At 56.0% G+C, this 230686-nt stretch carries 189 protein-coding genes, 2 tRNA genes, 3 pseudogenes and 1 riboswitch (2 of these 195 cut by a window edge); of the genes and pseudogenes, 109 read left to right on the top strand and 85 right to left on the bottom strand.

Going from position 1 to position 230686, the window contains the following annotated elements; all coding sequences use genetic code 11:
* Positions 1 to 329: the start of a LysR family transcriptional regulator gene (locus AC2FIS_RS08335; RefSeq protein ID WP_496772813.1), read on the bottom strand. Its footprint begins 592 nt before the window's first position; 329 of the gene's 921 nt are visible here — the first part of the coding sequence; the start codon lies at positions 327 to 329; its stop codon lies beyond the left edge, outside the window.
* A gap of 345 nt (positions 330 to 674) precedes the next feature.
* Between AC2FIS_RS08335 and AC2FIS_RS08330 the strand changes: the two genes are divergently transcribed.
* Genes AC2FIS_RS08330 through AC2FIS_RS08320 form a run of 3 tightly spaced genes read left to right on the top strand, consistent with a single transcriptional unit; the run spans position 675 to position 8106 of the window.
* On the top strand, positions 675 to 4922 hold the full coding sequence (locus AC2FIS_RS08330; protein ID WP_496772812.1) for a beta strand repeat-containing protein: 4248 nt from the start codon (positions 675 to 677) through the stop codon (positions 4920 to 4922).
* A gap of 59 nt (positions 4923 to 4981) precedes the next feature.
* On the top strand, positions 4982 to 6739 hold the full coding sequence (locus AC2FIS_RS08325) for a type I secretion system permease/ATPase (protein ID WP_496772811.1): 1758 nt from the start codon (positions 4982 to 4984) through the stop codon (positions 6737 to 6739).
* Complete coding sequence (locus AC2FIS_RS08320; protein ID WP_496772810.1) at positions 6736 to 8106, top strand: HlyD family type I secretion periplasmic adaptor subunit; 1371 nt, start codon at positions 6736 to 6738, stop codon at positions 8104 to 8106. The genes AC2FIS_RS08325 and AC2FIS_RS08320 overlap by 4 nt, the downstream gene beginning before the upstream one ends.
* Positions 8107 to 8176: 70 nt before the next feature.
* Here the strand turns inward: AC2FIS_RS08320 and AC2FIS_RS08315 are convergent, their stop codons facing one another.
* Positions 8177 to 8794, bottom strand: coding sequence for a TetR/AcrR family transcriptional regulator (locus AC2FIS_RS08315; protein WP_496772809.1), 618 nt, complete (start codon positions 8792 to 8794; stop codon positions 8177 to 8179).
* Positions 8795 to 9001: 207 nt separating this feature from the next.
* Between AC2FIS_RS08315 and AC2FIS_RS08310 the strand changes: the two genes are divergently transcribed.
* The 5 genes from AC2FIS_RS08310 (at position 9002) to AC2FIS_RS08290 (ending at position 13543) form a co-directional block, all read left to right on the top strand.
* Positions 9002 to 9931 (top strand): AEC family transporter, encoded by a 930-nt coding sequence (locus tag AC2FIS_RS08310; protein WP_496772808.1) that lies wholly within the window; start codon positions 9002 to 9004, stop codon positions 9929 to 9931.
* Positions 9932 to 10032: 101 nt separating this feature from the next.
* Positions 10033 to 10866, top strand: a complete 834-nt coding sequence (gene fghA / locus AC2FIS_RS08305; protein WP_496772807.1) for an S-formylglutathione hydrolase — start codon at positions 10033 to 10035, stop codon at positions 10864 to 10866.
* A gap of 3 nt (positions 10867 to 10869) precedes the next feature.
* A complete protein-coding gene (sthA, locus tag AC2FIS_RS08300; RefSeq protein WP_496772805.1) occupies positions 10870 to 12327 on the top strand; it encodes a Si-specific NAD(P)(+) transhydrogenase in 1458 nt (485 codons plus the stop codon).
* Positions 12324 to 12779, top strand: a complete 456-nt coding sequence (locus tag AC2FIS_RS08295; protein ID WP_496721604.1) for a YaiI/YqxD family protein — start codon at positions 12324 to 12326, stop codon at positions 12777 to 12779. The genes sthA and AC2FIS_RS08295 overlap by 4 nt, the downstream gene beginning before the upstream one ends.
* Positions 12780 to 12922: 143 nt before the next feature.
* The gene (locus AC2FIS_RS08290) at positions 12923 to 13543 is read left to right on the top strand and encodes an HAD family hydrolase (protein WP_496772804.1); all 621 of its coding nucleotides are present in this window, start codon (positions 12923 to 12925) and stop codon (positions 13541 to 13543) included.
* A gap of 1 nt (position 13544) precedes the next feature.
* Here the strand turns inward: AC2FIS_RS08290 and AC2FIS_RS08285 are convergent, their stop codons facing one another.
* Positions 13545 to 14783 carry an MFS transporter gene (locus AC2FIS_RS08285; protein WP_496772802.1) on the bottom strand — a complete coding sequence of 413 codons (1239 nt, stop codon included), beginning with the start codon at positions 14781 to 14783 and terminating at the stop codon, positions 13545 to 13547.
* Between the two features lie 146 nt (positions 14784 to 14929).
* On the opposite strand from AC2FIS_RS08285, the gene zapE reads away from it, so the two are divergent.
* Complete coding sequence (gene zapE, locus AC2FIS_RS08280) at positions 14930 to 15988, top strand: cell division protein ZapE (RefSeq protein WP_496772801.1); 1059 nt, start codon at positions 14930 to 14932, stop codon at positions 15986 to 15988.
* A 78-nt stretch (positions 15989 to 16066) separates the two neighbouring features.
* Here the strand turns inward: zapE and AC2FIS_RS08275 are convergent, their stop codons facing one another.
* Genes AC2FIS_RS08275 through AC2FIS_RS08260 form a run of 4 tightly spaced genes read right to left on the bottom strand, consistent with a single transcriptional unit; the run spans position 16067 to position 22318 of the window.
* Positions 16067 to 17341 (bottom strand): bifunctional folylpolyglutamate synthase/dihydrofolate synthase, encoded by a 1275-nt coding sequence (locus AC2FIS_RS08275; protein WP_496772800.1) that lies wholly within the window; start codon positions 17339 to 17341, stop codon positions 16067 to 16069.
* Positions 17338 to 18270 (bottom strand): acetyl-CoA carboxylase, carboxyltransferase subunit beta, encoded by a 933-nt coding sequence (gene accD / locus AC2FIS_RS08270; RefSeq protein ID WP_496772799.1) that lies wholly within the window; start codon positions 18268 to 18270, stop codon positions 17338 to 17340. Before accD ends, AC2FIS_RS08275 begins: the two co-directional genes overlap by 4 nt.
* A gap of 60 nt (positions 18271 to 18330) precedes the next feature.
* The gene (locus AC2FIS_RS08265; protein WP_496772798.1) at positions 18331 to 19227 is read right to left on the bottom strand and encodes a CPBP family intramembrane glutamic endopeptidase; all 897 of its coding nucleotides are present in this window, start codon (positions 19225 to 19227) and stop codon (positions 18331 to 18333) included.
* Positions 19220 to 22318: an ABC transporter transmembrane domain-containing protein gene (locus AC2FIS_RS08260; RefSeq protein WP_496772796.1), complete on the bottom strand. Its 3099-nt coding sequence runs from the start codon at positions 22316 to 22318 to the stop codon at positions 19220 to 19222. The genes AC2FIS_RS08265 and AC2FIS_RS08260 overlap by 8 nt, the downstream gene beginning before the upstream one ends.
* Positions 22319 to 22563: 245 nt before the next feature.
* Between AC2FIS_RS08260 and AC2FIS_RS08255 the strand changes: the two genes are divergently transcribed.
* From AC2FIS_RS08255 to AC2FIS_RS08245, 3 genes are all read left to right on the top strand, one after another.
* Complete coding sequence (locus AC2FIS_RS08255) at positions 22564 to 23325, top strand: DUF6478 family protein (protein ID WP_282119420.1); 762 nt, start codon at positions 22564 to 22566, stop codon at positions 23323 to 23325.
* A gap of 11 nt (positions 23326 to 23336) precedes the next feature.
* Positions 23337 to 23696: a hypothetical protein gene (locus AC2FIS_RS08250; protein WP_496772794.1), complete on the top strand. Its 360-nt coding sequence runs from the start codon at positions 23337 to 23339 to the stop codon at positions 23694 to 23696.
* 90 nt (positions 23697 to 23786) lie between these two features.
* Positions 23787 to 25313 (top strand): MFS transporter, encoded by a 1527-nt coding sequence (locus AC2FIS_RS08245; RefSeq protein WP_496721593.1) that lies wholly within the window; start codon positions 23787 to 23789, stop codon positions 25311 to 25313.
* A 48-nt stretch (positions 25314 to 25361) separates the two neighbouring features.
* Here AC2FIS_RS08245 and AC2FIS_RS08240 read toward each other — a convergent pair whose 3' ends face one another.
* The 6 genes from AC2FIS_RS08240 to AC2FIS_RS08215 all read right to left on the bottom strand — a co-directional run bounded on the left by AC2FIS_RS08240 (position 25362) and on the right by AC2FIS_RS08215 (position 32483).
* A complete protein-coding gene (locus AC2FIS_RS08240) occupies positions 25362 to 26702 on the bottom strand; it encodes a S41 family peptidase (protein ID WP_496772792.1) in 1341 nt (446 codons plus the stop codon).
* A 6-nt stretch (positions 26703 to 26708) separates the two neighbouring features.
* Complete coding sequence (locus tag AC2FIS_RS08235; RefSeq protein ID WP_496772790.1) at positions 26709 to 27839, bottom strand: murein hydrolase activator EnvC family protein; 1131 nt, start codon at positions 27837 to 27839, stop codon at positions 26709 to 26711.
* Positions 27836 to 29353 (bottom strand): 2,3-bisphosphoglycerate-independent phosphoglycerate mutase, encoded by a 1518-nt coding sequence (gene gpmI / locus AC2FIS_RS08230; protein ID WP_496772789.1) that lies wholly within the window; start codon positions 29351 to 29353, stop codon positions 27836 to 27838. Before gpmI ends, AC2FIS_RS08235 begins: the two co-directional genes overlap by 4 nt.
* 103 nt (positions 29354 to 29456) lie before the next feature.
* Positions 29457 to 31130 carry a sulfatase-like hydrolase/transferase gene (locus tag AC2FIS_RS08225; protein ID WP_496772787.1) on the bottom strand — a complete coding sequence of 558 codons (1674 nt, stop codon included), beginning with the start codon at positions 31128 to 31130 and terminating at the stop codon, positions 29457 to 29459.
* A gap of 75 nt (positions 31131 to 31205) precedes the next feature.
* Positions 31206 to 31442 (bottom strand): (Na+)-NQR maturation NqrM, encoded by a 237-nt coding sequence (nqrM, locus tag AC2FIS_RS08220; RefSeq protein WP_058272093.1) that lies wholly within the window; start codon positions 31440 to 31442, stop codon positions 31206 to 31208.
* A gap of 15 nt (positions 31443 to 31457) precedes the next feature.
* Complete coding sequence (locus tag AC2FIS_RS08215) at positions 31458 to 32483, bottom strand: FAD:protein FMN transferase (RefSeq protein ID WP_496772785.1); 1026 nt, start codon at positions 32481 to 32483, stop codon at positions 31458 to 31460.
* A gap of 374 nt (positions 32484 to 32857) precedes the next feature.
* Here AC2FIS_RS08215 and AC2FIS_RS08210 point away from each other — a divergent pair, with 374 nt between their 5' ends.
* From AC2FIS_RS08210 to tviB, 3 genes are all read left to right on the top strand, one after another.
* Positions 32858 to 33382 (top strand): CBS domain-containing protein, encoded by a 525-nt coding sequence (locus tag AC2FIS_RS08210; RefSeq protein ID WP_058277144.1) that lies wholly within the window; start codon positions 32858 to 32860, stop codon positions 33380 to 33382.
* A gap of 84 nt (positions 33383 to 33466) precedes the next feature.
* The gene (locus AC2FIS_RS08205; RefSeq protein WP_496772784.1) at positions 33467 to 34480 is read left to right on the top strand and encodes an NAD-dependent epimerase/dehydratase family protein; all 1014 of its coding nucleotides are present in this window, start codon (positions 33467 to 33469) and stop codon (positions 34478 to 34480) included.
* Positions 34481 to 34493: 13 nt separating this feature from the next.
* Positions 34494 to 35777: a Vi polysaccharide biosynthesis UDP-N-acetylglucosamine C-6 dehydrogenase TviB gene (gene tviB / locus AC2FIS_RS08200; protein WP_496772783.1), complete on the top strand. Its 1284-nt coding sequence runs from the start codon at positions 34494 to 34496 to the stop codon at positions 35775 to 35777.
* A gap of 44 nt (positions 35778 to 35821) precedes the next feature.
* Here the strand turns inward: tviB and nqrF are convergent, their stop codons facing one another.
* The 6 genes from nqrF to AC2FIS_RS08170 are packed head-to-tail and all read right to left on the bottom strand — an operon-like array spanning position 35822 to position 41682.
* Positions 35822 to 37045: an NADH:ubiquinone reductase (Na(+)-transporting) subunit F gene (gene nqrF, locus AC2FIS_RS08195; protein WP_496772782.1), complete on the bottom strand. Its 1224-nt coding sequence runs from the start codon at positions 37043 to 37045 to the stop codon at positions 35822 to 35824.
* Positions 37046 to 37055: 10 nt separating this feature from the next.
* Complete coding sequence (gene nqrE, locus AC2FIS_RS08190) at positions 37056 to 37664, bottom strand: NADH:ubiquinone reductase (Na(+)-transporting) subunit E (protein WP_058272100.1); 609 nt, start codon at positions 37662 to 37664, stop codon at positions 37056 to 37058.
* Positions 37664 to 38317 (bottom strand): NADH:ubiquinone reductase (Na(+)-transporting) subunit D, encoded by a 654-nt coding sequence (locus AC2FIS_RS08185; RefSeq protein ID WP_058272101.1) that lies wholly within the window; start codon positions 38315 to 38317, stop codon positions 37664 to 37666. The genes nqrE and AC2FIS_RS08185 overlap by 1 nt, the downstream gene beginning before the upstream one ends.
* Positions 38317 to 39132: a Na(+)-translocating NADH-quinone reductase subunit C gene (locus AC2FIS_RS08180; protein WP_496772781.1), complete on the bottom strand. Its 816-nt coding sequence runs from the start codon at positions 39130 to 39132 to the stop codon at positions 38317 to 38319. Before AC2FIS_RS08180 ends, AC2FIS_RS08185 begins: the two co-directional genes overlap by 1 nt.
* Positions 39125 to 40333 (bottom strand): NADH:ubiquinone reductase (Na(+)-transporting) subunit B, encoded by a 1209-nt coding sequence (locus tag AC2FIS_RS08175; protein ID WP_496721584.1) that lies wholly within the window; start codon positions 40331 to 40333, stop codon positions 39125 to 39127. Before AC2FIS_RS08175 ends, AC2FIS_RS08180 begins: the two co-directional genes overlap by 8 nt.
* Positions 40334 to 40338: 5 nt before the next feature.
* Positions 40339 to 41682, bottom strand: coding sequence for a Na(+)-translocating NADH-quinone reductase subunit A (locus tag AC2FIS_RS08170; protein ID WP_496772780.1), 1344 nt, complete (start codon positions 41680 to 41682; stop codon positions 40339 to 40341).
* A gap of 288 nt (positions 41683 to 41970) precedes the next feature.
* Between AC2FIS_RS08170 and AC2FIS_RS08165 the strand changes: the two genes are divergently transcribed.
* Both AC2FIS_RS08165 and AC2FIS_RS08160 read left to right on the top strand, forming a co-directional pair.
* Positions 41971 to 43086 carry a THUMP domain-containing class I SAM-dependent RNA methyltransferase gene (locus AC2FIS_RS08165; protein WP_496772778.1) on the top strand — a complete coding sequence of 372 codons (1116 nt, stop codon included), beginning with the start codon at positions 41971 to 41973 and terminating at the stop codon, positions 43084 to 43086.
* Positions 43087 to 43180: 94 nt separating this feature from the next.
* Positions 43181 to 43257 (top strand) — tRNA-Pro (locus AC2FIS_RS08160).
* Between the two features lie 131 nt (positions 43258 to 43388).
* On the opposite strand, the gene AC2FIS_RS08155 is transcribed toward AC2FIS_RS08160, so the two are convergent.
* The 3 genes and pseudogenes from AC2FIS_RS08155 to AC2FIS_RS08145 form a co-directional block, all read right to left on the bottom strand.
* On the bottom strand, positions 43389 to 44408 hold the full coding sequence (locus AC2FIS_RS08155) for a tyrosine-type recombinase/integrase (RefSeq protein WP_496772777.1): 1020 nt from the start codon (positions 44406 to 44408) through the stop codon (positions 43389 to 43391).
* Positions 44409 to 44422: 14 nt separating this feature from the next.
* Positions 44423 to 44578: pseudogene (locus AC2FIS_RS08150) on the bottom strand (helix-turn-helix domain-containing protein); the annotation flags it as partial.
* A gap of 499 nt (positions 44579 to 45077) precedes the next feature.
* Positions 45078 to 45203 carry a DUF3644 domain-containing protein gene (locus tag AC2FIS_RS08145; protein WP_425079684.1) on the bottom strand — a complete coding sequence of 42 codons (126 nt, stop codon included), beginning with the start codon at positions 45201 to 45203 and terminating at the stop codon, positions 45078 to 45080.
* 204 nt (positions 45204 to 45407) lie between these two features.
* Here AC2FIS_RS08145 and AC2FIS_RS08140 point away from each other — a divergent pair, with 204 nt between their 5' ends.
* The 3 genes from AC2FIS_RS08140 (at position 45408) to AC2FIS_RS08130 (ending at position 48526) form a co-directional block, all read left to right on the top strand.
* Entirely contained in the window at positions 45408 to 45986 is a 579-nt protein-coding gene (locus tag AC2FIS_RS08140) for a hypothetical protein (protein ID WP_496668111.1), read from the top strand.
* A complete protein-coding gene (locus AC2FIS_RS08135; RefSeq protein WP_496772776.1) occupies positions 45943 to 47094 on the top strand; it encodes a hypothetical protein in 1152 nt (383 codons plus the stop codon). Before AC2FIS_RS08140 ends, AC2FIS_RS08135 begins: the two co-directional genes overlap by 44 nt.
* 304 nt (positions 47095 to 47398) lie before the next feature.
* The gene (locus AC2FIS_RS08130) at positions 47399 to 48526 is read left to right on the top strand and encodes an ATP-dependent DNA helicase (RefSeq protein WP_496668115.1); all 1128 of its coding nucleotides are present in this window, start codon (positions 47399 to 47401) and stop codon (positions 48524 to 48526) included.
* Between the two features lie 632 nt (positions 48527 to 49158).
* Here AC2FIS_RS08130 and AC2FIS_RS08125 read toward each other — a convergent pair.
* Together AC2FIS_RS08125 and AC2FIS_RS08120 are read right to left on the bottom strand one after the other, a co-directional pair.
* A complete protein-coding gene (locus AC2FIS_RS08125; RefSeq protein WP_496772775.1) occupies positions 49159 to 49860 on the bottom strand; it encodes a hypothetical protein in 702 nt (233 codons plus the stop codon).
* A gap of 199 nt (positions 49861 to 50059) precedes the next feature.
* On the bottom strand, positions 50060 to 50758 hold the full coding sequence (locus AC2FIS_RS08120; protein ID WP_298855257.1) for a Crp/Fnr family transcriptional regulator: 699 nt from the start codon (positions 50756 to 50758) through the stop codon (positions 50060 to 50062).
* A gap of 217 nt (positions 50759 to 50975) precedes the next feature.
* Between AC2FIS_RS08120 and AC2FIS_RS08115 the strand changes: the two genes are divergently transcribed.
* The 8 genes from AC2FIS_RS08115 (at position 50976) to AC2FIS_RS08080 (ending at position 59451) form a co-directional block, all read left to right on the top strand.
* Complete coding sequence (locus AC2FIS_RS08115; RefSeq protein ID WP_496721578.1) at positions 50976 to 52808, top strand: DUF3604 domain-containing protein; 1833 nt, start codon at positions 50976 to 50978, stop codon at positions 52806 to 52808.
* 10 nt (positions 52809 to 52818) lie between these two features.
* Positions 52819 to 54699 (top strand): DUF3604 domain-containing protein, encoded by a 1881-nt coding sequence (locus AC2FIS_RS08110; RefSeq protein WP_496721577.1) that lies wholly within the window; start codon positions 52819 to 52821, stop codon positions 54697 to 54699.
* A 55-nt stretch (positions 54700 to 54754) separates the two neighbouring features.
* A complete protein-coding gene (locus tag AC2FIS_RS08105; RefSeq protein ID WP_496721576.1) occupies positions 54755 to 55756 on the top strand; it encodes a SphA family protein in 1002 nt (333 codons plus the stop codon).
* Positions 55757 to 55778: 22 nt separating this feature from the next.
* The gene (locus AC2FIS_RS08100) at positions 55779 to 56558 is read left to right on the top strand and encodes a hypothetical protein (RefSeq protein WP_496721575.1); all 780 of its coding nucleotides are present in this window, start codon (positions 55779 to 55781) and stop codon (positions 56556 to 56558) included.
* A 58-nt stretch (positions 56559 to 56616) separates the two neighbouring features.
* Positions 56617 to 57492, top strand: coding sequence for a peptidyl-prolyl cis-trans isomerase (locus AC2FIS_RS08095; RefSeq protein ID WP_496772774.1), 876 nt, complete (start codon positions 56617 to 56619; stop codon positions 57490 to 57492).
* Positions 57489 to 58499, top strand: coding sequence for a HupE/UreJ family protein (locus tag AC2FIS_RS08090; protein WP_496772773.1), 1011 nt, complete (start codon positions 57489 to 57491; stop codon positions 58497 to 58499). The genes AC2FIS_RS08095 and AC2FIS_RS08090 overlap by 4 nt, the downstream gene beginning before the upstream one ends.
* 24 nt (positions 58500 to 58523) lie before the next feature.
* On the top strand, positions 58524 to 58709 hold the full coding sequence (locus AC2FIS_RS08085; protein ID WP_298855268.1) for a hypothetical protein: 186 nt from the start codon (positions 58524 to 58526) through the stop codon (positions 58707 to 58709).
* Between the two features lie 187 nt (positions 58710 to 58896).
* Entirely contained in the window at positions 58897 to 59451 is a 555-nt protein-coding gene (locus AC2FIS_RS08080; RefSeq protein ID WP_496772772.1) for a neutral zinc metallopeptidase, read from the top strand.
* Positions 59452 to 59956: 505 nt separating this feature from the next.
* Here the strand turns inward: AC2FIS_RS08080 and AC2FIS_RS08075 are convergent.
* A complete protein-coding gene (locus tag AC2FIS_RS08075) occupies positions 59957 to 63157 on the bottom strand; it encodes an ATP-binding protein (RefSeq protein ID WP_496772770.1) in 3201 nt (1066 codons plus the stop codon).
* A gap of 187 nt (positions 63158 to 63344) precedes the next feature.
* On the opposite strand from AC2FIS_RS08075, the gene AC2FIS_RS08070 reads away from it, so the two are divergent.
* Positions 63345 to 63743 carry a nuclear transport factor 2 family protein gene (locus AC2FIS_RS08070; RefSeq protein ID WP_299987102.1) on the top strand — a complete coding sequence of 133 codons (399 nt, stop codon included), beginning with the start codon at positions 63345 to 63347 and terminating at the stop codon, positions 63741 to 63743.
* A 79-nt stretch (positions 63744 to 63822) separates the two neighbouring features.
* On the opposite strand, the gene AC2FIS_RS08065 is transcribed toward AC2FIS_RS08070, so the two are convergent.
* Positions 63823 to 63969: a hypothetical protein gene (locus AC2FIS_RS08065; RefSeq protein ID WP_496772769.1), complete on the bottom strand. Its 147-nt coding sequence runs from the start codon at positions 63967 to 63969 to the stop codon at positions 63823 to 63825.
* Positions 63970 to 64003: 34 nt separating this feature from the next.
* Between AC2FIS_RS08065 and AC2FIS_RS08060 the strand changes: the two genes are divergently transcribed.
* The 5 genes from AC2FIS_RS08060 to AC2FIS_RS08040 all read left to right on the top strand — a co-directional run bounded on the left by AC2FIS_RS08060 (position 64004) and on the right by AC2FIS_RS08040 (position 70013).
* On the top strand, positions 64004 to 64294 hold the full coding sequence (locus AC2FIS_RS08060) for an ArsR/SmtB family transcription factor (RefSeq protein WP_367181564.1): 291 nt from the start codon (positions 64004 to 64006) through the stop codon (positions 64292 to 64294).
* 257 nt (positions 64295 to 64551) lie between these two features.
* Entirely contained in the window at positions 64552 to 65280 is a 729-nt protein-coding gene (locus AC2FIS_RS08055) for an alpha/beta fold hydrolase (protein ID WP_496721570.1), read from the top strand.
* A 176-nt stretch (positions 65281 to 65456) separates the two neighbouring features.
* Positions 65457 to 66344 (top strand): DMT family transporter, encoded by an 888-nt coding sequence (locus AC2FIS_RS08050; protein WP_496772768.1) that lies wholly within the window; start codon positions 65457 to 65459, stop codon positions 66342 to 66344.
* Between the two features lie 547 nt (positions 66345 to 66891).
* Positions 66892 to 68604: an adenylate/guanylate cyclase domain-containing protein gene (locus AC2FIS_RS08045; RefSeq protein WP_083445195.1), complete on the top strand. Its 1713-nt coding sequence runs from the start codon at positions 66892 to 66894 to the stop codon at positions 68602 to 68604.
* A 437-nt stretch (positions 68605 to 69041) separates the two neighbouring features.
* Positions 69042 to 70013, top strand: coding sequence for a hypothetical protein (locus AC2FIS_RS08040; RefSeq protein ID WP_496772767.1), 972 nt, complete (start codon positions 69042 to 69044; stop codon positions 70011 to 70013).
* Between the two features lie 394 nt (positions 70014 to 70407).
* On the opposite strand, the gene AC2FIS_RS08035 is transcribed toward AC2FIS_RS08040, so the two are convergent.
* The 4 genes from AC2FIS_RS08035 to AC2FIS_RS08020 all read right to left on the bottom strand — a co-directional run bounded on the left by AC2FIS_RS08035 (position 70408) and on the right by AC2FIS_RS08020 (position 73975).
* Positions 70408 to 70881 carry a hypothetical protein gene (locus tag AC2FIS_RS08035; RefSeq protein WP_496668133.1) on the bottom strand — a complete coding sequence of 158 codons (474 nt, stop codon included), beginning with the start codon at positions 70879 to 70881 and terminating at the stop codon, positions 70408 to 70410.
* Positions 70882 to 71420: 539 nt separating this feature from the next.
* Positions 71421 to 72317, bottom strand: coding sequence for an EamA family transporter (locus tag AC2FIS_RS08030; protein ID WP_496668135.1), 897 nt, complete (start codon positions 72315 to 72317; stop codon positions 71421 to 71423).
* 58 nt (positions 72318 to 72375) lie between these two features.
* Complete coding sequence (gene wrbA / locus AC2FIS_RS08025) at positions 72376 to 72999, bottom strand: NAD(P)H:quinone oxidoreductase (protein ID WP_496668137.1); 624 nt, start codon at positions 72997 to 72999, stop codon at positions 72376 to 72378.
* Between the two features lie 106 nt (positions 73000 to 73105).
* Positions 73106 to 73975: a LysR family transcriptional regulator gene (locus tag AC2FIS_RS08020; RefSeq protein ID WP_496772766.1), complete on the bottom strand. Its 870-nt coding sequence runs from the start codon at positions 73973 to 73975 to the stop codon at positions 73106 to 73108.
* 1221 nt (positions 73976 to 75196) lie between these two features.
* Between AC2FIS_RS08020 and AC2FIS_RS08015 the strand changes: the two genes are divergently transcribed.
* A complete protein-coding gene (locus tag AC2FIS_RS08015) occupies positions 75197 to 80314 on the top strand; it encodes a RecQ family ATP-dependent DNA helicase (protein WP_496721568.1) in 5118 nt (1705 codons plus the stop codon).
* A 240-nt stretch (positions 80315 to 80554) separates the two neighbouring features.
* Here the strand turns inward: AC2FIS_RS08015 and AC2FIS_RS08010 are convergent, their stop codons facing one another.
* Positions 80555 to 80956, bottom strand: a complete 402-nt coding sequence (locus AC2FIS_RS08010; protein ID WP_171711823.1) for a helix-turn-helix domain-containing protein — start codon at positions 80954 to 80956, stop codon at positions 80555 to 80557.
* Between the two features lie 140 nt (positions 80957 to 81096).
* Positions 81097 to 81552 (bottom strand): Lrp/AsnC family transcriptional regulator, encoded by a 456-nt coding sequence (locus tag AC2FIS_RS08005; protein WP_170423874.1) that lies wholly within the window; start codon positions 81550 to 81552, stop codon positions 81097 to 81099.
* A gap of 115 nt (positions 81553 to 81667) precedes the next feature.
* Between AC2FIS_RS08005 and AC2FIS_RS08000 the strand changes: the two genes are divergently transcribed.
* From AC2FIS_RS08000 to AC2FIS_RS07965, 8 genes are all read left to right on the top strand, one after another.
* Positions 81668 to 82867, top strand: a complete 1200-nt coding sequence (locus tag AC2FIS_RS08000; protein WP_496721567.1) for a methionine gamma-lyase — start codon at positions 81668 to 81670, stop codon at positions 82865 to 82867.
* 14 nt (positions 82868 to 82881) lie between these two features.
* Positions 82882 to 85254 (top strand): thiamine pyrophosphate-binding protein, encoded by a 2373-nt coding sequence (locus AC2FIS_RS07995; RefSeq protein ID WP_496772765.1) that lies wholly within the window; start codon positions 82882 to 82884, stop codon positions 85252 to 85254.
* 385 nt (positions 85255 to 85639) lie between these two features.
* On the top strand, positions 85640 to 86416 hold the full coding sequence (locus tag AC2FIS_RS07990; RefSeq protein ID WP_496772764.1) for a helix-turn-helix domain-containing protein: 777 nt from the start codon (positions 85640 to 85642) through the stop codon (positions 86414 to 86416).
* Positions 86406 to 86864 (top strand): plasmid mobilization protein, encoded by a 459-nt coding sequence (locus AC2FIS_RS07985; protein WP_496772763.1) that lies wholly within the window; start codon positions 86406 to 86408, stop codon positions 86862 to 86864. The genes AC2FIS_RS07990 and AC2FIS_RS07985 overlap by 11 nt, the downstream gene beginning before the upstream one ends.
* Positions 86858 to 88420, top strand: coding sequence for a relaxase family protein (locus AC2FIS_RS07980; RefSeq protein ID WP_496772762.1), 1563 nt, complete (start codon positions 86858 to 86860; stop codon positions 88418 to 88420). Before AC2FIS_RS07985 ends, AC2FIS_RS07980 begins: the two co-directional genes overlap by 7 nt.
* 16 nt (positions 88421 to 88436) lie before the next feature.
* Positions 88437 to 88730, top strand: coding sequence for a hypothetical protein (locus AC2FIS_RS07975; protein ID WP_496772761.1), 294 nt, complete (start codon positions 88437 to 88439; stop codon positions 88728 to 88730).
* Between the two features lie 192 nt (positions 88731 to 88922).
* A complete protein-coding gene (locus AC2FIS_RS07970) occupies positions 88923 to 89384 on the top strand; it encodes a mobile mystery protein A (protein WP_496772760.1) in 462 nt (153 codons plus the stop codon).
* Positions 89381 to 89992 carry a mobile mystery protein B gene (locus AC2FIS_RS07965; RefSeq protein ID WP_496772759.1) on the top strand — a complete coding sequence of 204 codons (612 nt, stop codon included), beginning with the start codon at positions 89381 to 89383 and terminating at the stop codon, positions 89990 to 89992. The genes AC2FIS_RS07970 and AC2FIS_RS07965 overlap by 4 nt, the downstream gene beginning before the upstream one ends.
* 150 nt (positions 89993 to 90142) lie before the next feature.
* Here the strand turns inward: AC2FIS_RS07965 and AC2FIS_RS07960 are convergent, their stop codons facing one another.
* The 6 genes from AC2FIS_RS07960 to AC2FIS_RS07935 form a co-directional block, all read right to left on the bottom strand.
* Positions 90143 to 92917 (bottom strand): BPTD_3080 family restriction endonuclease, encoded by a 2775-nt coding sequence (locus AC2FIS_RS07960; protein ID WP_496772757.1) that lies wholly within the window; start codon positions 92915 to 92917, stop codon positions 90143 to 90145.
* 3 nt (positions 92918 to 92920) lie between these two features.
* Complete coding sequence (locus AC2FIS_RS07955) at positions 92921 to 93394, bottom strand: hypothetical protein (RefSeq protein ID WP_496772755.1); 474 nt, start codon at positions 93392 to 93394, stop codon at positions 92921 to 92923.
* Positions 93391 to 94581, bottom strand: a complete 1191-nt coding sequence (locus AC2FIS_RS07950) for an AAA family ATPase (RefSeq protein WP_496772754.1) — start codon at positions 94579 to 94581, stop codon at positions 93391 to 93393. Before AC2FIS_RS07950 ends, AC2FIS_RS07955 begins: the two co-directional genes overlap by 4 nt.
* A 2-nt stretch (positions 94582 to 94583) precedes the next feature.
* A complete protein-coding gene (locus AC2FIS_RS07945; RefSeq protein WP_496772752.1) occupies positions 94584 to 97778 on the bottom strand; it encodes a site-specific DNA-methyltransferase in 3195 nt (1064 codons plus the stop codon).
* A gap of 160 nt (positions 97779 to 97938) precedes the next feature.
* On the bottom strand, positions 97939 to 98514 hold the full coding sequence (locus AC2FIS_RS07940; RefSeq protein ID WP_496772751.1) for a hypothetical protein: 576 nt from the start codon (positions 98512 to 98514) through the stop codon (positions 97939 to 97941).
* A complete protein-coding gene (locus tag AC2FIS_RS07935) occupies positions 98514 to 98948 on the bottom strand; it encodes a helix-turn-helix domain-containing protein (protein WP_496772750.1) in 435 nt (144 codons plus the stop codon). Before AC2FIS_RS07935 ends, AC2FIS_RS07940 begins: the two co-directional genes overlap by 1 nt.
* A gap of 177 nt (positions 98949 to 99125) precedes the next feature.
* Here AC2FIS_RS07935 and AC2FIS_RS07930 point away from each other — a divergent pair, with 177 nt between their 5' ends.
* Together AC2FIS_RS07930 and AC2FIS_RS07925 are read left to right on the top strand one after the other, a co-directional pair.
* On the top strand, positions 99126 to 99368 hold the full coding sequence (locus AC2FIS_RS07930; RefSeq protein WP_496772749.1) for a MerR family transcriptional regulator: 243 nt from the start codon (positions 99126 to 99128) through the stop codon (positions 99366 to 99368).
* Between the two features lie 364 nt (positions 99369 to 99732).
* On the top strand, positions 99733 to 100401 hold the full coding sequence (locus AC2FIS_RS07925; protein ID WP_496772747.1) for a site-specific integrase: 669 nt from the start codon (positions 99733 to 99735) through the stop codon (positions 100399 to 100401).
* Positions 100402 to 100757: 356 nt separating this feature from the next.
* Here the strand turns inward: AC2FIS_RS07925 and AC2FIS_RS07920 are convergent, their stop codons facing one another.
* Positions 100758 to 100907 carry a hypothetical protein gene (locus tag AC2FIS_RS07920; protein WP_496772746.1) on the bottom strand — a complete coding sequence of 50 codons (150 nt, stop codon included), beginning with the start codon at positions 100905 to 100907 and terminating at the stop codon, positions 100758 to 100760.
* A gap of 390 nt (positions 100908 to 101297) precedes the next feature.
* Between AC2FIS_RS07920 and AC2FIS_RS07915 the strand changes: the two genes are divergently transcribed.
* Entirely contained in the window at positions 101298 to 104090 is a 2793-nt protein-coding gene (locus tag AC2FIS_RS07915; protein WP_496772745.1) for a bifunctional aconitate hydratase 2/2-methylisocitrate dehydratase, read from the top strand.
* 37 nt (positions 104091 to 104127) lie between these two features.
* On the opposite strand, the gene AC2FIS_RS07910 is transcribed toward AC2FIS_RS07915, so the two are convergent.
* The 6 genes from AC2FIS_RS07910 to AC2FIS_RS07885 form a co-directional block, all read right to left on the bottom strand.
* A complete protein-coding gene (locus AC2FIS_RS07910) occupies positions 104128 to 105060 on the bottom strand; it encodes a hypothetical protein (RefSeq protein WP_496772744.1) in 933 nt (310 codons plus the stop codon).
* Between the two features lie 6 nt (positions 105061 to 105066).
* The gene (locus AC2FIS_RS07905) at positions 105067 to 106380 is read right to left on the bottom strand and encodes a TRAP transporter large permease (protein ID WP_496772743.1); all 1314 of its coding nucleotides are present in this window, start codon (positions 106378 to 106380) and stop codon (positions 105067 to 105069) included.
* Between the two features lie 4 nt (positions 106381 to 106384).
* Complete coding sequence (locus AC2FIS_RS07900) at positions 106385 to 106918, bottom strand: TRAP transporter small permease (RefSeq protein ID WP_058272118.1); 534 nt, start codon at positions 106916 to 106918, stop codon at positions 106385 to 106387.
* 68 nt (positions 106919 to 106986) lie between these two features.
* Positions 106987 to 107964 carry a TRAP transporter substrate-binding protein gene (locus AC2FIS_RS07895; protein WP_282152044.1) on the bottom strand — a complete coding sequence of 326 codons (978 nt, stop codon included), beginning with the start codon at positions 107962 to 107964 and terminating at the stop codon, positions 106987 to 106989.
* A gap of 52 nt (positions 107965 to 108016) precedes the next feature.
* On the bottom strand, positions 108017 to 109267 hold the full coding sequence (locus AC2FIS_RS07890) for an NAD(P)/FAD-dependent oxidoreductase (RefSeq protein WP_496772741.1): 1251 nt from the start codon (positions 109265 to 109267) through the stop codon (positions 108017 to 108019).
* Positions 109264 to 110397 carry an enolase C-terminal domain-like protein gene (locus AC2FIS_RS07885; protein WP_496772740.1) on the bottom strand — a complete coding sequence of 378 codons (1134 nt, stop codon included), beginning with the start codon at positions 110395 to 110397 and terminating at the stop codon, positions 109264 to 109266. The genes AC2FIS_RS07890 and AC2FIS_RS07885 overlap by 4 nt, the downstream gene beginning before the upstream one ends.
* Before the next feature lie 99 nt (positions 110398 to 110496).
* On the opposite strand from AC2FIS_RS07885, the gene AC2FIS_RS07880 reads away from it, so the two are divergent.
* Positions 110497 to 111417 (top strand): LysR family transcriptional regulator, encoded by a 921-nt coding sequence (locus AC2FIS_RS07880; protein WP_496772739.1) that lies wholly within the window; start codon positions 110497 to 110499, stop codon positions 111415 to 111417.
* Here AC2FIS_RS07880 and AC2FIS_RS07875 read toward each other — a convergent pair.
* On the bottom strand, positions 111378 to 113072 hold the full coding sequence (locus AC2FIS_RS07875) for a thiamine pyrophosphate-binding protein (RefSeq protein WP_496772737.1): 1695 nt from the start codon (positions 113070 to 113072) through the stop codon (positions 111378 to 111380). The genes AC2FIS_RS07880 and AC2FIS_RS07875 overlap by 40 nt on opposite strands.
* A 109-nt stretch (positions 113073 to 113181) precedes the next feature.
* On the opposite strand from AC2FIS_RS07875, the gene AC2FIS_RS07870 reads away from it, so the two are divergent.
* From AC2FIS_RS07870 to AC2FIS_RS07840, 7 genes are all read left to right on the top strand, one after another.
* Entirely contained in the window at positions 113182 to 113886 is a 705-nt protein-coding gene (locus AC2FIS_RS07870) for a GntR family transcriptional regulator (RefSeq protein WP_496772736.1), read from the top strand.
* Positions 113883 to 114602 carry an aspartate/glutamate racemase family protein gene (locus tag AC2FIS_RS07865; RefSeq protein WP_496772734.1) on the top strand — a complete coding sequence of 240 codons (720 nt, stop codon included), beginning with the start codon at positions 113883 to 113885 and terminating at the stop codon, positions 114600 to 114602. The genes AC2FIS_RS07870 and AC2FIS_RS07865 overlap by 4 nt, the downstream gene beginning before the upstream one ends.
* Positions 114603 to 114731: 129 nt before the next feature.
* Complete coding sequence (gene queC / locus AC2FIS_RS07860) at positions 114732 to 115430, top strand: 7-cyano-7-deazaguanine synthase QueC (RefSeq protein ID WP_496772733.1); 699 nt, start codon at positions 114732 to 114734, stop codon at positions 115428 to 115430.
* Positions 115430 to 115783: a 6-carboxytetrahydropterin synthase QueD gene (gene queD / locus AC2FIS_RS07855; RefSeq protein ID WP_496772731.1), complete on the top strand. Its 354-nt coding sequence runs from the start codon at positions 115430 to 115432 to the stop codon at positions 115781 to 115783. Before queC ends, queD begins: the two co-directional genes overlap by 1 nt.
* Entirely contained in the window at positions 115780 to 116481 is a 702-nt protein-coding gene (gene queE / locus AC2FIS_RS07850; RefSeq protein WP_496772730.1) for a 7-carboxy-7-deazaguanine synthase QueE, read from the top strand. Before queD ends, queE begins: the two co-directional genes overlap by 4 nt.
* Positions 116482 to 116497: 16 nt before the next feature.
* A complete protein-coding gene (gene queF / locus AC2FIS_RS07845; protein WP_108859684.1) occupies positions 116498 to 116962 on the top strand; it encodes a preQ(1) synthase in 465 nt (154 codons plus the stop codon).
* 224 nt (positions 116963 to 117186) lie between these two features.
* Positions 117187 to 119043 carry an SLC13 family permease gene (locus tag AC2FIS_RS07840; RefSeq protein ID WP_496772915.1) on the top strand — a complete coding sequence of 619 codons (1857 nt, stop codon included), beginning with the start codon at positions 117187 to 117189 and terminating at the stop codon, positions 119041 to 119043.
* 53 nt (positions 119044 to 119096) lie between these two features.
* Here the strand turns inward: AC2FIS_RS07840 and AC2FIS_RS07835 are convergent, their stop codons facing one another.
* From AC2FIS_RS07835 to AC2FIS_RS07825, 3 genes are all read right to left on the bottom strand, one after another.
* Positions 119097 to 120359, bottom strand: a complete 1263-nt coding sequence (locus AC2FIS_RS07835) for an HlyD family type I secretion periplasmic adaptor subunit (RefSeq protein WP_496772729.1) — start codon at positions 120357 to 120359, stop codon at positions 119097 to 119099.
* A gap of 62 nt (positions 120360 to 120421) precedes the next feature.
* Complete coding sequence (locus AC2FIS_RS07830) at positions 120422 to 122518, bottom strand: peptidase domain-containing ABC transporter (RefSeq protein WP_496772728.1); 2097 nt, start codon at positions 122516 to 122518, stop codon at positions 120422 to 120424.
* Positions 122515 to 124122 (bottom strand): ABC transporter transmembrane domain-containing protein, encoded by a 1608-nt coding sequence (locus tag AC2FIS_RS07825; RefSeq protein ID WP_496772727.1) that lies wholly within the window; start codon positions 124120 to 124122, stop codon positions 122515 to 122517. Before AC2FIS_RS07825 ends, AC2FIS_RS07830 begins: the two co-directional genes overlap by 4 nt.
* Positions 124123 to 124397: 275 nt before the next feature.
* Here AC2FIS_RS07825 and AC2FIS_RS07820 point away from each other — a divergent pair, with 275 nt between their 5' ends.
* Complete coding sequence (locus AC2FIS_RS07820) at positions 124398 to 127958, top strand: PA14 domain-containing protein (RefSeq protein WP_496772726.1); 3561 nt, start codon at positions 124398 to 124400, stop codon at positions 127956 to 127958.
* A gap of 6 nt (positions 127959 to 127964) precedes the next feature.
* On the opposite strand, the gene AC2FIS_RS07815 is transcribed toward AC2FIS_RS07820, so the two are convergent.
* Genes AC2FIS_RS07815 through bioB form a run of 6 tightly spaced genes read right to left on the bottom strand, consistent with a single transcriptional unit; the run spans position 127965 to position 133347 of the window.
* Positions 127965 to 128723 carry a methyltransferase gene (locus tag AC2FIS_RS07815; RefSeq protein WP_496772725.1) on the bottom strand — a complete coding sequence of 253 codons (759 nt, stop codon included), beginning with the start codon at positions 128721 to 128723 and terminating at the stop codon, positions 127965 to 127967.
* The gene (locus AC2FIS_RS07810; RefSeq protein WP_496772724.1) at positions 128720 to 129340 is read right to left on the bottom strand and encodes a pimeloyl-ACP methyl esterase BioG family protein; all 621 of its coding nucleotides are present in this window, start codon (positions 129338 to 129340) and stop codon (positions 128720 to 128722) included. The genes AC2FIS_RS07815 and AC2FIS_RS07810 overlap by 4 nt, the downstream gene beginning before the upstream one ends.
* Positions 129337 to 130623, bottom strand: coding sequence for an adenosylmethionine--8-amino-7-oxononanoate transaminase (gene bioA, locus AC2FIS_RS07805; RefSeq protein ID WP_496772723.1), 1287 nt, complete (start codon positions 130621 to 130623; stop codon positions 129337 to 129339). Before bioA ends, AC2FIS_RS07810 begins: the two co-directional genes overlap by 4 nt.
* Positions 130620 to 131240, bottom strand: a complete 621-nt coding sequence (gene bioD, locus AC2FIS_RS07800; protein WP_496772721.1) for a dethiobiotin synthase — start codon at positions 131238 to 131240, stop codon at positions 130620 to 130622. Before bioD ends, bioA begins: the two co-directional genes overlap by 4 nt.
* On the bottom strand, positions 131237 to 132370 hold the full coding sequence (locus AC2FIS_RS07795) for an 8-amino-7-oxononanoate synthase (RefSeq protein WP_496772720.1): 1134 nt from the start codon (positions 132368 to 132370) through the stop codon (positions 131237 to 131239). Before AC2FIS_RS07795 ends, bioD begins: the two co-directional genes overlap by 4 nt.
* Complete coding sequence (bioB, locus tag AC2FIS_RS07790; protein ID WP_496721544.1) at positions 132367 to 133347, bottom strand: biotin synthase BioB; 981 nt, start codon at positions 133345 to 133347, stop codon at positions 132367 to 132369. Before bioB ends, AC2FIS_RS07795 begins: the two co-directional genes overlap by 4 nt.
* Positions 133348 to 133736: 389 nt before the next feature.
* Here bioB and AC2FIS_RS07785 point away from each other — a divergent pair, with 389 nt between their 5' ends.
* Complete coding sequence (locus tag AC2FIS_RS07785) at positions 133737 to 135716, top strand: bifunctional 2',3'-cyclic-nucleotide 2'-phosphodiesterase/3'-nucleotidase (protein WP_496772718.1); 1980 nt, start codon at positions 133737 to 133739, stop codon at positions 135714 to 135716.
* Between the two features lie 102 nt (positions 135717 to 135818).
* Here AC2FIS_RS07785 and AC2FIS_RS07780 read toward each other — a convergent pair whose 3' ends face one another.
* The 5 genes from AC2FIS_RS07780 to AC2FIS_RS07760 form a co-directional block, all read right to left on the bottom strand.
* Positions 135819 to 136868, bottom strand: a complete 1050-nt coding sequence (locus AC2FIS_RS07780) for an AI-2E family transporter (protein WP_496772717.1) — start codon at positions 136866 to 136868, stop codon at positions 135819 to 135821.
* 66 nt (positions 136869 to 136934) lie between these two features.
* Positions 136935 to 137738: a TIGR03084 family metal-binding protein gene (locus tag AC2FIS_RS07775; RefSeq protein ID WP_496772715.1), complete on the bottom strand. Its 804-nt coding sequence runs from the start codon at positions 137736 to 137738 to the stop codon at positions 136935 to 136937.
* An 80-nt stretch (positions 137739 to 137818) separates the two neighbouring features.
* Positions 137819 to 139792: an acetyl/propionyl/methylcrotonyl-CoA carboxylase subunit alpha gene (locus tag AC2FIS_RS07770; RefSeq protein ID WP_496772713.1), complete on the bottom strand. Its 1974-nt coding sequence runs from the start codon at positions 139790 to 139792 to the stop codon at positions 137819 to 137821.
* A 55-nt stretch (positions 139793 to 139847) separates the two neighbouring features.
* Positions 139848 to 141467 (bottom strand): acyl-CoA carboxylase subunit beta, encoded by a 1620-nt coding sequence (locus tag AC2FIS_RS07765; protein ID WP_496772711.1) that lies wholly within the window; start codon positions 141465 to 141467, stop codon positions 139848 to 139850.
* Positions 141467 to 143251, bottom strand: a complete 1785-nt coding sequence (locus tag AC2FIS_RS07760; RefSeq protein ID WP_496772709.1) for an acyclic terpene utilization AtuA family protein — start codon at positions 143249 to 143251, stop codon at positions 141467 to 141469. Before AC2FIS_RS07760 ends, AC2FIS_RS07765 begins: the two co-directional genes overlap by 1 nt.
* A gap of 125 nt (positions 143252 to 143376) precedes the next feature.
* Between AC2FIS_RS07760 and AC2FIS_RS07755 the strand changes: the two genes are divergently transcribed.
* Positions 143377 to 144000 (top strand): TetR/AcrR family transcriptional regulator, encoded by a 624-nt coding sequence (locus AC2FIS_RS07755; protein WP_496772707.1) that lies wholly within the window; start codon positions 143377 to 143379, stop codon positions 143998 to 144000.
* A complete protein-coding gene (locus AC2FIS_RS07750; RefSeq protein ID WP_496772705.1) occupies positions 143997 to 145154 on the top strand; it encodes an acyl-CoA dehydrogenase family protein in 1158 nt (385 codons plus the stop codon). The genes AC2FIS_RS07755 and AC2FIS_RS07750 overlap by 4 nt, the downstream gene beginning before the upstream one ends.
* 578 nt (positions 145155 to 145732) lie before the next feature.
* Here the strand turns inward: AC2FIS_RS07750 and AC2FIS_RS07745 are convergent.
* Positions 145733 to 145817, bottom strand: a tRNA-Leu gene (locus tag AC2FIS_RS07745).
* 788 nt (positions 145818 to 146605) lie between these two features.
* Between AC2FIS_RS07745 and AC2FIS_RS07740 the strand changes: the two genes are divergently transcribed.
* The 12 genes from AC2FIS_RS07740 to AC2FIS_RS07685 all read left to right on the top strand — a co-directional run bounded on the left by AC2FIS_RS07740 (position 146606) and on the right by AC2FIS_RS07685 (position 162387).
* On the top strand, positions 146606 to 147001 hold the full coding sequence (locus tag AC2FIS_RS07740; RefSeq protein WP_174822482.1) for a hypothetical protein: 396 nt from the start codon (positions 146606 to 146608) through the stop codon (positions 146999 to 147001).
* Positions 147002 to 147003: 2 nt separating this feature from the next.
* On the top strand, positions 147004 to 149016 hold the full coding sequence (locus tag AC2FIS_RS07735; RefSeq protein ID WP_496772703.1) for a dynamin family protein: 2013 nt from the start codon (positions 147004 to 147006) through the stop codon (positions 149014 to 149016).
* Positions 149017 to 149024: 8 nt separating this feature from the next.
* A complete protein-coding gene (locus AC2FIS_RS07730) occupies positions 149025 to 150743 on the top strand; it encodes a dynamin family protein (protein ID WP_496772701.1) in 1719 nt (572 codons plus the stop codon).
* Positions 150744 to 150775: 32 nt separating this feature from the next.
* Positions 150776 to 151177 (top strand): hypothetical protein, encoded by a 402-nt coding sequence (locus AC2FIS_RS07725; protein WP_496772699.1) that lies wholly within the window; start codon positions 150776 to 150778, stop codon positions 151175 to 151177.
* A 23-nt stretch (positions 151178 to 151200) separates the two neighbouring features.
* Positions 151201 to 152061, top strand: coding sequence for a hypothetical protein (locus AC2FIS_RS07720; RefSeq protein ID WP_496772697.1), 861 nt, complete (start codon positions 151201 to 151203; stop codon positions 152059 to 152061).
* 66 nt (positions 152062 to 152127) lie between these two features.
* On the top strand, positions 152128 to 154170 hold the full coding sequence (locus tag AC2FIS_RS07715; protein WP_496772695.1) for a dynamin family protein: 2043 nt from the start codon (positions 152128 to 152130) through the stop codon (positions 154168 to 154170).
* Positions 154167 to 155453 carry a dynamin family protein gene (locus tag AC2FIS_RS07710; RefSeq protein ID WP_496772693.1) on the top strand — a complete coding sequence of 429 codons (1287 nt, stop codon included), beginning with the start codon at positions 154167 to 154169 and terminating at the stop codon, positions 155451 to 155453. The genes AC2FIS_RS07715 and AC2FIS_RS07710 overlap by 4 nt, the downstream gene beginning before the upstream one ends.
* Before the next feature lie 338 nt (positions 155454 to 155791).
* Positions 155792 to 157954, top strand: a complete 2163-nt coding sequence (locus tag AC2FIS_RS07705) for a serine/threonine protein kinase (protein WP_496772691.1) — start codon at positions 155792 to 155794, stop codon at positions 157952 to 157954.
* Positions 157955 to 158159: 205 nt separating this feature from the next.
* On the top strand, positions 158160 to 159161 hold the full coding sequence (locus tag AC2FIS_RS07700; protein WP_496772689.1) for an FHA domain-containing protein: 1002 nt from the start codon (positions 158160 to 158162) through the stop codon (positions 159159 to 159161).
* 3 nt (positions 159162 to 159164) lie between these two features.
* On the top strand, positions 159165 to 159950 hold the full coding sequence (locus tag AC2FIS_RS07695; RefSeq protein WP_496772687.1) for a PP2C family protein-serine/threonine phosphatase: 786 nt from the start codon (positions 159165 to 159167) through the stop codon (positions 159948 to 159950).
* Positions 159951 to 159972: 22 nt separating this feature from the next.
* A complete protein-coding gene (locus AC2FIS_RS07690) occupies positions 159973 to 161235 on the top strand; it encodes a type 2 periplasmic-binding domain-containing protein (RefSeq protein ID WP_496772685.1) in 1263 nt (420 codons plus the stop codon).
* 45 nt (positions 161236 to 161280) lie between these two features.
* The gene (locus tag AC2FIS_RS07685) at positions 161281 to 162387 is read left to right on the top strand and encodes a peptidoglycan-binding protein LysM (RefSeq protein WP_496772684.1); all 1107 of its coding nucleotides are present in this window, start codon (positions 161281 to 161283) and stop codon (positions 162385 to 162387) included.
* Positions 162388 to 162664: 277 nt separating this feature from the next.
* Here AC2FIS_RS07685 and AC2FIS_RS07680 read toward each other — a convergent pair whose 3' ends face one another.
* The 9 genes from AC2FIS_RS07680 to AC2FIS_RS07640 all read right to left on the bottom strand — a co-directional run bounded on the left by AC2FIS_RS07680 (position 162665) and on the right by AC2FIS_RS07640 (position 172546).
* Complete coding sequence (locus tag AC2FIS_RS07680) at positions 162665 to 164878, bottom strand: NADP-dependent isocitrate dehydrogenase (RefSeq protein WP_496772683.1); 2214 nt, start codon at positions 164876 to 164878, stop codon at positions 162665 to 162667.
* A gap of 242 nt (positions 164879 to 165120) precedes the next feature.
* The gene (locus AC2FIS_RS07675; RefSeq protein ID WP_496772682.1) at positions 165121 to 165894 is read right to left on the bottom strand and encodes a tetratricopeptide repeat protein; all 774 of its coding nucleotides are present in this window, start codon (positions 165892 to 165894) and stop codon (positions 165121 to 165123) included.
* Positions 165872 to 166270, bottom strand: a complete 399-nt coding sequence (locus AC2FIS_RS07670; protein ID WP_496772681.1) for a tetratricopeptide repeat protein — start codon at positions 166268 to 166270, stop codon at positions 165872 to 165874. The genes AC2FIS_RS07675 and AC2FIS_RS07670 overlap by 23 nt, the downstream gene beginning before the upstream one ends.
* Before the next feature lie 125 nt (positions 166271 to 166395).
* Positions 166396 to 167421 (bottom strand): trans-3-hydroxy-L-proline dehydratase, encoded by a 1026-nt coding sequence (locus tag AC2FIS_RS07665; protein ID WP_496772680.1) that lies wholly within the window; start codon positions 167419 to 167421, stop codon positions 166396 to 166398.
* Between the two features lie 9 nt (positions 167422 to 167430).
* Entirely contained in the window at positions 167431 to 168669 is a 1239-nt protein-coding gene (locus AC2FIS_RS07660) for an NAD(P)/FAD-dependent oxidoreductase (RefSeq protein ID WP_496772679.1), read from the bottom strand.
* Positions 168666 to 169598 (bottom strand): 4-hydroxyproline epimerase, encoded by a 933-nt coding sequence (locus AC2FIS_RS07655; protein ID WP_496772678.1) that lies wholly within the window; start codon positions 169596 to 169598, stop codon positions 168666 to 168668. Before AC2FIS_RS07655 ends, AC2FIS_RS07660 begins: the two co-directional genes overlap by 4 nt.
* On the bottom strand, positions 169589 to 170548 hold the full coding sequence (locus tag AC2FIS_RS07650; protein WP_496772677.1) for a dihydrodipicolinate synthase family protein: 960 nt from the start codon (positions 170546 to 170548) through the stop codon (positions 169589 to 169591). The genes AC2FIS_RS07655 and AC2FIS_RS07650 overlap by 10 nt, the downstream gene beginning before the upstream one ends.
* Positions 170549 to 170684: 136 nt before the next feature.
* Positions 170685 to 171743: an ABC transporter ATP-binding protein gene (locus AC2FIS_RS07645; protein WP_496772676.1), complete on the bottom strand. Its 1059-nt coding sequence runs from the start codon at positions 171741 to 171743 to the stop codon at positions 170685 to 170687.
* Positions 171740 to 172546, bottom strand: coding sequence for an IclR family transcriptional regulator (locus tag AC2FIS_RS07640; RefSeq protein WP_496772675.1), 807 nt, complete (start codon positions 172544 to 172546; stop codon positions 171740 to 171742). Before AC2FIS_RS07640 ends, AC2FIS_RS07645 begins: the two co-directional genes overlap by 4 nt.
* A gap of 150 nt (positions 172547 to 172696) precedes the next feature.
* On the opposite strand from AC2FIS_RS07640, the gene AC2FIS_RS07635 reads away from it, so the two are divergent.
* The 10 genes from AC2FIS_RS07635 to AC2FIS_RS07590 all read left to right on the top strand — a co-directional run bounded on the left by AC2FIS_RS07635 (position 172697) and on the right by AC2FIS_RS07590 (position 183962).
* Positions 172697 to 173956: an ABC transporter substrate-binding protein gene (locus tag AC2FIS_RS07635; protein ID WP_108859651.1), complete on the top strand. Its 1260-nt coding sequence runs from the start codon at positions 172697 to 172699 to the stop codon at positions 173954 to 173956.
* 96 nt (positions 173957 to 174052) lie between these two features.
* The gene (locus AC2FIS_RS07630; protein WP_058271993.1) at positions 174053 to 174976 is read left to right on the top strand and encodes a carbohydrate ABC transporter permease; all 924 of its coding nucleotides are present in this window, start codon (positions 174053 to 174055) and stop codon (positions 174974 to 174976) included.
* A gap of 1 nt (position 174977) precedes the next feature.
* Positions 174978 to 175826 (top strand): carbohydrate ABC transporter permease, encoded by an 849-nt coding sequence (locus tag AC2FIS_RS07625; protein WP_058271994.1) that lies wholly within the window; start codon positions 174978 to 174980, stop codon positions 175824 to 175826.
* Between the two features lie 22 nt (positions 175827 to 175848).
* On the top strand, positions 175849 to 177189 hold the full coding sequence (locus tag AC2FIS_RS07620) for an alpha-glucosidase/alpha-galactosidase (protein WP_496772674.1): 1341 nt from the start codon (positions 175849 to 175851) through the stop codon (positions 177187 to 177189).
* Positions 177190 to 177215: 26 nt separating this feature from the next.
* Positions 177216 to 178925, top strand: coding sequence for an IlvD/Edd family dehydratase (locus tag AC2FIS_RS07615; protein ID WP_496772673.1), 1710 nt, complete (start codon positions 177216 to 177218; stop codon positions 178923 to 178925).
* Positions 178925 to 179692 carry an SDR family NAD(P)-dependent oxidoreductase gene (locus AC2FIS_RS07610; protein ID WP_496772672.1) on the top strand — a complete coding sequence of 256 codons (768 nt, stop codon included), beginning with the start codon at positions 178925 to 178927 and terminating at the stop codon, positions 179690 to 179692. The genes AC2FIS_RS07615 and AC2FIS_RS07610 overlap by 1 nt, the downstream gene beginning before the upstream one ends.
* Positions 179693 to 179696: 4 nt before the next feature.
* Positions 179697 to 180590, top strand: coding sequence for a 2-dehydro-3-deoxygalactonokinase (locus AC2FIS_RS07605; RefSeq protein WP_496772671.1), 894 nt, complete (start codon positions 179697 to 179699; stop codon positions 180588 to 180590).
* Positions 180587 to 181192, top strand: coding sequence for a 2-dehydro-3-deoxy-6-phosphogalactonate aldolase (locus tag AC2FIS_RS07600; protein ID WP_496772669.1), 606 nt, complete (start codon positions 180587 to 180589; stop codon positions 181190 to 181192). Before AC2FIS_RS07605 ends, AC2FIS_RS07600 begins: the two co-directional genes overlap by 4 nt.
* Positions 181189 to 182049, top strand: coding sequence for an SMP-30/gluconolactonase/LRE family protein (locus AC2FIS_RS07595; protein WP_496772667.1), 861 nt, complete (start codon positions 181189 to 181191; stop codon positions 182047 to 182049). The genes AC2FIS_RS07600 and AC2FIS_RS07595 overlap by 4 nt, the downstream gene beginning before the upstream one ends.
* Positions 182046 to 183962: a beta-galactosidase gene (locus tag AC2FIS_RS07590; protein WP_496772666.1), complete on the top strand. Its 1917-nt coding sequence runs from the start codon at positions 182046 to 182048 to the stop codon at positions 183960 to 183962. Before AC2FIS_RS07595 ends, AC2FIS_RS07590 begins: the two co-directional genes overlap by 4 nt.
* 37 nt (positions 183963 to 183999) lie before the next feature.
* Here the strand turns inward: AC2FIS_RS07590 and AC2FIS_RS07585 are convergent, their stop codons facing one another.
* From AC2FIS_RS07585 to AC2FIS_RS07545, 9 genes are all read right to left on the bottom strand, one after another.
* The gene (locus AC2FIS_RS07585) at positions 184000 to 185265 is read right to left on the bottom strand and encodes an ABC transporter permease (protein WP_496772665.1); all 1266 of its coding nucleotides are present in this window, start codon (positions 185263 to 185265) and stop codon (positions 184000 to 184002) included.
* The gene (locus AC2FIS_RS07580) at positions 185262 to 186182 is read right to left on the bottom strand and encodes an ABC transporter permease (RefSeq protein WP_058272003.1); all 921 of its coding nucleotides are present in this window, start codon (positions 186180 to 186182) and stop codon (positions 185262 to 185264) included. Before AC2FIS_RS07580 ends, AC2FIS_RS07585 begins: the two co-directional genes overlap by 4 nt.
* An 11-nt stretch (positions 186183 to 186193) precedes the next feature.
* Positions 186194 to 187306 carry an ABC transporter ATP-binding protein gene (locus AC2FIS_RS07575; RefSeq protein ID WP_496772664.1) on the bottom strand — a complete coding sequence of 371 codons (1113 nt, stop codon included), beginning with the start codon at positions 187304 to 187306 and terminating at the stop codon, positions 186194 to 186196.
* A 118-nt stretch (positions 187307 to 187424) separates the two neighbouring features.
* The gene (locus tag AC2FIS_RS07570; RefSeq protein ID WP_108859641.1) at positions 187425 to 188549 is read right to left on the bottom strand and encodes an extracellular solute-binding protein; all 1125 of its coding nucleotides are present in this window, start codon (positions 188547 to 188549) and stop codon (positions 187425 to 187427) included.
* Positions 188550 to 189005: 456 nt separating this feature from the next.
* A complete protein-coding gene (locus AC2FIS_RS07565) occupies positions 189006 to 190088 on the bottom strand; it encodes an ABC transporter ATP-binding protein (RefSeq protein WP_496772662.1) in 1083 nt (360 codons plus the stop codon).
* Between the two features lie 3 nt (positions 190089 to 190091).
* Entirely contained in the window at positions 190092 to 191747 is a 1656-nt protein-coding gene (locus AC2FIS_RS07560; RefSeq protein ID WP_496772661.1) for an alpha-glucosidase, read from the bottom strand.
* Between the two features lie 9 nt (positions 191748 to 191756).
* Positions 191757 to 192905 carry a carbohydrate ABC transporter permease gene (locus AC2FIS_RS07555; RefSeq protein ID WP_496772660.1) on the bottom strand — a complete coding sequence of 383 codons (1149 nt, stop codon included), beginning with the start codon at positions 192903 to 192905 and terminating at the stop codon, positions 191757 to 191759.
* Between the two features lie 4 nt (positions 192906 to 192909).
* Positions 192910 to 193917, bottom strand: a complete 1008-nt coding sequence (locus tag AC2FIS_RS07550; protein WP_170418733.1) for a carbohydrate ABC transporter permease — start codon at positions 193915 to 193917, stop codon at positions 192910 to 192912.
* 66 nt (positions 193918 to 193983) lie between these two features.
* The gene (locus AC2FIS_RS07545) at positions 193984 to 195252 is read right to left on the bottom strand and encodes an ABC transporter substrate-binding protein (protein ID WP_058276650.1); all 1269 of its coding nucleotides are present in this window, start codon (positions 195250 to 195252) and stop codon (positions 193984 to 193986) included.
* 216 nt (positions 195253 to 195468) lie between these two features.
* Between AC2FIS_RS07545 and AC2FIS_RS07540 the strand changes: the two genes are divergently transcribed.
* The 7 genes and pseudogenes from AC2FIS_RS07540 to AC2FIS_RS07510 all read left to right on the top strand — a co-directional run bounded on the left by AC2FIS_RS07540 (position 195469) and on the right by AC2FIS_RS07510 (position 201397).
* Entirely contained in the window at positions 195469 to 196500 is a 1032-nt protein-coding gene (locus AC2FIS_RS07540) for a LacI family DNA-binding transcriptional regulator (RefSeq protein ID WP_496772659.1), read from the top strand.
* A gap of 3 nt (positions 196501 to 196503) precedes the next feature.
* Positions 196504 to 197805: pseudogene (locus tag AC2FIS_RS07535) on the top strand (GH1 family beta-glucosidase); the annotation flags it as partial.
* A gap of 21 nt (positions 197806 to 197826) precedes the next feature.
* Complete coding sequence (locus AC2FIS_RS07530) at positions 197827 to 198828, top strand: glucokinase (protein ID WP_496772914.1); 1002 nt, start codon at positions 197827 to 197829, stop codon at positions 198826 to 198828.
* Between the two features lie 37 nt (positions 198829 to 198865).
* Complete coding sequence (locus AC2FIS_RS07525) at positions 198866 to 199792, top strand: carbohydrate kinase family protein (RefSeq protein ID WP_496772657.1); 927 nt, start codon at positions 198866 to 198868, stop codon at positions 199790 to 199792.
* A 17-nt stretch (positions 199793 to 199809) separates the two neighbouring features.
* Complete coding sequence (locus AC2FIS_RS07520; protein ID WP_496772656.1) at positions 199810 to 200475, top strand: D-lyxose/D-mannose family sugar isomerase; 666 nt, start codon at positions 199810 to 199812, stop codon at positions 200473 to 200475.
* A 165-nt stretch (positions 200476 to 200640) separates the two neighbouring features.
* Positions 200641 to 200916, top strand: a complete 276-nt coding sequence (locus AC2FIS_RS07515; protein WP_496772655.1) for a hypothetical protein — start codon at positions 200641 to 200643, stop codon at positions 200914 to 200916.
* A 10-nt stretch (positions 200917 to 200926) separates the two neighbouring features.
* Complete coding sequence (locus tag AC2FIS_RS07510; protein WP_058272016.1) at positions 200927 to 201397, top strand: phage holin family protein; 471 nt, start codon at positions 200927 to 200929, stop codon at positions 201395 to 201397.
* Between the two features lie 3 nt (positions 201398 to 201400).
* Here AC2FIS_RS07510 and AC2FIS_RS07505 read toward each other — a convergent pair whose 3' ends face one another.
* Positions 201401 to 202573: an acetate/propionate family kinase gene (locus AC2FIS_RS07505; protein WP_496772654.1), complete on the bottom strand. Its 1173-nt coding sequence runs from the start codon at positions 202571 to 202573 to the stop codon at positions 201401 to 201403.
* Positions 202566 to 203960 (bottom strand): bifunctional enoyl-CoA hydratase/phosphate acetyltransferase, encoded by a 1395-nt coding sequence (locus tag AC2FIS_RS07500; protein WP_496772653.1) that lies wholly within the window; start codon positions 203958 to 203960, stop codon positions 202566 to 202568. The genes AC2FIS_RS07505 and AC2FIS_RS07500 overlap by 8 nt, the downstream gene beginning before the upstream one ends.
* A gap of 193 nt (positions 203961 to 204153) precedes the next feature.
* Positions 204154 to 204360, top strand: a riboswitch (cobalamin riboswitch).
* A 101-nt stretch (positions 204361 to 204461) separates the two neighbouring features.
* Here AC2FIS_RS07500 and AC2FIS_RS07495 point away from each other — a divergent pair.
* From AC2FIS_RS07495 to AC2FIS_RS07430, 14 genes and pseudogenes are all read left to right on the top strand, one after another.
* On the top strand, positions 204462 to 204818 hold the full coding sequence (locus tag AC2FIS_RS07495; RefSeq protein ID WP_496772651.1) for a DUF1636 family protein: 357 nt from the start codon (positions 204462 to 204464) through the stop codon (positions 204816 to 204818).
* Positions 204815 to 205600, top strand: a complete 786-nt coding sequence (locus tag AC2FIS_RS07490; protein WP_496766336.1) for an ABC transporter ATP-binding protein — start codon at positions 204815 to 204817, stop codon at positions 205598 to 205600. Before AC2FIS_RS07495 ends, AC2FIS_RS07490 begins: the two co-directional genes overlap by 4 nt.
* Before the next feature lie 10 nt (positions 205601 to 205610).
* The gene (locus AC2FIS_RS07485) at positions 205611 to 206561 is read left to right on the top strand and encodes an ABC transporter substrate-binding protein (protein ID WP_496772650.1); all 951 of its coding nucleotides are present in this window, start codon (positions 205611 to 205613) and stop codon (positions 206559 to 206561) included.
* 1 nt (position 206562) lies between these two features.
* Positions 206563 to 207576, top strand: a complete 1014-nt coding sequence (locus AC2FIS_RS07480; protein WP_496772648.1) for a FecCD family ABC transporter permease — start codon at positions 206563 to 206565, stop codon at positions 207574 to 207576.
* A 101-nt stretch (positions 207577 to 207677) separates the two neighbouring features.
* Positions 207678 to 207980, top strand: a pseudogene (locus tag AC2FIS_RS07475) (4Fe-4S dicluster domain-containing protein); the annotation flags it as partial.
* 60 nt (positions 207981 to 208040) lie between these two features.
* Positions 208041 to 208241 (top strand): 4Fe-4S dicluster domain-containing protein, encoded by a 201-nt coding sequence (locus AC2FIS_RS07470; RefSeq protein WP_496772913.1) that lies wholly within the window; start codon positions 208041 to 208043, stop codon positions 208239 to 208241.
* Positions 208238 to 208531, top strand: coding sequence for a chaperone NapD (locus AC2FIS_RS07465; RefSeq protein WP_058276663.1), 294 nt, complete (start codon positions 208238 to 208240; stop codon positions 208529 to 208531). The genes AC2FIS_RS07470 and AC2FIS_RS07465 overlap by 4 nt, the downstream gene beginning before the upstream one ends.
* Positions 208528 to 211020: a nitrate reductase catalytic subunit NapA gene (gene napA, locus AC2FIS_RS07460; protein WP_282151975.1), complete on the top strand. Its 2493-nt coding sequence runs from the start codon at positions 208528 to 208530 to the stop codon at positions 211018 to 211020. Before AC2FIS_RS07465 ends, napA begins: the two co-directional genes overlap by 4 nt.
* A 27-nt stretch (positions 211021 to 211047) precedes the next feature.
* Positions 211048 to 211866, top strand: a complete 819-nt coding sequence (gene napG, locus AC2FIS_RS07455; protein ID WP_496772647.1) for a ferredoxin-type protein NapG — start codon at positions 211048 to 211050, stop codon at positions 211864 to 211866.
* Positions 211863 to 212780: a quinol dehydrogenase ferredoxin subunit NapH gene (gene napH, locus AC2FIS_RS07450; RefSeq protein ID WP_496772645.1), complete on the top strand. Its 918-nt coding sequence runs from the start codon at positions 211863 to 211865 to the stop codon at positions 212778 to 212780. Before napG ends, napH begins: the two co-directional genes overlap by 4 nt.
* A gap of 12 nt (positions 212781 to 212792) precedes the next feature.
* Positions 212793 to 213230, top strand: coding sequence for a nitrate reductase cytochrome c-type subunit (locus tag AC2FIS_RS07445; RefSeq protein WP_282119339.1), 438 nt, complete (start codon positions 212793 to 212795; stop codon positions 213228 to 213230).
* Between the two features lie 29 nt (positions 213231 to 213259).
* Complete coding sequence (locus tag AC2FIS_RS07440; RefSeq protein WP_058272027.1) at positions 213260 to 213961, top strand: NapC/NirT family cytochrome c; 702 nt, start codon at positions 213260 to 213262, stop codon at positions 213959 to 213961.
* A gap of 13 nt (positions 213962 to 213974) precedes the next feature.
* Positions 213975 to 214232 carry a hypothetical protein gene (locus tag AC2FIS_RS07435; RefSeq protein WP_282119337.1) on the top strand — a complete coding sequence of 86 codons (258 nt, stop codon included), beginning with the start codon at positions 213975 to 213977 and terminating at the stop codon, positions 214230 to 214232.
* A 194-nt stretch (positions 214233 to 214426) separates the two neighbouring features.
* Positions 214427 to 216814 carry a fatty acid cis/trans isomerase gene (locus AC2FIS_RS07430; protein ID WP_496772644.1) on the top strand — a complete coding sequence of 796 codons (2388 nt, stop codon included), beginning with the start codon at positions 214427 to 214429 and terminating at the stop codon, positions 216812 to 216814.
* A 314-nt stretch (positions 216815 to 217128) separates the two neighbouring features.
* Here the strand turns inward: AC2FIS_RS07430 and AC2FIS_RS07425 are convergent, their stop codons facing one another.
* Positions 217129 to 217740, bottom strand: a complete 612-nt coding sequence (locus AC2FIS_RS07425; protein WP_496721486.1) for a TetR/AcrR family transcriptional regulator — start codon at positions 217738 to 217740, stop codon at positions 217129 to 217131.
* Positions 217741 to 218487: 747 nt separating this feature from the next.
* Between AC2FIS_RS07425 and AC2FIS_RS07420 the strand changes: the two genes are divergently transcribed.
* The 7 genes from AC2FIS_RS07420 to AC2FIS_RS07390 all read left to right on the top strand — a co-directional run bounded on the left by AC2FIS_RS07420 (position 218488) and on the right by AC2FIS_RS07390 (position 226187).
* The gene (locus tag AC2FIS_RS07420; protein WP_496772643.1) at positions 218488 to 219552 is read left to right on the top strand and encodes a hypothetical protein; all 1065 of its coding nucleotides are present in this window, start codon (positions 218488 to 218490) and stop codon (positions 219550 to 219552) included.
* A gap of 208 nt (positions 219553 to 219760) precedes the next feature.
* Entirely contained in the window at positions 219761 to 221179 is a 1419-nt protein-coding gene (locus AC2FIS_RS07415; RefSeq protein ID WP_496772642.1) for an MFS transporter, read from the top strand.
* Between the two features lie 170 nt (positions 221180 to 221349).
* On the top strand, positions 221350 to 221622 hold the full coding sequence (locus AC2FIS_RS07410) for a hypothetical protein (RefSeq protein WP_496772641.1): 273 nt from the start codon (positions 221350 to 221352) through the stop codon (positions 221620 to 221622).
* A gap of 18 nt (positions 221623 to 221640) precedes the next feature.
* A complete protein-coding gene (locus tag AC2FIS_RS07405; RefSeq protein WP_496772640.1) occupies positions 221641 to 222072 on the top strand; it encodes a DUF2141 domain-containing protein in 432 nt (143 codons plus the stop codon).
* 166 nt (positions 222073 to 222238) lie between these two features.
* Complete coding sequence (locus tag AC2FIS_RS07400; RefSeq protein ID WP_496772637.1) at positions 222239 to 224011, top strand: DUF1800 family protein; 1773 nt, start codon at positions 222239 to 222241, stop codon at positions 224009 to 224011.
* Between the two features lie 4 nt (positions 224012 to 224015).
* Entirely contained in the window at positions 224016 to 225398 is a 1383-nt protein-coding gene (locus AC2FIS_RS07395) for a DUF1501 domain-containing protein (protein ID WP_496772636.1), read from the top strand.
* Positions 225399 to 225596: 198 nt separating this feature from the next.
* Entirely contained in the window at positions 225597 to 226187 is a 591-nt protein-coding gene (locus AC2FIS_RS07390) for a TetR/AcrR family transcriptional regulator (RefSeq protein WP_496772635.1), read from the top strand.
* A 26-nt stretch (positions 226188 to 226213) separates the two neighbouring features.
* Here AC2FIS_RS07390 and AC2FIS_RS07385 read toward each other — a convergent pair whose 3' ends face one another.
* The 3 genes from AC2FIS_RS07385 to AC2FIS_RS07375 form a co-directional block, all read right to left on the bottom strand.
* Positions 226214 to 227275, bottom strand: a complete 1062-nt coding sequence (locus tag AC2FIS_RS07385; protein ID WP_496772634.1) for a 2Fe-2S iron-sulfur cluster-binding protein — start codon at positions 227273 to 227275, stop codon at positions 226214 to 226216.
* Positions 227276 to 227358: 83 nt separating this feature from the next.
* Complete coding sequence (locus AC2FIS_RS07380; RefSeq protein ID WP_496772633.1) at positions 227359 to 228234, bottom strand: ABC transporter six-transmembrane domain-containing protein; 876 nt, start codon at positions 228232 to 228234, stop codon at positions 227359 to 227361.
* A complete protein-coding gene (locus AC2FIS_RS07375; RefSeq protein WP_496772632.1) occupies positions 228231 to 229382 on the bottom strand; it encodes an aromatic ring-hydroxylating oxygenase subunit alpha in 1152 nt (383 codons plus the stop codon). Before AC2FIS_RS07375 ends, AC2FIS_RS07380 begins: the two co-directional genes overlap by 4 nt.
* A 367-nt stretch (positions 229383 to 229749) precedes the next feature.
* On the opposite strand from AC2FIS_RS07375, the gene AC2FIS_RS07370 reads away from it, so the two are divergent.
* On the top strand, positions 229750 to 230686 hold the 5' portion of the coding sequence (locus AC2FIS_RS07370) for a patatin-like phospholipase family protein (protein WP_496772912.1). The gene runs 200 nt beyond the window's last position; the window shows 937 of its 1137 coding nt (coding positions 1-937); the start codon lies at positions 229750 to 229752; the stop codon falls past the right edge of the window.

Raw genomic sequence — 230686 nt, 5'->3', positions numbered from 1 at the left:
GAGAAATACTGTGTCAGGTACGGTGCAAGTGTTGGCGTCATGCCAATCCGATATGCAACGGCCTCGGGGTCGCGAAATTGGGTGGCGGAATCGCGGATCCTTTGTGCATCTGACAGAATGGATTCAGCGATACTCAGGATGCTTTGACCAAAGGCGGTTGGCCGCACTTCGTTATTCAGCCGCAGGAACAGTTCAACACCCAGTTCCTTTTCCAGCTTCTTGATCTGGTTCGACAGCGCCGGTTGTGAAACATTGCACATAACCGCCGCCTGGCTGAACTTGCCATGCTTCGCAATGGCAAGCACGTACTCCAAATCTCTGAAATTCATCCGCCCAATCTCTCTGCGGTCATACAAAAGACGGCACTGGACCGTTCCCTTCTCTACCGTAAAGCGGGGAAAGGTGCATGAAATACTGATCAAATTCGCTGACAAAACTGTTAACCAGCGCTTTCGAATAGAACGTTATGTGGGACATTCACCACGTAACCTATTGATTTATATAAGGCCAGATTCCCAGACTCTCACGGAAACCGTGATTATTAGCATTGGTTATACAACCGATTTGCAGGATGAATTTCAGCTGACCCGGGGTGCCGTCTACCCCTTTGCTACGTGGAATGCCCGAAACACTGGGCGAACTGCCAAACGTAACAATTTTTGACGGAGTACCCCATGCTGTCCCAACTTCTGACAAGCCTGCGCGCTCGTCTCTTGACCACGTCTACCATAGCGCAAGAGACTACCCGCGACGGTCAAACCCTTTTCAATAACTTTTTCCAAAGCACAGTCGTCGATGACACTCCGGCCTTTGTTCTGGCAAACGACTTCTCGCGTCTGCTGAACTTTGGCGAGATCATCACCAACAACGCCGTCGCTGCCGTTCAGGCGCAGGGCCAGGATGTTGACGTGTTCAACTTCCGCTCGGGCCGGATCGAGGCGAATAACGGCCCCGACGCACTGGCCACTGGCGTTCAGGTTACCGGCAGCGCAAGCGTTCGCAACTTTGGCGAGATCGCGGGTGAGTTCAACGGTGTGCAGTTTGCGGGCGCTCAAAGCTCGGGCGGTCTGGATAACTTCAGCGGTGGTGTGATCAGTTCGGACAGCCGTGCGGTGGACATTCAGGGCCAGGGCATTGATGTGCGCAACTTTGGCGACATCATCGGCACCGGCGATCAGCGCAATGGTACAATCTACACCAATAGCACCGCCGAAGACATTTCAATCTCGAACTTTGTGGGTGGCACGATTGACGCCGGTGAAGGCAATCAGGGTGCTGGTATCTCGTTGCAGATCGGCGATGAGGTCGGCGATCGCGTGGAAACCGACATCTTTAACGGCTTTGGTGCCACGATTCAGGGCCGTGGCCAAGGTGCGGCCAATACCGGGCTGGCCGGGGACGGCATCCGCATTGACGACGGTGCCGAAGGGGCCACGCTGGAAACTGAAATCATCAACAGCGGCCTGATCTCGACCGAAAGCAATCAAGGCACAGCCGCCGGTATCCGCATCGCAGATGGCGTAAATGCCGAAGGTGAGATCCTGAACACCTCGACCGGTGTGATCGAAGGCCCCCGTAACGGTCTTTACATTGGTGACGGCGAGCATGATCTGGACGTGCTGAACTTTGGCACCATCCAATCCGGCAGCCGCGCAGTGAATCTCGACGGCTCGGGTGTCAACCTGATCAACGGCGGTGACATTCTGGGCACCGGCGATCAGCGCAACGGCACTGTTTATGCCGATGGCACAGCCGACGATTTCTCGGTCCGTAATCTGGCCAATGGCACAATTGACGCAGGTGAGCACAATCAAGGTTCAGGTTTTGCAGCTGAAATCGGTGGTGCAGCCGACGGTGCCAATTCATTCACACTGGAAAACGACGGCCTGATCCAGGGTCGCGGCAACGGTGCGGCAGGCACAGGTCTGGCCGGTGATGGTATCCGTATCGGTAATCCGGGCAATCAGGGCGTCTCGGACGCGACCATTGTTAACCGTGGTGAAGTCCGCTCGGAAGGTGCCAACGGTACTGTGGCGGGTGCGCGCGTTGTGGATGGCGTGAGCTTCCAGGGCGAATTCACCAACTCGGGCACGATCTCGGGTGTTCAAAACGGTGTCTACTTTGGCAACGCGGATCATACGGGCGGTCGCTTTGTGAACGAAGCAGGCGGTGTTGTTTCCTCTGACAGCCGCGCACTCAACATTGATGGTATCGGTCTTGAGGTTTCCAACCAGGGTGAGGTCCTCGGCACCGGCGATCAGCGCAACGGGACGGTTTATGCTGACGGAACCGCGGATGACTTTTCGGTACAGAACTCCGGTCTGATTGACGCAGGTGAGGGCAATCAAGGTTCAGGCATCGGAGTTGAAGTCGGTGGCGCAGAAGACGGTGCAAACACCTTTGTGCTAGGTAATGTCGGTGTTATTACTGGACGCGGAAACGCTGATGCGGCCTCGTCGCTGGCTGGTGACGGCATTCGCATCGGCAACGTTGGCAACACCGGTACCGTCGACGGGTCGATCGGCAATGCCACCATCATTTCGTCAGAAGGGAACAACGGCACCGTCGCTGGCGTCCGTATCGTCGATGGAGTGAACTTTCAGGGTGAATTTGTTAACTTTGGCGGCATCTCCGGTGTGCGCAATGGTGTCTACTTTGGCAATGGCGATCACACCGGTGGTTCGTTCATCAACAGGAGCAACGTGTCCTCTGACAGTCGCGCCCTGAACATTGATGGTATTGGCCTGGCCGTTGAGAACTCTGGGTTCATCTTCGGGACCGGGGATCAGCGCAATGGCACGGTCTATGCCGATGGCACTGCCGATGACTTCTCAGTCATCAACTCTGGTCAGATCGATTCACTCGAAGGTAACCAGGGTTCGGGTTTTGCTGTTGAAATTGGTGGCGCGGAAGACGGTGCCAACACATTCACGCTGGAAAACACGGGTCGGATTGACGGGCGCGGCGACGCTGCTGCTGCCACGTCGCTTGCTGGTGATGGCGTTCGGATCGGCAATGTTGGCAACACTGGCACCACTGATGCGACAATCCTGAATTCCGGCGATATTGTCTCCAGAGGTACCAATGGCACGGTTGCTGGCCTTCGTGTCGTCAATGGCGTGAACTTCCAGGGTACACTGGAAAACACAGGCTTCATTATTGGCACTCAGAACGGTGTCTATTTTGGCACGGGTGATCACACTGGCGGTTCGTTCCTGAACGCGGGCATTGTCGCCTCGGCAAGCCGTGCGCTGAACATCGATGGCGACGGCTTGGAGGTCTTCAACTCAGGCCAGATTGTCGGCGCAGGCAATCAGCGCAACGGCGCAGTGTATGCCGATGGAACCGCTGACAACTATAGCTTCACCAACACTGGTACGGTCAGCGTCAATGAGGGTGCCAACGGTTCAGCTGTATCGCTGCAAACCGGTGATGTTGATGGCGATGTCGTCTCGGCAACCATCGTTAACCGGGGAACTTTCCGGGGTAACGGCGATGCCACCGAGGGCAACCAGGTCGGCGATGGTCTGCGCCTGTTCACGGGTCAGGAAGACGCCTCCTTTGCCGGGGTTGTCATCAACGAAGGTCTCATTGCCGGGTCCGAACAGTCGGACGCTGCAGCCGGTATTCGTATCGACGGCGGTCTGAACCTTCTGGGTGCGATCCTGAACGAAGGCGAAATCCGCGGCACGGTCAATGCGATCGATGCATCTGATGCCGGTGACGTTACCATCGTCAACGACGACGAAGGTGTGATCAACGGTAACGTCCTGCTGGGCGATGGCAATGACATCTTTGTTGATCTGGGTACCACCAACGGTGACATCAACGGTGGTGCAGGTGATGACGTTTTGATCGCTGGCGATGCAGACAATGTGCTGACCGGTGGTCTGGGCAATGACTTCATCGACGGAGGAGACGGCATCGATACAGCCGATTTCTCGGATCTGGATGTCGCAGTCGAGGTCCGTCTGGACGCCAACGGCAACGGCACGGCCACACGCGATACCGGCTTTAACGTCTCGGTCGTGGATGCAGTTGTTGCGGCGCCGGGTCAGTTCGGTTCGAACATTGCGGACGGTGCTGCCTTTGTGGATCAAGCGGCGCAGGGCAACCTGTACTACAACATCCACACCGCCGACTTCCCTGGTGGGGAAATTCGCGGGCAGCTGCTGGTCGACGGCGACGTGACCGAGAACGGGATCCGCACAGTCACGCTGAGTGGCGGTCTGGACGCGGCGCAAGAGCCTGGCCCGACATCGGACAGCGAGGCCTCCGGCAACGCAACCGTTGTCATCACTCAGAACCTGACAACCGGCGAAGTCACCTACTCGAGCGAGCTGAGCGTTGTGGGCCTGAACGAAGCCGACCTGAACACGCCGATCCCCGGTGCTGTATCGGCAATCCATCTGCACAATGCACCAGCGGGCGTAAACGGCCCTGTCGTGCAGGACACGCTGGTGGATGCGGGCGCAACTCTGGATGTTGACGCAACAGGCGGCACCGGTGTTGTCGGGCTGGACGTGATCGACAATCAGGTTGAAACCGACGTGCTGGTCTCGATCGAGAATGTCATCGGCTCCAATGATGGTGACGTAATCGTCGGCAGCAATTTGGAGAATGTTCTGAACGGTGCAGATGGCGATGACCTGCTGAACGGTGAGGGCGGCAATGACGTCCTGATCGGTGGCGAAGGCGCTGACACCTTCCTGTTCCAGGGCACCTTCGGTGACGACACAATCTCGGACTTTGAAACGGGCTTCGACAGAATTCAGATCGGAGATCTGGGCCCTGACTTCGACGGCGGTCCGAGTGCCGTTCAGGATGGTGACGACGCCGTCATCAGCTTCGGCGACGCAGGCTCGATCCGTCTGGCCGGTGTCGACGCCGCGGACCTGACCGAGAACGACTTCATCGTTTAACCAATCAACAGCGGGGCGGCCTAGGTCGCCCCGTTTGCCAAACCGGAAAGGGTTCCCTGATGTCCCAGAAAACCAATCCCGTGAAAGCCGCCTGGGGGTCGCTGCGCAAGGGCTTTGTTGCAGTTGCCTTCTTCAGCTTGTTTCTGAACCTTCTTATGCTCGCCGGTCCGCTTTACATGTTGCAGGTCTACGACCGTGTCCTGACCAGTCAAAATGTCGACACCTTGATCGCGTTGTCAGCATTGTTGGCCGGTGTATTCGTCGTGGTCGCCTGCCTTGACCTGATGCGGATGCGCATTTTGGGACGTCTGGCCGCCCGCTTTGAGCTGAACGTTGGTGCCCCAGTTCTTGGCGCTGCGATGCGCCGCCGTGTCCATGGCGAAGCCGACGCTGGCGAAAACCTTGTCGAAGACGTGAACGGATTTCGCGAATTCATCTCGGGAACCACGCTGACCGCGTTTTTTGACGCGCCGTGGATCCCGCTCTATCTGTTGGTCCTTTATGCCCTTCACCCCTATCTGGGTCTGCTTGGTTTGGCCGGTGCCGTCATGCTGACGATCATGGCTCTGATCAACAACTCGCGCGCCCGGGAACCGATGCGGTCGGCTTCGCAAGCGCGCGGTCGTTCAGATGCCTTGTTCAGCATCAGTGATAAAAACGCCGAGCTTGTTCAAGCGCTTGGCATGAAATCCGATTTGCTGCGACGCTGGACCTCGCTTCAGGCGGAGGCCCATCAGCACAAGACCCGCGCCGCCGACCGGGTTGCTAGCTTTTCTGTCGTGTCCAAGACCGTTCGGATGGGTTTGCAATCGGCCATTCTGGGACTTGGCGCGGCACTGGCCATCACCGGAGAATCCACCGCTGGCGTCATGATTGCGGCAACCATCGTTCTGGCCCGCGCATTGGCCCCAATTGACCAATTGATCGGTCAGTGGCGCAGCTTTCTGGCCGCGCGCGGATCCTACTCCAAGCTGGCAAAACTGACCGAAGAGTTTGCCGAAGCCCCACCCAATCTGCACCTGCCGCGCGCGTTCAAATCTCTGGACGTCAAGATTTCGCAGGCGGGTCCTCCGCGCGCCGTCAAGGCCTCGCTCCGCCAGATCGACTTTGGCCTTGTGCCCGGAGACGTGCTGGCGGTTATCGGGCATAGCGGCTCGGGCAAGACCACTCTGGGCAAGATGATGGCCGGTATCTGGCACCCGCAGCGGGGCGAAGTCTTGCTGGATGGGAGCCCGATGTCCAAATGGAACCACGAGGATCTGGGCAAACAGATCGGTTATCTGCCACAGGATATCGAGCTGTTCGACGGCACAATCCGCGAAAACATCGGGCGCTTCTCGGTCGCCATAGATGATGCAGAGGTGCTGCGTGCCGCCCGCGAAGCCGGTGTGCACGAAATGATCAGCGCCCTTCCCGATGGATATGAAACGCGCATTGGTCGCGGGTTCTTTTTGTCAGGTGGTCAACGTCAGCGGCTGGCACTGGCCCGGGCGCTTTATGGCGATCCGTTTGTGTTGATTTTGGACGAACCGAATTCGGATCTGGATGCCGAAGGCGAACAGGCTCTGCGCGATGCGATCGTGTCGGCGCAGGCCCGCGGTGCAATTGCCATCGTCATGACCCATCGTCCGGCAACGCTGCAGGCCGCCAACAAGGTGATGGTCCTGCGAAACGGCGCCCAATCTCAGTTCGGAGACAAAGAGGACGTTCTGAAGGTCAATCGCCGGAACGTTCTGGAAAACCCTACCCAATCCGCGGCGAAAAATACCGACGCGGCCCCTGCCAATGAAACTCAGATCAGCGGAGCTGCCCAATGACCCAGTTGATGAAACGCTCGCAATCTCAGAACGCGCTTGCTGCCCACGATGTGCAAGCCTTGGACATCACGACCGAGACCTCTGATATCAAACGCTATGTCCTGTTCGGGTTGTTTACCCTGATGGCCTTCGTTGGCGGCAGCGCCTATTGGGCCTTCGCCTCGAAACTGGACGGGGCGGTGGTCGCGCCGGCCTCGTTTGTGGTGGAAGGTGACCGCAAGACGGTCGAACATCTGGATGGTGGCATCATTGACTCGATCCTTGTCACGGATGGTGAATTTGTTCAGGCAGGTCAGTCCCTTGTGCGACTTGACAGCTCGGATATCGACGTAGATCTGAGCATTCTGGGCAGCCAATTGGGCGAATTGTCGGTCCGCCGTGCCCGCTTGCTGGCGCAGATCAACGGCACGGACAGGTTTGACGAGCCAACAGCATTGGCCGGTTTCAGCGATGGGATGCAGCGGCTGCATTGGTTGTCGCCTTACCTGACGCAGAAACAACTATTTGACGCCGAAGCCCGCGCCCGCCGGACCGAGGCTCAAATCAACGCGCAACGCATTCAGGGGCTGCGCAATCAGATCGCCGGCCTGAACGAACAACGCCTCTCGACCCAAAACCAGAAGGACATCACGCAGGTTGAGCTGTCCAATCTGAAGTCCTTGCTGGACAAAGGGCTTGTGGCCGTCACGCGGGTCAGCGCGCGCCAGATCGAAATGGAACGTCTGGGCGGTGTCGATGCGTCGTTGCGCACCCAGATTGCGCAGGCCCAGGACCAGGTGCAAGAGTTGCAGTTGTCTCTGCTCAGCCAACAAAAGCTGCGCGACGAGGTGATAGCCGGAGAGCTTGCGGTTGTGGATGCTCAGCTTGATCTGATCCGCTCACAATATTCAGGGGCATCGGAACGGTTGAAACGAACACAGGTTCTGGCCCCTGCCAGCGGGCGGGTCGTTAATTTGGCAGTATCCACAACCGGCGGCGTCATCCGCCCCGGAGAGGCGATCATGGATATTGTTCCCGCCAATCAGGCCCTGATCGTCGAAGCGCGGATCAAAACCGCCGATATCGACAAGCTGCAGATCGGTCAGGCAACACGCATTCGCCTGTCAGCCTTTACGCAGACCGATGTGCCCGAAGCCAGCGGCCGGATTTTTGACATCTCAGCCGACGCTCTGGAGGACGACCGCACCGGCGAGCCTTATTACAAAGCCCGGGTGAAACTGGATGCAGATCAACCCATCGAAGTCGCCGCCCTGGATCTGTTGCCTGGAATGCCCGCGGATTTGTTTGTGAAAACCGGCGAGCGCGCAGTAATCAGCTACCTGTCACAACCAATCAGTGACCGGCTGGCCAAGACTTTTATCGAGTGACTTGTTTTGCCCGCATCCGGTTTGCCGGGTGTGGGTCGTTCACATCTTTTTTGTGAGGAAATGCAACAGGTTAGACGCCGTATCGCGCCATGAACATATCAACGGCCTGCGTCGCAATTGCGTCCAACTCTGCTTTGGAAAAGCTCTTTTGAACGCCAATGGCAGCGCGGGTCCAAATCCGAACCTTGCATAGTTCACTGAACTGTTCGGCTGCCAATTGCAGGTTGTCGATGGCCAACTCACCCTTGTTGACCGCCTTCTCCAGATACTCGACCATCTGGCGCTGACCGTTCTGCGGCCCGGCCTCATAAAATGTTTGGCCCAGCTCCGGGAACCGGTCACGCTCGGCGATGCAGATGCGGAACATCTGTTGCGAGAAATCCGAGACCAAAAAACTCGTGAGCTCTGTTGCAGCGATTGTCAGAACTTCGTGTGCCGGTTTGCAATCGTCCACCATCGCCACGACGTTTTCCGCCATCCGTCTACACTCGACCTGCGCCACCTCCATAAAAAGCAGCCGCTTGTCGGGGAAATAGCTGTATAGCGTGGCCTTAGAGACCCCGGCGGCACGGGCTATATCGTCGACGCTTGCACCTTCGAAACCATCCGCCATGAAAACCTCTCGGGCTCCGCGCAGGACCTGATCAAATTTTCGGCCTGTACGCAGAATGACGGCTGCTTCGGTCATGTACTCTCCTTCGGTCGATTGGGTGACAAATGTTTAAACCGTTCAGTTCAGATACAACAAATCGCACAATTAGTAGGCATCTGGCAACACAGATGACGTTAGGTTTTCGATTGACCAGTTAAGTTAATTTACAACGCGCGTCCCCAAAACCCTATAACTGGCCCGTCATATCTTGCAGCCTGTGTGTTACGTGCTACCACTTTGCACATGGTCGATATCTTTCTGCGCACACTGCCCTTTTTTGCGATCATCGGCTTGGGATACTGGGCTGGGCGCAGTCGATTTTTTTCTGAAGAAGCAACGGCGTACCTGACGAAATTCGTTTTCTATTTTGCGCTGTCGGCCATGCTGTTTCGCTTTGCCGCCACCCTGCCCTTTGCGGATATCTTCAATGCAAGGCTAGTCGTTGGATACTTGATCGGAACCGCCGCTGTGTACGTCTTGGCGACGGTTGTCGCATGGATACGCAGGCTCGACATTCCGACCGCAGCGGTAGAGGCGCAATGCGCGGCCATTGGCAATGTCGGCTTTCTGGGTTTGCCCATGCTGGCGCTGCTGTTTACCGAAGCCGCGATTGGCCCGGTTATGCTGGTTCTGACGGTTGATCTTGTGGTGTTTTCATCCCTGATTGTCATCTTGATAAATGGTGGACGCGACGGGCGGTTGACGCCTGCAACCTTCCGACTGATCGGGATAGGGTTGATCAAGAATCCGATGATCGTTTCGATCTCGGCGGGAATGCTTTGGTCCGCGTTGCAGATTCCTGTTCCTGTCCCATTGAATGATTTCCTAACAATTCTGGGCGGGGCCGCGACCCCGGGTGCCCTGTTCGCCATCGGAGCTTCTCTGGCCAGCAAATCCGCTGAACGCGTTCACATTGCGGGCTGGCTGAGCTTTTGCAAACTGGTCGTTCACCCTGCTTGTGTTGCCGTTGTTTTGCTTTGGGTTATGCCCGTCGCGGCATTTCCTGCCTCCGTCGTCATCGCTGCCGCGGCACTGCCGGTGGCGGGTAACGTCTACATGCTCGCCGCCCACTACAGGGTGGCCCCGCACCGTGCATCAGCTGCGATACTACTGTCCACAGCGGCCAGCATCCTGACGGTGCCATTGGTCATCGCCTGGGTCGGAACGCCCTGATCTATGCCTTGTGAAAAATGGCAGACCAAAGCCGCTCAGCCTTTACGTATCGAGCGTGTAAGGATAGCCATGTCTCAAACCTAACGTAAGGACAAAACCAAATGGAAACCCTTTCGGAAAATGCATGTTTCGGAGGCGTTCAGGTCGTCTACCGCCACGCCTCGGCTGCCTGCCAATGCGACATGACCTTTGGCCTGTTCCTGCCAGCAGAGGCCAAGGACGGCCCGGTTCCGGTTCTGTGGTATCTGTCCGGCCTGACCTGCACCCACGAAAACGCCATGACAAAGGCGGGTGCTCAGGCGTGGGCAGCCGAGCAAGGCATCGCGGTAGTGTTCCCGGACACCTCGCCGCGCGGTGAGGGTGTTGCCGATCACGAAGATTACGATCTGGGCCAGGGCGCCGGGTTCTATCTGAACGCCACGCAGCAGCCTTGGGCGCCGCATTTCAATATGTGGGATTACGTGGCCGAAGAATTGCCTGCTTTCCTGACCGAAAATTTCGCAATCGACGCGGACCGTCAGGCCATAACTGGACATTCGATGGGAGGTCATGGGGCGCTGACTCTGGCTATGAACCTGCCAGGGCGCTACCGATCTGTGTCCGCTTTCGCACCCATTTCAAACCCGACGGGTGCGGATTGGGGTCGCAAGCAACTAAGCGCCTACCTGGGCGATGATCAGACGGCATGGTCCAAACACGATGCCTCGATCATGATGAAAGAAGTCGGCTTTGACGGCCCTATCCTGATTGACACTGGTGCCAGTGACCAATTCATCGACTTGCTGCGCCCCGAAACTTTGGCGCAGGCGATTGCCGAACGTCGTCAGCAGGCAATCATCCGTCTGCAGCCGGGCTATGACCACTCATACTTCTTCGTGTCGACCTTCATGGAAGACCACATCACCTTCCACGCCGAGGCACTGTACGGAGACTGAGGAATGAGCAAATACGACTATGACCTGATCATTATCGGGTCCGGCCCCTCGGGTCGGTCGGCCGCGATACAGGCGGGCAAACTGCAACGGCGTGTTCTGGTGATTGATCGCAAGGATCGGTTTGGTGGCGTGTCCGTCCACACCGGTACGATCCCATCAAAGACCTTGCGTGAAACGGTACTGAACCTGTCCGGCTGGCGCGAGCGCAGCTTCTATGGCCGCTCGTACCGCGTCAAAGATCAGATCCGGGCCGAAGATCTCAAGGCGCGTCTGCATATGACGCTGGATCATGAAGTTGACGTGCTGGAACACCAATTCAACCGCAACCATGTGGAGACCTTGAACGGGTTGGCCAAATTCGTTGGACCTCACGAGATTGAGGTTGCCACTGATGCCGGTGAGACCACGAGACTTACGGCGGCCAAGTTCCTGATAGCAACCGGAACAAAAACCTATCGCCCGGATTATGTGCCATTCAACGGCAAGACCGTAGTGGACGGTGACGACTTTCTTGAGATGGCAGAGATCCCGCGCTCGCTGGTCGTGATAGGTGCCGGAGTGATTGGCGTGGAATACGCCACCATGTTCTCGGCTTTGGACGTTCGGGTGACGTTGATCGAACCGCGCGAGACCTTCCTGGATTTCATCGACACCCGCTTAATCCATGATTTCACCCATCAGATCCGCGAAAACGGCGTGGACCTACGTCTGGGCTCAGCCGTTCAAAAGATAGAAGACGCTGGCGGCCATGTCGAAGTTACGCTCGAGAATGGCCGCCACGTGCGAGCTGAGATGTTGTTGTTCGCCGCCGGGCGCATGGGGGCGACATCGGCATTAAACCTGCAGGCCGTTGGCTTGGAAACCGATCATCGCAACCGGATCGACGTGGATCGCAAGACGTATCAAACTGCTGTGCCGCATATCTACGCGACGGGCGATGTGATCGGGCACCCATCATTGGCCTCGACCTCGCTGCAACAGGGCCGCGTGGCTGCATGTCACGCGCTGGAAACCCCTACCCTGCCGGAAAGTCCGTGGTATCCTTACGGCATTTATTCAGTCCCCGAGATCTCAACTTGCGGCATGTCCGAAGAGGAACTGCAAGAACGCGGCATCCCATACGAAGTCGGCGTGGCGCGGTTCCGGGAGACTTCGCGCGGGCATATCATGGGGTTGGAGCACGGCATGCTGAAGATGCTGTTTTCACTGAAAACCCGCCGGGTGCTTGGCGTGCAGATCGTGGGTGAAGGCGCGACAGAGTTGATCCATATCGCGCAGGCAGTCCTGAACCTGAAGGGCACGGTGGATTACTTCGTGCAGAATACGTTTAACTATCCAACCCTGGCCGAGGCCTACAAGATCGCCGGTTTGGATGCGTTCAACAGGATGCCCATTCCGGAGGAATTTAAAGTGCGCAAGAAACCTTCTGAAGCCGTCAAGAAAGAGGCTAAAAAAGCGTGACGACGCTCTATATCGATGGCGATGCCTGCCCCGTAAAAGCTGAGGCTGAACGGGTTGCAACCCGGCACAAAGTTCCTTTGGCACTGGTGTCAAACGGTGGCTTGCGGCCGTCTGCAAACCCATTGGTGCAAGTGGTCATCGTGTCCGAGGGCGCGGATGAGGCAGACAAATGGATTGCCGAACGATGCGGCGCAGGGGACGTTGTGGTGACCTCGGATATCCCGCTGGCCGCAAAATGTGTCGAAGCCGGTGCCCGGGTTCTACGGCCAAACGGTGAAGCCTTTACCGCGGCCAATATCGGCCAGCAACTGGCCATGCGTGATTTGATGGCCGACTTGCGCGCATCCAACCCATTAGGCGCGGGTGGCGGCGGAAAACCCTTTGGCAAGGCTGACCGATCCCGGTTTTTGGACGCCCTGGAACGGGAATTGAGGGCTGCACAGCGGGGCTAGTCCTCCCGCTTGCCAGCGTCGCATCAAAGATGCGCCTTTGACAATTGGGCCGAGCAGCGCTGCGCGCTGCGGTTGTGCCTTGAACAATGCCGTCGCGCTTGGTTCAGTGGTACCAACCAAGAACCAAGCAAACAGGTACCAACATGTCGGTGAAAGCTGTTGTTTTTGACATCGGGAACGTTCTGATCGAATGGCAACCCGAACGCTATTACGACCGGGTCATCGGGGAAGAGCGCCGTCGCGCCATGTTCTTGGAAGTTGACCTGCACGGGATGAATGACCTTGTCGATCAGGGTCATCACTTCACTGACACGATATATGACTGGGCCGAGAAATACCCGGAATGGCGCGATGAAATCCGAATGTGGCACGACAAGTGGATCGAACTCGCCGCGCCCGAGATCCCCCACTCGGTCCGCCTGCAACGGGCCTTGCGCGCCAAAGGTGTGTCGGTTTTCGCATTGACCAATTTCGGGGTGCAAAACTTCGACTATGCGACAACGGTCTACCCGTTCCTCAACGAGTTCGACAAACAATACGTTTCAGGGCGGATGCAGACCGTCAAACCGCATGTTCCGATCTATGAAATGGTCGAAGCAGATTGTGGACTGCCGGCTGAGGCGCTTTTGTTCACCGACGATCGACTAGAAAACATCGAAACGGCGCGCGCCCGTGGATGGCAGACGCACCACTTTACCGGCCCACAGGGTTGGGCGGACCGGCTGCTGCAAGAAGGTCTACTGACGGTCGAAGAGGCGCTATAGCTCAGGCGGTGACGGGCGTTGGGCGGTTTTCGCGAATGGGAAGGTGGACGATGGCACTGAAAGCCCCAATCGCGACTCCGATCCACCAGACCATGGTGTAGTCGCCGTACTGGTCATACATGCGCCCGCCCAACCAGACGCCCAGGAAACTGCCGACCTGGTGGCTGAAAAAGATGATCCCATACAGCGTTCCCATGTAGCGCAGTCCGTAGAGGTGCGCGACCAACCCCGAAGTAAGCGGAACGGTGGCAAGCCAAAGCGAACCCATGACCAGCGAAAACACGATGACCGACAGGGGCGTGATCGGGAACACGATGAAGGCCGCCGCCGCAAGTGTGCGCGCCGTATAGACACCTGCCAGAAGGTATTTTTTGGGAAAGTGGTTCCCGGCCCAACCCGCCAGCAGCGTGCCCGCAATATTTGCCAGGCCTATCAATGAAATTGACACGGCCCCTAGTGCTGATGTGGTTGTGATGCCAATAGAATGCAGAACGCCACCGGGTTGTATAGGTCCGCACATCTCGGTCACGAAAGCGGGGAAATGTGCGGTGATGAAGCCAAGCTGATAACCGCAGCTGAAAAAGCCCAAAAAGATCAGCGTATAGGATGGATCGCGGAAAGCCCTGGTCAGGATCTGACTCATGCTTTCTTCGATCTCTGCTTTACTGGCAGCCTGAGGGGCGCGCATGAACGGCAGTGTCAGCACCAGTGCCAAGATCGCTGCGGCGAATACAATGAACACCTGCTGCCAAGGCATAAAGCTCAGCATCCATTCGGCTGTAGGCGCCCCCAGAACCTGACCGAAACTGCCAGCAGCTGTGATAATCGCAAGCGACATAGAGCGGTTTTCGTCCGACGATGCCCGCGCCACCACGGCAAGGACCACGCCAAAACCTGTGCCCGCGATACCGAACCCCACCAGCCATGCGTACATCTGGTGTTCGAACGGCGTGACGGACCAGGCCGACAGAACCATGCCCGCCGCATAGATCAGCGCACCCAGGATAATCGCGCGCCTGTCGCCAACCTTTTCGGCGATGGCTCCGAAAATCGGCTGTCCGATGCCCCAGGCCAAATTCTGAATCGCGATTGCCATCGAGAAGTCCGAGCGCAGCCAGCCGAACTCATCCGCGATGGGGATCTGAAACACGCCAAACGATGCGCGGACGGCAAAACTGACGGTGATGATGATACATCCGACGATCAGGATGGGGTTCAGCAAGCGCGTGTGTTGGGGCATTAGGTCCTCGGGCGTTCAAGAACCAGACGTTACCGCGTTTAGGTTGTGCGTCAATTCAGGAGTTTTGCGGTCACGGATCAGCAAAATTGATGCGTCCGAGAAATGGCTGCTTTTCAACGGGCAAACCGGGCGCTATGCCTCAAAACATGACGGGTTTGATATCGCTTTATGACACGCAGGTGGCCGATGGCACCCTGACCAGAGACGACGCGCAAGAGGCTGTTCTTCCTCATTTCGAACGCATCCGGGCGGCATTGGCCGAACCTGTGAAGCGCGGGTTCTTTCGAAAGGCCCCGCCGCCGCCCAAAGGTTTATATCTGTGGGGCGGAGTCGGACGCGGAAAATCCATGCTGATGGATATGTTCGTCGACTCGTTGGCAGACATCCCCGCCCGTCGGGTGCATTTTCATGCCTTCATGCAGGAAATCCACGCCGGCATGCACAAGGCCCGAAAAGACGGTGTCGAAGACGCGCTGGCTCCTGTCGCCGCCTCTGTGGTCAAGTCCGCGCGCGTACTGGCGTTTGACGAAATGCAGATCACCGACATCACGGACGCAATGATTGTTGGTCGTCTGTTCGATCTGCTGCATGAAGGTGGCACCGTGGTCGTGACGACATCGAACCGCCATCCGGATGACCTGTACAAGGACGGGCTGAACCGTCAGCTATTTTTGCCCTTCATTGCACATATCAAAGAACAGCTTGAGGTGTGGGAGCTGATCTCACCCACGGATTACCGCCAAAACCGGCTAGAAGGCGCGCCAGTTTATTTTACGCCCATAGGCCCCGAAGCGCGCGAGAGCATTCGCAGCGTCTGGAACGACTTGGCCGGGGGCGCGGCGGACCCGCTGATTCTGCAGGTCAACGGTCGTGCGGTAGAACTGCCCGCCTTTCGAAATGGCGTGGCGCGGGCCAGTTTTTATGACCTTTGTGGAAGGATGCTGGGCCCGGCAGATTATCTTGCCATTGCGGAAGAGGTCAAAGTTCTGGTGCTTGAGGACATCCCACGCCTGTCGCGCAATAATTTTAACGAAGCCAAACGGTTCGTAACGTTGATCGATGCACTGTATGAGGGAAAAGTCCGCTTGATCTGTTCAGCTGCAGCAGAACCCGAGATGCTGTATGTCGAAGGTGAAGGCACGTTTGAGTTTGAACGCACCGCGTCGCGCTTGCGCGAGATGCAGGATCAGGATTGGGGTCAATAGGGGCTCTGCCCCCGCCGCGCTTTGCGCGACTCCCCCGGGATATTTTTGGCCAGATGAAGCTGTGCGGATGCGCGTTTGTCAGCCGTTCTCCCGCAGAATATTACCGGCCAGGTAGAGTGATCCACAGATCAGAACCCGCACCTGCGGGTTATTCTCGGTGATGTTTTTCAGGGCCTCGGCCACACTGTTGGCAGTGGACGCCGCTAGCCCAACCCGAGCGGCAGCTTTAGCAGTGTCTTCGGCACTCAGTGTATTGACCTCACCCGGGATAGAGACTGCCGTCAGGCTTTGCGCCTGAGCGGCAAGCGGCGCCAGATACCCGGTGACGTCCTTTGTGTTCAACATCCCGCAGATCATGTGGGTTGGACGTGCAGGCAGCTTCGCCAGTAGATCGGCCAATGCCAAACCTGCGGCGGCGTTGTGACCGCCATCCAGCCAGAGTTCGGCCTCGGGGGCCTGTTCGACCAGCGGGCCGGTTTTCAATCGCTGCATGCGGGCAGGCCATTCAGCCTTGGTCACCGCGGCCTCATAGGCGTCTTCCCCAAGATCCAGATGACGTAAGACCGCTAGCGCGGCACCGGCATTTTGGTACTGATGGGCGCCCAACAGATTTGGCAGCGGTAGATCGCGCAGGCCGGTTTCGTCCTGATAGACGAGCCGCCCGTTTTCTTCGGTGACGTGCCAGTGTTGGCCATGCACCAACAAAGGTGCACCCAGGCGCGCGGCGGTGTACTCAATGACTTCCAACGCCTCATCCTGTTGCGGGCCAACGATGCAGGGAACACCGGGCTTGATGATGCCGGCCTTTTCCGCTGCGATCTTGCCCAAGGTATCGCCCAGAAACTGCTCATGGTCGATTGAAACCGGTGTGATGACCGTTACCACTGGGTCATGAATGACATTGGTCGCATCCAACCGGCCACCCAGCCCGACCTCAAGCAACGTGTAGTCCGCCTTGGACCGCGCAAAAGCCAGCAGGGCCGCGCAGGTCGTGATCTCAAAATACGTGATGTTCTCGCCACCATTGGCGGCATAACATTCGTCCAGAACCGCCGTCAGATCCGGTTCGGAAATCAGATCCCCCGCCAAACGGATGCGCTCGTGAAACCGCGCCAGATGGGGCGAGGTATAGGCATGAGCGGACAGCCCTGCCCCTTCCAGGCCCGCGCGGATCATGGCCTGGGTCGAGCCTTTGCCGTTGGTTCCGGCGATGTGGATCACCGGGGGCAGTTTGTTTTGCGGATGGTCCAGCGCGGCCAACAGACGCCAGACACGATCCAAGGTCAGGTCAATGATCTTGGGATGCAGCGCCATCATCCTCTCCAGAATGATGTCCGATGTCTGAGAGGTCATTTTTCTTCCGCGTTTTCAGTCGGGGCTTCTGCCACTACATCTTCGGGTTCGGGCGCAGGCAGATCGCCTTTGACCGCTGGAGGCTGGTTCATCAACATCCGCGTGATGGTGATCAACTCATCGCGCATTTCGGTCCGCTTGGTCACACGGTCCAACATGCCGTGGTCCAACAGATACTCCGCGCGTTGGAAGCCTTCGGGCAGCTTTTCCCGGATCGTCTGTTCGATCACACGCGGACCGGCAAAACAGATCAGCGCATTGGGTTCCGAGATATGGACATCACCCAGCATCGCGTATGAGGCGGTCACACCGCCCGTCGTTGGGTGTGTCAGCACAACGATGTAGGGCAGGTTTGCTTCTTTCAGCATCTCTACCGCCACGGTCGTGCGGGGCATCTGCATCAGGCTCAGGATACCTTCCTGCATCCGCGCGCCACCAGCGGCGGAAAACAGGATCAGCGGGCGTTTCAGTTTTACAGCCTCTTGCGCGGCCGCGATGATCGCGTTGCCGACATACATGCCCATGGATCCGCCCATGAACGAAAAATCCTGCGCAGCCGCCACAATCGGGGTTCGCCCAATTTCACCCAGGGCGACGAGCATCGCTTCTTTCTCGCCAGTTTTCTTTTGGGCGGCTTTCATCCGGTCGGGGTACTTTTTCTGATCGCGGAACTGCAGCGGATCGTCTTTGGGCGCGGGAACCTCAACCTCGGTAAAGATCCCACCATCGAACAAGTGATCGAACCGCTCGCGCGGTGTGATCGCCATGTGATGATCGCACTGGGTGCAGACATTCTGGTTTTCCGCCAATTCACGGTGAAACAGCATGGTTCCGCATTCATCGCATTTGTGCCAAAGATTCTCAGGCACTTCTCGGCGCGAGAAGATCGAGTTGATCCGTGGGCGGACGTAGTTTGTGATCCAGTTCATATCGGAACCTTGGCTTGTGCGGCTTTGACGTCAAATAAGACGCTACGGAAAGAATTGCAATCAGCGCCTGAGCGCAACCCGTGCTGTTAGCCAACTGACGGTCATCACAGCGAAATCCACATACAGCCATTGCCGCAGCGCCCCGGTATCCGACATGTCGTAAGGAAGCAGATACAATGCCAGACCACTTAATCCATCGGGTAAGGAAACAAACAGCAGCGCGACCATATTATTGAACAGATGCAATGCGATAGCGGGTCCTAGCGTCCCTGATCTGGCCGTTAGATCCGCCGCCATCAGGCCGAACATCCCGGACCACACGGCAACCAATAGCGCGTTGTCTCCGGCCGCGCCGGGGGCATAGTGACCTGCTGCGAACAAAATCGACGGTACGCCCAACCAAATAACCGGTGATCGGAATCGTGCAGCAAGACATTGTTGTATGTATCCCCGAAACAGAACCTCTTCTGCGCTTGTCTGAATCAGCACTGCCAAAAGCGAGAAAGGCAGAAACAACAGCCAGGTCGACAGCGCCAAATTCTGCGTCAGCGTTGCGCCCATGCCATATGGCGGCAAGATGGCCACGACGATCCCAACAATCAGCAATGCCTTAAAAACACTCCAGAATTGCCCAATGCCTTCGCGCCATGGGCCACAGATTGAGCTCAGCGTTCGATGTTGTAGGCGTTTTGCGGCGATGGACACGCCCAAGGTGATGAAGCCAAAGCTTGCCAGTAGCACCAAAAGTGCAACCGGGGATGCGCCAGTCAGCAAGCCTTGGGCCCATTCGACGGATCCAAGACCCGCAACCAATCCAAAAAGTAGAAAGTTCAGCAGGATGCCAACCACGCCAACAATGGTCAGCCCGACCAGCAGGCGCCACAGCTCTGGCCGTGCGCGCGAAGATGCAACCAGTCGTTCATGCGCTATGTATCTGCCGGGGCGGGCGTCAGGCATTGTCGGCCGTTTCCCGGTTCGGCGCGTCATCATCGAAGATCAATGAGGTTGCATTGGCGGCGTTCAGCCTTTCGGAAATCGTGGTCAGATAGCCGGCAACCGTTTGCAATAGCTGCATTGCAACACCTGCGTCACTTTCAATAACCGCGCGCAATTCCTCGGCCCCAATGCGCAGGAACGAACAATTCTGGACCGCAACCAAATCGAATTGCCGAATTTCGCCCGTGATAATCGACAAGTCTCCGATCAGACGCCCCGGCTCGATGACCGAGATCGTGCGCGCGGTTCCATTCCCTTCGTTCAAGATCAAATCTGCTTCGCCCGATATGCAAAGGTAAGCCGCATCTGGCGTCTGCCCTGCAGAAAAAATGATCTGCCCCGCTGCTGCATCGTACCATTGCGCCGAAAACGCCAGAAGGCGCTGGTTGCGACCGTCAATGCCGGAAAACAGCTCGGTCGACGAAATAATCTTGAGCTTGCGGCTCAGGTCATCCGTTGAGCTGGCCTCTTCTTCCGGACGGGTCCGCGAGACGCCGTCAATTCGACCATCCTTGATCTCGACGAAAAGATCATATGCTTCGGGATGGGCAAAGTAATCCTCCATGAAGACCATGATGGAATCCGGCAACAATTCCCGCAGTTTCAGCCGAGTTCTCAGCCGGCTCTCGGAATCATGGCTGGCCAGAGCTTTGTCCAGAATCAACACATCAGGACGCTTGATTCCAGCGCGCGAGAATGCGGCGCGTTCCTGAAATACTGTAGGCAGATTATTTCCGCCAAGTCCTGACGGCAGGTCATAGATGATGGCTGCTGCCCGGCGGCGCAGGCCAGCTTCGTTCATGGCTTCGGCGACGACATCTTCGATTTCATCCGTGTGCGCCCCGGCCATCAAAGAAACCCGCCCGAACAGGGCATTTTCCATGACAGTCATGCGTTCAATATATGCATCCGGCGTGACCGGAACGAACATCCCATCCATCGAGGCACGCAGCTGTTCGGCTTGCCCCCTTCGGATGGCCAAGATCTTATCTTTGTACTCGTCCGGAAAATCAGGTCCGATCTGTTCCGCGGTCAGCAGGAACGGAACAGTCAGCAACAAGGCCCGCTCGCCTTCGCTGATTGCTTCATCCCCTTTGGCTTTGCGCCGATCCTCGATATCAAGCAGACGGTGGAACATATCCTTGGCCATACCCAGACGAAGGAACAGCGGGTGATCTGCCCCGTCCCGTCCAAACGTCTGGTGCAGTGTTTCCAGCACCGCGCTTGCAATGCTCATTGCGTCATCGTCCAGATCGTGATGGCGCAGCATCCACATGAACCGATCATCGCCCGCCAGAATATCCGGTGAGATATCGCGCGACGGAGCGGCAAACAGCAGGTTGCCCCCCAGCGGAACCGCCGGGTTAAAGCGGTCCGGTTCGAACCGATAGACATACCGCGCCAGGTCTTTTTCTTCCAACCTTTGCGCGACCGTATCACGCAGATTTACGATATCCCGCGCCAGGGCAGAATGTTGCACTGGATCGAACTGGGTACGTAATGTCCGGCGGAACATGAACTCGTCGATGCCCATCGCCTCGACCAGCTGGAACCACCAGTTACGGATATCCTCGATGTCTTCCAATCCTGCCAGGCCGGGATCGATCCACTCATCCAACAGGGAATCCGGAGGGTTCCCGGCCCGCACCGCTTCGATCTGCCACCGGCTAGGGGCCTTCTTTGCGTCGGGTTCGTGTTGTGGATGGGTTCGCAACGGCATCAAAAGGTTATCGCCTAAAGTCCCGTCAAACAGATAGGGTCGCGAATAGGCATAGCCGATCCGCGCCGCAATTACCGTCTGATGGAGTTTTAGCAGATCGTGACCCGCAATTGTGACGCTGCCTTGTATCGGCAAAAGCTCTCGTGTCAGTAGTTGCGCCAACGCGCCGCGCTCGGCGGCGCTTGACGACTGAATAGCAACGCGGGCACCCTTAGGGATGGTCAGGTCGATATCTTCAAGGATGGTTTTCCCGTCATCATCTCGCACTGTTACATTACGCAGTTCGATATCGCCGCTGAGATGCGGAATGGATTCCGGCTCACCCACAAACAGCTCTTCAGGGATCATGTTGTCCGGGGCAAATCGTTCAATCACGATTTCCCAGCGCAACGACATATCCTGAACCTGGTTATAATAGGTCAGCAAGTCTTTCCATGGGCCACTAAGGTCCTTGTATGCCCCAAGCGCCGCGACCAACGCACCCACTGTCACCTCACCCGTGATCGCCAGATAGCCACCGACGGAATAGAACAGGAACGGCGTCATCTGAGTGATCAGATTGTTGAGGAACTTCATAAAGAACTTCTTGTTGTAGATCTTGAACCGGATCTCGAACAAGGTTCCCAACCGATGGCTGAACTGTGCCAACCGATAGCGCCAGCCACCATTGGCCCGCAAATCGCTGATGCCCGCCGCGCTTTCGCCAATTTCCGAGCTGAGGTGGCGGACCTGCTGAATACGTTCCTTGTTCAGCAGGTTGATCTGGCGCTGCAGTTTTGGGATCAGCCATGCCTGCAACGGAATCAACGCGATGCTGGCCAGACCAAACCAAACGCTTTGCATGAACAGAAAGGTGACAATGGTCATCATCTGACCGAACTGAAACACCGGTTGAGCAATCGCATCACCCATCAGACCGCCCATCGGTTCGGCCTCTGAGGTGATCATTGAAACAAGTTCACCCTGGCTGGTGGTGGCAAAATACGATTTCGGGAATCGCATCGCGCGGTGAATCAGCGTGAACCGAAGCCTGCGCAGCATACGCTCGGCCAATATGCCCTTCATCGTGTTGATGCGCATCTTCATCAAGCCGCTGGCGATTACAGTGGCCAAAAATGCAAAACAGAGGATCAGCAGATATTGGACCTGCGTGAAGGTGAACCCAAAAAGCGTAACGCTATCGTTGGGCGCACCAATTGCGTCGTTGATGATCTGTTTTGGCAGCTCGAGCGAGGCGTAGAGAAACGGAAACGACAATACCGTCAGAAACAACAGCACAAGCTGCTGCTTTTTCGAGTGTTTCCAGATGAACGAAAATAGTGTGGGTTCCATGCCCCGGCCTTGCCTCAAAGAATTTAGTACGTGGTTTTTCGGATAATCCAAAGCAATCAGGTGCCGGACGGTACGCACAGTCCCAGATGATTGCAAGAACGGCGATGGGGGCCTTAGCAGACACAACCAAAACCGCCCAGTCACAACCACGTTAGTGTTGGATAGTTTTATACGGATTTCACCAATTCGGCCTTATCCTCGCCGTTGTCTTTGACTAAAGAAGGTCAAGTTCAGACGATGGGATCATGGGCAAACTTCTGGAGCGATATCTACACCGCAAAACTATTGCGCGTTGGCAACGGGCCGTTCAAGACGCGGCTGGGGCCACGAACCCCCAATTGCGTCAACAGCGCGACGAGGCGCGCAAACTGCGTGCGCAATTGGACCGTTTGCTACGGGAAGCAAACGAAAGACTGACGCTGCCCCTGATTGGATCAAAGCAATTCCCCAAGCCGCTAGGTACTGACTGGTGCTGGCGACCTGATTTGTGGCGGGGTCCCTTGCCCCGGCCTGGTCTCGCCTCAATCCCGCGTAAGGTCGAGTTGGATCAACAGGTAAAGATATTCCATGACTGCGCTCTATCCGAGATCAGTGTGCGACAGGCACGAAACATGGACGAAAAGGACCTGGCCGCTTTTGGACTTGGCGTCGAAGTATTTGGCTTTGCGGGGTCATTCCTTTCCGTGTCGCTGGATTTGCCGCCTGAGGCTGTGCAAGGCCTGACGCGGCAGCACTTGATGCGGGTCGATGCCCAGATTGAAACAGAACGTCCGCTGGACGTGACCGCGCGACTGAATATTCAGCACGGCCCAAACACCGATTCCGTTCCACGGTCTCTAGATTTGTCGACAAGTTCGAATGTTCTGGATTTCGATCTTGCCAATTTGCCGCTGAACGAACGGCGTATAGACAAGATCTGGCTGGATCTGGTTCTGACCAATCCGGCGATGAACCGCATAGTTCTGCGGGACCTGACCCTTTGCCGCCACCACCGCGCCGACATGTGAGAGCATTGGCCATGACACAACCAACCTTAACCCCAACCCTGTTCGAAAACGGCATCTGGCGCGGGTACCTGCAGGCCGACACTGAACCGCACGTCGAAGTCCGTTATATGGGCCAGGCGCTGGAGGGTGTGCTCATGACCGCCACCGATGGCGGTTGGGAGCTGAGTGTGCCGGTGCCATCAACCGCGATTGCCGACGGGGTTCATTGCTTTGTAATAGCCGATGCAAACACATCACAGAAGATCGGTGAATTCACAATCATTGCGGGGGCATCAACCGCGGATGATTTGCGGACCGAAGTCGCTTTGTTGCGGGCGGAACTGGACTTGTTGAAACGGGCGTTTAGACGGTCTCAGGCACCTTCGGACTGATCCGGGTTTTCTTCGTTTCCAAGCCTTTGTCTATCTTTCAGGCGGAATCCGTGCATCATAAATGTCATCCGAAGCAACCCGGGTGCGAAAATGGACCGCAGCAGTATCGTCAAGGTCATCGCTCTGATGGTGACAGGGTTCGGGATCGGTATCGACTTTACCGGCGCTCTTATTCTTGTCCCGGCCATCGAAAACAGCTTTGACGCTGATATTACCAGCACCCAGTGGGTTCTGAACATATACGCCTTGTTTTTTGCGATGACCATGGTCGCCGGGGGGCGCATGGGGGACATGTTCGGGCATCGCAAGATGATGATCATCGGGCTGGCGATCTTTCTATTTGCGTCCGTCATGTGCTTTGTCTCTCCTAGTCTTGATTTCCTGATCGCCGCGCGTGCTTTGCAGGGGATTGGTTCGGGTTGCGTCTGGCCTTGCACACTGGCTTTTGGCGCCACCAAAGTTTCGCGTCCTGAACACCGCGCCATGATCATGGGTATGATCCTCGCCGGTGTGACCAGCGGTAATGTCTTTGGTCCGCTCATCAGCGGTGCCGCAGTCAGCTTTGGCGACTGGCGGTTGTTCTTTCTTGCAAACGTGTTGTTTTCGACGATTTCGATGGTTACGGCCCTGATCCTTATGGAGCGTGAAACTCAACACAAACAGGGCGAACATATCGATTTCGCCGGAATAGGTATTCTTTCGTTTGCCGTTCTTTTGCTGCTTTACGGGCTGGACATCGGTGCGGACTGGGGCTGGACGTCTGTCCCGCTGCTGATGTTGTTTTTCGTCAGTGCCGCGCTGTTCTTCTTTTTCCCGCTGGTCGAGAAGCGCGTGAAAGAGCCGCTTTTACTGCCGCAAATGATGCAGAACCGCGAGTTTCGGATCACTCTGGGCCTGAACATGTTCAACGTGTCAGCGGCCTTTGTCGGGCTGCTATACTTCCCTCAATACATGCAAAAGGTCCTTGGGTGGTCCGTGTTTGAGTCGGCGATTGGGCTTGCCCCGCTGACACTCCTGCTGGCCGTCGGCTCGATTGTTTCGGGTACTCTTTATAACGATTTCGGGCCAAAGCGCCTGCTGTTCTGGGGGTATTTGATCGCAACGACTGGCGCTCTCAGCATTATCATCTTGCCGGCGGGGCTGGGCTATTTTCAGATCTTGCCCGGCATGGCGATGATCGGGCTGGGCGCAACACTGACGGTTGGGCCGTCAGGCACTGCGGCCGTGTGCGCCGTCAAACCTGAACGCGCTGGACTTGTCGGCGGGCTGAGCTTTATGACCCATCTGGTATATGGCGCCATATCCGTCGCCTTCGCGACCGCAATAATGTATGTCGTCAGCCTGTCCAGCCTCAGCAAACAGCTGGTTGCGGATGGGATCAACATGTCTGTAACCGATCAAAAGGCGATCAACGGTGGAACGCTTACGACCGGTGCAGCCCGCGCTGTTATGGAAAAACTAAGCTCGGAAGAGGCTGAAAAGGTCAAATCTGCCATCGGCGCTGCATTTGATGCAGGTATGAACATGGCCTTTGTTTTCGCGGCCATCTCGGTCTCGATAGGTATTGTTCTGGCGATGATGCTTGACGAAGAGAAACTGCACAAGGTTGAGGTCTGATCCCGGCTTTTGCAGAAAGGGCCGCCGGTATCGGCGGCCCTGTTTGTCTTACTGAGACGGTCCGTTGGGGTTGAACGCCGACAAACCTTTGAGGATGTCGATGGCGTAGGCCAGCTGATAATCCTCTTCCCGCAATTCAGCCGTGGCTTCGGCTTTGGCGCGGTCTTCTTCGATTTGACGGATTTCATCTTCGCTCAGGCTGTCATTGTTCAGGCTGCCGCGCAGATCAGCTTCGGACCGCGTGCGGGCGTCGGCTTCCTCTTCTTCGGCATCAGGCGCCGGGCGCGGCTGCTCGACGATGATGTCGGGGCTAACGCCAAGTGCCTGAATTGACCGGCCCGAGGGCGTGTAATAGCGCGAGGTCGTCAGACGCATTGCACCATCGCCACGCAAAGGCATGACCGTTTGCACCGATCCCTTGCCAAAGCTCTTGGTGCCGACAACGATCGCACGACGGTGATCTTGCAACGCGCCAGCTACGATTTCCGAAGCTGATGCCGAACCACCATTGATCAGTACAACGATCGGCTTGCCTTCGGCCAAATCACCCAGCGTTGCATTGAACCGCTCACCATCGCTTGGGTCGCGACCACGCGTGGACACGATCTCGCCTTCGTTCAGGAAAGCGTCCGAAACTTTGATCGCTTGGGTCAGCAACCCGCCGGGATTATTCCGCAGGTCAAGGACAACACCATTGACCTTGTCCAGACCACCAGCCTCTTCGATCTGCTCATTCAGACCTTCTTGCAGGTTCGGGAATGTCTGATCGTTGAAGGTGGTGACGCGTAGGACTACGCTGGTGCCTTCAGTCCGGGCACGCACGGCCGTCAGTTTGATGGTATCGCGGATGATGGTGATATCAAACGGCTCTTGCTCACCCTCGCGGACGACGGTGATCACGATTTCCGACCCGACCGGGCCACGCATCAGATCGACAGCCTTGTCCAATGTCAGGCCAAGGATGCTTTCCCCATCGACATGAGTGATGAAATCACCCGCTTCGATCCCGGCCTCGTCTGCCGGGGTGTCGTCGATCGGCGAGACAACTTTGACAAAGCCTTCTTCTTGCGTGACCTCGATGCCCAATCCACCAAATTCGCCACGTGTCTGCACGCGCATCTGCTCGGCATCATCGGGCGAAAGGTAACTGGAATGCGGATCAAGCGACGTGAGCATGCCGTCAATGGCCGCCTCAATCAGCTCCTCCGGCTCGACGTCTTCGACATACTGGGCGCGGATACGTTCGAAAATATCGCCAAACAGATCCAATTGCTCGTACACGCTGGCCTTCCGGTCAGCCTCCTGCGCCAGCAAAGGGCCGGCGATTTGTGTCGTTGCGATTACACCTGCCACGGTTCCGGCCAGACCGGCCATCAGAAATTTCTTCATACTCGTTTATCCATCCTTGTCGGTCCGAAACCATGATTCCGGGTCCACGGGGCTATTATTCTGTCTTACCTCTATATAGAGCGTTTCTGACCGGTCAGTTCCAGTGCCATCACTGCTTGTTGACAAAATTGCGCCGATTTCGGGCGATTCACCCGGCATCAAACCTACCGGAGTACCTTCGGGGATCACCTCGCCCATGTCTCCGTAAACATCTTGAAGGCCCGCAAACACGAACAACAATCCCGGTTGCGGCTCGAGGATCATGACGTTCCCGAGCTCAAGCAAGGGTCCACGATACCGGATCGTTGCCGCGGTTGGCGCTGTAACAATCGCCCGCGGACGGGTTGCCAGAACCACACCGGGGCGCGTCACACCAGCCGCGTCAGTCTCGTCCGCGCGGTGCAAAACAACGCCTTGGGTCGGCAATTCAATCCGCCCCTTGCGGTCAGAGACATCTGCGTCCGTTTCGGCTATTTCGCCTTCCGAGATTTCGGACAATCCGCTGGCAAAGCCGTCCAACGTCTCGGTTGATGAAATCAGGATGGCGGTGCGCACTGGATCTTCGACAAAGCGACGCGGCAAATCCGTGCGGTCGGCGATGGCTTCGCTTAGACTGGTGCGCGCGTTTTGCACACCGGTTAACCCTTCGACCAGGGTATCCGCAGCACTTTGCTGCAGTTTCCGAAGGGTCTGAACCTCTTGCAGATCATGGGCCAGTGCCTGCGCGCGCGCGTTCAGGCCGGGAGTAACTTCGGACAGCATCATGCCCGCCCGCGCGGAACCCAAGGGACCAGACGGATGCAGCATCAGAACGGGTGGTGCCGTGGTCTCAATGGTCTGCAGCACGCCCAATAGCTGCGCAACCTCCTGTTCCCGCGACCGCAATTCTGCCGTCAGCTGCGCCTCGCGGGTCGCTGCCATGCGCAACCCGTCACGCATCGCCGAAAGCCCGGCCTCATAAGCCTGGATAGTTTCGGTCAGGGCGCGCACGCGGTCGCGGGCACCATCCGCTTCGGTCAGGTTGATCGAGGCCTGTTCCAGCATGCGCGCCGCATTCAATGCCGCGGTGGACGGATCATTCTGCGCGCTGGCAGGCGACGCAAGACACATCGCAAAGATAAGCGCGCGCATCCTCATGATAGCAGGCTCTGCCCCGTCATCTCAGGCGGTTGCTCAAGACCCATCAGGTCCAGCAACGTCGGGGCCAGATCGGAAAGGCGGCCGTTTCGCAGCGATGCATCTTTTGGTCCAGCTACCAGCGCCACGGGAACCGGGTTCAGAGTATGCGCGGTGTGCGGCCCGCCGGTTTCGGGGTCAACCATGACCTCGCAATTGCCGTGATCCGCAGTGACGATCATCGCGCCACCGACCTTGTTCAGCGCCGCGACAACCTGTGACAAGCCCTGATCGACGGCCTCACATGCCTTGATAGCAGCTTGCAGATCGCCCGTGTGACCAACCATGTCCGGGTTGGCATAGTTGGTGATGATCAAGTCGTATCCGGCCTCGATCGCCTCGACAAACTTCGCCGTCACCTCGGCCGAAGACATCTCGGGCTGTAGGTCATATGTCGCCACCTTGGGCGACTTCGGCATAAACCGGTCTTCGCCTTCCTCGGGCGTTTCCTTGCCACCATTGAGGAAGAAGGTAACGTGGGGGTATTTTTCGGTCTCGGCCAGACGGAACTGACGCAACCCTTTCTTGGCAACCCACTCACCCAAAGTGTTCACGATTTTCCGCTTGGGGAACACGGTTGTCATATAGTCGTTGTGTCCATCGGAATATTCGACCATCCCCAACAGGGCGGAAAGTTGTGGACGCGGGCCGGTGTCGAATTCATCGAAGTTGGGCTCGCCAATTGCACGCAAGATTTCACGGGCGCGGTCCGCTCGGAAATTCAGGCAGAAAACCCCGTCACCATCGTGAATGCCGTCGTAGCCTTCCAGAACAGTGGGAGCGATGAATTCATCGGTTTCAGACTGGTTATATGCGTGGTCCACAGCGCCATGGGCGGTTGTGGCTGCCCGACCCTGGCCTTTGACCATCGCATCATAAGCCTCGCTGACGCGTTCCCAGCGGTTGTCCCGATCCATTGCAAAATACCGCCCGCAAACCGTGACGATATGCGCCCCGTCGGGCAAACGATCTTCAAGCTCTGACAGGTAGGTAAATGCCGATTTCGGAGCGACGTCGCGCCCGTCCGTCATGGCGTGCAACGCCACCGGAACGCCCGCATCGGTGATCGCCTTGGCAGCAGCGACGATGTGGTTCAAATGGCCGTGGACACCACCGTCCGAGACCAAACCCATCAGATGCGCCGTTCCGCCTGCTGCCTTCACCTTTGCGATGAAGGTCTGCAATGCGGCATTGTCGAAAAAGCTGCCGTCTTCAATCGCCAGGTCAATCTGCCCCAGATCCATCGCAACAACGCGGCCCGCGCCAATATTGGTGTGGCCTACCTCGGAGTTACCCATCTGGCCGCTGGGCAAGCCGGCATCAGGGCCATGTGTAATTATGGTCGCATGCGGCCCATTGGTCATGATCGCATCAAAGGTCGGAGTATTTGCAAGATACGGCGCGTTAGACCGTGTGTCTTCGGACAGGCCCCAACCATCAAGAATGCACAGGACGACGGGTTTGGGGGCGGTCATTGCGGCTCTCCGGATTTCTGCTCTGGTCGGTCTTGTATCGCCTGCCCTCGGGCAATTGAACCGTATTTTGCGCGCGGTTGTGCAGATTTAATACTTAATCCGCTCAACCCTTGATTATCAAATCCGTATAGGGACGCACCTTGCGACCGCGATACTTGACGGTCAGGTCCAGCGGCGCATCGTTTTCATCATAGACCCCGACCACGATCCCCCTGCCCCGGCTTTTGCTCCGCATCTCAATCAACTGCTGTTCCGACCGAGTCGTGCGCTGCGACTGGCGGCGTGTCCAAACGAACAGGTGGTCGTACATTTTGGCAATAATATCGGCGTGATCGGCACTGTTCCCCAGATCGACAAGCTCGTTAGGGTCATTTTCCAGATCAAACAGGATAGGCCGATGGCCGCCTTCGCAGTGGATCAGCTTCCATTTTTTGTTGGCCGCCATGAACATGACTGCGTCCCGGACAGAGGCATTCAGCATGTCTGCAATTGGTGATGCAGAGTAATCGTACTCACAAATTACCACATCGCGGGGTGTTTCATTCTGCTGCCCATGCAGGATCGGAAGCAAGGAGTGCCCCTCAAGGATATGCCCTGCGATCTCACCGCCCGCCACATCCACAAATGTCGGAGCAAGGTCGATGGATTCAATCAGCGCTTCGCTGACGGTGCCGCGCGTTCCGTCCGCTTCGAGTGACGGGTCAAAGATGATCAGGGGCACCTTGGTTGAGGCGTCCTGAAAGAACGTTTTCTCGCCCATCCAGTGATCGCCCAGAAAATCGCCGTGATCGGATGTCAGCACGATCATCGTGTCCTCCATCCGGCCGGTTTTCTCCATCCAATCAAACAGTCGCCCCATCTGGTCATCGGCCTGTTTGATCAGCCCCATATAGGCCGGGATCACCGCATCCCGCACATCCTGCCGCGAGAATGTCTGCCCGACTTTAGTATCCATGAATGCCTTGAGCACCGGATGCGCATTCTGACGTTCCGCGTCGGAGCGCACAACCGGCAGAACATGTTCCGGCCCGTACATCGAGGCATAAGGTTCCGGCACGATGTATGGCCAATGCGGCTTGATAAAGCTCAGATGACAGCACCACGGGCCATCATGGGTCTCCATGAATTTGATGCCACGTCCGGTCAGATAAGGGGTTTCGCTGTCCTCTTCCGCTATGTTGGCCGCCTCGGTCGAGTTCTTCAAAAACCAGCCGGACAGGACATTGCCGTCCTCATCCAGACCCGAATTGGCAAAGTCGTGCCAGGGATTGTCACTCTCATACCCTTTTGCAGCCAGATGCTTGTTGTATTCCTTCGCACCATCGGGATCATAAAAACCGTCGAGCCCTTCGGGCAGCATACCGTCATCGCGTTCATATACATCAAACCCGCATTCCGCGACGCGCGCGCCAATCAGACTGTCGGGCTCCAACCCCAGCCGCTCCATGCCTTCCGCATCTGCGCGCATATGGGTCTTGCCGACCAACCAGCAGTCCATGCCTGCCTTGCGCAGGTGATCCCCCATCGTGATTTCACCAACTTTTAGCGGAATGCCATTCCATGAGGCCCCGTGTGAATGCACGTAGCGGCCGGTATAAGTCGACATGCGCGAGCTGCCGCAAATAGGGGACTGGATATAGGCCCGGTCAAAGCACACACCCTTGGACGCCAGCCGGTCAATGTTGGGGGTGTGCAAATGCGGATGCCCGTAACAGCTGAGGTAATCCCAGCGCAGCTGATCGAACATGATAAACAGGATGTTTTTGGCTTTGGCCAAACCCGCGCCCTCCCCCAAGATGCCTCAGGGGTCTATTTAGCCATTACCATCACTATAGCGAAGCGCAATCTGCGCTTAAGCCTGACGCTCCATCTGCTCAAGCATCTTTTTGGCGCGTTTGCATTGCAACTGATCACGCAAGGGCGAATTGGGATCGACATCCTTTTTGCAGACCACGCACTTGTCCGCTCCCGAGATTGCGTTCAGACCACCACAGCTGCCTTTGATCGTCTTGCCCATCAGCATGACACCCAGCGACATGCCAACTACGATGATCAAAAGCAGAAAAAAGGCTATGATAAAGGTGCTCATCCCGGTTCCTACCTGTCAGTTGGTGCCCAGTGCGTCTTTGAACGCGGTGCTGTGAACCGTAATATAGGCATCATCGCCGCCTGTCACATCCCGCGAGATGAAATACACGGCAAGTTTATGTTCTTCAGCCAGTTCCAGGCCCTTATCCTGACCCAGCGCCAGCATTGCCGTCGCCCAGGCATCCGCCATCATCGCATTTTCGGCCAGAACCGTGACCGAGGTCGTGCGATGCGTGATCGGACGACCTGTTGTCGGGTCGATGATATGCGAATACCGCACGCCGTCCTGTTCAAAGAAATTCTTGTAGTCGCCCGACGTGGCCATACCGAGGTTGTCCAGCTCAACTACCAACTGCAGGTTTTGGGCCCCTACTTCGGGCTTTTCGATCCCGATCCGCCAGGCCTCACCCTTGTCGTTCTGGCCCATGGTGACGAGATCACCACCGATCTCGACCATATAGTTTTCTATCCCAGCGTCGCGCAGCGTCGCAGCCACCGCGTCGATGCCATATCCTTTGGCGATTGCTGACAGGTTGATGCCCACGCCAGCATCTGATTTGGCCAAAGTTCCGTTGTCGCTGTCCAACATCAGCAAGCGTTCCTGACCAACGCTTTCCAACGCCGCCTGTATCTCGGCATCTGATGGCACCGGATCTTCTGGCTTGCGCGGACCAAAGCCCCACAGTTCGATCAGCGGGCCAAGCGTTACGTCGAACGTGCCGCCCGATTTATCGTGCACGTCATTTGCTGCACCTAAAACCAGCGCAAATTCTTCGGAAACTTCGGTGGGTTCCGTGCTGGACGACGCCGAAAATGTCGAAACCTCTGAGTTGGGGTCCCAGTTGGACATCTTGGCGTTCACGTCTGCCAGCGTCTCTTCGACGGCAGAGCCCAATGCAGTCTCATCAACATCCGTGCCGATAGCGGTGATGTTGAACGTGGTACCCATGGTCTCACCGGACAGGCGCACAACCTCGGGTTCTTTGTCAAAGAGACATCCGGAAACAAGTGTTGCAACAGCCAGAACAGGCAAAAGGCGCATCGAGAGACCTCCAGAGGAAAACCGTGCCCGGCATATGCCAGCGGCCCCTTGCAGAGTCAAACCGACTTCACAGCTTTAGCGGCAGGAAGCCCAACATAAGTAGCCCAATGCCGGCCGGCACACCGAACAACCAGGCTTTCTTTTGCCAGCCAACCGGCTGCTGTTTCCAGGCCATTCTAAAGTTATGCCCGCATACGACCACGGCAAAGAAAATCAGCACTGCGACTGGCGGGGTAAGGTACAGGTCAGACAACAGGCTGGATATCCTTGTTTAGCGGCAGTTTTCCCCGGTTTGGGCATTTGCACCCTATACAGGCCGCATTGCTGCGGTAAGGTGTAAGGGAAGCCATCTCAAAAATAAGAGGAGATTGCCAATGGCCCCAACCTCATATCAGCCCCCTACCCGCGGCGACAAGACCGATACAAGCACGCATAGCCAATCGGTTGAATCCAATCTGTCGCACTCGCAGACGACGGTGGCAAAACTGCTTGCGGGTAAAGGGGATGCTGTATTTGCGGTGCGCCCGAACGACACGATCCATTCGGTCGTGAATACCCTCAGTGAAAAGCGGATTGGTGCCGTGGTCGTGACCGACCAGAACGGCACTCTTCAGGGTATTCTGTCCGAACGCGACATCGTTCGGCGCATGGCTGACACGCCCGGCCAGACCCTGCCACAATCAGTCGAAGATTTGATGACGCGCGAGGTCAAGACATGTTCACCAGACGATTTGTTGAATGATGTCCTGAAAACCATGACCGAAGGACGTTTTCGCCACATGCCCGTTGTTGGCGACGGCAAACTGCGCGGCGTAGTCACAATCGGTGACGTTGTTCATTTCCGGCTGAAAGAGCTGGAGTATGAAGCGTTACGTATGAAACAAATGATCGTAGGCTGATCCTTCCGGCAGAAATCCCTTGACCTTGGCTGACTGACAGTATCCTTGATGCCAAAATTGGTTCGGTTATAGGTCGAGGGTAAAATGAAGCGCGTTCTGGTAACAGGTACAGCAGGATTCATCGGGTTCCATCTTGCAAAACTGTTGCTTTCGGAAGGGTTCCGGGTGCACGGCTATGACGGGATGACCGATTACTATGATGTCGCGCTAAAAAACCGCCGGCATCAGATGCTACTGCAAAACCCTGGGTTTTCCGTCACCGAGGATTTGTTGGAAAATCACGAAAAGCTCAAACAGGTTGGTGATGAGTTTGAGCCTGACGTGATTGTGCACCTCGCTGGTCAGGCAGGCGTGCGCTACAGCCTGGAGGATCCGCGCAGCTATATCGACTCGAATATTGTGGGCACATTCAACGTGATGGAGGTTGCCCGCGAACATAAGGTTGAACACCTGTTGATGGCATCCACCTCGTCGGTCTATGGCGCGAATGAGGTGATGCCCTTCACCGAGGTCGAAAAGGCCGACACGCCTCTGACCATCTATTCAGCTACCAAAAAGGCCAACGAGGCCATGGGTCATTCCTACGCGCATCTTTGGAACCTGCCCACAACGATGTTCCGGTTCTTTACCGTTTATGGCACCTGGGGGCGCCCGGACCTGGCGCTTTACAAGTTTGTGGATGCCATTCTGGATGACCGCCCGATCGATATCTACAACCATGGCGACATGTATCGCGATTTTACCAATGTGGATGATCTTGTCCGCGGGATCAGGTTGCTAATTGACAGCCCGCCCGTGCGCCCCGACAGCGCGGATGACATCGAAGAAGGTGACAGCCTTTCGCCCGTGGCGCCCTGGCGCGTCGTTAATATCGGTAACGGCGACAAAGTGCGCCTGATGGATTTTGTCGAGGCCATCGAAGAAGCAGTCGGTAAGAAAGCAATCAGAAACTATATGCCCATACAGATGGGTGACGTCCCGGCCACCTGGGCCGATACCGATCTGTTGCAGCGGTTAACCGGGTATCGTCCACAAACCGATTTCAAAGTCGGGATTGCCCAGTTCGTGGAATGGTTCCGCGACTATCACGGAAAATGAGCTGATTTCCTAAATGTTCGAAACAAACCCCAATTCCCGTAAAATTGCCGTCATCGGCTTGGGTTATGTCGGCCTGCCACTGGCAGTGGCGTTTGCCGGGGTGGGCCCGGTCATTGGGTTTGATATCAATGCCAAACGCATTGACGCGTTGCGCGAGGGGCGTGACAACACTCAGGAAGTTGACCCCAATGATCTGAGCGCTGCGACGGGTTTGACCTTTACTTCGGAACCTTCCGATCTGGCGGGATGTGATACCTTTATCGTGACGGTTCCAACGCCAATCACGGCAGGCAAACAACCGGATTTGTCGCCCTTGTTGAGTGCGTCCGAGACGGTCGGACGTGTTTTGAAGAAGGGTGACTTGGTAATTTACGAATCCACAGTCTATCCCGGTGCAACCGAGGAAGACTGTGTGCCTGTTCTTGAACGGGTTTCAGGACTTTCATTCAACACGGATTTCTTTGCTGGATACAGCCCAGAGCGGATCAATCCCGGTGACAAGGCTCATCGGATTTCTGACATATGCAAAGTGACCTCGGGCTCGACACCCGAAGTTTCCGATCTGGTAGATGCGCTTTATGGCCGGATTATCGCTGCGGGTACGCACAAAGCGGAAAGCATCCGCGTGGCCGAAGCCGCGAAAGTTATCGAGAACACACAACGCGACCTGAACATCGCGCTGGTCAATGAATTGGCGATGATTTTTGGGCGCCTGGGTATTGATACCGATGCCGTTTTGCGCGCAGCGGGCACCAAGTGGAATTTTTTGCCCTTCCGTCCTGGCTTGGTCGGAGGTCACTGCATCGGCGTCGACCCTTATTACCTGACACATAAGGCAGAGGCGGTCGGCCATCATCCACAGATCATTCTGGCCGGCCGACGCCTGAACGACAGCATGGGCGGCTATGTCGTGTCGCAACTGGTAAAGCGGATGACCCGTGTCGGGATTGACGTCGGATCGGCGCGCGTGTTGGTCATGGGGCTGACATTCAAGGAAAACTGTCCGGATCTGCGCAACACCAGGGTCGTCGACATCATAGACGAACTGAAGGATTACGGTATTGAGGTCGATGTGCATGACCCGCACGCCGATGCCTCCGAAGCACAGTTCGAGTATGGCATTCCCCTTGTCGACACCCCTAAGGAACACGCCTATGACGGCATCGTTTTAGCCGTCGCACATCGAGAGTTTTTGGATGTCAAACCCGCGCAAATCAGAGCGTACGGAAAAGACACAAGCGTGGTCTTCGACGTCAAGTCGGTCCTACCGATAGAGGCCAGCGACCTTCGCCTTTGAGCACAAAAGAAAACCGGCGCTTATGAGCGCCGGTTCTTTGTTTCTTACCCGCCGAAATCGTCGAGCATAATGTCTTCGCGGTCCACGCCCATATCCAGCAGCATGTTGATGACCGACTGGTTCATGATTGGCGGGCCACACATATAGAACTCACAGTCCTCAGGCGCAGGGTGGTTCTTGAGATATTCTTCGAACAGAACATTGTGGATAAAGCCGGTGTAGCCTTTCCAATCGTCCTCTGGCTGCGCATCCGACAGGGCCACGTGCCATTCGAAGTTGTCGAATTCCTCAGCCAGAGTGTCAAAATCCTCGACAAAGAACATCTCTTTCTTGGACCGTGCGCCGTACCAGAAGCTAATTTTGCGGTCGCGATTTTCCAGACGCTTGAGCTGGTCGAAGATGTGACTGCGCATGGGCGCCATACCGGCGCCACCGCCGATAAAGACCATCTCTTTCTGGGTGTCGCGGGCAAAGAATTCGCCAAACGGGCCCGAGATGGTGACCTTGTCACCCGGTTTCAGGTTGAAGATGTAAGACGACATCTGTCCCGCAGGGATACCTTCGGAGCCAGGAGGTGGCGAGGCAACGCGGACGTTCAGCATGATCATGCCTTTTTCGTCCGGGTAGTTGGCCATTGAATACGCGCGCTCGATTGGTTCGTTCACAACAGATTCATACTGCCACAGATTGAAGCGGTCCCAATCTTCGCGGTATTCCTCTTCCACGTCGAAATCAGTGTATTTCAACGCATGCGCAGGGGCTTCGATCTGGATGTATCCGCCAGCGCGGAAGTTCACGTCCTCCCCTTCGGGCAGATCCAGAGTCAGCGCCTTGATGAAGGTTGCCACGTTTTCGTTCGAGCGAACCGTGCATTCCCATTTCTTGACGCCAAAGACCTCTTCGGGAACTTCGATGTTCATGTCCTGCTTGACCGCAACCTGACAGGACAGGCGGTCGCCGCAAGACGCTTCGCGCTTGGTGATATGGCTTTCTTCAGTCGGCAGGATCGAACCACCACCTGAATGCACACGTACGCGGCACTGCGCACAGGTGCCACCACCGCCGCAGGCAGATGGCACAAACAGCTTTTCGGCCGCCAGTGTCTGTAGCAATTTGCCACCTGCGGGCACAGAAATGGTTTTTTCGCCGTTGATTGTGATGTTCACATCGCCAGTCGATACCAGTTTCGAACGGGCGGCCATGATGAGGGCCACCAAAGCGACAACGATCAGGGTGAAAAGGACGACGCCCAAGCTAAAAGTTTCCATTCGTCCCTCCTTACAGCTTCACGCCCGAGAAAGACATGAAGGCCATCGCCATCAGTCCCGCGGTGATGAAGGTGATGCCAAGACCCTGCAAGCCATCCGGAATATCCGAGTATTTCAGCTTTTCACGAACGCCCGCCATCGCAGTGATCGCCAGTGCCCAGCCAAAGCCCGAAGACACACCGTACGTGGCTGCTTCGGCAAAGTTATAGTCACGCTCGACCATGAACAGCGATCCACCCAGAATGGCGCAGTTCACTGTGATAAGCGGCAGGAAGATCCCAAGCGCGTTGTAAAGCGGCGGGAAATACTTATCGAGAACCATCTCAAGGATCTGCACCATCGCCGCGATCACGCCAATATAGGAAATCAGGCCAAGGAAGGTCAGGTCCACATCAGGGAAACCCGCCCAGGCCAACGCACCGGGCTTCAGCAGATAGCTGAGCAGCAGGTTGTTGGTGGGAACGGTGATCGCCTGAACGACCATGACCGAGATGCCAAGACCCAGCGCGGTCGAGATCTTCTTGGACACGGCGATGAAGGTACACATCCCGAGGAAGAAGCTGAGCGCGAGGTTTTCAACAAAGATGGCCTTCACGGCCAGTGAAATCAGACCTTCCATCAGTGGGCCTCTACCTGCTGAATTTTGTATTCACGTTCTTCGACCTGGTTCGGTTTCCATGTGCGGAAGGCCCAGATGATCAGACCGATGATAAAGAACGCCGACGGCGGCAGTAGCAGCATGCCGTTGGGCACGTACCAGCCACCATTGTTAACGGTTTCCAGAATGGTAACGCCAAACAGCGACCCGTTGCCGAACAGTTCGCGAATGAAGCCAACAAGCAGCAGGATCAGACCGTAGCCCATTCCGTTGCCCAGGCCGTCAATGAAGGACGCGACGGGCGGGTTCTTCATCGCAAATGCTTCGGCGCGGCCCATCACGATACAGTTGGTGATGATCAGGCCGACAAAAACCGACAAGGTTTTGGAAATCTCAAAGGCGTAAGCCTTGAGAACCTGATCCACCAGGATCACCAGCGAGGCGATGATCACCATCTGTACGATGATCCGGATCGAGCCCGGGATCTGGTTGCGCAGGCATGAGATGAAGAAGGACGAGAACGAGGTCACGAAGGTAACCGCCAGCGCCATCACGAAGGACACCTGCAACGAAGAGGTCACCGCCAGCGCCGAACAGATACCCAGCACCTGCAGTGTGATCGGGTTGTTGTCGACAAGCGGGTCGACCAGCATCTCTCTCTTGGTCTGGGACATCAGAACTCTCCTGCTTGCAGTTTGGCCAGGAACGGAGCGAAGCCCGCATCACCCATCCAGAATTTCACCAGGTTATCAACGCCAACCGAGGTCAGCGTGGCACCGGCCAGCGCATCTACATAAAAGTCGGGACCAGCGGCAGGTTGCGACTTGGATACTGTGATCTGCAGATCACCGGCATCGTCCCGCAGCTTCTTGCCGTTCCACAACGCTTTCCAACGCGGATTGTCCACCTCGGCGCCAAGACCGGGGGTTTCGCCGTGCTGGTAGAATTGCAGGCCGTAGATATCGTTGCCGTTGTTCTCCAGCGCGATAAAGCCATAGAGCGTCGACCACAGACCATAGCCGTGCAGCGGCAGGATCACCTTGTCCAACTCGCCGGATTCGTCGCGCAGCAGGTAGACAACACGGTACAACGCCTTGCGACCGATACCAGCCGGGTCATCGTCCAGCGCGACGCTCAGCTCTGGATCGCTTGCGGCGGCCAGATCGTCGAATGTTGCGGGATCGAACCGGTCGTCGACGAACTCACCGGTCGAAAGTTCAACAACGTGCGGCTCGAATGCGTCGAACGCCTCAGACACGTCGGTGCCGGGTTCATAAACACCAGCAACCTGCAGAACGTTGATCTGCTTGTCCTTCAGCGCGTTGGCTTCCTGGACCGGGCGCAGGCTAACGGCTGCGGCTGACACAACCATCGAGGCCACCAGACAAACGGCGACGGCGATAAAGATCGTTTTACCGACCGAGTCCGGCGAGGCCGCCAGAAACTTGGCAATCGCGCCCTTGGGTTGTGGGGATTGCGTATCAGACATGGCGACGCGCCCTCCGTTTAATGTTTGCCTGAACGACGAAGTAGTCGATCAGCGGTGCAAAGACGTTACCGAACAGGATTGCCAGCATCATGCCTTCGGGGAAAGCGGGGTTCACCACACGGATCAACACAACCATGATACCGATCAGAGCACCGTAGATATAACGGCCCATGTTGGTATGGCTGGCTGAAACGGGCTCGGTCACCATGAAAGCCAGACCGAAAGCGTAACCGCCGACGACGACGTGCCAGTACCATGGCATCGCGAACATCGGGTTTGTATCCGACCCAATGAGGTTGAACAGCAGCGTCAGGCCTATGGTCCCAGCCAGACAGCCGACAATCAGTCGGAAATTGGCGATGCGGGTCGTCAGTAGGAATGCCAGGCCGATCATACAGGCCAGCGTTGATGTCTCACCAAAGCTGCCTTGCATCTGACCCAGAAACGCATTCCACCATGTCAGCCCCTCGGTGGCCAACGCCTGATATCCTTCTGAGGCAGAAACAGACAGTGCTGTTGCGCCTGAAAAGCCGTCAACCGGAGTCCAGACCGTGTCACCCGACATGTTCGCCGGATAGGCAAAGTACAGGAACGCACGACCGACGAGTGCTGGGTTCAGGAAGTTCTTGCCAGTGCCGCCAAAGACTTCTTTACCGATCACCACCCCGAAGATAATGCCCAACGCAACCTGCCAAAGCGGCGTAGATGCGGGCATGATCAGCGTGTAAAGCATTGAGGTTACAAGGAAACCCTCATTCACCTCATGGCCGCGAACAGTCGCAAAGATGACCTCGAAGATACCGCCCGCAACCAGAGTGACGATGTAAATCGGCAGGAAATACATCATCCCGTGCATCACATTGGCAAAGATGCTGGCGGGGTTCAGCGAGATGCCGAACATCTGCAGGATGGCGATCCGCCAGCCAGTGGCTGAATCGGGTCCAAGCGCGGCAATGGCCGAGTTAGCCTGAAAGCCGGTATTGTACATTCCCCACAGGATACAGGGGATCGTGGCGATCACGACATAGGTCATGATCCGCTTCATATCCACGTAGGACCGCGCATGGGGTGCAACGGAGGTTACGGTTTTCGGAGTGTAGATAAAGCTTTCGACCATCTCATAGATGGGGAAATACTTCTCGTACTTGCCGCCTTTGGTAAAGTTCGGCTCGATCCGGTCAAAGAAGTTGCGCAAACCCATTCGGATCAGCCCTCCTTTTCAATCTTTGTAAGGCAGTCGCGCAGCGCTAGCCCATATTCATATTTCGCCGGACAGGCAAAGCCGACAAGGCCCAAATCCTCTTCGTCCAACTCGAGCGCACCCAGCGCCTGTGCGGAATCCGTGTCCATCACCAGCAATGCGCGCAGCAGTTGCGTCGGCAAATAGTCCTGCGGCATCAACTGTTCAAACGTACCGGTCGGAACCATCGCACGGCGTCCACCATTCAGGTTAGACGTGAATGCAAACATTTTCTTTGCAAAAGCCGAACCTAAAACGGGCTGAACCGCATATTTCGACGGCATCGGAAGAATCCAACCCAGCGTGTGCTGATCATGATCTTCGCGAATGATGCTGATCTGCCGCGCAAAACGGCCCAGATAGGCTTGTGGCCCTTCGGCGTGACGGCCCGACAGGATCGAGCCCGAGATTACGCGGGCAGTCCCATCTACATTGATTTCGTCGCGGGTCAGGTCATCGGTCGATGCCCCCATGACAGTGCGGATCAGGCGGGGTTGACGCGCGCCGGGTCCTGAAAGGGCAACCACGATGTTCGGATCCAGATGGCCCGTTTGCATCAGACGGCCAATCGCGATGACATCCTGATAGCCGATCGTCCAAACCTGCTTTTCGCCGGCCAGCGGCTCAAGGAAGTGGATGTGTGTCCCAGCCAGACCTGCGGGGTGCGGTCCGGAAAATGCTGCGGCCTCAACACCCGGAACGTCGGCGCCCGGCAGGGTTGCGCCCTCATTTTGGCACAGATACGTCTTGCCCTCGGTCAGCTTGGCAACTGCGCTCAGGCCGACAGCAAAGGCGTCACCTGCATCCTGGATAATGATCGCGGCATCAGCGGCCAAAGGCTCACTATCCATTGCTGTCACGAAAATTGCCGTGGGCTTGGTACCCGGTGCGGGCATCTTGGAATAGGGCCGTGTGCGGAAAGCGGTCCACAGGCCAGCCGCACATAGACGTTCGGTCACGCCCTCGGCGGTATCGGCGTTGCCCACAGCCGAGAAATCCAGACCTGTGTCGTTGGCGTCCGAGACTTCGATCACGACGCTCTGCAACACCCGACGCGCACCACGGTTGATGGCCACGATCTTGCCGCTGAGCGGGGCGACCATCATCGCCTCGGGCACGTCCTTGTGGCAAAACAACGGTGTGCCCCGCTGAACCTCTTCACCCTCTTGAACCAGCATGCGCGGTTTCAGGCCCAGATAATCAGCCCCCAAAACCCCGACAGACCTGAATTCAGGACCCGGTTGGATTGTCTGCTCTGGCGCGCCTTGCACCGGCAGCTCCAACCCTTTTTTCAGTTTGAAAGTTTGCATGTCGCTACTGTCTTCCAAGCCTCTTTCCTGCAACACATCGTTCCCACCACTGCATAGTGGCACAAAACGATCTGCATGTGGGAGCTTGAGAGCAAAAAAGGCGCATGGCACCTGTTTTCATTCCAAGCTTCGTTTTGATCACGGTCCCTTTACGCGGGGATGGTGCCAAACGCAAACCCGTTGCCGCCTAAATTGCCGATATTTTGTCAATTTAACTTGAAGGGCTGCATTTTGGACCTGTTGAAATTGCATATCGCACCCGCAACGCTTCCGGTGTAAGCACCCGGGATGGAACCAAACAACGATTTTGAGATTTTTCTGGTGGCAACGCCCGGCCTCGAAGCCCCGCTGCATGCCGAAGCGGTCGAGCAGGGATTCGCAGATGCAATGCCCGGACCCGGCGGCGTCACCTATCGCGGAGGCTGGCCTGAAGTCTGGCGCGCGAACCTGTGTCTGCGCGGCGCGAACAAAGTTCTGGTGCGATTAGGTGGGTTTCCCGCAGTTCATTTGGCACAACTGGATAAACGGGCCCGAAAATTTCCCTGGGCCGATTTTTTGCGCCCCGATGTGCCGGTCAAAGTCGAAGCGACAAGTCGCAAATCCCGAATCTATCATGCAGGGGCCGCCCGGCAACGTATCGAAGTGGCGATTTCAGAAACTTTGGGTGCGCCTGTTTCATCTGATGCAGCCGTGCGCGTCCTGCTGCGCATCGAAAAGGACCTGTGCACATTTTCGATCGACAGTTCCGGCGAGCCTTTGCACAAACGCGGCCACAAACCGGCTGTCGCCAAAGCGCCGATGCGCGAAACGATGGCGGCAATGTTCCTCCGAGAGTGCGGATTTGATGGGTCCGAGCCAGTTCTGGACCCGATGTGCGGCTCTGGCACCTTTGTCATTGAAGCCGCCGAAATCGCGCTGGGGCTGCGCCCCGGCCGTACACGCAACTTTGCCTTTGAAAATCTGCCAAGTTTTGACCCCAACGCCTGGTCCTCGATGCGCGAGCAACATCCTTTGGTCAAACCGGACGCGGTTTTTCATGGCTCGGACCGCAATAGCGGAGCGATTGAGGCCTCGACCAAAAATGCTGACCGCGCCGGGGTTGCCGATCTCACCATGTTTCAGACGCGCTCGGTTAGCGACATAAAACCCCCGTCGGATGCCGCAGGTCTTGTTATTGTCAATCCACCTTATGGTGCCCGGATCGGGGATGAAAAACGCCTGCGATCCGTTTACGGCAGCTTGGGCAAGGTACTGCAAACCAAGTTCAAGGGCTGGCGTGTCGGCATCGTGACCAGCAACGCAGGCTTGGCTCGATCCACCCGTCTGCCACTGTTGCCGCCCGGGCCAATTGTGGACCATGGTGGCACCAAAATCCGACTGTATCAAACTGGTGTTCTGACCTGACCTGATGTTCGGAAACGACGAACGCAATTCGCACAAACGACACGGAAAGCCCCTTGCACATCCAAAAATGCGAGTATAAATCACGCGCCACGGTCGGAGTGTAGCTCAGCCTGGTAGAGCACTGTCTTCGGGAGGCAGGGGTCGGAGGTTCGAATCCTCTCACTCCGACCAATAAAACAAGGCGCCCAATGGCGCCTTTTTTGTTTTCTTGGGATCGGCCGCAACGATATCCGCAACGTTTCGTTCGATAGATGTGCCCAGTTCGTTCACTACCGGCATCCACCAACTATCGAATTAGCGCTTCATATCTTCCAGTCCATTATTCCCGCTGCGTTCTTAAGCGCATCTGGGCTGTAGGACCGATAGACGTTTTCCAGGGTTTCGCGCGAGGTCGCAAAATAGGCCGTGGCGTCCTCCAGTGTCATGCCGTGCATGAACGCCCAGGTAACCGCTGTGTGCTTTAGGGTGTGCGGCGTCACATCCTTTAGACCGGCCCGCTGGACGGCCGCTCGAAAGGCCTTGTCGATCCGATCTAACGGCGCCCCGTTAAACGACACTACGTGGCTCCCCTCCTGGGCCCAAGTCTTCATCTCCGTGTGGAGCGTGCCAGGCATCTTGACCATTCCCTTGCGCTTCTTGGTCTCGGCCTCGGCCTTGCCAAGGAAATGGATCACCCCGCTGTCAAGATCGACCCAGCCGCTATCAAGGGAGGGCATCCACTTCAGCCGTGTGATCGCGGTCTTCCGACGTCCGGTGTATAGCGCGATCTTGATGAACCGCTGGACGTGAGAAGCAGAGGCTTCCAGCAGGCGCTGGATCTCCTCCTCGGTCAGCCAGCGGTCATTGGCGACTCCCTTCTCAGGCAGGGTTACGATCGGTGCATGGCTGATCCTGCGCGACGCCAGGGCGTATTTGACAGCGGCGTTCAGTGTGTTCATCTCGCGCCGGACGGTCCATGCGGCGCACCGCCTCCAGGCAGTATAGCCCCGGCACCTGTCGATGTCGATCTGGGACACCTTGAGGTCGCTCCAGTAGGGCGACAGTGCCTGTATCGTGTAGAGCAGGCGGTCCCTGTCGCGGACCACCTTTACCTTAGCCTCGCCGTAGTGCACCAAGATCTCGCCGACGGTGATCTCGCTCGGGTCGCGGACGCGATTATCTTGCCGCTTCTTACTGGCGATGTAATTGCTCAGGACTTCTTCCGCTGCCTCATGAAATCCATCACCAAAGCCTGTCCGGATCTGCTGTCCTCCGTCCAGGATGACCCAAGCGCCATCGTCTTTGCGTTGGAAGAGCCGGGCAGGTTTGCGCTTACGTGGCATGTCTTTGTGAACCTCTTCAATTCCTCGCGGGTCATGTAGTAGCGCTTGCCGAGGCGAACCGCGTGGATCTCGCCCTGGTGAATCATGGTCCGAACCGTTCTCAGGGTGATCGTGCGATGTAAGGCGGCCGCGAATTCCTCGATCGTGAGGAGTGCTTCGTCACTACTCAATACGTAACCGCCCGGAGGGTTGTATCCACAACCCAGATGCAAGGGTGGTATTCAGCCATCGAAGTTTCGGACACGGGCGCCAATTTCATGATCTGCGTACGCATTGCCGGGAGGTTCCTTTTTCGTGTGATCAATAAGCCTATAGCAAGCACAACGTCGGATGCGCATTGTAGATCGGAGAAAAATCATAAGCTATTGATATATTTCGAAAGAAATTTCTAGATAGTGCCGCACTCCACTATTTCCGATAGTGATTTCGACAACCACGGGCCAACTACATGTTCAGGCCGCCGCTCCCTAGCGGGCTTCCCGCTCCGACCTCTGCGTCCGACTAAAACAAGGCTGCGCAACTAAGATGATCCTCTAGCCGATGTTTCAATCCACGCTGCTTGGACTACGCGGCTACTGATCATCATCAACAATAGCTATCCTGTTTTTCTGCACACTCTTCGAGAACAAGTTCGATCCAGCGGTCGCCGGTAGTCGATGCCCTCCTTTTTTAGTAAGTGCGGACTAGATATGTCCACGCGATGTTGGCCGTCACGATGAACAATTTGGCACGGAAGGTAGGGTCGATTGAATTGATGAGGTGAACAGCAGCGATCAAGGCCTCATTATTTTCCATTCCAATAGAAGGGTAGTCTTAGAACACGGCAGAGAACCGTTTTGTTAAGAAAGAGCACCCACCACTGGATGTTCACTTCGACATGTCACAAAGTTTAAGTCAAAAAAATTTCGCAACAAGCCGCAAGTCGACAGCCGCAGCGCTATAAAGGAGATGCGCGCGAACTTAGTCGCACACAATAAATAAAGTTGAAAGGAATCCTATATGGACGCCGCACCCAACCGCCTTGGCGGAACAATAGATGTTGGCAAACTGACTGCTCTCAACATCGATCTCAAAGAGAATATCTCTGGAGAAAATCACGATTTCATCGACAAGGGCACAGTGTTTTTCTTGCTGAAATCGATGGCCGATGAGCTTAATGGCGACAAGGATGCACCGGAGCTTGTCAGTTGCCTTCTGGGTATAACCAATGAGTTGCTCCAGGTGCTTGAAAACCATGAGTCAATTCATGTAACGCCCACCAAAATCGACGGAACAAAATCCGTTACCGAAATCCCGTTGTTTCCGCCGCAGATTCCGCCTTTGCCCCCGCTTACCGCACTGCGTCAGCTTTCTCGTGAAGATCAGGTTCGCTTTCTCGACAAGCGTGCCAGTGATTTAATGCGCGAAATTGAAGGTCTGCGTTTAGGTTACTATGAGGCACCGGATTACCGGCAGGCCTATCGAATGATCGAGCAGGCTCGTCGCCGATTTCGCAAGTTGCGCGACACCGCCATGAAGCTGGGTCACTGGACTGATGGACGCTGGAACGCAGGTTCTGAAGAGACCCACCTCGTCTGATCTGGCGCAAGCCACCTCCCACCCAACCCAAGCACAAAGACATGACCGGGATTTCGACCGCAAGGTCGGTCCCGGCACGAAAGAGATATGTCAAATGACAATGGATCAACACAAACTGAGGCTAAACAAGCTTCATCGCATGCTCACGCTTATACCGACAAAATACCGCGCGCTCGAGGCCGAAGTGATGCCGACCAAATGGCCGGAGTATCGTTTTCTTACACCTTTTGATGCCACGAAGCAGTTCCATCGTGCCTACATCGAAGCGTACAGGAATTACTATCGCGAGAACATCGACGCGACCGCTGCATCCGACATTAAGGTCGGTTTCAAGTTGAACTTTTTCAAACGGAGCTCCGATCTGACTCAGCTCAATGATGCACGTCTGAAGGCCGATCGGATCGGATTGCCGTATCCTGCTTACTTGGAGTTCGCATTCAAGTTCGCGTCGGCGCGTAAACGCAAATATCCACCGCAGCCAAATCAGCTTTGGCCTGGCGAGAAGAAACGCGATGCCTATCTGACCAAGATAGTGGAGTTCTGGAGTGATGACCGCCATGGCCTCGAATTGAACCGGATGAAGGGTATGCCCCAGTACGCATATTTTTCCCACCAAAGCCTTCCGGCGCAGCATCAATTTCGTAAAGAAATGCTCGATTTGGTCAGTCGCGGCGTATTTTCGATAGAAGGGTTTGTTGCCAAGCACGTGATCGAGCGCCAGTACTTCCGTGCCGTTGACTGTAACTTCCTTGGGGAAAAAGCCGTCGAGAGTGCTGAACGCAAAGCACGAGAAGACGTAGCCAACGGCTTCCTTAAACCCGTTGAGCTCAAGACGCCTAAAAGCGAGGAGTTCTACCAGAGTTGTTTTGGTGTGCCTGGGGTAGTCACGTCTGACAATCCTATTTGCTCATTCTGTACGCAACGTGGAAATTGTGAGCTGGCGCGCCAGGCGGTCATCTCGAAAACCCTTTCAGAAACGGGCTTCGCGGATCCGATTGCCGAGGCCGATAGGCGGGCAAACCGGAGGCGCGTGAACGAATATCGCGCTCGCCAGCGTGCACTGAAGTTAGAAGCCAACGCTGCCCCGAAGTTGGAGGTTGCGGTGTAATGGCCCCCTTGCGTCAGACATAGTGTAAGAGAAATGAAGTTAAATATTAGGGGAGCGTTACACCTTCCGGAGATCAAGAAACTCCTCCGGGTATGTAATGCCCCCCTAATTAATTACTTTCTCCGGAACATTCCTCCTGAAGTGTAACCTGTCACAAGGGGGGCATTACACCTTAATTTCCATGAACGCAGAGCCGACCATCAATCGTCTGGTTGGTTTGTCCCTAAGACGCCCAAGATACGCTCGGCCAGACTCGCCCGTTGGCCAGGATTCTCAACCCCAAACCTGCAGAAGACCTAACCTCATGAATGCTATCAATTTCACTATGTCCGGCCAACAGCTCTCAGCGCTTGACTGCGTTGGCTCCTGGCTGAAGAACGATGCCAAGACAAATAAGATCTTCCGGCTCTTCGGATATGCTGGCACCGGCAAGACGACAATCGCGCGACATCTGGCCAGCGGTTTGAATGGAAGGGTTGTTTACGCAGCCTTCACTGGCAAAGCGGCTATGATGATGCAGCGCAACGGCTGCGAGGGTGCTTCCACCATCCACAGTCTGATCTACAAGTTTGTTCAGGGACCGGATGGCAAATTCAGTTTCCACCTCGATCCGGATAGTGCAGCAGCGGATGCGGACTTAATTGTGCTCGATGAGTGCTCAATGGTTGATGTGAACTTAGCCAGTGACATTATGTCATTCGGAACTCCTATCCTCGCACTTGGTGATCCTGCCCAACTGCCGCCGGTGGCCGGAGAGGGCTATTTTTTCACCAACGCCAAGCCTGACGCCATACTGACCGAAATCCACCGTCAGGCCAAAGACAGCCCGGTCTTACAACTGGCGACAGACATTCGTGAAGGGAAACCGTTGAAATATGGTGCCTATGGGAACAGCCGTGTGGTGCCGGACGGGAGTCTTGAGATTGATGAGATACTGAATGCGGACCAGCTCCTTGCCGGTAGGAACGTCACTCGTTCCCACTACAACGAAGAAATCCGCAGGGCCTTGGGACGCACCAGCGACCTGCCTGAGATTGGCGACCGCCTTGTGTGTCAGCACAATGACCATGGCCTTGGTATCGTCAATGGAGGCATGTTCACGGTCGTCTCTGAGCCGAAGAAGTCCCGGTTTTCGGGGACTTTGTCGTTGGAACTGAAATCGTGCGACTTCCCGGATCATGAAAACTACCGCGTACGTGTGCATCCGGAGTTTTTTACTGACGACGAAGAGAGATTGGCGGACAAGGAACGGAAAAATTCTCAGCAGTTTAAGTATGGCTACGCTTTGACAGTTCATAAAGCCCAAGGCAGCCAGTGGGACCACGTGATTATAGAGGACGAAAGTCACATCTTCGACAAATATGCGAGGAATTGGCTCTATACCGCAGTTACACGGGCTTCTGAATGCGTGACTCTGGTTACACGCCTCTAGGATATTTCCATACTAAAGGCGTCATTGGGCAGGGTTTCTCTGCCCAATGATAAAGTTTTCGTCTCTATTCGGCGCTCCTTGGTCAAGCGCCTTCGAGCAATTATTAACAGCGGGACTTCAGGTCTTTCGCGGGCCCTTGCTTCTCTTCGGGATCAGCTTGCTGGCCCTCCCATCCTGGGATCAGAAGAGTGAAGCGGTCCAATCTGACTCGCGGCCTAGCAGTCATGATACTGTCGGATCTGAACCCGTTGCGAACTCGCCTCAGCTCGAGACGCAGCACCTACCGAAGACCGAAGCTGGAATTTGGGCACAATCCGAATACGCCATCTGACTCTATATAATGGGAGCATTGGGCCTCACAGTCGTGTTGGCGCCAGAATGCATCCCCTTCGCCTCCAAAGGCTAATTCTAGGACATCGCTGATATCCGACGGGCGGAAAGCTGACACTCGCCGCGCTTGCCAAATGGATCGTCGATTCCCAGAAACCGGACGTTCGGATCAACCAACCATGAGAGAATTTTAGACGGGCGTCTGGCAGGAGTGCAATTTTAATACGCAACAAAGATCAGCTGCTTTAGTATGTGCGGCCAATCAATGAAGCAGTTTCGGCGCAGATCGAAACCGTCAGTTGTCACTTAATTGAGGCAAGTTTGGTTTGGATGACGAACTTGGTTACCGGGTCAATTTCATCGTTTTGAAGCAAATACGCAAATTGGGTATCCAAGCGCGTTTCATTCCAATTGTGCATGGCAATCGCAATCTCCAAAGCCGACCTGGGATATCGTGATCGGACAATTTGTCTGGCCTTGTTATCGTCGGCCTGGAGGCCCAGCAATCGGATCGCAACCGGAACGAAGCTCATGCGAGCGAGGCTGTCGAACTCACGCAATAACTCTTCTGTAGCAACCGTGTTGTGCAACATTTGGATACTTCCGTACGGCGCTCGGTCGATTTCGATCAGGGCAGTATCTCTGAGCACCCGATCTTCTTGCGAAAGGTATCGGGCAAAAAACGCAACGCGCGCATTGGATGCCGTAGTGCGGCCCTGCCACAGCTCGGCTTCGGTCCAAAGCGCTTCCAAGAATTTTTCGCGCTCGGGGGTCAGCGTGAATATCCTTGTCCACTTGCGTGACAAGCCGCGTCCGGCACCATCCTTGGCAACGGTTCCGTAAGTCAGCAGAACTGACATCTCGGGGTCAGCGCGGAAGGCAGCGCGGGTTGTGCTGTCGATCAAGAATGGAATTTCAGGAAATCTCTCCAGATCGTCCGATGTGCCTTTAATGATCTGACGCGGGGCAAACTTGAATGGATTGTCCTGCGCTGGTCCTGCCATGACGACGACGTCGGCCGTGATCAAATGATCCGCAAGTGAGGCCTCGGGCAGCGTGACGCACACTTGGCACGCCAAAGCCGAACGCGGATCAAATAGTCCAAAACAGAAGATCGAAATAAGTATGAAAACCCGAGAAAAGGCCGGGGGCAGCTTATTCCAAGATTGGCTACGGTTATGACATGCAGCAGCACGCATCACTCTATTCCTCGACCACGCGCCGCAACCCGTCCAAATCGACTAAGACGGTGCGACCATATTCCAGACGTATCAGGCCTTCGGTTGCCATTTCCCCCAAATAAACAGAGATCTTGGACAGGGCGATGTTCGACAGGTCCGCAAGTTCCTGCTGGCTGGCAACAACGGTGTCTGTCGGTTCAGCGCCCTGCAAAACGCCACGCCATCCGCCCAATCGCAAAAGCGCGGCAGCGATGCGTTTTCGGGTATTTCGTTGTGCAAGGTCGTTGGCCGCGGACATGGCCAGCAGTTGGTTCATCGAACTGAGGCGGGCAAATGCCTCCCACAGATCAGGGCGCGCATTTGCCAGTGGCCGAAATCGGGAATACGCGATCCTGACCAGTCTGACATCGCCTGCTGCCTTCATCTCAACCAAACCGTCAACATCAAGCAACAACTCTGATTCACCAAACCAGGCACCAGGGTGGTGGATATGACCCAGGACCGGCTCCATTTCTGTCAGTGTGAGACGGACCTGAACCTTTCCCGAAACAGTTCCGTAAAGCGAATTCTGGGGCCCGCCAATTGCGTAAATCGTTTCCTTATCCTTGTACGCAACGATTTCCGAAATCTGCTCGAGTTTTTCTAAGCTTCCTTGAGATACGCCTGCTAGCCACGCTGAAGAAAAGATAGGGTAAAATGCATCTTTAGATTTCTTCTTCATCGCAATTACCCCATTTGGGAAAGTATTTTGAAAACTGTTCTGTTAGCTTTGCCCAATAACGTTCACGTTACAATGACATAGTTACCTGATAATAAACGATATTATGGGGGCATTAGGCATGTATTCCGCTCAGAATTCTCGTGGGCTTCTATTCTCGACTTCTGCGATCAGTTGCGTTGCTGTAACTTGCATTGCAGGCATAATAGCACATTCGGCTATGGCGCAGGATGCGCCCAATGTTGCGCCAGATCGGGCTGAATATTCACCATACCCGGAACAGAGTTTTCCCAATCAGGTCTTCTTTGGCGACACCCACCTGCACACGTCCTATTCTTGGGATGCCGGGCTGGTTTTTAACAAACTGTCGCCCGCGGACGCCTATAAGTTCGCTAAGGGCGAAACGGTGGTTGCGTCCACTGGGATTCCCGCCAGATTGCAGAGACCACTCGACTGGTTGGTGGTATCCGATCATTCCGACGGTCTTGGCATCGCGCCGCTGCTGACACGCGCTGATCCGACATTGTTGGAAGACCCCCTGGGCGCAGAACTTTACGAACTGGTCAGTCAGAAGACGATTGAGAGCACCCAGGCTGCGTACAACCTTTGGCTCGGCCGCGCGTATGAAGGCACGAACCATCTGGCTTCGGATCAAAATGTGCCCAAGGTTCCGTGGGAAGAGATCATCGATGCCGCTGAAGAGGCCTACGTACCCGGTCATTTTACCGCCTTCATTGGATATGAATGGAGTTCGGCCCCGGACGGCAACAACCTGCACCGAGTAGTTGTCTATCGGGACGGCAAGGAAGAGGCCAACACCCGTATCCCGCTGTCCAATGAGCTCAGCAATGATCCCGAGGCGCTGTGGGACTGGATGGAGGAATACCAGTCGGAAACCGGTGGCCAGCTTCTGGCCATCCCACATAATGGAAACCTGTCCAACGGGTTGATGTTCGACGATAAACGGTTCTCTGGAGAGCCCCTGTCTGCCGGATATGCCGAGCGTCGGCAGCGTCTGGAGCCTCTTTATGAAGTAACTCAAATGAAAGGGGACGGAGAAACCCACCCAGCCTTGTCCCCTGATGACGCCTTCGCTGATTTCGAAACATGGGACAAAGGCAGTTTCGGAACCGAAGTCAAAACACCGGAAATGCTGCCCCGCGAATATGCGCGCTCCGCCTATCGTTTGGGTCTCCAACATCAGGCCGCGCTTGGCGCGAACCCGTTTAAGTTTGGGATGATCGGGTCCACGGATGCGCACACGTCTCTGTCCACTTCGCGGGAAGAGAACTTCTTTGGCAAGATCACGGCTCTTGAGCCTTCGGCCCATGAGATGCGGTTTAACGAGGCCATCACCGGCCGGCTTGGCGATGAGGCCAACCAGATCAAAGCATGGGAAACCTCTGCCTCGGGCCTCGCCGCTGTCTGGGCTCGTGAAAACACGCGCGAGGCCATCTTTGACGCGATGATGCGGCGTGAAGTCTTTGCGACCACCGGAACACGCATGCGGGTCCGGGTCTTTGCGGGATACGATTTTGAAGAGTCCGACCTGCAGCGTTCCGATTTCGATGTTCACGGCTATGAAAACGGAGTTCCGATGGGCGCGGATTTAGTCGCCTCGGGCGATGATCGTGCGCCGCGTTTTTTGGTGCGGGCCCTGCGTGATCCAGATGGGGCTAATCTGGACCGCATCCAGATCGTCAAAGGTTGGATGAATGCTGACGGCACAACCACCGAGCGGGTGTTCGACATTGCCTGCGGCGGGCGCGAGTTGGTTGACGGGGACTGCGATGGTCCTGTCGGTGATACGGTGGATCAGGAAACAGCCACCTGGACCAACGATATCGGTCAGGCCATTCTTGCAGGCTTCTGGGAAGACCCGGATTTCGATCTCGCGCAATCGGCGTTCTATTACGTTCGCGTGCTTGAGATTCCATCGCCGCGCTGGACGACCTTTGACGCCAAGTTCTTTGGGACCGAACTGCCCGAGGGTGCTCCGGTTTCGATCCAGGAACGCGCCTACACTTCGCCCATCTGGTACACGCCATCCTGAGGAATTCACCATGTATTTGAAAGTACTAACTATATCGGCCATGGCGGTGTCTTCTGCGGCCTTCGCTCAGGATGCGCCGCCGTGGAATCCGGGCGACCGTGAGTATTCACCTTATCCTCAACAGGATTTTCCCAATCAGGTGCTGTTTGGCGATACCCATCTGCACACCTCCTACTCGCCGGATGCGGGCATGATCGGAAACAACCTGGGTCCCGCCGAGGCGTTCAAATTCGCCAAAGGAGAAGAGGTGGTGTCTTCGATGGGTGTACCTGTTCGTCTCGTGCGCCCTTTGGACTGGCTTGTGATTTCGGACCACGCTGAGGGACTTGGCGTAGCACCGATGCTGAAACGAGACGACCCCGCTGTTCTGGATACCGAATTTGGTCGGACTTTGCATGGGTATGTCCAGGATGGATCTGCCGAGGCCGCCGGAGAAGCATGGAACCTTTGGGCCGGGTCCCGGTTCGAAGGCAAGAATCCATATTCGAACAACCCTGAATTTTCCCGAGGGCCTTGGGAAGAAACCATTGATGCGGCCGATGCCGCAAATGAGCCGGGACTTTTTTCTGCGATCATTGGGTTCGAATGGTCATCGACACCAAACGGCAACAATATGCACCGCGTGGTTGTCTACAGGGATGGCAAGGATGTCGCTAACAGCCGCGTTCCGCTTTCGTCAGACTCAGGAGTAAACCCCGAAGCTCTGTGGGACTGGATGGAGGCTCTGGAGGTGGAAACCGGTGGGCGGGTTTTAGCAATTCCGCACAACGGCAATCTTTCTAACGGGCTGATGTTCGATGACACCCGGTATGACTCGGATGAACCCATCGACAAAGCCTATGCCGAGCGTCGGGCGCGATGGGAACCGTTGTACGAAGTAACCCAGATGAAGGGGGATGGCGAAGCGCATCCAATGCTTTCACCAGATGATCCATTTGCTGATTTTGAAACTTGGGATACGGCCAACTTTGGAGCTGATGCCAAAACGCCCGAGATGTTGCCGAATGAGTATGTACGTCCGGCGTTGCGACGCGGTTTGGCTTATGAAGCGCAGTTGGGTGCGAACCCATTCAAATTCGGCATGATTGGATCAACCGACGCACACACGTCACTGCCGACAACGCGCGAAGACAATTTTTTTGGCAAAGTGGCCCAGCTTGAGCCAACGGCTGACCCGGTCCGCTTTGAAGAGACCATCGCAGGACGGCTGGGCGCTCCTGAAAACGCAATTAAGGCCTGGCAAACCTCAGCGTCTGGATTGGCCGCCGTATGGGCGCGCGAGAATACGCGCGAAGCCATTTTTGATGCGATGCAGCGCAAAGAAGTCTATGCAACTTCGGGCACGCGCATCCGCGTACGTGTATTTGCGGGTTACGATTTTGAAGAATCTGACCTCCCTCGGTCAGACTTCGCGGCGCATGGCTACGCCAATGGCGTACCTATGGGGGGTGATCTGGGTAAGAGCGAAAGTCGCGCGCCGCGATTCCTTGTGCGGGCCTTGCGTGACCCAGACGGGGCCAATTTAGACCGCGTTCAGATCATCAAGGGTTGGCTGAACGCAGATGGGACCACATCCGAGAAAGTCTATGACGTCTCTTGCGGAGGCCGCGAGGTGATTGAAGGCATCTGCGACGGTTCGGTCGGCAATACCGTCAATGCCAGAGAAGCCACTTATACCAACGATATCGGTCAGGCCATATTGGGTGGCTTTTGGGAAGACCCGGATTTCGATCCTGAGCAAAGTGCGTTCTACTATGTTCGGGTTCTGGAAATTCCAACCCCGCGCTGGACGACCTATGACCGCAAGTTCTTTGGCGTCGAACTCCCGGAAGGTGCGCCCGAGTCAATTCAGGATCGGGCCTATACATCGCCCATCTGGTACACGCCGTGATCCGACAGAGCAAACAGCGCGGCAAACGCGTCAAGAAGTTAGAACGAGGTGACAAATGAAGATGTTTTTGCGCGAGATGTGCTCAGCGATGGGTGCCACGGCCATTGCTGCGCTTATAGTTCTGCCGGTAAAACCAGCGATTGCGGTTGAAGGAGGGTTGGGCGCCTATTTTCTGGGAACCAGAGATACGTTTGCCGGTTTCGTGCCCGAGCCAGGAACTTACACAAGCCTGACATTCGACCATCTGGACGGCAGCGTGGACGGCGTTTCGCTTGCAGGGCTTCCGATTGCAGCAGACGCAGACCTCGAGCTCAATCTCTGGCGACTGGGTGTAACTCAGGTTTTCGACGCGCAGCTATTTGGCGGGACCCCTGCCATAAACCTCACTGTTCCATTTCCTGTTGCTGAACTCACGTTCACAGCGATCCGCCCTCCTCTGCAGGGCGCTATGATCGACGACACGCTCTCCAGCTTCGGAGACATCAGCCTGACCGGTTTGGTGGGTTGGCACCGCGGCAATCTGCATTACAGTACGGGCCTGACCGTTTATGCCCCGACTGGCGAATACAATACCGCATCTATTAACATTCAGCAGCGCAGCGTCCAAGTATTGAATGCAGGCAAGAATGTCTGGTCTTTCCAGCCCTTCATTGCCGCGACCTGGTTCGTTCCGGAACGTGGTTTTGAGGTTTCAGGCGCGGCCAGCCTGTTGTTCAGCGAAGAAAACGATGCGACCGATTATCAGACTGCTCCTGCATTTCAATTAGAAGGAGCCGTTGTGCAACGTTTCCGCTCGGGCTGGGGGGTTGGCCTTGCCGGGTACACTTACCATCAGCTTGAAGATGACAGTGGTGCAGGCGCCGAGCTCACCCGGATCGCCCTGGGGGCCAGCAGCCTGCGGGCTCAGGTCAGCGGTATTGGCCCGCTTGTCACCTATGATGGCGGAACTTTGCTGGGAGCCGACGCCTCCCTAAAGCTCAAATATACGCATGAGTTTGCAGCAAAACGGCGGTTCGAAAGCGATATCCTGACGGCCGTGATCTCTCTGTCTTTCTGAAATTGAAATCACGGTGTTAAACGTGTCAAAGAAAATTTACCTGTCGTGTTTGGTGGCTGTTCTTTTGGTCCCTTCAGGTGTTCAGGCGCAGGACAATTCGGAATCGCTGCAATCGGCTGCCAATGACCCGACTGCTTCGATCATGTCATTCCAGCTTCAGGGATTTCATTCGTTCAATCTGCACAACTCGCCCGAAGACAGCAGTCTGTTGCAATTTCGCGCCGCGATCCCGTTCACGCTGGGACAAACCAACCACATTGCGCGGCTTACGCTGCCTTATGTGACGGACAGTGCCACCGGGCAGTCGGGACTGAGTGACACCACACTGTTTGACCTTGTGACGTTTGATCGACAATGGGGTCGTTTCGGTGTGGGTGCCGTAGCCCTGTTACCAACAGGTGAGGACGGGCTGAGTGCGGAGAAATGGGCATTGGGTCCAGCGGCCGGTTTTGCAAAGCAGGAAAAGTGGGGGCTTTGGGGCCTATTCAACCAGAACTTGTTCACTTTTGCCGGGGATGACGACCGGCCCGATGTCAACTTGTCTACGGCCCAGCCTGTCTTCAACTACAACCTCGGCAATGGTTGGTCGGCAGGGACATCCGAGATGGTTTTTGTCTACGACTGGGAGACCAGCGATTTCAGCAGTCTGCCGCTGGGGGTCAAGGTGTCCAAGTTGGTCCGCGGCAACGGATTACCGTGGCAGTGGTCCTTGTCCTACGAGCACAATTTTTACGATGACGTGGTTTCGGCGGCCGACACGGTGAGCTTTACGCTGAAATTGTTGGTGCCCAAGGGCGGTTAAGGAAATGGGCGAAGAGCTGATGAATGTGAGCTGGCGAACGACAGATCCTCCACAAATGATGGAATCTTCGACACGCAAAAAGAGCCTGTTCCGCCGGATTGTCACGGAACCCTTTGTCCTTTTTGCGCTTCTCAGCATAGCGATCTTTAGCTGGTTCAAACTTGTCCAACCAGACGAGTGGTCCATTGATCCTGACGCGCGGGTTATCATCATCGATCAAAGGCAGGTCGATGTTCTGGCTGGTCAGTTCGAAGACACGTGGCGGCGCCCTCCGACAGCTGACGAGTTGGGAAAGCTGAAAGAGGATTGGCTGAACCGCGAAGTGCTGGTGCGCGAAGCGTTAGCGCTGGGGTTGGATGGTAATGATGAGATCATTCGCAACCGCCTAGTACAGAAGATGAACTTTCTTCTGACCTCGGAGGCAGGCGCGGCCCGACCTGAAGATGAGGTGCTGCAAACTTACCTGTCCGACAATGCCGAGACATTCACGACCCCCGCGCAGCTTGCAGTCAGCCTTGTTTATCTCGGGCAATACCCCAGCGACAGGTTTATCGACCAGACGCAGGCGCGTTTGGCTGCAGGGGAAGATCACCGCCAGTTGGGTCAGGCGTCACTGCTTCCGACAGGATTTGATCTGAGCATCCGAGCTTCGGTTGATGGAAACTTCGGAACGGGTTTCTTCGACCAGTTGCACCCCCTGCCACTGGGTGAATGGAGCGGTCCTGTTCAGTCTTCCTTCGGGCTTCACATGGTTCGGCTCGACAACAGGTGGGACGCCGTCTTGCCGCCGTTTGGCGCGATCCGAGATCGCGTTTTGGCTGCTTGGCGCGAAAAGCACGCTGAACGGGCGACAGAGACTTTTTTAGAAAATCTGCGATCCACCTATGTGATCCAAGACCTCGGAGAAGCTGACCTGCCTGCGGGTGAGTCATGAAGCGTCTTCTGCTCTTGATTGCGATGATGGCGGGGCTGCTGGTGCCCGCCTTTGTGCAAGCCCATGCATTGGAGCCCGGCTATCTGGAAATCTCGCAGGAGACCGAAAGCGATTGGTACGTCTTCTGGCGCATGCCCGATGTTCGGGGGGCACCGATGGATATCGACGTTGCGCTGCCCCAGAGCTGCTCATCGCCCGCATTCGACGCTCCGGTCTTTGACGGCCGCGCCTGGACGCAGGTCTGGCGCATGGCCTGCGCCGAAGACCTGCGCGGCAATACGATCCGGATTGACAGGCTGGAGACGCAAAGAACGGATGTTTTGGTGCGGGTGGGTTATCTGGACACGGTGAACATGGCCACCTTCCGCCTGACGCCAGATGCGCCCGCCGTCGCGCTGCCCGCGCAGCAAGGGTTGGCGCAGACGTTGTGGCAATACGGCGTGTTGGGGTTTGAACATATCCTCGAAGGCTGGGATCATCTGCTGTTTGTCTTTGCTCTGCTGGTGCTGATCCGCAATCTGCGCCAGCTGATCTGGGCCGTGACCGCATTTGCCGTCGCGCATTCGATCACGCTGGGCTTGGCCACTTTTGGCGTGTTGAACGTACCGGGCCCGCCCGTTGAGGCTATAATCGCGCTGTCGATCGTCTTTCTCGCGACCGAAGTGCTACGGTCGGAGGACAAACCAAAGACGCTGGCCAGCCGTTTCCCCTGGGTGATTTCCTTTGGGTTCGGCCTGCTGCACGGTCTGGGATTTGCTGGAGCGCTGGCCGAGATTGGTCTGCCTGAACAGGACATCCCAGCGGCTTTACTGGCCTTCAACCTCGGCGTTGAGGCAGGGCAACTGGCCTTCATCTTTGCGGTATTGGGCGTGTTCCTGACACTGAAAAAAACACTGCAAATTGTCTGGGGGTGGTCGGTAGCACAAGTGCCGTCGCGCCAATTCCTCGGATATCCCATCGGATGTGTCGCCGCGTTCTGGTTGGCCGAGCGGCTGGCCGGATTTTGAACAAAAAAGGAAGGAGAATGGACAATGATGAAAGCACTTGGAGGCATGATGCTGCTCGCCATGGTCGCGCTGACCGGCTGCGACGTGGTGGACCCGGACTGCACACCGGAAAAGGCCGCGAAACGTCAGGTTCAGCAGGCAACGATCGGTGTCAGCAACCGGTGCACTCCCGCTGAAACAGCACGCGATACCGCAGGTATCGACGGCTAAGAAATTCGGACCCTCCAAAGCTTTGATCAAAACGTGAGTGGTGGCGAAGTGACACCCGATATCGTCCATTAGGATCGGCGGTCACTGCTTCAGACTTTGGAACTCCGGATCGGTTCCCCGTTCAAACCTCGTAGATCGGGGAGCCGTCAGAAGTTAGTTTTAAACTCCCGAATGGGTTGGAGGCCACATGCTCTGGAAAGGACGACGCACAAGCAAAAACATCGACGACCGACGCCACACGTCACGTGGGGTGTCTCGTGCCGGTATGGGCGGCGCCGGATTGATTGTGGTCCTGGTGATCGGCCTGTTTTTTGGTGTAGATATCACGCCGTTTCTGAGTGGCGGGGGTCAGGTTGCTCCTCCGCAAGCAAATGCGCCTGTTCAGATTAACGATGAAACAGAGGAGTTTGTGGCCGTCGTCCTTGCAGACACCGAAGTTATATGGGGCGAGGTATTCAGGGACTCGGGCATTCAATACACACCACCGGTACTGGTCCTGTTTGCAGGCTATGACGAGGAAAAACTGGTGTTTGAGATTGCCGCCGATAGAGTGCCGTGCGTCGGAGTCGCGCCCATGCAGTGTCTGGTGATCAATGGCGATTTTTTCTATGAGAGCATAGTCGGATACAGACATATCGATGGACAGGCCGCGAAAATTTGCGTTTTGCGCACCAAGAGACCCGAGCCAATACCCGCCGATCTCGGAGCGTTCGTATTCACGCGCGTACCCTGCGAAGACTGAAGCGCCCATGGTAGCATTGGTCCTTCGCATCGCAACCAGTCGTGATCGATGGGCTGTACCACTTTCGGAAGTTCAGTTTGGCCATGAACGGTTCCAAGCTAACAACCATCCCAAAACTTGACGCTGCAATTGCCATCCGAAGACGGGTAGCACGCTGCGCTTCCAAAATCTCGCACCGCGAGAGCGAGGGTTTTCTGCCTCAACAATAGTGGCAAGAGACAAAGGCGGCTTCGTACCGAACTCCTGACCCTCAACTGCTTTGAGTTTCGCGTTTGCGGCGAATGGCGGCAATGCGGGCTACGGCTGCAGCATCCTTTGACCAGGTTCAAGGTCGGCTCTGGGCCGACCCTGTAACGCGTTGTTCACCAATCGTAGCAAATGTTGCAGCTGATCTATTGGTGGCAGAGGGCTCAGTATGATCGAAGTTGCATCTAATGGAAATGACGACCTTAAACGTTTGCATAGAAGGGTTATGCTCCAAGATGCGAGCGAGAAACCCGAATGCTCAGCCGTTTGCGTCGAGGAGAACCTGTTTTGAACGAAACGCGCGCTCGATCAATATTTGGGCCTTTTGAGTCTGGGCAACCGAGATAGCCTGGTCAAAGGCGGCACTCGCTGAATCGGTATCTCCTTGTGCTGCTCTGATTTCTCCTTTGATACGCAGCAACTCAGCCTCTGCCCAGTGTTCTCCTGTGGTATCCTGTTCTCGCAAAGCGCGAACCACTGTTTGTAGGGCCGCGCTGGGATCACCGGCCCTGAGTAGGGCTTTCGCGTGTTCAGCCAAATAGAGCGTTACCCAAAGCCAGCATCCTTTTGCACGATACTCTTCCAAGGCCTTGTCCAATTGATGGACGGCGCCAGGCGCATCCGTCATGCAAGCCAGGACAGCGTCATGAATGGCAACAAAATTCTTCCACAACGCCATGTCGTACTCGTTTGAGACCTGTCGCATTTCCTCGTTGATCTCGGTTGCACTTTCCAAGTCGCCAATCCAGATCGATAAGGTGACAGCGTGCAGACCAGCGTAACAGATTGTGTTGGCGTGTTTGAGCTCGCGGGCTCGAGCGAGGGCCTTGACGCAGGTCTGTTGCGCCGTGTCTTCGTCGCCGCACATCCACTGCGCAAGGAGCATATAGCACCAGATCTGCACTCCTGGATCCTGGGCGAATTTCGTCGAAAAATCTATGATCTCGGCCGACTGATAGAGTTCATAAGCGACTTCGAGATCTTGAAGTGCTTCAGCAGAGCGGCCCTTGGCGATCAGGGTCGCAGCCCGCATCCGGCGCGAGATCAGCTTCGGGATCGGAGCGCGCTCGTTCGCCATGTCTTCTACAAGTCTCGAAACCAGACCGAACGCTTTATGCAGATCGTTGCCGATATAAGGTGCGATCCACGTCCCATAGTAGATTGCAACCTTGAGTTCTGGGTCCGTGGTTGCCTCTATCCTTTCCAACGCCTGTGAGAAAGCGTTGCTGGCTTCGGCTGAGGCGTAGCCATCCTTGGCGATATGTACCTGAGCAAGCTGCACCAGAAGCGCCAGTTCCCGTTCGCGCCATTCCGGTTTGTCCAGCAAGCCTGCAACCAGCGTCAAGGCATTGTGCAGATGATTTCCTGCTTCGACATAAGCCGGTCGGGCCTGAGCTTTTCTGGCAGCGTCGCCCCATAACGTAATAGCCTTTTCCGCCAACCCAGCCTCAGTCGCATGATGTGCGATCAACTCCGAGGGCGCGTTCGGGTCGGCCTCAAACAGATCCGTGAGCCTGTGGTGGATTTCCAAACGTCGACGTTTCAGCAAGCTTTCATAGGCTACATCCCGAACCAGAGCATGCTTGAAGACATATGTCGCGTCCGGAGGTATCCCCCGTCGAAACACGAGCTCGCTGCGTTCAAGCTGCCCAAGCGCATCGTCAAGCGCCAAATCATCGACCCGGGCGATTTTTGTCAACGACGCACGGTCGAAACTTCGCCCGATGCAGGCGGCCATCTGGGCGATTTCCTTCACGGGTTGAAGCCGGTCGATCCGGGCCATTAGGGAATCATGCAGGGTCGCTGGGATAGTCACCCGATCAATAGGACCGGCAAGTTGGAAGCTGTTTTCGGCTTCAATCAGGTCGCCGGATTCCAAAATGGTTTTTGTCAGTTCCTCGACAAACAGGGGAACGCCGTCGGTTCGGTGGATGATTTCTTTAGTCAGTTCGTCGGGAAGGGTTTTCCCACCTGATATCTTTGCGAGAACAGCCTCGATCTGCTCGGACCCCAATCGGTTTAGGGTAAGCTTGGATACGATTGGATGACCTCCGAACGCGTGCTGGAAAGTCGGTCTACCGGTAATCAAGATCATTACCCGCTCGGTAGCAATTCGATCCAGACACGCCTCGAGCATCGCGAGCGTCGAGGCATCGCACCAATGTGCGTCCTCTACGACAAGGAGAACTGGCTTTTCCCGTGAAAGCGCCTGCAATTCTGCCGAGGTTTCTTCCATGATCCGAACTCTGAGTTGTTGTGGTGTCAGATCGGGATTTTCGGCAGATGGACCAGTTTCAATCTGCAGGAGTTCAGCAATGATCTTTGGGTCAGCGGCCCGGAGTTGCTTGCGAAGCTTTGCAATTTTTTTGCTGGCAGTGTCAGTTTCCAGATGGCCCATGGCATGTGAAAGCTGCCGGATAACAGGAAAGAAACTCGAATCCGTGTGGTAGGGCGAGCAGTGATAGTTCATCCGGAAGTGATCCTGCGTCGAGACCGCATCAATGACGGCACGCGTCAGTCTGGACTTGCCGATGCCTGCCTCACCGATCAGAACAGCGACTTGGCCTTCCCCGGAAATTGCGCGATGCCAGCGCTCCATGATCAGTCCCAGTTCATGGTTGCGCCCGATCATCGGCAGAACAGGACTGATATCTTCGGTCTCGAACCGGCTTTCCAAGCTGCGCTCGGTTCCGATCCTCCACGCCGGTACTGGCGAGTCCAATCCCTTAATGTCGAAACGGCCTAACTCTTCTAGCTCGAACGAGTCTTGGATCAATTGCTTCGTCGATTCTGGAACCAGAACCTGCCCCGGCTCAGCCAATGTCTGAAGACGCGCTGCAAGGTTTGGCGTGTCGCCAACAACGGTTTCTTCCCTTGATGCTCCTTCCCCTATGAGGTCGCCGACGACGACCATGCCGGTCGCTACTCCGGCCCGAACAGATAGTGCCTGTTCATCAGGCGAACGCAATTCGGCGATCGCCCCGATAATTTCCAGCGCAGAGCGCGCAGCGCGTTTGGCGTCGTCTTCATGCGCCACCGGCCAACCAAAATAGCACAGTACACCGTCACCCATATATTTAGCGACATTCCCCTCATAGCGGGTGATGATACCGGCAACGGTATTTTGATAGCGCTTGATCACGTCGCTCATGTCTTCGGGATCCAACCGCGCTGACATTGCTGTTGATCCGGCAAGATCTACGAACAGCGTCGTCAAATGGCGACGCTCGGCTTCGCGCTTGATATCCGTTGTACTTGTCGCGTCAGACTGGGATTGATTAGGTTCAACTGCTTCAATAGCCGCTCGCAACCGCTTGCGCGAACCCAGTGAAAGGCCGATCTCACGCATTTCCTCATCCGTTAGGTCATAAAGGACATCAAGATCGATCTCATTCTCGACCAGAACCGCTTCCAGATTAAGGAGCTTCCTTCGTGTCAGCCATTCAATGAGATCGTACATAGGGTAATTGGTCTTCTAAGAGGGTTTGAGAATCGTAGTGTTCCCGATTAAGTCAGTTTGGGCAACGAGTATTCCTCAGACTGCGAATTTGCTCAAATCGCTACAGAATAACGCCATATTTGGCTTGTGGACATAAGAGTGGGGCGCCAACTAAGTTGGCTTGGGGTTTGGAGACGGGAAGGCTGGCATGCGACTGAATAAAAATGAGTTCGAAAGAATGACCGAGGCTTATACTACGGCATGGAACTCGGGAAATCCCGAGGCGGTCGCCGATCACTATGCTCCTGACAAGGGTATCACGATCAACCGAGGGGAAAACCAATTTGGGCGCGACGCGATAATTGCCATGGCGGGTGGTTTCATGTCTTCTTTTCCCGATTTGAAACTTACAAGGGACTTTGTTCGTTTTGCCGGAGATCACGCCATCTTTGGTTGGACGCTTGAAGGGCATCATTCGGATACGGGTAACCTGGTCAAGGCCAGCGGCTGGGAAGAATGGGAACTGGACGAAAACTGTCGTATCACCAATTCACTAGGCTGGTTCGATGCCGTGGATTACGAACGACAGGTCGCTGGCCAAGTGTAATGATACTCCTCGAATATTGACTCGTGCGAAGAAATTGCGCCGCTCCCAAGTCTGGCCACCGTCTTCTGTAGCAAAAACACTAGCCGCCGATATAGATGAACAGGCTCAGGCCGTGGCTTAGACGCTGGCGACCGAAATGCTGGCAGCCGGGACATTCCAGGATGTGATTGCCGAAGTCGAAACCGAGTACGAACGTCTCAAGTTCATCGCGGTATACGTGATACACAGGTTCAGGGATCAAAAGTGAGGCGGCCCGGAAATTGCAAGAAGAGCTAGACGAAAAAGCCCTGGAGGCCACCAACTTTCTGAAGGCGATTGCGCATGAGCACCGCCTTACAAATCTGTGCCTTCTCTTGTCGGGAGAGAAATCAGTCTCTGAATTGCAGAAGTTGGTTTCTATTCGGCAATCTGCGGCGTCGCAGCAATTGGCCAGGCTGCGCCTGGAGGGTCTGATCGCAGCGCGACGCGAAGGCAAATCGATCTACTACAGGATAGAAGATGAAAAAGTATCGAGTTTGATCTCGGTGCTTTACCAGCTTTTTTTGCGGTGACGATGACTAGAAATGGGGACACGCGAAGGAAACACGAAACTGCAATTCAAAGCGCCGCGGCCATGTGCCAATGATGCGGGTCCAAAGGCCGCTGCGCGCTATTTGGAGTCCTTTGCAGTTCGGGGCGAAATGACACTCTAAGGGGCTCAGGCTAAGCCGCCGTTCATCCAGAGCGCGGCAGATTCAACGAACGAGCCCAAATTGTCGAATGCTGCAGCGCCGTGTTAATGTCTGCATACGATGCTCTGGAAGCCGAAATGACCAAACACCCCAGTCAAGTGAACGATGAAAGACCCGCCATTCTCTGTGTTGCAGGCTTTGGTGACAATACGAGCATGTATGACGGTTTGGCTGACACCCACCTCGCCAACAGCTATCGTGTGCTACCCATCAATCTTCCGGGATTTGGCGCTCAGCCTTTGGCAAAAGAAACAACTCTCGGAGCACTTGCGCAAACCGTCGCCGACGAAGCGAACAAGCACAGAGCCGAGATCATTGTCGCTCATTCGGTTGCTTCAATCATAGCTTCACTGGCTGCGAAAAGGGCGAGTTGTCCTTTGACAACCATTATTTCTTTAGAAGGTAACATCACTGCCGAGGATGCCTATTTTTCGGGAACTGCCGCCGACTACGGTGATCCGGTTGCGTTTCGTGCAGCGTTTCTTGAGCGGCTTGATGAAATGGCGAAAACGGCACCAATCATCCGACGGTATCGTAATGAAGTTTCGAAGGCCGATACTCTGGCGCTGTGGCAACTCGGCACCGACGCACGGCATTTTTCAGCAAGCTGCGTGCCCGGCGAGCTTTTGCAGAACGCGGCAAATGTGATTTATCTCTACAACCCCGATAACTGTCCGGATAGCACCGTCCGTTGGTTAGAAGAAAACAAGATGGATCGGATCGTTCTCGAAAATGCCACACACTGGGCGAGCGTTGATCAGCCCGAAAGTCTTGCAGAAATGATTGCTGAGGCGCTCCGCCGATAGGCGAATGCAGCAGTTCACAATTGGATAGATGAAAGTTGGCTTTGTATTGGTTTTCCGCAAGAAACGGGTCGCGGTGTCAGGATCGCCCAGGCTAATCCGTTAGGTAATAGTTAGTGACGAAACCAGAAGATATGACAAACCAACCCATGCCAGCAATGGATTTTACAGCCAGCGTCATGCTGCTTCTGCTCGCTGCGGTTTGGGGCGGGTCGTTCTTCTTCGGCGAGGTTGCACTGACTGAAGTGCCCCCGCTGACAATAACGCTGCATAGGGTGATCTGGGCCGTCCCAATACTGGCACTCATCGTCCTATTCAAAGGATTGAGTGTTCCACGTGCCCCTCAGGTATGGGGCGCTTATCTCGTTATGGGAGCGCTCAACAACGCAATCCCATTCTCATTGATCTTCTGGGGGCAAACGCAAATCGACAGCGGGCTGGCTTCTATCCTTAATGCAACAACTGCAATGTTTGCTGCAGTCGTGGCTGGCTTGCTTCTTAAGGACGAGCCGTTGACTCCGAAGAAGATAGCAGGTGCTGCCCTAGGAATTCTGGGGGTGGCCTTCATTATGGGGCCAAGTGCATTGACCGAGTTCAATCCGAGCAATCTGGCTCAGCTAGCTATCCTTGGGGCAACGCTCTCCTATGCGTTTGCCGGTGTATGGGGCAGAACTGCTCTTTCAGGCCAACCACCACTTGTGAATGCCCTTGGCATGCTGATCGGTAGCACAGTGCTTATGATCCCTATTGTTCTCGTGATGGATGGTCCCCCAAGCTTTGCTCTGTCTGCTGGTGTATGGGCGGCGCTCATTGGGATGGCCGCATTATCAACAGCACTGGCCTACGTTCTGTATTTCGCAATCCTTGCGCGCGCCGGTGCCGCCAACCTGCTTTTGGTTACACTGCTGATCCCACCGTTCGCTATCGGCCTTGGCGTTTCATTCCTGGGTGAAAAGATGGAGCCAATGGCTTGGGTCGGGTTCGCCATCATTGCCCTCGGCTTTGCTGTAACCGACGGTCGGCTTTTTTCCCGCTTTGTCAGGCGCAAGTCCCAACAAACAGAATGAGGCGCCTTTGGGAACACCTTTGATCACCACATTACGGAGTGACGATCCCCGTCGTCACCAACTGACCCGGCCAAGCGTCGGGTCTATTTTTGAGTAGCGAGCATTCAGCGAGGGCAACCGAATGGCTGCAAAGCCCCGCATTCCCGTCATAACCTAAGACACGGATATGCTCCCGCAGCGAAGGTCTGGAATGCGGGCTGCGAACGCGGCATTTCGACCCTCGGTCGAGTGACCAGTTTGGGCCGTCCTCGCCGGTCCTTCCTGCCTAGCCCTCGCAGATGCTGCGCCGCCTCCGAGGTCCGGAACGAGCCCAAAGCGGAATTGCTTTGCCACGAACATTGGCAGCTAAAGAAACGCAAGTGACTAACTCCGCGGATATGAAGGTGACCGTTTGCTGAATGCGCGACAGGTATTTGAGCATTACCTTTTTAGTTGTGCGTGTATGCCTGTACCTGTGCTTTCTATTCATTAAGGCTTTTCAAAATCTGACGAATGGGCTGACAGAAGCAACCCACCGAGCTAACTTCATTGCAAAGAGGAGGGGTGAATGGGAAGACGTCTCACGACGGTATTGGCCGCCGACATTGTGGGGTATTCCGCGCTGATGGATCAGGACCGTACTGGCACAGTCGCTGCATTAAAGACCTTCCGCGAGGACACGTTTCTCCCGATCGTGGAAGATACCAATGGTTCACTGATCAAAAGCATGGGCGACGGCTGGATCGTCGAGTTTCAATCACCATCTGAAGCAGCAGCTTGCGCGATTGCAGTTCAGTCCGCCCACAAACCTGACCACATCAAACTGCGCATCGGGGTTCACACAGGGGAAGTGGTAACCGATGGCGATGACATTTTCGGCGACGGCATCAATGTTGCGGCGCGTCTGGAGGCTCTCGCGAAGCCGGGACAAGTGCTCTTTTCAGATATGTCACATAACAGCCTTGACCGTAACGATGCGGGATTATTCGACGGCGGAGAGCAAACCGAACTGAAAAACATCACGCGGCATGTTGGAATCTGGTGTTGGCCAAAGGGTACGAAAGCCAATCTCGCGATCAAAGCGGATGTGAGGCCGGGAATCGCAGTGCTCCCATTCGACAATATGTCGGGTGATCCGGAGCAGGAGTTCTTTGCCGATGGCATAACGGAAGACATCATAACTGAGCTATCTCGGTTTCGTTGGTTGATGGTCGTCGCACGAAACTCTTCTTTTGCTTATAAGGGGAAAAGCACGGACATCCGCGACGTGGGCCGCGACTTAGGGGTTCGGTATGTACTGGAAGGCTCCGTTCGGCGTTCCGGGCAGCGCGTCCGCATCACGGGACAGCTCATAGATACCGAAAATGGGAGTCATTTGTGGGCGGACCGCTTTGACGGTGTGCTCGACGACATCTTTGATCTTCAAGATCAAGTCACCGAAGACGTAGTTACAGCTATTGAACCATCGGTGCGGCACGCTGAAACAAATCGTGCGCGTGCAAAACCCACCAAGGACTTACAGGCATACGAGCTCTACCTCCGAGCTTTATCACATTTCCACTTGCTGACTGACCAAGACAACATAGAGGCAATACGACTGACAAAACTGGCTTTGGATCGAGATCCGGAATACGCCTCCGCAGCGGGCTTGCTAGCATGGCTTCATATCCAACGTCTTGTGCAAGGTTTGGAACCTGTAGATCAGGGACCCAAGTCAGCTGTCGCGGCCGCAGAGCAGGTGCTGCGGAGCGATCGCGCGGACGGCATTGCAAAGGCTTATGCCGCGCATTCAATCTCTATGCTGGCACAAGACCTGTCCCGCGCGCGGACAGCCTTTAAGGAAGCATTGTCGGAAAATCCCAACGCGGCGACGGTCCACATGCTCGCCGCTGCAAATCTTTATTTGCTGAATCGCCCTGACAAGGCGCTGGAACATGCAGTCCGGTCTGTCGAACTCAGCCCGGGTGATCCATTGCGGCACGCCGCTTTCATGGGACAGGGTGCCGCCTTGTTTCACTTGGGACGTTATGAGGAAGCCGCGCAGGCCTGTCGCGAAGCCTTGTCTGTGCGTGCAACCTTCCTGATGAGCCACCTGATGCTGATTGCCTCGCTCGCTGAGCTCGATGACATAGATGCGGCAAAAACAGCGGCTGTCAAATTGAACGAAATCGCTCCGAATGCGGCTTCGATAACCGAGACAACACGTTTACCATTATTCTCTATTCCAACCTGCGCTGATCGCTGGCGCAGCGGGTGGAAAAAAGCAGGGTTGCAAGTGTGAAGGCAAACGGCACCCCCCCGGTTCCGACAACCATGCATTCGGTAAAGGATATTTCGCCTTTGTCTTGAAAATCAGTCGCTGACCAAAACTCTGCCTGGCTGGCCCTCCTCATGGACACGGAACACCAAAATGGTTGCCCCTTCGTCCCCTGAGCGAGCGGTGTGCACTTTTTTCAACGGAACGACGCCTACGTCACCTGAAAAAGCTTCTTGTTCGCCTTCGCCGTCTAGGATGAGGGTGGCTTCGATCTAGGATCGACCAGCAGCAAGGTCGTGTTAAGGTTTCCTTACGAGGAAGGTTTAGGTGCTTACGCAGTTCCTGCACCAGGAGAACTACAATCCGACAATCACCCTTATTACTGGACCACTCAGCTTTGGGAGAGACCTAACGGCCACTTCAGCTTGTGTGCATCGACTGAGTCTGAAAGGCGAAACCACTTGAAAGTGGCATTCCTGAACAAGACCAAAAAAGAGACTTCAGGATTGGTTGCCGAAGAGGTCGACGTATCCGCATATCTTGCCTTGATGATACGTCATGCGTTGGGGTGGTTGTGGGAAAAACTGGGGCGTAGTCTCAGCGAAAAAAGCATCGGTTTGACCGCGAACTTTGGATTTCCGACAGAATCTGGAGGTAGTTCACCGCAGTTAGAAAGATTTCAGAATTGCGTTGGTGCCGCTCTTAGGGTCGCACTTTCGGAGGCGCCAATTTGTAGAGCCGTCGTCGAAAGGGAGCTTGAAGATTCCAGCCTTTCAAATCGAAAAGTGAGCGTCCCGACCTTGATCGTTCCAGAGTTCATTGGCGCAGTCATGGGGTATTTTCATTCTGCCCAAAAACATAACGGCCAGTTCATGATCTGTGACTTTGGAGGTCTCACCATTGACGCTGTCAGCTTTGGTTTTTACCAGCGTGATGACGGTAGTTCGCTGGTGAAGATTTACGGGAGCGCGGTCAAACCGTTTGGGGCAGAAGTCGCAAGGATCGCTGTCAGCGAGGGAGTTCCGGCCAATAAGCTGGCAACAGCCATCGGCAGCTTTGTTTGCGATCCCCTCCGGGATTCTTACAAGAAGACGGGATACAATGCATCCGCATGGGGAGGAACGATGCCCCTGTTTGTCATTGGTGGAGGAAGACACTGCTCCGAATTCCAAGGAACGTTTTCAGAAGCGCAGAGGCTCATAAAGAATGCCGTGTTCAATACCACATTTGCCAAGCAAGACTTGGACTTGGATGAAGAGCTAGATGTGTCTCTGGCCAATGGGCGAAGTTGCGGTCGACTAATGGTTGCTTGGGGCCTATCCCATTCTGATCTGGACTTGCCCGAATGGATCACCCGAGGCGAGGTGATAGATGCTCCCAAACGGAAAAGAAGGAACGTCCAGGATTTCTTTATTGGCAACGAGCAAATGTAGGAACTCAGTCGACTACGAGTGAATTTTTTCGTCAGGAAAATAGGCCGAAACCTCCCTAGGAGCTTCCGAAGCCGAAGTATCCGCGGCGCCAGAATGCATCCCCCTTGAGTTCATCGTAAAACCCTAGGACTTCATTCCCCCATAGCCTGGATGCAAATGATGCAGCCGCCCGATCAACTTTGACGGTTTTGAACCCAACTCTACCTCCAGTGCCTTGGACAACCTCAGTAGGTGGCATCTTCCGCGATATGGAGCCGCCAGTTTGAAACAGATCTCCTCTGCCCATCCCGATCATACCACTGCCGCCCTTGCGGCGCTTTGGGCCAATGCGTTTATTGCTCATATGTCCTTTTTCTTCTTAGTTTTGGTTTCTAATAGCATTAAACGTTCGACGTCACGACTGATATCCTAGGGCTTCAAACTCCTCTTTAAGAGTGGCTGGATCGTGGTTTTTAGCTATCCTGAAAACTGCATCTTCAATTTCGAGTTCAACTCGCTCAAGGCGCTCGAAGTGTGTCAGGCCATCGTCGCCCCCGTCTGAGGTGGCAACAATTAGGAGATCCTCTTCACCGTCGCGCAGAGTTGACACCACGTTCTTACAATGTGGGCGAATAACAGGTCGGTAATTGTCTTCAAAAAGCCTATGAGCGTCCTCGTTCATAACCCAGATCAGCTCGTCCACAACGGAAAATTCTTTCTTCTCGCCTGAGTAAGGCCAAGGGAAATAGTCTCCTGTGAGATCTTGAAACGGCACTTTCCGCATACGCCAAAGCACACCGAATGCGAGATCGTTGATCTTTTCCCCTCCTACCCTTTGGATAATGTCGAAATAGAAATCCGCGTCTTCTTGAGTGTTGTAATTTGCCACGGTTTACCCCTGCCTTGATCTGCCCAACTTTGCTTCGGACATGTTTCTGATAATGCGCGAAAAATGCCGAAGCATCTTTCGTAAGTTTCGCTCAATTGTGAACATGTCTAATCCCGCATAAGATGTTGCTATGAAACAAGAAGCGCAAGAACGATGGTTGGTCTCCAAAATAACCGGTTGGTCCGCCGCTACTTTGAAATGAACCACACTGTGACCGCTTGAAACCTACGCGCAATACCAGACTGCATCGGGCGCTCACTGGCAGCGTCCAACGCGGTTTTCGATATGCGACAGCACTTAAGTAGAAACGCTCGCCCTGAGCGCTCTCAGCGCTTGGTTGCTCGACCACCATTCCACCATGGCTACAGGAGTTTTGGAACACCCGAACGTGGGGGCGCCAGAATGCATCCCCTTCATTATTCGGAGGGAAACCTAGGACTTCGATATTGTAGGGATCTGGCGAACGGGCTTGAGCGAAGCGCTGAGCCATTCCTCGCCCACTTGCGTGATTGGGTTCGCTGTTTGCAGCTCTGCACCCATCAGACAGGTCCAGCTGTTGCTGGTCTCCATTTTTTCAAACCCGAATTGTCTCTTCGACCCACGCTTTGGCCGACCACAACAGAGCCAATAACTATGACTGCTCCTATGGACTGGGTGAGGCTAAGCGTTTGTCCCAAGTATACCCAGCCGAGCACGACAGCTGTAACAGGACTCATCATGCCGAGCATCGAAACTGCACTGGGGTCCAGGCGCGCTATGCCACGAAACCAAAGAGCATAGGTTGCTGCAGCACCTATCAAACCAAGCCAGATAAGGCCGGCGACATTTGTCGCGCTGAGCGCATGGAGAGGTGGCTCAACGAACAATGCAATTGGCAGCAGTATCAAACCACCGGCTGTTAATTGCCACGCTGTGAAACTAAGCGCCGAGACCGGAGGTTGCCATTTCCTACTGAGAACAGTCCCAGCAGCCATTGACGCGGCTCCTCCCAAACCCGCTGCTATACCGATCCAATCAAGTTGTGCTTCTGGCCCGCTCAGCAGCAGAGACACACCCATTACGCCAGTCGCGGCGGCACCGAGTGCACCAAGTCGTATTGGGGTTCCCAGCCATCCCCACGCCATCAAAATCACGATCATTGTTTGCAACGATCCTAGGGTGGCGGCCACACCACCGGGTAACCTATACGCAGCAACGAAGAGGAGCACCCAGAACAGAGCGAAATTGAGGCTGCCTAAGACGAAAGTTCGACCGAGCCATTCGCGTGGTGGAACGCAGCGCGTCACTGCAAGCAACAACAAGCCAGCAGGCAAAGCTCGTAACGCAGCCAGGGTAATCGGATAGCCAGCCGGGAGCGCTTCCGTAGTTACCAGGTAGGTGCTTCCCCATACCGCTGGGGCGAGTGAGGTGAGAAGAATATCGGTTAAGCGTGACATTGTATGTCTCCCGGCTGAAGCGTTTGAGAATTTGAGTGAGACGACAGAGCAGCGCGGGTTAAGCTGCTTCCGCTTGCAGGTTTGATCCAGCGAGGCACGCGGCAATCCTTGCAACATGAGCGCCCTGGAACCGCGCTCCCGCTAGGTCAGTTTCGGTAGGTGTGCGGGAACCATCAGCACCGGCGATCGTTCCGGCACCATATGGTGCGCCGCCAATGATTTCTTCTGATGTAGTCTGGCCAGAAAATGTGTAGGGCATTCCGGCAATCAGCATCCCAAAGTGTTGAAGCGGGACTTGCGTTGTCAGAAGGGTCGCCTCGTGCCCACCGTGTTGCGAACCTGTTGATGCAAAGACCGCCCCGACTTTTCCAACCAGAGCATTCCTGGCCCAAAGCCCTCCGGTCTGGTCAAGGAAGGACTTCATTTGGCCAGCCATCATGCCAAATCGGGTCGGTGTTCCTAAAATTATTGCATCATAGTTTTCCAGATCTGCCGGCAAGGCGATTGGCGTATCATCCACTACATAGCCAGCCTGTTGGCGGACTTCCTCAGGGACAGTTTCGGGCACACGCCGAACGTCAACTTTGTTGCCGGGAACACTTCTGGCGCCTTCAGCTTCGGCATCGGCCAATGTGCGGACGTGGCCATAGCTTGAATAATAGAGAACGAGAATACGTGACATAGGATACCTCTCAGGGCTGTGACTTGTTCCCTGAGAGAATGGAATTTGTGGCGCCGCCAATTAAGTCACGCTCTTTGACATCACTCTTTACCTGTATTGAATAATGTCAGGACCTGAGAGCCAGACGCAGATGATCAAGAAAGGCTGTAACCTTTGCGTCCATTCCCAAGCGAGATGCTGTAACGGCGAATACTTCCGGCGCGGGCAATTCGTGGTCAGGAAGAACTCTCACTAAGGTTCCGCTGGCTTCAGGAGCATCAGAGACGAACTCGGGCAGAGTTCCGATACCTTGCCCCGCTATCAGCAGATCCCGCAAAACGAGGCTGTTGCCGACACGCACGCGCGGATCAAGCTCTAGTGCTGTGACACCGTTGGTGGCCGAAAGCTTCCAGCTCGTCAAATGATCAGCAAGCAAAAAGCCGATGATAGCGTGGTTTTTCAGATCCGCCGGCTGGGTCGGCGTCCCGCATCGCTCCAAATAGTCAGGAGACGCAAAAATCCGCTGTCGCATCACGCCGATCCGTCGCGCAACAAGGGCCGAATCCGGCATCGCGGCTCGGATTCGTATCGACAGATCGAACCCGCCCTCGACCATATCGATCACCTTATCGTCCATCGAAAGGGTAAATCGCAGATCTGGATAGGTTTCTAAGAACTCTGGAAGCATCGGTGCAATAACGGTTTGGCCGAAGGAACTTGACGCATTCACCCGAAGGTGCCCACGCACCGCTTTGGAACCATCTCTGATGGTCTGCTCCGTTTTTTCGACCGCGTCGAGAATTCCAATCGCATCTTGGTAGTAGAGACTGCCGGTGTCAGTCAGTGACATAGATCGGGTCGTTCTGGTGAGAAGAACGGTTCCCAGACTTTCCTCCAGAAGCTTGATTTCTCTACTGAGAAGCGCAGGAGAAACACCAAGGTCTTCCGCCGCACGAGCAAAGCTGCCGCGTTCAACGATACGGCGAAAAGCTTGCATGACTGACAGTTTGTCCAACTTCAGGCCCCCGATCAGTTTTTTGAGCCGCCCAGTTGGGCGTAACGAACAGCAAGTTATTCGACCGCGCCACTGGTGCGAAGGGGCGACACGCCTGGGTTGCTGGTGTTGATTTCCGGGCGGTTGCCAGAAAACAATCATCACTCTATTTTCGATCAGGGTAGGAGTTAGGGGCAATGGCAAAATCTAAGAATCCGCATAAACCGAAAAACGTTCCAAGCCGGTCGAACAATGAAAAGTCGGATCGCCCTGTCGAGAGCAGGCTTATACCGGTTAGCGACGCTGTTAGTGAGCCAACTCGACAGGAAAGACTTATGGCGATTGCAAAAGATGCGGAACGACGCCTCAAGGGTTCAATGAAGCTACTCTCTTGAAGTCGCAATGCGAACTTCCAACGGAATAACAGCACATACAATCAAAGTGCAGCCTTCAATACGCTTCACCGCAAGTTACAAGCTTCCCAATGAGCACTTAGAAGCAACGGAGCATACAAAAGGTCTGGTAAACACAAGCGCAAATTGGGCTCCGCCCCTGGATACTCCCTCCTACGTTTCCCTTGCGATCGATCTATCACCTTACCTGTGCGTGCTCTCTATAGGGGCTTTCTCTCACACCTCTTCTCTCTAGGCACATACGCTCTCTTAGGTGTGTTCTCTCTAGGTGCATCTATTTCCTGTCTATGAGCAATCGTCGGTATTCGATCTCCGGAGTAGCTCAATAGCTTTGCTGGCCTGATCGGGTGTGTTTGCTCTCTATGAGGTTTATGCTCAGGCGCTCTCTACGCTGGCCTGAGTTGCATCCGTTCTCTTACGTGTGTCAGGTGTCGTCTGGCCTGTGTTTCGTCGCTCTGTGCGCTTTTCTGGCCTTGGTTCGGATGTGTGTTTTCCGAGAACCGTTGTTTTTATGGGTTTGTCTGGTTCAAAGGTTTACATTTTGCTCTGAAAAACTGGTTTTCGGGTGAAATCTGTCAACTTAAGGTAAACTTAGTGTAAACCTTTGGCCTGATTTTGGGGTGTTTTGAGAGGTGAAAGGTTTACATTCCGTTGATCCCGGGAGGGTGGATGTAAACCTTTGTCAACCTTATGCAACCATTGAGGAGTGCGAGGAATCCACATTGCGAAGAGCAATTTGAAACGCACCTTCTCTTTTGTCTGTAATCCGGTAGCTATCAAGGAGACACTAAAAGAGAAAATTTGGCGAGCAATGATAACGAACGGTCAGGTGGACATTTCGCGCTTTCTTGAGCGCTGTGTATCGATTGACCTGGAAGTGGATCCTAAATCCGCTCGGATATTCGCATTGGCTGCCACAACGAACGATGACTCCCGACCAGCCCTCGTCGAAAAAAGCAGCTCCGCCTCAGCACTGTCGCAACTCGACACATATTGTAAAGGTTTCGACAGTGTCATCGGCCACAACATCTTGCACCACGACCTGCCCCACCTGGCCGCTGCTGCGCCCCGCTTTGCCGCCTTGGCAGAGGCACCAATCGACACACTCTGGCTCAATCCTTTGGCCTTCCCGCGCAACCCCTATCACCATTTAGTCAAACACTATCAAGACGGACGGTTGCAAACGGGTCATGTCAACGATCCCGAAAAGGATGCACGTCTGGTCTTCGAGGTTCTGCAAAACCAGATCGAGGCGTTCGCCAAGCTAAACACCACGACCCCAGATGCGCTGACAGCCTATCATTTCCTTGCCACACGCCCCCCACGCAGCGGAGGGTTTGACGCTCTTTTTACTGCTGTGCGATGCACTAGCAGACCCAATAAACAAGAAGCTTTTGACGCCGTTCGCCACCTTTTGGCTGGACAAGTCTGCTTGCATCGGCTCGAACAGACTCTTAGCCGGATGGAAAACCCGAACCTTGCCTGGCCTTTGGCCTATGCCTTGTCGTGGATTTCTGTTGCTGGCGGCGACAGCGTCATGCCTCCCTGGGTTCGCATGCAATTTCGCGAAGCTTCTCTGATTGTGCGTCACTTGCGAGAGGCTGCTTGTAACGATGACTCTTGCCAATGGTGTGTCGAACACAACGATCCTAAAAGGGCGCTAGATCGCTGGTTCGGCTTTCCGTCCTTCCGACCCGAACCCGTGGACGAATTCGGTCAACCCTTGCAGGAACGCATTGTAGCTGAGGCGATGGCAGGCAAAAGCGTTCTGGGCATCCTTCCAACCGGAACTGGCAAGTCAGTCTGCTATCAGATTCCAGCCCTTTCACGGTTCGACAAGACCGGTGCGCTAACCGTCGTTATCTCACCGCTAGTCGCACTCATGGCCGATCAGGTGCAGGGCCTGGCGAGAGCCGGTATATCTTCCGCCGTCACGATCAACGGCCTTCTGTCGCTGCCTGAACGTCACGACGCTCTGGACAAAGTGCGCATGGGTGATGCTGCGATCTTGATGATTTCACCCGAACAGCTTCGCAACAAGTCAGTTCGCAGCGCTCTGGCACAACGCGAAATTGGCCTTTGGGTGCTAGACGAAGCACATTGCATCTCAAAATGGGGCCATGATTTTAGGCCCGACTACCGCTACGTCAGCCGCTTCATCAAAGAAAACTCCGGCGATGCCCCCGCTCCGATACTTTGCCTTACCGCCACTGCCAAACCCGAGGTAGTGCGCGATATAAGAGAGCATTTCAAAACACGACTGGATCAGGATCTGATCCTGCTGGACGGTGGTGCGTCGCGCACGAACCTTTCTTTTTCGGTGCGTGAAACCCAGCGCGCGACGAAACTCGCAGATATTCTGAACGCGATCGAGCAGGGCTTGCCCGCCTCTGGCGTCTCCGGAGCCGTTGTCTATTGCGCGACCCGAGGTGCGACAGAACGCGTGGCCGAATTCCTGAAACAACAGGGTGTCAGCGCCGAACGTTTCCACGCTGGCCTACCTCCCGAAGAAAAGCACGAGATTCAAGAACAATTCCGGACCGGCGAATTGCGCGTGATTGCTGCGACCAACGCCTTTGGCATGGGCATCGACAAACCTGACATCCGCCTAGTAGTCCACGGCGACGTGCCAGGCTCGTTGGAGAACTACTTACAAGAGGCAGGACGCGCGGGACGCGACCGCGACCCCGCTAGCTGCGTGTTATTGTTCAACATAGAGGACGTTGAACGCCAATTCAGCCTTTCGGCCCGCTCCCGCCTTGCACGGCATGAAATAGGTGCCATCCTTAAAGCGCTACGTCGCTTGGATATGCGCACTCGAGACGAAGGTAAGATCGTCGCCACTCCGGGCGAGATCGTGAGAGAAGAAAAAGACTTTGAATTCCAGCGTGACAACAACACTGAAGACACGCGCGTAAAGACCGCCGTTGCTTGGCTGGAGGAAGCGAGTCTGTTGCGGCGTGAAGAAAACAGCGTGCAGGTCTTCCCCGCCTCCCTACTCGTGCGCGATGTGGATACCGCCGCCACCTTGTTGGATAAGGCAGACATCACGGGCGCTCGGCGCAAGCAACTGCTGGCGATAGTGCGCCATATCGTAAACACACCAGTGGGAGAAGGTGTTTCCACCGACGAATTAGCAGGAACTAGCGGGCTCTCCTCCGCTGAATTGCGCAAGGCGCTGACCGATCTGGAGGCGATTGGAATTGCCAGCGACGACACCAATATAACCATTTTTGTGCACTATGGCGTGACCGACGCATCGCAAGCCCGGCTGGATCGGGCAGCGCGACTAGAAGAAGACCTAATCGCCGTGATGCGCGAAATGGCCCCAGATGCCGATCAGGCTGAACCGATTCCGTTCAACCTTTCCATTGCCTGTCAGGAGTTGCAACAGCGCGGCCATGGCGAGGTGCGTCCGTATCTGGTGGAGACCCTTCTGCGCGGTATGGCACAGGATGGACGTGATACGGAGGGAGGGCGTGGCAACCTTTCTCTGCGTAAATCAGTGCGCGGTAGCATCCTTGTGCGACTTCAACAGTCTTGGCGCTTTGTCGCTCAAACCGCCGAGTTGCGCCATCAGGGTGCACAACGCCTGCTGGCGCATCTTCTGACCCTCGTGCCGAAAGGCACACACGGCAAGGACATTCAGGTCGAGACCACTCTGGGAGCGATGCTGTCCACGATTACCGGCGATACGCTTTTGCGCACCAGTATCAAAGACCCAAACCGCTTAATGGACCGATCACTTTTGTGGATGCATGAACAGCAGGTGGTTACGCTGGGACGCGGACTGTCCATCTTTCGCCCTGCCATAACGGTGCATCTTGGCTCCAAAGGAGGTGGTTTCACCGTCCAGCATTTCGCACCACTCGAGGAACACTATGACGAACAAACCATTCAAACCCATGTGATGGCAGCCTACGCGGAAAAAGGACTGGAAAACATTGAGACAGCGCAGCGCTTGTCCGACGACTATTTCGTGCTGGAGCAAGACGCCTTCATGCGCCGATGGATGCCGGGGCGCGGGACCGAATTCCGGCGTCAGGCCACTGGCGCCACCTATAAGGCAATTGTCGACAACCTGGGCAATCCGGTGCAGCAAAAAATTGTGCGTGACAACCGGGGACAAACCAACGTCCTTGTGCTGGCAGGACCAGGCTCGGGCAAAACACGAGTCCTGGTTCATCGCATCGCTTATCTGCTGCGCATCAAACGCGAGGATCCCCGCGGTATCCTCGTGCTGGCCTACAACCGTCACGCAGCCGCTGAAATACGTGAACGCGTTCGCCGGTTAGTTGGAGATGACTCAACCTTAGTAACCGTCTCAACGGTGCATTCACTGGCTATGCGCCTGGTCGGAGCTAGTTTCGCGGGCATTCAAACAGCCGACATCCCCGATTTCAAAGGTCTATTGCAAAAGGCTGCGGCACTGCTTCGGGGTGACGGTCTAAGCAAGCAAGAGGCCGAAGCGCTGCGTGAAACACTGATACAGGGGTATCGCTGGATTTTAGTGGATGAATATCAGGATATCGGTCCAGATGAATACGCGCTGATCGCTGCTGTGGCAGGGAGAACTCTGGATGATCCCGATCTGCGACTCAGTCTCTTTGCCGTGGGTGATGACGACCAGAACATTTATGCCTTCTCCGGTGCATCGATCCGCTACATCCGCCAGTTTGAACAGGACTACGCAGCAAAACCGGTTTTCTTAACCGAGAACTACCGCTCTACCGGTCATATCGTCGCCACCGCCAATGCCGTGATCGCTGGGGCAGCTGCGCGTATGAAACTTGGCCATGATATTGCCGTAGATCAGGCCCGGACGAAGGCTGACGCCGGTGGATCTCTGGCCAAATTGGATCCAGTAGCACAAGGCCGTGTGCAGATCCTTGAGTGCCCCGCTGGTAATGAAGAGCAAGCTATGGCCGCACTAGACGAGTTGATCCGCCTCTCTCGTCTCGACCCCGATTGGACATGGTCACGCGCCGCGATTATCTCGCGCGATTGGCGAAAGCTGATACCGGTGCGCGATTTTGCCGAAAACCTCGGAATACCGGTTGAAATGGCTAACGAAAACATACCTAGCCTATGGCGGATGCGCGAGATGCAGACGTTTGTCAAAGCCCTACGCGAGACACCCTCAAAGCTTTACTCGATCAATCAGTTGACCGAAGTGCTGAACACACTTTCGCATTCGCGCTGGACCGATCGTATTGGTGAAGGACTGGGCCTACTGGCACGCGAGGTTGGGTCGCGCAGCCTGCCCGTCCCAGACATAGTCGAATGGTTCGCGGAATGGTCCCGTGATAGCTGGGATGAACAAAGAGGGTTAAAGCTGCTGACGGCCCACCGCGCAAAAGGCCTGGAATTTGACGATGTAGTTATACTCGATGGCGGGTGGGAGCGGCCCTCGCGATCCGAAGATCAGGACGCACCCCGTCGACTGTTCTATGTCGCTATGACACGTGCCCGCCGCAGCCTTGTAGTAATGAGCAACGACAACCATGAATACCTACCAACAGGAGCACCTTCAGTTCTCACCCGTAGCGTGAAGCCTGACATGAACGCGTTGCCTGGTCCCCGTCGCTTTTTTCAGGCGGCTGAGGCGCGGATGGTTGATCTTTCCTATGCTGGACGCCTGCATCCAGGCCATTCTTCTCTGAGTGCAGTTAATGCGGCACGCGTCGGTGATGCAGTGTTATTGGTAAAGGACGGCGACCGCTGGTTGCTACACAATGAAAAAGGGCAAGTGCTGAGCCGGATGTCCAAATCCTTCGCACCACCGCCAAATACCAGGTTTGATCGGGGTGAAGTCGCCGCTATCCTTACATGGCGGAAGGAAGACTCAGGTGAAGCCTTCCAGCACACTCTCCGCCGCGATGCATGGGAGGTGGTTTTGCCAGAGCTCGTTTTCGTGTCCGTCAACTAGGACATCACTTACAATTTTTTTTGTTTCCAGAGGGATCCGACGAAGCCCAGCACTTCACCCATCCCCACCACAGTAATGCTACGCATTTTCATCAAGCTCTCCGAGGCTCGCATAAGCGCCGCAACAGCTGCACTCGCCGTAGGGTCGGCTCAGGATCACTTCCGTTGCTCACGTCACGGAGGAACCGCAACCAGGCGCGCTCATTCAATGTCAGGACGTCTTTCTGGTCACACATGGCTCCTACCTCCCGAAGATAGTCTTGATCGCCGTCGCTGACCGACTGGTCAGCCGAGGATCCGTGTTGTTAGAGGCCTTGCGAATTGCTTTCAGCCAGCCAAGTTCATTCGACGTGACGGGTTCTCCGAACACCTCGACAACTGCCTCGGCTGCGGTCAGGCCGATCGACTGCTCAATTGCGAGGCGCATAAGGTAGGCGGCGTCGCATTCCAAAGCTTTCGCCAAAGCCGGGACGCGATCCAATGCCACCTTGGAACTACCCTGCTTGATCATCGTGATCATGTTCGGATTGACGTATCCCACCTGCGCCGCGATCTCGGCTTGGCTCTTGGTAGGTTTCAGTTCGAGCACCCTCCGTTCGACATACGTCGCCATCCGGGTGTCTCCATACGGTCTATTTGTCATCGCTATCCTCTCAGAAGTGATGCAGCACGCGCTGCATGTCTTTGATATAGCGACGATGAGAATGGGAAATTGCGGAGGGAAAAAATTAATCAACTAAAATGTTTAGCTGATTGGCAACAACTCATTCTAACTGGGTCCATCTATCCGGGCGGAAAAATTGCGGTCTTTTTTACCGTTCCATAGACAAAGCTGGTATCGATCGAGGCTATCCCACCGATAGGATGAATTCGGTGACGAATAAATTCCTCGTAGGCTTCCAGATCCGATACCAAAACCCGCAATTGGTAGTCCATTGCCCCGGTCAGCACGTGGCATTCAAGAACTTCATCGATCATCCGAACGCGTTTCTCGAAGTTCTGAACGTCCGTTTCGTTGTGTCGCTCCAACCTGATACGCACGAAGACGGTAATGGCCATCCCATACGCGGCAGCGTCAACGTCGGCGCTGTATCCCTTTATCACTCCATTGGCTTCTAGGTTTTTGACCCGGCGCAAACACGGTGAGGGAGACAAGTTCACCTCATCGGCAAGATCCTGGTTCGTCATGCGCCCGTCACGTTGCAGCGCTCGAATGATTTGCCTGTCCTTAGCGTCCACTTCGCCCTCATCCTTAGCAGAATCTGCCAATATGTATGCTCTAGTTGGTATAATTTGCAAACATTGGCCCAAAGTAAAGGCGCAAACTGGCTTCAACATGAATCAGGAGCTTGCAATGACTCGTTCAACCGGATTTGCCACGCGCGCTATTCACCACGCATATAACCCTCTGGAAAATGACGGTGCTCTGACACCACCGCTACATTTGACGTCCACGTTTACCTTTGAAACCGCAGAGGCTGGCGGAGAGATGTTCGCTGGAGAGCGTGAAGGTCATATCTACAGCCGTATTTCAAACCCCACATGCGACCTTCTTGAACAACGTATTGCCGTGCTTGAAGGAGCCGAGGCCGGGCTAGCTCTCTCAAGCGGCATGGGGGCGATTACGGCAGCGCTTTGGACCCTGCTGTCGCCAGGTGACGAAGTCATCGTGGACAAAACGCTCTATGGCTGCACCTTCGCCTTCATGCGTCACGGTTTGGCAAAATGGGGAGTCACGATCACACACGTCGACATGACAGACCCTGAGAATCTGAAAGCTACCGTTTCTGACAAAACCCGCGTTGTCTATTTCGAAACTCCTGCCAATCCGAATATGCGATTGGTGGACATCTCCGCGAGCGCCGAAATTGCGCATTCGGTCGGTGCAACGGTCGTCGTCGATAATACCTACGCTAGCCCGTATTTGACCCGCCCGATCGAGCACGGGGCAGATATCGTTCTGCACTCCGCCACCAAATACCTCGGTGGGCATGGCGATGTGGTTGCCGGTCTGGTTGTCGGGTCCGCCGAACAGATTGCTGAGATCCGCCTTGTTGGGATGAAGGACATGACCGGCGCGGTAATGGCGCCTTTCAACGCGATGCTGATCCTGCGTGGTCTGAAAACACTGAACCTGCGTCTGGATCGTCATTGTGATTCTGCCAAGGTCGTCGCGGACTTCCTTGAAGCGCATCCTGCCGTCGGTGAGGTTTATTTCCCCGGTCTTGAGAGCTTCGCACAGCACGATGTAGCGCAGCGACAGATGTCCCAACCGGGCGCTATGATAGCGTTCGAGATCAAATCCGGTCTGTCCGGAGGAATTGAATTCATGAACCGCTTGAATATGATCCAGCGTGCGGTGTCATTGGGCGACGCGGAAACACTGATCCAACACCCAGCGTCCATGACTCATTCGACGTATACCCCAGAAGAGCGTGCCGAGCATGGGATAAGCGATGGCCTGATCCGTCTGTCTGTCGGGCTAGAGGATGTCGAAGATATCCTTGCAGACCTAGAGCAGGCTTTGCCCTACCCTGCTCGCAGCGCCGCCTAAACCCGGAGACCACCATGCACATTGATCCCACCCAACTAAAGATCGTCGAACAGCGCCTGCTGTGGTTGTCTCATTGGATGATCCACCATGCCAACCATGTCCGACCAAAGGTGGATGGGATCAAGATTGGTGGCCATCAGGCTTCGTCTGCGTCGATGGTATCGATCATGACCGCGCTCTACTTCTCAGCCTTACGCCCTGAGGACCGGGTTGCAGTAAAACCGCATGCGTCGCCGGTGTTTCATGCGATGCAGTATCTCATGGGTAATCAGACCCGCGAGAAGATGGTGAATTTCCGCGGATTTGGCGGTGTGCAAAGTTATCCCAGCCGGACCAAGGACATTGACGATGTTGATTTCTCGACCGGGTCTGTAGGTTTAGGTGTCGCGATCACCTCGTTTGCCTCGATCATTCAGGACTACATCAAGGCCAAAAGCTGGGGTTCAGACGCCCCGATGGGGCGTATGGTGGCACTTGTTGGCGATGCCGAACTGGACGAAGGCAACGTCTATGAGGCGTTGCAGGAAGGCTGGAAAAACGACCTACGAAACACGTGGTGGATCATCGATTACAACCGACAGTCGCTGGACGGTATCGTCCGAGAAGGACTGTTCGAACGGATCGAGAAAATCTTCGATGCATTCAGTTGGGATGTCGTGCGCGTAAAATACGGAGTTCTTCAACGCGCGGCCTTTGAAGAGCCCGGCGGCAACCGCCTGCGTGATTGGATCGACGCTTGCCCCAACCAGGACTACTCGGCGTTGACATTCATGGGTGGTGCGAATTGGCGACAGCGTCTCATGGACGATCTGGGGGATCAGGGGGATGTGACTGCCTTGATTGAAAGGCGGACGGATGCAGAGCTTGCAGCCCTTATGGAGAACCTCGGCGGCAACTGCGTCGAGACCATGGCTCAGACATTTGCCGCCATCGATCATGATCGCCCGACATGCTTCCTGGCCTACACCGTCAAAGGATGGGGCACCCCTATTGCAGGCCACAAGGACAATCACGGCGGGCTGATGAACAACAGCCAATTCGTCGCATGGCAGTCGCATATGGGTGTGCCGAAGGGCGAAGAATGGGAGCCGCTCGCGACGGTGCAAGATCCAGACGCATTCAAAGATTTTCTGGCCAGCACCCCGTTCTTTGCCAAAGGTCCGCGCCGCTATTTTGATGACAAATTGGATGTGCCGCCAATCGAAATCGACACCAGTCGCGAAATCTCGACCCAGCTGGCGTTTGGCAAGATCCTTGACGATCTTTCAAAAGGCAACAGCCCATTGGCGGAGCGCATAGTGACGACCTCCCCAGATGTGACAGGCACAACAAGCCTTGGTCCTTGGGTGAACCGCCGCAAACTGTTCGCCCGATCCGAGCAAGCCGACGCCTTCATAGAACACCGGATCCCTTCGACGGCGAAATGGGAATTCACGCCGGACGGGCAGCATATCGAGCTTGGTATCGCCGAAATGAACCTCATGTTGCTTCTGGGAGCGGCGGGTCTGTCGCATTCCCTGTTCGGTAAGAGGCTGATCCCTGTTGGCACCGTTTATGATCCATTCGTGAGCCGCGGCCTAGATGCGTTAAATTACGCTTGCTATCAGGACGCGCGTTTCATGCTGGTTGGCACACCTTCCGGCGTCACACTCGCACCTGAAGGTGGAGCACATCAGTCCGTTGGAACACCACTCATCGGTATGAGCCAAGATGGGTTGGCCGCTTTTGAGCCCGCCTTTGCCGACGAGCTAGCGGTGATTATGGAATGGGCCTTCGACTACCTGCAGCGCGATGGCGAAGGGCAGCCCGACGAGCGCACATGGCTGCGCGATGAAACCGGAGGGTCTGTCTACCTGCGCCTGACCACCAACCCGATTGAACAGCCCGGCAAACGTGTCGACCAGGAGTTCCGCCAAGGTGCCATTGATGGGGCCTATTGGTTACGAAAACCCGGGCCCAATTGCGAAGTTGTAGTCGCCTATCAAGGAGCCGTCGCGCCGGAGGCAATCAAGGCCGCCGGTATGATTGGTGAAGGCCGTCGCGACATAGGTGTATTGGCCGTGACATCCGCAGATCGCCTGAATGCTGGATGGACCGCCGCTCAACGAGCGCGTTCTCGTGGCAATCGAGCGGCACGCTCCCACATCGAAACCCTGATGTCCGACCTTCCGCCACACTGCAAGCTTGTCACCGTTATCGATGGTCATCCTGCAACTCTATCCTGGCTTGGGGCAGTGCTGGGACATCAGACTATCCCAATGGGCGTCGAGCATTTTGGCCAGACCGGAACGATCGGCGATTTATATCGCCACCACTGCATTGACGCAGACGCTATCCTGGAGAAAGTGAATGGCCTGACCCATGGCAGAACTCTTCACCGTGCATAAGTGGGCCGGGTCTGCTCGCAATGAAACCGCAACGTTATCGCAGCGCTATCCGCCACTGAAGTGCAATGGTTGGCATTCAAAGCCCTTATTTTGTTTACTTTCACCCTGGGAACTCGCCTTCGGGAGGCAGGGGTCGGAGGTTCGAATCCTCTCACTCCGACCAATAAATCCAGACACTTAGCCCATGTTACGTTGCCCCCTATTCAGGGTCGTTCCGGATTTGATCCGGATTATACGGCTATTCGGGCGGGGTTCTTTGGAGAACAAGCCTTTAGAAACCGAAAAGCCGCTGACCGGGCTGGCACCCGCATCAACGGCCAAATCGAAAAGTCTATACGGAATGGATACCAGATCGCAGGCGTGATCGCAATCGCGGGAGGGACCGATGTCTGAGCTCCTGCCCTTCTGCAAGATTAAGCTGCAATACCTGCTGGAGATGGTCACCGACCATGAGCTGGACGACAACGCCCTGCGCGTGGCGCTCTACCTGGCGCTGGCGCATGCCGACCATGAGACCGGGGAAAGCCGCCCATCTTTTGAGACCATCGGCGCAGCCATTGGCAAACACGCCAAGTCGGTCAAGCGGGCGCTGAACAAGGTCGAGGCGGCGGGCTACATGACCGTGGAGCGCGGGACCAACAAGGGGAAATCGTCGCGCTACCGCCCGACCGGAGCGGCCCTGAAACGGGCAACTGAGCGCCGCCGGGAGGGGGACAAGGTTGTCCCGCTTAGTTGCTCCAAAGGGGGACAATACTGTCCGCAAAGCGGGACAGACCTGTCCGGTAAAGGGGGACAGGATCGCCCCCCGAATAGAGAACAAGAACTTAGAAAAGAACACGGGCGCGCGTCCGCGCCGGATTTGCCCAATGAAGGGCAATCCGGCGGGCCATGCACAAAACGAGCCCCGGACGGCAAGCACCTGGTCTTCGTCCCGAGGGGCATCTGCTTTGTCCGGGACTGGAACGAGAGGCTGGCCCGAGAGGGCATGACAACGCTGGAACGCAGCCTGTCCATGTCACCGCACGAACATCACCTGGGATACTGGCTTCCGGCACGGACACCTGCCCCGTTGGGCAGCGCTGAGTGGCAGGACCAGCTCCAGTTGCTCAGAGATTTGATCCGCGATACGTCAGAAAACGCGGAGCACCGCCATGCGATCTGAGCAAACAGCAAGGCGACCCGTGTCATACGCTGGCGCGGATGACACAGGACCTTGCGAGGGGCGGCAAGCCTCCCCTTCGAACCCCACCGGCGCGGGCAAAACCCCCGCCAAAGAGCCGTTGACTGAGACCTTCGTCTTCCGCTGTACCGCGTCCGAGAAGGCCGAGTTGCGCGCCAAGGCCGAGGCCGCAGGCCTGCCTGCCGCAACGCTCCTGCGTGAGGCGCTTAGCCTGACCGAGGCGCGCCGCCGCAAGCCCGTGCCACGCATTGACCCTGCGCTGGTGCTGGCGGTCGGGCGCATCGGCGGCAACCTCAACCAGATCGCCCGCTGGCTGAACCGCGCGATGCTGGTGGGCCGCACCGACCTCGACAGCCTTACCGTCGCTCGTCGCATACTGGTGATCGAACGCCAGCTCGCCCAGCTCCTCGAAGAGGCGCGGCGGTGCTGATCAAGTTCTTCCCCAATGGCAAGGGCGCAGGTGCTGGGCCGGTCGGCTACCTGGTGGCCGAGCGCGTGCTGGCCTATGACGGCAACCGCGACCTGGTCCGCGATGCCGATGGCCAGCCCCTGACCGTCACGCGCGATCCCTTGCCCGAAGTGCTGCGCGGCGATCCAAGCCGCACCGAGGCGTTGATCGACGCCAGTCGCCACCAATGGACCTACCGGGCGGGCGTGATCAGCTTTGCCGCCGGTGACGCGCCCGGCGAGGAACAGCAGGCCGAGGTCATGGATGCCTTCGAGCAGCTAGCCTTTGCCGGGCTGGATGGCGAGCAATACGACATGCTCTGGGTCCGTCACAGCCACGAGGATCGCGTCGAGCTGCACTTCTGCACCCCGCGCCTGGAGCTGACCAGCGGGCGCAGCCTCAACATCGCACCGCCGGGCTACCAGGATGCCTTCGACAGCCTGCGCGACCTGATGAACCAGCGCCACAACTGGGCCGATCCGATGGAACTGGAGCGTGCCCAAGAGGTGCGTGACACCATTGAGGCCCCGACCCGCGCCCATGGCCGCGATGAGCTGCATGCGTGGATCCTCGATCAGATTTCAATGGGTCTGATCGAGGACCGCGCCAGCATGATCGATGCGCTGGCCGATGCTGGCTTCGATCTGCCCCGCGTCGGCAAGGCCTACCTGACCGCCCAGGACCCCGAGACCGGCGAACGCTGGCGCCTGAAAGGAGTGATTTTCCATGAAGACTGGCAAGCCGATCCGGTTGAGCGAGAAACTGAACGCGGAGCTGGACACGATACGCCACGCATACGCCGCCTCGATGGCATCCCAGCTGGAGAGCTTCAGGACCGATTTGACGGCTATTGCGAGCAACGCGCGGCGTACCATCGAGAGCGATACGCGCCGCTTCCTGAACGAGAACAGGAGCTTGTTCGAGACACGAACCGCGCAGATCAGGCGCTGGCTGACGATCTCTCCTTGGATGATCTCAGGGCTGATCTTGACGGGGATCGCCTCGATGATGGTCGCGAGCTGGTTTTGGATGGCTTTGCTGACGCGCTCGGAGCTGACGGAACTGGGCCTGACGCGGATCGACCAGGGGGAACAGACCTGGCTGACGTTGGACCCGGACAGGACCGAGCTGAAGACCTGCACGATGGCTGGGACACCGGTCATTTGCATCAAGATCGAGGAGAGATGAATGACGACGCCCCTGACAGCCTTGGAGCGCGACTTGCTCGCCTGCGTCGAGCGGTTGGTGACGGCCTGCGAAACCTCAGCCGAGGAATTGAGCGGATTAGAGGCACGCTCAACGAAGAGGCTGCAAGCCCAATTGGATGGTATCGCGGCTTGCACGACGTTGCTCATACGCTCGCAGATCGCGTCAATGAGGGCGTTGCGTGGCTTGCTGAACGAAGAGGCCACTTACAACGCGCTGGACACGAAGTTGAACGAAAGCTTGAGCTTAGTGAAGGCCGCCGAAGAAAAGCTGAAGCAGAGCTGAACGAATTGCAGATCGAACGAGGCCACAGCCATGGTCTGGAACTTTAGCGAGGAAGGGAAACCAATGAGTTTTGCACACGACCACTTCACCATGAGCTACCATCAAGCCCGCGAACACGGCATCGACTATCGCGGTTTTGAAAAGGTGGCCTGCCTTCCAGAAGGGGTTCCGCTTATTGCCGTAGCGGGTGTCTGGGGCGACTACCAGAACATCCGCTGCTTGTTTGTGGACGTTGCTGGAAATGGCTACATGCGAAACATCCGTTGGCGGGGCGATAAAGGTTATCCGATCAAGGAGTTGGGTATCAACGCGAAGGAAATTGCCGTTGGACAACAATTTCTCCTGGCGGAAACTTAGTGATTTCTACTCGGCCTTCCCAGCACATCAATGAATTTGAGTGTTTCCGACTACGAAAATTTTTGGTAATTCTGCAATACTACGGCATGGCAAAATCAAACTACTTGTCATATTATAGTATTGCAAGTTTTGTGAATATGACATACTAAAGTATTACAATAGGCACAAATATGCAAAACTATAGGTTGGCAGATGTCCGTTTCAAGCGCAAAACAGCGGCAAGCCGAAGGCAGGATAAATCAGGCTAGACAGGTGGCTCAGGCATTCGCCAAGCCACTTGGAGGTTGGATCGCAACCTTCCAGGAAGCCATTGGCATGAGCGCACCAACGCTAGCCGAACGGCTCGGCGTGTCCAGGAACAGCGTCTACAGCTCTATCCAGAAGGAAAAAGCTGGAACAATCTCCCTTAACCAGCTGAACAAGATGGCTGAGGCGATGGGCGGCAAACTGGTCTACGCGATCATTCCGCGCAAGGGAGCGGTCGAGGAGATCGTCATGGCTCAGGCACGCAAGAAGGCCAAACGCATCATACAGCGCACCCGCGCGCACATGGCCCTGGAAGAGCAGATCGAAGGTTTGCGCAGCCAGGAAGAAATGATCGAGGACCTCGCGAAAGAAATTGCACGCGAGATGCCAAGGGATTTCTGGAAGTGACCCTTGAATTGCACGAACCTACCGGCGCGACACCTCTGACACCCGACGAACTGCTTGGCCTCAAGGCCAAGCACATCACCACGCGCGGTGAGTTGAACGAGTTGGAGGGCGAGAACATCATCGAAGGCCTGACTTGGCTGGGTAGACGGCCCAAATCCTTCGATGTCCTGACCGACGATGCTGCTCGTGAGCTCCACAAGCGGTTGTTCGGTCAAATTTGGGATTGGGCAGGTGTCTACCGCTTGACCGAGAAGAACATCGGCGTGCCAGTCTGGCACATCTCGACTGAGATGCGCACCTGCCTCGACGATGCCCGCTACTGGCGCGAGAACGACACCTACGAGCCGTTAGAAGCCACCGCACACTTCCACCATAAGCTGGTCTGGGTCCACCCCTTTGCCAATGGTAACGGACGCTGGGCGAGGATCATGGCGGATACCTACTTGGCAACAATTGACCCAGATATCTTCCTCGATTGGTCAGGTGGCGGAACACTCACCGCTGACGGCGACCACCGCATGCGTTACATCGCGGCACTGCGGGCGGCGGATCGGTATGAGCTTGAGCCGCTGACAGAATTTGTTAAAAAACTCGCCAACCCGATTTGAACCAACGAGGATTGGGACGCTTTATCGCATTCGTTAGTAGACGAAGAGCTCGCGCGAACAACGTTTTCGCTCAAGAAGCTGTTGAAAAATAAAATTTGTTTGTTTGTTAACGATCAGCCGTCCATCGTATCGCACGCATTCGAAAATGTTCTAGCCATTGCGCCGAATTATGTCTTCTATCTCGCTAGGTTCAAAAGCTACGTCGCAAGCCCATTGCCCAAAGCCACCAACTTCGTTCACAGCGTTGACCCACTCGGCCAATGCATCGCGTTTCGCCTTGTTTTGCGGGCTGTCAGTGCCTTTGATCTCCAAGGCTAACATTTTGCCGCTTACGTATTTCACCAGAAAATCCGGCACATAACGCCTGCGTGAACCCAACCAAAGGTATTGGATTTGAAACCCGAGATGGTCGTTCTTTGCATAAGCGAAAACATCGCGGGATTTCTCGAATACGTTGGCCGCATACCCTTCCCATGAAGAATCGCCGACCAAATGGCTAATGTGCGACTTCACGGCAGGAAAATTGGGTTTGGTCGTATACCATGTTCGCATCTGACCCGTGGCACCAATCGGGTTTTCCTCGTCGAAGATCGGCGTCAGCTTGGTTCTGTTCTGTTCGAAAACGCTTTGCATCAGGTGTTGAACTACCAGGTCGATGTTCAACGCGATCAGTATGCGACGCCTCAGAGGGTCGGAATGAAAAAGCGACGGAATCTCCAGCGATCCAGAATCAATGAATTCCTCGACGATCCGGACAAGTTGTGCGGCAAGCAATTCCTCCGTACCTTTGAAGCTATGGCTCAAACCTGCAAATCCCTTTCGGGCCGCTTGAAACAGGAGGCGTTGAAGCCTGAAGCCGTCCGGGAGCTTTTCCAATTCAATTGAAGAGACTTTGCCTAAGTCTGTTGCACCGCCAAGAGCAGGGGCCAAGTCGGCACTGATGGGCGTGGAGGCGGGATCAAGCGTTAGCGTGTCAACGTTCGACCAATCGACAGCGAGTTCGCGCCGAACAACGGATTCTACACGAGCCACGTTCGGCCATTTGATCTCCAGATTGGCGCGTTCAGGAATGACTTCAATCTGTGTTGTTGGCTTAGGCGGAGGTGGGGCTTCACCGACTTCTCCAGCTTCGGAGATTGAAAGGGGAACGCCAAAGACGTTCACGTACTCGGGTAAAAACAGGCCTTTCTCGTCAGTGTCGTAGGAAACCCGCCGCAGGCCCCTACCGACAACCTGTTCGCACAGCAACTGCGATGTGAAAGCGCGTAGGCCCATGATATGGGTGACATTTTTTGCATCCCATCCTTCGGACAGCATTGCCACGGAGATCACGTTCTGCAGGTCTTGGCCGGCCTGACCGCGTTTGCCGACATTGTCGATGATCTCGCGAAGCAGCTCTTCCTTTTTGAGGCCACCCAAGTGCCGCTTGCGGGTTTCCGGAAGGTCAGATGCTTCGACGATGTCCTGGAGCCTCTGATCGTAGGCTTTGTCGGAAGTGGCTGCCTCGCCAATCTCCGCCTTGTCCAGCACCTTTGAGTCCACGCGCAAGGTCTTGCTCGGAGCCTGAAGCTCCGACCAATGCGCGTCGCCTTGGTTGAAGTAGTGCTCGATCCGGGCCGCTGTCTCTGTCCGGTTGCAGACCGTCAGCATGACCGGCGGGGAGTGATGCCCGGCTTCGGCCCAGTCCTTTGCCGTCTCTCGCCAGTCCGCCCCAAGCAAAGTGTAAGCGTCCTGCACCAGCTTTGGCAGCGCTTCGTGAGGTTCTGCCTTGGCCCGGTTCAGGTCTTCCGAGACCGACTTGTCGCGATAGATGTGGTAGAGCTTCGATTGCAGTGTTCGGGAGTCAGGCAACGCATCATCCCGCACGACAACCCGCGGGGTCTTTACAAGCCCTGCCTCAATCGCGTCGTTCAGCCCAAAATCAGAAATGATCCAGTCGAAAAGCGCTGTGTCGGTGCTGGCCTTACCGGTGGGAGCGAAGGGCGTGGCCGAGAGGTCAAAGCAGCGCTGAATGCGACGGGTCTTGTGGATGCGGTCCAGCCCCTCGATCCAGCGGGTCGCCTCATCCAGATCGATCCCCTGATCCGCCGCCTGTTTCTTGGAAATTTTTACCTCTGGCGGTTTGCGGTAGGCATGATGCGCTTCATCGTTGATGACGATGATGTCCTTGTGCGTCGCCAGTTTTCCCAGGACACGGCGGGTGAAGGCTTCGTCGGTTTCCTTGCCCTTCTTGACGACGGAACGGTCCTGCTCCTTCAGCGGCATCAGCGTGTGCCAGTTCTCGATCAGCACTTCGGCCTGGTTCAGCTTCTGGCGCATCGACTCAGACGGGCAGAGGTTGAATTCGTCGTAGTAGCTGCCCTCGCTCGGCATCAGCACCTGCAACCGGCCCTTCACGGTCAGGCCCGGCGCGACGATGAACACCGCGCGGCTGAAGTCCTTGTTTCGCTTCGGGTAGGTCAGCGCGTTCAACACCTGCCAAGTGATGATCATGGCCATCACTGTGGTCTTGCCCGCTCCGGTGGCCATCTTGTTGCACAGCCGCTCCCACGCACCGCCATCGCCAGGCACATGAATGCCCTGCTTGTAAGCCTCCGCGCTTTCGACCCACCAGATCAGCGTCTCAATCGCCTCCAATTGGCAGAAGTAGAACGGGTGCTGGCGCGCATCCTCATCATGCCAGTGCTCCAGCAGCTTGCGCGTCACGATGGTCACGCCGGGATAGCCATCCTCGCGCCACTGATCCACCCGGTCGCGGATCGTGTTGACCATGGCCAGCACTTCGGTCCGCTTGGTGTTGTTGCGTGCGTCAAAGACCTCATAGCTCGCAGGTCGCCGCTCCGGCTTGATCTCCAGCTTGCCGCCTTTGCCCTCGACCCAATACTGCGCAGGCCGCTCCCAAGGTCGATTAATGATCAAAGACATTTTTCAATCAACCTGGATGCTTCGCTCTGGTAATCTTAAACCCTTTTGGGCGAGTTGCTTGGCTTCTTTGCCTCCCGTCCGATAGCTCGTCTTACCCTTGTAAAGCCATCGAAATGGTATCTCTCCTTTTGCTTCGGCGGCTTGCGTCAATTTTGCCAAATCCTTAAAGTCGGGCGTCTGCAATTTGGCCTTCAGCCAATCCAGTTTTCTAATCATCACATCGACTTCACCAGAGCCACTGGCTGGATGTGGCTCGATCCACAATGCAAATTCATATCCCACTGTGAAGCCGACACCATAGTCCCAACGGTTGTCTTGGGGTTCATCGGCCTTGAAATGCTCGTCAAGATCAACACTGCCCGAAAAATTTGCCGCGCCCCTGGCAACTACTTGCCCCCGATATTCTGCTTTGATTGCTTTTTTTCCCGTTTTGCCATCGAGCCCGGCTGTAGTAGCGGCATCCAAAAACTTTGTCATTTCCTTGTCACCCTTGCATTTGCTCTTGTGACAGCCTTCGCTACAACATCCGCTGAGCGCCCAGCAAACCCATTTAGATCCCCCCAGTTCGCAACTGCTTCATCTTCTGATCCAGGGTCTAGAGACGAAATCTCTTGAGCCGCTTTACCTCGCTCAAAAAAGTACACGCAGTAATCCTTGCTGAGTGAAGTCTCTGCAATTTGTTTAGTGGTGGGATTGGAATTTAGTTCAAAAAGCTCCCGCACGTCCGACTCAGTTCCACCGCATTCTTGAATCTGGCGAAGTGCCCAAATCAAATCGAGGACCACCGTGGAATGCGTCGAAATCACTACTTTGTATCCACGCTTCAATAGCTCCAGAACCAGTAGCAAGAAGGTAGACACTGCCCTTGGGTGCAGCCCCATTTCGGGTTCTTCGATTACAACCCAATCGATATTGTCACGTTTAGAAACCTTCCCTGCCGGACAAAGCCAGTACAGCCCGAGCAGAAGAGGTACAAACTCCCTCTGGCCAGCTGACCAAGCTAAGAAGGGCAGCCCCTCAGACAAGCCATCGATTTCGAGCGCAAGGGTTTTGGTGAAATCCTTTGGCTCTACCGTCAGGTGTGCTCCGCCAAACAGGTTGTCTGCAATTGGTCCTTTGAGGCTTTCGTTGAGTCGGCCTTTCGCTGGGAACAGCTGCGCTGACGATCCAAATTCGTTTTGAAGTAGAATATGTACCTGGTGTGCAAAGTACCGAAGTACATATGGGTCGCCGAAGTTGAAACTCCCAAAGGTCTGAGACACTCCGGAAGGCAAACTTACAACACGTTGTGCTGGAATGTAAAAAAGGCTCTCGATTTGTGAAGACTTCGGCTTCTTAAATTTGGTGAGCGCCTGAAGCTCGTAGCGCTGTCCGCCCCACGTAACATACGGATTGTTGCTCAACATCCCTGCCATGCCGCGTCCATAAAACCCATTGAGCACTGCGGCAGAGTCGCCGTTGAAAACAACGTTTTGTTGATCAAACATGCCGAGAATATGGTTTCGATCTATCGCAAGTTTCAGTGTCTGTAAAAAAACGCTCTTTCCGCTGGCTTGAGGCCCAACGAGAACCGTCAGGTCGCCCAAGTCCACTTTCGCTTCAGAAATTGGTCCAACATTCTCAAGACGTATCGAAGTGCGTTTTTTTCTCTTCTTGATTGGCATGATTATCCCTCCAGCGCGACGATCTTGAGGGACTCGATCCCTCTATCATCCACTATCTTCACCGCAACCCGCTTGTTGTCACCGGCCTCGAACGGCAGCGACACAGTGCCGTGGAACTGCTCCAGCAGGTCTTCGTCCAACTCCGCCCGGATCGTCTTCTTCAGCCGGTTCCAGCCGCCCTTGGCATCGGCCATGGGGAAGAACACCTGATGCGGCATCAAGGACCGCTGATCGTAATCCTGATCGAGCGACCACATGGCGATCTGCTTGGTGCCGCCTCCCTCGATCTCGCCGGTTTTCGGGTTGAAGTAGTCGAAGCCATGCACCTCGACCTCCCACATCCCGTCCCCGCGCTTGCGCACATCGACCTCGGGTTGACCCATAAGCCAGAAGCTTTCATTGCTCGTGCGCTTCTTCTTCAGATCCTCGGTCAGCAGGTCCGTGTTCATCTGCACCTTGAGGAAGGTCATGCCCGGCACATTCATCTCGTCGATGTCCTTGGCCGCCTCCGGGTCAAAAGTGAAGGCGCAGAACAGTAGGAAATTCGGCTTCGGCATCAGCGTGTAGGCTTCATTCATCGCCTCTTCGACCTGGCGCTGCTCCAACGCGGCATGTTCGGGGCCGAAGCTGACCACCACGCGCTCGCCAGTATCAGCGACGGAGCCGCTGGCATGCAGGAACTTGGTGCCGGGGATCACCTCGAATTCGGCAAAGCGCAACATGTTGCCGCCTTTTCCGCGCACGCCGGTTTTCAACAACTCGTCGCGCCAGAGCGATTGGCGCGAGGTTTCGCCAGAGCGGGCGACGGTACTGTTGGCCTCTTCCGCGGGCAGGCTTTCGTCCAGTGACAGGACAGTGGGCGCGGGCACGGCCTCGACGCTGAACGGGCCGGTGATGCGCAGCTTGTTCTTGTCGATGCGGGGCTTGTCGTAGAGCGTTTCCTGATCGGCGTGATCCGCGATGGACTGGTCCATGCGGCGCTGCATGGCCTGGCGGGCCTTGTGGAACACCTCGAACGGAGCCTTGGCCGCCTCGGGCCAGTCGGTGGGGAGGTCAAAGGGCACCTCCCATTCTTCCAGCACGTCGCCATCGCGGAAGGAGACCTGTTTGCCCTTGCGATAGCCTTGGGTGGGCTTGGTCGGCAGCGGGGGCGCGGATTTGAGCGCGGCGTTCAGATCGTCCAGCGCCGCGACGATCTTGGGGTGATCCTCGTCATAGATCGTATCGATGTCGGGGTTGTTGGCGATGGATTTCAGCGTGATATGCGGCACGGTTTCATAGTCGAACCCGCCCTTCAGCCCCTCATGGGGATAGCGCAGGGCGTAATAGTCGAAACTGGCGGTCATCAGCCGCTGCTTGGCCAGCGTGATCGCCACGCGAGAGGTGTCGCAGGTGATCCAGCGCCGCCCCCATTTCTCGGCGACGAAAGCGGTGGTGCCGGAGCCGCAGGTGGGGTCGAGCACTAGATCGCCGGGATCGGTGGTCATCAGGAGGCAGCGTTCAATTGCGTTGGGAGCGGTCTGCACAACGTAGACTTTGCCATCGCCAAAGGCGTTTTGTCTTGTGTCTGTCCAAAGTGAGTTGAGTGGACGTACACGGCCGCTGTCCCGATAAGACTTCCACCAGAGCGAATTGCCTTGTTGGCGAAAATAGCCAGCTCGAAGAACTCTCGGCATTCCTTCATCGACGCTAGTTGACCACCCGCGACTTCCACCCGGCTTGAATGTCTTCTTGAAGGCGGTGAACTGTCGTCGGCTGTTTTCGTCGCCCGACTGTGACGACGGGTTTTCCAGCTTTAGAATTCGGCCATCAGGGAAATCTTCTTCGCCAGTTTTTTGCTTTACGGACAAGTCAATGATCTGGCCTTCAGGGGTCTCTACACAGACATACCGTTCCTTCGGATTATCAATAGCCGGACCAACAGTAAGCAACCGATTGTGCTTAAGTTGGCTTTTGTCTTTGCCATACCAGAGAATGTAATCCGTGATTTGAGCCAACAGCCCAGAGGTTTGTCCGGTTGTAGCGCTGTAAGCAATCAGCCCAGCATAATTCTCAGCGCCAAAGACTTCCTCCATCAACTCGCGAACGTGATGCAAATTCTCATCCGAAATCTGCACAAACACCGATCCGCTTTCGGTCAGCAACTCCCGCGCCAGCATCAGCCGGTCGCGTAGGTAGGTGAGGTAGGAATGGATGCCCAGTTCCCAGGTGTCCCGGAACGCCTTGATCATCTCGGGCTCTTGCGTCAGGTCGGCGTCTGACCGGTCCTTCACGTCGCGCTTGTTGGTAAAGGGCTGAAAGTTCGACCCGTATTTGATGCCATAGGGCGGGTCGATATAGATCATCTGCACCTTGCCGCCCATGCTCTCTTTGGTCAGGAGCGAGTTCATCACCAGCAGGCTGTCCCCCGCCACCAGCCGGTTCGACCAACCCTTTTCGTGGTGGTAGAAATCCAGCGCCTGGCGCAGCGGCAGGTTCTCGAACGGAGCCGCGAACAGGTCCGCCTGCCGCCACTGCGCGCTCGCGTCCTTGCCCTTCAGCCGCTTGGCCGCATTGGCCAGGATCGTCGCCGGGTCCACCCGTTCATGGACATGGAGCGAGACGGTATCGACTTCGAACGACGCCTTCTCCGCCTTGCCTGTCCAGTTCAGGTAAGGGGCCTGCAAGCGTTTGAGTTCTTGCAGCGCGTCCTTCATCCGCTCCGGATCATCACTGGCCAGCGCATCGTCGATCAGCGTCTCAATCGCACCCCGCGCGCTGTCGAAGTTCAGCACCGGGTCCAGATGCGGATCATAGGCCCAGGTGGACTTTTCGCCATCCGGGTCGGTGTCGGCGTGCACCATCCCCACCTCGGGGTTGTTCACCCGGGTCTCATCATGGCGATACGACAACACCTCGGTCGGCTCGTCCGACTTGCGGTGGGCCTTCTTGCGCGTGCCCGTGGTGGCCTTGGGTTCCTTCGCCACTGGGGCTGTCAATTCCAAATCAGCCACATCCGCCCGATAGACCGACCCGCCACGCCCTTTACCTCGACCCAGCGTCCCGTCGTCAATGAGCGCATCCCGCGCGGACTCATAGGCCTCATCGGTCAGTGTCGGGATGTGATCCCGCAGCCTCGCCAGCATTGCCCCGTTGCCAATGGAAGAGCCATCCTCTGGCGTGAGAGACAGGATCAGGCCAGAAAGTTCAGATGACATATGCGCCCCTTACCCATAAAATCAATTGTGTTCTTTTTGACAATCCATAGCGTGATCATCCATCGATTGCATTACGGAAATGCGATGCACCTGACGGCGGTGCATTAGCGATGCGGCGCGCTGTGAACTCGTCGATCTGTGAGGCTTTTCTCATGTGAAATTAGCTATTCGCAACGGGAATGCGCTCAGTTAGAAATTGTTCGAAGGTGGCGTTTTCGACCGCATAGGCGCTGGTATCGCGCTTCCGGGTAATAACCTTTTCGATCAAGGCACACAGGCCAAGAATTACCATGCCCGGGAAAAACCACAGCCCCGTCGCCAGTGGCATTTGCCCGCTGTAGAGCAAGGTTTGGAGAAGAGGCCAAACTAAGAATGGCATGGCAGCCAAGGCTGCCCACTTGACTGGTTTCATCTTTTCCCCGGCATCCACAGCCAACCGGGCATGATTTTCGACCAAATCGCGCTCCCATGCTAGGAATTCGTCCATGACTTGGCCAGCGAGGTAGTGGCCACAACGGCAATAATCGCGTGTGACGTACTCAACCTGTCCGCAGGCTGCGCAGCGGACCGCATTAATACTATCCGCTTTCGGGCGCAGGTGTTTCTTCTGACTTACGCGATCGAGGGCTTCTTCAGCCCCGCAGACGCCTTCTAGCAGGCGCTCGATATCCTGACCAAGCCGCAACTTTCGTGGGCGTAGTTTCAGTACTTCATCGGGAAATTCTTCGTTCAACATCAGCTTACTAACCTCAATACGCTGTCGATCCTTGTTGTGTCCGGCTCCCCGCCTTCAATAGCCAAAGCATCTGTATTCAGGAACTCATCGAAGAGAAATTCGATGGCATCCCATTTCTTCTCGGGGTTCACAGTCAGCTCACGTTCAATGATCCGTCGCTCGACCGCGATTCCGATCTTGCGATAGGCAACCGCGATCTCTTCGTGCCTTCGGTTCTTGCCATCTTCCGTATCGCCTTCGAGCATCCAGAGCGGGTCGATGTCGAAAACTTCATAGATTTGCTTCATTAACTGGGCGGTCAGGTCTCGTTGGCCACGTTCGTAGTTCTGGTACGCACTTCGGCTAATACCCAATTTCTGCGACATCTCTTCTTGGGAGAGCCGGGCCATGTTCCGAACTGCCGCAAGGCGATTTCCAAGACCAACTACAGTCATACTTAACTTTCGTTTGTATTTGTGTTGACCTCATTCGTAGTCATTTGTATCAAATTAAGATACGAACGATGGCGACACGCTTGATTCACATACCTTCAGCGTAGTTTTGTTTCATTCTGGAAGCAAAACGAATTCTTTCGCCTCAGTTTGTGAGCAAACGATTTGAGGAGGCGAAGCATGGCAAAGCATCTCGAGACACCCAAAGAGCTGGCTGAACGTGTCGGCATTCCCGTGTCCAACGTACGCTACCTGATCCGCGAAGACATGTTGGACCACATCTATACAGCCCCTGGGCGCCGAAACCCGAAGATCCCTTCCGGCGCATGGGAGCGTTACGTTGACAATTTTACGGTGAAGGCATGCCAAGAAGATCATCCCGCCGCGCCTCGAGCGCGACCGCAAGCGTCCGTCCGAGGGTAACTGGTACATCTACTGGACCGAGGGGGGACGCAGCCGCGAGCACTCGACTGGCACTGGGGATCGCGACCAGGCTGAACTCTACTTCGCAGAGTGGAAGCTGAGGCGCTTCAGGCCGGATCGTGCGGTCGAGCCGCACGAATTCTATGTTGCTGACGCGATTTCGCACTACCTTGCGAAACGGCTTGATGACGTCACCGACCCGGAGCGCCTAGCCAATGCAGCCAAGCCGATCATCCGATTTTTTGACGGCTATTCCGTTGGCGATATCAGCGACACGCTCATAAAGGAATACTGTCAGAAGCGGCGGAAGGGTCGCGGCGACAAAGGGCTCAAGGACGGCACGCTTAGACGAGAACTCAGCCTGTTGTCGACAGCTATCCGCCGTGCTGAAGAAGATCAGTTGATCACACGCAAGGTTTCAGTTCGGCTCCCGCCAAAGCCCGAAGGACGTATCCGGTTTCTGACGTGCGATGAGGCGATAAAGTTGATCCGGGCCTCGCGAAGCTTCGACACCCCTATGGAAGATGGTGTTCCGACGGAGAGCAAAACCGAGCACCTGACCCTGTTTCTCCGGATCGGCGTTCTGACCGGCCAGCGGAAGGAGGCGATCCTGTCCTTGCGCTGGTCGGATATCGATTTCGACAGTAACGTCATTTACTGGAATCCAATCGGGCGTCGGAGAACCAAGAAGGAGCGCCCGAGCTCAAGGTTGCCCGCGCGCCTGAAGAAACACTTGTTGCGCAGGAGGAGGCGATTTCCGGAAGACGAATTCGTTGTCACCCATCGCGGCAAATCCCTGCAGAATATCAAGCGTGCATTTCGATCCGCTGTTGTTGCGGCTGGCCTCGAGGGTCAGGGAGACCGGAAAGTCGTGCCGCACACTCTGAGGCACACTTGCGCAACCTGGCTCATGCAGAAGGGTGCACCAAAGTGGGACGCCTGCGGCTTTCTGGGGATGACCCTCGAGACGCTCGAAAAGAACTATGGGCACCACCACCCAGACCATCAGCGCGGGGCGGCGGATGCCATCTGACATCCGGATCATTTCCGGAAATAGACCATCACAACCGTGAACAAAGGAGCAGTCAAATGACAACGCATCATAATAAATACAGGGGGTTAGGCTCCGACCCGATCCTTCGGGAGGCAGGGGTCGGAGGTTCGAATCCTCTCACTCCGACCAATAAAACAAGGCGCCAAGGGTGTCTTTGACGATCTTCTCGCCAGAGCTCTTCGTTGGCGTTCTCATGTCCTACTCCTCAATGGTTACGATGAGTCAGAAACACCCTCATATCAAATTTTTTTTGGACCGGTAAGCGCTGACGTCAGACAGGTTTACCTATGTGCTGGTGTCTGTCGCTTTCAGGGAAGGGGTTGTTGGGCCGTCACTCATCCCGGTGCCGACAGGTTGCCAACTTGGTAGTCGGCCTCTGCATCATCGGGATATTTCTCGAAGAGGCAAACACCAAAAATTTCAGGATATTCGACCGCAGAAGAGTTGATCGCCAGAACATTTTTGAGGGTCTCCAGCCCCAACATTTGTCAAATGAACCCATTCTCGAGACCGGCCCTGGTGCTCATTTTGGTGGCCTTTCGTTTGAAGGCCTGGCGGGGGCTGTTCTGTCCCAGAGCTGAGTGTCGCCGTCGCGGATCACAAAATCCGCTGATGTATGCAGCTATGGCGATCTAGGTTTTATGGTGCGGCTGCGAGGATCGTTGCACCAAAACTGGACCTCAATTGTCTTGAAGAAGGTTTGGTCCGGCGTTCTGGATTTGAACTGTGTACTGTAATCAAACAAAAAACGGCAAATTTCCTAAGCGGTATCTTGAAACCTTGGCGGCAAATGTATACCGGTGCATACAAATGCGATCGAGCGGGATGTCCGACGCCACTCAACAGCAGCAGATTCACACAAAGCGGAAACAGCCATGAGCCAGTATTCAGATTATTTGGATGAAATTGAAACGCGTAAAGAACAAGGGCTTAGCCCAAAACCCATCGATGATGGTGCGCTGGTCGAGGAAATCGTCGAACAAATCAAGGATACCGGTCATCCACATCGCGCAGATTCGCTGCACCACCTGATTTACAACACGTTGCCCGGCACAACCAGTGCTGCGGGTGCGAAGGCAACGTTCCTGAAGTCCATCATCGTCGGCGAGGTTGCAGTCGAAGAAATCTCGCCCGAATTCGCGTTCGAACTGCTGTCCCACATGAAGGGCGGGCCGTCGGTTGACGTGCTTTTGGATGTTGCATTGGGCGACAAGCAGGACACAGCGGTTCAGGCGGGTGAGGTTCTGAAAACTCAGGTATTCCTGTACGAGGCTGACACAGACCGCCTGAAAGCCGCTTATGAGGCGGGCAACAAGATCGCTGCGGATCTCCTTGAGAGCTACTCCAAAGCCGAATTTTTCACCAAGCTGCCCGACGTGGACGAAGAAATCCAAGTTGTCACATATATTGCAGCCGAGGGTGACATCTCCACTGACCTTCTGTCGCCAGGCAATCAGGCGCATTCGCGTTCCGACCGCGAGCTGCATGGCAAATGCCTGATTTCCGAGGCCGCACAAAAAGAGATTGAAGCGCTGAAGTTGCAGCACCCCGACAAGCGCGTGATGCTGGTTGCGGAAAAAGGCACAATGGGCGTTGGTTCGTCGCGGATGTCGGGCGTCAACAACGTGGCGCTTTGGACCGGCAAGCAAGCCAGCCCGTACGTGCCTTTCGTCAATTTTGCACCAGTCGTGGCTGGCACAAACGGCATATCGCCCATCTTTCTGACAACCGTGGGCGTGACCGGCGGTATCGGTGTCGACCTGAAGAACTGGGTCAAGAAAGTGGACGAGGATGGCAAGGCGATCCTCAACAACGATGGCAACCCGATTCTGGAACAGCGCTATTCGGTTGAGACCGGCACCGTGCTGACCATCAACACGAAAAAGAAAAAGCTCTATAGCGCGGATGGCAGTGAAGAACTGGTCGACATGGCCGGCTCATTCACCCCGCAAAAGATGGAGTTCATGAAAGCCGGCGGCTCTTATGCCATCGTCTTTGGCAAGAAACTGCAGACATTTGCGTGTGAGACGCTGGGCATCGAGCTGAAATCGGCCTTCGCCCCTGCGAAGGAAGTCAGCCATGAAGGTCAGGGGCTAACAGCCGTCGAAAAGATCTTTAATGCAAATGCGCGCGGAGCGACCCCGGGCAAAGTGTTACATGCCGGCTCAGACGTGCGCGCCAAAGTCAATATCGTGGGCTCTCAGGACACCACCGGTCTGATGACCAGTCAGGAGCTTGAGGCCATGGCGGCGACCGTCCTGTCGCCCAGCGTCAATGGCGCCTATCAATCTGGCTGTCATACTGCCTCGGTTTGGGATCTCAAGGCGCAGGCCAACACCCCGCGCTTGATGGCGTTCATGCACAAGTTCGGTCTGATCACTGCGCGTGATCCCAAGGGCGTGTACCACGCGATGACAGACGTCATTCACAAGGTGCTCAACGACATCACCGTGGATGACTGGGCCATCATCATCGGCGGCGACAGCCATACGCGGATGTCCAAAGGCGTGGCCTTTGGTGCGGACTCGGGCACGGTTGCACTGGCGCTGGCCACGGGTGAGGCGACAATGCCTATCCCGGAATCCGTCAAGGTGACGTTCAAGGGCGAAATGGCACCGCACATGGATTTCCGTGACGTGGTGCACGCGACGCAAGCTCAGATGCTGGCGCAGCACGGCGACAACGTTTTCCAGGGCCGGATCATCGAAGTTCATATCGGTACGCTGCTGGCGGACCAAGCCTTTACCTTCACCGACTGGACGGCCGAGATGAAGGCCAAAGCGTCGATCTGTATCTCGAACGACGATACGCTGATTGAATCGCTGGAAATCGCCAAGTCGCGGATCAAGATCATGATCGAGAAGGGCATGGATAACGATGTTCATATGCTGCAGGGCCTGATCGACATCGCGGACAAACGTATCGACCAAATCCGCTCGGGCGAAAAACCGGCCCTGCGCCCTGATGACAACGCCAAGTACTTTGCCGAAGTCGTTGTGGATCTGGATCAGATCGTCGAACCGATGATCGCCGATCCGGATGTGAACAATGCCGATGTGTCCAAGCGTTATACCCACGACACGATCCGCCCGATCTCGTACTACGCTGCGGAAAAGAAGGTAGATCTGGGCTTTGTGGGGTCCTGCATGGTGCATAAGGGCGACATCAAGATTGTGGCCCAGATGTTGCGCAATCTCGAAGACGAGTATGGCAAGGTTGAGTTCAAGGCCCCGCTTGTTGTTGCCGCACCGACATACAACATCGTTGATGAGCTGAAAGAAGAAGGTGATTGGGCAATTTTGCAGAAGTATTCGGGCTTTGAATTCGATGACCTGTTCCCCAAGCAAACCGCACGGACCGAGTACGAGAATATCCTCTATCTTGAGCGCCCAGGCTGTAACCTTTGCATGGGCAACCAGGAAAAAGCCGCCAAAGGCGACACCGTATTGGCCACGTCCACCCGTCTGTTCCAAGGCCGTGTTGTAGCGGACAGTGAGACAAAGAAGGGTGAATCCCTTCTGGGTTCGACCCCGGTTGTTGTTCTGTCAGCCATTCTGGGTCGTACGCCGACGCTGGAGGAATATAAAGTCGCAGTCGAAGGCATTGACCTGACCAAATTTGCACCACCGATGGAAGTTCCCGGCACTGCCCGCTCGGTGCATTTCTAATACAATAGCGGGCGTGGCGAATGGTGCCGCGCCCGCTTTACCCCAACCTGCCCAACGCTTGGTAAAAACGGCGCATTACAATGGGGGTCAGGTACATCGGGATCTGATAGGCCCCGATGAACACCAAAAGTGGCGCTGTCACCTCGGGTGGTAACGCAATCAGGAAAATCGCGACATTCCGGTTTCCGGCGACAATGGATAAAGCGGTGGCTTTGTCGGCAGCCACTCGGTTGCGTGTCAGAAAAAACATCACCAGTTGCGCGCCGAAATTAGCCAGACATGCGATCCCGACCCAAAAAATCGCAAGACCGGGGTCAACAAGAGCTGTCGCGGTCACGGACGGCATCAAGCCGATCACAAATACAGCGAGCGTGATCGTTGCCAGCCCTTCCAGATTTTTTAGCGTAGTTTGTGACGGGTTTCTCAGAAACGCGAGGCGCAACAACACGGCTGCAACAGTCGCCCCCGCAATTGTCAAAAACAGGCGCAAGACGGCGATCAGAACGGATTGAAAGTCTCCCAACTCGGGCATCAGAACGAAGATGGGAAACACGGTCAACGGCAATACGGCGGTCCCGATCACCATCAGGCGCATGGCGTGTTCTGCCGGATGTCCCATCATCAGGCACATGTTGGCACTTCCCGAGATGGACGGAGCCGCGGCCATGATCAGCAGAGACAAAAAGACCGGCGTGCCGGTCCATCCACCGATCATGCCAATAGTCACAACTAATAGCGGCAAAACCAGCTGGAACGCGATCACTGTATTTGCCACCTGTCGTAAATCGACCAATGACCCCAACAACAAAGAAGGCTCAATTCTAAGGACCGTCAGAAACAGCAGTAGTGCGACAAGCGGCGGCAATACTGCCCGCATCGGCTCGGCCAGCGCGGGCAGCAGCAATCCGGCGGCCAGCCCTGCGACCAGAACATAAGGACCGTTACGCGCCGCCAGATGAAGTGGGTTCAATGCCCCCTACCCGCCCGGGCTTTGCCTAAGGTTTTCCGGCAGCCATGTGGCCAGTTCCGGGAACCAGATCAAGACGAAGACCATCACCACCATGATCAGAAACATCGGAATTGCCGCGCGGGCAATATAGCTCATCTCATGGTTCGTCATGCCTTGCATCACGAACAGGTTGAAGCCAATCGGCGGCGTGATCTGCGCCATTTCAACGACAACCACGATAAAGATACCAAACCAGATCAAATCGATACCCGCGTCCCGGATCATCGGTTCCACCACGGCCATGGTCAAAACAACCGAGGAGATGCCATCAAGGAAACAGCCCAGAATGATGTAAAAGACCAGCAAAACCATCAAAAGCTCAAACCGCGTCAGCTCCCACCCTGCGATCAGATCAGCCAGGCCGCGCGGCAAACCCGTAAATCCCATGGACAAAGACAGGAACGCGGCCCCCGCCAGGATCAGAGCGATCATCGCACTGGTACGGGTGGCGCCCATCAGGCTTTCGGTAAACGTCTTCCAGGTCAGCGACCCCTGCCCTGCGGCCAGCAACAGACCACCGATCACGCCAAAGGCAGCGGCTTCGGTTGCAGTTGCATAGCCCAGATACATCGACCCGATCACCACCATGATCAGCAGGATTACCGGCAACAGGAAGCGTGAGTTCTTGATCTTCTCAGAAAAGCTCAGTTTATCTTCGCTGTTTGGGTTCCAGTCTTTCCCGAATTTCGAATAAATCGCGACGTATCCCATAAACATCGTCGCCAGTACCAATCCGGGCAGGATGCCCGCAAAGAACAGCTTGGTGATCGATTCATTGATGGTCACGCCATACACGATCAGCGTCAGCGATGGTGGGATCATCAGACCCAGTGTCGCCGCGCCGGTCAATGTGCCGATGATCATTCGCTCGGGGTAGTTGCGTTTTCTCAGTTCAGGGATCGACATCTTGCCCACGGTCGTCAGTGTCGCCGCCGACGATCCGGATACGGCAGCAAAGACTGTGCAGCCCACGATATTGGTATGCACCAATCCACCGGGCAAAGGTGCCATCCACGGCGACAGACCTTTGAACATGTCCTCGGATAATCGCGTTCGATACAGGATTTCGCCCATCCAGATGAACATCGGCAGAGCTGTCAGGGTCCAGGACGAGGACGCCGACCAGATGGTGGTGATCATCACGTCGCCTACGGGTCGTGTAGTGAACAGCTCCATCCCGACCCAGGCAACGCCCATAAGCGCCAGGCCGACCCAGACGCCGGTGCCCAACAGGGTGAAAAGAACAAAGAGGAAGAGGATGATGACAGACAGGTTTTCCATGCGCTTATTCCCCGTGGCTCTGATCGGCCAGATCGCGGACGATACGGTGATTGCCACGGAAGAGGACGTGGACCAGATGATCGGTCAGAGCGATTGCAAGAATGACCCCGCCGATCAGCATCGCAGACTGCGGAATCCACAGCGCGGTTTTGTCCTGACCCTGACTGATGTCGTTGAACTTCCAGCTCCAATAGACAAAGCGATAAGCGTACCAGCAAAAGTACCACATCACCGCTGCACCCACGGAGAAACACCATATTTCAAGGATGCGTCGAACCCGATCGGGAACCGCATTGAGCAGGATCGACACACGAATGTGGCTGCCTCGGTTCAGCGCATTGGCAAATGCCAGAAAGGACGCGGCGGCCATGGCATAGCCGGCGTAATCAGGGGCGCCGGGAAAAACCTCACCGGTCCAGCGAGCCAGCATTTGCACAACGATCAGCAGCAAAATGGCGATCAGGCTAAGCGCTGCCAGAACCCCCGCCGCCTGATAGATGAAATCCAATACGGACCTGAGCCCTCGTAGTGCCGCCATGCTGTCCCCACTATTAGTTATTCTATGGAAACGGGCGGCAGGTTGATCCGCCGCCCATCTTTGGCCAATTACTGAGACGAATTGAACGCATCGACGATGGCCTTGCCCTCGTCACCTGCGGCCTCAAGCCACTCATTGGTCATTGTCACACCGATTTCTTTCAACTCGTTGGTCATCTGTTCGGAGGCCGGACCAACCGTCATGCCGCCATCACGCAGACCTTGTAGGGTAAAGCCGGTGTATTCCTTGGCGCGCCAGTTGCCAGCATATTCGGCAAGCTCGGCGCAGGCCTTGATGACGTTCTTGTTAGCATCAGAAACGCCAGCCCAGATGTCTGAGTTGACCATGACGTAGTTGCGCGGCAGCCACGCGTCCACTTCGTAGAAATAATTTAGGCTTTCCCAAACCTTGCGATCATACCCGGTCGATCCCGACGACACCATCGAGTCTGCGACACCAGTGGCAAAAGCCTGGCTGATTTCTGCAGCCTCGATTGTCACAGGCAACATGCCGGTCAGTTCCGCCAAACGCGACGTGGCATTGTTATAGGACCGGAACTTGATGCCCTCCATGTCGGCGACCGAGTTCACCTCGTCTTTGAAGTACAGCCCTTGCGGCGGCCACGGCACGGCATAGAGCAACGTCAAGTTCTGTTCAGCCAGCAGATTTTCGATCGAGGGTCTTGCCGCCTCCCATAGCTTGGCGCTGTCATCGAACGACGTTGCCAGGAATGGGATCGAGTCGAACCCAAACAGTGCGTTTTCGTTCTGGTGACCGGACAGCAGACGCTCACCAATTGGTGCTTGCCCGGTCTGAATGGCGCGTTTGATGTCGGCGCCTTTGAACAGCGACCCGGACGGATGCGTGACGATTTCAACCTCACCACCGGTGCCTGTGGTCACGCATTTGGCAAATTCCGCACCCGTGGCCGAATGGAAGTTCGATGCCGAATACGCCATTGGCATATCCCATTTCTCGGCCATCGCCGGTGCGGTTGCTGCGGCTGTCAAAGCGGTTGCCGCCAGAAGGCTTGTCAATTTCTTCATCTTTTTCTCCCTGTTTAATTTTGTGTTGCCGGCTTGTGCTACCGGGCATTTCTTAAGTCGCGTAGCGAGACGGCGCATAGACGCTCATGTCTGCGTTTGGGGTCCTGCCCGCGATCATCTGCGCTAGCAGGCGCCCTGTTTTCGGCCCGCCCGTGAGGCCGATATGATGGTGGCCAAACCCCATAAACGCTCCGTCAATTCCCGGCACCTCGCCGATGATCGGGATCGAGTCTGCCGGCGCGGGCCTGTGCCCCATCCATTCTACTTCGTCCTTCCATGTCACGCCCGGAAAGGCCGCCCGGGCATTCTTGCGCATCAGTTCGAACGGTGCCCTCGAAGGCGGCGCATCCAGCCCGCCGAATTCGACAATCCCAGCCAGCCGGATGCGGCCGTCCATCGGCGTGGCAACGAACTTGCCCGAAGCAACCATAACCGGACTTTTCGGCATCGCGGAAGGTTCCACCAATTCAAGATGATAACCACGTTCTGTCTCCAGTGGAACAGAAACGCCCAATTTGCTGGCCAAAGGTCCCGACCAGACGCCCGCAGTCACAATTGCAGTGTCACACGGGATGGTCTCACCAGCCACCCGAACGCCTGAGACTTTACCGTTCTCGTGTACGACATCCTCAACAGCAGCACGGATGACCCTGCCGCCGTTGGCCTCGACATGTGCGGCGAGGTCTTTCACGTACCGCCCGGGATCGGTAATGTGTCCGTGATCGGAAAGTTTGGCAGCAAATCCGATACCTTTGCTGTAGATCGGGTCGTAGGCGTGGAACGCGGCACCCTCTAGTTCTTCCCACTTGAACCCGTGCTTGCGCCGAACACCCCAACCAAAGGCATCGCCTTCGAAATGCTGGCGGTTTTCGTAGAGGAACAGGTAGTCGGAAGGCACAATCCATTTCTCGGCCGTCGTACCCTGAGCCAGTGCCTGATGATCGTTTAGGCTGTCTCCTACTATAGGGGTTAGCGCGGCCGCGATACGTTCGACATCACCTGCGTTTGCGTGTTTCAGATAGCGCGTCAACCACGGCAATAGCTTGGGTACATATCCCCATTTCATGAACAAAGGTTGCGACGGGTCAAACAACATCCTGGGCGCTTTTTTCAAAAGCCCCGGCACCGTGACCGGAATGATCGAGCAAGAAGCCAGCACACCGCCATTGCCATGCGAGGTGCCCTCTCCGGGGCCAGCCTTGTCGATAAGGATGACATCATGTCCGTCACGTTGCAGCCAGACGGCGGTCGAGACACCAACTATACCGGCACCGATAATGGCAATTGTCTTTTTCTCGCTCATGCCGCCACCGCTTTGGAAACAGCATAGTGGTTCAGCTTTGCCTCGTCCGGCTTCCCGCCAAGACCCGGTGTGTTGGGGACAACGACTTGACCCTGTTTCACCTCGAAAGGTTTTTCAAGAATGTCTTCGTTAAGGAAGTATGAGGCCTGATAAAACTCGCAGCCCAGCGTAATTTCCGGCGTCGCGGCGATCATGTGAGCCCCGGCAAGATGTGCCAAACCGGCCTCAAACATATCTCCGCCATACGCGCTGAGACCATGTGCGGCGGCTATGCGGGCGACTGTTTGCCCGCGCGTCAGACCGCCGGATTTCATGATTTTGACCGAGACACCGTCGCAGATCCCTTCGCGTGCAGCGCGTTCCATATCCTCGGGACCAAAGACGCTTTCATCGGCCAGTAGCGGCACATCCGTCATTTGCCGTAGCTTCGCCATCATGCCGTAGTGATGTGCGCGTACCGGTTGTTCGATGAAATCGGGATTGAACGATGCTACGTCCCGTACCCGCGCCGGTGCGTCCTCGATTGACAGACCTTGATTGTAATCTACGCGCACCGAGAACTGTGGGTAATGCTTCGCCAAAAACTCAAACCGCATGATATCGAAAGCATGATCCTTGAACCCAGTCTTCAGCTTCACGATCCGTACACCGTCGTCCTGCAAACGGGCCAGAAGATCTATATCCTGCGCAAAATCGGGGTTGGCGATAGAGCAGCTTAGCGGGATCGCGTCGCGGCATTTCCCTCCCAACAAGGCCCAAACAGGAACGGCGCTGATCCGGCCCGTCAAATCAAGCAAAGCCGCTTCCAGCGCCGCTTTAGCCTCGGTGCAATGCGCAACCGCATATGCGGCCTGCGCCATGATGGCGGCTCTGTCAGCAACCCTCGCCCCCATGACCAACGGACGCAGATACCTATTTAATGCGGCGTAAGTTGCTTCGGGCGTTCCGGTGAATACGGACCAGGGCGAGGCTTCGCCATATCCGTGGCTACCATCCTCGGACGTCAGGCGTAGTACAACGACCTCGCACACACCTTCGACAGATCCAATACCGTGGTCCCGGCGAGATGTGACAGGCAGTTCAAGATGCCACAGGTCGTAACCTATGATTTGTTGTGTCAGATCGACCATTCGTCCTCCCCAGCGGTAGGTGGAAGCCTGCCTTGACCGGCATATCATTTCAAATACTATGTTTTCGTAAGTCCATCATAAGAAATGATAGGGTAAGCTATGTCTCTGCGCTTTCGTCAGTTGCAGGCGTTCCACGCCATCATGGAAACCGGCACTGTGACAGGAGCCGCGTCAGTCCTGGGAATCTCCCAGCCGGGCATCAGCAATCTGTTGGCTCAGTTGGAACGTGAGGCCCGGTTGCCCTTGTTCGAACGCAACAAAGGACGTCTTTTGCCGACGCCAGAGGCCGAGCTTTTGTATCGAGAGGTCGATACCGTGGTCCGCGGGCTGGATCACGTCGCGCAGGCCGTTTCGGATCTTCAGAACAAGCATCCCGGGCAGTTGCAGGTCGCGGCGCCCCATTTGTTGTCGTTCGGTTTCATGCCGCGAGAGATTGCACGCTTTGCCAAGTCACGCCCCAATCTGTCCGTCAGCTTTCAGTCTCAGTATTCTTCGAAAATACAGGAGTGGGTAACCTCGGGCTTGTTCGAGATCGGCATCGTCGAGATGCCAATACTCCACGACACGCTAAACTATCAGGTCTTCCATTTTGAAACGATGGCCACGTTCCCCGAAGGTAGCCATTTGGCGGCCTATGACGAACTGACACCGGAGCTGCTTGAGAACGAGCCGTTCATTGTCATGGGCCCCGAACACCAAACCCATCGCAGAACCCGCGACATTTTTCAGACTGCAGAGCGTACTTGGCAGACGAGAATTCACACGCATTTGTCGGAAAACCTGCTGAGCTTTGTCAAACAGGGCATGGGCGTCGCGATGATTGATCCGTTCACAGTGACCTTCGATGAAGAGGGCGGATATCAAACCCGCCCTTTCAGACCAGCCGTTACGCTGGATCTTGCGATAATCACTGCCAAAGGACGTCCTTTGTCGATGATTGCACAAGAGTTTCTTGCCCAGTTGACCCCGTCAATCGCGTCTTATGCCACCCATTCCGACACCGGTGCCGCAGCTTCGTGAAGCTGTTGTGAGTGGATGTCGACCAGCGTTGGGCCATCATGCTCAACAGCCTGCTTCAACACTTTGCGCAAATCGTCCGGGTCCTTCACCGTCCACGATTTGACCCCAAACGCCGAAGCAACAGCGGCGTGATCGGTCCGATTGAAATCGACGTTGTAGTAACGCTGCCCAAAGCCTGCATCCTGACCCGCTTTGATCCAGCCAAAAACCGAGTTCGAGAATACGATCGAGGTAATCGGCATCTTGTGCCGCACCATCGTTTCAAATTCGCCACAGGTGAAGCCGAAGGATCCATCCCCCATAACGGACAGTGTCTTGACTGATGGCCGACCCACATGCGCGCCCATAGCGGCGCCCAGCGAATACCCCAACGCGCCATGCGCCCGATTGGTGATAAAATGCCGCCCCGGTTTGCGCCAGCGATAGTGCGCGCTGAAGTAAGGGCACGGGGTGCCCGGATCAGCCACGACAATCGCATCATCGTCCAGGATGTCTGCAAGAACCGCCATTACGGCTTCGGGCCGGATCGGAGTTTCCCGACTTGCCGCAAGCGGAGCGAACGCATTCAACTTGGCTTCCCAAGCGGAACGGGCCTGGGCCGCTCCACCAAGGCCTGGCAGATCGTTCCGCGTTTTCAGCGATCGCGCCAAGGCCTCCAGCGCCAAACGGGCATCGGCACAGATGGCGACTTCGGTCTGATAATTTGCGCCAATCACCATCGGGTCGCTGTCTATATGGATAATAGTGGCGTCGCGCCCGGGGCTGCACCAGCGTTCAGTCGTGACCGACCCCGCGCGGCATCCGACAAACATGACCACATCTGCCTGATCCACAACGGCGCGCGTGGCCGGAACACCACCGTTCGAGCCAACGACGCCCAAGGCCAGCGGATCCGTTTCGGCAATGGAACCCTGACCGGAAACTGTTGTGGCAACTGGGATATCCAACAGGGTTGCAACTTGGCGCAACGCCTCCTCGGCCCCGGAAAGAACCGGCCCGCCGCCACAAACGATGACTGCTGACTTAGCTTTGGCCAGGATATCCGCGGCCGCTTCAATGGCATCCAGATCCGGTCCAGCCCGTTCGGCGGGATAGCTGCGGTGGCGTGCATCTGCCCATACCTCGGCTTCGTCCACCTGTCCTTTCTGCGTATCAAAGGGCAGCGCCAGATGTGTTGCGCCCGGTGTTCCGGTCGTCATAGCACGAAACGCAGCCCGCACCATCGCAGGCAAACGCGAGGCGTCGTCCAGAGACGCATTCCACTTTGCCAACGGCTTGAACAGCGCAGCCTGATCCAACTCAGTCAACGGGTATTTTCCGCGGCTGGTCGTCGCCACGTCAGAGGTGATCGCCAGGATGGGAACCGAACTTTCGCTGGCCTCGATCACCCCTGGCAGTATGTAAGTCGCCCCGCCTCCGGACGGGCCTTCGCAGACGCCCGGCTTGCCAGTGACGCGTGCGTATCCATCCGCCATATAGGCCGCGTGACGTTCATCCCGGGTCAGAATGTGCTGAATACCATGATCCATCCGCGCCAACGCGTCATAGAAGGGCAACGTGGTATCACCGCACAGGCCGAACATGTGTTTCACGCCGTGTGCTTCCAACATGCGCACCATTGCCTCAGCACCTGTCAGATAGTTCGTCCCGGTCATCGCTGGTTTCCTTTGATTTTAATCTGCATGCAGACCTGTATACAGTTTTGTATATTGATTTCAAGAGCAACCTGTGGCACGCCTTGGCAAACGGAAAAAGGCGGCACTTATGGCAGGTCCACGCGTTGACGACATCTATGATCAGGTAAAGGCGATGGCCGTCTCGTTTCACCTTCGACCAGGTGATCGGTTGAACGAGGTGGCGCTGTCGAAGGAATTGGGCGTCAGCCGCACGCCTCTGCGCGAAGCCCTGAACCGGTTGGTGGCCGAACACCTGTTCGACTTTCGCCCTGGCCTGGGCTTTTTCTGCCGCCCGCTGGACCCGCAGAGCGTGTTTGATCTGTTCGAGCTGCGCCAGATCATCGAATCCGCCGCTGCACGCAACGCTTGCGCAAAGGCGTCTGACAGAGACCTAGAAACACTTCATGATGAGCTTTATGCGACTGGCATCGACATCACCGGCCTGACCGTCGAAGAAGCCGTCAGCAGGGACGAAGAATTTCATCTGGGCATTGCCAGGCTATCGGGCAACAACGAACTGGTGCAAACCCTGACCCGGATCAACGAACGCATCCGATATATCCGCTGGGTTTCCATGAGCTTGGATCGGGTTCAACGCTCGAAAGACGAACATAAACGGGTCATGCAGGCCTTGCTGGATCGCGACGCGGATGAGGCCGCGCGCGTACTGGGCGCGCATATCTCCAAGCGAATAGATCAGGTGCAGGACGCCGTGCGCCACGGGATATCCAGCATCTACATGGAAGGGTCCGAAGACATCTCGGCCCGCATTATCGAGGAGGCGCACGGATGATCGCCCAAGGTGGCAAATCCATTTACGGAGCGTCAGTGGGCATTCTGATGCTGGACGCCCAATTCCCACGCATCCCCGGTGATATGGGAAATGCGCTGACATGGCCTTTTCCGGTGCTCTATCGCATTGTGCGGGATGCCTCGCCGGACCTGGTCGTTCGGCACCGGGCCGAGGGCATGTTGGACGCATTCATTGATGCCGCGCGTGAACTGGTCAAGGACGGCGCGGACGGCATTACCACCAATTGCGGGTTTCTGTCCCTGTTTCAGAAAGAGCTGTCCGAGGCTGTACCGGTTCCGGTCGTGACTTCATCTTTGATGCAGGTGCAGATGGTGAACGGCATCCTTCCGGTCGGAAAACGCACGGGGGTTCTGACCATTTCCGCCTCCACTTTGACCCGTGATCATCTGCGCAGCGCTCAGGTGCCGGACGATACACCCATCAGTTCCACCGAAGGCGGGCGCGAATTCACACGCGCGATACTTGGGAACGAACTTGCCCTGGATGTTGATAAGGCCCGTGCCGATAACGTTGATGCCGCAATTGCGCTGCAGTCCGAAAATCCGGACCTTGGCGCGATTGTGCTGGAATGCACGAATATGTGCCCATACGCGGCAGATATTCAGCGCGCTACCGGTTTGCCCGTCTTTTCCATTGTGACATTGGTCAGTTGGTTTCAAGCTGGACTTGTGCCGCCGCGCTTTCCCAATCCCTAAAGGGCGCGGCGGTCAGGCCTAAGGTCTCTTTTGTCCACCAATTCGTGCATTGCGCTTACCGGAAAAAGACCGTAAGCGTCCCGACCGCCGGTCGCAGCCTACCCGGTTATCAAAACAAGGACTGAAAACATGAAAACTACATTGGTCTGCTCCGGCGGACTGGATTCCGTGTCGCTTGCGCATGTGCTGGCCGCGGAAGGAAACCTGTCACGGCTTGTGTCTTTCGACTATGGTCAGCGCCACACCAAGGAACTGACCTTCGCGGCCCTCTGTTCAGAGCGGCTGAGCGTGCCCCATCACGTGATTGATCTGCGTTCTGTCGGCGCGTCGCTGACAGGCTCGGCCTTGACCGACGATGTCGACGTGCCTGACGGGCATTACGCGGAAGAAACGATGAAGGTCACGGTTGTCCCCAACCGCAATGCGATCATGCTGACCATCGCTTATGGCGTGGCAGCAGCGCAGGGTGACCACGCAGTCGCGACAGCTGTGCATGGCGGCGACCATTTCATCTATCCCGATTGCCGTCCGGCATTCACAGATGCGTTTGACACCATGCAGCGCGCCGCGTTGGACGGCTACGCGGATGTGGCGCTGCATGTGCCATTCGTCCACCGCAGCAAAGCCGATATTGTCCGCGAAGGCGCGCGCTTGGATACCCCGTTCGATCAGACGTGGTCCTGTTACAAGGGCGGCGACGTGCATTGTGGCCGTTGCGGAACATGCGTTGAACGGCGCGAGGCGTTTGATCTGGCCGGTGTGCCGGACCCAACGCAATACGAAGACGCCGAATTCTGGAAGTCGGCCATCGCGGGGGCACAGGTCTGATGTACCGGATCACCAAGGAATTCCACTTTTCCGCCTCGCACCAGCTAACCCACCTGCCTGATGATCATCAGTGTGCCCGGATGCATGGACACAACTATGTCGTCGTGGTCGAATTGGCCCGGCGCGAGTTGAACGCGGATGGGTTCGTGCGGGATTACCACGAGCTGAAATCGCTCAAGACCTATATCGACGACGAATTTGACCACCGGCACCTGAACAATGTGCTGAACGTCGTGTCGACTGCCGAAAACCTCGCGCGGCACTTCTTTGACTGGTGCGCGGCCCGCTGGCCCGAAACCGCTGCGGTGAAAGTGTCCGAGACGCCCAAGACATGGGCCGAGTATCGCCCATGACCCTTAGAATATCAGAAATTTTTGGCCCCACAGTACAGGGCGAAGGCGCGCTGATCGGTCAGCCGACGGTATTTGTACGCTCGGGCGGGTGCGATTTCCGGTGCAGCTGGTGCGACAGCCTCCATGCGGTCGACAGCGCCTATCGCCACGATTGGGCAGCAATGGAAACGCAGGCCGTTTGGTCCGAGGTCCAGCGTTTGTCAGGCGGGCGGCCACTGACCGTGTCTCTGTCTGGCGGAAATCCCGCCATTCAGGATTTTGGCCCGCTGATCCGGCAGGGCAAAGCGGAAGGCTATGCCTTTGTATGCGAAACCCAAGGGTCAATCGCAAAGCCGTGGTTTTCCGACCTTGCTATGCTTGTTCTCAGCCCGAAACCCCCCAGCAGTGGCGAGGATATGGATTGGACGGCGTTTGACGCCTGCCTCAACGTGCGCCCTGCGCAAACTGTCCTCAAGATCGTGATCTTTGACGACACTGATTTTGACTGGGCACGCAGCGTAGCCGACCGGTATCCGGACCTTCCGCTTTACCTTCAACCCGGTAACCCGGAAACCGATCCGGCCAGCCCGGTTGATTTGACCAATGCCACCAGACGTGTGGAATGGCTGATAGATAAGACTTTGAATGCCGGTTGGTTCGCGCCTCGCATTCTGCCCCAGCTACATGTGCTGATCTGGGGCAACAAACGCGGCGTCTGAGTGCAGGAGAGATAACATGACCGATAGTATCTACAGTAACCTCACCCAGTTGGGCGGAGACACCAAAATGCCAGCCAGCCCGGAAGAGGCGGTTCTGGAACGCGTGCAGAATCCGCAGGCTGATGTGGATTACAACGTGCGCTTTACCGCGCCCGAATTCACCTCGCTTTGTCCGATGACGGGCCAGCCGGATTTTGCCCACCTGGTGATAGATTACGTGCCCGATCAGTGGTTGGTGGAAAGCAAGGCGCTCAAGCTGTTTCTGGGCTCGTTCCGCAATCATGGCGCCTTTCACGAAGATTGCACCATCTCGATTGCCCGCCGGCTGCAGGAGTTTCTGGAACCCCGGTGGCTGCGTATCGGAGGGTACTGGTATCCGCGCGGGGGCATTCCGATCGACGTGTTCTGGCAAACTGGCCCAACGCCCGAAGGCGTCTGGATCCCGGATCAGGGTGTGCCGCCTTACCGTGGGCGTGGTTGACCACGATGACTTGAGAGGGGTGAAGGCCCCTGCCTGACAAGCAATCAAAGGGGCCCCCGCACCGGTTTGAAACGTGGCGTTTTGGCAGTGGTGGTAATTTTGTTTCGCCCGAGCTTGCGGTTTTGAAACATCATGACAATCCAACATTGATGGGTTAGATGTTTCCTTAATGTAAGAACAAATTCCTGGTGACGATTGTGGAACAGGTGGCCTTCAATTTTGAGATGGGAGTCGTTTGCGCCCTTCTTGCCTTCACCGTATTTCTCTTTGTATCCGAAATCGTCAGAATTGACCTTTCTGCCATACTTGTTCTGGTCCTTATCGGCCTTCTCAGTTACGCGCCCGGGCTCGAAAAGCTCGCTGACGTGCCGCACCTGTTTGATGGATTTGCATCCAATGCGGTGATTTCCATTATCGCGGTCATGATCGTCGGCGCTGGCCTCGACAAGACCGGCATAATGAACAAAGTCGCCGCCGTTATTCTGAAATATGGCGGTACGTCCGAGAAACGCGTTCTGCCGATTATTTCGGGCACTGTTGGGGTCATTTCCTCGTTCATGCAGAACGTTGGGGCCGCCGCGCTATTTCTTCCGGTCGTCAGCCGAATATCTTCCCGATCAGGCATCCCGTTGTCGCGTTTGCTGATGCCTATGGGGTTCTGCGCCATCCTTGGCGGCACAATGACGATGGTCGGATCTTCGCCTCTTATCTTGCTGAACGATCTGATCCAGTCGGCCAACAATGGCCTGCCCGAAGGTCAGAAAATGGAGCAGTTTGGCCTGTTTTCTGTGACACCAATCGGGATTGTTCTGATCCTGACCGGCATCGCCTACTTTCTGCTGCTGGGTCGGTGGGTTTTACCCGGTGATGAGGGATCGGAAAACACCGGAACCGGACAGGGAACGCAGGAGTATCTGCAACGTGTCTACGGCCTGAAAGCCGATGTTTTCGAAGTAATCGTTCCAGCCGAAAGCCCTTTGGTCGGGCAGATTCTGGCCGACATAAATCACGAAAACCACCTGTACATCATTTCGACATTCTATCGCGGCAAAACCTCGATGGTTCAGGTTCTGACGGCCGAAATTGCCGCGCCTTGCCGATTGGCGATCATTGGCCGGCGCTGGGTCGTAGAGGAGTTTGCGCAAAAATACGGGCTAACCGTCCTGCCGGCGTTAGACATCTTTGTCGAAGAATTCGCACCAACCAATGCAGGCATCGCTGAAGTTGTCATAACACCCGACAGCAAGCTGATCGGGAAATGCCCACGCGAGCTATTGTTCCGCAAGACATACGGCATGTCGTTGCTTGCCATCCATCGCGGCGAGGAAACGCTCAGCCATGTTGAATCCGAAACGCACGAGTCCACTCAAATCGGGCTTGAGGAGTTTCACGCAGGCGACATGCTAGTGGCCCATACACGGTGGGACAACTTGATGCGGATCAAGCGCGATCCCGATTTTGTGGTCGTCACCACCGACTTCCCGCAAGACGAACTGCGCCCGCAAAAGGTCGGTTGGGCGCTGGCGTTTTTCGCCGTTTCCTTGTCGATGATCCTGTTCACCGACATTCGGCTCTCGCTCTGTCTATTAACCGGAGCCGCGGGAATGATGCTGACACGTGTGTTGAGTGTCGATGAAGCCTACCGTGCGGTCGGATGGAATACTGTTTTTCTGCTCGCATGCCTTATTCCATTGGGTCAGGCGGTACAGAATACCGGCACGGCTGCGTGGATTGCACAACAGATCATGATCATTCTGGACGGCTGGCCGATCTGGTCCCTTCAGGCAGGCGTTGCGGTTCTGGCTACGGCGTTTTCATTGGTGATGTCCAACGTCGGAGCCACTGTTCTGCTTGTGCCATTGGCCGTTTCCATTGCGGTGGCAGCTGGCGGAAATCCGGCCGTATTTGCCCTGACGGTTGCCATATCAACATCGAACAGCTTCATAATCCCGACCCATCAGGTAAACGCCCTGATTATGGGTCCTGCAGGGTATAAAGTCATGGACTTTGTGCGCTCAGGGGGGGTTATGACGATCCTGTTTCTTGTTGTTTCACTCCTGATGCTCAATTTGCTGTACTGACCGCTTCGGCAAGCAGGAATGGGCCCGTGATTGCAAAGCCTTACAGCTGTAAACTACCGCTCGCTGAATGCGCGTTCCATTGTCATCTGCACCGGCTTCAACAGGTAGGAAAGCAGCGTCTGTTCACCCGTCGTCATTTCCGCAACAACAGTCATCCCAGCCTGAAGCGGACGCTCCCACGGGCCCGTGCCAACCTTGGCTTCGGCCAGTTTAAACGAGGCCCTGAAATAGGTTTCACCGGTTTGTTCATCCGTCAGAGGCACAGGATAGATGGATTGCAGGCGTCCTTCGACCTTACCGAAACGCCGGGCATCAAACGTGTCTACGCTTACTGAAACCGGCTGATCCACCTCAACATGGCCGACATCGGAATTTGCGATACGTGCTTCTACGACCAAGGCGCGACGGGTTGGCAAAATCTCAAAAATCACTTCACCCGGCGCGATGACTTCCCCTGGGTTAGGATATGTTGCCGCCTGAATAATTCCACGTGCTGGGGCGGAAATACGCAGTGCCGACAATTTTGAATCTACGACGTCCAGCGATATCTCCAATTCCACGCGCTTTTGCTCAAGTTCGGCCCATCGGGTCAGCACCTCATCTCGCAACGCCAGGGTTTCTTCAGCTTTGGCTGCGCGGGCCAGCATCAATGCGCTCTGTGCTTCGGCAAGGCGCACCCGGGCGTCCGATGCAGCCGCGCGAACCGCGTCCACTTCATCCTCTTCCTCAAGGAAATCGCTCAGGGATTTTAGACCCTGCATTCGCAGTTGCGCGTATCTCTCTAGAATTTCCTCTTTCTTTCGAACGCGGTCCTGCGCGAACTGCGAGGCCTGTGTCAGGATATCCAATGTCCCCTCTTGCTGTTTGATCGTGGCCAGCTGAATGCGTTGGCTTTCAGCATAAAGGTCCAACCTTGCGGCTGCAGAAATCAGGCCCTTGCCTCTGAGCGCATCAATTTCCGCCTTGTCAGGCACTGCTTCGCGATCCAATACCGCCAGTACAGCGGACGCTGTGGCCAAGTCTCGCTGAACCGCAGCAAGCTGGCCCGACGTGACATCTCTTTCCCGCGTCAGATCCGGGTGATGCAGTTCAACCAGCAAATCCCCCGCCTCAACCAACTGGCCGTCGCGAACGTGAACAGCCCGAACAATGCCGCCGGGCATCGTTTCGATTTGTGGATACGCGCCAACTGGCAGGATCGTCCCTGGGGCGCGGGTGACCTGGGGAACAGCAGTTTGCCCCGCCAGAACCACCAGGCATCCAACCATGGCCGAAACCGCAAGCGACAGGAAGGCCGCAAATCTTGGCCGCCGCATTCGACGCCTCCAATTCGCGCGTTCCATTGGACCGGACGTGTCACTTTTCTTAGAACCTGATTTCACTGTGCCCTCCCAAGCGTTTTCAATACGGCATGAAGTTTCTTGCGTCCTGCATCACCTGTGCTGTTCACGACAACCTTGTCGCCATTCAGAAAGATGAAGCGGTCGGCGATCTGCATGAATGAGCGATCCGCCGTTGCTATGACCACTGTCTTGCGCCCTTGCTGCGCGCGGATCCAGTTCCTGAAACACGCCCGTCGATGGTCGGAAAGGCCGTTGGTTGGATCGGAAAACAGAAAGACCGAAGAAGGGCGCGCCATGCTGCGTGCAAGGACTAGCGACTTTAAGGTTGCCGATGGCATCTGCGCCAGGTCACCGTCGGTCAAACGAGTGTCGATGCCCTTTGGCAGAAGGCCTTGGTCATCCAGCAAATCCATATCGGTCAAAGCAGCCATAATGTTGTCATCAGTGAGAGACGGCGAGGCCAATCGAAAGTTCTGGGCAACAGTTCCGTAGAACATCGACATGTCGTAAGTGGCGTAGGTTATGGATTTACGCAATTCGTCCCTGGCAATCTGACGAACGTCGATGCCGTCATGTTCAATCGTACCTGCCAGAGGCGCGAAAAGGCCGTCGATCAGATCCAGCACCGCTGTGCGACCGGCCGCATCGCTGCCCATGACCAGAACCACTTCGCCCGGATCACAGTTGAAACTGGCTTGCGAAAGGACAGGCGCGTTCAAAGGATCCGGTCGGTACGTGACAGAGGAAAACGCAATCGCGCCGTTTAAAGTTTTTTGGTGCGTTTGTTCCAGCCCCACTTCGATCTCCTCGCCAAGATCAAGGACGCGATCCGCCTGATTTCGACTGCTTCGGAAGGACAGGATCTGGGGGAAGCTGGAATACAGAGACTGAATCGGCGCCAAAATTTTGGACACCAACGCAATCGAAGCGATCAACGCACCAAAGCTGATATCACCGCGCAACGCGCCATGCGCACACAAGATGATTGCCCCCATCGTCGCAAGTGCCGTGACGGATTGAGCCAATGATTGCGCAAGCGCCTGAAACTGACGGCTGCGGCGCGCGGCCGCTTCTGCGCGCTGTGCAAGAGGCATGCAGCGGTCCAACCATTGGTTTTGCATCCCCAGATTTGCAATGGCCCGCTGGTTAAGAATAGCGTCCTGAACGCCCGACTGGCTAGCGGCGGCGGCCTCTGCCGTTTTTTGATCCAACCGTTTTTGGTGTGGGATGATGATTGCGCCAAGCAAGACAAGAAAGACCGCCAAGCCGAGCGTCAGCAGCCCGACCTGCGGTGCGAGATATGCAAGGACCGCAAAGAAAATAACCACGAATGGCAGATCCAGAAGGGTCGTCATGACCTGCCCGGTAAATGCATCGCGCAAGGATTCGAATTGGCGAAAACGCGATAGCTGTTGGTTTACATCCGTTTTCCCGAGCTGGCTCAGCGGCAGTGACATCAGTTTGCGAAACAGCGCAATCATCAACTGACGCTCTCCACGCCAGCCAACATATGCCAGCGCCCTCGTGCGTGCATGGCGGAAGCAAAGGTCTGACGCCCCCACAATCACCACACCGATCATCAGCGAAACCAGCAAATTAACAGAACCCGACGGGATGACCCGCTCATAGATGCCCATGATCAGCAAGGGAGCCATAAGCCCCAGAACGTTGGATAACAACGAGGCGATCAGCAGCCAGGGCAACATCGGGCCTAATTCTGCGAATGCCGAGCGGACAGATGTGAACCGCCTGTCTGTCTGGTGATGCGTGAAGCGGTCGATCCGGATGACGGTGCACCATCGGCGGCCGGGCTTGAGGTGGTTCAGATCTGGGTTCAGATCGTCGCTGATTTGCAGCGTGCCACCCATCCGATCCAACGCCAGGTAGCAGGCACCATTGTCCGGTATGATCAATGCCGGGCATTCGTGATCCGTGATCTCGCGTTCACGACATCTGATCTGCGTGTAGGGGATATTGAGGTTTTCCAACGTCTCGAAAATGTCATCCGGGCGGAGCCGATCCAGCACGTGCGGAAACGCCTCAAGCAGCCGGTCTTCATTATTGCGCCAGCCACCCGCCAACAGCAGTCTAAATAGCAACCCGCTTGCAATCTGAGTGTTCATTACGGTCATGCGGCACCCTTTTTCCAGGCTTCTGCGGCTGCCCGTTCAAGATCTGCGTCCACCGCCCATGCCGCCAGATCCAGGGTGTTTGACAAACTTAAGCGAACGCACCTGCCCGTTATCTGCCTCATCCGAGGGTCCGGGCTTGCCACAAGTATCGTGGGCCGCGGTGAAACGGATTGGAGGTAATCCGCCAGAGCTTGGCGTTCCGTTGTATCTAGAACCGCTGTTGGTTCATTCATCAAAAGCACCCGCGGCCGCAGCGCCAAGGCCCGTGTCAATGCAATGAGATGCCGGTTCACCGGGTCGGCCTCAAACCCGGTTCCGGTGCTAAGTTGGGTTGCATAACCCATGGGCAAACGGTGAATGCGCTTCTCTAGCCCAAGTGCGACGGCAACTTGCTTGGCGCGATCAACGGTCTCTGCATCACCAAAAGCGCTGATGTTTTCAAGCAGTGTTCCCGACAAGATCGCGGGCTCGGCTTCGAGCGCAACCAGCGCGTCCTGCCCGCGCCACCCGATCAGCTGTGAGGCCGGTATGCCGCCAATGAGCAACCTGCCCTCATCCGGCTCTCGCTGCCCCGTCATTGCGTCAAACAAAGTTTCGACCATCCAACTTTCTTCGGGCTCAATCAAAACGCCCTGCCCTTGCTCCACCTGAAAGTTGAGGGGCAAGAAAGCTCCTCCCTCTCCTTTCAAACGGCGCATGGACAAACCGGAAACCCTGATTTGCCCCAAGTGATCGTAGGAAAGCCCTACACTTTGCCCGGTTTCAAGCTGATCCATTTCGTTCAATCGTGTTTGTGAAATGGCAGAATTTTCCGACTGAACCCACATCGCCATGAGTTTGGTCAACGGCTGGATAATTCGGCCATTCAACAGCATGCAGGCAGCCAATTCGGCGATACCGATCAGGTTGATGATCACCAGGTAGGCCCCCAACAACCCCATCGCAGCAACAGTCATCTGCGAAAAAAAGGCTCCAAAGCTTTGTGCAAAGCCCGAGAAATGGATCAGCTTTTTGCTGAGATCGACGGTCTGATCTTCAAGCAATTCAAAGCGGCGGGCCATTTGTGGCTCCATCCGGTTTGCCTTGACCGTGGGCATGTTTGACAAAATCTCGGACAAAAACGCGTATCGGCGTGTGTCCAGGGACTTGCGGCGCTTGAACAGGGCCCACTGCGCGCGCTTCATGGCCGCCGCGAAGACGATCACGACGCCAAACGCGCCCAGTGGCACCAAAATCAGCCACCCCCCGATCAAGCCGATCAGAATCGCAAACAAGACCGTAAAGGGCAGATCAATCGAGAGTGTTTGCCCCTGCCCCGAATGGTAGTCCCGCAACTGGCCGATAGCTGCGTAGCGTTCCGCATAATTGCTGGCGGGTTCGCGGGAGAAGTCCAAAGAATTCGCGTTCAGAACTTTGGTCATAAAGCGGCGGTAATTCCAGACCGCTGCCCCCTCAGCCGTGGTTGTCAAAAGGACGGCACGGCACTGTCTCAGCATCAGCTCCATACCGGCACCGATCACCAGCGCCACCGTCAATACGCGCAGCGTGTCGGTAGACTGGAACGGGATGACCCGATCGAATATCAGCAAGATGGAAATCGGCATCAAAAGCGACAGAGTATTCATAGTCAAACAGGCAACCCAAAGCGGGATATCAAAGTGAGGTGCCGAAATGCGACCAACAAATCCACGCGGTTCCATGATGCTTTTCACCCCCTTGGTCATTTCAGCAGGAGTGGTCAGTTTCCGTTTAAGACCCGTAAATTCCCCGACGCATCATTCCTAAGATTTACTTTTAAATTTAGTCGCTTAGTTGCCCGTTTTCGGCGGGCGCGTGTTACCAAATACGGTGAATCAGTTGTTGGTTGGGGAATTGTGCGATGGGTAAACTAGAGAACGACTTGAATTTTCGCACAAGATCCGCACAGGCGGATATGGACGAGCAACACGAGATCGCCTCTCATTTTTCCCGCAATGTCGTCGGACCAAGCGAAGATCCGACGCGCAGTTCGTTACACACGGGCCAAAAGTTCTCTGGGACAATGGAACGCAACACTCGGAACGAGGGTGCCCCGGAAGAGTTGAACCCTCGCACCGTGCATGCGCAACAGCCCGGCAACGTCACAAACACTGATCCTGTCGCCCATACCTTTCATTCAACGAACACGTTGGCTGGATCAATTGCACAGAACACCAAGGCAGAGGCGATGAAAATTGTCGAAAGCGCGGCCGGGGTGGAAACATTCATTGTCGCAAGTCCAGCGGCCCAAACAAGCGAAGGTGGGGGAATTACTCATGTAAGCGGTCCGACCTCTCGCCCGGAGCTGCCAAGCGTACCCAATCTGGATGCAGTCCCAGCAATACCAACCGACACGCAGACCGGAAACAACGCGCCGCAAGAGGTCACTCTAGACAACATCTCTGTCGCAGAGAACGCCATTGGCGCGGTGATCGGGAACATCTCGGTCGTAGACCCGGACGCATCGGACACGCACAGCTTTGACATTTCGGACGACCGTTTTGAAATCGTGGACGGCAAGTTGCAGCTAAAGCCCGGCATTGCGTTGGATCATGAAGAAGCGGCGCAGATAGAGGTCGACGTCACCGTCACGGACGCTGGCGGGTCCACCCTGACCGAGCGTTTCATCGTGGACGTTCAGGATGTGAACGAGGGTCCGACAGATCTGGTGCTGGACAACACTTCTGTTGCCGAGAACGCCAATGGCGCGGTGATCGGAAACATCTTGATCGCAGACCCGGATGCGTTGGATATGCACAGCTTTGACATCTCGGACGACCGTTTTGAAATCGTGGACGGCAAGTTACAGCTAAAGCCCGGCATTGCGCTGGATCATGAAGAAGCGGCGCAGATAGAGGTCGACGTTACCGTCACGGACGCTGGCGGGTCCACCCTGACCGAGCGTTTCACAGTGGACGTTCGGGATGTGAACGAAGGTCCGACGAGTCTGGTGCTGGGCAACAGTGCTGAAAACCTCATTCAGAATGGCAGTTTCGAAGAATTTGATTTGGATAAGGGCAAGTGGAAAGGCTTTGGCTCGGATGAAAGCGGGTCCTGGCAAGACGCGCATGGATTGGAAATTTGGGATCATCTAGGTGGTACGAAAGCGTCCGATGGCGATCAGCTGCTTGAGATGGATCATGGTCGGGGCGTCGACAGTATTTCCCAGGTCGTCCAGACAGAGGATGGTCATCTCTATGATCTTGGCATTGACCTGCGTGAGCGCCTCGCGGGTGGAACCGATACAGTCGAGGTCTTTTGGAACGGCAATCTGGTGGCGGAGCTGGATCCGCAATCCGCAGATTGGGAAACGTTCCAGCTGCAGGTTGTTGGGACCGGGCAAGACACGCTGGAACTGCGCGAACCTGAGGGCCAGAATGATACCTACGGCGCCTTGGTTGATAACATCACACTGACCGCCGCAGAGCAGACCGTAGCCGAATATGTCGATGAGGCCGTCGTGGGGCAGCTCAGTTTCGTGGATCCGGATCTGTACGATACCCATAAGTTCGAAATCTCGGATGAACGGTTCGAAGTTATTGACAATCAACTGCGCCTGAAACCCGGCGTGGCACTGGACTATGAAGAGGCATCCTCGGTCACTATTGATGTCACGGTGATTGACGAAGGCGGGTTACGTCAGACCGAAAGCTTTACGGTCAATGTGGCGGATACGGACGAGATGACGTTTTCGTCAGGGTTTCACGCCAAATACTTCGACGTTGATCATCGTCTTTCCAAACTGGAAGACATCAACTGGACCGCAGAGCCAGCCCATGAAGAAGTTAAGCCCGAAATCAACTACGCTAACGGTCACGACACATTCTGGGATGGAGGCGCAAAAGACACGTTCGGCGTCCAGATCAATGGCAGTATCGAGGTTGAGCAAAGCGGAACATTCACTTTCTTTCTGGGCGCTGATGATGGTGCGATGTTGGTAATCAACGGCAAACCCGTTGTTGAAAATGACGGGCTGCACGGGTTTCGAACTCGAACAGGTGAAATTGAGCTTGAACCGGGAACACATTCGATCGAAATCCGATACTTCGAAAATTACGGTCGGGCTGGACTGAAGCTTGAATGGGAGGGGCCAGGTCTTGATGGGCGAGAGTTGGTTACAGCCCCGGACATATCCGAGGCCCAAACCGTTTCGGGCATGCCGCTGGCCATTGATGTGGATATGGGAACGCTCAGCGTGACCGATGAAACCACGTTCGAACTGACAGGTCTGCCCACCGGAACAATTATCGAGACTGGCGGAACCGCATTCGCGGCAAACGCGGACGGGGCCGCAGAGATGGGAGGCTGGCAAGGTGGGATGATCACAGTAACATCGCCGCCAGAATTTGAGGGAACGGTCGAAGCAGCCCTGCATCATTCTACGCCAACCGGTGAAAACAGCAGTCATGACGGCGTACAATACCTGACTTTCGAAGTAACTGAGGCTGACCTGCCCTCACCAGATGCCAAAATGGTGGGCGGTTTCCGTGCTAGTTATTTTGACATGGACAACAGGTTGTCAAAGCTGGACGACATCGACTGGTCCGCTGACCCGACGCATCAGGAATTTGTGCCTGAAATCAATTTTGAAAACAGTCGCAGCTCGTTCTGGGAAGGCGGTTCAAGGGATACGTTTGGGGCAAAGCTCGAAGGTAAAATCACAATAGAAGAAGGCGGTTCCTACACGTTTTTTGCCGGTGCGGACGATGGCGTAGCGGTCTTCGTCAACGGGGTTAGGATCGTGGACAATGATGGTCTGCATGGGTTCCGGACGCGGTCCGGAGAAATCGACTTGGAACCCGGCACTTATGATATCGAAGTTCGGTATTTTGAGAACTACGGCCGTGCGGGGCTGAAATTGGAATGGGACGGGCCGGACACAACGGGGCGCGAGCTTTTGCAGGCTGACGCACAACCAATAGTCGAAGAAAACGGGACGGTCGAAGTCGCTATCGAGCTGGACCAAGCAAGTGATCAGGCCGCCGTATCTCTGGAAGGGCTGCCACCAAATACGCTGCTGATCAGCGGTGAGAATTCACTGATGACAGATGGCGGTTCGGCGGATCTGTCTGGCTGGGATCTCGACTTTCTTGAGATATCCCCGCCCCCCGGATTCGAAGGCGCAATCGAAGGGGAAATCTCGGTGACGGACACCGGATTTAACGGGGCGCAATTGACCTCGGAGATTCCCTTTACACTGGACGTCGGGCAGACAGATGAAGTTGCGAAAGACGTTGCCCCTGATTTGTCCGAAACGCTTGCCGCGACAATACAGGCTGAACCGCCCGCGCCGTGGCACATGGATCAGTCGCAAAGCGACGGGGACAACGATGGTGATGTCATGGCCGAAGCGGTACTGACCAACCCGGGCTCTGAGATCTCGTGTATCGAGACCGAAGCCTATGAGCGCATTGATTGGTAGCGGGACTCAGCCATGTTTACGGGCCACGATCCACGTCGGGTTATATGTCAGGGACACGCCATCATCGTCGCCAAAGTGCCGGACATATTGTTCCGTGAATTGGGCAAGACTGGTTTTGGTCCAGACCTTCTGCGCGCGCCCGTTGACCCCAGTTCTTCGAAGATGATTGAGAACGCCTCGGGGCGTATCGAAGTGCAGAGCAGAAAGGTTTTCGCCGCAACTGATAATCTCTAATTGGCCTTCGACTGCCGCGGCCAAATCTTCAGATCGGCACAAGCCCGGCGCTTTGGCAGTGGAACCGACTTTCACCAGTTCCCGGTACTGTTCCGGTCCAAAGCCTGAAACCGCCAACCACCCACCAGGAGCCAATGCTTTGGCTGCGCGCTGCAGAAAGGTTGCAGGGTCATGCAACCATTGGACCATAGACGCTGACGTGATTAGCTTTGGCTGAAACGGCCATTCGACGATTTTGGCGTCGCCGCACAAAAAGTCCGCACCGACGGCCGTTGCGGTCTCAGCTGCTTCGGGCGACAGGTCATTGACCGTCAACTGACCAATATCGAATGCGCTACATACCCGATGCGTGAGGTGGCCTGTGCCACACCCAAATTCCAATCCGGTCGCGAATCGATGCGGTGCACCGCCGGCCCGCATCTCATGGACCAGCCGATCCGCGATTTTGGCCTGCTGGCTGGCCGAGCCGTGATAGCTGCGGAAACTGCGGCTGAAACTGCGCTGAACGCGATCTGCGATCTGTACGTTCATGCGACCCACTCCTGCCAGTTCTGACCTTCGCGAAACGGGACATGCGGGGTGGCAATTCCACGCACGGCAGATTGTTGGTGCGCCCATGCCGCCTCTTGCGCGGGGGTCGGGATAATACGGTCCCGCTGGGGGATCCAAATCCGGTCAAACGCCACCTCGGGTGCGCCACCACGGTCGATCACGGCGTGAAGCTCTGCCTGCGCAGCCTCCAGATCAATTTCAGGAACCGGCCCGTTCATTCCAGCACGGCGACAGAACTTTGCGAAACTGGCTTCGGTCAGATTATCCGCCGTGGCGCGGATCATATCCGGCGCGATGCCACGCTCGGGGTCAGCCGGACATAGCGTACCGCTGACAGCAATCAGCCGATCGGGACGAAACCCAGTTTGCGCCAGCCAGTGGCCCGCAGATGCGACGCCAAAAGAAAAGGCAATCAAATTGACGCGGTTATATTGCGCAATATCAGGCAGAGGATCGTCAAAGTGGCGGAAGTCGTCGACGAATAGCACATCGCCGCGCCCTGTAAGTCCAGTAAAAGGCGCAGCCCCCAGCGCCCAACCGCCAAAAACCAGAATCAACTCGTCCGTTCCCGAACGCGATAACCACTGCTGTTTCATGGTATGCCTTTGACGAGCGAGATCATGGCCGATGTTACACGGCTCAATTCATTCGCAGAGATGATGTAAGGCGGCATGCAATAGATGTTGCGGGCAAACGGGCGCAACCAAACGCCGGTATCGGGTGCCAGTGCGTGCGCAACCGCGGGATCAACCCACTGCTCCATTTCGATGACCCCGATCGCGCCAAGTACGCGCACATCGGCAACGCCGGGCAATTCACGTGCCGGCGCAAGCTCTTGCTTCATCTGGTCGGCGATCGCGTGCACTTCGGCGCGCCAATCTCTGACCGATAGTTGGTCCAGACTGGCCACCGCGGCAGAACAGGCCAGCGGGTTGGCCATATAGGTCGGGCCATGCATCAGAACGCTGGCTTCGCTTTCACCAATTCGACGCGCGACATCCTCAGTCGTGGCGGTCGCGGCCAGAGTAATATGGCCACCTGTCAGCGCTTTGCCCAAGCAGATGATGTCAGGAATCACTTCAGCGTGATGCATCGCGAACAGTTCGCCCGTGCGGCCAAACCCGGTCGCGATTTCGTCAAAAATCACAAGAATTCCGTGCTCTTTACACAGGTCTTGCGCGCCTTTTAGCCAATTGGGGTGATAGAAATACATACCACCCGCGCCCTGGACCACTGGCTCAAGGATCAGGGCCGCGATTTGATCGGCTTTGGTTTCCAGCAGCTCTGCTAATGCATCCAGCCCATTTAGGGTTGGATCATCCGTCCATTCCTGATCAAACGATATCGGTGGGCGTGGCAGGAAATGTTGGATCGACAGCGCGCCACTGAACAGCCCATGCATCCCATTCTCGGGGTCGCAGACGCTCATCGCTTTCCATGTGTCCCCATGATAGCCGCCGCGAATGGTCGCAAATTGCGTGCGGCCCGTGTGACCCAGCGCCATCTGATACTGCACGGCCATCTTCAAGGCGACTTCAATCGCGACCGATCCGCTGTCGCTATAGAAAATGCGATCCAGCCCATCGGGCAACAGCCCGACCAGCTTGCGACCCAGTTCAATTGCGGGTTGATGCGTCAGGCCACCGAACATGACATGGGGCATTTGCTGCAGCTGTTCCTGCATCGCAGCAGTAATGGCCGGATGACGATGCCCGTGCACCGCACACCACCACGACGACATAGCGTCGATCATCCGTGTGCCGTCGTCTCGGGTCAGCCACACCCCTTCGGCCTCAGTGATCAGATGCATCGGGCCGGGGTTCAGAACATTCGTATAGGGATGCCACAAGTGGCGGGCGTCAAACTCCAGAGCGGTCATAGAGCCCTCCGAATTGTTGCTGTGTCAATCGCATCGAAAGCATCCGACAGCGTTTCCCGCGTCAGGGTTTCAAGATACGGCAAGCGTCCCAAATGGGTAACCTGACACATCTCAGCGATGGTCTGTTCAACCTCCGGCTCGGCGTCGCCTACGAACGCTACACCGACGACGTTGCAACCCGCACCCCGCAAGGCCATCAGGGACAGGCTTGTGTGGTTGATCGTCCCCAACGCGGTCCGGGCCACAAGAACCACGGGTACCTGCCACCCCGAGATGACATCAAGGAAAAAGGTCTTACGGTTCAGCGGCACCATGACCCCGCCTGCCCCCTCGACGACCAAGGGGCCATTGACCTGCGGCAGCGCAAGCCGATCCGGCGAAATCTCGACGCCCATGTCTTCGGCTGACAAATGGGGTGAGGCTGGCATGTTCAGGCGATAGGCTTCCGGCAAAATTTCAGCACCGGAAAGTGCCGCGACGGTTTCTGTGTCCGTTGCATCCTCAAGCCCGGATTGCACCGGCTTCCAATAGGTTGCGCCAAGCGCGGCCGTCAGGCCCGCAGCAAAAACTGTTTTTCCGACACCAGTGTCGGTGCCTGTGACGATTACAGCGCTCATGCCGCCTCCGCCTGTTGATGCGCCAGTGCTTCGAACAGGGCGCTTATGTCATCCTTGTCCACGTTGCCGGTGATCGACACGCGCAAGCGCGACGTGCCCCGTGGCACGGTCGGCGGCCGGATACCACGGACATCAAAACCTTTGGCCTGTAACGTTGCGGCCATTTCCATGGTTTTGGCGTCATCGCCCAGAATAATGGGGATAATCTGGCTGTTCAGCGCCTCTTGGGGTGTTCCGATCTGACGTGCGACGGCATGCGCGTGGCGAATGCGGGACAGGGCATTCTGGCCCATAAAACTATCTGTTTGAAGATGCTGCAGAACCGCGCGAACAAGGGCCGCGTTGAACGGCGATGGGGCTGTGGCAAAGATAAACGGACGCGCGCGGTTGATCAGTGTTTCGATCAACACCCGAGGGCCGCAAATCAATCCGCCCGAAACCCCCAACCCTTTGCCGCATGTGTGCAAAGTTAGCAACTCAGCCTTTAGGCCATGCGCCAGGCCCTTACCGTTCGGGCCAAATACTCCGGTCGCATGAGCCTCATCCACGACCAATATGGCACCGTGTTCGCAGGCCAGATCAGACAGCGCGGCCAAGGGCGCAATGTTGCCCTCCATGGAATAGATGCTTTCTACTGCGATCCAGATTTGACCAGACCCGCCTTCTGCCAACCACGCCTCAATGGTCAGACGCGCTGCGGCAACATCATTATGAGAAAAAGCACATGTTTGGGCGCGTCCCATCCGCATGCCTTCATGCGCGCTTGCGTGAACCAAAGCATCGTAAAGGATCAGATCATCGGCGGCAGGAAGGGTCGAGAAAATCGCCTGATTGGCCTGAAATCCTCCGCCCATGAACAAAGCAGCCTCAGCATCAAAAAAGGCGGCGGCCTCGTGTTCAAGCGCCTCATGTTCGGGATGATTGCCCCGCAACAGACGGGAACCACCAGATCCCAGCGGCACGCCCTGCGCCAATGCCGTTTGCGCGGCATTGCGCAGGAATGGCGATTGCGCCAATCCAAGGTAATCATTGGACGCAAAGTCCAGACCGCGCGGCTGCGCCAACACCCGGCGACGGTGCCGGGTGTCCAACAGTTCAAGCATCGAGTTCAACCGACTCAGTGCTTTCATTCAGCAGCATCCAAACAGGATTTTTCCGCAGATGTTTCCACCTGCAGCCCAAGCTTGGCAAACAGAATGGCATCAGTGTCTTCTTCGGGGTTTTCTGCCGTCAAAAGCGTTTCGCCAACAAAGATCGAGTTCGCACCGGCGAAGAAGCACATGGCTTGCAATTCCTCACTCATATCGCTGCGCCCGGCGGAAAGCCGTACATAAGATTGTGGCATCATGATCCGCGCAACGGCAATGACCCTTACAAAGTCGATCGGATCGATCGGCTTGGCGTCTGCCAAAGGCGTGTCTTCTTGCGGCATCAGCATGTTGATCGGCACCGAATCCGGTGCCGGGTTCATATTGGCCAAAGTGACCAGCATATCGACACGGTCCTGAACCTCTTCCCCCATCCCAAGGATGCCGCCGGAACAGACCTTGATGCCTGCTTCCTGCACGCGGTTCATCGTGTCAATGCGGTCCGCAAAGGTGCGTGTGGTGATGACTTCGGGATAGTACCGCTCGGACGTGTCGATGTTGTGGTTATAGTAATCCAGCCCCGCATCGCGCAGACGAACCACCTGATTATCGTCCAGCATGCCAAGGGTCATGCAGGTTTCCATCCCCATCTCGCGCACACCTTCGACCATGGCGACAAGCGCATCCATGTCGCGGTCCTTGGGTTCGCGCCATGCAGCGCCCATGCAGAAACGGGTTGCCCCACCGTCGCGGGCCTTGCGGGCTTCGGTCAGAACGCGCTGAACCTCAATCAGTTTTGAGGCCGACAGCTTTGATCCGTTCCGTGCCGATTGCGAACAATATGCGCAATCTTCGGCGCAGCCACCCGTTTTGATCGACAGCAGTTTCGATGTCTGGACCTTGTTGGGATCAAAGTTTTCGCGGTGCACTGTCTGCGCGCGAAACAACAAATCCATCAGCGGAAGGTCATACAGAGCTTGAGCAGCGTCGCGGGACCATAGCGGGGCGGTGTTTTTCATTTTATAGATACTTTTCGAAAACTCTCATGGCTACGCATTCTTTTATAGATAAAGATCGTCATCACAACCAGATTCTACCATCTGCGTCACTCAGGCGGAAAAACGCGGATGCTTGCAATGGTCCGCTGTGCCAACGCCGCTTTAGCAAACGATGCGGAGCATTCTGCCCCAATGCGGCTGCCGCCATTTCCGCAATATGCGCCGCGCGATAATCCACCGTCTCAAATCGACATATGTTGCCATGACTAGGCAAGCAGATCACAATGGGCATCAGTACCACACATTCCCGCATGCGCCGCGCCGCTGCAAACGCGTTGGATACCAGTGTCACACGATTGTTTTGTAAGTCATGCAGAAGGCGCGTTAACCAACATATTGAAAGGTTCCGAATGACCTCCTCCAGCCATTTTTCGATGTCTCGCCGCCAGTTCCTTGCCACCACCACGGCCAGCGCCGCCGCAATCACCCTGCATCCGTTTTCGGCCGCCGCTGCCGACAATCAGGCGCACCTTCGGATCATGGAAACCACCGATATCCATGTGCATGTCTTCCCCTATGATTACTACGCAGACAAGCCGCGCGACACGGTGGGCCTGTCGCGCACGGCATCGATCATCAATGACATTCGGTCAGAGGCAACCAACTCGTTGCTTGTAGACAATGGCGACTTTTTACAGGGCAACCCAATGGGTGACTACATCGCCTATGAGCGCGGCATGAAAGAAGGCGACAGCCATCCAATCATCGCCGCATTCAACACCGTGGGCTATGACGCCGCTACTCTGGGCAACCACGAGTTCAATTACGGTTTGGATTTTCTGGAAAAGTCACTCGCCGGCGCGGATTTCCCGGTCGTTTTGGCCAATATCGCCAAGAAACAAGGCGCGGGGCCACGCGACGATAAGACCCTGGTCAAGCCTTACGCCATTCTCGACCGCGAAATAGAAATGGGCGACGGCACCAAGCATCCGATCAAGGTTGGCGTCATTGGCTTTACCCCACCTCAAGTCATGAATTGGGACCGCAAGCATCTGGAAGGCAACGTTCAGGCCCGCGACATCGTTGAAACGGCGCAAGCCTATGTGCCAGAAATGCAAGAGCAAGGCTGTGATCTGATCATCGCCCTGTCGCATTCGGGTATCGGTGAGGCAGATCACGCCGACGGCATGGAGAACGCCTCAGTCGTGCTGGCTGGTGTTGAGGGCATCGACGCGCTGGTCACGGGTCACAACCACCTGGTCTTCCCCTCGCCGACATTCGCGGATCGCCCGGGTATCGACGTCGAAAAAGGTACCTTGATGGGCAAACCAGCGGTCATGGGCGGTTTCTGGGGCTCGCATCTGGGTCTGCTGGACCTGCTGCTGGAGCGTGACGGGAATGAATGGCGCGTTGTAACAACGACGTCCGAGGCGCGCCCGATCTCAAAACGCAACGAAGATCGTTCAATCACCGCGCTGGTGGGCGACGACCAGTCCGTGCTGGATTCGGTCGCCAAAGATCACGACGAAACATTGGCATATGTGCGCCGCGCCGTTGGGAAGACGTCCGCGCCTTTGCACAGCTACTTCGCACTCGTCGCGGATGATCCATCGGTGCAAATCGTGTCGATCGCGCAAAAATGGTATGTTGAAGAGATGATGAAGGGCACCGAGCACGAAGGGCTGCCCATCCTATCAGCCGCCGCCCCTTTCAAGGCCGGTGGGCGTGGTGGGCCAGAGTATTATACCGACGTTCCAGTGGGCGATGTGGCTATCAAAAACGTGGCTGACCTGTACCTCTATCCAAACACCGTGCGGGCGGTCCGCGTAAACGGGGCACAGGTTCGAAGCTGGCTGGAGCGTTCGGCAGGCATGTTCAATCAGATTGAGCCGGGCTCAGCCGACGCAATCCTGCTGAACCCAGAGTTCCCATCCTACAATTTTGATGTAATGGACGGCGTGACCTATCAGATCGACCTGTCGCAGCCCTCGCGATTTGGACCAAAAGGCGAAGAAGTAAACCCAGACGCGGCGCGGATTGTGGACCTGTCCTTCAATGGCACGCCGGTTACGGATGATATGGAGTTCATCATCGCCACTAACAATTACCGCGCGTCTGGCGGCGGGTCCTTCCCGGGCGCATTGGGCGACACGATTATTTTCGAGGCCCCGGACACCAATCGCGACGTCATCGTGCGCTATATTGTTGAGCAGGGCACAATCGATCCAAAAGCGGACGCCAACTGGTCCTTCGCCCCGCTTGCAGATACCACGGTGCTTTTCGAAACCGGCCCCAAGGCGCGCGACTATATGAGCGACGTCAATGGAGTGGTGATCGAAGACGCAGGCGAAGGCGCCGATGGTTTCGCCGCGTTCCGTATCAAGCTTTAAACGCCAGAGCTTTTAAGCCGACCGTCACCCCAACTAACGGGTGGCGGTCGTGTACCAAAGATGGCGAATTATTCGAGCACCTAAAACCGGGCTTTGAAGAAATCAGTCAAGTTCGCCGCTTTCTGACATCAAAATCGCCAGCGGTCGCGTGGAATGGATTTGCGACAAGATGATCATCACCACGGCAGTCAACGGTATCGCCAATATGGTGCCTGCCAGACCCCACATCGCGGTCCAGATCGTCAGCGAAAACAGCACCATAAATCCGCTCAGGTTCACCGAGTTTCCGACAAGTCGTGGTTCAAGGAAGTTTCCGACAAACAGCTGAGCGGCCATCAGCGCGATCAGCGCGACACCGGCGTGCCAGATGCCGCCGAATTGCACGAGGCTCAGCATGACGGGAAACAGAACGCCAACAATGGAACCCAGGTATGGAATATAGTTCAAAAGCCCGATCAATATGGCCCAGAACATTGCGAACTCGATCCCAAGCAACAACATGATCACATATGAGATCACAGCCAAAATGACGTTGATCAGGGTCTTTGCGCTTAGGTAGCTGCCAATCTTCTGGTTGATCTGGGCGACGATTTGCAGCGACCGGTCAGCTGTTTCGGCATCACCCAAAGCCTTTCGAACTTTTTCCGGCATATCGTCCAGATCAGACAGAATGAACACAATATAAAGGATTGTCATCAACATGACCGTCCCGAAACCCTGCACTGTGGAAAGCGTCCCCTGCACAAACCCCAAAATATCGAACTTGCCAGCAATCGTCTGCTCGATCGTGGACCAATCTGGCAGTTTTTTGACGCCCAACATCGCCATTCCCGAGTCAATCAACGCTTTTAGGTTGGTTTGGTAACGCGGGATATTCTGGGCGACCGCTTGCGCGTTTGCCTCAAGAAAGACCCCTATCAGAACCAGCGTTAGAAATATGGCAAGCAGCGCAAGTAAACGGCGCCCGCGGCGTGGAATGTGGCGCAACCCCGGAACACGGCCGATAGTCGAAGCGGTCGAGTCCAGAATGTATATTCCGATTATGCCCAAAAGCACCGGAAGAAGGATGCTTTTGCCCAGCACCAGCAGCCAGCCGATGACAACAGCGACGATCAGGCCAGATGCAAGTTTTGTCACATTAAACTGCAGCATATCTTCGCTTTCGGTCGGACGGGTGGTTCCTTTTGTGCCGGGTTCAAGGCTTATATTCAACTTCTTTCACGCGATCAGCGGGCCCCGAGCGCGGTGACGGCTGCCCGGTGCAGGAGGCGTTTCTCGACCACCGGCAAAACACTGCGCGATTGACATCCATTCGGCAGCAACCGGCCCCTCCACCTTCAGCGATGTATCTGCGATGTTACGGGTTTGGGCTGAGACCTGTGCAAACTCTACCGCAAGGCCTGTTATCCGATTGTCCCCCGGTTCACCGAACTCCCACAAGGCTCCGGATGGCGCGGTCAGTTCCAGTCGCGGCATCGCCTCGGGCACAGGTTTGCCGTTGACCTGATAGGCCCAGCCAAACGTGTTCACACCCAGAATGACGATGTTCCTGACCCGGTCCTGTTCGACACGCTCGATACCGAGAACGTCAAAAACCTCTTGCCCATGTGCCCAAGTCTCCATCTGGCGGGCCGTGATCGACGAGCGTACAGACATATCCGGACCGGCCCATTTCACCCGGTGCTTTGGGTCGAGATCGGCCCAACGCGCGCCAATATCTGTGTAAAGTGTCCGCCAGGAATCGCGCAGCTCGTTCCCGCGCAGCAAGATCGCTTCGTTCTCGGCTGCGCGCAGCCCTTCGGCCTTGGCTTTGACAAACAATGCGCCAATGCGGGCTGTGAACGCGTCGGGGTCCTGAAGCGACTGATCCGCCATCTGGTTCCAATAGTGCAGATGCACCAGAACATCGTTCAGCGTCCAACCCTTGAACTGAGTTGGAATTTCCCATTGATCGCCCGAAATACCGTCCAGAATGGCAAACAATGCCTCGCTTTCTTGCAGAAAATCCGTTGCCTGTTGCACTGCTTGTTCCCTTGATTTTGTGTTTGCCTATTCGATGTCCCCGGATGAAGTGGCGGTGGCCGACACACACCCAATTCTATCTATATTTCGTCAATCTCGATCATCACATCCCCCGCGCTCAGCTGTTGCCCGACCTCAACGAGGACAGAGGTGATGACGCCAGCAACGGCGGCAGTGATCTGGTGTTGCATCTTCATGGCTTCGAGAACGGCCAGACAGTCGCCTTTTGAAACGCTTTGACCGGGTCTTGCCGCCACCTCGACCAGGACACCCGGCATGGGGGCGGTGACGCGACCGCTAGCGATCGTTCCCGCATCCAATACACCGGGACGCAGGCGTCGAAACGTCAGGCGCTCGGCGCCGATGGCGATCTGGGCTGTGTCGCGGGTTATGTGTGCGGTGGCGTCGACGGTGTTGTCATTTATGCGTGCCCGGACCTTCCCGCTGCTGCGCTTAATAAACGAAACATCATACGCGTTGCCCTCAACCCATACCGTCCATCCATCGGGGCAGACGCGTGCGCGCGTTTGTATCTCTTCGTCACCATAGGCAAGCGTCACGGCGAACGGCGGCAACGCCGCGCTGGACCAACCCAACTGTTCGGCTGAGACATAGCCCGCCGCAACCCATGCGCCGGCCTGATCCGCATCCAACAACAGCGCAGCAGCCAAGGCGATGTCCGGCGCAGTTACCCGGTACGCAGGAAAGCCCCGGGGGTAGGTCCGATCCAGAAATGTTGTCGTTGCATCGCCGGCAATGAAATCTCTGTGCTGCAGCACATCTGCAAGAAACCGCGAATTTGTCACCGTTCCCAGCAAAATAGTTTCATGCACAGCCTTGATCAGCCGCGCACGTGCCGTTTCGCGGGTCGGACCATGCGCGATGATCTTTGCAAGCATGGCATCATAAAAAGGAGATACCTCTTGCCCCCGCTGAATGCCTGAATCCACACGCACTCCGGGTCCAGCAGCAGCCTGCCAGAAATCAATTGAACCGGTTGCCGGCAGATATCCGTTAGCAGGGTCTTCGGCATAAAGCCGCGCCTCGATGGCGTGACCGTTCATGGTGACATCTTCCTGAGAGATTGGAAGGGCATCACCCTGCGCGACAGCGATCTGTAGCGCCACTAGGTCGAGGCCAGTGACCATCTCGGTCACAGGATGCTCAACCTGCAGTCGGGTGTTCATTTCAAGGAAATAGAACACGCCGGACGGTTCCAAAAGAAACTCCACGGTTCCTGCACCGCGATAGTTCACCGCACGGGCCGTCTCAATCGCCACAGCTCCCATTTTTGCGCGCAATTCTGGCGTCATGTCGGGGCTTGGTGCTTCTTCGATGACTTTTTGGTGGCGACGCTGAATCGAGCATTCCCTTTCGCCCAGATGAATTACGTTCCCGTACCCATCGGCAAAAATCTGAAATTCGATATGGCGCGCATCACCGATCGCTTTCTCAAGGATCAGTTCGCCGGATCCAAAAGCGTTCTCGGCCTCGGATCTGGCAAGCGCGATCGCCTCAGAAAGAGTGTCGGCGGATTGGACCACGCGCATTCCGCGTCCACCGCCACCAGCTGCGGCTTTGACCATGATGGGAAAACCGATTTTGCTCGCTTCAGCGACCAGTGCAGCATCCGATTGATCATCGCCTTCATACCCCGGAACGCAGGGAACGCCCGCGCCGATCACAAGACGTTTGGCGACGGCTTTGTCGCCCATCAGCCGGATCGCTTTAGGGTCAGGTCCGATAAAAGTCAGACCCGCGGCCTCGACTGCCTCTGCAAAACCCGCATTTTCGGACAAAAACCCATAGCCCGGGTGGATCGCCCCTGCCCCAGTTTCCTGAGCCGCAGCAATGATCTTTTCTGTGTTCAGATAGCTGGCACCAATCGGCCCTTCACCGATCCAAACCGCCTCATCAGCAAGTTCGACATGGGGTGCCCGAGCGTCAGCGGTTGTAAAAACGGCCACTGTGCGCAGGCCAAGCGACCGGGCGGTTCGCATAATACGCGCGGCGATTTCCCCACGATTGGCAACGAGAAGCGTGTCGAATGTCATGCCTCAACCTCTGCTATCTGTCTTGGATGTGGATTTGGTGAGTAATGCAGCATGGTCAGAACCTGTGCACCCCGTACGAACTGGGTTTGACCGTTCGCGCGCGCCCCTCAAGGCAGGTTTCAAGGCAAAAACCCAGCACACGTCGCGTATCGCGGGGGTCGATGACGCCATGATCAATACACCGGCCCGAGGTATAAAACGCATTCTCCTGTCGTGTGAAATGCGCTGTGATCGCTGCCTTCTGCGCTGCCAGTTTGGCTTCGTCGGGGTCGATCCCTTTGCGTTTAAGCCCTGCGCGCGCAACCAGTTCCATCGTCCCGGCGGCTTGCTCGCCGCCCATCACGCCCGTTGCCGCATTGGGCCAGGCGAACAGGAAGTCCGGGTCATAGGCGTAGCCGCACATCCCGTAATTGCCAGCCCCGAAACTTGCCCCGACATAGAGTGTAATCTTGGGCACATCGACTGACGTAACGGCCTGGATCATCTTGGCCCCATGTTTGATCATTCCGCTTTGTTCATATTGGGTGCCGACCATGAACCCTGTGATATTATTTAGAAAAATAAGGGGAATATCGGCCTGACCACATAACTGAATAAATTGCGCGGCTTTGTTTGCGCCTGCAGGGTCCAGTGGCCCGTTGTTGCCAAGAATACCCACTGCGATACCATTGATTGCGGCCTGCAAACAGACAGTCGCCGAGCCATAGTCGGGTTTGAAATCCTCAAAGTCCGAGCCGTCTACTATGCGGGCCACGACCTCGCGGACGTCATAGGGGACACGGTAATCGGTTGGAACAATGCCTGCGATCTCATCCACATCACAATTCGGTGGCTGCACTTCTTTGCTGCGACACACAGGCAAGGATTTGTTCCAATCCAGCCGGGCCATCACGTTCCGCGCCATTTCGATACCGTGCGCATCATCCTCGGCCAGATAGTCGACCAGCCCGGATGTGGTGGCGTGCATCGCAGACCCGCCCAGATCACGGTCATTGGCCTTTTCGCCCGTCGCCGCATGAACCAAAGCAGCTCCGGCCAAGGCGGCCATGCCGTTGTTCTTCACGCCAACGACATAGTCTGCAAGGCCGGGCATATAGGCTCCACCGGCGGTTGACGGGCCGTGCAGCACTGCGATGTTGGGCAGCCCTGCGGCCGAATGGCGGGCCAGATTTCGGAACAGTTTGCCGCCATTGGCCCAGAATTCGACCTTGTATTCCATCAAGTTTGCACCGGCGCTTTCGACAAGATGCACAAAAGGCAGGTTCTGTTTCAAAGCCATGTCTTGCGCGCTCAGGAAGGCCGCAGCTGACATCTCGACCATCGCGCCGGCCTTGATCCCTGCATCGTCGACGATGATCATGCAGCGCACGCCCGAGATGAAGCCGATGCCGATGACCAATGACGCGCCCGGAACCGATTGCTCGGGATCGCCTGTATCGACGCAGTAGCCCGCCAACCCGTGCAGTTGCAAAAAAGGCATTCCGGGATCCAACAGTTGGGCCAAACGGTCACGGGGTGTGATCTGCCCCCGGGCCTCCATCCGTTCGCGCCGTTTCTCTGACAGAGCGACAGGACGCGCTTCAAGCGCGCGCATCTCGTCGACAAGAGCCAGCATATCGGCTCGGTTCTTGGCAAAGCTGTCAGAATCGCGGACGACTTTACTGACAAAACCCATCAGTTTTCTCCTCGCTCGGGATATGAGGATAACTCTGCAGGAATCCTGATCGGTGTGGCCAGCAATATCTGGGCATAACTCTTGCCTTGCGCGTCGTTGCGTAGCGAGGCGACACCACCGCCACCTAGCGCATTGTGCAGCAGAATGTTCATGGAATGCGTTCCTGGAAGATAGAACCGCTCGACCCTGCCAGATAAGAAATTAGAAAAAACATCTGCCAGCGTCGCTTCGGTCAGCGCCGCCCAAATGTAGGGCAAAAAGGTAGCATGACGTGCAACGACCCCAATGTTTGCGGTGTCGCCTTTGTCCCCAGATCTTGCCCAGGCCAAATCTTCCAAAGGCCATGTGATCCACTCGGTCACTTTTTCATCGGCTATTTCTGGGGCATTTGCCGGGACAGGTTCCGGGTCTTGTGGGGACGTTTTCGGCGGAATGTATGCGATATTGTCCCCATCCATCGTTACGCAATAGGTCAGCGTGTCGTTTGGCACCAAGAAGGAAAACAGAGCAACGACTGGCGAGGGTTTTGGACGCCCTCCTCCGGTAAAGATGTGTAACCCCGGCGGTGCGGCCAGTGCGCACCCGGTCATCTCACGCAGGAATACACCAACCGCACGAAGGTCGTCGTGTTTCACGGCTGCCTTGAACGAGATCTCTTCGTATTCGCCGTCGCCGGGCCGACCTCCGTAGGTTTCAAACGACACCTCGCGATAGTCAGGGGCGCCGATCCGGTGCAGGACAGCGCGCGCGCGTTTCAGCCCCGCTTGGGCAAAAGCATCCGCCTTTGGTCGTGCCTCGCGTCCGTTGATCAGAAACGTCATGCCCGCACGATAGCCATCCGCCCAGGTGCCGGACACTTTGAGCTGCCCGGTCGGCGCGCGGCCTTTTGCGCCCGAGACGGTTACATAGTCTGGCCCGGCTTGCTTAATCCTGACATCGGAAAAGTCGCAAATCACGTCAGGCAGTATATAAGCCTGCGGGTCGCCGATTTCATACAGCATCTGCTCGCAGACGGAAGCCGGGGTCACACATCCAGCTGTGCCCTCCGGCTTCGTCAAGACCAACCCGCCATTGGCGCTTACCTCGACAATCGGATAGCCGATCTTGGCGATGTCGCCTGCCATTTCCCAATCCGTGAAATTCCCGCCAGTGGCTTGGGGGCCACATTCCAGCAGATGCCCCGCAAGCGACCCGGCAGCCATTAAGTCGTGGTCTTCGGGCTGCCACCCAAAATGATACATGCACGCCGCCAACGTCAGCGCACTGTCGACGCAGCGGCCTGTGATGACGATGTCAGCCCCGGCGTGCAGTGCCGCCAATATCGGCCCTGCCCCAATATAAGCATTCACAGAGGCGATCTTTTCGGTCGGCGGCATCGGTGCCCCGGAAAACATCTCGGTCCGGTCGACGAACTCGGCCACTCGTGGCAACAGGTCGTCACCTTCGACCACTGCAACTTTCAAATTCAATCCCAATTCAGATGACTTGCTCCGAAGTGCATCCGCGCATGCCTTCGGGTTGACCCCACCTGCATTTGACAACACCTTGACCCCCTGCTCTGCGATCTGGGTTAAATTGTTGGCCATAACGTCAGAGACAAAATCCACCGCATATCCCTTTTGGGGGTCTTTAAGGCCGGCGCGGGCCATGATCGACATGGTGATTTCGGCCAGGTAGTCGTAGACCAGAAAGTCAATCTTTGGGGCACGCAGCAATTGCTGTGTCGAATGAGGGGCATCCCCCCAAAAACCACTTGCTCCTCCGATCCGCAGAGAATGTGTCACGCCACGTCTCTCCCGCTTGGGCGCGATCTGCAGTTTACAGACCGACTGTTCTGTTTTTATGATCTGCTGACCACCTTGGTCAACGAAGATTTGCCACTGCGACGCGACGGAAGATGACGGATACGATGCCAAAGAAACCCTCAGTCCAGGATCAAAGGTCCCGGGATATGCAGGCCAAAATCTGCAATGCGACGGTCACCTGTCTGGATCAGCTTGGGTATGCCGAGACTACTTTTGCCAAGGTACAGGCCAAGGCGGGCATCTCACGCGGGGCAATTACGCATCACTTCCCCACGAAACAGGCCCTGGTCGCAGCTACCGCGATGCGACTGTTGGGCAATGCGCAAAACCCGCTCTGGCCACATGATCGTGCGCCTCAGCCCGTCTATGATCTGATTATGTCTGCCTGGGCCAATATCGTAAATTCCGCAGGCGGACGCGCCATAGTCGAGATTCTGGTTGCATGCCGAACCGATCCGGAACTGTTCGGCATGCTTGAACAGAGCCTGAGAGATTGGGACAAATCGAACCTGAGCCTGATCTCAGCCCGGTATGTCAGCGCAACAGGCAACCGTGACGACACTGAATTGTTGTGGAGTATCGCCCGGAACTTCCTGCGTGGTTTGTTGTTGCATGAGAAATTCGTTTCGTCGCCAGAATACCTTACGCAGATGATGGATCGCTTTGCCCGCATGATGGAAAGCCAGCTTCAGGTATTGCCCGAAAATGACATCGAGGAGGTCAAATGACCCTGCCATCCCCTTTCATGACCCCGGAACGCGAAGCTTTCCGCGGGAATTTCCAGCGATTTGTCGATGCCGAAATCAAACCACATATTGAGCAATGGGAGGCGGATCGCAGCGTTCCATGGGAACTGCATGCAGCAATCGCTGAGTTTGGAGTATTTGGGTTCGGGATTGATGAGGAATACGGCGGTCTGGGTTTCGACAACGCCTTCATGCGTCATGACTACAGCGAAATCCTGTTTGGCTGTGGGGCATCCGGTATCGGAGCCGCTGTAGGGGGACGCACGATTTCAATTAGCCCAATTGCGAAATTCGCTTCCGAGGAGTTCAAACAGAAAGTGCTGCCCGAGATCATCTCGGGGCGCATGATGTCAGCACTTGGGATCACCGAACCGGGCGCAGGGTCGGACGTTGCCAATATTCAAACAAGGGCCGAGCGCAAAGGCGGCAAATGGATACTGACCGGGGGAAAGACCTATATCACCGGGGGGATGGATGCCGAATGGTTTGTGGTTGGTGCCCGCACTGGCGGCCCCGGATTGACCGGCATTTCGTTGTTCTTGGTCCCTCATGACGCGCCCGGGTTCAGCCGCACACCGTTGGGTGGCAAGATGGGCTGGCACAGTTCACAGCAAGCGACACTGCATTTCGATGATTGCGAACTGGATTCTACTGCGCAGTTGGGGCCTGAGAACAGGGGCTTCATCGCAATCATGAACAATTTCAACTTTGAACGGCTTGGCCTGACATCTGCTTCGCTGGGTATGATGAAACTATGCTACGACAGTGCGCTGGACTGGGCACGGGAACGCGAGACATTCGGCAAGCGACTGGTCGAACATCAGGTCATTGGCCACAAATTTGCAGAAATGTCCGCCCGGATTGATATGAATGAGGCATATATCGAGCGGATCTGCTGGGCGATCGAGCAGGGCCTGATGCCTGTCGCCGAAATTGCCAAGGCCAAAGTTCAGGCCACGACGTCGCTGCAATTTGTTGCTTCCGAGGCGATGCAGATCTTTGGCGGTGCCGCGTACATGCTGGGTAACCCTGTCGAGCGTGTCTGGCGCGAAATCAAAATAATGGCAATTGGCGGCGGATCCGAAGAGATCATGCGCGATCTGGCCGTGCGCCAGATGGGATTGGTAGGGCAATAGCGGCGACGTTGTGGGTCCGCATGCGCGTGCTACGAACGCGAAGAGGTTGCCGACAGGCCAGCCTTAGACAAATTCTTTGCCCGGCAATTGCCCGTAAATGATCAATTCACAATTGCGCAATCATTTATGACAATCTAAGTTGCGCCAAACTCATCACGCGAGGGAATTATGGATATTTGGTTCTATGTGGGGCTTGGCTTGTTGATATGGGCTATCAGAGACTTGGCATTTGGTTCGACTTACTTGTGGGAACGGGTAACCCGCGCCGAAAATCCGGGGACCTACTGGGCTTGTGTGTTGGTTTGGCTTGTCGTTGCGTTGGCCATTTTAGCCACGTCCCCAACGACCTACTACTTGTTATCTTAACAACACGTTCCAAAAAGAAGGCCACGCAACCCGCCGTTCTAAGACATGAAGACCGGTGTTTTCATTATGGATGCAGTCACCTAATCGTTCGCTTGGCGAGGGCACCCGACTGTTCAGGTGTCAAAATCTAGTCGGCTGTCCAGTATAAAACTTTGGCGTTTGCCTGAAAGACCGCAAAGGCGACCCGGAATGGAAAATTCTCTGAAACGATATGGTGCGGGTGGAGGGACTTGAACCCCCACGCCTTGCGGCGCCAGAACCTAAATCTGGTGCGTCTACCAATTTCGCCACACCCGCAACCCAAGCACTCTGTGCCGGAATGTCGGGGTGAATAGCAAAGCTTGCAGCGGAGTGCGAGAGGGAAAATTGAGTTGTGCGCAAGATTATTGATGACATCGGCGCAATATGCTTCTGAACTGACCGCCGTGCACATATGGTGTCTGCCGGACGCTGCTGCTAAGCGGGATGCGGGGTGTTCTCACGTCGTGCTGCTCGTCGCGGGAAAGCAGTCTGATTTTGGGCGTTCTCCGAGCAGATAAAATAGATTCTTAGGTCAAATTCGATTAATTTCATTGTTTTGCATCTGGCAACATTCGGGTCCTTTTGGTGAGCAGTAGAAAACTATCTAACGTTGAGTAAAGCGCTTCTCATCTAAGACCCGGCAATGATGAGAACCCGAAGACGGCTGCAACAAACATATTTTTTGCAGACGTCCTCTGGGTAGGTTTGGTGTCGGGTTGGTTTCGAAAGATGGATAATTTTTAGTTTATTAATAATATACTAGATGCATCACCAACAATTTCTCGCGCGCGCATTGTTGCTAAGATTCCGCTCCTGAAGACTGCGAACGGCCAATGACGCTGTTTACATTGATGACGAAAATACGCCCGTAGGTTGTGGTTGATAATTGCCGCCAAACACAATTGCGACACAATTCAAACGCCAAAAAATCTTATTCGCGTCAAAATAAGACCGCCTTGAAAGCCGCTTATAGGCAGAAGGAGTTAATGAGTCTTTTTTGCCTTCGGGCGCTGTACGAGTTTTTTTCGCTCAACTCCAGTACAAGGGTCTGAAACGTGACCAATATGATGAACTCCGCTGCTGCCGAGCAAGAAGCCGTTGGTCTTGCGCGTGAAAGTTTTCTTGGCGAACTCAAATCCCTGAACCGCGACCATCCAAACACCGGGTTTGGCGTGTCGTTGCGCACGCGCTCGGGGCGGCGATACTTGCTTGCAAACTCGCGTATGCCGCTGCCCGAAACCAAATCCGAGGGTTTTCCGACCGGGCGTCGTCTTGCCCGCCTTGAAAATAGCGAGCGCTTCAGCTCGATCGAAGTTTTGGCGGATTGCCACACTTTCGAGTCGATTTCGCCGGGCGCCGAAGCCGCTATCCTGGGCAATGCGCTGAATCTGATCGCCCGAATCGACACCATGACCAGCACGCCAACAGACACGTTGGCCGCGACAGGAACCGGAGGCTGAACATGGCGCGCAACGACCATCTTTTGTCAGTTGGCAATGAGGCACTGACGCCCATGACGTCAGCGATGAACTCGCTGACCGCACAGATTGATCAATTGACAGAGGTGGCGGATGCACGTTCGTCCGCACGTCTTGCCACGCTCAAGACGCGGATGGAGAATTTCTCGGCCAGCGTTACGATGGTCGGACAGGTCAAGGCTGGTAAGTCCTCGATTGTGAACATCCTGGCCGGGCGCCCTGCCCTGCTGCCATCGGATGTAAACCCGTGGACATCGGTGGTGACCACGCTGAACATCAACACCCGCACAGAAGGCGACAAACGCGCCAAGTTTACCTTCTTTGAACAAGAAGAATGGGACAACCTGATGGTCGGCGGCGGCCGTCTGGGTGAACTGGCAAACCGCGCCGGTGCCGATGATGAGATGGATGACATTCGCCGCCAGATCGGCGAGATGAAGGCTAAATCCGAATCCAGATTGGGCCAGCATTTCGACCTGATTCTGGGGCAGAGCCATCAATATGATTACTTCGACGAAGAGCTGATCCAGCGTTATGTCTGTCTGGGTGACGAAGATGATCCGGACATCAACCCCAAGACCGGGCGGTTCGCCGATGTGACGAAGTCGGCAGAACTGTATATGGACATTCCGCAATACCCGATTGCGCTCAAACTGTGCGACACGCCGGGTGTCAACGATACCTTTATGGTCCGCGAACAGATCACCCTGCGCAGCTTGCGCGGATCTGAGGTCTGCGTTGTTGTTCTGGCTGCCAGCCAGGCGCTTACAACCATGGACATGGCGCTGATGCGGATTATCGCGCAGTTCGAAAACCGGCAGATCATCCTGTTTGTGAACCGAATTGACGAATTGGCCGATCCGGTCAATCAGGTCCCCGAAATCCGTGACCGTATTCAGGACACGCTCAAGCAGAACAATATCGATGCCAATACCAGCGTTGTCTTTGGCAGCGCCTTGTGGGCCGAGGCCGCGTTGACGGGCAACCCCGAGATTCTGTCCGATGAATCCCGCGAGGCGTTGAACACGTTCTATCTGGCTGCCGGTTTTGGTGATCAGGCACCCTCACTCGACAAAATCTGGGCGCTATCCGGCCTGCCCGATTTGCTGTTGGCGATGAACGAACGCATCGCCGAAGGCGCAGGCACCCGTTTGCTGGATCGCGTTCGCCACCGTGCCCGCAACATAGCCAGCCAAATCCGCGCCACGGCCGTTGCCAAGACCCTTTCGGGCGGCGAAGGTCTTGTGCGTGATCTGGATGGTGTATCGCCAGAGGAAGCTATTGCCACACTTTCGGATCAATACGAAAAGAAAGTAGCTGAACTGACCGCATCTTTGCGTGCGAAGGTGTTGGAGAGACTGAATTCGGCAGAAACCAACTTTGTCAAACGCGCGACGGATTCGCTGATCGCCCACCTTGAGCGGAACGGCGAACAAGGCACGTGGCAGTATGACCCGGCGGGTCTGCGGACCTTGCAAAAGGCAGCGTATTTCAGCTTTGCGCGGTCGATGCGCAAAGAAGCAGGTGCGCTGTACAACACGGCGGCCGCAGATATTGAGACGCTGTATCAGAAGATACTGGGCAACCACCTGGGTGAGTTCAGTATCGAAGCACCCATTGTTCCGCGTGTCCCACCCCCACTCGGAATTGGACGAACAATCGCATTGGACTTGCAAAGCACCTGGTGGCGTCGCTGGTGGCAGCGCCGCAAAGGGTTCGAAGCCTATGCAGCCGACTATACGCGCCTGATCGCGTCCGAGGCGAATTCGATCACCAAGGACATCGAGGAAAATCAGGTTGCAGCCGTGTTGGAAAACGTTCGCGCGATCCTGTCGGATTTCATGCGCGAGCAGAAAGAGACGTTGCTTAGCATTTCGGCTTCGGCCGAGAGTGACCCAAGCCGCAACGCAGCTCTGATGGCAGGACTGGCACCACAGAAATCGCGTGACGATATTCTGGGCGACATCCTGAAAGATCTTAGTAACGAGGCAGCATAAGTAGCGATATGGCAAAAGACTCACAAACCCGTTTCGTCTCGCCCAAGGCATGGGAACGCATTGAGCAGTGGTCCCGCCGCAAGCCGATCTTTGCGCTTATGGGAGAGTTCAGCGCTGGCAAATCGACGCTGATCAACTTTCTGCTTCGGTCGCACACGCTGCCGACTCAGGTGACTGCCACGCAGTTGCCGCCCGTCTGGTTCAGCTGGGGCAAGCAATCTGCATATGTACAACGCCATGACGGCAAACGCGAAAACATCGAGCTAGATGCGTTGGAATCCGTCGGCGTCAATGACGCTCAATTCGTTCGTATTTTCCTTGAATCCGACATTCTCGAGGCGGTCGATCTGATAGACACGCCCGGCATTTCGGACCCCAAGATTTCAACCGATGTCTGGCGTCGCGCCGTGGGTCAAGCCAATGGGGTGCTGTGGTGCACACACGCCACCCAGGCCTGGCGCGAGACCGAACGGGCGACATGGGTCGCGCTGCCGGAACGGTTGCAACACAACTCGCTGTTGTTGGTCACCCGCGCGGATACACTGGGCACGAAGGACCGTCAGAAGGTGTTGCGCCGTGTAAACCGCGAGGCCGGGCATCTGTTCAATCGATCGATTTTGTTCTCGGCCCGCGATGCTATTACCGCGCGCGACAAGAGTGGCGACGCCGAAATGTGGGGACGCAGTGGCGGCGGCAAGATGGTGGACAGCTTTCTTGAGATCACCGAACAGATCATGGACAACCGAGCAGACATGCTGGCGCGTTACCAGATCGACAACAGCCTTGCCCATATGCCCAGTGTGCAACCTATCCGCCCACGCAAACACGGCGAGAGCGCAGAGCAGCCTGCCCCGCTAAAGCTGGTCAATCCTGTTCAGGACGAAAATCTGCAGGACGAAGTCGTTACGAGCTTTCCGGTTCGTCCTGCCCGGGTCGAGGCACGCTCAGGCGACACTGAACGCGCACCCCGCATTGACGCGGATGAGGCCGAACGATTGCGGGCTGAAATGACCGCTATCCCGGAAGAGACCACGCCCGAAACCGATCAAGACGAATTGCGCTCTTTTTTCCGGGAAACGCCCAGTCAGCCTCTGAATCTGGCCGATGTTGCCGAGATCCCTTCGGAAGAAAACGCGTTTCTTGAACTGGATGACGAGGATTTCGACGAAGAAGAAACCTTGGAACTGGAAGCCGAGGGTGAAGGCGAGGCAAATCAGCCTGACACCGCCTCCGATGGTAAGGATCACCTGTTGGCGTCAATCGAGGATAAGCTGGCTGACGAAGCTGAAGATGCTGTATCCGAAAACCCCGATGCAGACGCACAACGCGCTGACACATCTGTGTCGTCAATCGTTGCATTGCTCGCCGAGCAACCGGCTGGTGCGGCGGATGAATTCGAACTAGAACCCGAAACTAACGGCCTGATCGAAACACAGGTCGTGCCTATGTCAAACGGAACGTCCGAGACCGGGCCCGAGTCTGAAACCCTTGAGAAATTGCTGAGTGCGGACGCCGGATCAACACTCAGCGCATCGGCGATGTGGCGCGAGATCACCGCTGGTGAGGATCTTCCCGAAGACTCGGAAGGCCTGAAAAAGGTTTTTGTGGCCTTCCTGGAAGAGTTCGACAAGATCGCCGCTGAACACGGCGCCCGCGACACAAAAAAAGACGTTTCAACGCTTCCGAAAGCTGGGAACAAGGGCGGGGCTGAATGGCATGTTTTATAACGTGAAACCAAGGTAGAAGGACGGGAAGCCCGATGTCTATCGAAGCCGCACTGAAATCTGCGATGGAAACGATACCCGACTGCGTCGCAGCCGGGTATGTCGACATGGAAACAGGGATGTTATTGGGGACCAGTGTCCGCGATCAAGAAGACGCCGAAGTGCTGGACAGTCTTGCGCTTGCAGTGGCGAACTTGTTTCAGGGTGGTGGTGTGAGTGCTTTTGAAGCCTTGCTGCGGCAATCGGGTAATGCTGATGCGGAAAATCCGGGATTTGGGGAAATCGCGGTGTTTTCAAAGGATCGGTTGAACATTTTCTTGCGGACGCAGGCCTATCCGGATCATGTGGTCTGCTACATCTGTCGCAACAGCGCGAATGTAGGGTTGGCACTGACAAAATCGCATCTCAGTCTGGGGCCCGTCGCGGCCGCAGTGTAGACGGGACCAGAGGGGGTCACGGCATGATGGATACAAACATACTCGATTTGCTCGAGGACATTGGGCGATCATCGGTTGCGCGGCTGGAACCAGCCGTCGCGCTTGCTGGTGACACTGCGCTTGAGCGTCGCGAAAAGGTATTGCAATCCATCCGTGGCACTGTTTTGCCGCGCCGGTTGGAGTTTACGGCTGCCAATGGGGATTGTCTCGCGATTGAGGTCAACAGCTCTCGGGTTACTGATGTCTTTCGTGTCCGGTCCGGCGTTGCGCCTGATTTTGAAACCGAAGAACGCGATACGCTGGCGGGTCAATTGGCGCAGCTGGTAACCGATATTGCCGTCGCGCCTGCACCGCTCAGCCTGATATCACTGCGGCCGGACGCCACGCTGGAAGCGGACGATGTTGGAATCACTTTTAGCGAAATCGCTAGTGCTTGCACGATGATCGAAATGCCCGCTGAACCCGTCATAGCGGTCGTTCCAGACACTGCCGAACCCGCAAATGATGTGGAACCAGCAGACGCAACCAGCGATTTGGCCAACCAGTTCTATCTCGGCAGCCAGCGTTTGGCTGTTGGTCGCATCCAGGTCAAAGCTGAAGGCGGGGAAATGGTTCAGTCTGACGGCGATTGTAGTGAAGATCAGCCATTCCATGCAGATCAAACTTTGCTGGCGCAGTTTGCACGTGACCTGTCGGGCTGGGATGATGACGCGGCCGCCGCGCTGGATCATCCGCAACTGATCGTCATGCGTCCGTCCGGCGGTAAAGGTTCTGGTTTGGCCGTCCTGAATGACGGCAAGGAATTCTCCATAGTAGTTCACGAGGCGCGCAAGCTAGGTGCCATTGTGAATCTGTGGACATCTCTGACGGAGCGTTCCGAATGATAGCGCCCGTAATATTCAATTTTTCGACTAATTCAATCTGTGATTGCAAGTACCCAGGGTAACAGTATGAGTGAAAATAACCGTCGTGAGTTAATTCGAATCGCCGAAGACATGAACGGGGTCAGCAACGACGAGACCCGCCAGTTTATTTCGCGCATTGTAGGCGATCTATCAAATCTGAAACCGTCAATTGCATTTGTCGGGCAAATCAAGGCTGGCAAGTCCCGCCTTATCAACGGGTTTACGGGGCAGGCCGAATACCTGCCCTCGGATGTTAATCCGTGGACGACCGTGATCACCGACATGCATTTCGGTCACCCCTCGGGTCGGACCCAAGGGGCCGAATTCCATTTCTTCGATAACCGTCAGTGGCAGGCGCTGATCGCCGAGGGCGAAGAGCTGCGCAACATGTTCCCCGATGACGAGGACAGCTATAAGCGCGAGATGATCGAAGAGCAGGTCGACGCGATGAAAACCCGCGCCCAACTGCGACTGGGCGACAGCTATGAGCAGTTGCTGGGTCAGCATCACGATCTGGAGCATCTGAACTCGGACGATCTGGCCCGTTATGTTTGTGCGGGTGACGATCCGACCGACAGCGAAGAATACGACCCCGGTTCGGATCGAGGACTATACAGTGACATCACGCGCAAGGCCGAGGTCTACTTTGACATTGGCCATTTTCCGTTTCCGCTGACGGTCACGGATACGCCCGGCGTCAACGACCCGCTGTTGATCCGAGAAGAAATCTCGCGCCAATACCTCAAGGAATCCGATTTCTTTGTTGTTGTATTGTCCGCGCATCAGGCTTTGTCGCGGGCGGATCTGAAGCTGTTCCGCCTGATGCAGGCGCTGGAACTGGGGCAAATCGTCGTCTTCATCAACCGCGTCGACGAATTGGGCGGTGGCGCCGAGGATGCCGGAAAAGTCCGGGCGGACGTTTTGGATGGTCTGGAAAATGCCCTGGGCAACTCGGACATCGATGTTCTTATGGGCAGCGCCCAGTGGGCCCATTATGCCTTGACCGGTGACGATACCGGCGTGAACCACGATCACGTTCTGGCTTGGCTGCGCGCCCATCCCGAGCAGATGAGGCAATATCTGGACGGTGTGGAAGAGATCAAACAGGGTCCCGGCCCAATCAGCCGTGAGGGCGTTTTGCGCTTTGCCGCAATGATCGCCTCTGGTCTGCCCGATCTGCGCCGCCATGTTACGCACGCCTTGACCCAAGGGCCCCGTGACGAACAGCTCAAGATGGCCTGGCAGCACCTTAACAGTTTTGCGCAAGGTGAACTGGAACGGTCCAAGGCCCATCTGCGCGTAATTGACGACGAAAACTCCGCCGACATGACCGACGGCGACGAAAACGACAAAACATTGGCCGAGCTGCGCGCGCTGGTTTCGCAAAAAACCACACAGATTATTGACGATATGGATGATGTGTTGGCCAATCTTCGCGGCGTCATGGATGACACTGTATCCGAAGCCGTTTCCGCCGTTGTCCGCGGACCGAATGGCGATTCCCCCTTGTTGGCCAAGGGCGGAGACACCGAATTGAACTTTTCGCCGCTGCGGGATCGCATGCGCGAACTGGTTCAAGGTGCAACACAAGTGGTGCGGCAGAGAATGCTGAGCGAACTTTATGCCGTCGACATGAACAGCAATGCGGCGCTTCGCGCCCTGCCCGGCTGGCAAGACCCGACCGACAGTCGGATGAACACCAGCGCGGTTCGGTGGTTCCGCCCGGATACCACCGCACTGACGCGGGGCATTACCGTAGAATTGCGCGTAAGCTGGCTGTCCCGTCTGATTTCGCGTAAAAGTGTGGTCGCTCGGGCCGAGCGGATGATCGTTCAGGAATTCGAAATGATCGGGGACGATCTGGTAGACACGGCCCGGTCCGATCTGCTTGAGCGTCTTAACACCGTTCTTGACCATTATCTGGCATTGTTGGCCGGACATCTTGAACAACGGGTCGGAACCGGCCAAACCAATGTGCGTGCAGAAGCACAGGCAGCATTTGATCAGGCGCAACGTGTTGCCGATGATCTGGATGCGGTATTCGGCGGCAATAGCGCCGACAAGAAATTAGCAGAGGCTGCGGAATGATTGAATTTCCCGGAACCGAACAGGAAGTACGCAAGCTTGAACGCTTCCTGACCGCCACCGAAAACCTGCCGTCAGAGGCAGGTCTGGACAAGATGCGCGAGCGCGCCTTGTTTCATGCCGAACGGCTTTCGAATGCGGTCAATATCGGTTTTGCCGGGGAATTTGGGGCCGGGAAATCCAGCCTCGCAAACATGCTGGCCGGGGCGGACATTCTGCCGACGGGTCCGCAGCATCTGAAACTGCCATTAGTTATCGTGGCATACGCGGATGCACCGGAAACCACGGTTGGCTGGTGGGACAAAGAGCCCAAAGTTTATTCCGGCATTGCGCTGGAAAAAGCCGCGGCTGATAGTCCTGATTTTATTTCAGTCGGGTTGAATACCCCTGCCCTGCAAGAGATCTCATTGTTCGATCTGCCGGGAACCGGCGCACTGGATGACACCTACAAGTCCACTCTGGAACTGTTGTCCTATGTCGATTGTGCCATCTGGTGCACGAATGGAACCAATGCCTGGCGTGAGACTGAGCGCCACCTGTGGGCACAAGTTCCGCAAGAGTTGCGCTCGAACAGCTTGCTGGCCGTAACCCACGCGGACCTCCCCCCGGTTCGGGATGCTCTGGACCGTGTTCTGCACCGGTTGGAAAAAGAAAAGGGTAAATTCTTTCGGTCTGTCGTGCCGATCGGCACACCGGTCGCCGTCAAGGCCATGGCGCAAGAACCCGAGCCTGATTTTGATCTGTGGGAGACCTGTGGCGGCCAGAACCTGGCCGAACAGGTCCTGCAAGTCGCATCCGAACGGCGTTTGAAGGATTTGGAAGCTGCCCGAAATGACATCGAGCAAGAGTTTCTTCCGTTTCTCTCCACCCTGAACATCGCAGAAGCTGAACCAACGCAGGTCGAAGCGCCCTCGATTCACGCCACGTTGGAATCCGCCCTTCCCCCGCTTGAAAACCCGATCCTTGAAGACTGGCTGGCGGCAATTGCCAGCATCTATGACGACTTGCGCGAGACATCGGATATCGAACCGGCCGCATTCCTGAACAGCTGTCAGGAAATCGTCGAAGATTTTGCAGAGCGTCTGGAGCAAGGGGGCGAAATTGCCACCGAAGCTGACTGGATTCCCGGTGAGTTTGAAAAGGCCACTGATCTTCTTTTGCTGCTGCAATTCGAAAGCGGTGACGCGCCACTGAACGACGCGATAAGCATCCTCGCCCAGCTCAGCGACAACCTCGCCTGGGCCGGCAGCCGCGTCGATTCCGTTCAGGCAAAAACCGGAACCTGACGCCTACCCGTTTTAATTGAGCCGCAATGCAGCGATTCGAAGCCCTCAGAATCGCGCGTTTATTGTTTCGGATTTAGTGACCAATCCGCAAAAAACAGGCACTCAGTCCGCAAGTTTTGCCGCCATAGAATCACCATTTAGATTTCTGTGTGGACAAGGGTACCATATATGGATTTTCTTTGCGCTGGGTTCTTAGTGAAGCCATCAGGCGGCCCCAATAAAGTCAAATTTGAAACGTCTAACGTACATGAGTGTCCTGCGGTTGTGTTTGGTTGTGAGTTCGCGGGCTGAAAGCCCAGTTAAGTAAGCCGCAAAACGATTAGAACGGGCGGAAAGAAATGAGCCACAACCAGGCCGTCGGCGCGACGCACGACGAACCGAAAATTGAAGGTCTTCAACCAGGCGCCAAGCTGTTGCGCGGGCAGTACGAGATCCTGCGTTTTATCAGCAATGGCGGATTTGGGATCACCTATCTTGCGCGGGACAGTCTGGAACGCGAAGTTGTGATCAAAGAGTGCTATCCCGGTGCCCTTTGCCGTCGTAACGGCGATATGGTTGAACCGGTCGAGCCGGACTACAAGGACGATCTGCGCGCAATCATCGACTTGTTTATCCTCGAAGCACGCAATCACGCTCGCTTGGTACACCCCAATATCGTCGACGTTCATCAGGTGTTCGAAGACAACGAGACCGCTTACATTGCGATGGATTTTATCCGTGGCTGCGATCTGCTGGACTATGTTGAAGACTCCAAAAACAAAGCTGGTCCGGACTTTATCGTTCAGGTCACCGAAAAAATGCTGTCGGCGGTGTCTTTCATCCACCAAAGCGGCATGCTGCACCGCGATATTTCGCCTGACAACATCCTGATCGACGAAAACGGCGATCCGGTGCTGATCGACTTTGGCGCCGCGCGCGAACAGGCAGCGCACCAGTCCGCTGCGCTGATGACCCTGCGGGTTATCAAGGATGGGTATTCGCCACATGAGTTTTATGTGCGTGGCGCGGAACAAGGGCCAAGCAGTGACCTCTATGTTCTTGCGGCGACCCTGTATCACTCCATCAGCGGCGAACGCCCCATCGACGGTCAGACCCGCCTGAACGCGTTCAACAGTGGTCAGACGGACCCCTACACACCGCTGGCCGGGCGTTTCGAAGGCTACGCCGACGGATTCCTGGAAGCCATTGACAAGGCGATGGAAGTTCACGCAACGGATCGCCTGCAGACCGCATTAGATTGGCTGCGCATGTTCCGCGGCCCCAGTGTGATGTTCGACAGCTTTGACTATCGGCCGGTGTCGGTGATCGTGGCGATGGACCAGAAAGACGAAGAAGAAGAGAAAGCCAGGATCAAGGCTGAAAGCGAAAACGCCGAAGCCGTAGTCACCGCATTGCTTGCCGGAAACACAGACATTGCACTGGGCAATGAAGACAAGAACGACGACGGGCTCGCCACGTTCACATCGAAGGATGAAGTTCCGGTCGCTGTGGATACCGTGGTCAAAAGCGGATCCAGTGGTGCAGGCAAAATTGTAGCGGGTGTGGCCGTGGTCGCCGCTTTGGCGGCAGGCGGGTTCTTCCTGATGTCTGGTGAGGAAACTCCGGCCGAAGACACTGCATCGACGCAAGCGCCCGTAGCGACAGAAACCGTGGAAGAAACCGCCACAGTCGAAACATCCGAGCAGGAACCGGTCGAGCAAGTGACCGCAACCGAAGTGGAGCAGGCACCAGAACCAACAGAGCCCACGCAGGCCGAGGTCGCATCCACTCCAGAGCCTGTCGAGCAGGCGCAAGAAGACCCGGTTGCCACGGAGCAGGAAGAAGCTGCGGCGACGGAAACGGCTGAAGTCGCGACCGTCGAGCCGACGCCGCTTGTTCCGGCGGAACCGGTAAACCTCGCAGAACAACAGATTGCATTCTCTCACTGGGATGTAGACATCCCGTTTCAGACATCACGCCGCCGGGCTTCGACAGGCAACGTGATTGCGATAACCGGCGTTGACCAGGATTTAGACACGTCAATTGTAGGTGAATGGGTCAAGCGTGGTGCCACGATCTTTACTCTGAACGGCAAGCCGGTGCAGGCAGATTCGACTTTTGCTGCACAAGTGCTGAACGATCTGAAAGTGGACCCGGATGGCTACATCCGTGTTTCTGCCCGGTATCGCACATTAGGTGAAACCCGCCCTCAGAACGGATTGTTGGCATTGCCCGCGATGCGCGTGCTGGGTCTGGAAAACGGATACGTATTTACAATTCAGAACACAGGCGGCGCAGGGTGGAAAGCAGTTCTAACCGCAGTTCCGCCTGAGACTGCGGGCAGCTTGCAAAAGGGAGATGTCTTGGTCTCAGAGGCAAATTCCGGAACGAAGATTGAGGAATCAGAAAGCCTGGATGCTTTGTTGGCCAAACTCGTTTCCGAAAACCAGCCGCAGGCCCGTTTCAGCGTTTTGCGCAGTGGCGTCGAGACGGATGCTGACATGCCATTAGCGCAGGAGTGATCTGACCGGTTCGTATGTGATCTGCCAGTATGTATTTGCTGAGGGTAGCGCCAAATTCGGCACCCCTGACGGGAACCGGCCCGTCGCGGAAATAGAAAGTGACCTTGTTGTCACAATTATCCATGCCGTTGTGCAACCGCGCACAGAGGTAAGAAGCAGCCCCATAGGACAGTTGTCCTGTGCCAAGAAAAAAGGTGTCGACACCATGTTCAAATACAAAAGCCCTCTTAGCCGGCTTCTCGAAGGTGCCGGCAAACCGAAAGAGAATGAAGCCGAAGAAGCGGTAGCGCCAGAGGCGGAAAAGGCCGAGCCCATCGCCGATTTCAACGCCCTGCGCGAAGCACTGGCAGGCGGCAATATGTCCTCGGACAGCTACGAAGAAACCGATGAGTTGGTACCCGAAGAGAAAATGCCGGAATTCTCTGAGGAAGACGTAGCAGATACAACAGAGGTTGAGGATGATGTCGTCGTCGCTGAAGTTATCGCAGAAGTTCAGGACGTGGCAGGTGAAGTACCCGCGCCCGAAGCTGAGACCGTGTTGACGCTGCACTCGGCAGTTGAGGAAGAGATCGAAGCGGTCACTGAAGTGATTGTCGAGCACGAGGTACTTGAAGTCGAGGCCCCCGAACCGGAACAGATCATCGAGGTTGTCGCTGACGAACCCTCCGCAGAACCGGTGGCAGAAGCACCGGTCGCCGAAGAACCACTGGTTGAGGTTGCACCGGTTCCGCAGCCCACGGCTGCCGAAGATCGTCGTGGTCGCGTCAAGACAACCTTCCTGGGTTTCGAACGCGCCGACACACATGTGCAGGACCTTATTGAGACGGCAGAACCTGCAGCCAAAACAGACAATGCCGAACAGTCTTTCCCGGTTGGTTGGCTGGTCATCACTGGTGGTCCGGGCCGGGGTGCGAGCGTAACGCTGACCGAGGGCTTGATGCAGATTGGCCGCAACGACGATCAGGCCATTCAGCTCGACTTTGGAGACACTGGTATTTCCCGCAGCAACCATGCGGTGATTGCTTATGACCCCGAGGACCGCAAATGTTATCTGGGACACGGCGGCAAGGCCAACCTGGTGCGTCTGAACGGCAAGCCGGTTCTTAGCACCGTCCCACTGTCCAGCGGGGATCTGATCCGCATCAGCGAAACATCAGTCCGCTTTGCCGCCTTCTGTGACGATGGCTTTGACTGGCGGGATTCCTGATAGATGCTGGCGACACCGGCATATGACATTGCGCTGATCCTGGACAAGGGCCAGCGTGACACGCAGGAGGACGCGGTTGCTTCGCGCATGTTCGATGCGGCGAATGCAAGCTATGTCGTCGTCGCTGACGGCATGGGCGGGCATGCGGCAGGTGAAGTCGCCTCTGACCTTGTGATCCAGGCCTGGCGTGACGCGTTAGATGCCGAGCTTGAAGGTACAACAACACCCGAGTCCGCCTTGATAGACGCGTTGCCCCTGGCGGCAATGCAGGCCAATGCCTCCATCGCCGGCTATTCCCAGGAACAAGGCGCTGGATTCAACATGGGCTCAACCATGTTGGGAACTTTGTTGCTGGGCCAGCGGTTGTTCTGGATTTCGATCGGCGACAGCCCCCTTTACTTGTTCCGGGACGGAGAGCTGTCGCAGATCAACGAAGATCACTCGATGGCTCCTATGATTGATGCGCAGTTGGCCGAAGGCACTTTGACCGAGGCCGAAGCGCTGGCGCATCCTGACCGCAACCAACTGACTTCGGTCATCATGGGTGCGGCAATTCCAAAGGTCGATTGCCCGGAAACCCCGCTGGACCTGACACCTTCGGATGTTTTGGTTCTGGGAAGTGATGGCCTGCAATATCTCAGCAACGCTGAAATTCAGTCCATTCTTCAATCCAATGCCAGCGGGCTTGCACAAGACATCGCCGGGGCGCTGCAAGCCGCGCTGAACGCTAAGGGCGACCCGGATCAGGACAACATCTCAATCGGTGTTGTCAAACTTACAAAAAACTAAACAAGGCAAAGCAACAGGACCCATGAGAAACCATCTTATCATATCAAGCCTGGCACTTGCTGCCGCTGCGGGTACCGCCTCGGCGCAACAGGCATGCTCAACCTACGAAATTCAACGGGGCGACAGCCTGCGCGAGTTATCCATCGAAGTTTATTCGACCGAAGACTTTCGTATCATTTACGATGCAAACCGGGACGTGATCGGAAACAATCCGAACATCATTCGGGTAGGCGACCTTCTGACCATGCCTTGTTTGGAAGAGATCGGGCGCGCACCGGCCGCGCCGCAGACCGAGGCCGAAGCCATGGCCGCCGAAATGGCAGCCGAGCTGGTCAAGGCAGCCGAGAATCGCGCGGCGAAAGCCATCGCAGAGGCGGAAGCCCGCGTTGCCGAAGCCGAAGCTGAAGCCAAAAAGGCAAGCGAAGATGCAGTGATTGCTGCAAAATCGGCTGCCAAGGATGAGATCGAATCCGCGCGGGCAGAAGCCGCAGCGCTGATCCGCAATGCAGACGCCGGCGAACGCCCCGAAATCCGCGACCGTCAGTTGTTGCTTATCACTGGCGGTAACTATGCGCCTTTCACCGACGAGGCCCTGCCCAATCGCGGGCTCTACACCTACCTTGTCGAAACAGCGATGCTGCGCGCCGCGCCCGAACAGTCCTATAAGATCCAGTTCGTCAACGACTGGTCGTCGCATCTGGACCTTTTGATGCCGACACTTGCTTTCGATGCCACCTTCCCCTGGTCGCGTCCAAACTGCGAAGAGGCTGAGGCGCTTTCTGAAAAAGACCGCGCGCGGTGCGATACATACAACTTCTCTAACCCGTTCTATGAAGTTGTGGACACGTTCTTTGCCCGCGAAGGCTCGGGCTATGAGCAAACTCTGACCTATGCGGACTTTGCCGGGACAACTATCTGTCGCCCCGAAGGTTGGTCGCTGTCGCACATGGACGCGGTCGGACTGTACGCACCGGCGATCTCGCTAATGCGCCCGGTTTCACCCGATGAGTGCTTTCATGCGCTTATGAACGGGACAGCCGATATCGTTGCGATCGAAGCTCATCTGGCCTTCGAAGCAATTGGACGACTGGGGTACGAACACCGCATTGTAGAAAACCCCAATCTGGCGGCGATCAAGTCGCTTAACGTCATGACCCATAAAGATAATCCGGATGGGGAAGCGATCCTTGAGACGCTCAATCAAGGTTTGGACATCATGCAGCAATCCGGAGAGTGGCGAGACATCGTTTCAACCGCTCTGCGTCATCAAATGGAAAATGGCTAAGGCCCCATGTGGCCTAACTAGAAGAAAAGTCTGGAGGAAGTGGACATGTTTGAATTGAACCTGAAGAAAGTTGCACTGTCGGCCACCGCCGTTACCGCTCTGAGCGCCGGCGCCGCCGCTGCGCAAGAAGCTTGTACCAATTATACAGTTGCGGACGGCGACACGATGGCGACCATTGCGATCGCAGCATACGGTACGTCGAACTATCAGCCGATCTTTAACGCAAACCGCAACATCATCACCAACCCAAACGCTCTTGAGCCAGGTCTGGTTCTGGCCTTGCCCTGTGAGGATGGTAGCCTGCCAAACGGTCAGTCCGCGCAGGAACTGATCGCAGCAGAAGAGCAACGCGCGGCAAGCGTCAAGCGATCAAATGTCTATGCCCCCCCAATCAAAATGGTGGCGGGTAACGGTTGGGAACCCTTCACGAGTGAAGCGCTGGGTGGCGGCGGTATTATGACCCGTCTGGCAACAACCAGTCTTCAGCGTGCTGGCAACAGCCGCGATTACTCCGTCAGCTTTGTCGACGACTGGAGCTCGCATCTGGACACTTTGTTGCCGCTGGGCGCGTTCGATATTTCAATCGCCTGGACCGTCCCGGATTGTACGAACCGCACATACGAATGGTCGTCCGAAACTGAAGCGCGGTGTACGCAATTCGTGGCTTCTGTCCCTGTATACGACATCGTAGGTGGTTTCTTCACTCTGCCGGAAAGCGACTATGCAAGCGCGACAAAGTTCGAAGACTTTGAAGGTTCAACCATTTGCCGCATGTCAGGTTGGAGCATGGTGGTCCTGGAAGAAGTCGGACTGAACCGCGAAAATACCAATGTGGTCCAACCTAACTCTGCTCGCGAATGCCTTGATGCCGTTCTGACCGGCACAGCGGATGTCGCCGCGTTTGAAGTCGATCTGTTCGCTTCGACCATGAACGACATGGGATTGACTTCGACAGATCTGGTCGAAAACCCCTATGTGTCGACCTTGTCCTCGATGAGCTTTCTTGCACACCGCACCAACCCGTTCGCACGTGAGTACATTGCGATGATGAACAAGGGCCTGAACGAAATGCGTCAGTCCGGCGAGTGGTACGCGATTATCTCGGACACCCTTCGCGAACAAAACGAAAAGCTGAACGCAGCATCTAACTGATCATTCGACTTTTCGCGCGAATTGGGCCGGTCATTTGACCGGCCCTTTTTCGTTTTAAACAGCTGGTTTAGCTATAGGTTGAACCCAAAATTCCCAAAAGTACGGGAATCCCCTAATTTCCAAAACTCATGGATTAGTTAACGTGAAATCAACTACACCGGTGAGGCTTCGGCCTGACCACTCACTCAAAAAAGGGCCGACTTTGGGGGTCGGCCCTTTTTTCTATTGATCTCACCAATCTGAAAACACCCACGCCGCAAAGCGTGGGTACTGTTTATCAGCCGATGATCGCGTTCAGTGTCGCGCTGGGGCGCATTACCGCTGCGGTCTTGGCAGGATCGGTGTGGTAGTATCCACCGAGATCCGCGGCAGCACCCTGAGCGGTCGCCAGCTCAGACAGGATCTGACCTTCGTTATCCGCCAGCTCTTTTGCGATCGGCGCGAATTCTGCTGCCAATTCAGTATCATCCGATTGCGCGGCCAGAGCCTCAGCCCAATAGCGTGCGAACCAATAGTGGCTGTCGCGGTTGTCCGGTTGTCCAACTTTACGGCTGGGCGATTTATTGTTGTCCAGAATGCCTTGCGTGGCCGCTTCGGCCGCAGCACCCAGAACACCCGCTTTGGCGTTGCCCTTGTTGTCGGCCAGGAAGTTGAGAGATTCACCCAAAGCACAGAACTCACCCATCGAGTCCCAGCGCAGGTGGTTTTCCTCAACCAATTGCTGCACGTGTTTCGGAGCGGACCCACCCGCGCCGGTTTCGAACAGACCACCGCCATTCATCAGTTTCACAATCGACAGCATCTTGGCCGACGTGCCCAGTTCCAGGATCGGGAACAGGTCAGTCAGGTAGTCACGCAATACGTTGCCCGTGATAGCGATGCTGTCCATACCTGCCGTAATGGTTTCCAACGACTGGCGGGTCGCCTCGCGCGGAGCCATGATCAGGAACTTGTCGGCCACACCAGCCGCCTCAAGTGCCGGTTTGACGTATTTGATCAGTTCCGCATCGTGGGCGCGGTTTGCGTCCAACCAGAAGATGGACTCGGACCCGGTCAAACGCTGACGGTCCATGGCCAACTGGATCCAGTTTTCGATCGGAGCTTTCTTCACAGTGCAGGCGCGCCAGATGTCGCCCTTTTCAACGTCATGCGAATGCAGCGTCTCGCCATTGGCCAGAACGATACGGATGGCACCGTCGGCCGGCGCTTGGAACGTTGTTGGGTGCGAACCGTATTCTTCCGCTTTTTGCGCCATCAGGCCGACGTTGGCGACAGCACCGACAGTTGCAGGGTTCAGTGCGCCATTGGCTTTGAAAAAGTTGATGCTCTCATCATAAACCGATGCATAGCAGCGGTCGGGGATAACACAGTTGGTGTCGCCCTTGGCACCGGCCTCGTTCCAGCCTTTTCCGCCTGCCCGGATTACGGCAGGCATCGAGGCATCGATGATCACGTCTGACGGCACGTGCAGGTTGGTTATGCCTTTGTCACTGTCGACCATATACATGGCCGGACGGTCGGCTTTGATCGCGTCGATGGCGGCCATGATGTCGGCATTGCCCTGAACACGTTCCAGCAAATCGCCCAGACCAGAATTAGGGTTCACACCCAAAGCGTCCAGTTCAGCGCCGAACTTTTCGAATACCGGGGCCAGCCAGGCTTTGACCGCAAAGCCAAAGATGATCGGGTCCGAGACCTTCATCATCGTGGCTTTCATGTGCAACGAGAACATGGTGCCGTCTTTCTTGGTGTCCTCAATCGCATCTGCCAGGAAGGATGACAGCGCCTTGACCGACATGAAAGTGGCGTCTGCAACTGTGCCCTCGGCCAGTGGCCAGGCGTCCTTCAGGACAGTGATGCTGCCGTCTTTGCCGACGAATTCGATCTTGACATCACCGGCCTGAGCGGCGGTAATGGTGGCGGACTTCTCGTTGGCATAGAAATCATTGCCAGACATCGACGACACTTTGGTTTTGCTGTCCGACGCCCATTCCCCCATCGAATGCGGGTTCTTCTGAGCATAGTTCTTCACCGCACGCGCCGCGCGACGATCCGAGTTACCTTCGCGCAGTACCGGGTTCACAGCCGAGCCTTTGATAGCGTCGTAACGCGCTCGGATCGCCTTTTCTTCATCGGTCGACGGCTCTTCGGGGTAGTTCGGGATGTCGTAGCCCTGTGACTGCAGCTCTTCGACGGCAGCCACCAGTTGCGGGACCGATGCCGAGATGTTTGGCAGTTTGATCACGTTGGCGTCCGGCGTTTTCACCAGCTCGCCCAATGCGGCCAAATCGTCGGTGATGCGCTGTGCATCAGTCAGTTTTTCTGGAAAGGTCGAGAGAATACGACCGGCCAGCGAAATATCCTTGGTGCCAACACTGACACCCGCGGCGCTAGCAAACTTGCGAATGATGGGCAGGAACGAGGCGCTGGCCAGTTCGGGCGCTTCGTCTACAATGGTATACAATATGTCGAAGTTTGAGTTATCTGCCATATTCTTTTACCTTTTTTAAGCCTTTCGGGGCGTGCGATCCTAGAGTGTGCCACAAACGGGTAGCGAAGGATGGGCGTGTAAATCCTACCGCCCAACGGTGACTCTGTATTGACAGAGCCTCCCTTAAATCAGGTTGGGGTTGGGATCAATCGTCTAGACGCGGTGCATATTGCCACGGGTTAGGAAAACTTGGTGAGATTGGTTGGGTTTCGTGGGAAAAACACCAGACCATCAAGTCACAATCATTCGCCTTTCGTCGGTTTTGGAGGCCCGTAACTGTGATGAAATGCCTCTTCGTCGACCAATCCAACATAATCGGAAATCGCTTGGGTGATATGATCGGATGATCCGGCGTAAGCTTGCTGCGAAACTGACACGCCTTTTGCGCAGAAAATGTCCAACAGTGCTTTTCGACCTGCCGACCCGGTTCCTTGTAGAACTGCTTTGTATTCCATTTCCGCCAAATCCATTTGACCAAGGATTGCATAGAAATTGCCACCATAAAGCTGTTCTTTGGCGTTTCTCCATACATACCATTCGGCGGCACTATAGAACCACCTATTGAAGTACTTTCTCTTTGCATAATCTTCTGCGCGCACGCGAGCCGCGAAATTCTCCACGTACTCTTCACCTTTGTTTGTGTCACCAATTTTAAAGTGCACAAGAGCATGCAAAAAGTGCTCGCTCCCTAAACCTGTTTCAAGTCGAGCGAGCGCTGCGGATGCCTCCAAAGCGCTTTCATGGTCACCTGTGAATTTCAGATCGTAGATTAAACGAGACAAATGCACCCATGATTGATTGGTCCAGCGCTGTTCAGCTTGTGTCAGAAACTGTTCGACCGCGTCATGTCCATTTACGTCGTAGTGAGTATTGATCAGAACAGTTCCCGCATCCCCGTAGCTCGGATCGAGTTCCAGAATCTTCTCCAAACCCTGAATGGCGGCTAGATAGTTTCCCTGGCCCCTGTCGAACTGAGCCTTGTGAAACAATGCGTCAGTGCTGCTTGGGGCAAGCAACAGAGCTTTTTCGTAAGCTGAGCCTGCAGATTGAACGGCCCGCCTCGTGATAGGCAATAGCGCGCCACAATGTCGACTGTGGGTCGTCCTGAGCGAGAGCCAAAGCGCTGGTGTAGTCCGAAATTGCCTCTTCGTACTGATTGCCGCTGTAGTACGCCCAACCACGAGATCTCAGCAGTGTGTTCCGGTTTTCTGGGGTAACACCCTCGCCATTCATCAAAGTTGTGCAGGCCGCGACCACATGTGACATGCCGCCTTTGTTGCCAAGGCATGACTGAGCCAGCTGTGTGTAATTTGGTCTGGATTTTGACGGTGAATTGAAGGACAGCAACAACGTGGCGATCACAATAGCCAGGGCGGCAAGACGAATGTGCATTACACCTCCAATCTGTTCAAAGCACTCACCTTAAGGTGGCAATCCAGAACCTATACTCAAGGAAACGCGTCGCCAAATTTCTGTAAATGATACGGAAAAGACACAAGCGCAATCGCAGAGATTGATCAAACGCCCCAAGTGTCACTCAACCGATACCCACCCGGCCAAGGGTCGTCTGGATCAAGCATGTGCTGATGGGTTCCGGTGGTCCAGCCGCGCCCGCTGATTTCTGGGATGATAGCGGGCTGGGCGCCAACCTGCGTTTCCCGAACAATCCGCCCGATAAAGCGCGAGCCGATGATCGAAACAGCTTCGAAGGTTTGCCCGACCGTCATCTGCCCTTTGGCCGCCATTAGCGCCATACGCGCAGATACCGCTGTGCCAGTGGGCGAGCGATCCACCTTTCCGGGCTGAATGGCAACGGCAGATTTACCGCGCCAACCAGTCGGGGTCTTTTCAAGCCGGCCACAAAAAGCGCAAAAGGAAATGTGGGTCCAATCCGGGTTCTCGGGGTGCGAGAACCCTAATTGGGCATTGGCGGCATTCGTAATTGTAACGCCGGTCCGGGCGATTTCACGGGCTTCGTCTTGGGTTATGTCGAACCCCAGCTCAGCGGCATCTACAACTACGAAACTGTCGCCTCCAAAAGCCGTATCAACAGTCAGCGTGCCCAAACCCGGAACCTCTAACGGGACAGAGAGCTTACCCGCAAAACTAGGGAGGTTCTGCACGTGGATCCGTTCTGCCTTGCCATCCCGGCATTCAGCGCGCACGCGGACCAGACCTCCGGGCGCTTCAAGCGTCAGAGTGGTCTCGGGTTCGTGCATCGGGATGATCCCACTATCCAGCAATACCGTGGCAACACAGATCGAGTTTGAACCAGACATAGGTGGAGTGTCCTCGGGCTCCATGATGATAAAGGCGGCGTCGGCATCCGGGTGTTTGGGCGGAACCAGAAGATTGACGTGCCGAAACACACCGCCTCGCGGTTCGTTCAGTACGAAATTTCTTAACGTTTGATTGTTGGCGATATGCGTCCGTTGTTCCCAGATCGTGTCACCCGGCGGCGGTGTGACGCCGCCCACGATGACGTCGCCGACCTCGCCTTCGGCATGGGCCGACACGACATGAATGGTCTTGATACTGCGCATATCCCCTCCTTAAAACCGGGTGGCGGCGTAAGGCGACATTGATATTGGTGGGTCTTGCCCATCGACCAGCGCCCCGACGAGTTCCGCAGTTCCCGCAGATTGGGTCAGGCCCAAATGCCCGTGCCCGAAGGCGTAAACGACGTCCGCCGATTTACGAGACGCGCCAATCACCGGAATGCTGTCCGGCAAGGATGGACGGAACCCCATCCATTGCGTGCCACCTTCGGTTTTTAGTCCAGGCAGAAACGCCGCCGCCTTTTCCAACAAAATGTCGGCGCGCTTGTAGTTTGGCGGTAAGGTTAACCCGCCCAGTTCGACCGCCCCTCCGACGCGCACTCCACCATTTATTTTGCTGGCAACAAAGCCGTGGCGCGAGAATGTCAGGTGCATACGCAAATCAAATGCGCCTTCCGGCAAAGTCGTATTGTATCCACGCTCGGTTTCCAGTGGGATGCGATCGCCCAATGTTTGCGCGATGTGATGAGACCAGGCACCCGCGGCAACCACCACCTTGCTCGCTTCGATTGTTCCGTCCGCGCATGCGACCCGCACACCATTTTCCTGCGGTGACAAGGTTCGGATATCTTTCCATTCGATCCGACCGCCTCGCCACTGAAAGACCTCAGCAAGATGTTCGACCCATCGTTTTGGATCAACAGTGTTCAGCCAGTTCGGCGTAAACCCCGCATGGGTGAACCGAGGGCTGAGGCCCGGCTGCATCTCGGCAATTGCGGCCGGGCTTTCAAGCAGTTCAAATTCGATCCCGTGTTCGCGCCGCAAATTCCATGTCGGCAAACTGGCGCGGTATTCGGCCTCGCTTTCATACAACTGCATCTGCCCATCGCGTTGCAACAGGTGTTCGGCGTCGATGTTTGGCATCAACTGATCAAGCGCAGTTTTGGAAAACGCCATCAAACTGGCTTGCGTACCAAGCAAGTTTTCATAGCGGTCCGGTCGGCTGGCGCGCCAAAACCGGTACATCCACGGTGCAATTTTCAAGGCGTAGGCCGGCGGAATGGACAGTGGGCCCAACGGATCCAACAACCACTTTGGTGCTTTGCGCATGATGCCGGGCGTGGCTAGTGGTTCGACCTCAGAAAAGGCAAACGCCCCGGCGTTACCGGCTGATGTTTCAGCCGCGATGCCCTTGCGGTCCAGGACAAGTACGGAATGGCCCCGTCGTTGCAGTTCGAGCGCGGTCGTAATCCCAATTACTCCGGCGCCGATGACAACGACTTGTGAGGTCATGTTTCGATCCCGGCTCTGAAAGGATCGTTTTTGTTGAACAACAACGTCGCTTCGGCCATGACGAATGCCTGTCCGGTGATCGAGGGGATAACACCCCCGTTTGGCCCGGGCTGGTAAGACAATCGATAGGAACTGCCAATCACGCTTTGCTGGATGATCTCCTGGCCTGGCGCCAAACGTCGGTCGGCCGCCAGACAGGCCAGCCGAGCCGAGCTGCCCGTTCCACATGGTGAGCGGTCATAATTGTCATCGGGGCACAGAACGAAATTGCGACTGTGAACCGCCGGGTCCGGTGAAGATTCCTGTAGGATGACGTGGTCAATCGGTTCGCCATTTTCTCCACCAGCCCCTTGCGCGATCGAGGCTTCACGGATGGCGACCGTTACATCCTCCAGTACGCGAATATTCGCAGGCTCGACGGGGATCGGGCTGGGGTCAACGATAAAGAACCAGTTTCCGCCATATGCCACGTCCCCTGTGATCTGGCCGTAGCCCACGACATCCAGGGTAACGGCTTGATGAATTCTGCGGCTTTCAATGTTGGTCACGGTAACGGTGTTTGCATCGTGCAACTTGACCGTCACCACACCAGCGGGCGTTTCGATCCGGTGTTGACCCACGTCGATTCGCCCCAGATGTGCCAATGTGACCGCCAGACCGATGGTTCCGTGCCCACACATGCCCAAAACGGCGTCGACATCGAAATAGATCACACCAGTCGCGCATGTCGGATCAACCGGCTCGACCAGTAACGCAGCGACCATGGCTGGCTGGCCGCGCGGCTCTAACATGACAGAGCGGTAGAACGCCTGATGCTCAGTAGCCAGCCGCTGTGCTCGTTCCGACAACGGCCCAGAGCCCAAATCGGGCGCGCCATCCAGAATGACACGCGTCGGCTCGCCGCCTGTGTGACTGTCGATCACGTGCATTCAGCGATCACCCCACCCTGTTTCGACCAATCGGCATACCAAGTCTGGAACAGATCATATTGCTGTTCGCAATAGTTACGTTGTGCATCCGTCAACTCATCCGTTTCGTTAAAGTGCAATCGGTATTCCTGTTCCCCGTTCAGAACCAACAAGTGCTTGTAATACAGCACCAGATCCGGGCCTTCATCAAAGCTGGAAAGCACCTGAATCGCTTCGGTCAGTTCCAGCGCGCGCCGGCGGGCCTCAGCATGGCCTTGCGCCGCTTTTTTGGACAAAGCAGCCAGCAACAGCGCTTCGCGCGGCAAGGCTGTGCCAATCCCGGTGATCGACCCGGTTGCGCCGCAGTTTACGAACCCGTGGAAGACCTCGGTATCAACACCCACCATCAGGGTTACCTGATCATCCTGACTGGTAATGTTCTCGGCCGCATATCGCAGGTCGTCTTTACCGCCGAATTCCTTGAAGCCAATCAGATTAGAATGTTCTGAGCGCAGAGCAAAGAACAGGTCAGCCCGCGTAGCAAAGCCATAATACGGACTGTTGTAGATGATCGCCGGAACATCGGGGGCGGCTGACAAGATCGCTTTGAAGTGGTTCTTCTGTGCGGCAGGTGAACTGCCGCGAGACAGAACGCGCGGAATGACCATCAGGCCGACTGCACCTATCTTTTGCGCATGTGCCGCATGGGCCACGGCGGATTTGGTGTTGATGGCTCCGGTCCCGACCACAACGGGCAAACCCGCGTCGACCAAACGCTCGACACCTTCCATCCGCTGTGCATCGGTTAACAAGGGCCAATCCCCCATCGAACCGCAGTAGACCACGGCAGACATACCTGCGTCGATCATCTGCTTTCCTTTGTGCACCAACGCATCAAAGTCAGGCGTCCGATCGGGTTTGCATGGCGTCATCAGAGCGGGCATCGTGCCGGTGAACACATTGGTCGACATTGGTAAATTCCTCGATGGCTGGGCGGTTACACACGCTTTTGGAATCGCCATAACGGATATTGGATACAAAATCCAGAAAAATTGAAAGCGCGCCAAATCGATGATCGGGCGCGCTCAAATTACAAAATGGGTTTTTTCAGCGAAGCCTGTGACCTGTTTCGGGATCAAACAGCATCGCGCGTTCCGAACGCACTGACAGCCCGATGCGTTCACCCTGTTCGCTGCGCTGATCTTCTCGTTCCTCGACAATCAGTTTATCGCCATTGGGCGTCAGCAGATACGTATAGCTCACGCCGCCAAGCGCTTCGGTCAGGTCAACGGTGCAGGTATCGCCTGACCGATCCACTGCGATGTGTTCTGGACGTATGCCAAGGGTCACTTTACTCATCCCTGCCGGAGTATTGACAGGCACATCCAGCGGCTCGCTGAGAGCCGGGTGCGAAACCTTTCCATCGACGATGTCGCAATCAAGGAAATTCATGGCAGGTGACCCGATAAATCCCGCTACAAACCGATTGTCTGGGTCCCGATACAAATCCATCGGCGCGCCGACCTGTTCGATCCGGCCATCACGCAGCACAACGATCTTGTCGGCCATAGTCATCGCCTCGACCTGATCGTGAGTTACATAAATCATGGTCGCGCCAATTTCATTGTGCAGCCGCGCGATTTCGACCCGCATTTCGACCCGCAATTCGGCATCGAGGTTGGACAGGGGTTCGTCGAACAAAAACACCTCGGGACCCCGCACGATGGCACGCCCGATGGCGACCCGCTGGCGTTGACCGCCAGACAGGGCTTTGGGTTTGCGTTTAAGGTATTGATCCAACTTGAGGATGTTAGACGCTTCTTGCACTTTCTTATTGATTTCGGACTTTTCCACGCCATTCATGCGCAAACCAAAACCCATATTCTCAGCCACAGTCATGTGTGGATAAAGGGCGTAGGTCTGGAACACCATGGCCACGCCACGCTTGGCCGGGTCCATATGGGTCACTTCGCGGGCACCAATATGGATTTGCCCTTCGGTTGTTTCCTCAAGGCCCGCGATCATCCGCAGCAAAGTGGATTTGCCACAGCCCGAAGGGCCGACGAAGACACAGAACTCTCCATCTTCGATCTCCAGATCAATGCCGTGAATAACCTGCGTCTCGCCATACCGCTTGATCGCCTGGTTCAGAGTCACACCTGTCATGTTGCTTGCATCCTGTTTGTGTCGGCACTGGGACGGGTCTCAGGAAACCGCCAGGCCTGTGCTTCGGCTCCGATTTGTTCGGCCACACGGCGAACACGGGGAACCCAGGTTTCCAATTGGTCGAAATTCATCCGTTCGGTCGATCCGGTCACGGAAATCGCCCCCAGCATTCGCCCGCCCGAAGTCAGGACAGGGCAGGCAATGCAGATGATGCCGGGCTCATGCTCTTCGTCATCGACGGCATAGCCACGGCTGCGGATCAGTTGGAGATCAGCGCGCAACGCCGCCTCGGATGTCAGTGTCTTGTCGGTAAAGCGGTGGTAGCTTTGCTGGGACACTGCACGGTCCAGCGCGGCCTCATCCAAAAACGCCATCATGGCCTTACCGACGCCGGTGCAATAGGCCGGGCCGACCTTGCCAGCCTGCGAATACATCTCAATCGGCTGGGCCGCATTGCGTTTATCCACGTACAGCACCTGATTTGAATCGAGCTGCGCCAGATGCACCGTTTCCCCGGTTTCCCGGCTCAATGCATCCAGAAACGGTCGCGCAATCGGCGCGAGCGAGCTTTGTGTCCACGCTGCATGAGCCAGCCGAACCAATCGCAAACCAGGCGTATATGTCTGTCGGTCCGGATCATACGACAGCATTCCCTGATTGGTCAGCGTTTGCAGGAACCGATACAGGGTCGCCTTGGGGAAATTGCTGCTTTCCAACAGCTCTGCGAATCGAACCGGGCGCGCGAACGCAGCCACCTGATCCAGCACATCACATGCTTTTCCTATTGTTCCGTCACCAGCCACGGATGCCTGTTCTCCTCCAATTAACCCATCGCAATCGGCACGAGGGTCTTGACAAGACTAACCGAGTTGATGTGTAGTTTTCAATATATAAAACACAGTTTCATTATTTGGAACTGCAAAAGTATAAAATGGAAGCTAAGGGAGGAAACCATGCATTCCATGTACAAGCGCACTGCCGCCGCTTTGGCAGCCAGTGTCGCACTTGCCGCACCTGTCGCCGCCGAACTGACCGGCGAGCTGCGAATCTTTCTCGATACCTCCAACCCGGCGCCACGCGCGACGATGGAGGCAATGATCGACCGTTTTGCGGAACAGCATCCGGGACTGGAGATCGAAACCACGGTAATCGACCGGGAGGCGTACAAGACCCAGATCCGCAACTTCCTGACTGCGGATACGCCGGACGTGGCGACGTGGTATGCGGCAAACCGCATGAAGCCCTACGTCGAGGCAGGCCTGTTCGAAGATGTATCGGACTTGTGGGCCGAACCTGAGATCGCCGAAAATCTGGCCTCGACCAAAGGTGCGATGACCATCGACGGCAAGCAGTGGGGTGTACCCTACACCTACTACCAGTGGGGTGTTTACTATCGCAAAGACATCTTTGACGAGCTGGGCCTGACCGAGCCAACGACTTGGGAAGAAGAGCTGGCGAACTGCCAGAAGATCGTCGATTCCGGTCGCGCCTGCTATACGATCGGCACCAAGTTCCTGTGGACCGCTGGCGGTTGGTTCGACTACCTAAACATGCGCACCAACGGGTTCGACTTCCACAACCAGCTCGCCAATGGCGAAATCAGCTGGGAAGACGACCGGGTCAAGCAGACCTTCGCCAACTGGAAACAGCTGATCGACATGGGCGCGTTCGTCGACAACCATCAGACGTACAGCTGGCAAGAGGCCCTGCCCTTCATGGTGAACGGCGAAGCCGCCGCCTATTTGATGGGTAACTTTGCCGTTGCGCCTCTGCGCGAAGCGGGACTGACCGACGACCAATTGGACTTCTATCAGTTCGTTTCTATCAACCCGGATGTCGAACTGGCGGAAGATGCGCCAACTGATACGTTCCACATCCCGGCCAACGCATCGAATAAAGAAGCCGCGCGTGAGTTCCTGCGCTTTGCCGTTTCCGCGGATGAGCAAACTCAGATCAACAACGGCGCAAACCTGGGCCAGCTGCCTGTGAACGCTCAGTCGTCCGTCGATGCCGACAAGTTCCTGCAGCAAGGCTTTGAGATGCTGTCCGCCAACAGCCCCGGTGGCGTCGCCCAGTTCTGGGATCGTGACGCACCTGCTGAAATGGCGAAGGTGTCGATGGAAGGGTTCCAGGAGTTCATGGTCAAGCCGGACAACGCTGACCGTATCCTGTCCAAACTGGAACGCGCACGTCAGCGTATCTACGAAAACTAAACCGGTCGGGCCGGGCTTTTGCCCGGCCTGCACCACTTCGTGCGTAAGGCGGGTGCATACCCGGCTTACTCCTTTAATCCAAAACCGAGTGAGCGCATGTCAGCCGTCGATGTCCCTGAACAAGAAAGCTGGTTCCACAGAAATCAACAGCGCATAGCGCCCTGGCTCTTTCTGGCCCCGGGTTTGCTGTTCTTCATGGTCTATGTGATAATTCCAGTGTTCCAATCGTTCAACTTGTCCTTGTACGAATGGGATGGGCTTGGCGCTGCGGAATATGTGGGTTTTCGCAACTACGAAGACCTGTATTGGGAATTGGCCGATCGCGACGCGTTTTACATATCGCTGAAGAACAACCTGATCTGGTTGATCATGTACCTGCTGGCAATCCCGGCTGGTCTGTTCATTGCTCTGTTCCTGAATCAAACCGTCTGGGGCATTCGGCTCTATAAGTCACTGTTTTTCTTCCCCTTTGTCATCTCTCAGGTCGTCGTCGGACTCGTTTTCACGTGGTTCTATGATCCGACTTTCGGCCTGTTGAACGAATTCCTGGGATTCTTCGGCTTCGGCCCGCTGAATGTTCTGGGGGATGAGCGTTTCGTCACCTACGGCATCATCTTTGCCGGTCTCTGGCCGCAAACAGCTTATTGCATGATCCTGTATCTCACTGGCCTGAACGCTGTGGATCCTGAACAGATCGAGGCCGGACGTCTGGACGGTGCAAAAGGCGGGCGGATGCTGTGGCACATCATCCTGCCTCAACTACGCCCAGCCACCTTCATTGCTTTCGTTGTCACCATCATCGGCGCGCTTCGGTCATTCGATCTGATCTCGATCATGACCCAGGGTGGCCCGTTCGGTTCGTCCCGTGTGCTTGCCTATTACATGTTCGAAGTCGCGCTGTCAGAATACGGCTTCCGCATGGGATATGGCGCCGCCATCGCGGTGATCCTGTTCCTGATCATGCTGTGCTTCATCGCCTATTTCCTGTGGTCGATGTACCGCGAAGAAAGGGGGCATTAAGATGTTTCCCAAACCCATCGAAAAACAACCCCGCGGGGCTCAGATCACCTACCAGGCGATGCTGCCCCTGGCACTGCTGCTGTGGCTCGGCCCCCTGCTGGCGGTTGCGCTGTTCTCGGTCAAGCCGGCAGCCGACTTTACCAACGCAAACTACTGGGGGATGCCGTCCAGCTTTGAGGGTGCCTACAACTATGGGCAGGTGTTCTTCAACTCGGACATGCCGCGCTATTTGCTGAACTCGTTCATGATCACCATTCCAACAGTGATCGGGGCCGTTGCCCTTAGCTGTATGACCGGGTTTGCACTGGGGATCTATAAATTCCGCTCAAACATCTGGATCTTTTTCATGTTTGTTGCGGGCAATTTCGTCCCGTTTCAGATTCTAATGGTTCCAGTGCGCGATCTGACGTTGGAGTTGGGTCTCTACAACACCAAAACCGGCCTCGTCCTGTTCCACATCGCCTTCCAGACAGGCTTTTGCACGCTGTTCATGCGCAACTTTATCCGCGCCCTGCCCTTCGAACTGATCGAGGCAGCTCGCGTTGAAGGCATCAGTGAATGGCGCATTTTCTGGTACGTGGTCCTGCCGCTGATGAAGCCGGCTATTGCCGCGCTGAGCGTGCTGATCTTTACCTTTATCTGGAACGACTATTTCTGGGCTGTCGTCCTGACACAGGGCGCAGAAAGCCAACCCGTGACAGCAGGGATTACCAGCTTCAACGCCCAGTTCCGGGCGGCCTATCAATTAATGAGTGCCGGCTCCATCGTCGCGGCTCTGCCGCCGGTGGCCATGTTCTTCCTCATGCAGAAACACTTCATCGCGGGCCTCACCCTCGGTGCCGTAAAATAACGTCAAACCAAAGGTTTGCCACATGACCAAGATCACCTTTATCGGGGCGGGTTCCACGATCTTCATGCAGAATATCGTGGGCGACGCCCTGCTGACCCCTGCACTGGCCGACAGCCATTTTGCGCTGATGGACATCGATCCCGTGCGCCTTGCCGAAAGCGAAGCCGTCGCCAAGGCGATGATCCGCTCTGTCGGAACGGGGGCATCTGTCTCAACGCATACCGACCGGCGCGCCGCGCTTGAGGGCGCCGATTTTGTCATCACCGCCTTCCAGGTCGGCGGCTATAAGCCATGCACGGTGACGGATTTCGAGATCCCCAAACAATACGGCCTGCGCCAGACCATCGCTGACACCCTGGGCGTCGGCGGCATCATGCGAGGCCTGCGCACGGTTCCTGTTTTGTGGGACGTTGCACAAGACATGATGCAGCTCTGCCCAAACGCAACGCTGCTGCAATACGTGAACCCGATGGCGATCAACACATGGGCGCTGGCAGAACGTTTCCCGGCGCTGAAACATGTCGGCCTGTGTCACTCTGTCCAAAACACGGTCGAAGAACTGGCCCACGATCTGGACCTGCCCAAGGACGAGTTCCGCTACAAGGTGGCAGGCGTTAACCACGTGGCCTTTTTCCTGAGGCTGGAACACGAAGGGCGCGACCTCTACCCGGCGTTGCGGCAAGGGTATGCCGGCGGGCAAATTCCCAAACCACCGCTTTTGATGCCACGTTGCGCCAACAAGGTGCGGTATGAGGTGATGGAACATCTGGGCTATTTCTGCACGGAAAGTTCAGAACATTTGGCAGAATACGTTCCATGGTTCATCAAAGAAGGCCGCCAAGACCTGATTGAGCAGTTCGGCATCCCGTTGGATGAATACCCAACTCGCTGCGAAGAACAGATCGCCAGTTGGAAAGAACAGGCCAAGACCCTGACCGACGGGCGTGATATTGAAGTGATCCGAAGCCATGAATTCGCCGCTGACCTGATGAATGCGATCGTGACGGATACGCCCTACGTGGCGTATGGGAACCTGCCCAATACTGGACAGATCCCTCAACTCCCCCTTGGCGCGGCTGTCGAAACGCCTTGCCTTGTCGACACTAACGGTGTCCAACCTTCGGTCGTAACAGATATTCCGCCCCAGCTGATCGCGCTGATGCGCAGCCAGATCAACGTGCAGGAACTGACTGTGCGGGCATTGGTTGAGCAGAACCCAGAATACATTTACCACGCCGCTATGATGGACCCGCATACGGCCGCTGAACTGGACCTGCGTCAGATCCGCAGCTTGGTTAGTGACCTGTTGGTGGCACATGCCGATTGGTTGCCAGATTGGTGCAAACCCGCCAAGGCGGCCTGATCCCAATTTTAGAAGGCTTAAAAACAATGACAAAAAAACGCCGCTCTCAGCATTGGTATGGCAAGCTGGACAAGGATGGCTTTATCCACAGATCTTGGATGAAGAACCAAGGCTTTCCCGATCACGCGTTCGATGGTCGCCCGATCATCGGTATCTGCAACACGTGGTCGGAACTCACGCCCTGCAACTCGGGCCTGCGTGATCTGGCCGAAGGTGTCAAACGCGGCGTTTGGGAGGCCGGAGGATTTCCGGTCGAATTCCCGGTGATGTCACTGGGCGAAACCCAAATGAAGCCCACCGCCATGCTGTTCCGCAACCTGCTGGCGATGGATGTCGAGGAATCCATTCGCGCCTATGGCATCGACGGCGTGGTGCTGCTGGGTGGGTGTGACAAGACCACGCCGGGGCAACTGATGGGGGCTGCTTCGGTCGATCTGCCCTCGATCGTAGTCAGCTCGGGCCCGATGCTGAACGGAAAATACCGTGGCAAGGACATTGGATCCGGAACAGATGTCTGGAAATTTTCCGAGGCCGTTCGTGCCGGCGAGATGACCTTGAAGGATTTCATGAACGCGGAATCCGGTATGTCACGCAGCGCAGGTGTTTGCATGACCATGGGTACGGCCTCAACCATGGCGTCTTTGGTGGAAGCGATGGGTATGTCCCTGCCCACCAACGCCGCCCTGCCGGCGGTTGATGCCCGCCGTATGGCGCTGGCACACCTGACGGGTAAACGGATTGTCGAAATGGTGGACGAAGATCTTAAACCGTCGGACATCCTGACCAAGGAAGCGTTCGAAAATGCCATTCTGGCCAATGCAGCCGTTGGCGGCTCGACCAATGCAGTGGTGCATTTACTCGCGCTGGCGGGCCGCGTGGGCGTTGACCTGACGCTGAAAGACTTTGAAATCGGGTCGGAAATGCCGCTGCTGGTGAACTGCATGCCCTCAGGGAAATACCTGATGGAGGATTTCTGCTACGCAGGCGGTGTGCCCGTGGTTCTGAACGAGTTGAAACCCTTCCTGCGCCCCTCAAAAACCGTGCTGAACAAAGATATCTCGGCCCATTTCGAAGGGGCTGAGTGCTTTAACCCCGACGTCATCCGCCCCTTCGACGATCCGGTGAAACCCACCGCGGGATTGCGCGTGCTGCGCGGGAACCTCGCGCCCAACGGGGCCATTGTAAAACCCTCGGCCGCGACGGATGCACTACTGGAAACAGAAGCCGAAGCCTACGTTTTTGAGAGCATCGAGGACTTGAAAGCCAATATTGACCGGGATGATCTACCAGTAACGTCTGAAACCATTCTGGTCCTGAAGGGCTGCGGCCCAAAGGGCTATCCCGGCATGCCCGAGGTCGGCAACATGCCGATCCCGGCCAAACTGGTGAAGGAAGGCGTCCGCGACATGATCCGCATATCCGACGCCCGCATGTCCGGTACCGCATATGGCACGGTGATCCTGCACGTCAGTCCCGAGGCGCAAGCCGGAGGCACCTTGGCCCTTGTCAAAACCGGGGATCGTATCCGCGTGTCTGCCAGCAAGGGCGAATTGGAACTGCTGGTCGATGAAAAGGAACTGGAATCCCGCCGCACCGCGTGGCAACCGGAAGATCCGCATTACACACGCGGTTACGCGAAACTCTATATCGACCACGTGCTGCAAGCCGATCAGGGCGCGGACCTAGACTTCCTCGTCGGCAAAGACACCCGCCTTGTGACCAGAGAGAGCCACTGATGGACCATCCAGCCACTTTTCACGATCTAAACGGCGCCTCGGTCTATATTACCGGCGGCGGCTCAGGTGTAGGGGCCGCACTGACAGACGGTTTTTTGGCCCAGGGCGCAAACGTTGCCTTTATCGGCCGCTCGGACGCCAGCGCATTCGTTGAGGAAATGCGAGACAAACATGGCCGCGCGCCGCTGTTTATGCAGGGCGACATGACGGATACCGAATTGCTGCACGCCACTATGCAAAAGGCTGCCGAGGCACATGGACCTTTGGATGTGTTGGTCAACAACGCCGCTAACGACAAGCGTCACTCGCTTGAGGAAACCACTGCCGAGTTCTGGGACTGGATGATTGAGGTGAACCTCAAGGCCTACTACTTCGCCTGCCAGGAGGCTGCGCGCCAAATGGCTGGCAAAGGGGGTTCAATCGTCAACTTCAGCTCGATCAGCTACATGATGGGGAATGCGGGGTATCCTATCTATACGACGTCGAATGCCGGGATTACCGGGATGACGCGATCTTTGGCACGCGAATTGGGGCCGCAAAAAATTCGTATCAATGCGCTGGCTCCCGGATGGGTATTGACGCAAAAGCAACTTGATATGTGGGCCACGCCGGATGACCTGGCAGCGCATTTGGAGCGCCAGTGCCTGAAGGAACACCTGACGCCCGAAGACATGATCGCACCGACATTGTTCCTGGCCTCGGATGCCAGCCGCGCGATGACCGGACAGTGCATGGCCGTCGATGGCGGCGTTGTAATAACGGGGTAAGGCCATGAATGCAGAGTGGATAGCCGTCGACTGGGGAACATCCCAACTGCGGGCCTGGGCCATGCAGTCCGACACCGTACTGGCGCAAAGGCAGTCTGACCGCGGCATGGCGCGTCTGAGTAGAGATGACTTCCAATCTGCCTTGCTTGACATGATCGCCGACTGGTTGGGCGCTGAACCTGTCGACGTTGTGGCTTGCGGCATGGTCGGTGCGCGGCAAGGTTGGGTCGAAGCACCCTACTCGGCCGTCCCGTCAGCACCGCTGCCGGATGCGCCTATACGAGTACCGGGAACCGATGCCCGGATACGCGCATTCGTGGTACCTGGTCTCAAACAGAACGCACCGCCGGACGTTATGCGCGGTGAGGAAACTCAAATATCTGGCTTTCTGGCAACCCGCCCGAACTGGGACGGGGTTATTTGCCTGCCCGGGACGCATTCAAAATGGGTTCAGATCAGTGCAGGAGAAGTCGTGAGCTTTCGAACGTTCATGACAGGTGAGATGTTTGAACTGCTCTCCGAGCAATCAGTGCTCAAGCATTCAATCAGTGACGGCTGGGACGCCGACGCCTTCGCAGAAGCTACGGCAGACGCGTTGTCCAAACCCGAACAATTGGCTGCGCGCCTGTTCGGACTGCGAGCGGCGGATTTGTTGCACAATCAGGACAAGGGGACAGCCCGAGCCAAGTTATCCGGGCTTTTGATCGGGGCCGAGTTGGGCGCAACACGCCCCTACTGGTTGGGGCAGCAGCTGGCAATCATCGGCGCTGAAGGGATGTCCCAAATCTACACACGTGCGCTGCAACTGCAGGGCGCTTTCGTGGACACCGCTAACGCAACTCAATGCACATTGGCAGGCCTGTCGCAGGCCCGCAAATTAACGAGGCAAACCTCATGAGCCGCCCCATAATCGCCATTTTGCGTGGCTTGCTACCGTCAAAAGCCGTCGATGTAGGCCATGCCCTGATCGAAGCCGGTATCGACAAGATCGAGGTGCCGTTGAATTCGCCTGACCCGCTGAACAGCATTGAATCGTTGGCCAGCTCATTCGGCGATCAAGCATTGATCGGCGCTGGTACGGTTCTGACCCCCGAACAGGTCGAAGCCGTTTCGCAAGTTGGCGGTAAGCTGATCGTTTCCCCTAATTATGACGCCGAGGTCATTGTGCGGTCTGTCGCGCTAAACATGCAAAGTTGGCCGGGCGTCTATACCCCGACCGAGGCGTTTGCTGCGCTAAAAGCTGGCGCCACTGGCTTAAAACTGTTCCCCGGTGTCATTGCCGGGCCAGTTGGTTTGGCCGCAGTGCGACCGGTACTGCCGTCGGGCACTTTGGTCTATGCCGTTGGCGGCGCTGGACCTGAGAATTTCGCCGAATGGATCAAGGCCGGGGCAGATGGTTTCGGCATCGGATCGGCCCTGTTCAAACCGGGAATGTCCATCGCAGAGATTGCCGGTCAGGCCAAGCGGATCGTCGCTGCCTATGACGAGGCTGCTGGATGAGCTTTGTTTTTGACGACCGTCCATGTGAGCTAGGCGAAGGGCCCCTATGGCATCCTGAACGCAAACAACTGTTCTGGTTCGACATCATCAACAAACGTCTGATGACGCAGACCGGGGATGAGCAACACAGCTGGCAGTTTTCGGAACATGTCTCAGCGGCAGGTTGGGTGGACCGGGATACAATTGTGATGGCCTCGGAAACCGGCCTGTGGCGATTTGGTTTGGATAGTGGTCAAAAAGATCTGATCGTCTCGCTTGAGGCGAACAACCCGGTCACCCGCTCCAATGACGGGCGCGCAGACCCGTGGGGCGGGTTTTGGATCGGGACAATGGGAAAAAACGCCGAACAAGAGGCGGGCGCGATCTATCGGTACTGGCAGGGCGAATTACGCCTTCTTGTGCCCGAGGTCACAATCTCCAACGCGATCTGTTTTGCCCCAGACAGGCCCTGCGTCTATTACACCGATACAGTCACACAACAGGTTAGGCGCTGCTCGCTGGAGCCTGAGACGGGGTGGCCCGAAGGCAATAGCACGGTGTTTCTCGACCTGAGCGCTGATGAACTTTTTCCCGATGGCGCTGTGGTCGACGCAGAAGGCAATATCTGGATCGCCCAATGGGGGGCAAACCGTGTCGCCTGCTATGACCCGAACGGGCGGTTTCGGCATGCCGTCTCGTTTCAGGCCGCACATACATCTTGTCCCGCCTTTGGCGGCGACGATCTGACGACGCTGTTTTGCACCACTGCCCGTCAGGGGTTGGACGCAAACACTGTTGAAACACAACCAACCAATGGCATGACCTTTGGCGCATTGGACGCGGGCACAGGCCAGGCAGAACACAGAGTCCTTATATGAAACCAGAACTTGGTGTTTGCTATTACCCGGAACATTGGCCCGAGGCCATGTGGGCCGAAGACGCGGCTCGAATGGTTGAAACTGGCATAAGCTGGGTCCGGATCGGTGAGTTTGCCTGGAGCCGAATGGAGCCGGTTCCTGGCGATCTGCAGTTGGATTGGCTGGACCGTGCAATCGAAACGCTTGGGGCGGCTGGGATCAAGGTTGTACTGGGGACGCCCACTGCGACACCTCCGCGGTGGATGCTTGAGAAACATCCCGACATGCTGGCAGTGGATGCGCAAGGAAACCCCCGAAAATTTGGCTCACGCAGGCACTATTGTTTTAGCCATCCGGGTTATGTCCAAGAATCCGTCCGCATCGCTCGGATCATGGGCGACCGCTACGGGCGAAACCCGCATGTTGCGGCATGGCAGATCGACAATGAATATGGCTGTCACGATACGACCGTCAGCTATGGCCTCGCCGCTCTGCATGCCTTTCAGCTTTGGCTAAAGGATCAATACGGCAGCATTGACGCGCTAAACGAGGCATGGGGCAATATATTCTGGGCGATGGAGTATCGCGATTTCGACCAGATTGATCTGCCCAATTTGACAGTGACCGAACCCAACCCGGCGCAGGTTCTGGCGTTCCGGCGTTTCAGTTCGGATCAGGTCGTTGCGTATAACAAAGCCCAGGCAGATGTACTGCGCGCTTTGACGGATGCGCCGTTGTTGCACAACTATATGGGTCGAGTGCTGGATTTCGACCATTTCAAGGTTGGCGCAGATCTGGATATCGCCACATGGGACAGCTATCCAATCGGCTTCCTCTCTGACCGGCTTGAGGCGGATGAAGCCCACAAAACCGCCTTTCTTCAGCAGGGCGATCCGGACATGCAGGCATTTCATCATGACCTGTACCGCGCGGTCGGGCGTGGGCGTTGGTGGGTGATGGAGCAGCAACCCGGCCCGGTGAATTGGGCACCATACAATCCAGCGCCACTACCCGGAATGGTTAAGCTTTGGTCGCTTGAGGCAGTGGCGCACGGGGCAGAGGTCGTCAGCTATTTCCGCTGGCGGCAGGCCCCGTTTGCACAAGAGCAAATGCATGCGGGGCTGCTGACACCCAACAACCGCCCTGCCCCGGCCCTGACCGAGGCAAAGCAGTCTTCGGACGCGTTGTCAGAAATCGGCAACGTTGTGCAGACACAGGCCCAGGTGGCCATCCTGTTCGACTACGCCTCGGATTGGGCTTGGTCGACACAGCCTCAGGGCGCTGGATTTGACTATTTCCGTCTGGTTTTCTCGGCGTATCGCGCCTTGCGGCGGGCGGGCTTGTCTGTGGACTTCGTGTCCTCAACCAACATACCGCGTGTTGGCTACAAGTTCATCCTTGCTCCGGGGATAGCCACCGTGAGCGACAATTTGGAACGTCAATTGGCGGAGGCCAGTGATCTGCTCATCCTGGGTCCACGCAGCGGGGCGATCACACATGATTTCCAGATTCCCCGGGCACGACCCGGCCTAAACGGTCTGAAATGCGACGTCGATCTGGTCGAGACCCTGCCGCCCAATATACGGCGTGGCGTTGAAGGCGGCGGCGCGGCGCAACATTGGATCGACAGGGTTTCGGGGGTTGCCCCCAATTTGCTGACATTTGCAGATGGCACCCCTGCGCTTTTGGGTGAAAACTGTCTTTGGTATCTGGCAGGTTTCCCGGATGACACATTGTGGGACCGGGTCGTTGAAATGGCCGCGCGAAAAACCGAGGTTACCCTATTTCCGATGCCCAAAGGGTTGCGCCGTCGCGAGACGGCCACACATGTTTTCTTGATCAATTACAACGCGCAACCGGTCGCATGGAACGGTGAGGTCGTTGACGCCTGTGACGTAGCTGTCACGCAGAAAGATGCGCCCGAAGAGGAATAACCTCTCCGGGCGCACGTTTTGGATTTAGCTTCAAAACCTACTGGTCAGTCTGCAGGCTGTTGGGGTCGAACACGCCCCCAAAGCCACCGTTGTTTGAAGGTGGAGTTTCAGTATCCGAACTCTCGTCTTCCGCGTCCCCGCCCAGTGCATTCGGCGCGAAGACGTTGCCAAAACCACTGTTGTTCGACGGTTTCGGTGTGGATTGCTGGGCACCACCTTGTTCGGCTTCTTCGGCCTCGCGCTTCTTACGCTGTTCTTCGCGCTGCTTGCGCAACTCTTGAATGCGTTGTTCCGCTTCCAGGCGTTTCTGCTCTTTCACATTGGCGATGCATTGGCCGGGGTTGTAGGCCGTTGCGGTGCCAACAACGGTGATCGTCGCAACCGCAAACACAACCAGTAGGACAGCCGCCATGTTGCCAGAAAAGAAGCTGGGTAGCTTAATCTTGCCGGCCAGTTCCTCAACTGTGGCGCTCTTACGGGCTGCGGCCACCAGCTCCTGACGCTTCAGCTTGGCTTCGTTCAACAAGGCAAAGAATACTGTCAACGCCACGATGATGAAGGCCAGAGCCGAAATGGCGGGCGTGATACCATACCGGACCTTTTGCGCCAGTTCGATCGTCAGCGTCGGGTATTCACCAAAGGTGAAAGTGGTGGTGTTGTAGTTCTCGAACGAAGCGAGGAACGCCAGAACCGCCGCCGACGCAATCGCAGGACGCATGAAAGGCAACAGGATCTTGCGGAAAGCCTGAGCATGCGTTGCACCAAGGTCCAACGCCGCTTCGGTCAATGCCACATCGTAACGCTGCAGGCGCGCCACCAGAACCAACATGCAATAGCTTGCAATAAAGGTGGATTGGCCGATTACCGTCAGGAAGATACCGTTAGACAGGAAGCTATCTGCACCCAGTCCCAGCATCCGATTGATCCGATCCCAGAACACCAAAGTCGAGATGCCCAGAACAACACCCGGGATCAGGATCGGAGCGATGATGATCGTGTAGTAGGTCGCCCGCAACTTAGGCCAGATCTGCGTCAGCATCAGCGCCCCGGCCAGACCCATCGCCACCGACAGAACAACCGTTCCGGCGCCAATGATCAGCGAGTTCTTGATGCCGTTCAGGATACGCTGATCCTGAAACAGCTCGCCGAACCACTGGAAGGTCAGACACTCCCACGGCGTCATCCGTGGGAAAGCCGATGAGTTGAAGGCCGTGACCGACATGATCACCAACGGACCCAGCAGGTATAGGAAGAAAATGACCAGATAGACCCAGATGCTTACACGAAGGAAGGAATTATTCATTTCCCGATATCCCCCATGTTCACCTTGAACAGGCGCATCATTGCCAGCACGAACAGGATACAGGTCACCAGAAGAACGATGGCGTAGGCGGCACCTTGCGGCCAGTCATTGTTGTCATTGAATTGCTGGTAAATCAGCTGCGTGAACCACAGACTGGACGGTCCGCCCAGGATTTGTGGCGCGGCCAGCGCACCGGCGCTTAGCATGAACACCATGGTACAGCCCGAGCTGATGCCCGGTTTGGCGTAAGGAATAACCACACGCCAGTGAATCCGCCACCACGGCGCACCAAGATCGCGCGCCGCCTCGATCTGGTTTTTATCCAGACTTTCGATCACGTTGTACATCGGGAAGATCATCAGCAGGATGTAGGCGTAACCCAGACCGGCATAGAGCGCGATGTCATTGCGAATAAAGTCAAATGGCGTATCCCAGATGCCCAGCCCCACGAACAGGGTATTCAAAACACCGGTCTCACCAAAGATAATCCGCAGGGCAAATGCACGCAAAATCTCGTTGATCCAGTAAGGGATGATCAGCATGATCGCGAAGATGCGAATGTGGTTGCCTTTGGACTGACCCAGATAATAGGCAATCGGATAGCAGAGGATCAGGTTGAAGATCGTCACACAGACCGCGGCCAGCAGCGTGCGAAAAAAGACCCTCAAGTCGACTGCATTATAGGACTGACTACCGCCTTCAGGGCCATAGATCAGGTATTTGTAGTTCTCCAGCGTATAGACGTCCTTGGGCCCGCCAATCTCGGGCGGTGGCAGGTTCGGACGGAAGGAGAAATCCAGCATCGACAATTGCGGCAGAATGATCAGACCAATGGTCCAGAACAGGACCAGACCCAATATTGCGGCGCCCATGCCGATGCCGTTTCGGTTGAAGAATTCTTTCAGGAAGCCTGGCATAGTCGGCCCCCTTATTCCGCGGCCAATTCACCCGCCGGAACCAGAACCGCATTGCGGGTCTCATATTCCAACGTGATGTTTTGGCCTGTGTGGTCATCGAAGGATTGGCCGAGATTTGGCAAGGACACCTTGATCTCTTTACCGCCGTCACCTTCGGTGAAGATGTTAAAGACGTTACCTTCGAATTCTTCGTGGTTCACCCGCGCGGTGACAAAGTGATCGCCTGTCGCACCATCGGCAGCGATCGCAAAAGCTTCGGGGCGAATGAACATCATGGCGTCATCCCCAACTTTCAGCTTTCCTTGGTTGGCGGACGAGATACGTGCAACCAATTCACCAGACCGGTTCGTTGAAATCAGCGCTTCGTTCCCCATCATCTGTTTAACTTTGCCGCGGAACACGTTGTTTTCACCTACGAAAGAGGCCGCGAAGGCAGTGTTGGGATCATTGTAGATGGTTTTACCATCAGCGATTTGATCAATCACACCAGCCCGCATGACCGCAATACTGTCTGACATGGTTAGGGCTTCGCCCTGATCGTGGGTGATATAGATGAAGGTGATGCCGACGCGCTTTTGAATCTCCCGCAGCTCGGTGCGCATATGCTGGCGCAGTTTGAGGTCCAGCGCGGACAACGGTTCATCCAGCAGCAGCACATCCGGTTCCGCACATAGCGCGCGGGCGATGGCAACCCGTTGGCGCTGACCGCCGGACAGCTCGCTTGGCAGTTTGTCACCTTGGTCGGGCAGCGCGATCATGTCTAGCAGCTCATCGGCACGCTTTCGGCGCTCTTTTGCGCTTGCGCCGCTGATCTCTAATGAGAAGGTGATATTCTCCCACACTTTCATCAGTGGGAACAACGCGAGGTTCTGAAAAATCAAGGCGGTCGGACGTTTGTTCGGGCCGATGCCCCGCATATCCTTGCCGCCTATCAGAACTTTGCCTTCGCTTGGTTCCAGAAAGCCCGAAACTGCCCGCAGGATCGTTGTTTTGCCGCACCCCGAGGGACCGAGAAACGAAAAGAAGTCGCCCCCGTTGATGTTCACGTTTGCATCCCTCACGGCGACAAAATCACCGAAACGGATCCACAGGTTCTCAAGATCTACACCGACCCCTGCACTCATTTTTGGTATCTCCGTCAGGTACGGTCCATGACCGCACCGAAATAGCGTCCGTCACGCCGTTGTGGCATGCGGGTTGATAGCCCTCCGCGCAGTGGCGGAGGGCACCTTGTCAAAGCAATCAGGCGCTTTTGAACTTGTTGACGAACTCGGTCCGAGTTTCGGCATACCACGGAGCCTCAGCAGGCCATGGGTTCAGGTTTGCCAGCGAGTCGCCCGGATAGGCCTCGGCGAAGTTCTTCTTGTAGGTGTCGCCCGCATATTGGTCGGCACCCAGAACTGGCGAGTTGTAGCCGTGGCTGTCGATGGCAACACCTGCAGGCTTGGCCTGATAGGCGAAATCGATGAAGGCATAGACCTGATCGATGTTCTGCGCACCGGTCGGCATCGACATACCGTCGACCCATGCCATCGCACCTTCGACCGGAGCCTGATAGTGCACCGGCTCACCAGCTGATTTCAGCGCCAGCGGCGGACCATCCCAGGTCTGGCCAACAATAACGCCTTCGTTCAACAGGCCGTTTTTCTGAGTGTCGGCATCGTTCCAGATCAACTTGATCCGGTTCTTCCGCTCGACGCACCAGTCGGTGATCTGACCCCAGACCTTGCGCATGGTGTCTTCGTCGCCGTACGCGGCCCACACAGAGCCAGGCTCCATCTCACCAGAGGCTTCCATATACAGACCCGCGCCCAGCATCATCGAGTGCGCGCGGCCCATGGTCTTGCCTGCGTTTGCTTCAGACCAGACGTCCCCATAGGACGGGGCGTCGCCTTCGGGCAGCCACAGGTCGGTGCGGTAGGCAATGCCCTCGGTGCCCCAGATATGCGGTAGCCAGTGCACTCCGCTGTCAGCAAAGTTCCAGGCGTCGGTGCCGATCTGCGCCATCGCAGGGTTCACCAGATCAATCGGAACCTTGTTCATATCGAAGGGCTGCAACAGTTCCAGCGGCCCCCACTGCAGCGAGCGGTTGTTCGTCGGCGATACGATGTCAAAGCCTTGGCCCTTGGTGGCCTTCATCTTGTTGATGATTTCTTCGTTCGACCCGATGCCGGTGTAGTTCACCTTGATCCCGGTCAGAGTTTCAAACTCTTGCAGGAATGCGGGCGGCAGATAGTCCGACCACATAAGAATGTTGATTTCACCCGAAGATGCCAGCGCGCTTTTGCTGTAAAGCGGTGCTGCCAGTGCTGCTGCGCCCGCGCCTTTCAGGACCGAGCGTCTGGAAACGGTTTTCCGTTCAGCCATATTTTAGTTCTCCCGTTATTGGACTGTGTTGTTTTGTTATTATGGGTGCCACGCTAGAACTTTGCGGGGGCATTGTCAGGCCAAAAGTGACGGATTGGGAACTTCGTATGTCCAGATTGCGATTTAATCTAGCAAATATGGCTAGTTACCCCCTAGGACCGCAGTCACATATTGAGACCGAAGTAGCCTATTTCTGCAACGTTTCTTAAGAAATTGACACAGCTGCCCGTCCGGCCCGGGACCAGATTTTGGGCCGCAATCCAATTGGGGAAAAGCGGGTTCTGTCATGCCAGACCGAAAGAAATTACGCCAAAAACAGTCATAAACTGCATGCTTTTGGCAACGCACGCAGACCTCGGGGCTTACTATGCGGGGCACAGACAACGTTCCAAGCAGTATGAAAAGGGGCATTCGCGTACTGTGCCGCACCTTTCGATCATCAGGCGCGGCTCGCGGTCATTTCCTCATGGACAGGCCCTGATGAAACAGGTGAATCTTGCCCGGATCTGCCGAAACGGCAACGGTTTGGCCCCGCATGTTTTTTTGGACCCCCGGCAGTTTTGCGATTGTGGGGTCCTCCCCGTCTTTTGCCGCAAAATACAACAGCGTGACCTCGCCAAGGGCTTCGGTAAAGTCCACAGTCCCTTCCATAATCGGATTGCTTTCAACGGGGTGAAAGTCTTCGGGACGCACGCCGATATTCACCTGTTTACCCTCGTCAGCCGCATTGGTCGGAATGTTGGTCACCGCGATCCCACCACCATCCAGTTTTACGACGGTACTCTCACCAGTCTGCGTGATGACCCCCGGCAACAGGTTCATCGCAGGTGAGCCAATAAATTGCGCGACAAACTCATTGTCAGGCGTTTCATATAGTTCGAGAGGGGTGCCGACCTGCGCGATCCCCTTGTTGGCCAGGACAACAATCCGAGTGGCCAATGTCATCGCTTCGACCTGATCGTGGGTGACATAGACCATCGTGCTGTCGGGCATTGCCTCTTTCAGACGCGCGATTTCGATGCGGGTCGCGACGCGAAGCGCTGCGTCAAGATTGGAAAGCGGTTCATCGAACAGATAGACCTTTGGATCGCGCACGATCGCCCGACCGATTGCAACCCGTTGCCGCTGACCACCGGAAAGGGCCTTGGGAAGGCGGTCCAGAAACGGTTCCAGCTGTAGGATACGAGCGGCGCGGTCAACGGCTGCATCAACCTCGGTTGACGGCATCTTGGCAATCTTCAACGCAAAAGCCATATTTTCGCGCACCGTCATGTGCGGATACAGGGCATAGCTTTGGAAAACCATCGCAATGCCCCTTTGCGCGGGCGGCACGTCGTTCATCACTTGGCCTTCGATCTCAAGCGTTCCGCCAGTGATCTTTTCAAGCCCTGCAATCATGCGCAGCAACGTGGATTTACCGCAACCCGAAGGCCCGACAAATACAATTAATTCACCGCGTTCGATGTCGAGATTAATGTTCTTTAGGACATCGACATTGCCATACGTTTTAGCGACATCCGTGAGATTGAGTTCAGACATGACTTACCCCTGTACCCGAGCCATCAAACAGAATTGGGCCGCACCGAGGGTTATTGTCCCCGCCCCTGCGACGCCGCCCAACTCCTCCCCGATAACCTGCCAGTTACCGTCGGGCAGTGTGACTTCCGCGCTGTCAGATCCCAGATTGAATACACAAAAGACCTGCTGGGCATCGTCCTCACGCAGGAAGGTCAGGATCGGGCCCGACTGGGTCATGTCGAGCTGCTGCCCTAACATCAGTGCAGAATACGCGTGGCGCAACGCAATCGCGCGGCGATAGTGATGCAGCATCGAGTTTGGTTGTTGCTCCAAACGGTCTACCGCTTGCTCGGCTTGCGTTTGGCTGACGGGCAACCAGGGGGCACCAGTACTGAACCCGGACTGTTCGTCCTGCGCAGCCCAAACCATCGGAGTGCGGCATCCATCACGGCCCTTGAATTCCGGCCAGAATTCTATGCCGTAAGGGTCCTGCAGATGTTCAAAGGGCACATCCGCCTCGGGCAGGCCAAGTTCTTCGCCTTGGTACAAACATGCTGATCCGCGCAGGCACATCATCAGCACTGCATGTTGACGGATGGCCGCGTCGTCCAGCCCCCACCGCGACGCGTGGCGCTGAACATCATGGTTTGAGAACGCCCAGCAAGGCCATGCATCGCCAGCCTTTTCTTCCAACTGATCAAACACCTGCTTGGCGTATGCGGCGGTCAAAGCGCGCTTTTCGAGAAACTCAAAGGCATAGCACATATGCATGCGTTTATCGCCGCTGGTGTACTCGCCCATGATCTCAAGACCGCGCTGAGCGTCGCCAACCTCACCCAAACAAGCGCGGCCTTCGTATTCGTCCGTAAGTGCGCGCAACCGCTCGAGGAAGGCGATGTTTTCAGGCTGGCTTTTGGAATAGAGGTGATCCTGATGGTTATAGGGGTTCACCAACGGCGCGATCGAGGCATTGCGCTGATCCATCGGCAGACCAGGATTGTCGCGCAGTTGTTTGTCATGGAAGTAGAAGTTAATCGTGTCCAGACGGAAACCATCCACGCCCAAGTCCAGCCAGAACCGCGCCACATCCAGCAATGCATCCTGCACGTCCGGGCAATGGAAGTTCAGATCTGGCTGCGACGTCAGGAAATTGTGCAGATAGTACTGAAGGCGTCGGGAATCCCACTGCCATGCGGATCCGCCAAAAATCGACAGCCAGTTGTTTGGTGGCGTCCCGTCGGGTTTGGGATCAGCCCAAACGTACCAGTCGGACTTGGCATTTTCGCGACTAGACCGGCTTTCCTTGAACCATGGGTGCTGATCCGACGTATGTGACAGCACGAGGTCGATCATCACCTTCAGCCCAACTGAATGCGCCTGATCCAAGAGTTCCTTAAAATCCTCCATGCTGCCAAACATCGGATCAACGTCACGATAGTCGCTGACATCGTATCCAAAATCCTTCATCGGCGATTTGAAAAATGGCGAGATCCAGATCGCGTCGACACCAAGCGACGCGATGTAACCAAGCCTTTGGGTGATACCCCTAAGGTCTCCGATTCCATCGCCGTTGCTGTCCTGAAAACTGCGTGGATAGATCTGGTAGATCACCCCGCCCCGCCACCAGTCGGCGGATGCTTTGGTTGCTGTTTCGAGTTTCACGGTGTTCTGCACGTTCATCAGACGCCTCTACTTAACGGACCCGGCCAACAGACCGCGGACCAGATATTTTTGCATTGCGAAGAAAACGATCAGCGGGACGATGATCGAAACAAAGGCCGCTGTGGCAAGGATTTCCCAATTCCCACCGCGCGTGCCTAAAAGCTCGACGATGCGGTTGGTCATGACAGTGGTCTGTCCGGATGCGTCGATCAGGAACACCTTGGCGACCAGCAAGTCATTCCACGTCCAGAGAAACTGGAAGATCGCAAAAGACGCCAACGCTGGAAAACTGAGCGGCAAGATCAACTTGGTAAAGATCTGAAACTCGGTCGCGCCATCGACCCGCGCGTTTTCGATCAGGTCGCGGGGCAGACCAGCCATATAATTACGCAAAAGATAAATCGCCAGAGGCAACCCGAACCCGGTATGCGCCATCCAAACCCCCAGATATCCTTTGCCAATCCCGATATTCAGGTGGAATTTCAGCAACGGGATCAGGGCCAGTTGCAGCGGGACAACCAACAGACCAACGACAGCCGCAATAATCAAAGCGCGCCCGGGGAAATCCATCCAAGCCAAGGCATAAGCCGCAAAAGCCGCAACGAGGATTGGAATTATCGTCGCCGGGATTGTTACGGTCAGCGTGTTGAAAAATGCCCGCCCCATGCTGTCGGTACTGTCTTCCGCCAGAAGAACCTTGTGATAGTTAGCCAAGGTAAATTCAGGCGGCAATTCCGCAGTTGCGAAAACCCGCGACCCACGACTGCCGGTGAACTCTTCTGGGTTCTCCATCCGGTAATTACCCGTGGCGTCTACCGTGATCGTGCCGCCCTTGCGCAATTCCGCTGTATCTCCTGGGGAAAAGGCATCAACTGCACGAGAGCTGACGCCCCATTTTGAGATTGTCGCCTTCGTCCCTTCGTTAAACAGATTGCCTTCGATCACATACAGCCCGTTTTCTAGAACCTGGGTTTCCGGGGCGGCGCTGCGCAGGGTCAAATTTTGTTCGGACGGGAACAACGACCGCCACCAACCGCTGGTTGCGATCTGGTCCGCCGTGCGAAAAGACGAGATCAAAAGGCCTAGAGTTGGCACGACCCACAGCACCACCAGAAAGAGGACCGAGGCATGGACGACCCAGCGAAGGGCGGGTTTGGTTCCTGCGATATCGCTCATGACCCTACTCCATCTCTTTCCGCGCGTTGCGCACATTCCAGACAAGGATCGGAGCCACCAGGAGCATGATCACCATGGCCGAAGCCGACCCGACGCCCCAGTCGTTGGCGCGGAACAGCTTGTCATACATGTAGTTGGCCAAGACCTGCGTTTCCCACTGGCCATTGGTCATTGCAAAAACGATGTCAAAGACCTTGAGGACGGTGATCGTAATCGTGGTCCAGACGACAAGGATTGTGGTTTTGATCTGCGGCACCTTGATCCGAAAGAATATCTGAAACGGATTGGCCCCATCCAGAATTGCGGCCTCAATCGTTTCCTCGGGGATTCCGCGCAGGGCGGCCGATAAGATAACCATGGCAAAACCGGTTTGGATCCAGATGAGGACAACCATCAGCAAAAAGCTGTTCCAGAACGGTATTGTCAGCCACGTCTGCGGCTCGGTCCCGCCAAAGAAAATATAGAGCGCATTGAGCATGCCAATCTGATCTTGTTCAGCCGGACGAGTGTCATAGACCAGCTTCCAGATAACCGATGCCCCCACGAACGAGATCGCCATTGGCATAAAAATCAGCGACTTGGCGAGGTTGCCCCAACGAATGCGGTCAGTCAGCTGTGCCACCAACAGGCCAAAGGCCGTCGACATTGCAGGAACAATGATCAGCCAGAACATGTTGTTGCGCATCGCTTCCCAAAACTTGGGCTCTTTGGCCATCTGGATATAGTTGTCCAGCCCAACCCATTTGTAGCCGCCGCCTGGGACGCGGTCCGTCAGTGACAGGCGCAGGGTTTCGACAACCGGATAGGCCAGATACAAGCCCAAAGCAGCCAGCGCTGGGAACAGAAACAACCAAGGCCGGATCATGTTCGCGCGATTGATATTGCGGCCAGCATTCGGCCCCCGAGGCGGGAACAGAACTCTGTCCAGAAACTGATTGGATAGATAGAAATAGCCCACGCAACCTGACACGCCGATGGCGATGGTCAGCAGGCCTTGAAATGCCGGGTGCATGCCGCTCTCCCTTGCGACGATAGGTTCGGGCAACCCGACAGAGCGGGTTGCCCAATCTCAGACGCTTTAGTCCAGCGCGTCCCACGAGGACTGGATTTCGTCGGCGACGTCCTGGGCAGGTGTTCCGCCCGTATAGTCGACCATTCCAGTCCAGAAGGTGCCTGCACCCACGCCGCCCGGCATCAGGTCGGAACCGTCAAACCGGAAGGTGGTGGCCCCCAGAAGAATGTCGTTCATCTTCTTCAGCGTTGGGTCTGAGAAGACCGAGGTATCGACGCCTTTGTGCGGCGTCAGGAACCCGGTCAGAGCCATCCAGGCTTCATGCGCCTCCGGCGTTTCCAGGTATTTCATCAGCGCATGCGCGCCCGGGCTGTCATTGGTAATGGCCCAAACTGTGCCGGCCCCAAGGACCGGGCTGCCGAGGTCTTTACCTTCATAGGCCGGGAAGTAGAAGAAGTCAGCATCCTCGCCCACAACCGTACCTTCGGGGAAGAAGGCGGGAATGAACGAGGCCTGACGGTGCATGTAACACTGCGGAGGCGAGCTGAACATACCCTTTGGGCTGTCGCGGAAGTCAGTTGTCGCAACCGCGCCGGCTCCGCCGGCCACGTAATCATCGTTGCGCGCAAACGCTCCGAATTCTTCAATCGCGGCGACAACCTTAGGATCGTTAAATTTCAATTCGTTGGCGACCCAGGCGTCATAATCTTCGGGCGGCAACGTGCGCAGCATCATGTCTTCAACCCAGTCAGTCGCTGGCCAACCGGTCGCTCCGCCGGACCCCAGCCCGATGCACCATGGCGTTTCGCCATCTGCAACGATCTGATCGGTCAGCGCCTTCAGCTCCTCCATCGTGGTTGGGATTTCATAGCCGGCGTCTTCGAAGTTCTCCGGCACAAACCAAACCAGCGATTTAACGTCGACCTTGTAGAAAAACCCATACAGATGGTCCTGCCCGTCCGGGCCCTGATAGGTTCCCAGATCCACCCAGGACTGACCGGCCGCATAGTTGTCGCGAATCCAATCCGCAGTTCCTTCACTCAGGGGCGTCAGGAATCCCGCCTTGGCCATATCTGACGCCAGACCGGGTTGGGGAAACACTGCTACGTTGGGCGCCGATCCAGCTTCGGCATCAATTCTGATCTGCTGCTCAAAGCTGTCCGAACCGACATAGCTGTACTCATGCCCGGTCGCTGCGGCAAAGCCGTCCAAAACCTTTTCGACATTTTCCTGATCAGGCCCCAGCCACGGGCCGAACACGGTGACCTTGTCGGCATACGCCGCGCCCGCCATCAGGGCGAACGTGGCCGCGCCTGCATAAAGCGAGTGTTTCATGAAGCTTCCTCCCAACTTTGCTCGCGCCTTCAAGACTCACTTTCAAAGCGCTTTGGTTGAAGCACTTTATCCGCTAACATTCAATTTTTGTCAATATTCTGTTTACTGATGCCCATATTATTAATATTCAATGCAGTGCCAGCAAGATGTGGCGGCCAGGCGGGAAGCGCCTGCAAACCTGTAAACTAGAAAATTTGAAGGCGCTTTGAGGCGAAGATGAATCTAAAGCAGCTCTCAGAAATCCTTGGTTTATCTCAAACCACTGTCAGCCGCGCGCTGAATGGTTACCCCGAGGTGAACGAGGATACGCGCCTTCGCGTCCAAGCCGCCGCTGCCAAGCACGGCTATCGGCCGAACAGCCGGGCCAAGGGATTGGCAACAGGGCGCTCGATGGTGATAGGGCATGTGATTCCCTCTTCATCCCAGCATGAAATGGTGAACCCGATTTTTGGTGATTTTGTCGCCGGTGCTGCAGGCAAGTATTCGGATCATGGATATGACATGATGTTCACCAACGCAGATGATACCTCAATCGAGGAAGCCTATCGCAGTCTTTTCCAGCGTGGCGCGGTCGATGGTATTGTTTTGCAAGGCCCCAAGGTCAACGAACACCGGATCGAGGTCCTGACCAGAATGGACGTACCCTTTATCGTTCATGGCAGATCAACCGGGGTGGACGTGCCCTATGACTGGATCGACGTGAACAACAAAAGTTCGTTCCTGCGCGCCACCCGGTTTCTGATCGACCTTGGGCATCGCCGCATTGCCCTGATCAACGGGCTTGAGGATATGGATTTCGCTCAACGTCGCCGCGACGGATATCTTGAAGCCCTGCATGAGGCAGGTCTGTCCCCCGACCCGGAATTGATGCGCAGCGCCGAGATGACCGAGGTTTATGGTCACCATGAAACCCGCGATATGCTTCACCTGAATGACCCACCTACGGCCATCCTGACAGCCTCCATGATTTCCGCTATCGGAGTGCGTCGCGCGCTTAACGAAGCGGGGTTGAAGATGGGCAAGGATGTCTCGGTCATCGCCCATGACGACGACTTATCTTACCTCAAGAATGGTCAGGACGTACCGATTTTCACCGCTACACGATCGTCTGTACGTAGGGCGGGAGAAATGGCGGCTGAAATGCTGATCGAACGCATCAAATCTCCGGAAGACCCGGTGAAAACTAAATTGCTGGAGGCCGAACTGGTAGTTGGCGGCTCAACCGGCCCCGCTCCCAACAGGTTCTGAAAAATGAAATACACTCGTTCGGACTTCCCCAAAGACTTTCTCTTTGGTGTCGCAACCTCGGCTTATCAAATCGAAGGGCACGCACAGGGTGGCGCGGGAAAAACCCATTGGGATAGTTTCGCGGCCTCGCCCGGAAACGTGGTGCGAAACGAAAATGGAGATCTGGCCTGTGACCACTTGAACCGCTTCCCCCAAGACTTCGATCTTGTGCGTGATGCTGGTTTTGATAGCTACAGATTCTCGACCAGCTGGGCGCGCGTTTTACCCGAGGGGCGTGGCCCGGTAAATCAGGCAGGTCTGGATTATTACGACCGACTTGCCGACGCCCTGTTGGAACGCGGCATTCGCCCCTGTGCGACCCTGTATCATTGGGAATTGCCGTCTCCACTTGCCGATCTGGGCGGCTGGCGCAACCGGGATATCGCAAACTGGTTTGCCGACTTTGCCGAGGTCATCATGGGCCGCATCGGCGACCGCATGTACAGTGTAGCGCCAATCAATGAGCCGTGGTGTGTCAGTTGGCTGAGCCATTTTGAAGGCCACCATGCACCCGGAATGCGCGACATTCGCGCGACGGCACGGGCCATGCATCATGTTCTGCTGGCCCATGGCCGCGCCATTGAGGCGATGCGTGGTCTGGGCATGTCAAACCTGGGCGCTGTGTTCAATCTGGAATGGGCCGAACCTGCCGATGACAGCCCCGCTGCGCGCAAGGCGGCCGATCTTTATGACGGGATCTACAACCGGTTTTTCCTAGGTGGTGTGTTCAAAAAAGCCTATCCGCAAAATGTTCTGGACGGGTTGGAACCTCATCTTCCATCCGGCTGGCAAGACGACTTTGGCACCATTGGTGCACCCGTCGATTGGTGTGGTCTGAACTACTATACCCGCAAACTGATCGCGCCTGCAGATACCGCATGGCCAAGCCTGGAAGAAGTACCCGGCCCGCTTCCCAAAACACAGATGGGGTGGGAGATTGAACCCGATGCCCTGACCCGCTTTCTGACCCGTGCGATGAGTGATTATACCGGCGACTTGCCGATCTACGTCACCGAAAACGGCATGGCGAGCCCGGAACGCAAGCAAGATGACGACCGCATTGACTACCTCAACAAACACCTTGGCGCCGTTCAAAACGCGCTGGACGAAGGCGTCCCGGTCAAGGGCTATTTCATCTGGTCGCTGCTGGACAATTACGAATGGTCCTTTGGCTATGAAAAACGTTTCGGGTTGGTGGATGTCGATTTCGACACGCTCGGACGGACGCCCAAAGCCTCGTACAACGCTCTGAAATCGGCATTGTCCGGTGGGTCCGTTTCCCTGCCAATGGCTCAGCCTGCCGGAACCATGCACGAGCATTGGAACCTTGTCGCGGACATCGGTGGCACAAACACACGACTGGGTGTCATCTCGAACGGACAACTGACGGACCTTCGCAAATACCCAACCGGGTCGTTGCAAGAGCTTCTGGATGCGTTCCACAGCCTGCGCGACGAGATTGGCACAGACCCACGCGCCGTCGTCGCGGCTGGAGCAGGTCCGGTCAAAGACGGGACAATCCGCCTGACAAATGCGCATCTTGACCTGTCCGAACGCGACATCGGCAAGGCAACCGGCGCGCAGCATACCTTTGTTATCAACGACTTCACCGCGGCCGCCTGGTCGGTCGCCGAAATCACCGGTGATCATGTCGAGGTCCTGCAAGGGGCTGAAACACCGCCGGTCGGAACCCGGCTGGTTGTGGGCCCCGGCACTGGCCTCGGCGTAGGCGCATTGCTGTATTCCCAGGGGCGATACCATACCGCGTCAGGCGAAGGTGGCCATGTCGGGCTGTCCCCACGCCACGAGGATGAGGTCGAAGTCTTCAAAGCGGCACGCCATATCGCGCCCGAATGCTTCTTTGATGACAGCCTAGTGCTCGAAGCGGAAATGTTCCTCAGCGGCACCGGCATTCCCATTCTGTACCAAGCCGCCAGCATGGCTGCTGGACAGACCGATGCTCCAAGGCGCAGCGCCAAGGATATACTGCAGGACGCGCTGGCGGAATCCGACCCGATTGCGGTCAAAACTGCGCATATGTTCAAATCCCACCTTGGGGCTATTATGGGCGATCTGGCTGTCGCCTACATGCCGACAGGGGGTGTTTTCCTTGTGGGTGGCGTCGCCGAGAAAAACCGGTGGCTGTTCAAGGATGCGTTCCGGGATGCCTTTAACGCCGGTGGGCGGTTCAGTGACTTGCGGCGTTCAATGAACCTGTATGTGTCCGAGCAAGATGAATTTGGCATTGTTGGCGCTAACAATTTCTGTAAAAGTGCGCTCGCGCGGTAAACTGGCCGCCTGACCCTGTTACAGAAAGGACCACGGCATGATTCTGTGCTGCGGTGAAGCCCTGATCGACATGATCGCCGAGCCGACCGTCTCGGGTTCGCGCGGTTTCGTGCCCCATTCCGGTGGTGCCGTCTTCAACACAGCCATTGCTTTGGGTCGGCTGGGCGCGCCGGCGGGTCTGTTGACAGGCTTATCGACAGATATGTTCGGACAGCAATTGGCAGACGCGCTGCTGGCCAGCCATGTGGAAGCAAGCCATGTGATCCAATCGGATCGCCCCACGACACTGGCCTTTGTACAGCTTGTGGACGGCCACGCCACCTACAGCTTTGTCGACGAAAACTCGGCTGGGCGGATGTTGACGCCAGAAGACATGCCAAAGCAGCTGCCTGCTGTATCCGCCTTGTATTTTGGTGGGATCAGTCTTGCATGTGAACCCTGCGCGGACGCCTACGCGGCCCTTCTGGAACGTCACGGATCAGATCGGGCGGTCATGCTGGACCCAAACATCCGACCCGGGTTTATTAAGGATCAAACACGGTATCGTACGCGATTGAACCGTATGATCGCTCAATCTGACATCGTGAAAGTCTCGGATGAAGATCTGGACTGGATCGTTCCAGGGCCTGAAACACTTGCCGAGAAAGTCCCACTACTCCTGCAAGCAGGACCTTCCGTGGTTATCGTAACGCGCGGCAGTGATGGAGCGTCAGGATACCTGGCAGACGGGTCTGAAACTTCGGTGCCTGTCAAAGCAGTCGAGGTGGTCGATACGGTGGGTGCCGGTGACACATTCAACGCTGGCGTTCTGGCTGAGTTGGACCGTGCAGGTCGATTGACCAAGGCCAATCTGCGGACGTTAGGCCCAGACGTCTTGCGCGCGGCGTTAGCCAAGGGCGCAGACGTCGCCGCCATCACCGTTTCCCGCGCTGGCGCAAACCCGCCCTGGGCGCATGAACTTTGACCCCCTGAGGGACCGAGATGAAAAGATCAGATATCAACGACATTAAAACCGAAGCCGAAGCCTTCATACGCTCGTTCGGGGCCGTCCTGCCCCCCTTTGCCAACTGGTCGCCGGAACAAATGCGCAGCGCACAGGCACAAGGCATCCGTGACCGCGGCCTCGGGTGGGATATTACCGATTACGGCCAAGGCCGGTTTGATGAGCTCGGCCTGTTCCTATTTACCCTGCGCAATGGCGATGTGCAGGATCTGAAAAAAGGTCGCGGGATGCTATATGCAGAGAAGCTGTTGGTTTCTCGGGACAAACAACTCTCCCCGATGCATCGCCACATCATCAAGGCCGAAGACATCATCAACCGGGGCGGCGGTGATCTGGTCATGGAGATTTATGCCTCGGACCCGGACGGCGGTATAGACCGGGATAACCCGGTTGTTGTTCCCAGTGACAACTGCCCTGTCACCATCCAACCTGGTGAGTTGCTAAGGCTGAAACCCGGTCAGAGCGTAACCCTGATGCCGGGTATCTGGCACGCATTCTGGGCGGAACAGGGCGACTGCCTGATTGGCGAGGTGTCAACTGTCAACGATGACCGGACCGATAATGTGTTCGAGGATCCCATTCCGCGCTTTGCAACGATTGAAGAAGACACAAAGCCCAATTTCCTGCTGGTATCGGACTATTGATAAACGGATAGCGCGTGCGCAGGCTTGATCACATCCGGGCCGGGTGCTGATCGCTGCATCGGGATAACACCCTTTCCCGAATTCAAAAAATCGAATTAACATGGCCCTCGACAAAGGAAAAAGTCGCGAGCCTGATTTTTGCGCGACCATCGAAGGACCCAAGTGATGGTAACCAAAGCACAGCTAGAAGCCGAAGTCGCAGAATTGCGGCGCCAGCTGGCCGAACAATCCAGCGCACGAGAAGGCGTCTCAGATTCGAACAGCGGTCAACAAGCTGATCCACACAAGTCGATGACGGACGCAATTGTCGAAAGCCTGGATGAGTGGTCAACGCAATTAGAAGAAGTCATGACAGAGCTTGAGGAGTTTCCGCATAAAAGGCCGATCCTATTCGCCCTTGGGATTTTCACACTTGGCTATCTTCTAGGCCGTTCCCGGTAGGAGCCCGAACATGAACCGCATTTCACGCAACATTTCGATCATCCTGCGAGCCGAGCGTCTTATTGCTCAAAGGCAACTGTCCGTCGCCGCAAAACGCACAGGCTTTTACGCTGCTGCCGGGTTAGCCGTTGGGCTTGCAGTAATCATGCTGAACGTCGCCGGGTTCTTTTGGCTGTCCGAGACCATGTCAAAGTCTCTGGCCGCGATAATAGTGGCCGGGGTGAACCTTGTTCTGGCCGTGATCCTCGCACTGGTCGCAAACTCCATGACCGCCGAAAGTGACACTTCGGCTGCCGTCGAATTGCGGGATATGGCGCTGCACGACATCGAGGACGAAGTCCGAGACAACTTCGCCGAGGCGCGCAACACAATCGTCGGCCTAAAGCGCGATCCGATCGGGATGCTGTCACCCGATATTATCAGCACGGTTCTAGGCGTTCTGCTCAGATACGCGCGGCGTGGAAAAAACAAACCGGATTAGGAGTTATTCTGCCATTCTGGCCGCTGCACGCGCGATCACCATCTCTTCGTTCGTGGGAATAGCCAGAATACGTACCCGGCTGAAATCAGTGGACAGAACCGTAGCGTTGTCGGCATTTCGGTTCGGATCCATATCAATGCCGATCCAGCGCATCCCTTCGCAGACCATCTGACGGATACGGGCGGCATTTTCGCCGATGCCTCCGGTAAAGACCAAAGCGTCAATGCCTTCCAGCGCGGCAGACAAGGCGCCCAGTTCACGGCGGATGCGGAAGACATAATACTCAATCGCTTTGCGCGCGTCCGGAGTGTCAGCAGCCAACAGGGTGCGCATGTCCGAGGACATGCCGGACAGGCCAAGCAAGCCGGACTTTCGATAGAGAAGCTCGGCGATTTCGTCTGCCTCCATCCCCTCTTGCTGCATCATGTAAAGCACGACCCCCGGGTCCAATTGCCCGCTGCGGGTGCCCATGGGCAGACCGTCGAGCGCCGAAAACCCCATGGTCGAGGCCACGGCCCGACCACCCGACACCGCACACATCGACGCGCCATTTCCCAGATGCGCAATGACGACACGGCCGTCGTACAAACCCGGCGCAATTTCTTTCAACTTTTGCGAGACGTAGTCATAGCTCAGCCCGTGAAACCCGTATCTGCGAACGCCCTTTTCGTAGAATCTTTGAGGCAATGCGAAGGTATCATTCACCCAAGGGTGTGTCCTGTGAAACGCGGTATCGAAGCACGCAATCTGGGTGGTACCCGGAAAGGCTGCCGCGGCCGCCTTGATACCCGCAAGGCTGTAGGGTTGGTGCAAAGGCGCGAAGGGAATGAAACCGCTTAGCGTATCAAAGACGTGCTCGTCCACCACGACAGGTTCCGAATAGACTGGCCCGCCGTGAACGACGCGGTGGCCCACGGCCCGGACGTGAATGTTTGGCAGGTATTCGCGGGTAAGTTCAAGAAACGCATTGATGGCCTCGTCATGAGTTTTAGCCCCAGACAGCTGGCGATCGACAGATCGCCCCCCCGCCGATTGGGCCAACAGGCGTGGGGCATCCCCCAGCCGCTCGATCTGACCGCGCCAGCGCATACTGGGGCGTCGATCCCCGACCAGTTCGTACAGCGCGAATTTCAACGAGGACGACCCGGCATTCAGCGCCAAAACATGTTCAGCCATGGATTTTGCCTTCATTCGCAATTGCATGCAGCGCCGCGACAGCACAAGACGCCAGCCGCGAAGCATCATCATCTGCCCGAGATGTCAGGATAATCGGTGCCGCAGCACCTATCACGACGCCGGCAGCCTCGGCATGAGAGATATATGTCAGCTGTTTGGCTACCATGTTGCCGGCTTCGATATTCGGAACAACCAGAATGTCTGCGACCCCCGCGACCGGTGAGGTGATGCCTTTTGTCCGCGCCGCGTTCAGATCAACCGCGTTGTCCATGGCCAAGGGGCCATCGACCAGTCCGCCGGTGATCTGTCCACGCTCGGCCATTTTCGACAACAGCGCGGCATCGACAGACGACGGTAAATGCGGGTTGATGGTCTCAACCGCTGATAAGACGCCAACCTTGGGCATCTCGATGCCAATAGAATGCGCAAGATGGATGGCGTTCTGAACGATATCGGCCTTGGTTTCGAGATCCGGTGCGATATTCACCGCCGCATCTGTAACCATGATGGGTCGAGACATGCCTGGCACGTCCATCACGAACACATGCGACAGCCGCCGCCCGGTTCTCAGACCTTTTTCCCTGCGCAGAACGGCGCGTAACAACACATCCGTGTGCAAATGACCCTTCATCAGCATCCGGGCCTTACTTTCAACGACCAGCCCGACCGCGCGTTGGGCGGCCACTTCGTGGTCTCGCGCTTCAATGATTTCAACTCCGGACAAATCGGCCCCAAGCTGGGCAGCAGCGGCGGTGATTTTGTCCGGGTCGCCAACCAAAATCGGAGTAATGATGCCGCTTTCCAACGCGAGTAATGCCCCGCCTAGCGAATTCGGCTCTTCCGGGGCGACGATCGCTGTGGGCATCGGGTCCAAAGGACGTACCCTTTCCAACAAAGCGTCGAAATGCCGGTGACGCTGAACGATCAGTCCCGGCACCTTGACCGAGTCGAAGGTCAAATGCCGCGACGGTGGCGTGACCTGTACGGTACCGCTCAGGATCAATGCGTTATCCCCGACCCGGCGCACTTCGGCGGAACAGGTCAGGTCGCCGTCTTCACGCTTTTCGGTAACAGCCACAAAGGCGGTCAGTTCTTCGCCCGCCATAACCGGAGCATGAAAACTCAGGTCCGCCCGACGTGTTTGCGTACCGGCCCCCGGTAAGATGTTTCCAATGACTGCAGCCACCAGACCCGCGGGCCACAAAGCGGGCGCGACAGCCTCGGGGTGTCCATCTCCATCTCCGTCATAGGCCGCCAGATTTAGCGGGTTGTGGTCACCCGAAGCCGAGGCAAACGCGTACAAGTCGTCCACGGTGCACAATCGGGTGACCTGCGCCTTGTCGCCCACCTTCAGTTGAGAATAGGTTCTGTTTTCTTGAATTTTCATCTCGTCCGGCTTTGTTTTTGAATGCGTGTTCGTTGTTTCAATCATTGGATGTGCGGCCCCCCCGGAACCAGAACATATCCACCTTTGTTGCTACATTTCTGCAACGCAGCGTAGTCAGATCATTGGCAAATGACAAATGACCTCTGTGCGTGGGGCGGCGCGGATTATCGCTTGACCCAAATTCGGAACTCGGGCAAGCATCACAGCGATGGTTCCCTATGGTTCGCCACGGGATGAAAAGGGAATACGGTGAGGTTGCCAACAAGCGCCAAGTCCGTGACTGCCCCCGCAACTGTAAGCGGTGAGCGACGCCAAATACCCACTGACCCCAAATGGGTCGGGAAGGATGGCCAAGCCACGACCCGCAAGTCAGGAGACCTACCATCCGATGTTCAACCAACCCGGGGCGGGGCGTCCTGGAAGGAGGCTTTATGACACGTCTAAGACGTGATGACATGATTGGCACCTTCTGCCCGCGCTTGGCAACAGGCGGAGTGGGCCATGTCGATCAGTCCTGATCATTTCCTTCTGATTTGCGAGACCTGCGAGGGTTCTGACCGGGCGGATTCATTGCGCGCTGCGCTTGCAAGCAAGCTTCCATCCAGTTTTGGCATCCGCAGCGTTTCCTGCATGGCCGGTTGCGGTCGGCCCACAACCGTCGGGTTTCAGGCATTCGACAAGGCGCAGTACCTTTTCGGTGACATCCAATCGGCTGAGGACGTGGGCGCTTTGGCCAAATTTGCACATCAATACCACCGCAGCACGGATGGTTGGACCAACGCATCGCAGCGCCCGCCTGCCCTTCTTGAAAAGACCCTGGCGCGCCTACCACGGCTAAAGCTGGAGACAAGGGCATGACCTGCGGAGCTTTCCTTGAGGCGCGCGGGCTGGAGTATTACGCCCTGAACGGCGACGTACTGCTGCAAAACGTCAATTTCGAACTGAATGAAGGGGCAACCCTGGCAATTGCCGGCCCAAACGGTGCAGGCAAGACAACGTTGCTGAATCTTTTGTGCGGCGGTGAAGAGATTGTGCTGGGGGACGTTTTGGTAAAGGGGCGCAGCCTTCGGCAGCTTTCAGCGATGGACCGCGCCCGAATGATCGCCGTAGTCAGTCAGCAGGAATCGCCGGACGGGCGTTTGTTCCTGCGCGATTATGTGGCCCTTGGGCAAATCCCGATCCGTGCCGATCGATCTGCCGCTGAACACGCCTTGGAATTGGACCGCATCCTGAAACTGACCGGACTCGTCGCCCTCGCCGACAAGCGGATGGCCGTGTTATCCGGCGGGGAACGCCAGCGCGCTCATATCGCAAGGGCGCTGGCGCAGAACCCCTCGCTGCTGTTTTTGGATGAGCCGACGAACCATCTGGATCCGGACGCCAAGGGACGCATGCTGTCGCTGGTGGCCGAGTTGGGCATTACGGTCGTCATGATCGTCCATGATCTGGTCATGATCCCGGAATTCGCGACCCATGTCGCGTTGATGAAATCCACGCGCCTGACCGGTTTCGGCCCAGTGCATGAAGTGCTGACACCCGAAAGGGTCCGTGAAACGTTTGGTGTCGATTTTCTTAGCTTTCAGCACGAAGGCCGCATGATTCCGGCACTGGATATCCGAAGAACCACTACCTCAAACTAGGAAAAACAACATGAACAAAACTCTCTGGTGCGCAGCACTGATCAGCGGCCTTGCAAGTGCCGCAACAGCGCACGAGATCACCGTCGACAATTGCGGCGAGCCGATGGTGTTTGAAACTCAGCCCGAGCGGCTGGTCGTGCACGACATGAACATGACCGACATGGCCTTTGCGCTGGGTTTGCAGGACAAGATCGTTGGCCTGACGGGCATCACTGGCTGGTACAAAACCAGCCCCGAGTTTGACACCCTGCGCGGCGACATCCCGGAACTTGCGCCCAAGTACCCGACGGTTGAAAATCTGGTCGCTGTCGAACCCGACCTTTTCTTTGCAGGCTGGTACTATGGCATGAAGCCGGGCGGTGACGTGACCCCGGACACGCTTGCGCCATTCGGCATCAAAACGATGATCCTGACGGAAAGCTGCGTACATCTGGATAAGGATCGCCCCGAAGCCAGCATGGACTTGCTGTTCACCGACGTCCTTCGCTTGGGCAAAGTAATGCACGTTGAAGACAAGGCAGAAGAGCTGGTTTCCGGCTGGAAAGAGGAACTGTCCGCGATTCAAACACAGACAGCCGACCTGCCGAAGCCCCGTGTTTTCCTGCTGGACGGCCCCGCCGATGCCCCGTTTACGGCTGGTAAGTTTGCCATTCCCGACGCGATGATTGCTGCCGCTGGCGGCAAGAACGTCACCCATGACATGGACACCAGCTGGGGACGTTCCTCGTGGGAGGCTGTTGCCGCTTCGAACCCGGAATTCCTGGTTTTACTTGATTATCAAACTGGAAATGGCGCCGCGGATACCTTCAAGTTCCTGCAGGACCATCCCGTGATGTCACAGACGGACGCGGTCAAGAACGAACGCTGGATTGGTCTGCGCTACGAGGAACTGACACCCGGACCGGCAAATATCGAAGCAATTTCGAAAATGGCCAAAGCCATGCACCCGGGCCTGAACTGATATGGGCCGACTTGGCCTTACACTCTTGCTGGGGGCGGCTGTATTGGCCGCCCTTTTGCTGACCTCAACTGTCTACGGAACCACATCCATTCCGGCCTCTGACGCGCTAGCCGGTGTCTTGTTGGGCACGGGATTGGTGGAAGGAGAGATGTCTCCGCTCCACCGCATCGTGTTTGACCTGCGCTTACCACGCGCACTGTTTGCCGCCGTGATCGGTGCCGGGCTGGGCATCGTCGGCGTTGTCCTGCAAACCACCACACGCAACGATCTGGCGGACCCGTTTCTGTTCGGCCTGTCCTCTGGCGCTGCGGCGGGGGCTGTCTTTGTCATTACAGTAACCGGAGATGTGCTGGGCTTTTGGACCCTGCCACTGGCCGCGTTTTTCGGAGGGCTTGTCGCATCAGGCATTGTACTGGCTTTGGTTCATGGGCTGCGCACAAGCGCGCCCGAAAAACTGATCCTTGCGGGGCTTGCGGTTTCGTTTTTGTTTTCAGCTATTACCAATTATCTGATTTTCGCAGGCGACAGCCGCGCGGCCCATTCGGTTATCTTCTGGATGCTTGGGGGTTTGGGTCTTGCCCGGTGGGAGACATTCCCGCTGGTCTGCGCAGGTTTAGCATTGATCCTCGCCTATGCAATGTACCGTAGCCGCTGGCTTGATGCACTGCTGACTGGTGATTTGACGGCCGCCACCCTGGGTGTGCCCGTTCAAGGCTTACGGTTCCGAATGTTCTTCGTCGCAGCTCTTGCAACCGCTGTATTTGTGTCCGTCGCGGGTGTGATCGGTTTTGTCGGCTTGATGGTTCCCCACATCGCACGCGGTATCGCGGGGCCTTTGCACAGCCAGCTTGTGCCTACCGCCGCCATTGTCGGAGCAGCTTTGCTTACAGGCTCGGATATCCTGAGCCGTCTGTTGCTTGCCCCGCAAGAGCTGCCTGTTGGGATTGTCACGACATCGCTGGGATCGGTTTTTGTTTTTCTTCTACTAATCCGAACCGCGCGCCCTCGCAGATGATCTCAAAGGGTCGCTTCGGCAAAAAAATTAAAGTTTCCTAAATGACTAATATTTAACAGGCCAAATGACCTAAATCAAAAAAGGCCCCCACAGATCACGGTATGCGATACACTCGATTACAGGAATCGAGTGTAGCCAGGTCGCATGCAATGCAACAACTGACCAGCCGACGCGCGTTTCTAAGCGCAAAGATCAGACCAGAGGACGGCAATATCGCCAGACCTCCGGGCTCGGTTGAGCTGTGCTTTGTTGAAACATGCAGTAAATGTGGTGATTGCGCAGATACTTGCCCCGAAGATGCGATCGTCATCGGGACAGATGGATATCCCCGCTTCCAGCCCACTGACAATCCCTGCACCTTCTGCGGTGACTGCGCCCGTATTTGTCCAACCGAAGCGATATCGATTGACCGTTTGCCAGATTGGCCATGGCGCGCCGCGCTTACAGCGGACACCTGCCTATCTATGAACGGCATCAGTTGCCGCATCTGTCAGGACAATTGCGAACAAAGCGCGATCCGTTTCAAACTGATGACCGGCGGCCGCGCAGAGCCGGTGCTTGACCTTGAGACATGCAACGGCTGCGGGATTTGCCCAAGTTTATGTCCCGCCGATGCCATTGCGCTGGAACGCCAACCTCAACCACAAATGGAAGCTACTCAATGAACATCTGCGGTTGTCTCGCCCATGTCGCACCTGATCACACGAGCGCAGCAGCGCGCGTGATGAAGGGCACGCCGGGTGTCGAAATTCACGCTGAAACGGAAGATGGCCGATTTGTTGTCGTCGTCGAAGACACTCCAACCCGTCTTGCATCCGAAACCATCATGGATCTGCACCAGATCCCAGGCGTCATCTCTTTGACCCTGACTTATCACCATTTCGAGGATCTCGCGGACGCCCATCCGCAGCCCGATGCCCCAAGCCCAACCACCAGCCGGAGGCCCACGCAATGACACATTCTGAATCCCGTCGGACTTTTCTCAAGGCCTCTGCGGCCGCAGCAACGGCGTCAGCCGCTGGTATTCCGTTGGCGGCCGGTCAAGCCAATGCCCAGGCCGGAGCGCCAGACATCCGGTGGGACAAGGCGGCTTGCCGGTTCTGTGGTACAGGCTGCTCTGTTCTGGTCGGCACCAAAGAAGGTCGTGTCGTTGCGACGCAAGGCGACCCCGACGCGCCGGTGAACCGGGGGCTGAACTGTATCAAGGGTTATTTCCTGTCCAAGATTATGTACGGCAAGGATCGACTGACTACACCTTTGCTACGCAAGACCAATGGCGAATACGACAAAAACGGTGAATTCGAGCCGGTAAGCTGGGACGAAGCGTTCGATGTCATGGCCGCAAAATGGAAAGAGGCGCTGGCCAAGAAAGGCCCGACCAGTGTCGGCATGTTTGGTTCCGGTCAATGGACGGTTTGGGAAGGCTATGCGGCCTCCAAACTGATGAAAGCCGGGTTCCGGTCCAACAATATCGACCCCAACGCACGGCACTGCATGGCATCAGCCGTTGTGGGCTTCATGCGGACGTTCGGCATTGATGAGCCGATGGGCTGCTATGACGATTTTGAGCACGCGGACACGTTCGTTCTGTGGGGTTCGAACATGGCCGAGATGCACCCGATCCTGTGGTCGCGCCTCACCGATACACGTCTGACCAAACCGGATTGCGAAGTGCATGTACTGTCGACGTTTGAGCATCGCTCGTTTGAACTGGCGGACAACGGCATCGTTTTTGAACCGCAGACCGATCTGGCGATCCTGAACTACATCGCCAACTACATCATTCAAAATGGCGCGGTAAACGAAGACTTCGTCAAGAAGCACGTCAACATCACCAAAACCGCCACCGATATCGGCTATGGCCTGCGCGACACCAACGCACTGCAGCAAGAAGCCGAAAATCCGAACTCGGGCAAGATGGATCCGATCAGTTTCGAAGAATACGCCGAAGCCGTCGCGCCCTACACGCTGGAATATACCTCTGAACTGTCTGGTGTCCCTGCAGACAAGCTGGAGAAACTGGCCCAGCAATATGCCGACCCGAACCGTAAAGTGATGAGCTTGTGGACCATGGGCTTCAACCAGCACACCCGTGGGTCCTGGGTGAATTCGCTGATGTATAACGTGCACTTGCTGGTGGGAAAGATTTCCGAACCCGGAAACTCACCGTTCTCGCTGACGGGTCAACCGTCGGCCTGTGGTACGGCGCGTGAGGTGGGGACCTTTGCCCACCGTCTGCCGGCGGACATGGTTGTTACGAGTGATAAGCACCGCGAAATCTGCGAAACCGCATGGAACATCCCCGAGGGCACTATCCCGCCCAAGCCCGGCTTCCACGCCGTGTTGCAGCACCGCAAACTGAAGGACGGCGAACTGAATGCCTATTGGGTCCAGTGCAACAACAACATGCAAGCCGCGCCCAACATCAACGAAGAAGGCTATCCTGGTTACCGTAACCCGGAAAACTTCATCACAGTCTCGGATCCTTACCCAACTGTCACCGCAGTTTCGGCCGACTTGATCCTTCCCACGGCCATGTGGGTTGAGAAAGAAGGCGCCTATGGCAACGCCGAACGCCGTACGCAATTCTGGCGTCAACAGGTGCAGGCACCGGGTGAGGCCAAGTCGGACCTGTGGCAGCTGATGGAATTCGCGAAACGTTTTACCATCGAAGAGGTCTGGGGCGAAGAGCTGCTGGCCAAGATGCCCGAGCATCGCGGCAAGACCATGTATGACGTGCTTTATGCCAACGGTAAGGTCGACCAGTTCCCGCTGTCGGAAACGGCGGAAGGGTTCCACAACGACGACGCGGAGCATTTCGGCTTCTACGTTCAGAAAGGTCTGTTTGAAGAATATGCCGATTTCGGACGCGGCCACGCGCACGACCTTGCTCCGTTCGAGATGTATCACGAGGCCCGTGGCATGCGCTGGCCTGTCGTCGACGGCAAGGAAACACTCTATCGCTTCCGCGAAGGGTATGATCCGTATGTGCCGGAAGGCGCAGACGTTAAGTTCTACGGCTACGAGGACGGCAAGGCCAAGATCATCTTTGCCCCCTATGAGCCCGCCGCCGAGGAACCGGATGAGGAATTCGATCTGTGGCTATCCACCGGTCGTGTGCTGGAACACTGGCATTCAGGCTCGATGACCCGCCGCGTGCCCGAACTGCATCGCGCGTTTCCGTCAGCCGTTGTCTACATGCACCCGGAGGACGCCAAGGATCGCGGTCTGCGCCGTGGGCAAGAGATCGTACTCTCCACCCGCAGGGGCGAGGTGACCAGCCGGGTTGAAACGCGCGGCCGCAACAAGGTGCCACGCGGATTGGTCTTTATGCCATGGTTCGACGAGCATCAGCTGACCAACAAGCTGACGCTGGACGCAACTTGCCCGCTGTCGAAAGAGACCGACTACAAGAAATGCGCCTGTAAGGTCGAGCGCGCGTAACGGACAAGCGAGGCAAAGGCCGTCCCCATGCCCTTTGAAGGTAAACCTCTTTCGCCGCAACGGCGTCGCTTCCTGCAGGATGCGGCGCGTGCGTCGGGCGGCTGTGTGGTCGCCGGGTCATTGTTGGCATGGCTTGCCCGCGATGCCCGCGCGTTGCCGGCCGAAGCGTTGCGCCCCCCCGGCGCGCTACCGGAAGAGGCGTTTCTGTCCGCTTGCATTCGCTGCGGGCTTTGCGTGCGGGATTGCCCTTACGACACATTGAAACTGGCAGAATTGGGCGTGGATGCGGTTGCTACTGGGACGCCCTATTTCACAGCGCGGGATGTGCCTTGTGAAATGTGTGACGACATCCCTTGCGTGGCCGCCTGCCCCACCGGTGCATTGGATCCAGCCCTCGACAATATTGATGATGCCAAGATGGGCGTTGCCGTCCTTGTCGATCAGGAGAACTGCCTGAACTTCCTCGGCCTGCGCTGCGATGTCTGCTATCGCGTCTGCCCCGTGATTGATGAGGCAATCACGCTGGAAACGGCCCATAACGGACGTTCAGGCCACCACGCACTGTTCATCCCGACAGTTCATGCGGACCACTGCACAGGCTGCGGCATGTGCGAGAAAAGCTGTGTTCTGCCCGAGGCCGCGATCAAGGTCCTGCCTGCGCGTCTGGCGCGCGGCAGCAGTGCCGATCACTACCGCAAAGGCTGGGAAGAGAAAGAGGCCAAAGGCGGTCCCCTAGTCGAAGGCATCATTGATCTGCCGGACCGTCTGCCCGGTCCGGGCACTGACAACCTTGCCGCGCCGGGCGGGTTCACCCCCACATATGATTTGCCGGTGGTCGGGCAATGAGTACACGCACACATATGCCGGTCGGAATGGAGGCTATCGAGGAAAAAGGTTGGGTGCGCGCGCACAAGTACCTGCTGCTGCGGCGCGCAAGCCAGTTGCTCTTTCTGGCGGTGTTCCTATTGGGGCCTTGGTTCGGAATCTGGATCGTTCAAGGCACTCTTGCGGGATCTTTGACGCTGGGCGTGCTGCCGCTGACCGACCCGCTTATCCTGCTGCAAAGCGCAATCGCCGGACACTGGCCGGAATGGACGGCCCTGATCGGTGGTGTGATCGTTCTGGTCGCCTACGCTCTGATTGGTGGGCGCGTCTATTGTTCTTGGATTTGTCCGATCAACCCAGTCACCGATGCGGCCAACTGGTTGCACAGACGGTTGGACCTGCCGAAAGGCTGGCAGCCCAAGCGCAGCACTCGCCTTTGGATATTGGCCACCGTCCTAATCGTCTCGGGCGCTACAGGCGTGATCGCATGGGAGTTGGTCAACCCGATCACCATGCTGCATCGCGGGCTGATTTTCGGCGCAGGGTTCGTGTGGGCCATGATCATTGCCATCTTCGTGTTCGACCTGTTCGTTTCGCGGCACGGCTGGTGCGGTCACATCTGTCCCGTTGGCGCATTTTACGGCCTGTTTGGTGCCAAAGGTTTGCTGCGGGTCAGCGCCTTAAACCGGGCAGCTTGCGATGATTGCATGGATTGCTATGCCGTTTGCCCAGAAAATCAGGTCATAGCTCCTGCGCTGAAGGGTAAGTCGGGTTCCACACCACTAATCCTTTCCCCTGACTGCACCACCTGCGGTCGTTGCATCGACGTGTGCGCCGTCGACGTTTTCAAATTTACTCACCGGTTCGACGACAAGATCGCCGCACCTACCGATCCAGTTCCCGCGCCCGATCCGCGCGCAGCCAGACCTATCTGAGGGAGTGCCAAGATGAACAAGCCAACCCGAACAGGCCTTATAGCCCTTATCCCCGTTTTACTCTTGGGCGGATTCGCCCTTGCGCAATCAGCTCAGGTAGAATCCCTGCGGGGTGCCGATGTGGATGAACTGATCCCTCTGGAACAGATCCACAAGAACGTCGAAGGGCGCATGCAGCGCAACTATCGCCAACAACCGCCGCTGATCCCGCACTCGGTCGAGCAATATCAGATCGACACGCGCACAAATCAGTGCCTGTCCTGCCACGACTGGACCAAAGCCGGCGAACGCAACGCCCCGACATTGTCGATGACTCACTATCTGGATCGCGACGGCAACGAGTTGGATCACATCGCAGGCACCCGTTATTTCTGCAACCAATGCCACGTGCCGCAAGCAGACGCGCCGCCATTGGTTGATAACGTCTTTCAACCGTCCTCGGGCAATTAATCCAACGCAAGAATGAAAGGAGCACCAACATGGCAGACTCTCCTGAAAAACGCGGGTGGATTGGCCGCATCTGGAACTGGATCTGGACCCCGGCGGTTGCCTTTAGCTCGGGTTTTCTGATCCTTGCGGGTTTTCTGGCTGGAATCCTGTTCTGGGGCGGGTTCCACTGGACGCTTGAGCTGACGAATACCGAGGAGTTCTGTACCTCGTGCCATACGATGGAGACTAATCTGGGCGAGTATCGTGAGACGATCCACTACAACAACCACTCCGGTGTGCGGGCCATCTGTTCCGATTGCCATGTGCCACATGAGTGGAATCACAAGATCAAAGCCAAGATCATGGCGGTCAAGGACGTCTATCACGAGCTGGCAGGCACGATTAGTACACCCGAGAAATACGAAGAGCATCGTCTGAGTATGGCGACCGCCGTCTGGAAGAAGATGAAGGCCTCCGACAGTCGCGAATGCCGGAATTGCCACAACTTCGACTATATGGATTTCACGTTGCAGGAAACGCGCGCTGCCTCTGAGCACCAACGCGCCATTGATGAAAACATGACCTGTATCGATTGCCACCAGGGCATCGCCCATAGCCTGCCGCCCGGCTATCAGGAGCGGTATCAGGAAGTGACCGAAACTCTGGCCAGCAAAGCGCAGGGTTCGTTGCAACAACAGGCCGCAGCTGACGGCGATGACATCAAGTCATTCCTGAGTACTCGGGCAGACTGAAAAGGGACACGAAATGCTGGAAATTCTGGGAACAATCGGGGCCAACGTCATCAGTCTGCCGGGTATCCTTGGGCTGGCCCTGGGAATGATGACTCGCCGCGTTTGGCTGGGCGCATTGATGGGGGGCATTGTCGGGGTGTTGGCAACCTTCGTATTCGCCCATGGTTCATTTGCTAAGGTCGATACATTTGAGCTGTTGATCGCAATTGGCATTGGCCTTTGCGCTGGTAGCGTGGGATCGGCCATACGCATCAAGGGCGCAACGGTCTGACATTATTGGCGAACTAAGCTCCTAATAAATTTACTTTGCCGCATGTGAAATTGCGGCAAACACGCCCAACGATGCCTCAACGTAAAAGTTCAGGAAACGCGACAAACGATATCAATTCAGTAGTATAACCCTGTTAAAGCCTTTGGGCTTGGCGTGATGGTCAATGAAAACAAACCATTCAGACGGGGGCATCTATGCTGCGAACATTACAAGATTGGTGTTTTTTCACCCGTGTTTTAGCGGCTTCGATTGCATTTTTGCTTGCTGATCAGGGTTTGGCCCAGTCAAATGCAGAAGCACCCGGCGCGACCATTGACGACAAGCTGGAAAATGCGGACTGGGCTAACGTGCAGGATATCCTGAACCACCGCTGCGTGGTCTGTCACAGTTGCTACGACGCACCCTGCCAACTCAAGCTGACATCCCCTGCCGGCCTTTTGCGCGGCGCCAGTAAAGAGGCGGTCTACCACTCCGAACGACTAAAAGATGCGCAACCAACACGGCTTGGAATCGACGCGCAGACAGTTCCCGGGTGGCGAGCTCTTGGGTTTTTTTCCATTCTTCCGTCATCCGAGGTGACCGGCGCGGGTGGATCGGTGTTAGAGCGCTCTCTTAAGCTCGGCAGGCAAGCCCGTTTGACGGCTAACGCACCTGTTCCAAGCCAGCTTGGTTTGTCGATTGATCGCCCCTTAACCTGCCCTACAACGCAAGAATTCGACGCCTTTAGGACGGCAAACCCAAAGGCGGGAATGCCCTACGCCACAGCCCCACTGAGTGAACAAGAATACCAGACCCTCATGTCATGGCTTAAAAAAGGTGCGCCCTTTCCATCGGCCTCAACGGAAATCCCTCAGGACATTCAGGATCAAATCACGGAATGGGAGGTCTTTCTGAACGCGCCCGACCTGCGCCATAAATTGATGAGCAGATATATTTACGAACATCTGTTTCTGGCGCGCCTCCACTTTCCAACCGACAATCCAAGACAGTTTTTTCAGCTGGTGCGGTCCGCCAACCCACCGGGATCAAAGATCGAGATCATCCCGACACGCCGTCCCTTCGATAGTCCCGGCCCAAGGCCCTTTTATTATCGCCTGCAGGCATTCGACGAAACGATCGTGCACAAAGATCATCTGGTCTATAGCTTTGGGCCGGATCGTTTGGCTCGATACAAGCAGCTATTCCTTGATCCGGCATGGTCAGTCACCGAATTGCCTGCGTACGGAGAAGATGAAGGCGGCAACCCGTTCAGCACGTTTGCCAAAATACCGGCCCGCAGCCGCTATCAGTTTCTTTTGGATGACGCGTTGTTTTATGTGCGCAGCTTCATTCGCGGACCGGTCTGTCACGGCGAAACCGCCGTTGACGTTATTGAAGACCGGTTCTGGGTCAGTTTCCTTGATCCGGATGCCGATCTGTCCGTCTCAGACCCCAGCTTTTTGGCGGACGGGGCGGCCTTTCTGGAATTGCCGGTGAGTACTGAAGATATAGGGTTCTTGGGGGACCTTCAGGGAATGTCTCACAAAAACCAGATCAAGTATCTTGAGTTTCGGGATGCCCGATATCGCAACAGCGCGGCGCACAAAAACGGGTTTGGATATGACGCAATCTGGGATGGTGAGGGCACCAATCCCCAGGCGCTGATTACCGTGTTTCGGCATTTCGACAATGCCTCTGCCATGACCGGGTTCCACGGCGGTATTCCGGAAACCGCATGGGTTATCGATTATCCGGAGTTCGAACGTATCTATTACGACTTGGTTGCAGGTTTTGATGTTTTCGGTCGCCTCGAACACCAGCTTTCAACCCGGTTATACATGGACGAGCTGCGGATGGAGAGTGAGGACACTTTCCTGAACTTCATGCCGCGCGGCGTCAGGCAAAGGATGCACAAAACCTGGTATCAGGGGGCACTGGCCGAGCTGCACACCTATTGGCACCGGCGCCGTGTCGATGACAGTTTTCCGACTGGCATAGATTTTAAAACGGACACGCCTAAGCAAGAGTTCCTCCTGGAACTTCTAAATCGCGGCAACGGTCTTTGGGCTGTCGAGGACACGATCAACAGATGCAAAAGCGACGACTGTTCGAATGGGAGTTCAGAAGTTGTGGATAACTTGCGGGCACTCGCGGATCATACAGGCGATTGGGTCAGGTATCTGTCAGATGTTTCCCTGCTTTTGGTGGACAACGAAGATGGTTCCACGTCTCTCTATTCGCTGCTCCACGATAAGGCCCATTACAATGTGGCGTTCTTGTTTGAAGAAAAAGATCGCAGGAATCCGCAAGCCGATGTGCTGACCATTCTGCCGGGGGTGATCGGAAGCTATACGAATTTCTACTTTCGACTTCAGGAAGCCCAGCTGGCGTCTTTTGTAACCGACCTCAAATCAGTGCGGTCGCAGGCCGAATGGATCGATATCGTAGCCACCTATGGCCTGCGTAGGACAAGCCCGGGGTTTTGGGAAACCAGCGATCAGGTGATGACCATGTTTCTGGCAAGCGACCCCATTCAGGCAGGCGTGCTGGACCTGAACCGGTATAAGGACCCTCGATCCGACAGCGATCCTGAAAACAACTAAGCCAGCCCATTTAAACAGGGGCGCCTGATCATTCGCACTCTGTCAACTCGACGCAGAAAAAAGGCCTAATACCTGCGCCACATCATCGGCGCAAACTGAAGTAGCAGTAAGCACAGCAAACACGGTTGGTGCAGCATTTTTAAAGCCAATGCGGCCTCGTTTGTTTTATTTTCCGTCATGACAATGTACTGCATGCAAGAGCTCGGTCAGCCCCAGGTAATCCGCGGGAAATCTTGTCTTCAACCCGAGCGGAAATAGAACGAAAATACGCCCCGGAAAGCAAATTGCGAGACGGCGGAGTATTGGTCCGTAGCTTACATTTCACCCGTCAGGTAACCGATAATGCGTTTTAGGTGCCGCGCGATGTCCTCGGCCGTGATTGGCATCCCAGCTATGCTTTGCTGGATGTAATACCGAAAGGCACCGTCCAGCATCACATAGATTTCCACACCACGCACATCATCGACAGCAAATTTTTTTCCGAGTTCGTCACAAATTGCGACAAACCGAGCCTCGACGTCAGCAACTCGCGGCCTGAGCTGGCTATCGAACATAGCCTGATTGCGGATGTCATACCAAAGCCTGTGCAGATGCGCATAGTTGAGGATCGAATGGGCAAACAGCTCGATATAGGCACCGCGTGCCTCGCGTGGGCTGAGTTCTGCATCTAGAATCTCGTTCAGCTGTGACGTGAAACGGTCGACTGACAGATCTACGCAATACAACAGCAATCCCTCTTTTTCGGGAAAATAATACTGTATTTTGCCCAGCGACACGCCGGTCGAGGCCGCGATATCCCGCAAGGTGGTGTTGGCGTATCCAGCCCGCGCAATTGTCGCAATCGCGTTCTCGGCAAGTTCGCGTCGCTTCTGTTCTCGGTTCTTGTCGCGCTGTTTGGCCCGATTCTCTGTCAAATTTTGCGTCATCGGCCTTTCCTAGCGTAAATCCCGCAAAAGTGTGAGCGGAACCTTGGTGTTTGTGAGAACTGGATCAAAGCCCTGAAAATACAACGTTTGCCACGAAAGAATATTCCAATTCAAACGTACAATACAAACGTATTGAAAAGATGTCAGCTATGTGCAACAAATAACTGTCATAACCGACAAACAAATTGCCAACAGGCAAGCAGCAGGGGCAAATCCATGACCAATCCAGAATACATTCGGGTCGTTGGTAGGGTTCGCGCAGAACAGTTGTTCCGAAACGCGGCGCAGAGCCAGGAGGAGCGCGCCAATCAAAAATTCTAAGCAACGAGGAGGTGTCAGCCCGGGGCTACTCGCACCGCAATAGTCAGACCAAAAATCCGGCCTAAGACTGGGCTGCAAAAAACGACAGGGACTATGAAAAAACGCGCAATCGGCTTGTTCGCCGAACCAATTGGTATTGCCTGCTGCAAAGCGGCCCACATCAGGGGCGCGGCGTTGCATTCAAAAGGAAGACCACATTCCGCCATCGCATGTAATTGCGGCGGCCACACGCTGCGCGCCTCCCTTCTGCACCGCAAACAGTTCCACAGGCCGGAAACGCAACCATTTGAAGACACGTCATTCGATGGTTGCACGACCATGCGCAAACCACGGCGCTTTCAACAGGCCAAAGCGCCCTTGCGCCACGGTCACATCAGATCCCCTCGGCACAATTAAAGACACAAAGCCGAGGAAAGGGAGGGAAGAATGAAGAAAATTGCAACATTGGCGTTGGGTGCGGGCATGATTTCAAGCCCAGCATTTGCTGGCGGGATCGAGGGGTTTCCGTCGGTAAACCGGTTCCTTTTTGAGCAGGGCCGCTATGTCGAGATCACCGGAGGATGGGCCGATTCAAAAACCGAAGGCACTGAGTTCGGACAGCCAACTGGTAACGTCACACCGAGCATTAGCGGCCTGTCCCTAGCCTACAAACAGGACGTAGGTGACAAATGGGCAGTCGCAATCCACGGCTTCAACTCGGTCAACTATAAGCTACTGTACCCAACCGGTACGGGCGCTCCTTCTGCTGGCACCAACGTCAGGTATCGCGGCACCGAGGTCGCCTTGATGGCGCGGTACAAGTTCAATGAAAACTTCAGTGCCTTTGCCGGGGTTCGGTTCGAAAAGATTAACGATTTCAGCGGAGCGCTGATCAATCCCTCTCTCAGCTACTCGCTGGATTCCGAGGGTGACTTCAACCCCGGTTTCCTTGTGGGTGCCGCGTATGAGATCCCGGAGATCGCGTTTCGCGCCGACCTGACATACTACTCGGAAATCGATCACGATCTGGATGGTGTCGAACAGCTGCAACCCCTTTCGCCATCTGACGTGACGACGCAATTGAGCACCCCTCAGACGGTCGCACTGAACGTGCAAAGTGCGATCAGGGGCCCCTGGGGTGCCTTTGGATCGATCCGTTGGAGGAACTGGGATGATGTCGCCGTAGAGTCTCCGGTTCTTGGCGGTCCGCTTGCGGAATTTGCGGAAAATTCGGTCGACTACCAAATTGGCGTCGGCTACCTGCTGAACCCGAAATGGTACTTCTACGGCATTCTATCTCGCTCGGAACCTGAAGGCGGTTTTGTTGGCTTCGACTACGAAGGCGGCGGCAAAGGTATCACGCTGGGTGCCGTTCACTCGATTGGTCAGACCCGAATTCTGGTTGATGTCACATATGGTACGCTTGGCGATGTGAACGAACCTGACGCGGGCCTGCAGATCCGGGATGTTTCCGGCACCGCTGTACGTGTGAGCCTGTCGCATAACTTCTGATCAAGCACCCGACCGCGAACGCGGTCGGGAATGGCACTCCACTACGCGAACGGCCGCTGCTTGTTGCCTATTGCTTCGGCGGTCATTTGCTTCTCAAACGCGGTTGTTAGGCACCATTGTCTAACACCTTTGACAAAAAATGATCCTTGTGATCTGCTTTAAGTGATCGATCACTCACCGTCTTGCTGCAAGAAGATCCGGAGGAAAAATGAATACCAGTACTGAAAGCCCACCGGTCAGCATGCAGCTGTTTTACGGGGCAGGCGGCATTGCCAACGGCATCTTGTCGAACGGTCTTAGCTTCTTCCTGCTTATCTACTACAATCTGGTCATCGGCCTTCCAGCTGAGACGGTGGGGTTTGCCCTTTTCATTGCTCTGATGTTCGACGCTGTGTCCGATCCTGTTGTCGGTTACTTGTCGGATAACACGCGTTCTCGTGCCGGCAAGCGCCACCCGTTCATTTACGCGGCGATCATACCTGTCGCGCTCCTTTTCTGGTTAATTTGGAACCCACCTGCAGCACTGACCTCAGAGACCCAGCTATTCTGGTTCCTGCTGATCACAACGATCCTTCTGCGGACGGCGATGACGTTGTTTGATGTACCACACAACGCGATGGTGCCAGAGTTGACCAAGGACTATGGCGGACGAACCATGTTGTCTGGCCTCAAGGTCTCGGTCACTTGGATTGCCGGTCAGATCATGGTCATCGCGATGTATGTGATCTGGTTGGTTCCGACTGACACGATGCCTTACGGAATCCTCAACCAAGCCGGCTATCAGGAAGCAGGCCTTGTCGGCGCAATCCTCATAGCGCTGGCTATCACTGTCACCGCATTGGGCACGCGCAAATGGCAGAATAGAATGCTGGATATTTCGCATGTGGCGACTTACAGCATCTCAGGGTTCTTCAGACAGTTTTTCGCGGCGTTCAAGCTGCCCGCATTACTTGCCATATTTGTAAGCTCGGCCATTTTCGCTGTGGGCGCCGGGATCGGAGCAGCTTTGTGGACCTACCTGACCTCGTTCTTCTGGGAGCTGAACAACGACCAAATAGCTCTGATCCTGATGGCCAACCTGATCGGCGCTTTGATAGCGGGCGTAACCCTGAAACCCATCGCACGATCCGGCGACAAAAAGTCGAGCGCGATCTACCTGTCGATCCTCTCGGCAGTTGTGGGTGTTGCCCCTTACGTGCTGCGTGAAATCGGGTTCTTCCCTGCAAATGGCACCGAGCTTTTGATTTGGTTGCTGTTTGTTCACGGCATTCTGCAAATCATCCTGATTGTCTGGACCACGTCTTTGCTGACGTCGATGACGGCCGACGTCGTCGAATTGGGTATCAGCCAGAACGGTTTCCAGAACGAAGGAATTATCACATCGGTCATCACATTCGTGCTTAAGGCGGGGACGGCTGGCGGGTTAGCGATCTCTGGAATGTTTCTGGCATATGTTGGCTTTCCGGAAGCGCCAGATCAATCGAACCTGACCCCAGAGGTCACCCGTGCACTAGGATGGAACTATGCCTGCCTTAGCCTCTTCATATACATGGCCTCGATTGTTGCCCTGATGTTCTACCGGTTGGACAAGGCGCAATTCGACCAGCTTCAGGCAATCCATGACTAAACAGCTGGCGCGTCGCCCGCGTGGACGGAACTTCAACTGATCTGCAATGGCGGCAAGCCAGAATGTTACACAACCCCTTCAAAGCCACGCAGTTTTGTGAGGCATAGGTAACCCTTCGTCGTGCCCACTTTGATGCGGGCACAAACCCCGAAAATAGATAGAGAAGTTCAATGCAATACCTCAAATCTCACCCCTTTTCCTGGATCATCTTCTTATGTTTGCTGTTGGCAACATGGTTTCAGGTCTACGCGATCTGGGGGTTGCTGTTCATGTGGTGGGCCGCCTCATCCTTCATGACTGGCCAGGCCTTTTTGGTCGAAACAATCGACAGCAGGGAAAACCCGCCGCTTTTCTACGCCATCACGATCATGTGGTTCGCCTTCGGGCTGCTTTACGTCGTGCAGGATCTCGCATGGCGTCTGTTCGGAATTTACATTGGTTAACTGTTCAGGAGAAACTCAATGACCAAGACTGCATTCTTCGCTGGCCTTATGGCTCTGGCGGCCTCTCAGGCTGCGGCCGGAGACATACAGATCGATATTACTGGTGTCGACGCCGGACGCGGGGGCGTCATTCACGTCCTGGCCTTTGACGATAAGACCGCGTTCGACCAAAGCCAGATGGCCAAAATCGTGGGCTACGCGAAGATCCCGGCCTCAGGTAGCACAGTTTCCGGGACGCTCGAGAACCAGAAACCCGGACAGCTTGCGATCATGATACACCATGACCAGAACGACAACGGCCAGTTCGAGATGAAAGGGCCGATCCCGCAAGAAGGTTGGGCATATTCCAAGGGCGCAGGCGTCAGATCGTTGCCGGCGTTCGAAGACGCGGCGATCGAATACGATGGCAATACCTCATCGCTTGGTTTGAAAATGAATTACGCAAACTAAAGATACCCTACAAATTTAACCCCAACTGCCCCGGAAACGGGGCTTTTTTTTTGCGGATATCGGATTCTTCGGGTTGAAACAGCGGGGCTAAGTTTTATTTTGTCGTATATGACAGTATATTGAAATCGCAGCCGCTGTCGTCAGATCTAAAGGACCGCCATCCACCATGAAGTCATCCCTGCAAGACACCAGTCGATTCTTGATGCAGGCCACGCTTGGGGCCGATCAGAGGTTACTGCATCAGGTTAGCAAGACCGGCCCGGAGCGCTGGTTGGATGATCAGCTGAACACCTCAATCGGAAACAAAGGACCGTTCGAAAAATCCACTCGCAAGATTTGGAAGAGCTTCCGAAAGCGCCTGAAGCGCGCGCATGGCGAATGGGCAATCAACGGCGACGGCAACAACCCCGCCCTGCCCTATAAATGGTATTTCCACATGGCGTGGTGGAACCACACCCTGACGCAACGCGACGACCTGCTGCGCCAGCGTGTTGCGCAGGCACTGTCCGAGATCCTGGTCATCTCGGACGCGTCATCGCTGGAGCTGGATGCCATCGGGATGGCGAATTACTATGACCTGCTCTATAAGCACGCGTTCGGCAGTTATTCAGACCTTCTGTACGATGTGTCGATCCACCCGATGATGGGTATCTACCTGTCGCATATGACCAATCAAAAGGCGAATGAGGCCAAGAACATCCATCCGGATGAAAACTATGCGCGTGAGATCATGCAGCTGTTTTCGATTGGCTTGTTCGAGCTGAACCCCGATGGCACGGAAAAACTGGATGCCAGTGGGGATCCGATCCCGACGTATGACAATCGCGACATCAAGGAACTGGCTCGGGTCTTCACCGGCCTGTTGCCCGCAGCCTATCAATACGAATGGAACACGTCGTTCTGGGAAAGCAGCTATAACGGCTATCCCGTTCAGTTTGATGACGGGGTCGAAAATACCTATAAGACAGTGCCCTTCATCGACGCCACAAAACCGATGATCGTGGAAGAAGCCTTTCACGACCGTGGCGCAAAATCCCTGTTGAACGGTCGTCTGACCCTGCCCGGCAATCAGCCCGGCCTAAAAGAAATTCGTTCGACCATCGACCAATTGGTTGCCCACCCTACGACCGCGCCGTTCATCGCAACCCATCTGATCAACCGACTGGTCACCTCCAATCCCTCGCCCGCCTATGTCGAAGCGGTGTCCCGGGCATTTGGTCCAAACGGAGATCTGAAAAGCGCGGTTCGCACAATCCTGACTTACCCATTGGCCAATGAGGTTGCCGCCAAACGTCTGCCTTCGGCATACAAATCCCCGACAAAGATAGTACAATCCCAAAAGCTGAAATCGCCCTTGCATCGCGTCACGCAGATTCTGCTTGCGTTTGGAGCACATAACCAAACCGGCAAGCTGTGGCTGCTGGGTGATGACATTCAAGAGGCGCTGCAGATGCATCCGCTGTCCGCGCCCACGGTGTTCAATTTCTACAAACCCGATTTCACCCCGCATGGCGCATTGCAGAAAATGGGCCTTCGCGCGCCCGAGTTCGAGCTGCACACGGCCGCGACCTCGGTCGCTTACGTCAACAACATCTACTACTGGTTCTTTGGCGGCTATCTCCCGCTGGTCTCGACCCAGATCGGCGCGGGTCCCGAGCAGATGATGGTAATGGAGTTTGACCCCGATACACTATGGGCCAATTCTAAGAACGCGCTGCGCTTCGACTTGAGCGAAGAGATCAAAGTCGCAAAGAACCGAGGCCGTCATGATGAGCTGATAGATCGGATTTCGGTCCTATTGACCGGTCGGACTGATGCCGAAGTGCGCAAAAGGATCAAACAGGCCTATGTGCAGTATGCGGACAATCCCGAATGGGTGGTGCAGACCATCGCCTTCATGATTGCCGTTTCCCCAGAATTCACCGTGCAGGAGGCCTGAGCCCATGCTGACAAAATCCTTTACGCGACGGCAGTTTTTGGCCTCGACCGGTGTTGCCGCAACTGGCGCAATGATGGGTGCCGCCCTGCCCGGTTTGGCGCAGGCTGGGTCGGGAATGATAAAGCCCGCCCGCAGGGCGCTTGTTTTTGTTATGTTGGATGGCGGAAATGACAGCTTCAACATGCTGGTACCAAAGGATAAAATCGCGCACAGCCAATACTCGGAAACGCGGGCCAATCTTGCCCTATCGCGAGGTGAGCTGCTGGACTTGGATACGCCCAAAGATCGGATGGGCCGCAGCTTTGGCCTGCACCCGTCGATGCCCGAAATGGCCGAGCTGTTCGATCAAAGGCGCCTCTCTTTTGTCGCCAATGTTGGGCCCTTGGTCGAACAGGTCCGGAAAGAGCAGTTCTATGACGGCTCGGCCGCACTCCCCCTGGGGCTGTTGAGCCACGCGGACCAGTTCAAACACTGGCAAACCTCGCGTCCGGATCTGCGTGTGAACGACGGATGGTTCGGGTTCTTTGCCGACGACCTACAGCCCTCAAAATCGGCGCACGAGATCGGCATGAACATCTCTTTGGCCGGAAACAACATTGCGCAGAACGGCAAGATCGACTTGCCATATGCAATCACAGACAAGGGCAGCGTCGGTCTGTACGTGAAAGAAGAGAAAAGCCCGCTCAACGACCTGCTTTTGGACAGTTTCAACCGAATGATGAACGCCGATCAAAACGGCGATCCCTTCCGCGAGACATATCTGAACCTGACCCGTGACGCGCAGTCCAAACACGAGACGTTCAAATCCGCGACCCGTGGGATCAAGATACCCCGGTCCTTCCCATCCTCGGACCTAGCGCAGCAATTGCGTATGGTCGCCAAAACGATTGCCGCCTCGGACCGGCTGGGTCACGAGCAGCAAACGTTCTTTGTGCGCTATATCGGTTGGGACCATCATGATGAGCTGTTGGCGAACCATGCCCGTATGCTGCGCGTGCTGTCCGAAGCCCTCGGTGCATTTCAGGCAACACTTGACGACATGGGGTTAGCTGATCGTGTCGTGACGTTCACCGGATCAGATTTCGGCCGAACGCTGACGTCGAATGGCAACGGTACGGATCATGGTTGGGGCGGCAATACCCTGGTTATGGGCAATGCTGTTAAAGGCGGGCAGATTCTGGGGGATTACCCCGAACTTGGCCTGGCCAGCGACAACGCGCTTGATGTGGGCGACGGTGTTTTGATCCCAACGACCTCGACCGATCAACTTTATGCTGACCTGTCCCTTTGGTTTGGTGTGCAACCTGCGGCACTGAACACGCTGTTCCCAAATCTCAACAGATTTGCGGATGTGGCGGGCGGAGAAAGGCTTGGGCTTTTCACCTAGACCCACCACCCCCAAACACTTCGGCCCACCAGGAAGCTTGAACATAGCTTGCGTCAGATTGTCGTCTGGAACGATGGGCAATAGTTCAGAAAACGTTAAAGAGCGGTAGACACTCTGGATTTAAATTGACTGTCAGTCTTGACAGTCAATTTAAACTAAGATATCTCTAAAATTCCGTTTCTGTGTAAGGGTAATCGCATGGGTCGACCCTCGGTACAAGATCAACGTAAAAAAGAAGTCCTCGATGCCTTTATGTCGTGCGTCGTACTGTATGGTGTCGAAGGTGCCACGCTTGAACATATCGCGGCGCAGGCCGGGTTGAAGCGTCCGCTGATCCGTCATCACCTTGGCAACCGCAAAGCCATGGTTCTGGCGCTAGGTGAGCATGTCGTCGAAACATTTAACAGACAGAGTGATACATTGCGCGCCTCACTGGCCGGTCACCCCGGTGTCCGTAATCTGATCGAAGCCTTGTTTAACTCAGACGGCGACATGGATCCGCGGACTAACATTTGTTACCAGGCCCTCGTCAACTCGATTGAGATCTACCCAGAACTTCGCAAGCCGCTGCTGGAATCGATGGAGGCCTTTTATAAGGTCGCTATAGATATCGTTCTTGCGTCGCACCCGAAAGCCGACAAACAAGCCTGTGAGATCGTCGCCCACGGAATCGTAAACCTGTTTATCACCACGGATGCATTCATTCCGCTCAAACCGCCGAAAACATGGGGTTATTCGTCCTATTTCGCTGCGCTGAAATTGGCTGAAACACTGGAAGACAAAACCTGACGGTGACGGCCCGGCCGATGGCCGGGTTAATCGTAACTGACCGCAAGCTTGTCCGTCGTGGCAACCGCCTGACAGGACAGGACGGCACCTTTCGCGATCTCATTATCATCCAAAGCGGTTCGCGCCCGCATATGAACCGCGCCTTTTTTCACCTGACACCGGCACGCTCCACAGACCCCAGACTGGCAGGAATATGGCGGCTCCAACCCCGCGTGTTGTGCAGCCTGCAAGATCGTCTGACCAGATGCCATCTGAACCGATTGTCGCTGTCCGTTCAGTGTTATGTCCACAACGGCATCAACGCCCTTGATACTGTCATCGGTGTCTTGCGCGCCGCCGTAGCTTTCCATGTGTATCCGACCGGCGGGCACGTCCAGAGACATAAGAGCGTCTTTGACCGCTTTGTTCATCCCGCCGGGACCACAGATATAGTACTGGGCATTCTGGGCATAAGGCGGATTTTCCGTGATCAGTGCCTCGATCGCATCCTTGTCGATGACACCCCTGCGCCAATAGGCGAAACTGGACCACATTGAAGGCTTGGACAGAAGGTGATGCACCGTCAGGCGTTCCGGAAACGTCTGTTGGTATTCGGCAAACTCATCTTTGAACAGGATACTGTCTGCGTTTGCATTGCCATAGGCCAGATGCGCAACCGACCACGGTTCGGCCAAAAGCACGGACTGAAGCATGGAATGCAACGGGGTGATACCACTGCCCGCCCCAAAGAAATAGTGTGTGCGCCGTTCCTCCGGGTCTGTATCCAGACAAAAACTGCCGAATGGCGGCATGACGTCGATCACATCACCCTTTTGAACTGTGTCGTTAATATGGTTGCTGACGAGCCCCTTTTTCACCCGTTTGACGGTAATACGCAGCGGATCCCCTGAAACGGGCGAAGACGAGATCGAATAGCTTCTGCGCACCTCTTCACCTTTGATCCAAAAGCGAAGGGTCAGGTGCTGACCGGCACGCCAGGCAAAGTCTTGGGCCAGATGTGGCGGCAAGTCGAACATGACGGATTTGGCTTGCCCACCAATCTCATTGCGCGTTTCAAGCACCTCAAGCGGGTGAAAATCTCTGGTCATTTGAGCCTCCGAAATTCGTGCCATGCGAATGGGCAGGATGTGTGATGATACCCGATATGGGCCGAGTGTTTGAATTGAACGGATTAAGCATTGGCACCCTGTTTCAATGCCGGTGCGTTGATCCGCTCGGTGATCTCAGACAAGCGCGCGAGGCTTTGCAGGACCATCGGCAAAACCACGACCGATTGCACAAACTCGAACGAATAGGTGACAACCGAGAAGATTTGCCCTGCCGTCGCCCCGCTTTGCGTCGCTGCAAACCACAGATTGAAGGCCAGCATGCTGAGCAAGACAGCAAAAATCGCAGCGTAGACAAGAGCCTCGGAATCCGACAACCGAACCTCATGCCTGCGCAATCGAAACAAGTGTTGGCCGATCTTTTTCAGATCCATGCTTTGCAACGCAGTAACCTGTCTTTCTGACTGGTGGTTCAACAGCCCATTCAGGCGAAAAAAGCGACGCGAAAACAAGGTAAAGATGATCATGATAATCACCGCAGCGGCCCCTGCCGCGGTGGCAAGTGCCCCGTGAAAGGACAGCAGAATACCGACCGAGACCAGAACCTGCACGACTGCACCCATCGATTCAGGGGCCTCATTTTCCAGAAAATCAACCAGCTCGCGCGCCATCAGAACACGCGCATTCAGCACCGAGACCTCGCGCCCCGCATCTCGCTCGGCCTGCGCCTTTCCCATTTCGACGCGGATCGTGCCATAGGCCCGCGTGTCGTAAATACGCCGCAACGTCGACACCACCAGCAGCGCCGCCATCGCAACACCGAAATGGATGAACGACGTATAGTCCCCATTCGACAGACCATCGATCGAATAGCCGATCAATAGGGGAAGAAGGGTAAACAACGCCGTTTCAACTAGGGTCAGACCCCAGGTCGTTGCGATTTTTGTGCGAAAGACCCGCAGCAAGGTCGCAATCGACAACCGGTCGTCGGGGTTGATCATTCTTCTTGCAACCAATCGCGAACGACCCTTTGGTGCTGAACCACGGGGCTTTCCCCAACTGCGGCTGGACCAACCTCGAAATAGGGCGAGGTCAGGGATTTCTGTTGCTGCTCACAGGCATAGATGTCCTCTTGCGTGAAATCGCCCGAAGCCATCGGATCGTTTTCATCATACGCATCATCACCGTCATATTTGCCTTTGATACCAAAATTGTTCCAGAAGGACGCCGACCGGGTGGCCTGTTTCGAAAACTCCCAGCCCGAGGCATTGGCAACACGCGTCCGGTTCAGAATCCGCGTCCTGTCCGGAGCAAGGGGGGTGATGATAAAGACGTTCCACACGTCCTCTGACGCACCAATTCCGACCCCTGGAAACAGCATCGGCACCCATGCACCATTCTGATCTTCAGGAACAACCCGTGGCATCTGAAGCTTTTTGTTCTGATCTTTGGCGAACTCTTCGACCGGCGGTTCCCAAAAGATGTAGTGCGGCCCGTACCAACCATATTGCGCATTGGCGTGGTCATACATCTGCAACGTGTTCGAATGCAGGTGGTTCAGATGGTAGACGTCGATGTAATTCTCGACGACGATTTTCCAATTGGCCTTGATTTCATAGGTGTTCGAGGTGTCCTCGTGTTCCACCAGTTCTTCTGGCACGTGTGGTCCGACCTTATCGTCCACGTCGCCAAACCATTTCATGATCGACCCTGCATTCGGGTCAGGATGCACAAACAACATACCCTTCCAGATATCGACCGAAGCAGGTTTCAGGCCAAGGCAGGATTTGTCGACGGACTTATATTCGCGATGCTCATCCGGAACCGAGATCAGGTTGCCCTCAAGATCATAGGTCCAGTCGTGATAGGGGCAAGTCAGCGCTTTTTGGGTCTTTCCCACGGCGCGGATCAATTGGGTGCCCCGATGTCTGCAGATGTTGTGGAAGGCCCGCAGCCTGCGATCCCTTCCCATGACGATAAACAAGTTGTTCAATCCCGCCTGAACCGAAAGATAATGGCCTGGCTCGGGCAAATCTTCCATAAAGCCGGCAAAACGCCATGTTTTTGAGAATATCTCTCGCTGTTCACGGTCGAACCACTCCTGCGATGTATACGCTTCTGCAGGTAACTCATGGTACATTTGCGGCATGCTGTCCCCTCCTCGGGCCGTCGTCTTCACGGTTGGCAAGCTAAGCGTTTTGACCTCAGCAACAGTGATTAACACATGCCCGATCTTACGGTGCTTTGAAACGAGATAGGCAAACAGCAATCAACTGTCAATGGTGACAATTTAAAGAATGAGATCAGCGAAGCGAGTAAGCGCATTTTTGCGATGTCCGCCGTTTCGATCGGTGTCATCTCGCACATGACCTAACGATACAACCGGATTAAGGCGCCTGCAGAGATTTGGCACTCAACAAAGTATGCTTGGCATTATACAGAGCGGCACCACTTTCAAGACGGACAATTCACCAATGCCTTCATTAAAGATTTGCGTCAATTTGGCCGTCGTGCTGATGCTAACCGCCTGTGCCGGCAGCTATGATCGGACAGCACTTACGCCGACGCCCGAAAATTACGAGACCTTTCTGCCGGTTGGCACAACCCCGGACAGCCGGTATTTCGAGGATGATAGCCGCGACCGTCTGGCAACCCTCAATGCGGATATGCGCAAGACGCTGGCACAGGTTCCAAGGGGACAAGGCCTGAACATTCTAGCGTTGTCAGGCGGCGGCCAGCACGGCGCTTTTGGGGCCGGCGTTCTAAATGGCTGGACCGACAAGGGTACACGCCCGTCCTTTGATTTGGTCACCGGAATCTCCACTGGCGCGCTGATTGCGCCCTTTGCTTTCCTCGGTCCGGATTATGACAGCCGTCTGAAGCGGTTCTACACTGAAACCGCGACCCGGGATGTCGTACGATTTGACGTTTCGGGTGCCGTCTTTGGGCGCGGTTTTCTGACCAAAGCAACGCCACTGAAAGCGGCGATCAAGCAAGAACTTACCGACGATCTGATCCGCGAGATCGCGGAGCAGCACAGATTGGGCCGCCAGCTTTTGATCGGCACCACCAACATCGACGCGGAACGTCCGGTGCTGTGGAACATCGGAGCTATCGCCCAAACCGACACACCGGGCGCACGGGAGCTGATCCGGGATGTAATTTTGGCCTCGGTCTCGATACCTGTCGTATTCCAACCAGTTACAATCAAAGTGACCAATGGCGAAGTTCAACGCGAAGAACTGCATGTGGATGGCGGTCTGACCCGCGAGATTTTTGCCTACCCATACGACTTGCAGATGCGTCAGCTATTGCGGGACGCTGGGCTGAGCAACCAAAAAAACCGCATTTGGTTAATCCACAACAAAACGCTGGAACCGAGTTTCGATCCCTTGCCCGGAAATGCAACCGCATTGGCTAACCGCGCGTTCGAGATGCTGATCCGTTCGCAAA

This window comes from Ruegeria sp. CDSB113 (assembly GCF_059611045.1).
The sequence above is the reverse complement of the archived record's forward strand: the minus strand, read 5'-3'. Positions and strand labels throughout refer to the sequence as shown.

Coding starts and splice junctions, on each gene's coding strand:
- AC2FIS_RS08330 (WP_496772812.1), top strand. CDS start 675: ATGCTGTCCCAACTTCTGACAAGCCTGCGCGCTCGTCTCTTGACCACG.
- AC2FIS_RS08325 (WP_496772811.1), top strand. CDS start 4,982: ATGTCCCAGAAAACCAATCCCGTGAAAGCCGCCTGGGGGTCGCTGCGC.
- AC2FIS_RS08320 (WP_496772810.1), top strand. CDS start 6,736: ATGACCCAGTTGATGAAACGCTCGCAATCTCAGAACGCGCTTGCTGCC.
- AC2FIS_RS08315 (WP_496772809.1), bottom strand. CDS start 8,794: ATGACCGAAGCAGCCGTCATTCTGCGTACAGGCCGAAAATTTGATCAG.
- AC2FIS_RS08310 (WP_496772808.1), top strand. CDS start 9,002: ATGGTCGATATCTTTCTGCGCACACTGCCCTTTTTTGCGATCATCGGC.
- fghA (WP_496772807.1), top strand. CDS start 10,033: ATGGAAACCCTTTCGGAAAATGCATGTTTCGGAGGCGTTCAGGTCGTC.
- sthA (WP_496772805.1), top strand. CDS start 10,870: ATGAGCAAATACGACTATGACCTGATCATTATCGGGTCCGGCCCCTCG.
- AC2FIS_RS08290 (WP_496772804.1), top strand. CDS start 12,923: ATGTCGGTGAAAGCTGTTGTTTTTGACATCGGGAACGTTCTGATCGAA.
- AC2FIS_RS08285 (WP_496772802.1), bottom strand. CDS start 14,783: ATGCCCCAACACACGCGCTTGCTGAACCCCATCCTGATCGTCGGATGT.
- zapE (WP_496772801.1), top strand. CDS start 14,930: ATGACGGGTTTGATATCGCTTTATGACACGCAGGTGGCCGATGGCACC.
- AC2FIS_RS08275 (WP_496772800.1), bottom strand. CDS start 17,341: ATGACCTCTCAGACATCGGACATCATTCTGGAGAGGATGATGGCGCTG.
- accD (WP_496772799.1), bottom strand. CDS start 18,270: ATGAACTGGATCACAAACTACGTCCGCCCACGGATCAACTCGATCTTC.
- AC2FIS_RS08265 (WP_496772798.1), bottom strand. CDS start 19,227: ATGCCTGACGCCCGCCCCGGCAGATACATAGCGCATGAACGACTGGTT.
- AC2FIS_RS08260 (WP_496772796.1), bottom strand. CDS start 22,318: ATGGAACCCACACTATTTTCGTTCATCTGGAAACACTCGAAAAAGCAG.
- AC2FIS_RS08255 (WP_282119420.1), top strand. CDS start 22,564: ATGGGCAAACTTCTGGAGCGATATCTACACCGCAAAACTATTGCGCGT.
- AC2FIS_RS08250 (WP_496772794.1), top strand. CDS start 23,337: ATGACACAACCAACCTTAACCCCAACCCTGTTCGAAAACGGCATCTGG.
- AC2FIS_RS08245 (WP_496721593.1), top strand. CDS start 23,787: ATGGACCGCAGCAGTATCGTCAAGGTCATCGCTCTGATGGTGACAGGG.
- AC2FIS_RS08240 (WP_496772792.1), bottom strand. CDS start 26,702: ATGAAGAAATTTCTGATGGCCGGTCTGGCCGGAACCGTGGCAGGTGTA.
- AC2FIS_RS08235 (WP_496772790.1), bottom strand. CDS start 27,839: ATGAGGATGCGCGCGCTTATCTTTGCGATGTGTCTTGCGTCGCCTGCC.
- gpmI (WP_496772789.1), bottom strand. CDS start 29,353: ATGACCGCCCCCAAACCCGTCGTCCTGTGCATTCTTGATGGTTGGGGC.
- nqrM (WP_058272093.1), bottom strand. CDS start 31,442: ATGAGCACCTTTATCATAGCCTTTTTTCTGCTTTTGATCATCGTAGTT.
- AC2FIS_RS08215 (WP_496772785.1), bottom strand. CDS start 32,483: ATGCGCCTTTTGCCTGTTCTGGCTGTTGCAACACTTGTTTCCGGATGT.
- AC2FIS_RS08210 (WP_058277144.1), top strand. CDS start 32,858: ATGGCCCCAACCTCATATCAGCCCCCTACCCGCGGCGACAAGACCGAT.
- AC2FIS_RS08205 (WP_496772784.1), top strand. CDS start 33,467: ATGAAGCGCGTTCTGGTAACAGGTACAGCAGGATTCATCGGGTTCCAT.
- tviB (WP_496772783.1), top strand. CDS start 34,494: ATGTTCGAAACAAACCCCAATTCCCGTAAAATTGCCGTCATCGGCTTG.
- nqrF (WP_496772782.1), bottom strand. CDS start 37,045: ATGGAAACTTTTAGCTTGGGCGTCGTCCTTTTCACCCTGATCGTTGTC.
- nqrE (WP_058272100.1), bottom strand. CDS start 37,664: ATGGAAGGTCTGATTTCACTGGCCGTGAAGGCCATCTTTGTTGAAAAC.
- AC2FIS_RS08185 (WP_058272101.1), bottom strand. CDS start 38,317: ATGTCCCAGACCAAGAGAGAGATGCTGGTCGACCCGCTTGTCGACAAC.
- AC2FIS_RS08180 (WP_496772781.1), bottom strand. CDS start 39,132: ATGTCTGATACGCAATCCCCACAACCCAAGGGCGCGATTGCCAAGTTT.
- AC2FIS_RS08175 (WP_496721584.1), bottom strand. CDS start 40,333: ATGGGTTTGCGCAACTTCTTTGACCGGATCGAGCCGAACTTTACCAAA.
- AC2FIS_RS08170 (WP_496772780.1), bottom strand. CDS start 41,682: ATGCAAACTTTCAAACTGAAAAAAGGGTTGGAGCTGCCGGTGCAAGGC.
- AC2FIS_RS08165 (WP_496772778.1), top strand. CDS start 41,971: ATGGAACCAAACAACGATTTTGAGATTTTTCTGGTGGCAACGCCCGGC.
- AC2FIS_RS08155 (WP_496772777.1), bottom strand. CDS start 44,408: ATGCCACGTAAGCGCAAACCTGCCCGGCTCTTCCAACGCAAAGACGAT.
- AC2FIS_RS08145 (WP_425079684.1), bottom strand. CDS start 45,203: ATGGAAAATAATGAGGCCTTGATCGCTGCTGTTCACCTCATCAATTCA.
- AC2FIS_RS08140 (WP_496668111.1), top strand. CDS start 45,408: ATGGACGCCGCACCCAACCGCCTTGGCGGAACAATAGATGTTGGCAAA.
- AC2FIS_RS08135 (WP_496772776.1), top strand. CDS start 45,943: ATGGACGCTGGAACGCAGGTTCTGAAGAGACCCACCTCGTCTGATCTG.
- AC2FIS_RS08130 (WP_496668115.1), top strand. CDS start 47,399: ATGAATGCTATCAATTTCACTATGTCCGGCCAACAGCTCTCAGCGCTT.
- AC2FIS_RS08125 (WP_496772775.1), bottom strand. CDS start 49,860: ATGGCAGGACCAGCGCAGGACAATCCATTCAAGTTTGCCCCGCGTCAG.
- AC2FIS_RS08120 (WP_298855257.1), bottom strand. CDS start 50,758: ATGAAGAAGAAATCTAAAGATGCATTTTACCCTATCTTTTCTTCAGCG.
- AC2FIS_RS08115 (WP_496721578.1), top strand. CDS start 50,976: ATGGCGCAGGATGCGCCCAATGTTGCGCCAGATCGGGCTGAATATTCA.
- AC2FIS_RS08110 (WP_496721577.1), top strand. CDS start 52,819: ATGTATTTGAAAGTACTAACTATATCGGCCATGGCGGTGTCTTCTGCG.
- AC2FIS_RS08105 (WP_496721576.1), top strand. CDS start 54,755: ATGAAGATGTTTTTGCGCGAGATGTGCTCAGCGATGGGTGCCACGGCC.
- AC2FIS_RS08095 (WP_496772774.1), top strand. CDS start 56,617: ATGGAATCTTCGACACGCAAAAAGAGCCTGTTCCGCCGGATTGTCACG.
- AC2FIS_RS08090 (WP_496772773.1), top strand. CDS start 57,489: ATGAAGCGTCTTCTGCTCTTGATTGCGATGATGGCGGGGCTGCTGGTG.
- AC2FIS_RS08085 (WP_298855268.1), top strand. CDS start 58,524: ATGATGAAAGCACTTGGAGGCATGATGCTGCTCGCCATGGTCGCGCTG.
- AC2FIS_RS08080 (WP_496772772.1), top strand. CDS start 58,897: ATGCTCTGGAAAGGACGACGCACAAGCAAAAACATCGACGACCGACGC.
- AC2FIS_RS08075 (WP_496772770.1), bottom strand. CDS start 63,157: ATGTACGATCTCATTGAATGGCTGACACGAAGGAAGCTCCTTAATCTG.
- AC2FIS_RS08070 (WP_299987102.1), top strand. CDS start 63,345: ATGCGACTGAATAAAAATGAGTTCGAAAGAATGACCGAGGCTTATACT.
- AC2FIS_RS08055 (WP_496721570.1), top strand. CDS start 64,552: ATGACCAAACACCCCAGTCAAGTGAACGATGAAAGACCCGCCATTCTC.
- AC2FIS_RS08050 (WP_496772768.1), top strand. CDS start 65,457: ATGCTGCTTCTGCTCGCTGCGGTTTGGGGCGGGTCGTTCTTCTTCGGC.
- AC2FIS_RS08045 (WP_083445195.1), top strand. CDS start 66,892: ATGGGAAGACGTCTCACGACGGTATTGGCCGCCGACATTGTGGGGTAT.
- AC2FIS_RS08030 (WP_496668135.1), bottom strand. CDS start 72,317: ATGTCACGCTTAACCGATATTCTTCTCACCTCACTCGCCCCAGCGGTA.
- wrbA (WP_496668137.1), bottom strand. CDS start 72,999: ATGTCACGTATTCTCGTTCTCTATTATTCAAGCTATGGCCACGTCCGC.
- AC2FIS_RS08020 (WP_496772766.1), bottom strand. CDS start 73,975: ATGCAAGCTTTTCGCCGTATCGTTGAACGCGGCAGCTTTGCTCGTGCG.
- AC2FIS_RS08015 (WP_496721568.1), top strand. CDS start 75,197: ATGATAACGAACGGTCAGGTGGACATTTCGCGCTTTCTTGAGCGCTGT.
- AC2FIS_RS08010 (WP_171711823.1), bottom strand. CDS start 80,956: ATGACAAATAGACCGTATGGAGACACCCGGATGGCGACGTATGTCGAA.
- AC2FIS_RS08000 (WP_496721567.1), top strand. CDS start 81,668: ATGACTCGTTCAACCGGATTTGCCACGCGCGCTATTCACCACGCATAT.
- AC2FIS_RS07995 (WP_496772765.1), top strand. CDS start 82,882: ATGCACATTGATCCCACCCAACTAAAGATCGTCGAACAGCGCCTGCTG.
- AC2FIS_RS07990 (WP_496772764.1), top strand. CDS start 85,640: ATGTCTGAGCTCCTGCCCTTCTGCAAGATTAAGCTGCAATACCTGCTG.
- AC2FIS_RS07985 (WP_496772763.1), top strand. CDS start 86,406: ATGCGATCTGAGCAAACAGCAAGGCGACCCGTGTCATACGCTGGCGCG.
- AC2FIS_RS07975 (WP_496772761.1), top strand. CDS start 88,437: ATGAGTTTTGCACACGACCACTTCACCATGAGCTACCATCAAGCCCGC.
- AC2FIS_RS07970 (WP_496772760.1), top strand. CDS start 88,923: ATGTCCGTTTCAAGCGCAAAACAGCGGCAAGCCGAAGGCAGGATAAAT.
- AC2FIS_RS07960 (WP_496772757.1), bottom strand. CDS start 92,917: ATGTCTTTGATCATTAATCGACCTTGGGAGCGGCCTGCGCAGTATTGG.
- AC2FIS_RS07955 (WP_496772755.1), bottom strand. CDS start 93,394: ATGACAAAGTTTTTGGATGCCGCTACTACAGCCGGGCTCGATGGCAAA.
- AC2FIS_RS07950 (WP_496772754.1), bottom strand. CDS start 94,581: ATGCCAATCAAGAAGAGAAAAAAACGCACTTCGATACGTCTTGAGAAT.
- AC2FIS_RS07945 (WP_496772752.1), bottom strand. CDS start 97,778: ATGTCATCTGAACTTTCTGGCCTGATCCTGTCTCTCACGCCAGAGGAT.
- AC2FIS_RS07940 (WP_496772751.1), bottom strand. CDS start 98,514: ATGTTGAACGAAGAATTTCCCGATGAAGTACTGAAACTACGCCCACGA.
- AC2FIS_RS07935 (WP_496772750.1), bottom strand. CDS start 98,948: ATGACTGTAGTTGGTCTTGGAAATCGCCTTGCGGCAGTTCGGAACATG.
- AC2FIS_RS07930 (WP_496772749.1), top strand. CDS start 99,126: ATGGCAAAGCATCTCGAGACACCCAAAGAGCTGGCTGAACGTGTCGGC.
- AC2FIS_RS07920 (WP_496772746.1), bottom strand. CDS start 100,907: ATGTTGGGGCTGGAGACCCTCAAAAATGTTCTGGCGATCAACTCTTCT.
- AC2FIS_RS07915 (WP_496772745.1), top strand. CDS start 101,298: ATGAGCCAGTATTCAGATTATTTGGATGAAATTGAAACGCGTAAAGAA.
- AC2FIS_RS07905 (WP_496772743.1), bottom strand. CDS start 106,380: ATGGAAAACCTGTCTGTCATCATCCTCTTCCTCTTTGTTCTTTTCACC.
- AC2FIS_RS07900 (WP_058272118.1), bottom strand. CDS start 106,918: ATGGCGGCACTACGAGGGCTCAGGTCCGTATTGGATTTCATCTATCAG.
- AC2FIS_RS07895 (WP_282152044.1), bottom strand. CDS start 107,964: ATGAAGAAATTGACAAGCCTTCTGGCGGCAACCGCTTTGACAGCCGCA.
- AC2FIS_RS07890 (WP_496772741.1), bottom strand. CDS start 109,267: ATGAGCGAGAAAAAGACAATTGCCATTATCGGTGCCGGTATAGTTGGT.
- AC2FIS_RS07885 (WP_496772740.1), bottom strand. CDS start 110,397: ATGGTCGATCTGACACAACAAATCATAGGTTACGACCTGTGGCATCTT.
- AC2FIS_RS07880 (WP_496772739.1), top strand. CDS start 110,497: ATGTCTCTGCGCTTTCGTCAGTTGCAGGCGTTCCACGCCATCATGGAA.
- AC2FIS_RS07875 (WP_496772737.1), bottom strand. CDS start 113,072: ATGACCGGGACGAACTATCTGACAGGTGCTGAGGCAATGGTGCGCATG.
- AC2FIS_RS07870 (WP_496772736.1), top strand. CDS start 113,182: ATGGCAGGTCCACGCGTTGACGACATCTATGATCAGGTAAAGGCGATG.
- AC2FIS_RS07865 (WP_496772734.1), top strand. CDS start 113,883: ATGATCGCCCAAGGTGGCAAATCCATTTACGGAGCGTCAGTGGGCATT.
- queC (WP_496772733.1), top strand. CDS start 114,732: ATGAAAACTACATTGGTCTGCTCCGGCGGACTGGATTCCGTGTCGCTT.
- queD (WP_496772731.1), top strand. CDS start 115,430: ATGTACCGGATCACCAAGGAATTCCACTTTTCCGCCTCGCACCAGCTA.
- queE (WP_496772730.1), top strand. CDS start 115,780: ATGACCCTTAGAATATCAGAAATTTTTGGCCCCACAGTACAGGGCGAA.
- queF (WP_108859684.1), top strand. CDS start 116,498: ATGACCGATAGTATCTACAGTAACCTCACCCAGTTGGGCGGAGACACC.
- AC2FIS_RS07840 (WP_496772915.1), top strand. CDS start 117,187: ATGGGAGTCGTTTGCGCCCTTCTTGCCTTCACCGTATTTCTCTTTGTA.
- AC2FIS_RS07835 (WP_496772729.1), bottom strand. CDS start 120,359: ATGCGGCGGCCAAGATTTGCGGCCTTCCTGTCGCTTGCGGTTTCGGCC.
- AC2FIS_RS07830 (WP_496772728.1), bottom strand. CDS start 122,518: ATGACCGTAATGAACACTCAGATTGCAAGCGGGTTGCTATTTAGACTG.
- AC2FIS_RS07825 (WP_496772727.1), bottom strand. CDS start 124,122: ATGCCGATTTCCATCTTGCTGATATTCGATCGGGTCATCCCGTTCCAG.
- AC2FIS_RS07820 (WP_496772726.1), top strand. CDS start 124,398: ATGGGTAAACTAGAGAACGACTTGAATTTTCGCACAAGATCCGCACAG.
- AC2FIS_RS07815 (WP_496772725.1), bottom strand. CDS start 128,723: ATGAACGTACAGATCGCAGATCGCGTTCAGCGCAGTTTCAGCCGCAGT.
- AC2FIS_RS07810 (WP_496772724.1), bottom strand. CDS start 129,340: ATGAAACAGCAGTGGTTATCGCGTTCGGGAACGGACGAGTTGATTCTG.
- bioA (WP_496772723.1), bottom strand. CDS start 130,623: ATGACCGCTCTGGAGTTTGACGCCCGCCACTTGTGGCATCCCTATACG.
- bioD (WP_496772721.1), bottom strand. CDS start 131,240: ATGAGCGCTGTAATCGTCACAGGCACCGACACTGGTGTCGGAAAAACA.
- AC2FIS_RS07795 (WP_496772720.1), bottom strand. CDS start 132,370: ATGAAAGCACTGAGTCGGTTGAACTCGATGCTTGAACTGTTGGACACC.
- bioB (WP_496721544.1), bottom strand. CDS start 133,347: ATGAAAAACACCGCCCCGCTATGGTCCCGCGACGCTGCTCAAGCTCTG.
- AC2FIS_RS07785 (WP_496772718.1), top strand. CDS start 133,737: ATGACCTCCTCCAGCCATTTTTCGATGTCTCGCCGCCAGTTCCTTGCC.
- AC2FIS_RS07780 (WP_496772717.1), bottom strand. CDS start 136,868: ATGCTGCAGTTTAATGTGACAAAACTTGCATCTGGCCTGATCGTCGCT.
- AC2FIS_RS07770 (WP_496772713.1), bottom strand. CDS start 139,792: ATGACATTCGACACGCTTCTCGTTGCCAATCGTGGGGAAATCGCCGCG.
- AC2FIS_RS07765 (WP_496772711.1), bottom strand. CDS start 141,467: ATGGGTTTTGTCAGTAAAGTCGTCCGCGATTCTGACAGCTTTGCCAAG.
- AC2FIS_RS07755 (WP_496772707.1), top strand. CDS start 143,377: ATGCCAAAGAAACCCTCAGTCCAGGATCAAAGGTCCCGGGATATGCAG.
- AC2FIS_RS07750 (WP_496772705.1), top strand. CDS start 143,997: ATGACCCTGCCATCCCCTTTCATGACCCCGGAACGCGAAGCTTTCCGC.
- AC2FIS_RS07740 (WP_174822482.1), top strand. CDS start 146,606: ATGATGAACTCCGCTGCTGCCGAGCAAGAAGCCGTTGGTCTTGCGCGT.
- AC2FIS_RS07735 (WP_496772703.1), top strand. CDS start 147,004: ATGGCGCGCAACGACCATCTTTTGTCAGTTGGCAATGAGGCACTGACG.
- AC2FIS_RS07730 (WP_496772701.1), top strand. CDS start 149,025: ATGGCAAAAGACTCACAAACCCGTTTCGTCTCGCCCAAGGCATGGGAA.
- AC2FIS_RS07725 (WP_496772699.1), top strand. CDS start 150,776: ATGTCTATCGAAGCCGCACTGAAATCTGCGATGGAAACGATACCCGAC.
- AC2FIS_RS07720 (WP_496772697.1), top strand. CDS start 151,201: ATGATGGATACAAACATACTCGATTTGCTCGAGGACATTGGGCGATCA.
- AC2FIS_RS07715 (WP_496772695.1), top strand. CDS start 152,128: ATGAGTGAAAATAACCGTCGTGAGTTAATTCGAATCGCCGAAGACATG.
- AC2FIS_RS07710 (WP_496772693.1), top strand. CDS start 154,167: ATGATTGAATTTCCCGGAACCGAACAGGAAGTACGCAAGCTTGAACGC.
- AC2FIS_RS07705 (WP_496772691.1), top strand. CDS start 155,792: ATGAGCCACAACCAGGCCGTCGGCGCGACGCACGACGAACCGAAAATT.
- AC2FIS_RS07700 (WP_496772689.1), top strand. CDS start 158,160: ATGTTCAAATACAAAAGCCCTCTTAGCCGGCTTCTCGAAGGTGCCGGC.
- AC2FIS_RS07695 (WP_496772687.1), top strand. CDS start 159,165: ATGCTGGCGACACCGGCATATGACATTGCGCTGATCCTGGACAAGGGC.
- AC2FIS_RS07690 (WP_496772685.1), top strand. CDS start 159,973: ATGAGAAACCATCTTATCATATCAAGCCTGGCACTTGCTGCCGCTGCG.
- AC2FIS_RS07685 (WP_496772684.1), top strand. CDS start 161,281: ATGTTTGAATTGAACCTGAAGAAAGTTGCACTGTCGGCCACCGCCGTT.
- AC2FIS_RS07680 (WP_496772683.1), bottom strand. CDS start 164,878: ATGGCAGATAACTCAAACTTCGACATATTGTATACCATTGTAGACGAA.
- AC2FIS_RS07670 (WP_496772681.1), bottom strand. CDS start 166,270: ATGCACATTCGTCTTGCCGCCCTGGCTATTGTGATCGCCACGTTGTTG.
- AC2FIS_RS07665 (WP_496772680.1), bottom strand. CDS start 167,421: ATGCGCAGTATCAAGACCATTCATGTCGTGTCGGCCCATGCCGAAGGC.
- AC2FIS_RS07660 (WP_496772679.1), bottom strand. CDS start 168,669: ATGACCTCACAAGTCGTTGTCATCGGCGCCGGAGTAATTGGGATTACG.
- AC2FIS_RS07655 (WP_496772678.1), bottom strand. CDS start 169,598: ATGCACGTGATCGACAGTCACACAGGCGGCGAGCCGACGCGTGTCATT.
- AC2FIS_RS07650 (WP_496772677.1), bottom strand. CDS start 170,548: ATGTCGACCAATGTGTTCACCGGCACGATGCCCGCTCTGATGACGCCA.
- AC2FIS_RS07645 (WP_496772676.1), bottom strand. CDS start 171,743: ATGACAGGTGTGACTCTGAACCAGGCGATCAAGCGGTATGGCGAGACG.
- AC2FIS_RS07635 (WP_108859651.1), top strand. CDS start 172,697: ATGCATTCCATGTACAAGCGCACTGCCGCCGCTTTGGCAGCCAGTGTC.
- AC2FIS_RS07630 (WP_058271993.1), top strand. CDS start 174,053: ATGTCAGCCGTCGATGTCCCTGAACAAGAAAGCTGGTTCCACAGAAAT.
- AC2FIS_RS07625 (WP_058271994.1), top strand. CDS start 174,978: ATGTTTCCCAAACCCATCGAAAAACAACCCCGCGGGGCTCAGATCACC.
- AC2FIS_RS07620 (WP_496772674.1), top strand. CDS start 175,849: ATGACCAAGATCACCTTTATCGGGGCGGGTTCCACGATCTTCATGCAG.
- AC2FIS_RS07615 (WP_496772673.1), top strand. CDS start 177,216: ATGACAAAAAAACGCCGCTCTCAGCATTGGTATGGCAAGCTGGACAAG.
- AC2FIS_RS07610 (WP_496772672.1), top strand. CDS start 178,925: ATGGACCATCCAGCCACTTTTCACGATCTAAACGGCGCCTCGGTCTAT.
- AC2FIS_RS07605 (WP_496772671.1), top strand. CDS start 179,697: ATGAATGCAGAGTGGATAGCCGTCGACTGGGGAACATCCCAACTGCGG.
- AC2FIS_RS07600 (WP_496772669.1), top strand. CDS start 180,587: ATGAGCCGCCCCATAATCGCCATTTTGCGTGGCTTGCTACCGTCAAAA.
- AC2FIS_RS07595 (WP_496772667.1), top strand. CDS start 181,189: ATGAGCTTTGTTTTTGACGACCGTCCATGTGAGCTAGGCGAAGGGCCC.
- AC2FIS_RS07590 (WP_496772666.1), top strand. CDS start 182,046: ATGAAACCAGAACTTGGTGTTTGCTATTACCCGGAACATTGGCCCGAG.
- AC2FIS_RS07585 (WP_496772665.1), bottom strand. CDS start 185,265: ATGAATAATTCCTTCCTTCGTGTAAGCATCTGGGTCTATCTGGTCATT.
- AC2FIS_RS07580 (WP_058272003.1), bottom strand. CDS start 186,182: ATGCCAGGCTTCCTGAAAGAATTCTTCAACCGAAACGGCATCGGCATG.
- AC2FIS_RS07575 (WP_496772664.1), bottom strand. CDS start 187,306: ATGAGTGCAGGGGTCGGTGTAGATCTTGAGAACCTGTGGATCCGTTTC.
- AC2FIS_RS07570 (WP_108859641.1), bottom strand. CDS start 188,549: ATGGCTGAACGGAAAACCGTTTCCAGACGCTCGGTCCTGAAAGGCGCG.
- AC2FIS_RS07565 (WP_496772662.1), bottom strand. CDS start 190,088: ATGTCTGAACTCAATCTCACGGATGTCGCTAAAACGTATGGCAATGTC.
- AC2FIS_RS07560 (WP_496772661.1), bottom strand. CDS start 191,747: ATGAACGTGCAGAACACCGTGAAACTCGAAACAGCAACCAAAGCATCC.
- AC2FIS_RS07555 (WP_496772660.1), bottom strand. CDS start 192,905: ATGAGCGATATCGCAGGAACCAAACCCGCCCTTCGCTGGGTCGTCCAT.
- AC2FIS_RS07550 (WP_170418733.1), bottom strand. CDS start 193,917: ATGCACCCGGCATTTCAAGGCCTGCTGACCATCGCCATCGGCGTGTCA.
- AC2FIS_RS07545 (WP_058276650.1), bottom strand. CDS start 195,252: ATGAAACACTCGCTTTATGCAGGCGCGGCCACGTTCGCCCTGATGGCG.
- AC2FIS_RS07540 (WP_496772659.1), top strand. CDS start 195,469: ATGAATCTAAAGCAGCTCTCAGAAATCCTTGGTTTATCTCAAACCACT.
- AC2FIS_RS07530 (WP_496772914.1), top strand. CDS start 197,827: ATGGCTCAGCCTGCCGGAACCATGCACGAGCATTGGAACCTTGTCGCG.
- AC2FIS_RS07525 (WP_496772657.1), top strand. CDS start 198,866: ATGATTCTGTGCTGCGGTGAAGCCCTGATCGACATGATCGCCGAGCCG.
- AC2FIS_RS07520 (WP_496772656.1), top strand. CDS start 199,810: ATGAAAAGATCAGATATCAACGACATTAAAACCGAAGCCGAAGCCTTC.
- AC2FIS_RS07515 (WP_496772655.1), top strand. CDS start 200,641: ATGGTAACCAAAGCACAGCTAGAAGCCGAAGTCGCAGAATTGCGGCGC.
- AC2FIS_RS07510 (WP_058272016.1), top strand. CDS start 200,927: ATGAACCGCATTTCACGCAACATTTCGATCATCCTGCGAGCCGAGCGT.
- AC2FIS_RS07505 (WP_496772654.1), bottom strand. CDS start 202,573: ATGGCTGAACATGTTTTGGCGCTGAATGCCGGGTCGTCCTCGTTGAAA.
- AC2FIS_RS07500 (WP_496772653.1), bottom strand. CDS start 203,960: ATGAAAATTCAAGAAAACAGAACCTATTCTCAACTGAAGGTGGGCGAC.
- AC2FIS_RS07495 (WP_496772651.1), top strand. CDS start 204,462: ATGTCGATCAGTCCTGATCATTTCCTTCTGATTTGCGAGACCTGCGAG.
- AC2FIS_RS07490 (WP_496766336.1), top strand. CDS start 204,815: ATGACCTGCGGAGCTTTCCTTGAGGCGCGCGGGCTGGAGTATTACGCC.
- AC2FIS_RS07485 (WP_496772650.1), top strand. CDS start 205,611: ATGAACAAAACTCTCTGGTGCGCAGCACTGATCAGCGGCCTTGCAAGT.
- AC2FIS_RS07480 (WP_496772648.1), top strand. CDS start 206,563: ATGGGCCGACTTGGCCTTACACTCTTGCTGGGGGCGGCTGTATTGGCC.
- AC2FIS_RS07470 (WP_496772913.1), top strand. CDS start 208,041: ATGAACGGCATCAGTTGCCGCATCTGTCAGGACAATTGCGAACAAAGC.
- AC2FIS_RS07465 (WP_058276663.1), top strand. CDS start 208,238: ATGAACATCTGCGGTTGTCTCGCCCATGTCGCACCTGATCACACGAGC.
- napA (WP_282151975.1), top strand. CDS start 208,528: ATGACACATTCTGAATCCCGTCGGACTTTTCTCAAGGCCTCTGCGGCC.
- napG (WP_496772647.1), top strand. CDS start 211,048: ATGCCCTTTGAAGGTAAACCTCTTTCGCCGCAACGGCGTCGCTTCCTG.
- napH (WP_496772645.1), top strand. CDS start 211,863: ATGAGTACACGCACACATATGCCGGTCGGAATGGAGGCTATCGAGGAA.
- AC2FIS_RS07445 (WP_282119339.1), top strand. CDS start 212,793: ATGAACAAGCCAACCCGAACAGGCCTTATAGCCCTTATCCCCGTTTTA.
- AC2FIS_RS07440 (WP_058272027.1), top strand. CDS start 213,260: ATGGCAGACTCTCCTGAAAAACGCGGGTGGATTGGCCGCATCTGGAAC.
- AC2FIS_RS07435 (WP_282119337.1), top strand. CDS start 213,975: ATGCTGGAAATTCTGGGAACAATCGGGGCCAACGTCATCAGTCTGCCG.
- AC2FIS_RS07430 (WP_496772644.1), top strand. CDS start 214,427: ATGCTGCGAACATTACAAGATTGGTGTTTTTTCACCCGTGTTTTAGCG.
- AC2FIS_RS07425 (WP_496721486.1), bottom strand. CDS start 217,740: ATGACGCAAAATTTGACAGAGAATCGGGCCAAACAGCGCGACAAGAAC.
- AC2FIS_RS07420 (WP_496772643.1), top strand. CDS start 218,488: ATGAAGAAAATTGCAACATTGGCGTTGGGTGCGGGCATGATTTCAAGC.
- AC2FIS_RS07415 (WP_496772642.1), top strand. CDS start 219,761: ATGAATACCAGTACTGAAAGCCCACCGGTCAGCATGCAGCTGTTTTAC.
- AC2FIS_RS07410 (WP_496772641.1), top strand. CDS start 221,350: ATGCAATACCTCAAATCTCACCCCTTTTCCTGGATCATCTTCTTATGT.
- AC2FIS_RS07405 (WP_496772640.1), top strand. CDS start 221,641: ATGACCAAGACTGCATTCTTCGCTGGCCTTATGGCTCTGGCGGCCTCT.
- AC2FIS_RS07400 (WP_496772637.1), top strand. CDS start 222,239: ATGAAGTCATCCCTGCAAGACACCAGTCGATTCTTGATGCAGGCCACG.
- AC2FIS_RS07395 (WP_496772636.1), top strand. CDS start 224,016: ATGCTGACAAAATCCTTTACGCGACGGCAGTTTTTGGCCTCGACCGGT.
- AC2FIS_RS07390 (WP_496772635.1), top strand. CDS start 225,597: ATGGGTCGACCCTCGGTACAAGATCAACGTAAAAAAGAAGTCCTCGAT.
- AC2FIS_RS07385 (WP_496772634.1), bottom strand. CDS start 227,275: ATGACCAGAGATTTTCACCCGCTTGAGGTGCTTGAAACGCGCAATGAG.
- AC2FIS_RS07380 (WP_496772633.1), bottom strand. CDS start 228,234: ATGATCAACCCCGACGACCGGTTGTCGATTGCGACCTTGCTGCGGGTC.
- AC2FIS_RS07375 (WP_496772632.1), bottom strand. CDS start 229,382: ATGCCGCAAATGTACCATGAGTTACCTGCAGAAGCGTATACATCGCAG.